The following is a 230,686-nucleotide window of genomic DNA, read 5'->3' as shown; positions in this document are numbered from 1 at the left end:
AATAAGATAGTTGATGCAGTGACCCGCTTGCTAACTGATGAGTCTGCTTATCATCAAATGACACGGGCACATAATCCTTACGGTGACGGGCATGCCTGTCAACGCATCCTTGAAGCTTTAAAGAATCATCAGGTGACGCTATGAGTTTTGAAACAATTTCTGTTATCGGTCTTGGGTATATTGGCCTGCCAACAGCGGCTGCTTTTGCCTCGCGCAAGAAGAAAGTCATTGGTGTCGATGTCAACGCCCATGCAGTTGAAACCATTAATCGTGGCGCGATTCATATCGTCGAACCCGATCTAGACAAAGTGGTGAAAATTGCCGTTGAAGGGGGCTACCTTCAGGCTGTCACTAAGCCGTTGGCCGCAGATGCGTTTCTCATTGCTGTACCGACACCTTTCAAGGGCGATCATGATCCGGATATGGTTTTCGTTGAATCTGCCGCTAAATCTATCGCACCCGTACTGAAAAAGGGTGACTTGGTCATTCTAGAATCCACATCGCCAGTGGGTGCTACAGAACAAATGGCACAATGGCTGGCTGAAGCTCGCCCAGATTTGAGCTTCCCGCAGAACGCGGGTGAAGACGCGGATATTAACGTTGCCTACTGCCCTGAGCGTGTGTTGCCGGGTCAGGTGATGGTTGAGCTGATTCAAAATGACCGTGTTATTGGTGGCATGACTGCAAAATGCTCTGCCCGCGCCAGTGAACTGTACAAAATCTTCTTAGAAGGCGAGTGCGTCGTGACTAACGCGCGTACTGCTGAGATGTGTAAACTGACTGAAAATAGCTTCCGCGACGTTAACATTGCTTTTGCCAATGAGCTGTCACTGATTTGTGATGCACAAGGTATCAATGTATGGGAACTGATTCGTCTGGCGAATCGCCACCCACGCGTGAATATCTTGCAGCCTGGCCCAGGCGTTGGCGGTCACTGTATCGCCGTAGACCCTTGGTTTATCGTTTCTCAAAATCCAGAGTTAGCGCGTCTGATTCACACCGCACGTCTGGTGAATGACGGCAAACCGCTGTGGGTTGTTGACCGCGTGAAAGCCGCTGTTGCTGATTGTTTAGCCGCGACAGACAAACGCGCCTCAGAAGTTAAAATTGCCTGCTTTGGCTTGGCATTTAAGCCAAATATTGACGATTTGCGTGAAAGCCCAGCCGTTGAAATCGCCCATTTGATCGCGGAATGGCACACCGGTGAAACTTTGGTGGTTGAACCCAATGTTGAGCAATTGCCGAAGTCACTGGCAGGTCATGTGACGCTGAAAGACACGGCGACCGCATTGCAGCAGGCAGATGTGCTGGTGATGTTGGTTGATCATAACCAGTTCAAGGCCATCAAACCTGAAGATGTGAAGCAACCGTGGATTGTCGATACCAAAGGAGTATGGCGTTGAGACGTATTCTAGTCACAGGCGGGGCCGGTTTTATCGGCTCTGCGGTGGTAAGACATATTATCGATGGCACTTCAGATAGCGTCGTGGTGGTCGATAAACTCACCTACGCCGGTAATCTGGAGTCTCTGGCCGTGGTCGCCAAAAGCGAGCGCTATGCATTTGAGCAGGTTGATATTTGTGACCGTGCTGAATTGGACCGCGTTTTTGCGCAATATCAGCCAGATGTTGTCATGCATCTGGCGGCTGAAAGCCATGTTGACCGCTCTATTGATGGGCCGGCGGCCTTTATCGAAACTAACGTAGTGGGCACTTACACTATGTTAGAGGCGGCTCGCCATTACTGGCAGCAACTGAGTACTGAGGCCAAACTGGCGTTTCGCTTCCACCATATCTCCACGGATGAGGTCTATGGTGACCTGCATGGCACAGATTATCTCTTCACAGAAACCACGTCGTATGCACCTAGCAGCCCTTATTCGGCGTCTAAGGCATCTAGCGACCATCTGGTACGTGCTTGGTTGCGTACTTATGGTTTACCGACGTTGGTCACCAACTGTTCGAATAACTATGGCCCGTACCATTTCCCTGAAAAACTGATCCCGTTGGTGATTCTCAATGCGTTGGCAGGCAAACCGTTGCCGGTGTATGGCAGTGGCGCACAAGTCCGTGATTGGCTGTATGTTGAAGACCATGCTCGCGCCTTATATCAAGTCGTGACCGAAGGTGTGGTGGGTGAAACCTACAATATCGGTGGTCATAACGAGCGCAAAAATATCGAAGTGGTCGAAACTATCTGCGCATTGTTAGACGAATTAGTGCCAGAAAAACCGGCTGGAATTACTCATTACCGTGACTTAATTACCTACGTCAAAGATCGGCCTGGCCATGATATGCGCTATGCCATCGATGCCAGTAAAATTGAGCGGGAACTGGGTTGGCGACCACAGGAAACATTCGAAAGTGGTATCCGCAAAACCGTGTTGTGGTATTTGAATAACGAATCTTGGTGGCGACGTGTTCAGGATGGTTCTTACGCCGGTGAGCGTTTGGGCTTGAGCGACTGAGAATCGTCATCTTTCAAGTTGCAGGTGTGTTAGCTGCGCTCGAATACCCGAATCGCTTACGACTGATGTAAGTTCATCGGTGCCGCTTTCCTGCATCTGAATTCTATTCATCATTGGGATGACATCATGCCGCAGTCTGCATGATGTTTTGCCTATGTATAACGTCTGCCTGATGGTTTCAGGCGATTGTCTCTTTCAGGAGATCGTATGAAAGGTATCATTCTGGCTGGTGGCTCTGGCACTCGATTGCATCCCATCACCCGTGGTGTCTCTAAACAGCTACTTCCCGTTTACGATAAGCCAATGATTTACTACCCGCTGTCAGTGCTGATGCTGGCAGGGATCCGCGATATCCTGATTATTTCTACGCCGGAAGATTTACCGTCGTTTCAGCGCTTGCTGGGGAATGGCGATGAATTCGGTATCAATCTGAGTTATGCCGCTCAACCGAGTCCAGATGGATTGGCACAAGCCTTTATCATCGGTGAAGAATTTATCGGCAATGAGCCATGCTGTTTGGTGCTAGGCGATAATATTTACTTTGGCCAAGGTTTTAGCCCAAAACTGAAAACGGTTGCTGCCCGTCAGCGCGGTGCGACGGTATTCGGCTATCAGGTTATGGACCCAGAACGTTTTGGTGTGGTGGAGTTCGACGATAACTTCCGCGCCTTGTCTATCGAAGAGAAGCCGAGCCAGCCAAAATCCAATTGGGCGGTGACTGGGCTTTATTTCTATGACAATCAAGTGGTTGATTTTGCTAAGCAGGTTAAACCTTCTTCCCGCGGCGAGCTGGAAATTACCAGTATCAACCAGATGTATCTGGAGCGCGGAGAGCTGACGGTTGAACTGTTAGGCCGTGGTTTCGCTTGGTTGGATACCGGCACCCATGACAGCTTGATTGAAGCCAGTACTTTTGTGCAAACCGTTGAAAAACGGCAAGGTTTCAAAATCGCCTGTTTGGAAGAAATTTCATGGCGCAATGGTTGGTTAGATGATGAGGGTGTAAGACGCGCAGCAACCGCGCTGTCTAAAACCGGTTACGGCAAATATTTGTTGGATCTGTTACATGCCCGTCCACGCCAGTATTGAGCCACTGGCCTGGGAAAGTGAATTTTTCCAGCGCCACAGTGCAAAACTGATTTTCTCTGACTCAGCCCCGCAACTTAACCCGGCTGAGTTGGATGCTTTTACCCTCACTCAAGCCAAAGTGCCAACGCATCGTGTTGACCTGATTGATGCTCTTGGTCAGTTAGACTTCAAATTAGTGGAAGGTGAAGTCGATCTTTCCTTAGTTATCGCTGCAAAAACCGTGATTGGCACGGAAAATGCTACATCTGAGGCAGAAGCTGAGCTTAGCGTCGCAACAGTCGACGATATCCCGCTTTTGCGCCGTGTTGCCGCGGATGCCTTTGCGTTAAGTCGTTTTCGTGCGCCTTGGTATGACCCACAAGACAGTGGGCGTTTTTATGCCTTGTGGGCTGAAAAGGCGGTATTGGGCACTTTTGATCATCAATGTTTATTGGTGATGGATACGCAGGGGCAACCAGCGGGTTTTGTGACGTTGCGGGATTTGCAAGATGGTAGCGCACGTATTGGCTTGCTAGCGGTATTCCCTGATGCTCAGGGTAAAGGCATCGGTACATCATTAATGTCGGCGGCAAAGCAGTGGTGCCAGCGTCGTGGGTTACAGCGGTTACGCGTCGCCACGCAGATGAGCAATATTGCTGCTTTACGTCTTTATATTCGCAGTGGTGCTTCGATTGAGAGCACCGCGTATTGGTTATGCAGGGGATGAAATGATTCCATTTAACGCTCCACCGGTAGTAGGCACCGAACTTGGTTACATGCAGGCCGCAATGGCGAGTGGGAAATTATGTGGTGATGGTGGGTTTACCCGTCGCTGCCAGCAGTGGATGGAGCAGCATTTCGGCTGCCCGAAAGTCTTACTGACACCGTCTTGTACTGCCTCGTTGGAAATGGCGGCATTATTGCTGGATATCAAACCCGGCGATGAAATCATCATGCCAAGCTTCACTTTCGTATCGACCGCCAATGCCTTTGTGCTACGCGGTGCGAAAATGGTGTTCGTCGATATCCGTCCCGATACGATGAATATCGATGAAACCAAGATTGAAGCCGCGATTACCGATAAAACCAAGGTGATCGTGCCCGTTCACTATGCGGGTGTGGCCTGCGAGATGGACACCATTATGGCGCTGGCGAAAAAATACAATTTGTTTGTGGTCGAAGATGCCGCTCAAGGTGTGATGTCCACTTATAAAGGCAAAGCGCTGGGGACGATTGGCCACATCGGTTGTTTCAGTTTCCATGAAACCAAGAACTACACCGCTGGCGGTGAAGGTGGCGCAACGCTCATCAATGATCCGTCACTGATTGATCGTGCTGAAATCATTCGTGAAAAAGGCACTAACCGTAGCCAGTTCTTCCGCGGGCAGGTAGACAAATATACGTGGCGTGATATTGGCTCTAGCTATTTGATGTCTGACTTGCAGGCCGCTTACCTTTGGGGGCAGTTGGAAGCCGCAGAACAAATTAACGCACGCCGTCTGGCGCTATGGCACACCTACTACAATGCCTTCAAGCCATTAGCGGACGCTGGGCGCATTGATTTGCCAGTCATTCCCACTGATTTAGAACAAAATGCGCACATGTTTTATATCAAACTGCGTGACATCGACGATCGCTCTCAATTTATTAGCTTCCTAAAAGAAGCAGAGATCATGTCGGTATTCCACTACATTCCATTGCATGCTTGTCCGGCCGGTGAAGAATTTGGCCGTATGGCGGGTGAAGACCGCTTTACGACTAAAGAAAGTGAGCGCCTGGCTCGCTTGCCAATATTCTATAACCTGACTGATATCAATCAGAAAACGGTCATTAACACTGTGCTGAGTTACTTCGCCTGATATGTCTCTGGCAAAAGCATCGATTTGGACTGCTGGCTCTACGCTGATTAAAATCGGCGTAGGGCTGTTAGTGGTTAAACTGCTGGCGGTGACCTTCGGCCCCAGTGGTGTTGGGCAGGCAGGGAATTTTCGCCAGCTAATTACGGTATTAGGCGTGCTCTCTGGCGCGGGTATCTTTAACGGTATTACGAAATATGTTGCTGAATATCATCAGCAACCTGAACGTTTGCGTGCGGTTCTGGGCACCTCATCGGCTATTGTGCTGGGGTTCTCAACGCTGCTGGCGCTGATTTTCCTATTGGCGGCAAAACCCGTCAGTATTGCTTTGTTTGGTCATAGCGATTACCAGAATGTCGTGCGAGTGGTCGCGCTTATCCAAATGGGTATCGCTTACGCCAACCTGTTTTTAGCGATCCTCAAAGGCTATCGCGATGCGATGGGTAATGCGTTGGCGGTGATCGCGGGTAGCTTGATTGGTGTGGTGGCTTATTATATTTGCTTTCGTATTGGGGGATACCCCGGTGCATTAGTGGGCTTGGCACTGGTTCCCGCCTTGGTGGTCATTCCTGCGTTAACCCTACTTATTCGCCGCAAAACCATTCCGCTGAGCTATCTTAAACTGAGCTGGGATAAAGCCTTAGCCAGTCATTTAGGCAAATTTACCATCATGGCGCTGATTACCTCAGTGACCTTGCCGGTGGCCTACGTGATGATGCGTAACTTGCTGGCTGACAAATATGGTTGGGATGCAGTAGGGATCTGGCAGGGGGTGAGCAGTATTTCAGATGCTTATCTACAGTTTATAACGGCATCATTTACCGTCTATTTGCTACCAACACTGTCGCGACTCAAAGCTAAAGCGGAGATTTCTCGCGAAATTCTGCGCTCACTGAAATTTGTGTTACCGGCGGTGGCCACGGCCAGTTTTATGGTCTGGCTGTTACGTGACTTTGCTATCTGGTTGCTGTTTTCGCAACAGTTCACGGCTATGCGTGACCTCTTTGCTTGGCAGTTGGTTGGCGATGTATTGAAAGTAGGGTCGTATGTGTTTGGCTATCTGGTCATTGCCAAAGCCTCGCTGCGCTTTTACATTTTGACGGAAGTGAGCCAGTTCTTACTGTTGACCGGGTTTGCCCATTGGTTAATTCCAATGAATGGCTCTTTAGGCGCGGCACAAGCCTATATGGCGACTTATATTGTCTATTTTGCGCTCTGTAGCTGCGTATTCATTATGTACCGTAGACATTCATCACCGTAAACACTCTTTACAGTAGAAAAAAATGACAACCCTGATTCATGTACTGGGATCTGATATCCCGCACCATAATCTGACTGTAATGCGCTTCTTCAATGATGTGCTGGCAACACGTGTGCCGGTAGAGCAGGTACGGCACTTTATGGTGGCGGCAAAAGAGACGGCAGCTTTCCCATCATTCACACAGTTGGATATCGAAACACACAGCAATAAAAAAGCCTTGGCTGAAGCAGTCATCGCCCGTGCACAAGCGGACCGCAGCACGCGCTTTTTCTGGCACGGCCAGTTTAATGCCACCCTTTGGTTGGCGCTGTTAAGCGGCAAAATCAAACCGCGACAGGTCTACTGGCATGTTTGGGGCGCTGATTTGTATGAAGATGCCAAAAGCTGGAAGTTTCGACTGTTCTACGTATTGCGCCGCCTCGCTCAAGGGCGGGTAGGGCACGTATTTGCGACCCGTGGTGATTTGATTTATTTCCAGCAACGCCATCCTCGGGTGCCTGCATCATTGCTTTACTTCCCAACCCGTATGGACCCCGCGTTAACCAATATCAGCGTAGAAAAGCCGATGGCGGGGCCAATGACGATTTTAGTGGGGAACTCGGGTGATACGACAAACCGCCACATTGAGGCGTTGAAAGCGATTCATCAGCAGTTTGGGCCAGATGCCAGAGTCATTCTGCCCATGGGCTATCCGGCGAATAATGAAATCTATATCGAGCAAGTTCGGCAGGCGGGATTGGCACTGTTCGCGCCAGAGAATCTCCGTATCCTGACCGATCAGATCCCCTTTGATGACTACCTTAATATCCTGCGCGAATGCGATTTGGGCTACTTTATTTTTAATCGTCAGCAAGGCATTGGCACCCTATGCTTACTCACCCAATTTGGTGTGCCTTTCGTCTTGAGCCGTAAAAATCCCTTCTGGCAAGACTTGGCGGAACAACATATCCCCGTGCTGTTCTATGGTGACTCATTGGATGAACCCTTGATTCGTGAGGCACAGCGCCAATTAGCTGGATTGGATAAACAATCAATCGCCTTCTTTAACCCCAATTACATTGAGGGCTGGCAGCAAGCGCTGGCACTGGCAGCAGGAGAACACCCATGACATTGGGGCAATTTGGCGGTCTATTTAGTGTCTACCTGATCGCATTGGTGTTTATCCTCATCTTGACGTATCAAGAGTTTCGGCGCGTGCGCTTTAACTTCAATGTGCTGTTTTCGATGCTCTACTTGCTGACCTTCTATTTCGGCTTCCCACTGACCTGTATGCTGGTTTTCCAGTTTGGTGTCGCGGTAGTACCGGTTGAGTACTTGCTCTACGCCATGCTGTCTGCCACGGCGTTCTATGCCATTTATTATGTAAGTTACAAAACACGCCTGACCAAGCCGCGTAGCCAACCACGGACGCCGATTTTTACCATGAATCGGGTAGAAACCAATTTGACGTGGGTGCTGCTGGCACTGGTGGCTATTGGTACCGTGGGCATTTTCTTTATGCAAAATGGTTTCCTGCTATTTAAGCTCGATTCCTACAGCAAAATCTTCTCCAGTGATGTCTCTGGCGTTGCCTTAAAGCGCTTTTTCTACTTCTTCATCCCCGCGATGTTAGTGGTCTACTTCCTGAAACAAGATATGCGTGCTTGGTTCTTCTTCCTCGCCAGCACGGTAGCCTTTGGCATCTTGACCTACGTTATCGTCGGCGGCACTCGTGCGAATATCATCATCGCGTTCTCTTTATTCCTGTTTATCGGGATTGTTCGCGGTTGGATAACCTTGTGGATGCTGGCCGCTGCCGGTGTCTTTGGTATTGTTGGGATGTTCTGGCTGGCGCTTAAACGCTATGGGCTGGATGTGAACGGCGCGGAAGCGTTTTATACCTTCTTATACCTGACGCGAGATACGTTCTCACCGTGGGAGAACCTCGGGTTATTGCTGCAAAACTACGACAAAATTGATTTCCAAGGTTTAGCCCCCATTATCCGTGATTTCTATGTGTTTATCCCTAGCATCCTGTGGCCGGAACGCCCTGATTTGGTCCTGAATACGGCCAATTACTTTACTTGGGATGTGCTGGATAACCACTCTGGACTGGCGATTTCACCGACGCTTATCGGTTCTTTGGTGGTGATGGGTGGCGTACTGTTTATCCCGCTGGGGGCCATTGTCGTTGGGCTTATCATTAAGTGGTTCGACTGGCTTTACGAGCAAGGGAAAGCAGAAAAGAACCGCTACAAAGCGGCTATTCTACAAAGTTTCTGTTTTGGGGCGATATTTAACATCATCGTTTTGGCGCGAGAGGGTCTAGACTCCTTCGTCTCGCGCGTGGTGTTCTTCTGCGTGATTTTTGGTGCCTGTCTGGTACTGGCGAAATTGTTGTACTGGTTGTTCGATACGGCAGGGTTGATAACACAGCGGGTACAACGCCGTGTTAGCAAGTCTAAGCGCCTGTCCATGCCTGAAACGGGCAATCAACTGTAAGGACTGTAATGGAACTGAATACTGCTATTCCAACCCAAGAAACGAACATTCCTAAATACAATGTCCGTGGTTTCGAGATTTGGGGTTTTCGTGACATGAATCAGACGCTGGATCACCTGCTGAGCAGTGGTCCGGTCAAAACGGGTACGCTGGTGGCCATGAATGCAGAGAAGCTGCTGAAGGCCGAAGACGATACCGCTTTGCGCGAATTGATTAACGAAGCTGAATATCTGTATGCCGATGGCATCAGCATGGTACGCGCGATTCGTCGTAAATACCCACAGGCGCAACTTTCACGTGTTGCAGGGGCGGATTTATGGGAAGCCTTAATGCAACGTGCGGGCCAGCAAGGCACGCCAGTCTTTTTGGTCGGTGGTAAGCCTGAGATCCTAGCCGAAACAGAAGCCAAGCTACGTGCGCAATGGAACGTGAACTTGGTCGGTAGCCAAGATGGCTATTTCACGCCGGAACAGCGTGAGGCGCTATTTGCCCGTATCGCTGCCAGCGGTGCGGCGATTGTGACCGTTGCCATGGGGTCGCCTAAGCAGGAAATGTTTATGCGTGACTGCCGTAAGTTTTACCCTGATGCGTTGTATATGGGCGTTGGCGGGACTTACGATGTCTTTACCGGTCATGTTAAGCGTGCACCAAAGATCTGGCAGAATCTGGGGCTGGAGTGGCTTTATCGCCTACTGGCACAACCAAGCCGTATTCGCCGCCAATTCAAACTACTTAAATTTGTGGGTTATTATTACAGCGGTCGCTTGTAAGTATATGTGCAGAGTAGGGCCAGAGATGGCCCTACTAGGATAACCATTTCACCTGTCTCCTCTGTTTATTCCGCCTTCATTTTAATTCCATTATGGAATCAATTTTATTTTATTTATTCTATAAAGTTTTAACTTCTTGTTTGCTTATCTGGCGCAGATACGGAACGATACGGGCCGGTTAGGGTTTCGTGGACACAAACATTTTTTATTATGGTCTGTTTCCCTATCATTTAATTTGTCGTTATTAATAATCAGGCTGAATGTTTTCGTTTGGCCTCGCATTTTTTTTGCTTAAAAAAACAATAACCGGGCATCCGGAACAGACACACACCAGTAGGTTTACAGAGGGATTTATGGCAGACAACGAAGAGAAAAAAGGATTGCACCGTGGGCTGGAAGCTCGGCATATCGAGCTGATAGCCCTTGGCGGCACTATAGGCGTCGGGCTCTTTATGGGGTCAGCCAGTACATTGAAATGGGCGGGGCCGTCGGTGTTGCTGGCCTATATTATCGCCGGGCTATTTGTGTTCTTTATTATGCGCTCAATGGGTGAAATGCTGCATCTGGAGCCGGTTGCAGGCTCATTTGCCGTCTACGCACATAAATATCTCAGCCCCTATTTTGGTTATCTGACCGCTTGGGGCTATTGGTTTATGTGGATAGCGGTGGGGATATCTGAAATTACTGCCATTGGCGTCTATGTACAGTTTTGGTTCCCTGAAATCCCCCAATGGATGCCTGCTATCGCGGGGGTTGCCATCGTGGCGCTAGCGAATCTGGCCGCGGTCAGATTATATGGTGAGCTAGAGTTTTGGTTTGCGATGATCAAAGTCACCACCATCATTGTGATGATACTAGTGGGGCTGGGCGTTATCTTCTTCGGTTTTGGTAATCACGGCCAACCGATTGGTTTTGATAACTTGACGGCCCACGGCGGTTTCTTTGCCGGTGGCTGGAAAGGGTTTATGTTCGCGTTATGTATTGTGGTGGCATCCTATCAAGGCGTTGAATTGGTCGGCATTACTGCCGGTGAAGCTAGAAACCCACAGGTGACGTTAAAGCGAGCCATCAATAATATTTTGTGGCGCATTTTGATTTTCTATGTGGGCGCAATATTTGTCATCGTCACTATCTTTCCATGGAATGGTATTGGCACTGAAGGTAGCCCCTTTGTTCTGACCTTCGCCAAGATAGGGATCACCGCCGCCGCAGGTATCATCAACTTCGTGGTGCTGACAGCTGCACTGTCTGGCTGTAACAGTGGCATGTACAGTGGTGGGCGGATGTTGTATGCCTTGGCGAAAAACCGCCAGTTACCGGCTTTCCTGACGAAACTTTCTGCCAGTGGTGTCCCCGTTTATTGCATCGCGGTCACGATTTTGTGCCTGTTGGTGGGATCTAGCCTCAATTACATTATTCCTAACCCGCAGCAGGTGTTTGTGTACGTCTACAGCGCCAGTGTGTTGCCAGGGATGGTGCCGTGGTTTGTGGTGCTGGTCAGCCAGCTCCGTTTTCGACAGGTACACAAAGAGGCATTAAAGCAGCATCCATTTAAATCCATCCTCTTCCCTTATGTTAACTATCTTACGATCGCCTTTTTGATCTGTGTGTTAGTTGGGATGGGGATTAACCCTGATACCCGTTTATCGCTGTTAGTTGGGGTGATTTTCCTTGGGTTAGTCTCGGCCTGCTATTTTGGGCTGAAAATGAATAATCCGAGGGTTGTTGAAACCGAACGTTTATAAAACCCGCAAACGGGTGAGGTAACGGCTAACAATGGCTGACTTTTGTGGCAGAGTGAGCAAAGCGTAAGCAAACGCGCCATTTCTTCTAAAAAAGCACTAGACAGCCAAGTATTAAAACCGTAGTATCCTCACCCGCAACGGCGCTAAGCGCCCGTAGCTCAGCTGGATAGAGCGCTGCCCTCCGGAGGCAGAGGTCTCAGGTTCGAATCCTGTCGGGCGCACCATTAATTTTGTGTGCAAGAGCTGCGGTGGTAAGATTGCCGCGTACGATGAAGTACGAAGTCAGTTTTATGATGTAAGAAGTCTGTAGTAAGAAGTTATGGTGGCTATAGCTCAGTTGGTAGAGCCCTGGATTGTGATTCCAGTTGTCGTGGGTTCGAGCCCCATTAGCCACCCCAAATTTTGTGGAACATGCGATGGTGGCGGAATTGGTAGACGCGCTAGCTTCAGGTGTTAGTGTCCTTACGGACGTGAGGGTTCAAGTCCCTCCCTTCGCACCACACAACATGTAGATTTTATTAATATTTACATGGACATAGGTCGAAAGACCATGTAGAGTAAGAAGCAAGAAATCGGCGAGTAGCGCAGCTTGGTAGCGCAACTGGTTTGGGACCAGTGGGTCGGAGGTTCGAATCCTCTCTCGCCGACCAATTTCAAAAGAAACCCCGCAATGCGGGGTTTTTTTTCGTCTGTACTTTGTCGATATCAAATCTGTTTACTGGACATATCGGCTTACCTGTCGCTTGCTGCCAGCCATCATGACTTTCTAGCCCATACTCTGTCTTGTTAGCCACTACCGACACAGCAGCGTTGTCGTTCCTCTTACGGCATAAACTCGTTTTTCTTACACCACAAACATTTGTTGCTGCCCTTTGATCAAATTAAGCCATTAGCCTGACAAGATCGGCAATTAATCCTCTCCAATTGTTGGTGTTGGTTTTTCACGACAAACGACTCATACATTGTCTCTAAAAGGAGACGTACAACCATCTGATAAATATAAATAAAAATGATGGTGACTGATAACGTCGTTTTGTAGCGACAGATCACTAGATGTGTATCGTGACGGGGGGCTTTGGGTAGAGAGAGAGTATAGAAATGAGATATAAAAATAAAACCATTAATAATCAGTTAATTAAATGGTTTTTCAGTTTTTTATGAATAAAATAGCAGCTGATTACGCAATTTGGCACGGTAACTGCAATATCTAACCTGTAGATGCTCATCTCACTTATTATGACAGCTTGGTTTTGATAACCAGTTCGGCTTCATAAACCCAGAGATGATGCAGAGCCGATTTTAGGGTGCCTATTGTCCACGTAAACGATGTTGAATATCTTCATCACATACCGGGCATAACGTTGAGTGAGGCGCCGACATTGTTGTCTGTAGACCTGAAAATTTAGACGCTTGCCTTAATGGCAGGCGTTTTTTTTGACCATAATAAGTTAACAAAAAAGCGCCCGTAGGCGCTTTTAGACTGCTGACCAACACCGATGACTCGATCGTGAGCGGTGAGGACAGGCAGAAGAGTAAAGCGTCCGCGCCAAGGATGGCGCGGCTCGAGCCATCAGGGATGATTTTACGGCGTCTTTACGATCTGCTTGTCCTCTCCGCAACGGGCACCTTGTCAGCTATCTCAATGCACCCATCGGTTTGTCGATCTAAAATAACTCAATCAGAGCGAATCACCATTCTGCCGTAGGGTCGAGAGCAACCCCTCACGACGGGCCTGTGCTGCTTCCTCTGGGCGATGCAGCTTATCCAACGCATCTGCTAGCCATGCATAATCATACCCATCAGGGCGCTGTGCGAGCGCAGCGGCAAAGGCTTCACGGGCTTTTTCCCATTCACCGTGTTTCAGCATAAGTTGACCCAAGGTGCTATTCAGTAAGGGGGTCGCACCGTGCTGCTTAATTTGCTGGCGCAATGATTTTTCTAGCGGCTCAGGGTTACCCGATTTTAGGCGTGGGATCAGCAACACTAAGCGTTCATCATACTGGCGCTTCAGGCCCTCCAGAATAATTTGTTGAGCGACCTCATGATCATCACATTCAATCAGATGCTCAGCCAATGCTACTTGCAGTGGGATCTCGTTGCGAACTTTGCGGCTCTGCTCTTTCCACCAGCGTTTCAGGCCATCACTGCCTTCTTCCGCCATGCATTGATTCATCATGCCAATATAAGCTTGCTGCTCAAGTGCGGCAATTTCTTCAGGCGTATGCAACTGAACCTTGCTGATTGACGGGAGAATTTCCAGCAATGAGCTGTAAGCCCCTGAGCGCAGATAAGCTTGTTCCGCTAAACGTAGAACTTCTGGATGCCGAGGTGCTTGATCCAGCAGACGGTCAACGCCATGACGCGCCGCGTGAATATGCCCCTGTGCCAATTGAATACGTACTCGGGTGATATCAACCGGCAATTGATCGGTATCGGCTACTTCTGCTGCCCGCTCCAGATATTGATTGGTGCGGAACTCATCACCACGCTGTTGAGCTGCTTCTGCCGCCAACAGATAGTTCACCATCGGCTGCTCAGCATGATCGGCATTACGGGTCAGCAACTTCTCGACCTGCTTGAAATCACCTTCGGCCAGTTTGATTAGCGCGGCTTTCGTTTGCTTACGGGCACGGGTACGTTTGCGGCCCATAAACCAGCCGCGGGTACGGGCACCAGTGCGGAAGATACGGCGCAATATCCATTCAACGATCAAGAAGGCGACTAAAACCAGCACCAGAATGATGGCCAGACCGGTCACACTGGTTTCAACGTTATAGTTGTCGGTTTGGATCAACACGTAACCCTGATGGCCCGCCAACATAGGACCAAGAACAATCCCTGCGGTCAGAATGAGGAATAACAGTAAAACTCGTAGCATACTTATTCCCCCTGAGCGGCAGCTGGCGCTTGTGCTAGCAAGTTACGGACCCGAGTTTGCATCAATTTTTCCAGCATTGGCTGGCTCTTCAATTGATCAGGTACATCCATTGAAATTGACTGCTGACTCAGACTTTCTAATTCATCCAAGAACGCCTTAGTACTCGGATCATTCACATCAAAATAGGCGCGTACCCAAGTAGAAATTGTTTCAAGTGACTGTTTGTAGACTTCATCTTGATGGCGAGGCACGGCTTGAGCCGCCACTAACAGGCGTGAGCGAATATTCTCTCGCAGATAAACATCTTGATTCGGTGCGAGCAGAGGTTCTGCGCTGCTATCACGACGGCGAATAGTGATGAAGTCAGACATAAAGCTGTGCCAGCTTTTGGTCAAATTCTGACGCCATTCAGACAAGGAACTGGACAGTTCATCGCTATCGGCATCCATCGGTGAATCATCAATATTGTTATCGGCTAAACGCAGGTTATCGACCTGATTCGAAAGCTGATTTAATTTAAGAATGATACCGTCAAAATCCACCTGACTGACGGCGGAAAGGGTGCTGATATCCTCCGTCAATGCGCGACGAACATCAATAAGGCTAGGGTCATTCATATCAGCAAGGCTAGCATCGGCACTTTTCAGTAATGTCGCTGCAGTCGTGACATCTTGATCACTCCACAGCTTACGACCCGCCATCTTCACCAGGAAATCAGCTTGTGCCAACAACCATGTTTTGGCATCACTCCCTGAAATGGTGGCGACTTTCTCCTGCAACTCATTAAGTTGGCGAATCAGTGAGGTTTGTTGGCGGTCAGCCGCTTCTAATGCTTTACCTTGCTGTTGTAACAATGACTCAAGCTGCTGTTTCTCTTGTAACTGACTCTGTTTCAGTTCAGCCAGTTGTTCTTGTAGCGCCAGTGTTGCCGCATCCTGTAACTGGGCCTGTTGCTGTCCGTAATAATAAAGCCCTGCCCCCAGCGCGATGGCCAATGCAATTGCAATTGCCCCCAGAATTGGGCCGGTACGTTTTTCTCGGCGCTCTTCAGGTGCTGGCTGTTGGTGCCTCTCAACCGCAGTGGTTGTCTCTTCCACTGGTGCGGATGGGGTATTTTGTTCCGTCATATTGGGCGTCCCATAGTCAGGTTTAGGTATGTTTTAGGTCTTGTAGCGCGCGGATCAGCGCGTCATTATCAGCATTCTCTGCCACCTTGATATCACTCCAACCCATTTGGGCAGCCAAGGTAGCCAAACGATCACTCACCACCACTAAGCGGCAGCGTAGTAACCAGGAAGAACGATAGTAATCAGGAACTAAAGTATAGATCTGTTGTAACATTTCGCCGCTGGTCACCACCAGAATATTGACGCCAGCGCGTTGCCAGTGAGCACTTTGTTCACTGCCATCATAAAATATCGGACTGCGTTGATAACATTCGCAGAAGGTGACCGCTGCACCTCGCTGCGCTAGGCTTTCGCCCAATAACTCTCGTCCACCATTCCCGCGTAACAACAGCGCTTTTTTGCCCGACAGTTTTTGCAGATCAGGCAATGATAGCAGCATCTCACTCGTTTCACCCATGGGGGGAAACGTGACATGCAAACGGCTGGCGGTATGCAGTGCCAACGCCGTGCCACGACCAATAGCATAATAAGATAACTGTGTCGGCCATGACAGGTTATTTCTTTTTAACAGCGGGTTAGCATAGCGGACGGCGTTTTGCGATAACGCAAAAACCAAGTCACCTGCCTGCATTTCTTGCAACAATGCCGGCAATTTAGGCAGGTCATGACCGGGTGAAAAATCAATCAACGGAGCATGATAGGCAACCCGGCCCAGCGCACGCAGGCGACTGACTAACTGCTCCCCAGCCGGAGAGGGGCGGGTCACCAGAATAGTCATAGTGGAGGGTTATCCTGATAAACATCAGCCAATATTTCGCGCGCACCGCGTGAAAGCAGCTCATCAGCCAGCTCTATCCCCATTTGTTCTGCCTGATTTGCTGGGCCTCGGCGTTCACCACGAATAATCTCGCTACCATCAGGTGCGCCGACTAAGGCACGGAGCCACAATTCGTTGCCTTCCAATTCAGCGTAACTGCCAATAGGGACTTGGCAACCGCCTTCAAGGCGCGTATTCATGGCGCGTTCGGCGAGCACGCGTAATTCAGTGGCGCGGTGATTCAGGGGAGCCAATAGCTGGCGGGTAACATTATCATCCAAGCGGCATTCAATCCCCACGGCACCTTGACCGACTGCCGGTAATGATTCTTCGGCAGGCATAGCATAGCGAATACGTGTTTCCAGCCCGAGGCGGTTAAGACCTGCGACAGCAAGAATAATGGCGTGATAATCACCGTTATCCAACTTGGCAAGGCGAGTACCGACATTGCCCCGCAGGTCGCGAACAATGAGATCAGGCCGACGTTCGCGTAATTGGCACTGACGACGCAAGCTGGAAGTGCCAACAATGCTGCCAGCAGGGAGTTCATCCAAATGGGCGTAATTCGGTGAGACAAAAGCATCGCGCGGGTCATCACGCTCGCAAATAGTGACCAGGCCTAAACCTTCAGGGAACGCAATTGGCACATCTTTCATGGAGTGAACGGCGATATCCGCTCGCCCTTCCAGTAAGGCAAGCTCTAACTCTTTGACAAACAAACCTTTGCCGCCAACTTTCGCCAAAGGCGTATCCAGAATAATATCCCCACGAGTGACCATCGGAACCAGCTCAACACGCAGGCCGGGGTGATTCGCTTGCAATAAGTCTTGAACATAATGTGCTTGCCATAAGGCGAGCGGGCTTTGTCGCGTGGCAATTCGAATAATATTGTCTAACATTGCTTGTTACCGTTTTTATATTTTGTGGCCCATCCTACCATTGACCGATGAAGAGTGTCAGTGCGGGAGCCACATGAAGAGGCGGCTAAGAGTACAAGAAAGCAACTATTGTAACAAATGCGTAGCGGGATAAGGGTTTGATACCTTTCTTTCGCGCATTGCTGCGTTGTCAGCGGCTTTTGCTGAAGTTCATTCGTTTTTGCCTTGTTGCAATGTGAATGATTTTAGTCAGAAAGAGACGTTATAATTGTAGGGATAGCTTTACTTTCTTTACGGTCAATCAGCAAGGTGTTAGATTGATCACGTTTCCAGCAATAATTCGTTAAATATTCTTCAAACAAACATGTTTTTTGATCATTTCAACAAAAAGTACATTTTTTTGAGCGAATGACAAATAAACAACAAACGAATCTGGGACACGGGTTTCTTTCTAAGCACCGGAACAATCAGGCGAGACGTCTTGTACCTCTACATCGAGACACTGAAACAGCGACTGGATGCGATCAACCAATTACGAGTCGATCGCGCCTTGGCGGCCATGGGGCCAGCCTTCCAAAAGGTTTACAGTCTGCTACCGACCCTACTACATAGTCATCACCCACTGATGCCGGGCTACCTTGATGGTAACGTTCCCCATGGCATCTGCATGTTCACGCCTAATGAAACGCAACAGGATTATCTGTCTGAGGTTGAAGCCAAGTGGGGCGCGCCTCTGGAGCAGAGTGTCGGCGGTGAATTACCGATTACAGGTGTCTATTCGATGGGGAGTACGTCATCCATCGGGCAGTGTCATACCTCGGATCTGGATGTGTGGGTGTGTCATCAGGCTTGGCTCGATTCTGACGAGCGCCATCGCCTACAGCAAAAATGCAGCCTACTAGAAAAGTGGGCCGCATCAATGGGCGTTGAAGTTAGCTTCTTCCTGATAGATGAAAACCGTTTCCGCCATAACGCCAGTGGCAGTTTGGGCGGTGAAGATTGTGGCTCGACCCAGCATATTTTACTGCTGGATGAATTTTACCGCAGTGCGGTTCGTCTGGCAGGGAAACGTATTCTGTGGAATATGGTCCCTATCGAAGAAGAAAATAATTACGATGATTACGTACTGTCGCTCTATGCACAGGGCGTATTAACACCGAATGAATGGCTGGACCTGGGCGGTTTAAGCACCCTGTCAGCTGAAGAGTATTTCGGTGCCAGCTTGTGGCAGCTCTATAAAAGTATCGATTCACCGTATAAAGCGGTGCTGAAAACCTTGCTGCTTGAAGCCTATTCTTGGGAATACCCTAACTCCCAATTATTGGCGATGGAAATCAAACAACGTCTCCATGCCGGTGAAATCGTCGCCTTCGGTCTTGATGCTTATTGCATGATGCTTGATCGCGTCACTCGCTACCTGACGCAAATCAATGACACCACACGGCTGAACTTAGTCCGCCGCTGCTTCTATCTGAAAGTCTGCGAAAAATTGTCTCGCACCCCCGCAAGTGTCGGCTGGCGGCGTGAAATCCTCGGCCAATTAGTCAGTGAGTGGGGCTGGAGCGATGAGAGTCTGGCTGTGCTGGATAATCGCGCTAATTGGAAGATTGAGCGGGTACGTGAAGCGCATAACGAGTTGTTGGATGCGATGATGCAGAGTTATCGTAACTTGATTCGCTTTGCGCGCCGCAACAACCTGAGTGTTAGTGCTAGTCCGCAAGATATCGGGGTTCTAACCCGTAAACTCTATGCAGCCTTCGAAGCCTTACCGGGCAAAGTGACGCTGGTTAACCCGCAAATATCGCCCGATCTTTCGGAAGAACACCTGACCTTTATTCATGTTCCGGCGGGGCGCGCGAATCGCCCAGGTTGGTATTTATACAATCAAGCACCGTCCATGGATGCCATTGTCAGTCATCAACCGCTGGAATATAACCGCTACCTGAACAAATTAGTGTCATGGGCCTACTTTAACGGCTTATTGACCAGCAAGACGCGGTTGCACATGAAAAGCGCCGATTTGTGTAACACCGTGAAACTGCAAGAATTGGTGACAGATATCTCTCACCATTTCCCGCTGCGTTTACCTGCGCCAACGCCGAAAGCACTGTACAGCCCGTGCGAGATTCGCCACTTAGCCATTATCGTTAATCTAGAACATGATCCGACAGCGGCTTTCCGCAATCAGGTGGTGCATTTTGATTTCCGTAAGCTAGATGTGTTCAGCTTTGGTGAACAGCAGCAATGCTTGGTCGGCAGTATCGATTTGCTCTACCGCAACTCATGGAATGAAGTGCGTACCTTGCATTTCAGTGGTGAACAAGCGGTATTGGAAGCGCTGAAAACCATCTTGGGTAAAATGCATCAGGATGCCGCGCCGCCAGAATCGGTGGATGTATTCTGCTATAGCCAGCATTTACGTGGTTTGATTCGCACTCGAATCCAACAACTCGTGTCTGAATGTGTGGAGCTGCGCTTATCCAGCACCCGCCAGGAACCAGGCCGTTTCAAAGCGGTACGTGTTTCCGGCCAAACATGGGGGCTATTCTTCGAGCGCTTGAGCGTTTCAGTTCAGAAGTTAGAGAATGCGGTCGAATTTTACGGCGCTATTTCTAATAACAAACTGCATGGGTTATCGATTCAGGTCGAAACCGATCAAGTTCATCTGCCGCCGGTGGTGGACGGTTTTGCCAGCGAAGGGATCATTCAATTCTTCTTCGAAGGTACCGTAGATGAAAAAGGCTTTAACATTTATATTTTGGATGAGTCAAACCGCGTTGAGGTTTATCACCATTGTGAAGGGAGTAAAGAGGAGTTAGTGCGCGACGTCAGCCGCTTCTATTCGTCGTCTCACGATCGTTTTACTTACGGCTCCAGCTTTATCAACTTTAACCTGCCGCAGTTCTATCAAATTGTGCAGCTAGATGGCCGCACACAGGTTATTCCTTTCCGCAGCAATACGTTATCTCACCTGTATATTGCTGATAAAGAGGTGAGTTTGCCGGTGCAGCAGCAGTTTCAGTTGCATTAACGCTCCCCCCCTTCGCCCTTGAAGTCGCAGGGGTGTTAGCTGCGTTCACTTACCCGAATCACTGACTTGAGTCAGCTCATCGGGATGCGTTTACTGGCTGCCTACCTGCGACTCCAATGGCTTTGGGGTACCCCTTCATGAAGCCGCAGGGGTGTTAGCTGCATTCACTTACCCGAATCACTGACTTGAGTCAGCGCGTCGGGATGCGTTTACTTGCTGCCTACCTGCGACTCCAATGGCTTTGGGGTACCCCTTCATGAAGCCGCAGGGGTGTTAGCTGCGTTCACTTACCCGAATCACTGACTTGAGTCAGCTCATCGGGATGCGTTTACTGGCTGCGCCTGTATTCGCTGCGTGTTTACTCGCTAAAACTCACCTCTTCGCCCGCTTGCGTAGTGGCGGCTTCGGATAACTGGGCAAAAAACTCTGCGCCACTGCGTGAGCAATACCAGTGACCATCGCGATAATCAAAGTGATAGCCACCCGCTTTGGTCGCCAGCCACACCTGATGTAAGGGCTCTTGGCGATTAATGACAATCTTACTGCCATTCTCAAACGTCAGGGTCATCACCCCGCCATTGGTTTCATAATCGATATCGCTATCACCGCTAAAAGCATCCAGTGTTTCTTCAATGCAAAGCATCAATTGATCGGCTAACTGATGAAACTCGGTATCGTTCATATTCAATTCCTATTGCTTTTCATGATCCACCTGCGATTATAGAGACCTTGGGCGCATGAATCACAGGCATTAATGCGCTAAAACAATTTACAGGCGTTAAAAATGAAAAAAGAACTATGTTGGCCGCTGGTGGCGATGATGGTACTCGCGCTATCCGGTTGTGGCCTGAAAGGCCCGTTATACTTTCCACCGGCAGACAAACCAAAAACAGAAACGACACAACCTGATAGTGGCCAGATAGAACGCAATCAGCAAGATTTATCAGGGTCTAAACAGAGCCAGACCATTGCCGGGCCCCAGTGATTAACCTCATCGCCGCCAGATAATGTCAGTACCGAGCTTTGCCAGTACCGAATGTAGCCAGAAATAAAATGAAAGACAGCGGAGTATGAGATGCAGTTCTCCAAAATGCACGGTCTTGGCAACGACTTTATGGTTGTCGATGCAGTTACCCAAAATGTTTACTTTTCGCCGGAGTTAATCCGTCGATTAGCAGACCGGCACACTGGCGTGGGCTTTGACCAGATGTTGGTGGTGGAACCGCCTTACGATCCTGAACTGGACTTTCACTATCGTATTTTTAATGCCGATGGCAGTGAAGTTGCTCAGTGTGGCAATGGTGCACGCTGTTTTGCTCGTTTTGTCCGGCTAAAAGGCTTAACTAATAAACGTGATATCCGTGTCAGTACCCAAACTGGCCGTATGGTATTGAGTGTCACGGAAGATGAATTGGTGTGCGTGAATATGGGCGAACCCAATTTTGACCCGCAAGCCGTTCCTTTCCGCGCCACTAAAGCGGAGAAAACCTATATTTTCCGTGCGGCGGAACAAACGGTATTATGCGGTGTGGTGTCGATGGGTAATCCCCACTGTGTGCTACAGGTAGAGGATGTTTCGGTCGCCAATGTTGCGTTGCTGGGGCCCGTATTAGAAAGCCATGAGCGTTTCCCTGAACGGGCTAATATTGGGTTTATGCAAGTGGTTAGCCGCGAAAGTATCCGTCTACGGGTGTATGAACGCGGTGCGGGTGAAACCCAAGCTTGCGGCAGCGGGGCTTGTGCTGCCGTCGCGGTCGGTATCCAGCAATCACTGCTGGATGAGGATGTCACGGTAGAACTGCCGGGCGGCAGTTTACATATCAGTTGGAAAGGGCCAGGCTATCCGCTGTATATGACGGGGCCAGCCACCCATGTATATGATGGATTCATCCATCTATAACTATTGATAACAGGTAATGAAGTATGACGGGTGTGACATGAAAAGTTATGAGGAGCAGGCGTTAGCGGGCATCGAGTTAGATGACGATGCTGTCATGCAGTACTTATTGCAAAATCCCGACTTCTTTATCCGCAATGCCCGTCTGGTCGAACAGATGCATATCCCTCATCCGGTTCGAGGCAGTGTCTCGCTGGTAGAGTGGCAACTGGGGCGGCAGCGTAATCAGATTGGCCAGTTGGAAGAAGAAATCACCTTGTTGATGGAACAAGCTGGCTTGAACGAAGTGCTGTTCAACCGTTTGCTGCAACTACAAAGCCATTTAGCAGCCGCCACTAGCTTGCAAGATATGCTCAATCGCTTGCAACGTTGGGCCAGAGAGTTCGGGCTAAGCGGTGCCAATATTCGGTTGTTTAACGACCGTTGGCACATCGGCGCACCCTCTGATTTCGCTCATCTAGGGCTGTCTCGCCATGCTTTCGAACCACTGCGCATTCAACGGTTAGGTAGTGAAAATCATTATCTCGGCAGCTTAAATGGGCCAGAATTGCTGCTGTTATTGCCTCAGGCAAAACAGGTCGGCTCTGTGGCACTGTCATTGCTGGGTAAAGAGGGCGATTTGGGTGTGGTTATCTTTAGCAGCCGCGATACACAGCACTATCAGCAAGGCATGGGTACCGTGATGCTGAGTCAGTTATCCATGTTATTGCCAAGCCTGCTGGAGCGCTGGATAGAGCCAGCATGACCGAATTCAGCGCCTCACTTGCCCCACAGGTAGAGGCTTTCCTGCGCTATCTTAAAGTGGAGCGTCAGCTTAGCCCACTGACTATCACCAGCTATCAACGCCAATTACAGGCGCTCATGGAAATGGGCGAGCAAATGGGGTTAGCACACTGGCAAACACTGGATGCTGTGCAAGTTCGCTCACTGGTTTCCCGCAGTAAACGTGCCGGTTTGCACGCCTCCAGTCTGGCATTGCGGCTCTCGGCGTTGCGCAGTTTTCTCAATTGGCTTGTCAGCCAAGGTGTGTTAATCGCTAACCCAGCGAAAGGGGTCAGTACGCCGCGTGCTGGCCGCCATCTACCAAAGAATATTGATGTCGATGAAGTGGATAAACTGCTGGATATCGATCTCAATGACCCGTTGGCAGTACGTGATCGTGCGATGCTGGAAGTGATGTATGGCGCGGGGCTGCGTCTCTCTGAACTGGTTGGCATGAACTGCAAGCACGTGGATTTGGCCAGCGGTGAAGTTTGGGTGATGGGGAAAGGCAGCAAAGAGCGCAAAGTGCCGATCGGTAAAACGGCGGTGACTTGGTTGAATCACTGGCTGGCGCTGCGTGAATTGTTCGAGCCGCAAGATGATGCCATCTTCTTAGCCAACACGGGCAAGCGAATTTCAGCGCGTAATGTGCAAAAACGCTTTGCAGAGTGGGGCGTGAAGCAGGGCGTCAGTAGCCATATTCACCCGCATAAACTGCGCCACTCATTCGCCACCCACATGCTGGAATCCAGCGGCGATCTGCGCGCAGTGCAAGAGTTACTGGGTCATGCCAATCTGACTACCACACAAATTTATACTCATCTCGACTTTCAACATCTGGCGACAGTGTATGATGCTGCTCATCCACGGGCCAAACGAGGCAAATCCTGATGCATTTTTATCGTCCACTTGAGCGTATTTCCGCCATTACCTTCGATTTGGATGACACGCTGTATGACAATCGGCCGGTTATTACCCGTACTGAACAAGAATCAGTGGCTTTTTTACAGCAGTACCATCCCAATTTAGCGCAGTTGCAACCTGCGGATTTCCAACGTTTTCGCAGTGAGTTACTGGCGCAAGATCCAGACATTTATCACGATGTGACTCAGTGGCGCTGGCATGCCATCGAACTGGGTTTGATGCGCCACGGTTTGAGCAAGTCAGAGGCGCAATCTGGGGCCGATGCTGCCATGGAGAACTTTGCACTTTGGCGTAGCCGGATTTATGTACCGTCAGAAACCCATGACACCCTGAGCGTACTTGCGGAACATTATCCGCTGGTGGCAATCACTAACGGCAATGCCGACCCAAAAGCTTGCGGCCTCGATAACTATTTTCAGTTTGTATTGCGATCCGGCCCCCATGGCCGTGCCAAGCCGTTCCGCGATATGTACCATAAAGCGGCAAATCATCTCGATATCCCACTGAAAAATATCCTGCATGTTGGCGATGATTTGACCACGGATGTGGCAGGTTCTCTGCGCTGCGGCATGCAGGCATGCTGGATTAATGACCGTCAACAAAGCCTGATGACCGCCAGTGATAGCCGATTATTGCCACATATTGAGATTTCGCAGTTGGCTTCCCTGACAGCATTGCTATAATCCCCTGCAATAACTCTGTATAAATTCACAGTGGAATGGTGGCAAAACATCCCGAAAACGGTGATTTTGCCCGCTTCCCTTACCCGATAAACGGTGCCTATGGACGTTTCTGATCTGCTCGACAGCCTGAATGAAAAACAACGCGAAGCCGTGGCTGCGCCACGCTGCAACCTGTTGGTATTGGCCGGTGCGGGCAGCGGAAAAACCCGTGTGCTGGTGCATCGTATCGCTTGGTTACTGTCGGTAGAAAACGCCTCACCGTATTCCATTATCTCGGTCACCTTCACCAATAAAGCGGCGGCAGAAATGCGCCACCGTATCGAACATCTGATAGGCACCAGTCAGGGCGGGATGTGGATCGGCACTTTCCATGGGCTGGCACACCGTTTACTGCGTGCTCACCATCTGGACGCCAATCTACCGCAAGATTTCCAAATTCTGGACAGCGATGATCAGTTGCGCTTATTAAAGCGCTTGATTAAAGCGTTGAATTTAGATGAGAAACAGTGGCCGCCGCGTCAGGCCATGTGGTACATCAACGGCAAAAAAGACGAAGGGCTACGCCCCCAGCACATTGAAAGTTATGGTAATCCAGTTGAAGCCACTTGGCTGCGCATTTATCAGGCCTATCAGGAAGCCTGTGACCGTGCAGGGTTGGTGGATTTTGCCGAACTGTTGCTACGCGCCCATGAACTCTGGCTCAACAAACCCCATATTCTGAACCACTACCGCGAACGTTTTACCAACATTCTGGTGGATGAGTTCCAAGATACCAACAACATCCAGTACGCATGGATTCGTCTGCTGGCCGGGGATCGCGCGAATGTGATGATCGTCGGCGATGACGACCAGTCAATTTATGGCTGGCGCGGGGCGCAGGTCGAGAATATCCAACGTTTCCTGAACGATTTCCCCGGCGCAGAGACCATTCGTTTGGAGCAAAATTACCGTTCAACCAGTAATATTCTGACCGCAGCGAACGCCCTGATTGCCCATAATGAAGGTCGCATGGGGAAAAACCTGTGGACCGAAGGGGGCGAAGGCGAGCCCATCTCAATCTATTGCGCGTTTAACGAGCTGGATGAAGCCCGCTTTGTGGTTAACCGCATTCGCGCTTGGCAGGACAATGGTGGCGCGCTCAATGACTGCGCCATCTTATACCGCAGCAACGCCCAATCGCGCGTATTGGAAGAAGCCTTACTGCAAACTGCCATGCCGTACCGCATCTATGGTGGCCAGCGCTTCTTCGAACGTCAGGAAATCAAAGATGCGCTGGCTTACCTGCGCTTAGTGTCTAATCGCAATGATGATGCCGCCTTTGAACGCGTGGTCAACACGCCAACTCGTGGTATCGGTGATCGCACACTCGATGTGGTGCGCCAAACGGCCCGTGACCGTCAGTTGACTTTATGGCAGTCCACTCGTGCCTTGTTGCAGGAAAAGGTACTGGCAGGCCGCGCAGCTTCTGCACTACAACGTTTTGTCGAGTTGGTCGACTCACTGGCGCATGAAACCGCCGATATGCCTTTACATGTCCAAACAGACCGCGTTATCCGTGACTCTGGTTTATGGTCGATGTACGAGCAGGAAAAAGGCGAGAAAGGCCAAGCGCGCGTTGAAAACCTTGAAGAGCTGGTCAATGCGACTCGCCAATACAGTTATCAGGATGAAGATCAGGATCTGATGCCACTGCAAGCGTTCCTCTCTCATGCGGCCTTAGAAGCAGGCGAGGGGCAAGCAGACGCTTATCAGGATGCGGTGCAATTAATGACTCTCCACTCAGCGAAAGGGTTGGAGTTCCCGCAAGTCTTTATCGTGGGCATGGAAGAAGGGATGTTCCCGAGCCAGATGTCGTTGGATGAAGGCGGGCGGCTGGAAGAAGAGCGTCGGCTGGCTTACGTTGGTGTGACGCGTGCGATGCAAAAACTGACACTGTGTTATGCCGAAAGCCGCCGGCTGTACGGCAAAGAAGTTAATCATCGTCCTTCTCGTTTTATCGGCGAATTGCCGCAAGAGTGCGTTGAAGAAGTCCGGTTGCGTGCGACAGTCTCACGCCCTGTGAACCACCGTAGTATGGGCACGCCAATGAATGAGAACGACAGCGGCTTTTCATTGGGCCAGCGTGTGCGCCATCCTAAATTTGGTGAAGGCACCATCGTTAATTTGGAAGGTAGCGGTGAACATAGTCGGTTGCAAGTGGCGTTCCCAGGTGAGGGGATTAAGTGGTTGGTGGCGGCGTATGCAAGGCTTGAAGCTGTCTAAGTTTACCCTTCATCCTTGACGCCGCAGCGTTGTTAGCGGCACTCACGCGCCCGAATCACTGACTAGTGTCAGCTCATCGGGACTTGTTCGTTTGCTGCCTAGCTGCAACGGCAATGATTTTGGGTAAACCCTTCGGTCTTGACGCCGCAGCGTTGTTAGCGGCACTCACGCGCCCGAATCACTGACTAGTGTCAGTTCATCGGGACTTGTTCGTTTGCTGCCTTGAACTCATCGCGGTGTTAGCGGTTCTGATTCGCCTTGAGCCGCTTGTTTGGCATCGGTTTCAGCTTGCAACAAAATAGCTTTCCCCATCCACTGGGTCACATCCTGAATACCCGCGTCATCCAAATGCCAAATATCTTTCAGCACCATAAACACTTCTGAACCGTAAATTAACGAAAAAGCATAAACCACCCGTTGCAAAGCTTCCGGCGACAATTTCCCTTCCAATGGCTCGACCGCCATTTTTAACAACCGCTTACGATTACCACGGACCAACTTCTCTTCATTGTTCGGATTGCTTCTGTTATCAGCCCATTGCTGCAACGACAAATGCAGTGCGGCACGTAACACACCCTCATGTTGCAACATGCGCGGATAAGCAAAAGAGAGTAATTCAGCAATGCGTTGCCTCGCATCCGGTTGTGTCGGTTGCCATGCCAATATAGGGCCGAGACTTTCATCGACCATGGCCGAAACCAGTGCACTTTGCGTCGGAAAATAGCGATAAGCCGTCGCTCGGGAAAGTTGGGCAGCAATGGCGACTTCGGTGATCGACGGAAATGCGCCTTGTTCATACATCGCCATTGCAGTATCGATCAGTAACCGCTGGGTTCTGGCCTTGGTGCCAGTTAAAGGTGGAGAGGCGTTGTCTTGCTTATCCTGATGTTTCACGGTCACTCCAGAATCTACAGATCGTCTTTGGGCCCACTATAACAAACCGTCTGCACAAATCTCTATGAAAGCCTTTCACGTAAAAATTAATTTTGAGACTGTAGTCTCATATTCGGTCATTAGACTTTGCGGAAATGATACTCTAGTCTCAATATGATTCCATCTTAACCAGTTCGCTGCTTTGTTCGTCACTAAATAATGGTTCGTCACTAAATAGTCGTTCGTCGGTAAGTAAAAGAATAAGCGTCCAAATAAAGTGAGCTGCTGACAATTCTTGCGACATTCCGCATTCATAGAAGGATGTTTAGATGCCTCGTCATATTTTTATTGCGACTACCACAGATACCAAAGGCGAAGAGCTGGCCTATGTCAGCGCATTGATTAAAGCCACCGGGCTAACAACCGTTACGGTTGATTTATCGACGAAAGAAGGCATACGTGACGGTGGCGCGGATATCACGGCTGAGACGGTGGCAAGCCATCACCCAGAGGGGCGTCAGGCGGTATTTTGTGGTGATAGAGGTCGGGCGATCAGTGCCATGGCGACCGCTTTCGAACGGTTCATTGCTAGCCGTGATGATGTCGCCGCTCTCTTAGGATTGGGCGGCTCCGGCGGGACGGCGCTCGTCACACCGGCAATGCAAAGCTTACCTATTGGTATTCCTAAGCTGATGGTTTCAACCATGGCGTCCGGTGATGTTTCTGGCTACATCGGTGCCAGCGATATTGCCATGATGTATTCCGTAACTGACATCGCCGGCCTAAATCGTATCTCTCGGCGGGTATTGAGCAATGCCGCTCACCAAATTGCGGGTGCGGTTTATTTCGCCAAAGAAGAATCGCCAGTCGAGGACAAACCCGCACTGGGCTTGACCATGTTCGGCGTGACCACTCCGTGTATTCAGGCGGTCAGTGCCGCATTATCAACAGAGTATGACTGTCTTGTGTTCCACGCGACGGGTAGCGGCGGTAAAGCCATGGAAAAACTGGCTGAAAGTGGCTTGCTAGCGGGTGCCCTTGATCTCACGACGACAGAAGTCTGCGATCTGTTATTTGATGGCGTATTGGCGTGCGGCCCAGATCGCTTCGATGCCATTGCCTATAGTGAAATTCCTTACGTCGGGTCATGCGGCGCGTTGGATATGGTTAACTTCGGTAGCCCAACCACCATTCCGGCTAAATATGCCGACCGCTTGTTCTATAAGCACAATGCGCAGGTGACGTTGATGCGCACCACCGAGCAAGAAAATATTCAAATGGCACGCTGGATTGGCGAGAAGCTAAATCGTTGCCAAGGAGAGGTACGCTTCTTAATCCCCGAAGGGGGTTCTCTGCACTGGATGCACCTGGCCAAATTTTCTGGGATGAAAAGGCGCTGAATGCCTTTATCCATACGCTGGAAACAACAGTCGTTCAGACCGATAAACGCCGCTTGGTCCGTTATCCATACAATATTAATGACCCTCAGTTCGCACAAGCTGCGGTCGAGAACTTTAAAGAAATTGCAAAGAGCCCATCCTTATAGGGCCAGTTTAATGTGGAGAAGCAAATGCCAAAATTTCAACGCCAGGCCATCTTGGCCAAATTTCGGGAAATGATCGCTCGCCGTGAACCTATCATTGGTGGCGGTGCGGGAACAGGGCTATCGGCCAAATGTGAAGAGGCTGGTGGGATTGATCTCATCGTTATTTATAACTCAGGCCGCTATCGTATGGCGGGCCGTGGTTCGCTAGCCGGATTGTTGGCCTACGGCAACGCCAATGACATTGTGGTCGATATGGCCAAAGAAGTGCTACCAGTGGCGAAAAACACGCCAGTACTGGCTGGGGTGAATGGTACGGATCCATTCTGCCAATTTGACCACTTCCTCGACCAACTGAAAGACTTGGGTTTTTCTGGCGTACAGAACTTCCCAACTGTCGGTTTAATCGACGGTAACTTCCGCGCCAATCTGGAAGAAACCGGCATGGGTTACGGCTTGGAAGTGGACATGATCCGTCTAGCCCATGAAAAAGATCTGCTGACGACACCCTATGTTTTTAGCGCCGCAGATGCTATTGCCATGACGCAAGTAGGTGCCGATATTATTGTTCCTCATATGGGCTTGACCACCGGCGGCAATATTGGTGCAGATACTGCGCTCAAACTCGCGGATTGCGTACCTTTAATTAACGAATGGGCCGCAGCGGCCAAAGCGGTACGTGACGATGTGATTGTGTTGTGCCACGGCGGGCCAATCTCTACACCGGAAGACGCACAATATATTATGGATAACTGCCCGCAATGTGATGGTTTCTACGGTGCCAGTTCGATGGAACGTTTACCGACAGAAATTGCACTGACGGACACGACCAGGCAGTTTAAAAAAATAAAACGCTAATATTCTTACCAACACCAATGGGAAAGCCTGTATAGGAATTTGGCGTAATAATCGACTAAATAGTCATACAGGATACGCAAAACCGAAGTCAGTCATGGCTTCGGTTTTTTTTGATCATCATGCTAATAAAAAACAACAAAGCGCAGATAGCAACGATGTGAGTATAGTTTTAGCTGTCATTGATAAGTTAGCTTAAACATCATGTGCTAGTGACAAATCAATCGAACATGAGGCCTGTCTCTTGAACATTAATTCACCCTATTTCCACGGGAATTAATTCACTAACTATTATTATTGTAAAGCTCTACCGCGTGGGGGCCGAATCATTGTTCATGAAATGTTATTTAATGATAGTGAGCCCGGACCACTGACGGTCGCTGGATTTAATGCTGCACTGTTGAGTTGGAGCCAAGGGAAAAAATACGCTCATTCAGAAATGAAGCAAATGCTTCAGATTCCGGGTTTTTGCGATATCGAGATATTACCCACCTTTAGCGATTTCAGCGTTATTACTGGAGTGAAGTCTTAACACCGGTTTTGCTGACGACTTTCTGTCCCTCATTTCCCATTAAATTTTTGTGACTGCCATACCAAGTTTTTCTATATGGAGGGTGCTTATCCTAGACGCCTGTTGGCATCATGCGGTTGTGATATTCAGCAATATCAGCATGAACGGGGCAGAATTCCTAACACTCTGTTGACAGTCTTTTTCTTCTCGGCGTAACATGCGCGCACTATTCTAGATGAGGACATTCGCCTTGGACACACCCAGTAGATACTGGCTCAATAATCTGTGCATCAGGTGCAACTTCTAAGGCTATCCTCCTTCTGCTGATAGCCTTCGTGGTTGTCAGCGACCCCGCTAAGCTGTCGCTGTGAGTCAGATCTCCTTATGGTCTGAAACATAGAGTATTTCTCTCAATACTGACTGGTTTCTGTGCTTCAATGCGTTATCCCTATCCATCACCCTAAGGGAGTTTTGGCACATGCTGAGCGCATTTAAATTAAGTAACAATCGCTTATCCCGTTTGGAGCTGGATGAATCAGATGATCTGACCACCTCACTTTGGGTCGATTTAGTCGAGCCAGAAGAGGGAGAGCGTGAGCGTGTCCAGTGTGAGTTAGGGCAGAGCTTGGCGACCCGCCCCGAGCTGGATGATATCGAAGCCTCTGCGCGGTTCTTTGAAGATGAGGATGGCTTGCATATTCACTCCTTCTTCTATTACGAAGATGCGGAAGACCATGCTGGCAACTCAACTGTGGCTTTTACTATTCGTGATGGTCGCCTCTATACCCTGCGTGAACGTGAATTACCGGCTTTTCGTTTGTATCGCATGCGCGCCCGTAACCAGACTCTGGTGGATGGCAATGCCTACGAGTTACTGCTGGATTTGTTCGAAACCAAAATTGAACAGCTAGCCGACGAAATCGAGAATATTTACAGTGATTTGGAAGCGTTAAGCCGCGTCATTATGGAAGGACAGCAGGGCGATGAATATGATGCCGCGCTGTCTACGTTGGCAGAACAGGAAGATATCGGCTGGAAAGTACGATTGTGTCTGATGGATACCCAGCGAGCGCTGAATTTCTTGGTGCGTAAAGCCCGCTTACCGAGTGGGCAGTTGGAGCAAGCGCGTGAAGTGTTGCGCGATATCGAATCCTTGCTGCCCCACAATGAATCCTTGTTCCAGAAAGTTAACTTCTTGATGCAGGCCGCAATGGGCTTTATCAATATCGAGCAGAACCGCATCATCAAGATCTTCTCGGTAGTATCGGTGGTCTTTCTGCCGCCGACGCTGGTGGCTTCTAGCTATGGGATGAACTTTGAGTTTATGCCGGAATTGCGTTGGTCATTTGGTTACCCTGGGGCGATCAGTTTGATGATTATTGCTGGCCTAGCGCCGTACCTCTATTTCAAACGCAAAAACTGGCTATAAGCTTTCCATTAGCTAAAAGCTCCCCATTGGCTAAAAGCTTTCCATCGGCTATAAACTTGCCATTGGCGATAAACCATCCCCACGATGGCCCCAATACAAAACGCCCGCTGATTCAGTCAACGGGCGTTTTGCTTTATGAGCGGCGACTTCTACGTTGGGTGTAGAGTGCATCCAACGTGAACAGCAGCAGAGCCGCCCAGATACAGGCGAACGTTACCATCTTGTCACTGCCAATCGTCTCACCGTAAAACGTGACGGCCAGAATAAACATCAATGTTGGCCCGAGATACTGGAAGAAGCCCAGCGTCGACAGCTTTAAGCGCGTGGCGGCGGCAGTGAAGAACAGTAATGGGATCGTGGTAATCACCCCAGCAGCGGCCAATAGCACGTTCAGCGACCACGCATTTGCCCCCATGTGACTGGTTGGGCTATCGGCAATAAAGAACAGATAAATGGCCGCGACTGGCAATAGCCACATGGTTTCAATCAACATGCCTGTTTGGGCATCAACCCCCAGTTTTTTGCGTATCAAACCATATAACGCGAAGGTGATGGCCAAACTTAGCCCAATCACGGGCAGTGAGCCAAACTGCCACAGCTGGATCAACACGCCACCGAACGCTAATGACACAGCAACCCACTGGAGGCGGCGAAAGCGCTCGCCCAAAAATAGCATGCCAAATAACACATTCACCAGCGGGTTGATGAAATAGCCCAAGCTGGCTTCCAGCATGTGGTTATTGTTCACCGCCCAGATAAAGATGAGCCAGTTACTGGCGATCAATACCGCCGTCACCGCCAGTAATAGCACCCGTTTACCGTGCCGAAAGGCACTGCGGACTTGCGGCCAATTCCGGCTGACCGTCAGCAGAATCAGCATAAAGAAAAATGACCAAATGATTCGATGGGTCAAAATTTCATCTGCTGGCACCTCTTGGATGAACTTGAAATAGGCGGGCGCAATACCCCAAATAAAATAGGCAGCCAGAGCAAAAAAGATGCCCTGACGTGTTCGTTGTTTATCCATGATGTGGCTCAGAACAAGAAAGGAGATGCGGTGAGTGTACTCAACTTCAGCCTACGAATCATCACCGCTGAAAAGCGAATTAGCCTACCAGATAGGTAGCAGTTGCGCTGGCAATATGCATTTGTTGGTCATTGTGTAGCTCAACACGGGCAACTGAGACCTTATTGCCATTGCGTAAAATACTGCTGCTGGCGATAAAATGCTCGCCACGGCCGGGGCGTAGATAGTCGACTCGCAGGTCAATGGTCCCCATTTTGGCTAATTTCATTTGCAATTGTTCTTTAATCAAAGGTTCATGGCGAACCAAACTGTTGCCGACACAAACTAATCCCGCTGCAACATCCAGCACTGCGGCGATAACGCCACCGTGCAAAATGCGTTGCGCGATATTACCCACCAGTTTGTCATGATTATCGAAAGTGATTTCTGCGTAATCTTGCTCGAAACGGGTTAACTTCAGCCCTAGCTCACGGTTAAAGGGCATGTGATATACAAAAACTTCACCAATCATCTGGCGAGCTTCATCTAACGTTAAGGGAGTGACAGACATTGCTTGCGATTCTCTTCGATATTACCTTTGGGTAACATCATCATAAGTTAACTGATTGTTTATTTTATGCGCCTATTTCGTTACTTGCCACTCATTAACTCATAAATCTAAACAATACTGAAACCACATAAGATTTGCGTGTAGAATGAGCTGCTTTCATTACAAATAGAAATGATTCGTAAAGGGATAGGGGGATAATAATGGGTAGATTTTGGCGGATATTAATAGGATTGTTACTGGTTCCAACCTTAGTACAGGCTGAACCTGCGAAGGTTGAGAAAATTCATGATGCACCGGAAGTGCGTGGCAGTATTATCGCTGCAATGTTGCAGGATCACGATAATCCATTCCTGCTATATCCGTATGAAACAAACTATCTGTTATATACCTATACCAGTGATATCAATAAAGAAGCGATTAGCTCTTATGATTGGGCTGAACATGCCAAGAAAGATGAAGTTAAATTTCAGTTGAGCTTAGGCTTCCCTATTTGGCGCGGCATTCTCGGTGATAACTCATTACTGGGCGCGTCTTATACTCAACGTTCTTGGTGGCAGGCGTCCAATAGCGATGAATCCTCGCCATTCCGTGAAACCAACTATGAACCACAGCTATTCTTGGCATGGGCCACGGATTATGAAGTGGCAGGTTGGACGTTCCGTGAAGTGGAGTTTGGTTACAATCACCAATCTAACGGTAAGGCAGACCCGACTTCACGTAGCTGGGATCGGATCTATACTCGCGTGATGGCACAGCGCGGTAATTTAGAGATTGACCTGAAACCTTGGTACCGCCTACCCGAAAATGATGAGAAAGATGACAACCCCGATATCAATAAGTATATGGGTTATTATCGTCTGAAAGTGGGTTACGCCTTGGGTGACAGCGTATTCAGTATTGATGGTCACTATAACTGGAATACCGGTTTCGGTGGCGCGGAAATGGGTTGGAGCTATCCCATCACGCGTCATGTTCGCTTCTACACCCAAGTGTTTAGTGGCTATGGTGAGTCAATGATTGACTATAACTTTAGGCAAACACGGGTGGGTGTGGGTATCATGTTGAACGATGTCCTTTAACGTCATCCGGCGTTAGAAAAGTTTCAGACACAGGCCGGTTAACCGGCCTGTGCAGATCTTATAGTTGGGGAACAGTGTGTCGACCGCAGCAGTGATAAATCGGGAATTACTGGCAGTGCAAGTATTGCGAGATACTTTCGGCTATCAGCAGTTCCGGCCCGGACAACAAGAAATTATCAACGCCACTTTATCAGGGCAAGACTGTCTGGTCGTGATGCCCACTGGCGGGGGGAAATCCTTGTGTTATCAGATTCCGGCACTGGTGACTGACGGGCTAACGCTCGTCGTCTCGCCCCTAATCTCTCTGATGAAAGACCAAGTTGACCAACTGCTCGCCTACGGTGTTGGCGCGGGGTGCTTAAACTCATCTCAAACGCGCGAACAACAATTAGCCGTGATGGATGGCTGCCGCACGGGTCAAATCAAGCTGCTGTATATCGCCCCTGAACGGCTAGTGATGGAGAGTTTTCTCGATCAACTGCATCAATGGCGTCCTGCTTTGTTGGCGGTAGATGAGGCGCATTGCATCTCCCAGTGGGGGCATGATTTCCGCCCTGAGTACCGCGCCCTTGGGCAATTGAAGCACCGTTTCCCGAATTTACCGGTCGTTGCACTGACTGCCACGGCTGATGAAGCGACGCGTGGCGATATTGTGCGTTTGCTCAATCTGGACCAGCCACTTATTCAGGTCAGTAGTTTCGACCGCCCCAATATCCGCTATACCTTGGTGGAGAAGTTTAAACCGCTCGATCAGTTATGGCGTTTTGTCCAAGACCAACGTGGCAAAAGTGGCATTATTTACTGCAATAGCCGCGCAAAAGTGGAAGACACCACCGCCCGTTTGCAAAGCCGCGGACTCAGCGTTGCAGCCTACCACGCAGGGTTGGATAACGAACGGCGAGCACAGGTACAAGAAGCTTTTCAGCGTGACGACTTGCAGGTCGTCGTGGCGACTGTTGCGTTTGGCATGGGGATTAATAAGCCCAACGTTCGTTTTGTGGTGCATTTTGATATCCCGCGCACCATCGAGTCTTATTACCAAGAAACAGGGCGTGCGGGGCGTGATGGCTTACCTGCCGAGGCAATGTTGCTGTATGACCCGGCAGACATGGCATGGTTACGCCGCTGTCTGGAAGAAAAACCGGCAGGCGCACAGCAAGATATCGAACGGCATAAATTAAATGCCATGGGCGCATTTGCTGAAGCACAAACCTGCCGCCGGTTAGTGTTGCTCAACTATTTTGGTGAGGGCAAACAGCAATCCTGTGGTAACTGCGATATCTGCCTTGATCCGCCTAAGCGTTACGATGGGCTGGCGGATGCACAAAAAGCGCTTTCTTGTGTGTATCGGGTCGGTCAGCGTTTTGGTCTCGGGTATATCGTCGAGGTATTGCGTGGGGCGAATAATCAGCGTATCCGCGAATTCGGCCATGACAAACTGTCGGTGTATGGTTTAGGTCGCGAGCAAAGCCACGAACACTGGGTGAGCGTCTTACGCCAACTGGTTCATCTGGGGTTATTGAGTCAGAACATTGCGCAGTTTTCTGCCTTACAACTGACCGAGGCCGCGCGTCCGGTTTTGCGAGCTGAATTGCCGCTACAATTGGCTGTGCCGCGCATTCAAAGCCTGAAAGTACGCAGCAGTGCCAATCAGAAATCCTATGGTGGCAATTACGACCGTAAATTGTTTGCCAAATTGCGTAAGCTGCGCAAATCTATTGCTGATGAAGGCAACATTCCGCCTTATGTCGTGTTTAATGATGCCACCTTGCTGGAGATGGCAGAGCAGATGCCGATAACGGCCAGCGAACTGTTGAGTGTCAATGGCGTCGGTCAACGTAAACTGGAACGCTTTGGTGCCCCGTTTATGGCGATGATCCGCGACCATGTGGACAACAACGATGATTAACGCCCCATATTTACTGTCATGAGAGTCTCTCCATGCTAATGCTATTTCTGACCGTTGCACTGGTTCACTTGGTCGCACTAATGAGCCCAGGCCCTGACTTCTTTTTCGTCTCGCAAACGGCCGCAAGCCGATCGCGTAGTGAGGCGATGAAAGGCGTGATAGGGATTTCCCTTGGCATTGTGATCTGGGCGGGAGTGGCCCTCATGGGGCTGAATCTTATCTTGCAGAAAATGGCGTGGTTACATCAAATTATCATGGTTGGCGGCGGGCTATATCTGTGCTGGATGGGTTGGCAACTGCTGAAGTCTGCTCGTGCCAAACGTCATGGAATCGAAAGTGACGAGCAAGTGGCGCTGCCCGCTCGTGGACGGACGTTCCTACGTGGTTTCCTGACTAATCTTTCGAACCCAAAAGCCGTTATCTATTTCGGCAGTGTATTCTCACTATTTGTTGGCGATGATGTCAGTGCCAGTGTGCGTTGGGGTTTGTTCGTGCTGATCGTGGCTGAAACCTTTGTCTGGTTTAGCGTGGTGGCTTGCGTGTTTGCTCTACCGGTCATGCGCCGAGGCTATCAGCGGTTATCCAAATGGATTGATGGGTTGGCGGGAGTATTGTTCGCCGGTTTTGGTATTCACCTTATCCTTTCCCGCTAGTGAATATTTCGCCGAAAATGCCCCAATCAGTCGTTGTTACCGGTTGGGGCATCATACTTTGAGCGGCGCTTTACACTTTTCTAGCGGTCGCTAATAGCGCGCCGATCAGCATAAATAAGCCACCAAAGATGCGGTTTAATAATTTCATTTGATGGGGTGATTTTATCCAGCCAGCAATGCGTGTGGCGAGGGTGGCATAACCAATCATCACAATGATATCGACGATTACGCTGGTACTGCCGAGAATCAAGTATTGTGCGACCTGCGGTTGATGCGGCAAGACAAATTGTGGGAACAACGCCGCCAAAAAAACAATGCTTTTGGGGTTGGTCAGGTTCACAAATACTGCCCGCTTAAACAGCTTTCGCCGAGGCATGCTATTAGCCAGTGCATGTAAATCCAGCGCGCCAGCGGCCCGCCATTGCTGAATCCCTAGCCAGATTAAGTATGCCGCCCCCAGCCATTTTAATATTTCAAATGCAAGCAGGGACTGTGAAATGAGAGCGCCAAGGCCCACGCCAACCAGTACAATATGCACAGCCAGCCCCAGTTGTAAGCCACAAATTGAGGCAATGACCCCGCGCGTACCGTGACTAATTGTGGTGCTCATGGTGTTAATGGCACCAGAACCTGGCGAGAGACTGAGGATAAGTGTTGTGAGTAGATAGGTTAACCACCAGTCTAAGGTCATCGGCAAAGTTCCCTGAACGTGTCATTTTATGTCACAATACTCCATTGCTAATCATTGTGCTATGGCTCACAAAATCGTAGCTTTCAACGGTGACAGGATGCCATTAATCACACCATGCCATTAGACAACCAAACATGCCATTAGATAACCAAACAATGTCATCAGGGAATCACATGCATCATTGGCTTAACCGCGAAGCGCAGTTTGCCGCTTTTGTGAATGGGCCATTATTGGATTTCTGGCAGCAACGGGATGAAGACGAGTTTCTCGGGGTCGATAATATCCCCATTCGTTATGTCCGCTTTCGTGCACCGCAACATACGAGTGTGGTGGTAGTGGTGCCTGGCCGCATTGAAAGTTACGTTAAATATCCTGAAGTCGCTTATGATCTGTTCCAGCAAGGCTATGATGTTATTGTGCTGGATCATCGTGGGCAGGGTCGGTCAGGGCGGATGCTTGACGATCCCCATCGCGGCCATGTGATTAAGTTCGATGATTATATTGAGGATTTTGCGCAGCTAGTTCAGCGTGAAATCACCAGCAGTCATTATCAGCATCGGTTTGCGCTTGCCCATTCAATGGGCGGTGCCATTTTGACCCGCTTTTTGGCGCGAGAACCGAGCGTATTTAATGCGGTCGCATTATGTGCGCCGATGTTCGGTATCCATTTACCCATGCCGGGTTGGCTAGCACACCGCATTGTCGATTGGACCGAACGGCATCAGGCGCTACGTAATTATTACGCGATAGGGACGGGGCAATGGCGGCCACTGCCCTACTTGGTGAATATGCTCACCCATAGCCGTGAGCGATATCGCCGCTATTTACGCCAATACGCCGACGCACCTGAAATCCGTGTAGGTGGGCCAACTTATCATTGGATCCGTGAGAGTCTGCTGGTGGGAGAGCAAATCATTGCGCAGGCAGACAAAATTACCACACCGGTACTGTTATTACAGGCCAGTGAGGATCGGGTAGTTCATAACCCGGCCCAGAATGCATTTTCTCAGGCAATGACGCTGGCGGGGCACCCTTGCGAAGGGGGGCAGCCTAAGGTCATTCAAGGCGCACGCCATGAGATCCTGTTCGAGCGGGACACACTGCGTGCCGAGGCGCTAAGCGCCATATTGCGCTTTTTTGCGCAACATCAATCATCAGTCGGCCATGAAGGTTCCGACGCCACCAGAGGTTAGAACATACCGCTATGTATCATGTCGTTGCTTCCGATTTAGATGGCACGCTGCTATCACCTGACCACCTTTTGACGCCATATACCAAAGAAACACTTAAGTTGCTGACTCAGCGTGATGTGCACTTTGTGTTTGCCACCGGTCGTCATCATATCGATGTAGCGCAAATCCGTGACAGCTTGGAGATCAGCGCTTTTATGATCACCTCCAACGGCGCACGCGTACACAACACGGCAGGGGAGCTGATTTTCAGCCATAACCTCGACGCGGATATTGCCCGTGATTTGTACAATATTGAACACCATAATACGGATATCTTGACCAACGTTTATCTGAATGATGAATGGTTCATGAACCGCGAAAGCCCTGCACAGAAAGAATTTTTCCGCGAATCGGTCTTTAACTATCAAGTATTTGAACCGGCGTTGCTGCCAACGGAAGGGGTATGCAAGGTTTACTTTACTTGCGAAGATCATGACAAGTTATTGATTTTGGAAGAGGCCATCAATGCACGTTGGGGCGATCGCGTAAATGTCAGTTTCTCCTTCCCAACTTGCTTAGAAGTGATGGGCGGTGGCGTCTCTAAAGGCCACGCTCTCGAGCAAGTGGCAAAAATTATCGGTTATTCGCTAAAAGAATGCATCGCCTTTGGCGACGGTATGAATGACTTAGAAATGCTGTCCATGTCAGGTAAGGGCTGCATTATGCAAGACGCCCATCAGCGCTTAAAAGACATGCTACCAAACTTAGAAGTGATCGGCTCGAATGCGGATGACGCTGTACCACACTATCTGCGTAAAATGTTTTTAGGCACAGATAAGTAAGCATCTAAGCATCAGCATATTAAAAGTGGGGCGATAACCGTTATCGCCCCACTTTTTTTACGTATTAATGTTAGCTTGCGGACATTAACTTACTGATGCTGTCCCTGCTTTTGCAGGAACTGCACGCCAGTATCTGGGAAGTCAGTAAACACCCCATCGACCTGTGCTTGGTTGTAGATGATATCGAATAGCTGATTAACATCAGTGGCGTATTTAGGCAGCCTATCCGTGCGGATCGTGAACGGATGAACCATCATGTTGCTGGCATGGGCTTCCTTGACCATATTCGTCAGCTTGATGTTATCTGGCGTGGAGCTTTCGACCACCAGCATATGGTAGTCAGGGCCAATACCATCAGCATATTGCGCCACTTGCTTCATCGCACCGGGTTTGAACATCCAGTCATAGTTGTAATTCACCCACTTACCATCAGGTTTTTGTTCGTAGGTTTCATTCCAATCGGTATAAGCCACCAGTTGAACCAGTTTCAGGTCCATACCCATCTTCGGTTCCAGCTCATTCTTAATGCGCTTGAGTTCATTGGCATCAAAGCATTGCAGATAAACTTTATCGGCTTTGCTGGAGTAACCGTACTGCTTGAGCACTTCCAACACCTTGGTGGAGATGTCTTTGCCTTCTTGTTTATGGAACCAAGGCGCTTTGATTTCAGGATAAATACCGATGTTCTTACCGGTCGAATGATTCAGCCCTTGAACAAATTCAATCTCTTCCTGGAAGGTATGCACACGGAAGTCAGATTTGCCCATCGGGAAGCGGCCCGGATAGCTCTGCACTTTTTTACCGTTTTTATCAATATCGAAGCCTTCGGTAAATTTCAGTGACTTAATTTCGGGCAGCGTAAAATCAATGGCGTAATAGCGGCCATCTTGACGTGCGCGATCAGGGAAGCGATCGGCGACATCCGTCACTCGATCCAGATAATGGTCGTGTAGAACCACTAACTCATTATCTTTGGTCATGACCAAATCTTGCTCCAAATAATCAGCGCCTTGCGCGTAAGCCATGGCTTTGGCGGGCAGCGAGTGCTCAGGTAAATAGCCACTGGCACCGCGATGCGCGATAACGACTTTGTTTGCAGAAGGTTTGGTCAGTACAGGTTTATCAGCGGCTGCTGATTCTGCAGCTTGCGCCATGCCAGCGACAGAGGATGCCAGAATGATACTCGCTACCAGTGTTTTGATTTGGGTTTGCATTGATAGTGCTCCATTTATCCCTCCATTTCTCAAGCTGCAACGGTGTAAGCGGCATCTTGAAATCTATTGGGTGTAGGTTCTGGGGTGTAAAAAAGGCTATGTCGCTATCTAATCCATAAATAACGGCACAGCCTGTGTACAACTTAACCCCTTGTCATTGCTGCCACAGCCAAGCACTGCAACACCAATGACGCTGGGTTTATCTAAAAATTATAAGTCCTGCTTTCTCGCCATTTCTTCGTGGTGTTTTTTCTCGCTAAGCATCACGATGATCAGTAGCAACACGGCCATGATGCTACCGCCGATCATGACCATAAAGCCGCCGTCCCAACCGAAGTAGTCAACGGTATAACCCACGATAGCACTCGCTGCGACCGAGCCACCAAGGTAACCAAACAGACCGGTAAAGCCGGCTGCCGTCCCTGCTGCTTTCTTCGGTGCTAATTCAAGGGCATGCAAGCCAATCAGCATCACCGGACCATAGATCAGGAAGCCGATGGTGATCATACAAGCCATATCGATACCTGGATTACCGACTGGGTTCAGCCAGTAAATGATGGTCGCGATAGTCACCAGTGTCATAAAGAACACACCTGTTGCGCCACGGTTGCCTTTAAACACCTTGTCAGACATCCAACCGCACAGCAGCGTTCCTGGAATACCCGCGTATTCATACAGGAAATAGGCCCATGATGATTTATCCAGCGCGAAGTGCTTCACTTCTTTCAGGTAGGTCGGTGACCAGTCAAGAATGCCGTAACGCAGTAAATAAACGAAAACGTTCGCAATGGCGATATACCACAGCAGTTTGTTAGGGAACACGTATTGCATGAAGATCTGTTTTGCAGTCAGTTCTTCTTCTGCTTTTTCAGTGTAATCGTCTGGATAGTCATTTTTGTACTCTTCAATCGGCGGCAGACCCACAGATTGAGGAGTATCGCGCATCAGACCCAATACGATAAGTGCGACCAAGATAGCCGCGAAAGCAGGCATATAAAGTGCTGCTTTCCAGTCGTTAAACCATGCCATCCCTAACAGGAACAGCAAAGGCGGTAAGCCCCCACCGACGTTATGGGCGCAGTTCCAGATAGACACTATCCCGCCACGTTCTTTCTTCGACCACCAGTGAACCATGGTACGGCCACATGGCGGCCAACCCATTCCTTGGAACCAGCCACACAAGAACAGCAGCACAAACATGATGGCAATGCTGGACGTTGCCCAAGGCACAAAGCCCATGAACAGCATCACGGCTGCGGACAGAATCAAACCGGCAGACAGGAACACCCGCGGGTTGGAACGGTCAGAAACCGAACCCATGATGAATTTTGAGAAACCGTAAGCAATGGAAATACCGGATAAAGCGAAACCCAGATCTCCACGAGAGAATCCTTGTTCGATCAGATACGGCATCGCCAAGGTAAAGTTTTTACGCACGAGGTAATAGGCGGCATAACCGAAGAAAATGCCCATGAATATTTGCCAGCGTAAGCGGCGGTAAGTGGGGTCGACCTGGTCTGCGGGAAGCCTTGCCACATGTGGCGCGGGCTTAAAAATACTCAACATGAGTGCCTCCGATGGCTTTTTTTGTAGTTTTTTACCCCGGTGGCTCTGCAACCGGCGGTTAAACGGCTAACGTGCTCTCGTTTATGTTCTATAACGAACGCCATGCTAGATAAATTCACGCAAGTTATCTGTGAGTGATGGCGCATTTGTTACAGTTATATGAAAGCGGGGGCAATTTTGAGCGATTGGTTAACATTTTGAAACCAGTAATCAGAAATTACCTGTGACTTTGATCACAATCATGGTTTTAAAACACCATGTTACTTTCGTTTTTGGTTCGTTTTTGTTCCTTATCAAACAATAACCATAAAGACTGTGGCTCAATAGACACATAATGAGCCGCCAGACGGCTGTCTGATAAAGTGGGGTCTTTCATGACGAACAGTTCTCCTTACACAGAAACGGATGTCATCATCATCGGTGGGGGCGCGACCGGCGCAGGGATTGCTCGAGATTGTGCGCGTCGTGGTTTGGCGTGCACGTTGTTAGAGCGGCATGACATTGCCACCGGCGCGACGGGACGTAACCATGGCTTACTGCACAGTGGTGCTCGCTATGCGGTGACTGATGGTGAGTCCGCTCGTGAATGTATTGAAGAAAACCGAATACTAAAACGTATAGCGCGCCACTGTATCGAGCAAACCGACGGCCTGTTTATCACACTGCCGGAAGATTCACTGGACTATCAGCAGCAATTTATAGCTCGCTGTCAGGAGGCGGGGATCGAGGCTGAAGCCATCGATCCCAAGCAGGCATTACGTCTGGAACCCGCCGCTAACCCTGCGCTCATTGCCGCGGTTCGTGTACCTGATGGCACCGTGGATCCCTTCCGCTTAACCGCCGCCAATATGCTGGATGCCCGTGAGCACGGCGCGAAGGTATTGACTTATCACGAGGTTATCGGGCTATTACGCCAAGGCGATCGTGTGAGCGGTGTGCGCGTTTTCGATCATAAAAACAACCGTCAATATGAAATCCATGCGCAAATTGTGGTCAATGCGGCAGGGATCTGGGGGCAGCACATTGCCGAATATGCCGATCTTCGTATTCGCATGTTCCCTGCCAAAGGCGCACTGCTGATCCTCGGCCATCGCATCAATAACATGGTGATCAACCGCTGCCGTAAACCGGCGGATGCTGACATTCTGGTCCCCGGGGACACCATTTCATTGATCGGCACCACCTCTACGCACATCGAATATGACCAAATAGATAATATGGTGGTTACAGCGCAAGAAGTGGATACCTTAATCCGCGAAGGTTCTAAACTCTCGCCGCAACTGGCACAAACCCGTATTTTACGGGCCTACGCCGGTGTTAGGCCGCTGGTCGCCAGCGATGATGATCCATCAGGGCGTAACGTCAGCCGCGGTATCGTATTGCTGGATCATGCTCGTCGTGATGGCTTGGAAGGGCTTATCACCATTACCGGTGGCAAGTTAATGACCTACCGGTTGATGGCGGAGTGGGCCACCGATAAAGTCTGTGAAAAGCTCGGTGTGACCGCCGCTTGTACCACAGCCCAAACACCACTGCCCGGTTCGCAACAATCCGCGGAACAAACCCTCAGCAAAGTGATTTCTCTACCCGCCAGTATTCGCGGCTCAGCGGTTTATCGCCACGGCGACCGTGCCACACAGCTCTTGGCGGGGAACCGACTCGATAACAGCTTAGTGTGCGAATGCGAAGCGGTGACGGCGGGTGAAGTACGTTATGCCGTTGATTCTTTGTCGGTGAACAACTTATTAGACTTACGCCGCCGCACTCGGGTCGGTATGGGAACCTGCCAAGGGGAACTCTGCGCCTGCCGAGCCGCTGGCTTGCTTAACCGCTTTAAAGTGACAACACCGCAACAATCCCGTGAGCAACTGACGCAATTTCTCAATGAGCGTTGGAAAGGTGTGCGCCCGATAGCTTGGGGTGATGCGCTACGGGAGAGTGAGTTTACCCATTGGGTTTATCAAGGATTGTGTGGTTTGGATGACACCCTTTCTGTGGCCCCTATTCAGGAGAAACGCGATGAAATTTGATGTCATTATCATCGGTGGTGGGCTGGCAGGTCTGGCCTGCGGGATACGTCTGGCAGAGCAGGGTAAATACTGTGCCATTGTCAGCGCGGGCCAAAATGCGTTGCATTTCTCCTCTGGCTCATTGGATTTATTGGCAAAATTACCTGATGGACGGGCTGTTGGTCAGCCACTCTCGGCCATGGATGCGTTAGCTGAAATGGCCCCTGAACATCCCTACAGTAAAATGCGGCAATTCGGACCGACGGGTGAATTAAATGAATTGGCCCCGCAAGCTGAAGCGCTACTTCAGCGTTGTGGCCTAAAACTGGTGGGGAGTGCGGCAAAAAACCACTTGCGGCTGACACCATTAGGGGGCTGCCGACCTACTTGGCTCAGCCCCATCGATATCCCAGTGGCCCCGTTGGAAGGCCCGTTGCCGTGGCAAAATGTCGCGGTGATTGGTATCGAAGGCTTCCTCGATTTTCAGCCGCAGATGGTCGCTAGTGCTTTGCAAGATCAAGGTATCGAGGCCACGGCTGACTACCTGCATTTACCGGCACTTGATCGCTTGCGCGATAATCCGAGTGAGTTCCGTGCTGTGAATATTGCTCGCGTATTGGACCTGCCGGAGAACCGGCAAGCGCTAGCTGATGAACTCTCCCGCTTATCTTGTGAAGCCGACACCATTCTACTGCCTGCCTGTATTGGGTTGGATGAGTCTGCGCCGTTAGACGCCCTGCGCGCGGCGGTAGGCAAACCGATTCAACTGTTGCCGACACTGCCTCCTTCCTTGCTCGGCATTCGCTTACACCAAGCGCTGCGTCAGCGTTTTCAGCAACTCGGTGGCATGACAATGCCGGGTGATGCCGTCTTACGCGCCGAAATGGTCGATAACCGCATCACTGGGCTTTATACCCGCAATCACGGAGATATTCCGTTGCGTGCGGCTCAGATGGTGCTCGCCAGTGGGAGTTTCTTCAGTAATGGGCTGGTCGCCACCTTCGAACGGGTCTACGAGCCGATACTGGATCTGGATGTCTTATCGTTGCCGAATCGCGCGGATTGGAGCCGTAGCAATATGTTTGCTCCGCAGCCTTATTTACAGTTTGGTGTCAATACCGATAACCGGCTGCGGGCGCTACGTGGCGGTATTGCCTTGGAGAACCTGCACGTCATCGGCGCGGTACTGGGGGGGTACGATCCCTTGCAGCAAGGCTGTGGCGCGGGGGTTTCACTGACGAGCGCCTTGTTCGCCGCAGAACAGATTGTTAGCGCAATGGAGGTGACATTATGACGTGGTTGCCACAGCACGGAGACAGTGACACTTTTTCTCAAGATCTACCGCAGGATAAGCATTTGGCTCGGGATAACAGTTTTGAAAGTTGCATCAAGTGCACGGTTTGCACCACCTATTGCCCTGTGGCGAAGGTTAACCCACTCTATCCAGGGCCGAAACAGGCTGGTCCTGATGGTGAGCGCTTACGTCTGAAAGACCCTGCACTGTACGATGATGCATTAAAATATTGCACCAACTGTAAACGCTGTGAGGTTGCTTGTCCGTCAGATGTCAAAATCGGGGACATCATCCAGCGCGCAAAAGCCAATTACAGCAGCAATAAGCCCAAACTGCGTGATGCGATCCTCAGCCATACCGACATTATGGGCACGCTCTCGACGCCTTTCGCGCCCGTGATCAATGCAGTAACCGGGTTGAAACCGGTACGAACCTTACTGGATAAGGCCCTGAAGATAGATCACCGCCGTGAACTGCCGAAATATTCCTTCGGTACGTTTCGCCGTTGGTATCACAAACAGGCTGAAAAACAGCAGCAGTATGCAGAGCAAGTCGCGTTCTTCCATGGCTGCTTCGTTAACTACAATCACCCGCAATTGGGCAAAGATTTAGTCAGTGTATTCAATGCGATGAATATTGGTGTGCAGTTGCTAAAGCGGGAAAAATGTTGTGGAGTACCGCTGATCGCCAATGGGTTTATCGCGCAAGCTAAGAAACAGGCGCAGGTCAATTTGGCATCGCTAACAGATGCGGTGATTGAACGAGATATCCCCGTCGTGGCGACCTCTTCAAGCTGTACTTTTACGTTGCGTGATGAGTATCCGCACTTACTGGATGTCGATACCACCCCCGTGCGCGATAAAGTGGAGTTAGCAACACGTTACCTTTATCGCTTATTGGATCAGGGGCGCGAGCTACCGCTTAAGCCACTCTTTTCTGCCGAAAACAAGCCGCTGCGCATTGCCTACCACACGCCATGTCATATGGAGAAAATGGGCTGGACTGCCTATACCTTGGCGTTATTACAGCGCATTCCCAATATTGAGCTGGTGGTGCTGGATTCTCAGTGTTGTGGTATCGCAGGCACTTATGGTTTTAAATCAGAGAATTACGCTACCGCGCAAGGGATTGGGGCATCGCTATTCCAGCAAATTGAGGACAGCGGTGTCGATCTGGTCATCACCGATTGCGAAACCTGTAAATGGCAGATTGAGATGTCGACGAGTAAGCAGTGTGAGCATCCGATTACCCTGCTAGCGCAGTCTCTCAATCCCCATTGTCCTTGAAACCACAGGGGTGTTAGCTGCGCGCACTCACCCGAATCACTGACTTGTGTCAGCTCATCGGGATGAGTTTGCTGGCTGCCTACCTGTGGTCCCAATGCCTTCGGGGATGTCACTTGATTTTTGAAACCACAGGGCTGCTAGCACCCTGTGCATAACGCTTAAGAACGGGTTATTTCAGCGTCAAGGTGCTGATGATAGATTCGGCTTCAGTTTGCGCTTGCTGCTGGTTTTCAGCAGGCAGGGTGATTTGCAATGTCATCAAATGGTTACCGACATTACCGATCACCACTGAAGAATACGCTTTCTGACCACCGCTGGTAATAATGCTGTCTAACTGCTGGAAAGGTTGTCCATCAATTTTAATCGCTTTATTCGTGACCACTTGCAAGTTGGCATCGCGCACACGCTGTTGTTCAGCTAAGCGACCAGTCAACACATCCAACGCCTCGTTGGTGCGATCCCCTAAAATCACAATCACCGCTTTATCGCCGGTTTTATTGGCGTAAACGTACATATTATTGGCTTGATTGCCCATCTTCCCGCTTTGATCGGATAAATCAGCGGGTAAACTCAACGCGACTTTGCCATCCATCAAACTGATTGGCTGGCCCACATTGCTATCGCTGCCACTATCACAGGCGCTTAGTCCTACAACCAGCAGGCCGACGGCGAGAAACTGAGTGATTCTATGCATGGGTGTTCCTTATTGATGCTGAGCGCGTGTTACGTGATGGATAACTGACGACAATAGCTCATCAGCTATTATTGATTAATGAGTATATCGCACCTTATTCGATGGCTAAAAGCAACCATTGTTCAATAAGGGAATGGGGGAGAGGTGGTTTTAGGAACAATCTAGCGCAGAGAAAGGCAACCACAACGTGTGGCTGCCTAACGGAACCTTATCGTGTTGCAGAGTGAGCCGTAGCCAAGGCTTGCTGGCTAGTTTTGCGGGCAAAGTATTTCAGCAGCACATTGAGCATCACGCCATAAGCGGGCAAGAAGAACAACATACAGATCAGCAGCTTGAAGCTGTAATCAACTAAGGCGATTTCCACCCAATTGGCGGCCATAAAGGGATCAGTACTGCGATAGAACGCAATAAAGAAGAACGCCATGGTATCGCTAATATTGCCAAAGAACATTGCGGCAGTTGGCGCAACCCACCAAGCACTGCGCTGGCGCAGCCGGTTAAACACCTGAACATCCAGAATCTGACCGAGCACATAGGCCATAAAGCTCGCCGCGGCAATACGGGCCACGAACAGGTTGAAAGTGGTTAACGCTGGGAATCCTTGCCAACTCCCCTGATAGAACAGGGCTGAAATCAGGTAGGAAATCAGCAACGCGGGCACCATGACAGATAAAATGATCCGGCGTGCCAAGGGCGCACCAAAAATCCGCACAGTCAGGTCGGTCGCTAAAAAGATAAACGGAAAGGTAAATGCCCCCCATGTGGTGTGAAAACCGAAGATAGCGATCGGTAATTGCACCAAATAGTTACTGGAGGTAATGATGACAATATGGAATAGCGATAGCCATACCAAAGCGGTCATCCGCTGTTGGGGTGTAAACGAAAACATAAATGTGACCTTTTTGGTTATTGGGGTGAGGGAACCCAAACAAAATGTACCGTATTTTTACGGCGCGGCGGCATGATACCCGTTTGCGCAACGAATGCAATGGTTAATTTTAGCGCAAACGTTAGCGGTACTTGCACCTAAAAATCGACGGGGTAAACTGTCTCGCTTAATAAAGGCAGTCGCTTCGTAAAGACAGTCATTTCAAAAAGACAGTCGTTTCGTAAAGCCTCCCGTCTCGTAAACCCAACTGCCGCATAAAGCGCGATGCGTTTTCGTCAGGAAGCTTACCTTTATTTCTACAGTTTTACGCTGCCACATACTGACCGACAAGAGAACCGCCATGACCGATATTTTTGCTCATCCCGATAAAACACTTGATGCATTGGGCCTGCGCTGCCCAGAACCGGTGATGATGGTCCGTAAGACGGTCCGGCACATGGAAGACGGTCAAACGCTGCTTATCATCGCTGATGATCCCGCCACCACCCGTGATATCCCCGGTTTCTGTCGCTTTATGGATCATCAGTTGTTAGCGCAAGATACTCAGCAGACGCCATATCGCTACCTACTCAAGAAAGGGGCAAAAGTCGGCTGATTCGCCCCTTGGCCGATGAGACTTAATTATCCTTTTTCCGTAGTAATCTCAGCGCATTAGCGGTGACTAAAGCGGTGGCACCTGAATCGGCTAATACCGCCATCCACAAGCCGGTTAAGCCTAGCAGAGTGGTGACCAAGAAAACCCCTTTCAGCCCTAACGCGATAGCAATATTCTGGCGGATATTGGCGTTAGCGGCACGGGATAACAAAATAATGTCCGCCAGCCCAGTGAGCCGATTATGGGTCAGCGCGGCATCGGCGGTTTCCAACGCCACATCAGTGCCGCTGCCCATGGCAATACCAATACTGGCGGCTTTCATTGCTGGCGCATCATTGATGCCGTCCCCGACCATCACCGTCGGCTGGGCTTCATTGAGTGCCATCACGGCCTGAACCTTATCGGCCGGCAACAGCCCTGCGCGGTAATCAATCCCCAGTTCGTTGGCTATTGCCGCCGCAGCCCGTGGGTTATCGCCCGTTAACATCACACCCTGAATACCCAAGTTTTTGAGCGAATCAATGGCGAGTTTAGCATCGGCGCGCAGTGTGTCACGTAGCGCCAGTAAGCCAATAAATGCCTGATTTTCCAGCACCGCGACGGCCGTTTTACCTTGGCTCTCAAGCTTGTCGAGTTGCTCCTGCCATTCACCTGATATTAGCCCCTCAGGCAGTTTACTGGGTGCGCTAACACGCACGAGAAGCCCGTTGACTTGACCTTCAACCCCCACGCCAGCCAGTGCGCGACGTGCTTCAGCCAGTGGCAGCAGTGGGGTGTTTTGTTGCGCTCGTTGCATAATCGCGACGGCTAATGGATGTGGGGAACCGGCTTCGACTGCTGCTGCCAATGACAACAGGCGAGTCTCACTGACACCTGCCACCGGCAGAATATCGGTCACTTTCGGTTTGCCTTCTGTCAGCGTACCGGTTTTGTCGAAGGCCACGGTTTGAATGCGCCCCAGTTGTTCCAGTGCGGCTCCACCTTTGATTAGAGCGCCGCGCCGCGTGGCGGCTGCCAAGGCAGAAGTAATGGCTGCTGGTGTAGAAATAACCAACGCACAGGGACAACCAATCAACAGTAAGGTTAACCCACGGTAAATCCAGCTCTCCCAAGGCTCGGCGAAGGCTAATGGCGGGATGAGTATCACCAGTACGGCAAGAAACATAATCGCTGGCGTATAAATACGGCTGAAGCGGTCGATGAAACGCTCAATCGGGGCGCGACGTTCTTCTGCTAATTCAATGAGTTGCAAAATACGGTCAATGGCATTATTCCCAGTCTCCGAAATCACCCGCATTTCAGTGGCGCGATCAACAGATAAACATCCTGCGGCGACTTTCTCACCTTGCAAACGTTCAACCGGAATCGATTCCCCGGTCAGGGCGCTTTCATCGAAACTGGCGAACGGAGTGATTAATTCGGCATCTGCGGGTAGGCGGCCACCTGGGGCTACCTCAATGATATCGCCGGGGCGCAAACTGGCCACCGGAACCATGATTCGCTCACCGTTTTTCAACAACAATGCTTCTTCCGGCACCAATGCCATGAGTGCTTTGACACCACGGCGCGCGCGGTTTGCCGCATAGGACTCCAGCAACTCACCAATCATAAACAGCAGCAATACCATCGCGGCTTCAGCGGTAGCACCAATAAACAAGGCTCCGATAGCCGCAACGGTCATCAAGGTTTCGATGGCAAAAGGTGTGCCTGTGCGAATGAGTTTCCAAGCTTTGCTGGCGATAGGAATCAGCCCGACTAGGGTCGTGGCGGCGAAGGCCATCTCAGCCCATTCGGCGCTGTAAAAAGAGATTCCCCAACTGATGAGCATCAAGAGGGTTAATAATGCGATTGGCAGATATTCGCGCAGACGCGATTCGGACGCTGCGACCTTGTTCTCAGTTGGTGATTGGGTATCGACCAAACTGAAACCTGCTTGTTTGACGGCTTGCTGGACTTGCAGGCGGATATCCATACGTGCATCAACCACTAATTTTTCTGTGGCAAACAGCACTTTGACATTTTCAATATCGATCTGACTACTGATGGCATTTTCAATTTTTCGCGCGCAGCTTGGGCAGTCCATCCCTTTGACTTGCCAGCTAAAACGCTGACTGCCAGCGGGCGTCGCTGCCGTCAGTATGTCGCTTTCGTCATCGCCTTCTTCGGTATGGCTCTGACTACAGCAACCTCCATTACCGTGTGAGTGCTCACTTACTGAGCTTGAGCTGTCAGTGCTGGTATTAGTTACTGCTGAGCTGCTACAACCCACCTGCTTTTTAGCATGAGTATGACCACAGCCACAGTTGTTTTGTGTATCCGTTGAGTGATTATGTTCAGAATGTGAATGCATCATAGCCTCCTTCACAGGATTTGTTCGGTGTAAGAGCACTCTACACCTTAGAGTCAACTCCAGAGTCAATAGTGCGAATGAGAAGTATCGCTAAATAGGTGTTCTGATATCAGGGAGGGATGGTTAAGGGGGGGATGTCACTTGTATCTCAATAATGAGTTCCTTCCTTGGAACCCTGTGTCGTATCAATCGATTTAACCGTGTTACGGCACTCACCTATTTTACTGGCTCACTAATGATTCACTCACTAACAATGCAAACTGATAGCGAGAGTGGCCTTATAAATACAGCGACCGGACAATCAAGAAATGCCCGACAAAATAGCAACCTGCGACAATGGCATCTGATGCACGGAAAGAAAAACGATAGCGATTCAACAACCAAATGCTATGGGAAACCAGTAAGAACAATGTCCCTGCCAGTAAAGAGAAACTCATGTCTGTGCTGCGGGCGAAGTACTGCTCACCTGCCATCCAAACCATCAATAACGTCATACCGACCAAGGCAACGACGGGCCAACGCATCTCATCCAATTTTGTCCAGACAGTCGCGAGCAGTAAGGCACCGATGATGATTAAAACCAAAGGCAACGGCCAGAAGAACGTAAAGGTCATCTGGCTGGCAAAGCTGATGGTATACAGTAAATGAGATAGGAAGAACGCACCTAGAGCATAAAGTAAGCGCTCACTGGGTAGCAGCAATAAGGCATCGGCAACTAAGGTCGCCAGTAAGCCCAGGACAATCAGATAACCGGCAGGGCCAAGAACGGGTGCTTGCCAAGCAAGTAAGAGTAACAGTAACAGGGTGACGGGTTTGAATACCCAACGCTGCCAGCGTGGGCCACGGTAAGTTGCATCGACAAACAACCAACCAGAAAAGAATACGGCAAGGAATGGCCAGCTCATTATTTATCCTTTTTTCTATGCAGGTTTCAGCGAGATACCTGACTTGTCATAAAAAAGACGCAACGGCAATAACATCAAACATATACCTGAATAAGTGTAAAGGATGGAGGGCAAGAGCGATAGAGACGAGATGCAGGATTTGTCTGTTTTATGACACATAATGCGTAGCAGTACGCATAATCAGATATCGCGGTAGAATCAGCCTGTGCGGGTCTTGGTCTTGTTTGGCCCACATGATATGTTAACGCCGATTTCATTCCGCTAAATCAAGGGATAGAGGCAGATAACGCCATGGCTAATGAACAGTTACTTTATCGTATCCAATTTATGAATAACGGTAAGAATTATCAGCTTTATGTCCGAGAAGTCGGGCCGAGTACTTTATTTGGATTTATTGAGATTGCTGATTTTGTCTTCGATAGCCAATCAACATTGTTGGTGGACCCTTCTACAGAAAAACTGAAAACAGAGTTTTCAGGCGTTAATCGTAGCTATATCCCTCTGCATTCCGTGATTCGTATTGATGCAGTGACGGAAAAAGGCAGCGCGCGGATCTCTGAATTGGGCAGTAATGTGATGAGTTTCCCTTATCTACCAGGCAATAAGCCCTAAGGTCTGTCAAAGAAGCTCATTATTCACGTTTGAACAAGGTTTTTCGGGTCATCCCTTATGAGTAAACCGCCCTTATTATTGATTGCAGTCGTGGTGTTGATCGCGGTTCTAGCGACTCGCCAGTATTGGCAGAAAAAAAAGCAGGATGCAGAAAACGATCGTTCGCCAGTACGTAGTTTGCAAGTCGAAGTGGCAGAAAAGCGGGAAGTGCTGGCACCTAATCGCCGCTCCCGTCAGCGCGAAGAGATTGTTGCAGAGGAAAAACGCTACGAGGTGTACTTCCAGCCGCTTCTCAGCAGCATCGATGCCTCAACCGACAGTCAAATCAAAATGATCGTACCGCAGCAGGAATTCAACCGTATAGAGCAAGGTGCAAAGGGAACATTACGTTTACAAGGCACCCGCTATATTGGTTTTGCCCCAAATTAAATCGCGGCAACAGTTAATCACGTGGCAACAGCTTAGAAATAACCGTTTAGAACGTTGTGACATCACGCCGCATTATTTTTTAGGCAGCGGCGGTTGTTTCTTTTGCCAAGCCAGTAATTCGAATACGCCGAACACAAAAATTTTAAACTGTTGCAAGCCGCTGATCGGTTGGTCTTTCGGCTGAGTTGATTTGAGCAGAACCAGTTGCAGGCCGTGCATCAGCACCATGAATATCATGGCAACATTGATGAAATACTTTAAGGGAGAAGGGAACGGCTGGAACAGATTCAGCAGTAAGAAGAACCATACCCCTAACATCAATAAGCGGCCGAGATTAATCCACATGGTGTTGCTCCTGTTCTTCAACTGAGTCCGCGTTTAGGTGAGTCTCTTGGTGGCGTATATAGAGGCGATAGGCCACTTGTCCCGCAATCTTCTCACGGTGCAATTGCCAATTGGCCGGAACATCGGTGGCCGCGCTTTCTGACTCGGCTTCGACATAAATCCAAGCCTCGGGTGTCAGCCAGTTAAATTGTTCCAGCAAATTGATGGTTTCAGCCAACAAGCCTTGGCGAAAAGGGGGATCAAGGAATACCAAATTGAAAGGTTGCCCCGGTTGAGCTAACCACTGAAGCGCGTTGGTATTCACAACTTGCCCATTTTCGGCGTTCAGTAACGACAAGTTATTGTTCAATTGTTTCGCAACGTACCGGTCAGATTCCAGCAGCGTAGCTTCGTGAGCATAACGGGATAACGCTTCTAGTCCTAGGGCACCGCTACCGGCGAAGCAATCAAGGCAGCGAACACCTTGAATCATAGGGGCAAGCCAGTTAAATAGCGTCTCCCTGACGCGATCCGTGGTGGGGCGCAGCCCTGGGCTATTGGGGACAGGTAATTTACGCCCCCGCCATTTGCCGCCAATGATACGGATTTGTCCTGCGGACTGTTGCGGTGCTTGTTTGTCTTTTGCTGTTGGTCGCTTTGCCATAAGTCGCTTTGCTTGAAAATTGGCCAGTATTGCAGCACTGAATAAATGAATTGGTTCTATTCTACCTATGTGTGCAGTGCTGAGGAAAGGTTATATCCTCGTCGACTATGAAGCGCGATGGGGTGAGCTGCTTATCAACAGCGTTAATCCGTTTCGAGAAGGTTTTCCTGATTGAATTCACAATAGAAAGCAGCATCGTGCGCGTGTTGCTGTTCAGGGGAAAGTGATAGACTGGCGAACTATTATCTTATTTATGTAAACCCAAAGTAATTAGAGTCCAAAATGGCAAAAGAAAAAAAACGCGGATTTTTTTCCTGGCTGGGTCTTGGCCGTCAGAGTGAAGAACAAACAGCAGAGCCATTGGCTACTGACAAAGAGAGTGTTGCTGGTGAAGCTGAGCAGCAGTCTATCCACGAACAACAGCCGATCGACGAACAAGCGTCGATCGCCAATGAGCAAGCTACTCGCGATGAACACGCGGAAGCTGTTCCTGAAAGCGCCTCAGTTGAAGAAGTTGAATCACGCGAACCGGTAGTCGAACATTCCGCAGTCACACCAGGTGAGTGGGACAGTGCTGTTATTAGTGAAGCTGCCGCTGAAACGTTGCCGGAAGTCGAGGCTGAACCAACAGCACAAGTCGTTGATGAACCGATTGATTTCTCTACCGAACCTGAATATTTGCAGCATCATTTTTCTGCCAGTCAACAGGAGAGCGATAATGTTGCACAGTGGGATGAAGGTACGGTTAGCGCGCCAGAGTTGCCGATAACAGAAGAGAATATTGTTATCGATGTAGTCGAAACATCGGCATCGCAAGCGATTGTTGACGAAGTTATCGTCGAAGAAGACGTAGAAGAAGATATTGAACCAGAAGAAGAACCTGAACACATCATTGCTCCCGTTGCCGCGCAGGAACAAGAGCGGCCAACGAAAGAGGGTTTCTTCGCGCGGTTAAAACGCAGCTTAATCAAAACCAAACAGAATCTCGGTTCTGGTTTTATGGGGCTGTTCAGTGGTAAGAAAATCGACGACGATCTCTTTGATGAGCTAGAAGAACAGCTCCTAATCGCCGACGTTGGTGTTGAAACGACCCGCAAAATCATTACCTCGTTGACTGAGCATGCTAGCCGGAAGCAATTAAAAGATGCCGAAGCGCTCTATGGCAAGCTCAAAGAGGAAATGTCCGAAATTCTGGCTAAAGTAGATAAACCATTGGATGTCAGTGGTAAAAATCCGTATGTCATCTTAATGGTCGGCGTCAATGGCGTGGGTAAAACAACCACCATCGGTAAGCTGGCGCGTCAATTCCAAGCAGAAGGTAAATCGGTGATGTTGGCTGCGGGTGATACATTCCGCGCCGCAGCGGTAGAACAGCTGCAAGTCTGGGGTGAGCGCAACAAGATTGCCGTGGTTGCTCAACATACCGGTGCAGATTCAGCGTCGGTCATTTTCGATGCCATTCAGGCGGCTAAAGCCCGTGGTATTGATGTGTTACTGGCCGACACCGCAGGGCGTTTACAGAATAAAGCTCATCTCATGGAAGAGCTGAAGAAGATTGTCCGCGTGATGAAAAAGCTGGACGGCGATGCCCCACATGAGGTTATGCTGACGTTAGATGCCAGTACCGGACAAAATGCGGTCAGTCAGGCAAAACTCTTTAATGAAGCAGTGGGTCTGACTGGGATTACACTGACTAAACTGGATGGTACCGCTAAAGGCGGGGTTATCTTTGCCATTGCAGATCAGTTCGGTATCCCTATCCGTTATATCGGTGTTGGGGAAGGTATAGAAGACTTACGGCCATTCAAGGCTGACGATTTTATTGAGGCTCTTTTTGCCCGAGAGGATTAATACGGATGATTCGCTTTGAACAGGTCAGTAAAGCTTATCTAGGCGGACGGCAGGCGCTGCAAGGGGTCGATTTTCATCTGCGCCCAGCGGAAATGGCGTTTTTAACCGGCCATTCAGGGGCAGGGAAAAGTACGCTGCTGAAACTGATTTGTGGTATCGAGCGCCCCAGTGCTGGCCATATTTGGTTTGGTGGTCACGATATCAGCCGCTTGAAAAACCGCGAAGTGCCGTTCTTGCGCCGCCAGATCGGGATGATCTTCCAAGATCACCATCTGCTGTTGGACAGAACGGTTTACGACAATGTTGCCATGCCTTTAATTATCGCCGGTGCGAGCACGGAAGATATCCGCCGTAGGGTATCTGCGGCACTGGATAAAGTCGGGTTACTGGACAAAGCGAAGAACTTCCCAATTCAGCTTTCCGGTGGTGAGCAGCAACGTGTCGGTATTGCCCGTGCGGTGGTAAATAAGCCAGCAGTATTACTGGCGGATGAACCCACAGGCAACTTAGACGATGCACTATCTGAAGGCATTTTGCGCTTATTTGAAGAGTTTAACCGTGTGGGCGTGACTGTCCTGATGGCAACTCACGATACGTCGTTGATTGCTCGGCGGCGCTACCCCATTCTGACGTTGAGTCAGGGGCGGATGTTAGGAGCGCATCATGGCGAATAATGCACAAAAAGCAAAAACCAAGGCGCTGAAAGGCGGGTGGCGCGAACAGTGGCGCTATTCTTGGGTCAATGCGATTGCCGATATGATGCGTCAACCCTTAGCAACGCTGCTAACGGTGATGGTTATTGCTATCTCACTGACGCTGCCAAGTGTCTGTTATATCGTGTGGAAAAACGTCAGTCAGGCCGCGGATCAATGGTATCCCACCCCGCAATTGACGGTTTATCTGGATAAGGCACTGGATGATAATGCGGCTGAAAATGTTGTCACTACACTGAAAGCAGAAGCCGGTGTTGAAAAAGTCAATTATCTGTCGCGAGAAGAAGCGATGGGCGAGTTCCGCAACTGGTCTGGTTTTGGCGGTGCGCTGGATATGCTGGAAGAAAACCCGCTACCAGCCGTTGCCATCATCACACCTAAACTGGATTTCCAAAGCTCAGGCACACTGGATACCTTGCGTGACAGAGTGAGCAAAGTCGAGGGTGTCGCTGAAGTTCGCATGGATGACAGTTGGTTTGCCCGCTTGGCTGCGCTGACGGGGTTGGTTGGTCAGGTTGCGGCGATGATTGGCGTCTTGATGGTGGTCGCAGTGTTCTTGGTCATTGGTAACAGTGTGCGGCTCAGTATCTTCAGCCGTCGCGATACCATCAATGTGATGAAGCTCATTGGCGCGACTGATGGATTCATTTTACGGCCCTTCCTGAATGGCGGGGCGATGCTGGGTTTCGGTGGTGCAGTGCTGTCGCTGATTCTGTCTGAAGCACTGGTGTGGAAGTTAGGCTCGGTGGTCACGCAAGTAGCGACGGTGTTCGGCACGAGCTTTACACTGCATGGCTTAAGCTGGGATGAATCACTATTGTTGGTGTTGATCTCCGCCATGATCGGTTGGATCGCAGCTTGGTTGGCAACGGTACAACATTTACGCCGATTTACACCGCAATAAAGAATGTTTGTTATACTCTTTTCCTGCGGTGTTCAGTTAACGCAGGGAAAGAGGCACTGCTTACCACTAAATGATATCGATGTTTCCTGCTACACGCCGTCAGTTCCCTGTGAAGATCCACTGCAAAAAATGTGATCCAGTTTGAACTTTTATGGCAACATCCGGTCGAACAACACAGTGAAATGATAAGGTGCCCAGCGCTTGAATCTGCATAAGCAGATGCTAAAATATCTGCGCTGAGAGAAATCTGCACTATAGCCAAATGCAATGAGAGGGTTTTGAATGACCAAAGAAATGCAAACTTTAGCCTTAGTACCCCAAGGTAGTCTGGAAGCCTATATTCGGGCTGCCAACGCCTATCCAATGCTGACAGCAGAGGAAGAGCGGGAGCTGGCTGAACGGCTGCATTACCAGGGCGATCTGGGAGCGGCTAAACAGCTTATCCTGTCTCACCTGCGCTTTGTCGCTCATGTTGCCCGTAATTATTCTGGGTATGGTTTGCCACAGGCTGACCTTATCCAAGAAGGTAATATTGGCTTGATGAAAGCGGTTCGTCGCTTCAACCCTGAAGTCGGGGTGCGTCTGGTGTCCTTCGCGGTACATTGGATCAAAGCAGAAATTCACGAATATGTTCTGCGTAACTGGCGGATTGTTAAAGTCGCGACCACCAAAGCTCAACGTAAGTTGTTCTTTAATCTGCGTAAAACCAAGCAGCGTTTGGGCTGGTTTAACCAAGATGAAGTCGAGTTAGTTGCCAAAGAGCTGGGTGTGACCAGTAAAGATGTTCGCGAGATGGAATCACGTATGTCCGCTCAGGATATGACGTTCGATCCTTCTCCAGATGATGAAGCGCGTGACGGCCAATCTATGGCTCCAGTCCTGTATTTGCAGGATAAAACCTCTGATTTTGCCGATGGCATCGAAGAGGATAACTGGGATAACCACGCAGCAGATAAACTGGCTTATGCGTTGGAAGGCTTGGACGAGCGGAGCCAGCATATTATCCGCGCACGCTGGCTAGACGATGAGAACAAGTCTACCTTGCAAGAATTGGCCGATCAGTACGGCGTTTCTGCCGAACGTGTTCGTCAGTTAGAAAAAAATGCGATGAAAAAATTACGTATGGCAATTGAAGCCTGATAGGGCGTAACAGCGATTGCGATATGACAAAGGGCGATAGTGATATCGCCCTTTTGCTTTTCTGATATTGGCGGCTAATTATCGCTGCCAGCCCTGATTATCACGGCTAAACCCGCAGGCAAGCATAAAACCCTCTAGGGCTGCGAGATTTTCAGCGGTGACCTGCTTATCGCTCATCACCCAGTGTTGAGTTGATGGTAGCTGGCGTAGCGCCTCTTCAATTAGGTATAACCCTACACCCCGCCGACGAGTCACCTCCCTGACACATAAATCCTCTAGTCTGGCTTCTTGGCCATCCACGACAATTTTCACAGCCCCGAGTAGACGCTCATTGAACCGTGCCGCAAAGAGTGGCTTACCGTCGCTAATCCATTGTTGCCAGTTAGCTTGCTGCTGCCCCGGCCAAATCTTGGCTAAATCGATAAGATCTTGATGAGTAAGGGTAGTGAGTCGTTCAATTGTCAGTTTCATCGTCGAGAGACCATAAAAAAGTAAAGGATATTATGCTGTGGTTTATTGTACTAGATCACAGACCAGAGTGTTGTGTAAGTTTTTCTGTACGTCAGTGGGGGAAAATGTTTTTTCGATACTGCATTTTCCGAGTTTTAACAGAGTAAATGATCACATAAGTAGCATAAGCCACTATCATTTGAGTAAAACCCATTCAATTTAATCCTAATTTTATGCTGTTTACACCGCTTGTTTCTGCTTGTCTTAGTTGATTTACAGCATAAAACTCCTGTTTAATGACATGAAAAATAAAGTCTTATTTGAGAAAAGCTTCAATTTTGAGACTAAATCATTATTACATATGAATAAAACGTTGCAGCACGATAAAACGTTAAGACCAACACAACAAGCACGCTCACAATGACAGATGGGGAATTCGCGGATGAAATTAACGAAAGGTAAAATGTTACTGGCTGGGTGTATCGCGATGGCGATGAGCCATTCTGCTCTGGCGGAAGACATTAAAGTTGCCATTGTTGGCGCAATGTCCGGCCCAGTTGCCCAATACGGTGACATGGAATTTACCGGTGCACGTCAAGCTATTGCTGACATCAATGCCAAAGGTGGAATTAACGGCAATAAACTGGTCGGCGTGGAATACGATGATGCCTGCGACCCAAAACAAGCTGTTGCTGTCGCGAACAAAGTCATTAACGATGGTATTCGTTATGTTATCGGCCACCTGTGCTCCTCTTCTACTCAGCCTGCTTCAGACATTTATGAAGATGAAGGCGTGATTATGATCACCCCAGCTGCGACAAACGCCGATCTGACCACTCGTGGCTACAAAATGATTATGCGCACCACCGGCTTGGATTCTGATCAAGGCCCAACCGCCGCTAAATACATCCTTGAAACCATCAAGCCTAAACGTATCGCGGTAGTTCACGATAAACAGCAGTATGGCGAAGGTCTGGCGCGTTCAGTGCGTGATAGCCTGAAAAAGCAAGGTACAGAACCTGTGCTGTTTGAAGGTGTGACTGCCGGTGATAAAGATTTCTCCACATTGGTTGCTCGTCTGAAGAAAGAGAACGTGGATTTTGTCTACTTCGGTGGTTACTACCCAGAGATGGGGCAAATTCTGCGTCAGGCTAAGCAAGCAGGCCTGACCGCTCGCTTTATGGGACCAGAAGGTGTGGGCAACTCCTCACTGTCTAACATTGCAGGTGACGCTTCTGAAGGCATGCTGGTGACATTACCGAAGCGTTATGACCAAGTTCCAGCTAACCAACCTATCGTTGACGCGCTGAAAGCGAAAAAACTGGATCCAACTGGCCCGTTCGTCTGGACCACTTATGCCGCACTGCAATCGCTGACAACAGCGATGGACCGTGCCGGTAGCCAAGAACCCGCCGATTTGGTCAAAGATCTGAAAACTGGCAAACCGGTTGAAACGGTAATGGGTCCATTGAGCTGGGATGAGAAAGGCGATCTGAAAGGGTTTGAGTTCGGTATTTTTGAATGGCATGCGGATGGTTCATCTACCGCAGTCAAATAACAATAATATTAGAAACATCAAGTTATAGGGTTGTTTATGTCACAACCCGTCCCCTTCAACCAATTGCATCCCCCCACGTTCCGGGGGGATTTTTCTCCTCTGCACACAGTAGATTAGACGCAATTGGCTAGGGCAGCCAGGTAAGTGAATCAAAGGGTTAGGGTATGTCAGAGCAGTTTCTTTATTTTCTGCAGCAAATGTTCAACGGCGTAACGTTGGGCAGCACGTATGCGCTGATCGCCATCGGTTACACCATGGTGTACGGCATCATTGGCATGATCAACTTTGCTCACGGCGAAGTGTATATGATCAGTAGCTACGTCTCATTTATCGTGATCGCCGCCTTGATGATGATGGGGATCGATGCCAGCTGGCTATTGATCGGCTGTGCCTTCCTGGTCTCCATTGTGATTGCCAGTACTTATGGCTGGAGCATCGAGCGAGTGGCCTATAAGCCGGTTCGCAGTTCTAAGCGCTTAATTGCATTGATCTCCGCGATCGGGATGTCGATTTTCCTGCAAAACTACGTCAGCTTGACGCAAGGCTCGCGAGATCTGGCACTACCAAGCTTGGTGACTGGTCAATGGACATTGGCTGAGGTTAATGGTTTCGCTGCAACTATCAGCACCATGCAGTTAACGATTTGGATTGTCACCTTCCTCGCCATGTTGGCGCTGACGCTATTTATCCGCTATTCCCGTATGGGCCGCGCTTGCCGCGCCTGTGCTGAAGATTTAAAAATGGCCAGTTTGCTAGGTATCAATACGGATCGGGTTATCTCTCTGACGTTTGTTATTGGTGCATTGATGGCTGCGGTTGCGGGTGTATTGCTGGGGCAATTCTATGGCGTGATTAACCCATATATTGGCTTTATGGCTGGTATGAAGGCATTCACGGCGGCAGTGCTGGGCGGTATCGGCAGCATTCCAGGTGCGATGATTGGTGGCTTGATTTTGGGCGTGGCGGAAGCACTGACTTCTGCATATCTCAGCACTGAATACAAAGATGCAGTGTCATTTGCATTACTAATTGTTGTGCTGTTAGTCATGCCTACTGGGATCTTAGGCCGTCCGGAGGTTGAAAAAGTATGAAACAACTCAACTTCGTTAACGCCATTATCTCCAGCTTTGTTCTGCTTGTTCTCGCCTCGTTTGTGATGGGGCTACAGTTACAGTTAGATGGCACTAAACTGATTGTGCAAGGCGCGTCAGAAGTCCGCTGGTTGTGGATTGGCGCGGCATGTATTGTGGTCTTTTTCTTCCAATTAGTGCGTCCAGTCATCCAACAAGGCATCAAAAAAGTCTCAGGCCCTGCATGGGTACTGCCGAGCTTTGACGGCACCACGCCTCGCCAAAAACTGTTAGCCGCGGCGATTATTATTGCTGCAATAGCATGGCCATTTTTGGTGTCTCGGGGTTCGGTCGATATTGCCACATTGACGCTGATTTACGTCATGCTCGGGCTAGGATTGAACGTCGTCGTGGGTCTGTCTGGCTTACTGGTCTTGGGCTATGGCGGTTTTTATGCCATTGGTGCTTATACCTACGCATTACTCAATCACTATTACGGCTTAGGTTTCTGGGAAAGTTTACCTTTAGCAGGGATTGTCGCCGCGCTGTCTGGTTTCTTATTGGGCTTCCCAGTATTACGTTTGCGCGGAGATTATCTGGCGATCGTGACACTCGGCTTTGGTGAAATTGTCCGTATTTTACTGCTCAATAATACAGAAATTACCGGTGGCCCAAATGGGATTAGCCAAATTCCAAAACCTACGCTGTTTGGTTTGGAATTTAGTCGTACAGCAAAAGACGGTGGTTGGGATACCTTCCATAATTTCTTTGGCCTGACATATGACCCAAGTGATCGCATCATTTTCCTGTATATGGTGGCGCTGTTACTGGTGGTTTTGACCTTGTTCGTGATTAACCGGTTGCTACGGATGCCATTGGGTCGGGCATGGGAAGCGTTGCGCGAAGATGAGATTGCCTGCCGCTCACTGGGCCTGAGTCCAACCAAAATTAAGCTGACGGCATTTACCATTAGTGCTGCTTTTGCTGGCTTTGCGGGGACATTGTTTGCCGCACGGCAAGGCTTCGTTAGCCCTGAGTCCTTTACGTTTGTTGAGTCAGCCTTCGTACTAGCAATTGTGGTTCTTGGTGGGATGGGGTCACAGTTCGCGGTTATTTTGGCTGCGATATTGCTGGTGGTTTCGCGTGAATTAATGCGTGACCTCAACGCTTATAGCATGTTGTTGTTGGGTGCATTGATGGTGTTGATGATGATCTGGCGTCCGCAAGGATTGTTACCGATGAAACGGCCACAACTGAAGCTGAAAGTTGCCGATATCGACGCGAAACAAGGGGAGAAAGCATGAATACGCAACCTTTGTTAACCGTTGAAGGGCTGTCAATGCGGTTTGGTGGATTGCTGGCGGTCAACAACGTTGGATTGATCCTTAATCAGGGAGAAATTGTCTCGCTGATTGGCCCGAATGGGGCGGGGAAAACCACCATTTTTAACTGCCTGACCGGATTTTACCGCCCGACTGGCGGCACGATTAAGTTACGTGATCGTCATTTGGAAGGGCTGCCAGGCCAAGTGATTGCCCGTATGGGCGTGATTCGGACTTTCCAGCACGTGCGCTTATTCCGTGAAATGACGGTGATAGAGAACCTGCTGGTGGCGCAACATCAGCACCTGAAAAGTGGCATATTTGCCGGTTTGCTGAAAACGCCAGCATTTAGACGCGCAGAAGCTGACGCACTAGAACGTGCAGCAACTTGGCTGGAGCGAGTCGGGTTACTCGACTTGGCAAACCGACAGGCGGGGAATCTGGCCTATGGTCAGCAGCGCCGTTTAGAAATTGCTCGTTGCATGGTCACTCGCCCTGAGCTGTTGATGCTCGATGAACCCGCAGCAGGCCTGAACCCAAAAGAAACGGATGAACTGAATCAGTTGATTATGGAGTTACGAGGCCAGCATCAAGTTTCAGTGCTGCTTATTGAGCATGATATGAAGCTGGTCATGGGAATCTCTGACCGCATTTATGTCGTGAATCAGGGAACGCCATTGGCGCAAGGCAAACCCGCTGAAATCCGTGATAACCCGGATGTGATTCGGGCCTATTTGGGTGAGTAAGCTTATGTTGGGTAAATGGAAAGCGGGCGAGGCATAATCATAACATGTTGTCATTTAATCAAGTTTCAGCCCATTACGGCAAAATTCAGGCGCTACATCAGGTGAGTTTGCATATTCAGCAGGGCGAGATCGTTACCCTGATTGGTGCCAACGGCGCAGGTAAAACGACCTTGCTGGGGACCTTGTGCGGCGAACCTCGCGCGACTGAGGGCAGTATCATCTTCGGTGAGCAGGATATTACCGACTGGCAGACCGCTCGCATTATGCGTGAAGCGATCGCGATTGTGCCGGAGGGTCGACGGGTCTTTTCTCGGATGACAGTGGAAGAGAATCTGGCGATGGGCGGTTTTTTTGCTGATCGCCAGCAGTATCAGCAGCGCATTGAGCGGGTCTACGATTTGTTTCCACGGCTGTTTGAGCGCCGTATTCAGCGGGCAGGTACGATGTCCGGTGGTGAACAACAGATGTTGGCGATAGGCCGTGCTTTGATGAGCCAGCCTAAATTGCTGCTCTTGGATGAGCCGTCTCTGGGATTAGCGCCGATTATTATTCTACAAATATTTGATACTATTCAGCAGCTAAGGGAAGAGGGGATGACCATCTTCTTGGTTGAGCAGAACGCAAATCAGGCGCTAAAATTGGCTGACCGGGGCTATGTTCTGGAGAATGGCCGTATTGTTTTGGAAGATACCGGCGCAGCGTTACTGGCAAATGAGGCAGTGCGTTCAGCGTATCTTGGCGGTTAATATTCGGATTAGCATTCCCCTGTGATAAGGCCCGTTTTCGGGCCTTTAGCTTATTACTAAATTGAACACCTTTTGATAATTCACCGTTGCGACTTGTTTGCTGGTTTATTCTTAGGCCCCATGCGCATCACGCCTCAGGGGTAATAGTAAAATTCAACGTGTCACTATAATGACCCTCATCGATATTGGTATCAGTATTGTAAAGCCGTATTTTGGGTGACCAGCACATCTGTTCCATATTGTTATTATTATTGCTTAACTGAATAAACTTTTGGTCTTTTGGCAGATCGAAATCGGATTCAGAATTTTCAATATGTTTCATTCTCACTTTGTAGTTAATGGCGTGATGACCTGCTTTTTCTTTTAATTGAAAATACTGATTATTTCCCGCTAACCCATTTAGATTACTGGCCTTAATCATATAGCGGTAACCGCTTACCCCCAGAGCACGATAATGGAGACAAAACCGACTCGCTATTGGGCTGACGAGTGGGGCGTGAACGGATTGTCCATTGGCCATGCTTTCAAGCAAATGGTCCAAGTCCACTGATTTTAATTGCCATGTTTCCGAGGTTAAGCGGAATTTTGGATCAACTCTTAATGCCTGCGGCGCAATACCGAGTTGTGGGTCAAATAATTCGCATCGATTACCTAATGAGTTAAATGAAACACCTTTTGATGAAAGTAACGGATATTCTTCCTTATTGGCGGTTAGTATCCCGCCAACCGTCGCACCGATTCTTATGCTTTTAAGCATATTGGGACGAATGGTAAATGACACAGCATAATTCACGATGTTATTTGTTTTAAATTTTATGCCTCTAACACTATTACTGAGGTTAAGAGGTGATGTGCCATTGAGTGAGATATTGCTAATGTCCTGAGGCTTAATAGTTAAATCTGGTGTTCCATCAGGAAGATAAAAATAGAGAGAAACTAAAGCACCTTTGTGTTTCAATGCAATAATTTCAGTGTTAGGTTGGTTAATTATCCTAGCCCATTCACGTAAATGTTTAGTATGTATACTATGATTAGTTTCTCCTGATTCGTAAATATATTCGCCCGTGTCCGTTCGTCGCTTATAGGACATATTATTAGCCAGATGTGCTCTAAAATAGACTTCAACACTGTTGTCATCTAATAGTTTAATTGAGCAATGGGTATAATTTTTAACGTAATTGTTGTAAAAATAGGGTTCCGCCATCGCCGTGGAGGCGACTATCGAGAGTAATAGACCAATAAATAAGTACTTATTCTTAACGTTCACTTCATGTCGCTCCATGACGATTAGCTGTTGGTTTCAAAAATTAATGTTAACTTCCCATGATATTTCCCAGCAGTACCTTGCCCACTAGGTGCTAATGCAGAAATATGTAATAGATAATCAGCACTCGTCAGGCTTGCAGTACCGTTATTAACAGTAAATACTTCTGGCGTAGTCGATAAAAGTTTTATATTGGCACGATCTTTCCCCCAACTTATTTTGGCGGGTGAGAATAGGTGCTGCGATGAATGGGCCAATTTTGTTTCCTGACGGAGTATTAGTGGTGCCTTGATTGAAACCTTGAAGCCGTCTTGCCGCCGTAGTTTGACTCTCACAGGAACCTCTGCCTGAAATAGACGTATATTTTCTGGGTTATGGCTCAGCTTTATATTGTGATACCAGCCACCCGTGGGTTTCTCAATCTCAATTCTAGGTTGTGCGGTGACGTCTAATTTGACCTCAATCTCCCCTAGTTGAATCGGTACCACAGCTAACACGGGCTGCCAAAAGAAGAGCAGGAATAAGGTGCCTATTTTCATTATTTTCATAACGTTCCTTGTTTTAATCTGCCGTGTTCGATTTCATATTACATTGTAAATTAAAGGATTCATCCTCAATCATACCTTTGACCTTATCAGTAGCCAGCTGTCTGTGTTGATCGGGATAGAGGTTAAAATCATCAATTTTATGGTCTTTAATATCGAGTTGGTGCCATCGTAAGCGGAAGTTTCCCGTATTGTGTAATTCGACTGATCCGTTGATACAGCGATGCTGCCACTGTTGTGTGAGTGAGGTTGGTAAATACCGGACCAATCCCATATAGCTGAGTTGCACCCCTAAGACCGCCCCATGGCCTCCACTTATATGCAGGTTTTTTTCAGGCGCCACAGATAACCGATAGACCTCTTCTTTTTCCGGTGCCTTGAGGGCTTTCAGCACTATTTTTCCACTTTGTTTAGGACCAAGGATTAACTTAGCGGGAACCGCAAATAGCGACGGTTGCGGTTGCTCACCAACAGAGGTTAATGACTCTTGATCGGGCGATACGCCGGGGTTATTGATCTGATACAGCTGAACAGTGACATACTCGGTTGTCAGGCTGTGATTGATAACATTCACCACCGCATTGGCTTGTCGCATCTCCAGCACATGGGGCTGAATATCGATTGCCCCAAAAACGCGAAATGGCAGCAAACTAACTGCAATGAAGATCAAACGGTTCATTGTTTACCCTCCCGCTAAGCTGTTTCACTGGCAAGGTAACCGGTGTACCGGCGTATACATTCAAGCTATTCGCTATTTTGGTCTGATCTTGAGAGGTGAGTTCTGTCAATTTACTGTGAACGTTGCCCGTAGAGCTAAGTACTAGGTTGTTATCAGGCAAGCATTGATGTTGCCAATGGCGTGTTTGTGCTGATAACAACGGCACATGATGAATGAGTATTCCATAACCGATACTGATGGTCATGGGCGCATGGATCTTGTTTTTATCTGTGCTGATGCCAGTGACTTTAGTTTCGACAATTGGCTCTATATAAAGTCGGTATAGGGTTTCCTGTTCCGGTGATTTTAACGGTAACAGCTTAATATCCCGTTTCTGTTTAGGCCCTAACGTAATCCGACTGGGATTAAAAATGATTTCTGGTTGAGAAATGTGACTGATTAGCGTCTTTTTCTCTGAACTTGCGCCGGGGTTATCAACCCGTAACAGTGAGATATCTAAATAAAGTGGCTTATCACCGCTGTTATAAACTTGAATTGTGCGATGTTGATCCAGTGCTTCAACCGTTGTACGGGTAGGGATCGCCACTAGCTGGGCATAAGTTGTAGTTATCGAGTTGAGTAGCAAAATAGCGATTAATAATTTCATGTTTCTCATAGTAATTCCTGTTGAGATTGAATGAGGTCACAGCGATAAATATGATCACGTTGCTGACGCATATCGCAGCGATACAGGGTCGAACCGCTTTGGACGGTAATGTTGCTTAAAATGGTGCTTGAGCTGATTGAGAACAGCCCATTAGGGTGGACGTTATCACCTGTTTCCTGGATCACCCCTGTCACCGGTAACCCATTAACATTTTTGAGGAAGCCGTTATAAAGTAGCTCTAAAGTAATATCCGCTTTGCTGGAAAAGACTTGCCCTGGATGAGCGCGCACGATATTGACGGGCAATTGGATATGCATATCGAGGTCGCTGCGGTCATTATGGGTCCGGATAAAGTAGCGGTCTTGATAGCGGGGAAGGGGAATAGCGTACCGGCCCGCACCCGTGATGGGATGCCCTTCAGCGTGGAAACTATAAGATGTACCTGATAATTCAGGTGTTTCAATCAGTAATGCCGAACCGCTATAGCTGCTACGACCCAGAGCCATCCCTTGCGGACTAATGGCTAACATCCCGTTGAAACTGAATCCACCGTTGGCGATTTTGCTATCGATACCTGCTCGAGCGGATACATCGCCACGGCTACCAGTACGATGAACAAAGCTACCGATACTTTGGCTATTCCTGCTGGTACTGCCATCAATGCCTAACGAGCTGTTGCCATGGCTATCAGTGAATTCCTTCTGATAACTGGCACTGGTGGTCAATTGCTGTTGCGCATAAGCGCTGTTGATATTGGCACTACTTTGGCGTAGTGAGAATGTCGTGTTGAGAAAAACACTGTAATCGTTAGTACGGTCGCCACTCGCATTATTCAGGCTGATCCATTGGCTCCCTTTCTGTATGCCGAGTGATAAATTCAGGCCAAATTGTGGTTGCCGCCAATCCCAACTGCTTTGAAGCCGATGCTGTCTATTATGTTGATATTGATTAAATTGATAGCTGAGTTGTGTCGGGCCAAAACGGCGACTATAAGAAACCGATGTGCTCCCGTAGCTGGGTGCATATATCGATACATCGGGTGTTTGATAACGGGCGACAGAGAGATACCCTAGTGCTGTATTCCCACCGTTTAAGCGCAGATAACCACCACCGTGTTTTTCACCTGACATCATGCCGAGGCTAGGGGTGATAGTCAGGTCAGCGAAACCCCATGGTCGCGATATATTCCCTTCAGCAGCCCAGTGCTGGGCATTGTCTTTAAGCAGCGAGATATTGGTTTGCAGGTTTTCAATCTTCATACTGCGACCAAATTGCACTAAGTAAGGGGAGGTTCGATGATGGGGAGTACTGCCTTTGCCCATCGTGACAAACCATCCATAGTGGGTTTGTGCACTGATATTACTGATGATTTGGCTTTCTTGACTAACGATGCGGCCAGTGTGGTCCACTAAACGAATGTCAACGTTGTAATAGCCACCGGGGAGTTGATTGTAGTTAATTTCATTGCGGCCTAGCTGTGCTGGAATGCGGCGAATAAGCTGGTTATCGCGGTAAAATTCATAATCTCCCTCTGTCGTGGCATACAACACTAAACTACCTGCAGATAGCCTATCTAGGGCTAGATAGCTTTGGCTACCCAAGGTAATAAATTGGTTTAAGGCTGGGTTAATGAGGGTGTTGATACTCCCCGCGCTGTTATCCAGATTGTTTTGCTTCCCTACTCGGAAATAGAGCGCCTGAAAATTTTTTTGCAGATAGCCACTATCAATGCCTTTTTGAGTGTGATGTTGGTATCGGGGGATATTCCACTGCTGATCACTATTCTTTGAACGGGTGGTGTTATAAAACCAATTAACAAAGCCATAAGATTGTAAAGGTAAGCCAATATAACCTTGCCCACGGCCGGATATAGCCCGATAATTCTTTGCCGTCATTCGTAAGTCAAAAGATTGATTATGCACCAACCCCCATGTCGTGGATGGCATCAGATAGCGGTTGTTATTATTATTGATAGTGATGACATTATTAACTTTATCCAGCATGATGTTATGACCTGACAAAATATAGTCACAACCCGTTTTACACTGTAAATATGGAATCTGAGGTAAGATCTCGTCTAATAACAAGATTGATTTATCACCTATCTTGTTAAGCTGATACTTTTTCTTATCGAAGGTTAATTGTTGCTTTTCTTCTGAGTAAAAAATTGGCGCGGGAAGTGTTTTACCATCCAACACACCCAGTAATTGCAATGTATTGTGCTCTTCAACCGGTGAGAACCCTGGCGGGATGAGATGCTCAATGGTGATATCTTCGGCATGGCCTGAGCTTAGTATAAGAAGTAATATCGTTGAAAATATTATTTTATTGGTTTTATTTTTCACTGGATTCCATTCCGTTTACAAGATTAATAATATGATTAAGCATCTCCCTAATAGACGTGTTGTTGATCTTGTTGATGATCAAGATTGGGTTTGCAATCGTATTGTTATGTCAAAAGGAGCAAACAGCCAAGAGACTAATTCCTGGCCGTATGTTATCTGTAATTAAGTGAAGCGACTTTTTACTTAATTAAGCTTCTGATTCAAGCACCAATTTGAGCGTTCCGGAATAAGTCCCTGCTGCTACGGCCGGTTGCTTGGCAGTTATGGTTAAATCACCTGCAAACTGCTTCGCTGCTAGGTTAAAAGAGCCATCACCGGTAGTAATATCGTCACCATTAAGTGTGATGCTGTGGTCAGTAAATTCTTTAGTATTATCGGTTGAGTCAACTAGCTTAAAATCTTCTGCAAGTTTAATTTTGACTTTAGGGTCTGCATTGGTAACTATTATTTTAATACCTGTGGTGTTTGTATAAGAGCCATCATTTTTGGTATAGTCATAGTCCAGTTTTATATTATCAAGCTTTGTGCCATTAGCTTTCGTTAATTTTATTACATCAATAATTTTAGCTTCAACAGTAATGTTTTTTTCAAAAGGAGCGGCATGAGTCGTTGTTACGCTAAGCAATGCGGCCATGGATATAATGGATAGTAGTGTTTTTTTCATCATAAATACCTAGAAATCTCTTATTGAAATAAACCATTATTAATGGTGGTGATGTTTATTCGTAATGACTTTTGTGAGCTATATATGTAAAGCAACGATTTTTTAGGGTGTTAATAACGTTGCATCAATATATTGGCTGTCAAAAAAGTGGGGCAACACTAGCATGGCATGTAAGTCGTCTCAATAATGAAAACCTTAGATTAAGCTAAAAAAATAACTTAAATAAATAGGCTTAATGAATGCCAAGTTTATATTTAATTCACTAGCCATGGTAATAATTAGATGTAAACCTAATTCAAATTACTTATGCGGTTAATTAAAATCACTCTGAATAAAAGTGTCACTTAATTTCTGCTGAGTTGCCATTTTTCCGTCATATAAAGGTTATATTTCTGTCATGAAAGAGTGTCATGTTTGCCTGCGAACAAAAACTGATTTATTTCGCTCACCGACGCTTATTCATTGATGTGAGCTAGACAGATTTATTCAGGGGCTAGATATGTTTAACAATACCATTCGTAAAACGTCGATTTGTGTCGCACTGACTTTGGCTTTTAGCGCTAATGCCATGGCCGTGACTGAAATCCCTTTCTGGCATTCAATGGAAGGGGAGTTGGGTAAAGAAGTTGATTCATTAGCTGACCGCTTTAACCAGTCGCACAGCGATTATAAAATCATCCCTGTCTATAAGGGTAACTACGAACAAAGCCTTGCGGCTGGCATTGCGGCCTTCCGTTCTGGTAAAGCACCGGCAATCTTGCAAGTTTATGAAGTGGGTACGGCAACCATGATGGCGAGCAAGGCGATTAAGCCTGTCTTCCAAGTCTTTAAAGACGCCAATATTAATTTTGATGAGTCTGTTTTCGTGCCGACGGTCGCAGGCTATTACACCGATGCCAAAACAGGTCATTTGTTGTCGCAGCCATTTAACAGTTCTACACCCGTGCTGTACTACAACAAAGATGCCTTTAAGAAAGCAGGTTTGAATCCGGATCAACCGCCTAAAACGTGGCAAGAACTGGCGGAAGATACAGCCAAACTCCGTGCTGCAGGTTCAAGTTGTGGTTACGCCAGTGGTTGGCAGGGGTGGATCCAAATTGAGAACTTCAGCGCATGGCATGGTCAGCTCATCGCTAGCCGTAATAATGGTTTTGAAGGCACCGATGCTGTATTGGAGTTCAATAAACCCTTGCAGGTTAAGCATATTCAACTGCTGTCGGATATGAATAAGAAAGGTGACTTCACCTATTTCGGCCGTAAAGATGAATCGACCGCGAAGTTTTATAACGGTGATTGTGCCATCACCACCGCTTCTTCAGGTTCGCTTGCTGATATTCGTCAGTACGCGAAATTTAACTACGGTGTCGGCATGATGCCTTACGACGCAGATGCGAAAGATGCGCCGCAAAACGCCATTATCGGCGGTGCCAGCCTGTGGGTGATGGACGGTAAAGATAAAGACACTTACAAAGGCGTGGCCGAATTCTTGCAATATCTGGCTCAGCCTGAAATTGCCGCTGAATGGCACCAGAAAACAGGCTACCTGCCGATCACCACCGCCGCCTATGAGTTGACTAAGCAGCAGGGCTTCTATGAGAAGAACCCTGGTGCTGATGTCGCCACTCGCCAAATGCTGAATAAGCCACCATTGCCTTACACCAAAGGGTTACGTCTGGGCAATATGCCGCAGATTCGTACCGTGGTTGATGAAGAGCTGGAAGGGGTGTGGACGGGTAAAAAAGCGCCTCAAGAAGCATTGGATAGCGCAGTGAAGCGGGGCGACGTCTTACTGCGTCGCTTTGAACAGGCAAATAAATAGCATTATTGAGCAGTGAACTTGCCAGTTTGGGGCAAATATTGGCCCTAAAACTGGCAAGACCAAACGGCTCTCTACCGCAACGCGTACCTTGTTAGATTAACGGTTAATTCTATGTCATCTTCCCGTCCCGGTTTCTCCTGTAGTGGATTACCTTATCTGCTGGTTTTACCTCAGTTAGTCATTACCGTCGTTTTTTTCCTGTGGCCTGCCGGTGAGGCACTGTGGTATTCCGTACAGATGTTGGACCCGTTTGGCCTCTCCAGTGAATTTGTTGGGCTGAGCAACTTTATTCAGCTATTTCAGGATGAATACTATTTAGCCTCGTTTTACACCACGCTGATTTTTAGCTCATTGGTGGCCGGTATTGGCCTGATCGTGTCACTGTTTTTGGCCGCAATGGTGGATTACGTGGTGCGCGGTAGCCGCATTTATCAAACATTAATGATTTTGCCTTATGCCGTGGCCCCCGCCGTGGCTGCTGTCCTGTGGATATTTTTGTTCAATCCAGGGCTGGGGTTGATCACCCACTTCCTCGCGACGCTGGGCTATGACTGGAATCATGCACAAAATAGCGGGCAGGCCATGTTTCTGGTGGTGCTAGCCTCAGTCTGGAAGCAAATCAGCTATAACTTCTTGTTTTTCCTTGCCGCATTGCAATCTATTCCCCGTTCACTGGTTGAAGCTGCCGCGATTGACGGTGCTGGGCCAGTGCGCCGTTTCTTTAATTTGGTGCTGCCGCTGATATCACCGGTCAGCTTCTTCTTGCTGGTGGTGAATCTGGTTTATGCCTTCTTCGATACATTCCCGGTTATCGATGCTGCAACGGGCGGCGGCCCTGTTCAGGCGACCACGACCCTGATTTATAAAATCTATCGCGAAGGTTTTGCCGGATTGGATTTATCCAGCTCTGCCGCGCAATCAGTGGTGCTGATGTTGCTAGTGATTGGCCTGACAGTGATTCAGTTCCGCTATGTTGAGCGTAAGGTGCGTTACCAATGATTGAGAATCGTCGCGGACTCGATATTTTTTGTCACATCATGCTGATGATTGGCGTGCTATTAATCTTATTCCCATTGTATGTGGCCTTCGTGGCGGCATCTTTGGATGACACACAAGTGTTTCAAGTGCCGATGACATTAATCCCTGGGCCGCATTTGTGGCAGAACATCAGCCATATTTGGCACTCAGGTGTTGGCAATAACAGCGCACCTTTTGGCTTGATGCTGTTTAACAGTTTCGTGATGGCGTTGGCGATTACGATTGGCAAAATTACCGTATCAATGCTTTCTGCCTATGCCATCGTTTATTTCCGTTTTCCGCTGCGCAATCTATTCTTTTGGCTGATCTTCCTCACCCTGATGTTGCCCGTCGAAGTGCGCATCTTCCCCACCATTCAGGTGATTGCGAACCTAAACATGTTGGACAGCTACACGGGTTTAACGCTGCCATTGATGGCCTCTGCCACCGCAACATTCCTATTTCGGCAATTTTTTATGACCTTGCCGGATGAGCTATTGGAAGCCGCGAGAATCGATGGTGCAGGGGCGATGCGTTTTTTCTGGGACATTGTTCTACCGCTGTCAAAAACCAATTTGGCCGCGCTATTTGTTATCACCTTTATCTATGGTTGGAACCAATATCTCTGGCCCATTTTGATTACCAGCGATGCGTCTATGGGCACGGCGGTGGCGGGAATTCGCAGCATGATTTCAAGCTCTGGCGCACCTACGCAATGGAATCAAGTCATGGCAGCGATGATTCTGACCTTAATTCCGCCCGTCGTGGTGGTCCTTCTGATGCAGCGTTGGTTTGTGCGCGGCTTGGTAGACAGTGAGAAGTAATCTGATATGGCATGTTTAAAGCTTCAGGCAGTCACTAAATCTTATGACGGCGTTACACCAGTGATTAAGCAAATTGATCTCGATGTCGCCGACGGTGAATTTATCGTCATGGTTGGCCCCTCAGGATGTGGCAAATCAACGCTGTTGCGTATGGTGGCGGGGCTTGAACGCACCACCAGTGGCGATATTTACATTGATAATCAGCGCGTCACCGAACTGGAACCTAAAGATCGTGGCATTGCCATGGTCTTTCAAAATTACGCGCTGTATCCCCATATGAGCGTGTTCGACAACATGGCATATGGCCTAAAAATTCGTGGTTTTGGTAAAGAGCAAATTCGCCAGCGCGTGGATGAAGCTGCAAGAATTCTGGAATTGGAGCCACTGTTAAAACGTAAACCGCGCGAGCTTTCTGGTGGGCAACGGCAACGGGTCGCGATGGGGCGAGCTATCGTGCGTGAGCCTGCGGTTTTCTTGTTTGATGAACCGCTGTCTAATCTGGATGCCAAATTGCGTGTACAGATGCGGCTTGAGCTACAACAGCTCCATCGTCGGTTAAAAACCACCAGCTTATACGTGACCCATGATCAGGTTGAGGCGATGACACTCGCTCAACGAGTGATTGTGATGAACAAAGGCGTTGCGGAGCAAATCGGTACACCCAGCGAGGTATACCAACGCCCCGCGTCACTGTTTGTCGCCAGTTTTATCGGGTCACCGGCGATGAATTTGTTCGCTGGCACCGTCAGTACGGACGGTTGCGCATTTATTTTATCGGATGGGATGCGCTTACCTTTGGCTGTCCCACAACCGCAATGGGCAGAGCGGTACTTGACCCTAGGTATACGACCAGAGCATATTCAGCAGACAACTTCAGCGCTGGGGGTGCCGATGACGTTATTGACCTTGGAATTATTGGGGGCCGATAATCTGGCGCATGGTCAATGGGGTGGGCAGAGTATCATTGCTCGTTTATCCCACGAAGAGATGCCAGCGGCGGGCAGTCAGCTGCACTTATCTCTCCCGTTTGCGGCGCTGCATTTTTTTGATTCAGAAAGCGGATTACGGATGGAATCATGAGTAAAAACTGGCCTTATCCTCCCATTGTGGCTCATCGGGGTGGCGGTGCATTAGCACCGGAAAATACACTGGCTGCGATTGATGTCGGGGCGCGTTACGGCCATAAAATGATCGAGTTCGATGCCAAATTATCCCATGACGGCCAGATATTTTTGCTACATGACGACACGCTGGAACGGACCAGTAATGGCTGGGGCGTCGCCGGTGATTTACCTTGGGAGAAACTGATTCAGTTGGATGCTGGCGACTGGTATAGCACGGCATTTCGGGGTGAGCGCTTACCACTGCTCAGCGAAGTCGCTGCTCGCTGTGCGCAACACTCGATAGCCGCAAACATCGAAATCAAGCCCACTACAGGCGCGGAAACGATCACTGGGCAAGCCATCGCGCTGGCGGCTCGTCAATTATGGCAAGGTCAGACGATACCGCCCCTGTTGTCCTCGTTCTCATTCGACGCCTTAGTTGCCGCGCAGCAAGCGGCACCAGAGTTACCGCGAGGGCTACTACTGGATAAGTGGGATGAAAATTGGCGGGCACTGACTCAGCAATTGGATTGCGTCTCTTTGCATATCAACCACAAACAATTGACGGCAGAGCGTGTGGCATTGCTCAAAGCGGCGGGGCTACATATTTTGGTCTATACCGTCAATCAAACGGCGCGCGCGCAGGAATTGTTAAGTTGGGGCGTTGACTGCATCTGTACTGACCGTATAGATTTGATTGGTCCCGATTTTTCCCCTCATACTTAACGTGACTGGGTGTTTGCCATGTGCGCTGGCTTCAATGACAGACGTGAGTATGTTTATCGGGGTTGGCTCACTTGCCGCCTACCTGTCACACCAATGATGTTGGGATAAACAGAACAGGAAACGGAACAGGTCAGTCATTCTTATACTTATGGGCAGATCTGGCCCAGTTTGACAGGATGTGACCCATGCCCGCCTTTGTTATCTCGCTCTGGCACCAGATAGTACTGTCTTCACCATTATTTGTTTTGCTCGCACTCGGATACGGTTTAGTGCGGTTTGGTAAATGGCCATCGACCATCACGGATGGCCTGACCCGTTTTGTTTTCTCCCTCGCCTTACCTGCCATGCTGTTCCGTATGATGTGCGATTTCTCTGAACGTCCGGCGGTAGATGCGCGTCTATTGATTGCTTTTTTTGGTAGCTGTCTGGTGGTGTTTGTCCTCGGGCGTATTATCGCCAATCGAGTGTTTCATCTGGACGGTGTGTCCGGGTCTGTGTTTGCTCTCGGTGGGATTTTCTCCAATAACGTGATGCTTGGATTACCTATCGCCACTATCATGCTGGGGGAGAAATCCATTCCAGCCGTCGCGCTAGTATTAGTATTTAACGGATTGATATTGTGGACTTTAGTCACGATTTCAGTTGAGTGGGCGCGTAATGGCTCACCCACGATGGCAGGGTTTGCGAAGACGGCGCGTAGCGTGCTGACTAACCCGCTAATTATCGGGATTATCTCAGGGACGCTATTTAGCTTAACGGGCTTACAACTGCCACAGTTTATCGACCAGCCTGTCACCATGTTAGGACAGATCGCGCCACCACTCTCGTTGATCGTACTGGGCATGGGGTTGGCGGAATACCGTGTTACGGAAGGCTGGCAAATCAGCAGCGCCATTTGTTTCCTGAAACTGATTGTCCAGCCGATGGTGATTTGGGCGATGGCATGGGCGATGAATCTACCGGTGCTGGAAACACAAGTGGTGGTGTTGCTGGGATCAATGGCAACAGGCGTGAATGTTTATCTGATGTCACGGCAATTTAACGTGTTAACTGGCCCTGCCGCCGCCAGTTTAGTGATGTCTACTGTGTTGGCCGCTGTCACGACCCCGTTAATCCTGACCATCATTGGCGTTGGGATGTAATCAGCAAGATAAAAAGCGCTGCATGAAAGCTCAATGGGTTTATATTTAACCAGATGTAAACCCAGTTAACGCAAAATTTGTCTCTCACTTCCGTTACAATCGCCCTTTATCACCTCAATGAGCCAAATTATCGTGCCGTTACTGGTCATTACCACCATTTTGTGGGCATTTTCGTTCAGCCTAATTGGCGAATATCTGGCAGGGCAGGTGGACAGTTGGTTCTCTGTGCTGATGCGAGTTGGCCTCGCTGCGCTGGTTTTTTTACCGTTTCTGCGTTGGCGTAATATCCCTTGGCGGGTCATCCTGCTGTATATGATTGTGGGCGCTATTCAGCTCGGCATCATGTACTTATTCAGCTTCCGCGCATACCTCTACCTGACGGTGCCAGAATTTTTGCTGTTTACCGTGATGACCCCGCTATATGTCACCTTAATTTATGATTTGTTGCGCCGTCAGCGCCTGCGTTGGGGCTATGCTCTCAGTGCTCTTTTGGCTGTCGTCGGGGCCGCAATCATCCGTTATGACCACTTGAGTGAGCATTTTTGGTGGGGGCTGGTGTTAGTTCAGGCCGCCAATATCTGTTTTGCTATCGGGCAAGTAGGATACAAGCGGCTGATGGAAGTCCACCCGATCCCGCAACATGTGGCATTTTCATGGTTCTACGTTGGGGCACTGTTGGTCGCGGTCTTTGCGTGGTTTGCCTTTGGCAATCCAGAAAAACTGCCAACGACTCAATTACAGTGGGGCGTGCTGGTATGGCTTGGTGTCGGCGCATCTGGCCTAGGCTATTTCATGTGGAACTATGGTGCGACACAGGTCGATGCCGGCACCTTGGGTATCATGAATAACGTGCATGTTCCGGCTGGGTTACTGGTGAATTTGGCCATCTGGCAAGAAAAACCCCATTGGCCCAGCTTTATCATTGGGGCAATTGTGATAATGGCCTCGCTATGGGTACACCGGCGTTGGGTCGCTCCGCATTCTTTACAAAAGGCAGATGATCGCAAGCGTGTTGCCGAGCCGAACGAATAAACGCTTCTGTTACTGGTTGGCGCTGCTCTCCATCACGGACGGCAGCGTATAACCGGCTCCACAAGCCATTCCCCAATGTTTTGGTGGTAACCAATCCCTGACGCTCGAAGCTCTCTACCACCCAATGTGGCAGTGCGGCGATCCCCATGCGAGCGGACACCATCTGAATCAGTAGCAACGTATTATCGACATTTTTCAGCACCGGATTCACTCCCGCAGGTTGCAGGAAGTGCCGCCAGATATCTAAACGCTGACGCTGCACTGGGTAAATCATCAAGACTTCTTCGGTTAAATCCTCTGGCTCGATACGGGCTTTATTCGCCAATGGGTGATCCGGTGCCAAGACTAATCGCACCTCAAAATCAAACATCGGCGAATAGTGCAAACCACTACGCGGCAAAATATCTGACGTTAACACCAAATCCAGTTCGCCTTGCTGCAAGGCGGGCTGTGGATCGAAAGTCACACCGGATTGGAAATCCATCGCGACTTGCGGCCAGCTTTTGTGGAAGTTATCCAACGCAGGTGTCAGCCATTGAATGCAGCTATGGCACTCGATAGCAATGCGCAGTGCGGTTTGATGTGGCTCGTTACAGGTTTGCAGGGCCTGTTTGATTTGTGGCAGCACTTGTTCAGCCAACTGAAGCAGGATCTCACCTTGTGTGGTGAAACGCAGCGGCTGGCTTTTACGCACAAACAGGCGAAACCCCAGACGTTGCTCCAGATCGCTGAATTGATGGGACAAGGCCGATTGGGTCTGATGAAGTTGTGTCGCCGCCGCCGCCAGTGAGCCGGTATTACGCAAAGCTTGCAGGGTGCGTAAGTGTTTCAGTTCGATCATGAGAGTCCTTCACAGTGACAGTGAACAAATTGCGCTTGTGGAATATACAGTACCTGCTGATTATGGATGTGTAAACATCTGGATGGCTAAATGGGAAATATGACGATGACAATTTTAAATCACACACTGGGTTTTCCGCGTGTTGGACTGAAACGTGAACTGAAAAAGGCACAAGAAAGTTACTGGGCTGGCAACTCCACGCAAGAAGAATTGCTCAATGTGGGTCGTGAATTGCGCGCCCGCCATTGGCAACAGCAGCAACAAGCTGGCATTGATTTAGTGCCAGTGGGTGACTTTGCTTGGTATGACCATGTATTGACCACCAGTTTGCTGCTGGGTAACGTTCCAGAGCGCCACCAAAACGCGGATGGCTCGATTGACTTGGATACCTTATTCCGCATCGGCCGTGGCCGTGCACCGACAGGTAAACCGGCGGCAGCGGCAGAAATGACCAAATGGTTTAACACCAACTATCACTACATGGTGCCTGAGTTCCAACAAGGCCAGCAGTTTAAGTTGGGCTGGACTCAGCTACTGGATGAAGTCGATGAAGCGCTGGCGTTAGGCCATAAAATTAAGCCGGTCTTGCTGGGGCCTGTCACATATCTGTGGTTGGGCAAAGTGAAAGGGGAGCAGTTCGACCGACTCTCTTTGCTAAAAGACATTCTGCCAGTGTACCAACAAGTCTTGGCTGAACTGGCTAAACGTGGCATTGAGTGGGTCCAGATTGATGAGCCCGCGCTGGTGCTAGAATTGCCAGCGGAGTGGCTGGCAGCCTTCCAACCGGCATATCAGGCGCTACAAGGTCAGGTTAAGTTGCTGCTGACCACCTATTTCGACAGTATCGGTCATAATCTTGACACTATTCGCGCGTTGCCAGTGCAGGGTCTGCATGTTGATGTGGTCGCGGGTCAAGATGATATTGCGCAACTGAATGCACAGTTGCCAGCCACATGGTTGCTCTCTCTGGGGGTGATTAATGGTCGTAACGTTTGGCGAGCCGATCTCAGCCAGTGGTTCGAGCGCCTGAAACCACTGATTAATGGTCGCCCATTATGGCTTGGCACCTCTTGCTCCTTATTGCATAGCCCAATTGATTTAAGTGAAGAGACGCGTCTCGATGCTGAAGTCAAAAGTTGGTTCGCCTTTGCCCTGCAAAAATGTGCTGAATTGGCACTGCTAACACATGCGCTAAATGAACCGAGTGACGATAAATTGGCTGAGTTGGCCGCTTACAGCGCACCTATTCGCGCTCGCCGAGCTTCCAGCCGTGTTCATAATCCACAAGTGGAACAACGTCTGGCGGCAATTACAGCGCAAGATATCGAACGCCAGCAGCCTTATGAAGCGCGTGCGCAAGCGCAGCGTCTACGCTTCAACTTGCCAGCTTGGCCGACCACCACTATCGGCTCATTCCCACAAACCACCGAAATTCGGGGCCTGCGTCTGGACTTCAAACAAGGCCGTTTGGATGGTAAAAACTATCGCACGGGTATCAGTGAACATATCAAGCAAGCCATCGCTGAACAGGAACGTTTGGGGCTGGACGTGCTAGTACACGGTGAAGCTGAACGTAATGACATGGTGGAATACTTCGGCGAACATCTGGACGGTTTTATCTTCACACAAAACGGCTGGGTGCAGAGCTACGGATCCCGTTGCGTGAAGCCGCCAGTGATTATTGGTGATATCAGCCGTCCTGAAGCCATCACGGTTGAATGGGCCAAATATGCTCAATCACTGACAGATAAGCCGGTAAAAGGCATGTTGACGGGGCCGGTCACCATTCTGTGCTGGTCATTCCCGCGTGAAGATGTGAGCCGCGAAACGATTGCTAAGCAAATTGCATTAGCGCTGCGTGACGAAGTGGAAGACCTTGAAAAAGCAGGTATTGGTATCATTCAGATTGATGAACCAGCACTGCGTGAAGGGCTGCCGCTGCGCCGCGCTGATTGGCAAGCTTATCTGCAATGGGCCGTTGATGCCTTTAAATTGAATGCCGCGGTCGCGCAAAACGATACTCAGATCCACACGCACATGTGTTATTGCGAGTTCAATGACATCATGGATTCCATTGCGGCACTGGATGCGGACGTGATAACCATCGAAACTTCACGTTCAGATATGGAATTGCTGGAATCATTTGAAGATTTCGCGTATCCGAATGAAATTGGCCCCGGCGTTTATGATATTCACTCACCGAATGTGCCAAGTGTGGAATGGATTGAGGCGCTATTACGTAAAGCCGCCCAACGCATCCCAGCAGAACGTTTGTGGGTCAATCCCGACTGCGGCCTTAAAACGCGTGGCTGGCCGGAAACTCGTCAGGCATTGGCTAACATGGTGCTAGCTGCACAGCGCCTACGTGAAGAACGCGTTTAACTAGCAGATACCTGCCTAATGACACGTCTATCTCGCGACTTGTCTATTTAGCCGTGTGTCTACTTAACAATGATTAACTCTGTGCTGTGAGATTTGGGCGCTTAATGCGCCCTTTTTTATGGTGGTTATTGATCACTTTCAGGCACAGGGTTGGCGGCTACACCGTGCTGGGCAAACCAGTCAAGCATGCGTTGCCAGCCATCAAGAGCAGACTCGGCATGATAATTGGGGCGATAGTCAGCGTTAAATGCATGCCCCGCCTCTGGATAAACAATGATTTCGGCATCAGCATTCGCGGCTCGCAATGCTTGACGCATGATGTCGACATGTTCCTGCGTGATACTGCCATCTTTGCCGCCATACAGCCCCAGCACGGGCGCAATGAGATCGATAGCGACATCAACAGGATATTTCGGGAGCAGTAAGGTCTTTTCACCCACCAATTTACCATACCAAGCCACAGCAGCCTTTAACTGTGGATTGTGGGCGGCATACAACCACGCAATTCGGCCGCCCCAACAAAAACCGGTGATGGCTAATTTGCTGGTATCGCCGCCATGACGAGAGGCCCAATGTGCCGCGTGATCAAGGTCGACCATCACTTGGCGGTCTGGCACTTTACTCACCAGATTTTTGACTAACGCATTGATATCTTCATATTCTTTAGCATCACCTTGACGAAAAAACAGCTCAGGGGCGATAGCCAGATATCCCTGTTTCGCTAATCGACGGCAGATATCCTGAATGTGTTCGTGCACGCCAAATATTTCTTGAACAACAATCACGACAGGATAAGGGCCAGTATGTTGTGCGGGTTTGGCAATATAAGCGGGCAATTCATCACCCTGAGACGGGATCGTGGTTTCTCCGCAGTGAATACCTTGGTGATCGGTATGGCGGGTCGTCGAGGCCAGTGGTGCGACGGCGGGTGTGAAGCCACCTGCAGCCTGTCTGAGTGTCATCAGTAGATCAGTTTTCACTGTGGTCTCCTTGCATATGAAGAAAAATTACCCAATACAATATGACGGCTTTGTTCTCTGCTATCGATTTTAACTATAGGTAATCTTTGAGATTAATGAGATCAGGTTTTGTCGTGATTGATGACTTCGCTGTGACATAGCAGGCATTTGATAAGTCATACTGGCCAATATCGATAAGATATTGCGACAACATTAATCAATGAGTTCTATCATTGCTATTTACGTACAAAATAGCTGCTGGTACTGGCTATTCTTGGCTAAAAAAGCATCTTAATAAATTGTTAATGTGATTTGTGTCACAAATTAAATGTATTCAACATTATCATTTCTTTTATCAAGGTGACTGTCATCACGAAATAATGTGATGATTTTGAGTAAAGTCGTTACCTGTACCTCCCTACAACATCTCTCATGAAAGAGGAGTCTCAAACATGGCTAAATCTGACGTTTTTCACCTAGGCTTAACTAAAAATGATCTGCAAGGGGCGACTCTGGCAATTGTTCCAGGTGATCCACAGCGTGTTGAGAAAATCGCTAAATTGATGGATAACCCAGTACATCTGGCTTCCCATCGTGAATTTACCTCATGGCGGGCAGAGTTAGATGGTAAAGCCGTGATTGTTTGCTCAACGGGTATTGGTGGTCCATCGACCTCAATTGCTGTTGAAGAGTTAGCGCAGCTCGGTATCCGTACCTTCCTGCGTATTGGTACGACTGGGGCTATTCAGTCACATATTAATGTCGGTGATGTCTTGGTCACCACTGCTGCAGTGCGTTTAGACGGTGCCAGTTTGCACTTTGCGCCAATGGAATTCCCTGCGGTAGCAGATTTTGATTGTACAACGGCGCTGGTTAACGCTGCAAAATCAGTGGGCGCAACAACTCATATTGGTGTAACGGCTTCTTCAGATACTTTCTATCCAGGGCAAGAGCGCTATGACACTTTCTCTGGCCGCGTTGTGCGCCGCTTTAAAGGCTCAATGGAAGAATGGCAATCAATGGGCGTGATGAATTATGAAATGGAATCTGCAACTTTGCTGACCATGTGTGCCAGCCAAGGTTTGCGTGCGGGCATGGTTGCTGGGGTGATTGTAAACCGTACCCAGCAAGAGATCCCAAATGAAGAAACCATGAAAGCGACGGAAAGCCACGCAGTGAAAATTGTGGTAGAAGCCGCACGCCACCTGCTGTAACTGCTCGCGGTTAGCTGGCTACAAGCCAATAAGTGCATGACGAACGGGCCAATAAGTGGCCCGTTTTTTATTTCATCAGATTATCTGTTAAGGTCTTAGCTGACATAGTGAACAATAATAAGAGGAAATATGACGCAGCCGACTCATTTTCATCCTTCCCTATTGCCGCTTGATGGTGGCATTAATTTTCGAGATCTCGGTGGTAACCTTGCTGCTGATGGTCGCCGTATCAAGCGTGGCCTGCTATTTCGCTCTGGTTCACTCGACAGTTTAAGCGCCAAAGATTGTGATTTTCTCAGTCGCGGCCCTGCGGCTCAAATTATTGATTATCGCGATGCTGATGAAGTGCTATCCAAACCTGATGTCTTGTGGCAAGGGGCCAGTTATCACAATATTCCTGCGAATCCACTGAGCAGTGAAGTGAATGCCAATCTAGAGAAACTCACTAACGAGACACTGGCGACGTTTGATGCACGCGCCTTTATGTTAGAGCTTTATCGCCGACTACCCTTTAGTAATCTGGCCTATAAGCAATTGTCAGGTTTGCTGCAAAACTGCGCTTCTCCAGAGCATGCTGCGGCCAGTATCGTCCAACATTGTGCTGTCGGAAAAGACCGCACTGGCGTGGGTTCTGCTCTCGTACTATTTGCACTTGGCGCGGATGAATCAACCGTATTAGAAGATTACCTATTAACGGAAACGACGTTGGCACCATTTCGTGAGCACATGCTGGCTCAGTTGTCGCTGAAACTCAACGCTCAGGCACTCGGCCAATTTGCATTCGTGTTATCCGCCAAAGAAGAGTTTATTCAAACCGCATTGCGTAGTATTCAAGAGCGATATGGTAGCCGAGAGCAATGGCTGCAACAGGAGTTTGGTCTGGGTAGCCTTGAGCGCGAAAAGCTTCAGTCATATTTTCTAGAGTAATGACTTCCGTACTTTAAATACTGGCTGGCTATTTCTTATTGATCAGCGTCACCGGTTTTTAAATCCCCGTTTTACCGACCTTTAAATCCTGTTTTACTCATTTTTAAATCCTATAGTGCCGCCACTGGGCGGCTCTTTTTAACCGCTTAATGGTAGAAACTACCGCTTAATCAGATTGCTGATATTTCTCTTAGGCGCTGAGCGTATGTTAACGCCTGACAAATTCCCTGGAGAGAATGCTCATGCAACATGCGATTACCTTTGTTATCGCCTCCGCGTGTATCCTGACAATATGCTACCGCTTATACGGTATCTTTTTTGTTCGTAAGGTACTGCGAGTCGATGATACTGAAGTCACACCTTCCCACACCTTTGAAGATGGTAAAGATTACGTCCCAACTAAAAAGTGGGTGAACTTTGGCAGCCACTTTGCAGCAATTGCTGCCGCTGGCCCTTTGGTTGGCCCAGTACTTGCCGCGCAATATGGCTATTTACCCGGTTTCCTGTGGTTATTAATCGGGTGTGTTATCGGTGGTGCCGTTCACGATACGGTCGTGCTCTTTGCCTCGATGAGACATCAGGGAAAATCCCTGTCCGAAGTCGCTAAAGCAGAACTCGGTCCAGTTGCGGGTTGGTGTACTGGCCTGGCAATGCTGTTCATCATCACCATTACCATGGCTGGATTATCAATGGTTGTGGTACATGCTCTGGAACGTAACCCTTGGGGGACGTTCGCGGTGTTCATGACCATTCCTATCGCTATCTGCGTGGGATTATGGGAACGCATGACCGGTAGCATGAAAGGGGCTTCTTATGTCGGTATCGCTGCCATCATGGTATGCGTATTTGTCGGCCCTTATATTGAAGGTACTTGGCTCGGCGAATGGTTAATGCTGAAAGCAGACACCGTTAGCATTATTTTGCCAATGTATGCTTTCTTTGCGACTGCGTTACCTGTTTGGATGTTATTGACTCCTCGTGGTTATCTTTCTAGTTTCATGAAAATTGGTGTTTTCGGCGCACTGATCGTTGGTGTTGTATTTATTAACCCTGAAATCCAATTCCCCGCATTAACACAGTTTATTCATGGTGGCGGCCCTGTTTTAGCTGGCCCAGTCTGGCCGTTTATCTCGATCACCATTGCGTGTGGTGCTATTTCTGGTTTCCATGCCTTTATCGGGTCTGGTACGACACCAAAACAGATAGACAAATGGAGCGATATCTTACCTGTTGGTTTTGGTGCAATGCTGGCCGAATGTATGGTTGGGGTGATGGCCCTGATCGCGGCAACCTCTTTGCATCCGGCTGACTATTTTGCGATTAACTCTTCCGCTGAGGCTTGGAGCTTGCTTGGCATGGAAGTGGTTAACTTGCCACAACTGAGCCAAGAAATCGGCTTAGATCTGTATGGACGTACCGGTGGTGCTGTGACCTTAGCTGTCGGTATGACTGATATCTTCATCCGTGTACCCTGGTTCAGTAGCATGGCAGCTTACTTCTTCCAGTTTGTTGTTATGTTTGAAGCTGTCTTTATTTTGACAGCGGTTGACTCAGGCACTCGTGTTGCTCGCTACCTGCTGCAAGATTTCTTGGGCGATATTTGGGCACCATTAAAACGTACCGATTGGTTACCTGGCACTCTAGCATGCAGTGTTATTGCTTGTGCGCTTTGGGGTTACCTCCTCAATTCTGGTGATATCAACTCTGTTTGGGCACTGTTCGGCGTATCTAATCAGTTAATGGCTTCTGTTGGCTTAATCATCGGCGCGACGATTATTCTGCGGTTGGCAACCAAGCGTATATACATGCTGACGTGTGTGATTCCTCTCGCTTATCTGTTTGTCACCGTAAACTATGCCGGTTACTGGATGATCACCCACGTATACTTCAATTCAGCGGCTAAAGGCTACAATCTGTTCAATGGCATCATCTCTATTATCATGATGACACTGGGCGTGATTATCCTGATATCCGCACTGAAAAAATGGCGTGAATTGTGGATCCGCAGATCTGCTGAGATGGCTGGCAATAAAGTCGTGACAGCCAATGCCTAATATTTCACATTCATTGCGTTAACCTGCATACCCTTCATTTTTGAAGTCGCCATGCAGTGAGCTGTTTGGTTACGAGGCCCTTGAATGGGCCTCTTCTCTGCTTGCTACATCACAGTAACTTCAATTACTTTGGGTCTATCAACGGTCGGAATCCTCCGGCCGTTTATTATTTGTTAAGCCAAAATAGCGATGCATTTAGTATGCTAATAGTTATTTTTTTAACGAAAGGAAAACGCATGTGACCCTGAATGACGTCATTACTCTCATTATTGATTTTGTTCGTGAGCATGAATCATGGGCCATGCCTATCGTCTTTATACTCGCTTTCGGTGAATCCCTTGCTTTTCTCTCCTTATTGCTGCCTGCAACGGTTATCTTGCTTGGGTTGGGTGCACTAATCGGTGAAAGTGGTATTTCTTTTTGGCCAATCTGGGCTGCAGCTACAGCCGGCGCTTTCTTTGGTGATTGGGTCTCTTATTGGGTTGGTATCCATTACAAAGACCGAGTCGGTACCCTTTGGCCGCTCTCTCGCAATCCCCAGTTACTTGTGCGTGGCCATGCATTCTTCGAACGTTGGGGTTTCTTTGGTGCTTTCATCGGCCGTTTTTTTGGGCCATTACGTGCCGTCGTCCCTTTGGTTGCAGGTATCTGCGCCATGCCAAAATTCTATTTCCAATTAGCTAATATCACTTCCGCCATCATCTGGGCATTCGGTATTTTAGCTCCCGGTGCCTTTGGCATTCAGTGGGTTGCTCACTGGATGGATTGATCTTCTCGGCGGCATACCCTTGACCAGCGGCTGACAGTTTTAGCTTAATCGCTTCGATGAGTGCGAGTGTTTTTTTATCTGCTTGTTATTTATGCGCACAGCTTCGCAAGATAGCATGTAACGGAAAAACACTCTGGACATCCATACAGTATCCCCTTACCTTGACTGACATGAGGTTAATGGGGAGATAACCGTGGATATCAGTTTATTTTATGGGCTGGGGGGCGGCTTGATTGGTGGGCTTATTGGCTGGTTGATTGCTAACTTCTATCAGCAGCGGAATAAAGCACAGCAAGATATTGAGCGCCGATTACTAGAGCAAACACTACAGCAAACCCAGCAGAACAGGGTGGAATTACAAGCCACGTTGCAACGTGATGAACAGCAATTGCGCCAAGGGGAGTTGGAATTACGCAACTTGCATAGTCAGCTCGCGGCTAATGCCGAAAAACTGCAACAAATGTCGCATTGGCGTAGTGAATGTGAGCAGCTTAATCAAGAGCTGCGCGCGCAGAGAGAAGTGAACAGTGCTCAAGAAGCTGAACTACGTGAAGTCACTATTCGCTTGGAAGAGACTCGGCTAGCAGCAGAAGAGAAACAACGATTACTCCTGAACAGTGAGCAGCGGCTGACAACGCAATTCGAAAATCTAGCTAACCGCATCTTTGAGCAAACAGGTCGCCGCGCGGATGAACAAAATAAGCAAAGTCTCGAGCACCTATTGCTACCTCTGCGAGAGCAGTTGGCTGGCTTTCATCGTCAAGTGCAGGACAGTTTTGGTCAAGAGGCTAGGGAGCGGCACACACTGACGCATGAAATTCGTAGCCTACAACAACTCAATGCCCAAATGGCGCACGAAGCACTCAACCTGACGAAAGCCCTTAAAGGGGATAATAAAACGCAGGGGAACTGGGGCGAAGTGGTTTTGGCTAAAGTACTTGAAGCATCAGGACTACGTGAAGGCTATGAATATGAAACTCAAGTAAATGTAAAAATTGATAGCACTAGCCGTATGCAACCCGATGTTATCGTCCGCTTACCGCAGGGTAAGGATGTTGTTGTTGATGCTAAAATGTCGCTGGTGGCTTATGAGCGTTATTTTAATAGTGAGGATGATGTAGAACGTGAGGCGGCATTGAGTGAGCATTTATCGTCGCTGCGTGCTCATATCAGGATGTTAGGCCGCAAAGATTACCAGCAACTCCCAGGCTTACGCTCACTTGATTATGTGCTGATGTTTATTCCGGTAGAACCTGCCTTTTTGGTGGCTATTGATCGCCAGCCAGAATTGATCAATGAGGCGCTACAGCACAACATTATGCTGGTCAGCCCAACAACATTGCTGGTCGCGCTAAGGACGATCACTAATTTATGGCGTTATGAACATCAAAGCCAAAATGCGCAGCGCATTGCTGAAAGAGCGGCCAAACTTTATGACAAATTCCGATTATTTGTCGATGATATGGCGTCATTGGGGCAGAGCCTCGATAAAGCACAACTAAGTTATCGTCAGGCAATGAACAAACTGTCGCAAGGGCGTGGTAACCTGATAGGGCAAGTTGAAGGTTTTCGCGCTTTGGGGGTCGAGGTAAAACGGCCGATCAGTCCATCGTTGGCAGAGCAAGCCCGAATGGAGGATCAACCCGAGAGCGATCTAGCGCTATCCGATGATGCGGAATCAGAGACATATCCAAGTAACATCGATATTACTGATCCTGCACCGCTGAAGTATCAGGGTTAGTTGCATGTTCCTCTTCTGTATGATGTTGAGAAGACTGCCATTAAGCAGTGATCTTAATACCAGGTGAGGTGGGGCTTTCCTCGGCGTTCTGGTACACTTCCTAGAAAGATTGACTGAAAAGCAGGCATAAAAAATGGTAGATCAGCAGAAGGAAACCACTCATTTTGGTTTTCGCACCGTAGCCAAAGAAAAAAAAGAAAGCATGGTGGCAGACGTTTTTCATTCCGTCGCCGCTAAATACGATTTGATGAATGACCTGATGTCATTTGGCGTTCATCGTATTTGGAAGCGTTTTACCATTGACTGTAGTGGCGTGCGTCGCGGTCAGCGGGTGTTGGATCTGGCAGGCGGTACGGGCGATTTGACAGCCAAGTTCTCTCGCCTTGTGGGTGAGCAGGGCGAAGTTGTTCTAGCTGATATCAATGAATCTATGCTGCGTATGGGCCGTGAAAAGCTGCGTGATAAAGGCATTGTCGGTAATGTCAGCTATGTACAGGCAAATGCCGAGGCGCTACCTTTCCCTGATAATTACTTTGATTGCATCACGATTTCATTTGGTTTGAGAAATGTCACTGAAAAAGAAAAAGCGCTGCGTTCAATGTTTCGAGTTTTAAAGCCCGGTGGCCGTTTACTCGTTCTCGAATTCTCCAAACCGATTCTGGAACCATTGAGTAAAGCCTATGATGCTTACTCCTTCCATATACTGCCAAAAATTGGTGAGCTTGTGGCTCAGGACTCTGAGAGTTACCGTTATTTAGCGGAATCTATCCGGATGCACCCCGATCAAGAAACACTCAAAAGTATGATGGTTGATGCTGGATTCGAAAACGTAACTTATTCCAATTTAACCGGTGGTATCGTTGCATTACATCGGGGCTTTAAGTTTTAACAGGAATACAGATATGTCGCTAAGCTCACTGATATTGAAACCATTTTCTTTAAAGCCAGCGTTGCTGATACCGCTCATTACCGCCGCTATCGAAACATCACTCAATAGTGTGTTATTTCGTGACCAGAGTATGAAAGCCGCGCGTTTACGATTAACTGGGAAGGTCTTGCGCATTGAGTTACGCGAGATGAGTTTTCCTTTGCTGATGGTATTCAGTGAGCGGCAGGTGGATGTTTTAAGCCAGTGGGATGGTGATGCTGATTGTATCGTGAAAACGGACATTTCAGTCTTGGCAAAACTGCGTGATCGCCAACAACTTTCACCTTTGATGCGCAGTGGTGAGCTGATCGTTGAAGGTGATATACAGGTGATTCAGCAACTTGTTGCACTCTTGGATCTGGCTGAATGGGATCCAGCAGAATGGTTGGCACCCTATATCGGTGATATTGCAGCGGAGACTATTGGACAGGTAGCCCACAAAAGTCATCATTTCCTGAATAAGCAGTTACGCCAACAGCAGCACTATGTTGCTGAAACCATAACGGAAGAATGGAAAATAGCACCAGCCCCGCTGGAAGTCGTTTGGTTCAACGAAGAGGTTGAGGCGACTGTTCGTGAGACTGAGGCTTTAAGTGCCAGATTGGCGACCATGGAGACAAAACAATGACGCCAAGAGAACTTCGGCGCCTTTACCTCATTATTCGAGTTTTCTTGAGTTATGGGTTGGATGAATTAATCCCGAAGATACGCTTAACGCTACCTTTACGACTTGGCCGCTACTTGTTTTTTTGGCTACCCAATCGCCATAAAGAGAAACCATTAGGTGAGCGTTTACGCCTTGCCTTGCAAGAGTTAGGGCCTGTTTGGATCAAGTTTGGCCAAATGATGTCTACCCGCCGAGACCTCTTCCCGCCAACAATCGCTGATCAGCTTGCAATACTTCAAGATAGGGTTGCGCCTTTTGATGGTGCGTTGGCAAGAAAACACATTGAAATTGCAATGGGTGGGCCGTTAGAAACTTGGTTTGATGATTTTGACCAACAAGCGCTTGCTTCTGCTTCCATTGCTCAGGTACATACGGCACGTTTGAAGCATAACGGCCAAGAAGTGGTACTCAAAGTCATTCGTCCTGATATTCTACCGATCATTAAAGCGGACGTGCGTTTGATGTATCGTTTGGCGGGTTGGGTCCCTAAGCTTTTGCCTGATGGGCGAAGATTACGTCCACGCGAAGTCGTTCGTGAGTACGAAAAAACACTGCTTGATGAGCTAAACCTGTTACGTGAAGCCGCTAACGCCATTCAATTGCGCCGTAATTTTGAAAATAGTGAGATGCTTTACATCCCAGAAGTTTATTCAGACTATTGTCGTGAAAGTGTCTTGGTGATGGAACGGATATACGGCATACCGGTTTCAGATATTGCAGCCTTAGAAGATCAAGGCACAAATATGAAGCTGCTGGCTGAGCGTGGCGTTCAAGTTTTCTTCACTCAAGTTTTCCGCGACAGTTTTTTCCATGCTGATATGCACCCTGGGAATATCTTTGTTAGCTACGAACATCCCCATGATCCACTTTATATTGGTATCGATTGCGGTATCGTCGGCTCGTTGAACAAAGCGGATAAGCGCTATCTCGCTGAGAACTTCATTGCATTCTTTAACCGCGATTACCGTCGGGTCGCTGAACTACATGTCGATTCCGGCTGGGTTCCCCGTGATACCAATGTTGAGGATTTTGAATTTGCCATCCGTACTGTTTGCGAACCTATCTTCGAAAAACCACTGGCGGAAATATCATTCGGGCATGTGCTGTTAAATCTGTTTAATACTGCACGCCGTTTTAACATGGAGGTGCAACCGCAACTCGTGTTACTGCAGAAAACCTTGTTATATGTTGAAGGATTAGGGCGTCAGTTATACCCTCAGCTTGACCTTTGGACGACAGCAAAACCATTCCTTGAAAGCTGGCTTCGAGACCAAGTTGGTTTGCCTGCAGTGATTCGTGCATTGAAAGAAAAGGCCCCATTTTGGGCAGAGAAGCTGCCTGAATTGCCAGAATTGGTTTATGACAGTTTGCAGCAGCATAAATTATTACAACAAAGTGTGGATAAGCTCACTTTACAGATACAAGGTCAGCAACAACGGCAGGGTCAGTCACGGTATTTGTTCGGTGTAGGCGCTACACTATTAGTGAGTGGTACTCTCTTGTTTTTAGCCAATGCAACAGAAATCTCTATAGGATTCATCACGGTAGGCGTGTTGGCTTGGTTAATTGGTTGGCAGCGTACCCGCTAGGTCGTTTATCATTATAAATGCTTGGTGGCGGGTCATAACACACGCGTGAGTTATGTGAATATGTTGAGCCAGCTATGAGCTAGCTCAAAAAGCGGTAAGTTTGATTAGTATTCACAGCAGCTATATAACGTATAATATAGTTCTCTGTGGAATAACCCCTATAAATAGAGGTGTATGTGATGGGCGGTATAAGTATTTGGCAGTTATTAATCATTGCCGTGATCGTCGTTCTGCTGTTTGGTACAAATAAACTGCGGACGCTAGGGTCAGATTTGGGTGCATCTATCAAAGGCTTTAAAAAGGCGATAGGTGATGATCCACAAACCCCTCCAACGAATGCTGACAAAACCAGCAACGATGCTGATTTTGCTAAGTCGATTACTGAAAAACAGCAGCCAGCAGCCAAAGCTGAAGAATCTAAGAGTCACGATAAAGAGCAGGGATAAGCTGTGTTCGACATTGGATTTAGTGAACTGCTATTGGTGCTTGTAATCGGTCTGGTCGTTCTTGGACCGGAACGATTACCTGTTGCAGTAAGAACAGTTTCCAGTTGGATTCGTACGTTACGTTCGCTTGCAGCAACGGTGCAAAATGAGTTGGCACAAGAGCTCAAAGTTCAAGAGTTGCAAGATAGCTTGAAAAAAGCAGAACAGGCGGGCTTGCAGAATTTAACACCTGAGCTGAAAGCCTCAATGGATGAACTCAAAGAGGCGGCAGAAGCATTGAAGCGTTCTTATCGTTCTGATATTGGACCTGAAGCGCCGCATACTATCCATAATCCATTGGTGACGGAGCCGGAAGCTATCCATGATGGTGTCACACCCGCTGAATCAGCAACCCAAGCTTCGGCGTTGCCGCAAGTGCCGGATATGAGTGATGAGAGCGTACAGGTAGTCTCAAAATCTATTGTTGATACCGCAAGCGTGGATAAACCCGTTGTTCCGGTTGAAACACCAACTGCTAAATCCGTCGCTTCTGAACCTGGGGACGCTTCAGTTGTATCTGTAGCACAAATACCAGTCACTCAGGCGCAGATTGTCACTACTGACTCCAAGAGCACGGATTCACTCAGTGCTAATCAACCTCGAACTCACCAAACTGGCGGCGATCGGTAAACATGGCTGTTGATGATACTCAACCCCTTATTACGCATCTGATAGAACTGCGTAAGCGGTTATTGAATTGCATAATCACTGTTTTAGTGGTTTTTTTGGTATTGGTTTTTTTTGCCAATGATATCTATCAGCTGGTTTCAGCCCCCTTAATTAAGCAACTACCCGCTGGCTCCAGTATGATCGCAACTGATGTTGCATCGCCTTTCTTTACCCCGATTAAATTGACGATGATGGTCTCGGTATTTGTCTCTGCACCGATGATCCTCTATCAGGTTTGGGCATTTATTGCCCCGGCACTGTATAAGCATGAACGTCGCTTAATGGTTCCGCTATTGATATCCAGTAGCCTCTTATTTTATCTCGGTATGGCGTTTGCCTACTTTGTTGTTTTCCCGTTAGCTTTTGGTTTTTTTGCCAAAACAGCGCCAGAAAGCGTGTTGATTGCAACGGATATCACTAAGTATCTAGATTTTGTCATGGCGCTCTTTATGGCGTTTGGTATCTCTTTCGAGGTTCCGATTGCGATAATTCTATTGTGTTGGGCTGGGGTGACAACACCAGAAGCCTTGAAGAAAAAACGCCCTTATGTGTTTGTGGGCGCTTTTGTTGTCGGCATGCTTCTCACGCCACCAGATGTCTTGTCACAGACATTATTAGCGATCCCGATGTATCTGTTGTTCGAGGTCGGCGTGTTCTTTGCCCGTTTTTATACTGGGAAAAAACGTAGCGCAGATATTGAGGAAGAGGATGAAGAAGTCGATAACCATCCGAAAGCCCCTTAGATCGATACCTTGATATTTTAGCCGCCCAATGAGGCGGCTTCTGTTTTGGAAAGCTCATGTTTGATATTGGCGTTAATTTAACCAGTTCACAATTTTCAAAAGATCACCCTCAAGTTATTGCTCGTGCAAAAGATGCTGGGGTGACCGGTATGCTTATCACAGGTACTGATGCTGAAGAGAGCCAAATGGCACTCGACCTTGCCACCGAAAATCCCGGATATTGCTGGTCAACTGCCGGTGTTCATCCTCATCAGGCAAGTACTTGGCAAACCAATATTGAGCAGCAAATTAGTGCATTGGCAACGAATGCCAGCGTGGTGGCTATTGGTGAGTGTGGATTGGATTTTAACCGCAACTTCTCGACGCCCGCGGAGCAAGAAATCGCTTTTACTGCTCAGCTAGCGTTGGCAGCTGAGCTTTCTTTACCGGTTTTTTTGCATTGCCGCGACGCTCACGAACGTTTCATCGCGTTACTTTCACCTTGGTTAGACAAAATTCCTGCGGCGATAGTGCATTGCTTTACCGGCACAGCGAATGAATTGGATTCCTGTTTAGCATTGGGTTTATCAATTGGCATTACCGGTTGGGTTTGCGATGAACGTCGAGGCCTTGAGCTGAGGGCGTTACTGCCGCGAATTCCTGCTCAGTATTTGTTATTAGAAACAGATGCGCCCTATTTATTGCCGAGAGATATACATCCTAAGCCGGCATCCCGCCGTAATGAACCCTGTTTTTTACCCCATATCGTCCAGCAAGTTGCTGTCTGGCGACAAGAAGACCCTCAATGGCTAGGGCAGAAAACTGATGAAAACGCCCGCCGGATTTTCCGGTTGGTTTGAGTTAGGAGAACAATATGAGCTATGCATTCCCTGGTACCTTTCCTGGTCGCCGTATGCGCCGTGTGCGCCGTCATGATTTCAGTCGTCGTCTGGTCGCTGAAAATCAACTAACAGTCAACGATTTGATCTATCCGGTGTTTGTCATGGAGGGGAACAACCAGCTGCAAGCTGTCCCATCTATGCCGGGCGTTTCGCGCATGACAATCGATCTGTTAGTGAAAGAAGCAGAGGCAATTGCCAAGCTTGGTGTTCCCGTCATATCGTTATTCCCAGTCATCGAGTCTGCTGCTAAATCGCTGCACGCAGAAGAAGCCTATAACCCGAATGGCTTAGTGCAACGCACCGTGCGCGCCTTAAAAGATGCAGTACCAGAATTGGGTATTCTTACCGATGTCGCTCTCGATCCCTACACCACTCATGGGCAAGACGGCGTGATTGATGCTGATGGGTATGTGATAAACGATATTACGAAAGATATCTTGGTCAGACAGGCATTATCACACGCAGAGGCTGGCGCTGAGATTATTGCTCCGAGCGATATGATGGATGGCCGTATCGGCGCTGTTCGTGACCAATTAGAACTACAAGGCTTAGTGAATACACAAATTATGGCGTATTCCGCGAAATATGCTTCTTGTTACTACGGCCCGTTCCGTGACGCAATTGGTTCTAGCAGTAATTTGAAAGGTGGCAACAAGAAAACCTATCAAATGGATCCGGCTAATAGTGACGAGGCATTACAAGAGATAGCCCAAGACCTGCAGGAAGGGGCTGATATGGTAATGGTGAAGCCTGGGATGCCCTATCTGGACGTGGTGCGTCGGGTGAAAGATACCTTTGGTGTCCCGACTTTTGCTTACCAGGTCTCTGGTGAGTATGCCATGCATATGGCTGCAATCCAGAATGGTTGGTTGCAAGAAAAACCGACCGTAATGGAGTCGCTATTATGCTTCAAACGTGCGGGAGCAGATGGTGTTTTAACCTATTTTGCAAAGCAAGTTGCACAATGGTTACATGACGAGCAGATGCAGCGCTAAGATTTTGCTATAAACAACTTGATAAGTAACTTGATATAAAAATAGGTAGGTACAAAGTGCCTACCTAAAATAGTGCCTAATTTGTTTTATATAATAATTTAGTGCTTTTCAAAGTGACGGTTTTCTAGGCTTTGTATCACTTGGCTGTTAAGCATATTCAGCAATAACATTGACCGCGCTTCACCATCAGGCTCGGTATAAATTGCTTGTAGTCCGGCAAATACACCCTCTGTAATTGTCACAAGATCACCAGGATACGGCACTTCTGGCGCGACAATCTTATCCGCGGTATGGGATTGCATTTCGGTAATCACTAGCGCTGGTATTATTGCTGGCTGTACGCCAAAACGGACGAAGTGACTTACTCCTCGAGTCGCACTGATTGTAGTGGTGTGAATTTCTTCCGGCTCGAATTTTACAAATAGGTAATTAGGAAATAAGGGTTCCGTTACCTCAGTACGTTTGCCACGCACTATTTTTTCGATGACAACTAACGGTGTCCAGCAATCGACTGCTTGCCGTTCTAGATGTTCTTTGGCGCGCAAAAGCTGACCACGCTTACAATATAATAAATACCAGTGTTTCATAATGTCACATGCCTTTGGGTCCTGTGTGGCAGCATAGCAAAAGAAGGCGGATATATATAGTAAGGAAGAATTCATTACTTCAGGGATATATTTTGTTATACAAAGATTTAGTTTATTTTCGGTAACAACAGAGTGTTTATATTAGTGATGACTGGCTGTCGTCTGTTACAGGTGATTTTTTGCAAGACTGTGTCCATTTTTAACAAAAAGACAGCAACTGCTATAAAGACGGCCTATAATGGCGCATCACCTAGCCGCCGAAATGATCAGCATGAAATACCGTGACTTACGCGACTTCCTCTCGTTACTGGAACAGAGGGGCGAACTTAAACGAATTAGCCAGCCTATTGATCCCTATCTGGAAATGACAGAAATTGCCGATCGCACCTTGCGTGCCGGTGGTCCTGCGTTACTTTTTGAAAACCCTAAGGGATATGACATGCCGGTGCTGTGCAATTTATTTGGTACAGCTAAGCGCGTTGCTATGGGGATGGGGCAAGAAGATGTTAGCGCACTGCGTGATGTTGGCAAATTATTAGCTTTCCTAAAAGAGCCAGATCCTCCTAAAGGTTTTCGCGACCTATTTGATAAATTGCCGAAATTTAAGCAAGTATTGAATATGCCAACGAAATGCTTAAACTCGGCCCCGTGTCAGGAACAAGTCTGGCAAGGTGATGATGTCGACTTGAGCCGTATTCCTGTCATGCATTGCTGGCCAGAAGATGCTGCGCCATTGGTATCTTGGGGGCTAACTGTCACCCGAGGCCCACACAAAGAGCGCCAGAATTTGGGTATCTATCGCCAACAGGTGTTGGGTAAAAACAAGTTAATTATGCGTTGGTTATCGCATCGTGGTGGTGCGTTAGATTATCAGGAATGGTGCGAGGCACATCCTGGTGAGCGTTTCCCAGTTGCCGTAGCATTAGGGGCTGATCCTGCAACCATTTTGGCTGCTGTCACACCAGTACCAGACACGCTATCTGAGTATGCTTTCGCAGGTTTATTGCGTGGACATAAAACAGAAGTGGTGAAATGTCTTTCCAATGATCTGGAAGTTCCTGCAAGTGCAGAAATTGTATTGGAAGGATATATTGAGCAGGGTGATATGGCACCGGAAGGCCCATATGGTGACCATACTGGTTATTATAATGAGATAGACAGTTTTCCTGTCTTTACAGTGACACATATTACCCAGCGTAAAGATGCAATTTATCATTCAACTTATACTGGCCGCCCGCCAGATGAACCTGCGGTGATGGGGGTTGCGTTGAATGAAGTATTTGTCCCGATTTTGCAAAAGCAGTTCCCAGAAATTGTGGACTTCTATCTGCCACCAGAAGGGTGTTCGTATCGGTTAGCTGTTGTGACAATCAAGAAACAGTATGCAGGTCATGCTAAGCGCGTGATGATGGGTGTATGGTCGTTTCTACGCCAATTTATGTATACAAAATTTGTTATTGTCTGTGATGATGATATTAATGCACGTGATTGGAATGATGTCATTTGGGCAATAACAACTCGAATGGATCCATCTCGCGATACGGTATTGATTGAGAATACGCCAATAGATTATTTGGATTTCGCCTCACCGGTTTCCGGTTTGGGATCGAAAATGGGGCTGGACGCCACCAATAAATGGCCTGCCGAGACCCCTCGTGAATGGGGGCGTCCAATTAAAATGGATGAAGAAGTCCGCGCCCGCGTTGATGCTATTTGGGACGAGCTTGCCATTTTCAGTGACAATAAGACCAACGGTTAGCCGGCGTCGATTTTGTCCTTAGTTTTGCATTTGATGACCCGACAGAGGGAAGGCATGACAACTTTAAGCTGTAAAGTAACCTCCGTAGAGGCCATTACCGATACGGTGTACCGTGTGCAATTGGTGCCTGCATCTGCATTTTCTTTCCGTGCTGGGCAATATTTGATGGTAGTGATGGACGAACGTGATAAGCGGCCGTTTTCCATGGCATCCACACCGTTACAGAAAGATTTCATTGAGCTGCATATTGGTGCTTCGGAGTTAAATCTGTATGCCATGGCCGTGATGGATAGAATTCTGAAAGAAAAAACCTTGGATGTAGACATTCCCCATGGCGAGGCGTGGTTCCGCGAGGGTAGTCAGCGTCCGTTGGTGTTAATTGCCGGAGGTACCGGTTTTTCTTATGTGCACTCTATCTTGCTAGCTGCGTTGGCGGAACAGCCTAACCGCGAAGTCTCTATCTATTGGGGCGGGCGTGAAGCTGTACATCTCTACGATCTCAGCGAACTGGAAGCCCTGTCCATTAAGTATCCTCAGTTGAAAGTTGTCCCGGTTGTAGAGCAACCAGAAGAGGGTTGGCGTGGGCGTACAGGAACCGTTCTGAGTGCGGTGCTACAAGACTACGGTTCTCTTGCTGATCAGGACATTTATATTGCGGGCCGTTTTGAAATGGCGAAGATTGCCCGTGAGCGATTCTGTGCTGAACGTGGCGCACAAGAAGCTCATATCTTTGGTGATGCTTTTGCCTTTATCTGAGAAAAATTTGTAAAAAGCCCGCCCCTGACAGGCGGGAAAACGGCAACTAAACACCAGGTACAGCGATGATGAGGGCCTGTATTCAGACCCTCAGTATTCCTTCAGATTTTTGTGTTCGAAAGCTATACGCGCTCAAATACGGTTGCAATGCCTTGGCCTAATCCGATACACATTGTGGCCAAACCGAATTGCACATCACGACGCTCCATCAGATTAAGCAATGTGGTGGAAATACGAGCTCCAGAACAGCCCAATGGATGGCCCAATGCGATGGCTCCGCCGTTGAGATTCACTTTGTCATCCATGCTTTCCAACAAACCTAAACCTTTCAGGCAAGCAAGCGATTGGGCGGCAAATGCTTCATTCAATTCAAATAAGCCAATATCTTCCAGTTTGAGTCCTGCGCGTTTTAATGCCAGTTGGCTTGCAGGTACTGGGCCATAACCCATAATTGATGGATCACAACCGACAACGGCCATTGAGCGAATACGTGCGCGTGGTGCTAAACCTAATGCTTTTGCTCGAGATTCACTCATAATCAGCATGGCTGATGCACCATCTGAAAGTGCTGATGATGTGCCAGCCGTCACGGTGCCATTCACCGGATCAAAGGCAGGACGCAGTGCCGCCAAGCCATTAATATTGGTTTCTGGACGAATAACTTCGTCGAAATCAAAGCGTTTCAAGATGCCATCGGCATCATGCCCATTCGTCGCGACAATCTCGTTGGCGAAATGCCCTGCCTGAGTGGCAGCATAAGCTCGCTGATGTGAACGGACAGCAAACTCATCTTGTGACTGACGGCTGATGTTGTGGATTTTTGCCAACATTTCTGCGGTTAAACCCATCATTCCGGCGGCTTTAGCGACAGTGCGGCCCATACCAGGATGAAAATCTACGCCATGATTCATCGGTACGTGGCCCATGTGCTCTACGCCACCAATTAAGCTCACTTGCGCATCACCCACCATGATAGCTCTAGCACCATCATGTAACGCTTGCATTGATGAACCACATAGGCGGTTAACCGTGACGGCGGGTACGCTGTGCGGGATTTCTGCTAGTAAAGATGCATTACGCGCGATGTTAAAACCCTGCTCCAGAGTTTGCTGCACGCAGCCCCAGTAGATATCGTCAATTTCAGCGGCATTCAACCCTGGATTGCGGCTCAATACTTCCCGCATTAAATGAGCGGAGAGATCTTCTGCCCGAACTTGCCGGAATGCACCGCCTTTCGAACGGCCCATCGGTGTGCGGACGGCATCAATAATGACTACATTTTCCATGTTTTCAGACCTCATGCCGGTTGACTGGTAGAAACATCAAGCAGCGCTGCTGCCACAGGATAATAGCTCTCGTTATGTTCAGCTTTGGCTCTAAGCCCTGCTGGAACGTGATACAACGCACCAAGGTGGGCGTAACGTTGAGCCATTTCAACATAATTGGCGCTACCGATGGTGTCGAGATACCGGAAGATACCTCCGTGGAATGGAGGGAAGCCAAGGCCGTAGACTAACGCGATATCCCCTTCAGCAGGGCTAGCAATGATTCCCTCTTCCAGACAACGTACTACTTCGTTGATCATAGGAATCATCGTACGGGCAATAATTTCATCATCGCTGAATTTTTGGGTCGGTTGGCTGATTGGGGCCAATAAGTGATCGACTTGCTCGTCATTCTCTTTACGTGGTTTTCCCTTCGCATCCTGAGTATATCGGTAAAAACCTTGGCCATTCTTCTGACCAAACCGTTGGCTATCGAACATGGCGTCAATCGCATCGCGATAATCTTTTTTCATCCGGTCAGGGAAACCAACAGCCATCACTGCTTGTGCATGGTGAGCGGTATCAATACCAACCACATCAAGGAGATAAGCAGGTCCCATTGGCCAGCCAAACTGTTTTTCCATGACTTTATCAATCTGACGGAAATCACTACCATCTCTGACCAACATGCCAAATCCAGCCAGATACGGGAATAAGACGCGGTTAACGAAGAAGCCAGGGCAATCATTTACTACAATGGGTGTTTTGCCCATTTGTGTAGCGAATGCCACGACTGCCGCAATTGTCTTATCAGAGGTTTTAGCACCACGAATAATCTCTACTAAAGGCATCCGATGAACGGGGTTGAAGAAGTGCATACCGCAGAAGTTTTCAGGACGCTTAAGTGACTTGGCTAGTTGGTCGATCGGAATCGTAGAGGTATTAGACGCTAATACAGCATCTTCACTGATCAGTGATTCTGTTTCTGCTAGCACAGCAGCTTTAATCTTTGGATTTTCCACCACCGCTTCAACGATGATTTGGGCGCGTTCAATACCGGTATAATCTAGAGTAGGTTGTATAGTCGCTAGGATATTGGCCATTTTCAGACCATCAATTTTGCCGCGTTCCAACTGCTTATTCAATAACTTGGCAGCTTCATTCATCCCGATTGTCAAAGACTTATCATTAATATCTTTCATAACAACCGGCACACATTTCAATGCCGATTGATAGGCGATCCCGCCGCCCATGATTCCAGCACCCAATACAGCAGCCTGTTTTGGCGCACTGATATCTTTAGATAGCTTTTTCGCTTTACCTTTAACATATTGGTCGTTCAGGAATATGCCAACCAAGGCTCGGGCTTCATTGGAACCTGCCAACGGCACAAAACTATTGGTTTCTAATTTCAGTGCTTCGCTACGGCCCAATTTGGCCGCGGCTTCAATTGTTTTTACCGCAGTGAGTGGTGCTGGATAGTGTTTGCCCGCCACTTGCATGACCATGCCTTTAGCAATGGTGAAGCACATCGCTGCTTCCGTTGCGTTTAACTTCAACGGTTCTAGTTTTGGACGACGAGCAGCTTGCCAGTCGAGCTTGCCGTCAATAGCTTGTTTCAGTATGGCCAACGCAGCTTCTGTTAGTTTTTCGGGAGCGACAACAGCATCAACCAGCCCGACTTTTAGTGCATCTTTGGCAATAATATCTTTGCCTGCAGCAATAATTTCCAGTGCACTATCAGCACCTAATAGGCGTGGCAGACGAACAGAACCACCAAAGCCCGGCATGATACCTAGCTTCGTTTCTGGTAAACCAATACGGGTCTCCGGTGAAGCAACGCGGAAATCAGTGGCAAGAACACATTCACATCCCCCCCCTAATGCATAACCATTAATTGCGGAAATGGTTGGTACGGGTAAATCTTCTAAGCGATTGAATATATCGTTAGCGAAAACTAGCCACTGGTGCAGTTTTTCTGGTGGGGCATTAAACAGAGACAGAAATTCGGTGATATCAGCACCGACAATAAAGGCTGCTTTAGCAGAACGAAGCATCAACCCTTTGAGTTCACTTTGTTTTTCTAATACAGCTAGGGCTTCACCCAAATTGGCTACCGTTTTGGTATCCAGTTTGTTAACTGAACCTGGTGCATCAAACACCAACTCGGCAATACCATTTTCTAGCCAATGAAGCTGTAATGTTTCGCTTTGGTAGAGCATATCTATCTCCTGAATAAGCGCATGTGATCTGGTATGACCAGATATTCAGGAAGTGTGGTTATTTTGTTAAAAAATTGCAAATAAGATATTGGTATTTTGCAGTGAAGATCACAGTCAGTCAGATCGGGTAATTGATTTACATCAAATTTATTCGAGATGTATCTAGAGGCAGAAAAGTGGCCTTTCGGTCTACTTGCGAGCTAGTGATAACGTCAGTTACTTTAGATGCCATTGTTATCATCTTATGGAATGCGTGGTCGTCGAAACATGCCTTCGGGACTATGATAAGATTAAAGAATTAGGTTCTAATAGCGAAGGGTACTGTGATGGAAACGCTAGCTTCTTTATATAACGAACATTTATCTACCTTACAACAGCGCACTCGTGATGTGCTTGAGCGCCATCAGTTAGATGCTTTACTGATTCATTCTGGTGAATTACAAAGAATTTTTCTTGATGATCGTGATTATCCTTTTAAAGTGAACGCACAGTTCAAAGCTTGGGTGCCTGTGACTCAAGTCCCCAATTGCTGGCTATGGGTTGATGGCGTCAACAAGCCAAAGTTATGGTTTTACTCCCCAGTAGACTATTGGCATTGTGTTGAGCCATTACCGGATAGCTTTTGGACGAAAGCTATTGATATCCAGCCATTAACTAAAGCCGATGATATTGCACAGCAATTACCTGTGCAGCGTGAGCGTGTTGCTTATATTGGATATGCGCAACAACGAGCCCAGGCTCTGGGATTCAGTGCTGAAAATATCAATCCGCAACCTGTGCTGGACTATCTTCATTTCTACCGCTCTTATAAAACGGACTACGAACTGGCATGTATGCGCGAAGCACAAAAGACTGCTGTCGTTGGGCATCGTGCGGCTTATGAAGCATTCCAGTCTGGTATGAGTGAGTTTGATATCAACTTAGCCTATCTGATGGCGACGGGCCATCGGGATACTGATGTTCCATATGATAATATTGTTGCCTTGAATGAACACTCGGCAGTACTTCATTACACTACATTACAGCACCAACCTCCTGCAGAAATGCGTAGCTTCCTCATGGATGCTGGCGCTGAATATAACGGCTATGCGGCTGATCTGACTCGGACCTATGCCGCAGAGAGTGACAGTGATTTTGCTGCTCTCATTAAGGATCTTAATATTGAGCAGCTTGAACTGATAAAGACTATCAAAAGTGGCGAACGCTACACCGACTATCATGTTCAGATGCACCATCGTATTGCCAAATTATTGCGTGTACACCACTTGGTCACGGGGATCAGCGAAGAGGCGATGGTTGAACAAGGTATTACTTGTCCATTCCTCCCACATGGTTTAGGGCATCCTTTAGGATTGCAAGTTCATGATACTGCTGGATTCATGCAAGATGATAAAGGCACCCACTTGAATGCGCCATCCAAGTATCCTTACCTGCGTTGCACTCGTATTCTGCAACCTCGCATGGTACTCACTATTGAGCCTGGACTTTATTTTATCGAGTCTCTGCTGGCACCGTGGCGTACTGGGGAATTTAGCAAACACTTTAATTGGGATCGTATTGATGCGTTGAAGCCTTATGGCGGTATACGTATTGAAGACAATATTGTTATCCATGATAAGCGGGTTGAGAATATGACACGAGACCTGAAATTAGCCTGATGCAGCCTTACCTGATACCTGCCGCATCGGTGTCAATCAGCGAAGAGATCAAAAAAAGTCGCTTTATTACTTTACTGGCCCATACCTGTGGAGTGAATGAAGCGAAAGATTTTGTTCAGCAGATCAAGCAACAACACCCAACTGCCCGGCATCACTGCTGGGCATTTGTGGCTGGTACGCCCGCGGATTCACAGCAATTAGGTTTTTCTGATGATGGTGAACCCTCCGGCACGGCAGGTAAACCCATATTGGCTCAACTTATGGGCAGTGGTATTGGTGAGATTACCGCTGTGGTCGTGCGCTATTATGGCGGCATCAAGCTGGGTACCGGAGGGTTGGTTCGGGCTTATGGAAGTGGTGTGCAGCAAGCGCTAAAACAGATAGAAGTAAAATATAAAGTTCCACAGGTAGAATATACTTTGCAGTGTGACTATGCACAGCTTGCTATGGTAGAAACATTATTACAGCAGGTTGAAGGCCAGACATTACAGAGTGAATATGCGGAGCTCGTGACGCTTCATCTCTCTTTGCCAGCAACTCAAGCCAGTCAGGTCGGGGATAAATTGCGTGATCTCAGTCGTGGTACGTTGCAATTGACGCCCATTTCGCAATAATCCCCATCCAAGTGAATTGCTAAGGAACGTGCCGGAATGCATTTTCGTGCCATAACCCGTATTGTTGGTCTGCTGGTCATCTTATTCTCTGGAACAATGTTTATTCCAGGACTAGTAGCCTTAATCTATCGTGATGGTGCTGGCCGTGCCTTCAGCGAAACTTTTTTTGTTGCCTTATCAATAGGTCTTTTGCTTTGGCTTCCGAATCGGAAACAAAAGCACGAGCTGAAGCCCCGTGAAGGTTTCCTAATCGTAGTCCTATTTTGGACTGTGTTGGGCAGTGTGGGATCACTCCCTTTCTTATTTTCCGAACGCCCAAATCTTTCGTTGACCGATGCATTCTTTGAATCTTTCTCAGGGCTGACGACAACTGGCGCGACAACGCTAGTCGGGTTGGATTCATTACCCAAAGCCATTTTATTCTACCGGCAAATGTTGCAATGGCTTGGTGGCATGGGGATCATTGTGTTGGCAGTGGCTATCCTTCCTATTTTAGGTGTAGGGGGGATGCAGCTTTATCGAGCTGAAATGCCTGGCCCACTGAAAGATAATAAAATGCGCCCCCGAATTGCCGAAACGGCAAAAACACTTTGGCTTATCTACGTATTACTCACCATTGCTTGCGCGCTCTCTCTTTGGGGAGCAGGGATGTCAGTGTTTGATGCCATCTCTCACAGTTTTTCTACTATAGCCATCGGCGGTTTTTCAACTCATGATGCTAGTATCGGCTACTTCAACAGCCCCACGATTAACACCATTATTGGTGTTTTCTTGCTGATTTCTGGGTGTAACTTTGGTCTGCATTTTGCGGTTCTGAGTGGCCGCAGTTTGAAAGTTTATTGGCGCGATCCCGAATTCCGTATGTTTATTTTTGTACAATTGACGCTGGTTATCGTTTGTACGTTAGTACTTTGGCAGCATAGCGTGTACAAATCGGGCCTAGAAACTTTAAATCAGGCCTTTTTCCAAGTGGTGTCAATGGCGACTACGGCGGGGTTCACGACAGACAGTATTTCTAAGTGGCCGTTGTTCTTACCGATACTCTTATTATGTTCTGCTTTTATCGGCGGGTGTGCGGGCTCAACAGGGGGCGGTTTGAAGGTAATCCGCATCTTACTGCTTTATTTGCAAGGCTCACGTGAACTAAAACGACTCGTCCACCCGAATGCGGTATATACCATCAAACTGGGGCGAAGAGCGTTGCCGGAGCGGATATTAGAAGCTGTTTGGGGCTTCTTCTCAGCTTACGCCTTGGTTTTCATCATTAGTATGCTGGCAATTATCGCTACGGGAGTCGATGAGTTCTCAGCATTCGCCGCCGTCACTGCGACGCTGAATAATCTAGGACCAGGTTTAGGTGTTGTCGCAGATAACTTCACCTCTATGAATCCAGCAGCTAAATGGATATTGGTGGTAACGATGCTATTTGGTCGATTAGAGGTATTCACTTTGCTGGTTCTTTTCACTCCAACATTCTGGCGTGAGTAATTCTGCATAAGGAACATTGCTATGAAAGTACTGATACTTTACTCCAGCCGTGATGGTCAAACACATACAATTGCTTCATATATCGCGAAGCAATTATCAGTTGCGGGGACGTGTGAAATACAGGACTTGTCACAAGTTGGGCAAATCGACTTGAGCCAATACCAGCAAGTCATGATTGGTGCATCTGTGCGTTATGGGCGTTTCAGCCCAGTATTGAGTCAATTTGTTGCCGGACACATCGAACAGCTGAATCAGATGCCGAGTGCTTTCTTTGCCGTGAACCTGACTGCGCGCAAACCAGAGAAGCGTTCCCCGCAAACAAATGCCTATGTGCGTAAGTTCTTACTTAGTACTCCTTGGCAACCCTCACTTTGTGCAGTATTTGCTGGGGCTTTACGCTATCCACGCTATCGCTGGATAGATCGGGTGATGATTCAACTTATTATGCGTATGACTGGAGGAGAAACCGATACGAGTAAAGAAGTTGAGTATACCGACTGGCAGCAAGTAGACCGCTTTACTCAAGATTTTACCGCGTTACAGTGCGAAAAATAGCTTTTACGCTGTTTATCACAGCAAGTTGTTTAAATAAAACACGGTTGAAAACTTTTTTGAAATTAAGGGTTGCAGCCTGTCAGGAACTCCCTATAATGCGCCTCCACTGACCGGGAACAACGACATAAACATCGCCGGGTTAGGAAGTGATAAGCAAGTTCTTTAAACGAAAGTTAAAAAGAAAATCTTGACACTTCAGCGGGAAAGCGTATTATCTGCCTCCCGCGTTACCGTCAGATTAACCGCAAGGTTAACAGGTAACGAACGCTCTTTAACAATTTATCAGACAATCTGTGTGGGCACTCGCAAGACGATATCGAAGCCTGTTTCGACAGGCAGAAGCAATATCAAAGTCTTGAAGAGTGACCAAAGCAGTAAACATTTGAACCTCGGTTCGAATGCATATTTGCAGAAAGTAATCTTTGAGCATCGCTACTTCGGTAGCAAATCAAACAAATCTTAAATTGAAGAGTTTGATCATGGCTCAGATTGAACGCTGGCGGCAGGCCTAACACATGCAAGTCGAGCGGCAGCGGAAAGTAGCTTGCTACTTTGCCGGCGAGCGGCGGACGGGTGAGTAATGTCTGGGGATCTGCCTGATGGAGGGGGATAACTACTGGAAACGGTAGCTAATACCGCATGACCTCGAAAGAGCAAAGTGGGGGACCTTCGGGCCTCACGCCATCGGATGAACCCAGATGGGATTAGCTAGTAGGTGGGGTAATGGCTCACCTAGGCGACGATCCCTAGCTGGTCTGAGAGGATGACCAGCCACACTGGAACTGAGACACGGTCCAGACTCCTACGGGAGGCAGCAGTGGGGAATATTGCACAATGGGCGCAAGCCTGATGCAGCCATGCCGCGTGTGTGAAGAAGGCCTTCGGGTTGTAAAGCACTTTCAGCGAGGAGGAAGGCATTGTGGTTAATAACCGCAGTGATTGACGTTACTCGCAGAAGAAGCACCGGCTAACTCCGTGCCAGCAGCCGCGGTAATACGGAGGGTGCAAGCGTTAATCGGAATTACTGGGCGTAAAGCGCACGCAGGCGGTTTGTTAAGTCAGATGTGAAATCCCCGCGCTTAACGTGGGAACTGCATTTGAAACTGGCAAGCTAGAGTCTTGTAGAGGGGGGTAGAATTCCAGGTGTAGCGGTGAAATGCGTAGAGATCTGGAGGAATACCGGTGGCGAAGGCGGCCCCCTGGACAAAGACTGACGCTCAGGTGCGAAAGCGTGGGGAGCAAACAGGATTAGATACCCTGGTAGTCCACGCTGTAAACGATGTCGACTTGGAGGTTGTGCCCTTGAGGCGTGGCTTCCGGAGCTAACGCGTTAAGTCGACCGCCTGGGGAGTACGGCCGCAAGGTTAAAACTCAAATGAATTGACGGGGGCCCGCACAAGCGGTGGAGCATGTGGTTTAATTCGATGCAACGCGAAGAACCTTACCTACTCTTGACATCCACAGAACTTAGCAGAGATGCTTCGGTGCCTTCGGGAACTGTGAGACAGGTGCTGCATGGCTGTCGTCAGCTCGTGTTGTGAAATGTTGGGTTAAGTCCCGCAACGAGCGCAACCCTTATCCTTTGTTGCCAGCACGTAATGGTGGGAACTCAAGGGAGACTGCCGGTGACAAACCGGAGGAAGGTGGGGATGACGTCAAGTCATCATGGCCCTTACGAGTAGGGCTACACACGTGCTACAATGGCAGATACAAAGTGAAGCGAACTCGCGAGAGCAAGCGGACCACATAAAGTCTGTCGTAGTCCGGATTGGAGTCTGCAACTCGACTCCATGAAGTCGGAATCGCTAGTAATCGTAGATCAGAATGCTACGGTGAATACGTTCCCGGGCCTTGTACACACCGCCCGTCACACCATGGGAGTGGGTTGCAAAAGAAGTAGGTAGCTTAACCTTCGGGAGGGCGCTTACCACTTTGTGATTCATGACTGGGGTGAAGTCGTAACAAGGTAACCGTAGGGGAACCTGCGGTTGGATCACCTCCTTACCTCACGATACGCATTGCGTAGTGTCCACACAGATTGTCTGATGAATGTAATAGAGCAAAGCACCTGTTGATGAGGGTGATGATTGTGCGATAAAACCTCGGCATCGAGTTTTAACTGCATCAGTCGTTCGAATGTGTCACCACATTCTCACCTTTACACAAAAATACTGAATCAGTGATTCAGTAGTCATTTTTGTGTCCCCATCGTCTAGAGGCCTAGGACACTGCCCTTTCACGGCTGTAACAGGGGTTCGAATCCCCTTGGGGACGCCAATCCGATAATGTGTGAAAGACATTATCACCGGTTCTGCGAAACCGAAAATATCTTAAAGATGACTTTCACAAGTCGTGTTTAAGCTATTGCTCTTTAACAATCTGGAACAAGCTGAAAATTGAAACCATACAGCTGAACATTATCTCACCGTAGAAGTATCGGGATAATCAGTAACCTGTGTGAGAGTCTCTCAATAATCACAGCATGAAGGTCTTTATCTTCACGATAAAACATCTTTGGGTTGTGAGGTTAAGCGACTAAGCGTACACGGTGGATGCCTAGGCAGTCAGAGGCGATGAAGGGCGTGCTAATCTGCGAAAAGCGTCGGTAAGCTGATATGAAGCGTAATAACCGACGATACCCGAATGGGGAAACCCAGTGCAATTCGTTGCACTATCGTTAGATGAATACATAGTCTAACGAGGCGAACCGGGGGAACTGAAACATCTAAGTACCCCGAGGAAAAGAAATCAACCGAGATTCCCCCAGTAGCGGCGAGCGAACGGGGAACAGCCCAGAGTCTGAATCAGGTGGTGTGTTAGTGGAAGCGTCTGGAAAGTCGCACGGTACAGGGTGATAGTCCCGTACACCAAAACACACTGCTTGTGAACTCGATGAGTAGGGCGGGACACGTGACATCCTGTCTGAATATGGGGGGACCATCCTCCAAGGCTAAATACTCCTGACTGACCGATAGTGAACCAGTACCGTGAGGGAAAGGCGAAAAGAACCCCGGCGAGGGGAGTGAAATAGAACCTGAAACCGTGTACGTACAAGCAGTGGGAGCACCTTCGTGGTGTGACTGCGTACCTTTTGTATAATGGGTCAGCGACTTATATTTTGTAGCAAGGTTAACCGAATAGGGGAGCCGTAGGGAAACCGAGTCTTAACTGGGCGTCTAGTTGCAAGGTATAGACCCGAAACCCGGTGATCTAGCCATGGGCAGGTTGAAGGTTGGGTAACACTAACTGGAGGACCGAACCGACTAATGTTGAAAAATTAGCGGATGACTTGTGGCTGGGGGTGAAAGGCCAATCAAACCGGGAGATAGCTGGTTCTCCCCGAAAGCTATTTAGGTAGCGCCTCGTGAACTCATCTTCGGGGGTAGAGCACTGTTTCGGCTAGGGGGCCATCCCGGCTTACCAAACCGATGCAAACTCCGAATACCGAAGAATGTTATCACGGGAGACACACGGCGGGTGCTAACGTCCGTCGTGAAGAGGGAAACAACCCAGACCGCCAGCTAAGGTCCCAAAGTCATGGTTAAGTGGGAAACGATGTGGGAAGGCATAGACAGCCAGGATGTTGGCTTAGAAGCAGCCATCATTTAAAGAAAGCGTAATAGCTCACTGGTCGAGTCGGCCTGCGCGGAAGATGTAACGGGGCTAAACCATGCACCGAAGCTGCGGCAGCGACGCTTAGGCGTTGTTGGGTAGGGGAGCGTTCTGTAAGCCGTTGAAGGTGGTCTGTGAGGACTGCTGGAGGTATCAGAAGTGCGAATGCTGACATAAGTAACGATAATGCGGGTGAAAAACCCGCACGCCGGAAGACCAAGGGTTCCTGTCCAACGTTAATCGGGGCAGGGTGAGTCGACCCCTAAGGCGAGGCTGAAAAGCGTAGTCGATGGGAAACAGGTTAATATTCCTGTACTTGGTGTTACTGCGAAGGGGGGACGGAGAAGGCTAGGCTAGCCGGGCGACGGTTGTCCCGGTTTAAGCATGTAGGCGGAGTGACTTGGTAAATCCGGTTGCTTATCAACGCTGAGGTGTGATGACGATGCACTACGGTGCAGAAGTAGTTGATGCCATGCTTCCAGGAAAAGCCTCTAAGCATCAGGTAACATGAAATCGTACCCCAAACCGACACAGGTGGTCAGGTAGAGAATACTCAGGCGCTTGAGAGAACTCGGGTGAAGGAACTAGGCAAAATGGTGCCGTAACTTCGGGAGAAGGCACGCTGGCGCTAGGTGAAGAGACTTGCTCTCGGAGCTGAAGCCAGTCGCAGATACCAGCTGGCTGCAACTGTTTAATAAAAACACAGCACTGTGCAAACACGAAAGTGGACGTATACGGTGTGACGCCTGCCCGGTGCTGGAAGGTTAATTGATGGGGTCAGCCGCAAGGCGAAGCTCTTGATCGAAGCCCCAGTAAACGGCGGCCGTAACTATAACGGTCCTAAGGTAGCGAAATTCCTTGTCGGGTAAGTTCCGACCTGCACGAATGGCGTAATGATGGCCAGGCTGTCTCCACCCGAGACTCAGTGAAATTGAACTCGCTGTGAAGATGCAGTGTACCCGCGGCAAGACGGAAAGACCCCGTGAACCTTTACTATAGCTTGACACTGAACATTGAGCCTTGATGTGTAGGATAGGTGGGAGGCATCGAAGTGTGGACGCCAGTCTGCATGGAGCCAACCTTGAAATACCACCCTTTAATGTTTGATGTTCTAACTCGGCCCCATAATCTGGGGTGAGGACAGTGTCTGGTGGGTAGTTTGACTGGGGCGGTCTCCTCCCAAAGAGTAACGGAGGAGCACGAAGGTTAGCTAATCACGGTCGGACATCGTGAGGTTAGTGCAAAGGCATAAGCTAGCTTGACTGCGAGAGTGACGGCTCGAGCAGGTACGAAAGTAGGTCTTAGTGATCCGGTGGTTCTGAATGGAAGGGCCATCGCTCAACGGATAAAAGGTACTCCGGGGATAACAGGCTGATACCGCCCAAGAGTTCATATCGACGGCGGTGTTTGGCACCTCGATGTCGGCTCATCACATCCTGGGGCTGAAGTAGGTCCCAAGGGTATGGCTGTTCGCCATTTAAAGTGGTACGCGAGCTGGGTTTAGAACGTCGTGAGACAGTTCGGTCCCTATCTGCCGTGGGCGTTGGAAGATTGAGAGGGGCTGCTCCTAGTACGAGAGGACCGGAGTGGACGAATCACTGGTGTTCGGGTTGTCATGCCAATGGCATTGCCCGGTAGCTAAATTCGGAAGAGATAACCGCTGAAAGCATCTAAGCGGGAAACTTGCCTCGAGATGAGTCTTCCCTGGGGCTTCAAGCCCCCTGAAGGAACGTTAAAGACGATGACGTTGATAGGCTGGGTGTGTAAGTGCAGCGATGCATTGAGCTAACCAGTACTAATGATCCGTGAGGCTTAACCTTACAACACCAAAGGTGTTTTGGTGGTATTGAGAGAGAGATTTTCAGCGAAGTTCCGAGATTGGGTTGACTGGCTGCGCGAAGAGACGTGTAGCGGGTTGATTGAAACAGAATTTGCCTGGCGGCCATAGCGCGGTGGTCCCACCTGATCCCATGCCGAACTCAGAAGTGAAACGCCGTAGCGCCGATGGTAGTGTGGGGTCTCCCCATGCGAGAGTAGGACACTGCCAGGCATCAAATAAACAAAAGAGGCTACCCTAACGGGTGGCCTTTTTTGTTTATGGTTTTTCGCAGAGTGCTATTCGAGCATGACATGCGACAAACTGCGAATGCAGTTTGAACAGCGCTTGCGCTGGCCCCTTCAGGGGTGAGACTCATCTTTAAGATGAGACGAATACAGTGGACACTGCCAGGCATCAAATAAGCCGAGACCCCATGCCAAAAGCGTGGGGTTTTTGCTATGGGTCACAGTCAAAAGAAAAGCCTTCTGCACAGCAGAGGGCTTTTTTTATGCCGTCATTTAAAACAAAATACAATATGAGTATTATGATCGGTTAAACTAGCGTCAGAGCTAGTTAGAATGAGTATCTAATGTAATGTCGAATCAAAATTCTCCGCTAAAACATCTCAATACTTTTGCATTATCAGCCTACGCAAGCAACGTAATCAGTGCCAATTCTGTTGACGAATTGATTCATGCATGGGGTGAGTCCACTTCTCAGCATCAGCCCGTACTTTTGCTAGGTGAAGGCAGTAATGTTCTATTTATCGAAAATTATTCAGGGACAGTACTACTAAATCGTATTAAGGGTATTACTTCTACTGAAGACGATATCGCTTGGCATTTGCATGTTGGAGCAGGAGAAAATTGGCACCAATTAGTATGCTACTCATTGCAAAATGGTATGCCTGGTTTAGAGAACTTAGCATTGATTCCCGGCTGTGTTGGTTCCGCGCCCATCCAAAATATCGGTGCCTATGGTGTTGAACTACAAAAAGTATGCGAATACGTTGATTTACTTGATATGAAAGAAGGAACTATTCTGCGCCTTTCAGCTCAAGACTGCCAGTTTGGTTATCGAGATAGCATTTTTAAACATCAGTATGATGATGGCTATGCTATTGTCGCTGTTGGTATCAAACTATTGAAGTCATGGACACCAACATTGGGCTACGGTGATTTGACCCGTATGGATCCCTCAAGTGTTACACCTCAAGAAATCTTCGATTCAGTCTGTGAAATGCGCCGGAGTAAACTGCCAGATCCTACAGTGACTGGTAATGCTGGTAGTTTCTTTAAAAACCCAGTGGTTGACGCTACTGTCGCTGAAGACATTGTAAAACGCTACCCTAATGCACCCCACTATTTGCAACTCGATGGGTCAGTAAAATTAGCTGCAGGTTGGCTGATCGATCAATGTGCACTTAAGGGATACCAGATTGGGGGGGCAGCAGTACATCAACAACAAGCTCTGGTTCTGATCAACCTTGCTGAAGCTACAGGGCAGGATGTTCTTAACCTTGCTAGTTACATCCGCCAACAAGTGGCTAGCAAATTTTCTATCTGGTTAGAACCTGAAGTGCGCTTTATTGCAAGTGATGGTGAGGTTAATGCTGTGGAGCGCTTGTCATGAAAGATATAAAAATTCCTCTACGGTTGATCGGTATATTAGCAGACGGCGCATTTCACTCTGGTGAGCAATTGGGTGAAGTGTTTGGCATGAGCCGTGCAGCGATTAACAAGCATATACAAACCATTAGAGAGTGGGGACTTGATGTTTTTACTGTTCCTGGTAAGGGTTATAGCCTACCAGCACCTATCCAATTACTAGATGAAAAGAAAATACTAAGCTATCTGCCGGCAGGGCAGGTGGCTGTTTTACCTGTTGTCGATTCTACAAATCAATATTTATTAGATCGCATTACCGAACTGAAATCAGGTGATGCCTGCGTTGCTGAATATCAGCATGCTGGAAGAGGTAGGCGCGGCCGTCACTGGATATCTCCTTTTGGTGCCAACCTCTACTTGTCCATGTTCTGGCGCTTAGAGCAAGGGCCAGCAGCAGCGATGGGGTTAAGCTTAGTTGTAGGGATTGTCATGGCTGAAGTGCTACATAAGCTAGGTGCTGGAGATGTTCGTGTTAAGTGGCCAAATGATCTGTATTTAAATGATAAAAAGCTAGCTGGCATATTAGTTGAACTTACGGGTAAAACAGGTGATGCAGCGCAGTTAGTGATCGGTGCTGGCATAAATCTGACAATGCGTGAGTCGACAACGAATGTTATTAGCCAAGACTGGATTAATTTACAGGAAGCCGGTGTTATTATCGACCGTAATAAGTTAACGGCAGAGTTATTATCTGAACTACGGTTGGCCGTCGTGAAATTTGAGAATGAAGGACTGTCAGCGTTTATTTCACGCTGGAGAGAAATGGATAATTATCTTGATCGTCCTGTAAAACTTATCATAGGAAATCAAGAAATATACGGAGTGGCTCGAGGAATCGATCAGCAAGGGGCATTATTATTGGAGCAGAATGGAAATATAAAGCCTTACATTGGTGGCGAAATATCTCTTCGTGGTGCCTAAGAGAATTCTGTGCGGGTAGTTATTGCTACCCGCTACTTATTATTTTCTCAAGCGAACATTTTCAACGGCATGATTGGCACTTTTAGTCATTATTAGACTGGCTCTCTCACGCGTTGGTAAGATATTTTGTTTTAAATTCAATCCATTAATCTCTTTCCATAACTGGGTCGCAATTTTAATCGCCTCAGTTTCTGGCAGCTTCGCATAATTATGGAAGTAAGAATCAGGATTAGAAAATGCACCCTGTCTAAATTTAAGGAATCGATTAATATACCAGCTTTGAAGTAAATCCTCAGGTGCATCGACATATATAGAGAAGTCTACAAAGTCTGAAACAAATACATGATGGGGGTCATGAGGATAATCCATCCCACTTTGCAGAACATTCAAACCTTCTAGTATTAGAATGTCTGGCTGCTTAATAAGCTTATTACCGTCAGGAACGACATCATATATTAAATGAGAATAAACGGGCGCGGTAACATGATCAGCCCCTGATTTTACCTCTGAGACAAATTTTACCAAACTATGCATATCATAGGACTGTGGAAATCCTTTTTTCTTCATCAAACCGCGCTCATTAAGCACCTTATTCGGATAAAGAAAACCATCTGTGGTGATGAGTTCAACACTACGATGTTCCGGCCAGCGGCTCAGCAATGCTTGGAGTAAGCGGGCTGTGGTACTTTTACCCACGGCTACGCTTCCCGCAATCCCAATGACATAGGGAATACGTTGACCATCCGTACCAAGAAATTGCTCTAGAACAGCCTGACGACGCAGATTAGAGCTGATATAAAAGTTAAGTAGCCGTGAGAGTGGCAGATATATCTGCGCCACTTCATCTAAAGAAAGATCTTCGTTAATCCCTTTGAGTTTAACGATTTCTTCTTCAGTTAGAGTTAATGGTACTGAGTCGCGCAGGGCCGCCCACTGAGTACGATCGAACTGTAGATAAGGCGTCGCTAACGATTGATCTCTTTTTGTCATAAGCCAAATTCTGCCTGTTAACGCAGTTGGACAAGGCGCTGGACGCCAACTCCAGATAAGAAACAAGCTGCATATTATAGGCAGCTTGCTCTTTGGCGTAGACATTTTTGTACTTTGCGAGTGATTTCTTTGAAGTGTGTTGCTATTTCAGCTAGCGAGAAGGACCTCTCATATGTCATTGCCTTTTTACTCATGTCAGCCATTATCTTTAGCTGGCCTGCGTTGTATGTGATTGATTAACAGTAAATAATCGCTTGAAGTAAATTGCTGTCGGATGATATTCACCATCCGGTGAACAGGCGTAGTCAGGGATCGCACCCATGCAAAAATATCCTTGTGCGCGATAGAATGATTCTGCAGGAGAACCTGCTTGGGTATCTAGGTAAAGCAATCCACGACGTAACTGAACGGCAATACTCTCCATTTCTATAATCAATTTATGGCCAATACCGGTACGTTGACTGCGACTATGCACTAATAGTTTTTGTACTTCAGCGCGATTTAAGCCATTCGACTTTTGGCAAAGGTCTAATTGAATAGTACCTGTAACACCTATCTCATCGCGGGCTATCCACAATAACAGCGTCCCTTTAGCGATAGCGGGGCGAAGGCTCTGAACGTAATTTTCAGCTTCTTCCTGAGATAGGGAGCGTGTGTTGTAGCCAATTGAAGCTCCATGAGAAACAGCATCGATTAATAATTTTGCCAGTTCGCTCTTGTAAACAGGCAATGTAGCCGCGTTAAGTAGAACTATCTTCATGCTAAATCCTCTCAAAAAACAATAGCTAACATCTTTATACTTAAGCAATAAACGAGCCAAATATTTTGCGGCGCAAATATCCAGCATAGCGTAATGATTTTTAGAGAGGCGCACTGTTTTGGGGCAATGTGCTCTACTTTGGGATGCAAATTTCCATCAGCGATGAAAATTCAACTGGTTAAAGTAGTGGGTGCAAATCGAACTGTTTGTGGTCAATAATACGACTAATACTTAAAAAATGGCCATTTTGTGAGCGAAAGAGTGACTTGTGCAATTTTTTTGTTGCATCATAGGCCAGCTCTACCTAGAATGCGCAGCACTTGATGCCGGCATAGCTCAGTTGGTAGAGCAACTGACTTGTAATCAGTAGGTCCCGAGTTCGACTCTTGGTGCCGGCACCATTCAAGTACTTACAATTAGGTGGGGTTCCCGAGCGGCCAAAGGGAGCAGACTGTAAATCTGCCGTCATCGACTTCGAAGGTTCGAATCCTTCCCCCACCACCATATTTAACCTTGAGTCTCAGGGTGATTCAGAAGAATGACCCTAATACACACTCAAGGCGAGAGCTAAGCTCTCGATGAAGAGTGAAGTGGCCAAGCCCTTCCTTTCAGGTTCTGCAGATTAAGTCAGGTAGCCGAGTTCTAAGATGCGGGCATCGTATAATGGCTATTACCTCAGCCTTCCAAGCTGATGATGTGGGTTCGATTCCCACTGCCCGCTCCAAGATGTGCTGATATGGCTCAGTTGGTAGAGCAGCCCTAGCAAGGGTATGGTCGGCAGTTCAGATATGCCTATCAGCACCATTTCTCATTTTCTCGTTCCCCTGATTTTTCTTTCTGTGTTATGGATTCATCAAGCATGCGCTTGGTTGATGTGGTGAAACCACCGATTCCGTGTCTTAGAGGGACAATCGATGTCTAAAGAAAAGTTTGAACGTACAAAACCGCACGTTAATGTGGGTACTATCGGCCACGTTGACCATGGTAAAACTACCCTAACTGCTGCAATTACTACCGTATTAGCTAAAACTTACGGCGGTAGTGCTCGTGCATTCGACCAGATCGACAACGCTCCGGAAGAGAAGGCCCGTGGTATCACCATCAACACATCACATGTTGAATATGACACCCCATCGCGCCACTACGCGCACGTTGATTGCCCAGGCCATGCTGACTACGTCAAAAACATGATCACGGGTGCTGCACAGATGGACGGCGCGATCCTAGTTGTTGCTGCCACTGATGGTCCAATGCCTCAGACCCGTGAGCACATCCTATTGGGTCGTCAGGTTGGTGTTCCTTATATCATCGTATTCATGAACAAATGTGACATGGTTGATGATGAAGAACTGTTGGAACTGGTAGAAATGGAAGTTCGTGAACTTCTGTCTACTTATGATTTCCCTGGCGACGACCTACCCGTCGTTCGTGGTTCTGCGCTGAAAGCGTTGGAAGGTGAAGCTGAATGGGAAGCAAAAATCCTCGAACTGGCTGGGTTCTTGGATTCTTACATTCCAGAACCAGAACGTGCGATTGATAAGCCATTCCTGCTGCCTATCGAAGACGTATTCTCTATCTCTGGCCGTGGTACTGTTGTAACGGGTCGTGTAGAGCGCGGTATCGTCAAAGTTGGCGAGGAAATTGAGATCGTTGGTATTATTGATACCATTAAAACAACTTGTACTGGCGTTGAGATGTTCCGCAAACTGCTGGATGAAGGTCGTGCAGGTGAGAACGTGGGTGTCCTACTGCGTGGCACTAAGCGTGACGATGTTCAGCGTGGTCAAGTATTGGCTAAACCGGGCTCAATCAAACCACATACTAAATTTGAATCAGAAGTTTATATTCTGAGCAAAGAAGAAGGTGGCCGCCATACACCATTCTTCAAAGGCTACCGTCCTCAGTTCTACTTCCGTACCACTGACGTTACAGGTACCATAGAACTGCCTGACGGTGTTGAGATGGTTATGCCAGGTGACAACATCAACATGGTTGTTAATCTGATAGCACCTATCGCAATGGATGATGGTCTGCGCTTCGCTATTCGTGAAGGCGGCCGTACTGTAGGTGCTGGCGTTGTTGCAAAAGTCATTGAATAAGATTTGACGCGACATGCGATAAAAGGGCATCATTTGATGCCCTTTTTCTACGTTGTCATACTAGAACCTATCTCATCAGTAGTTTTTTATCATAATTACCGGTGAGATGGGCTCTGGAAGTACAGCGAATAGTGCTGAATGGTGCCGATTAGAGAATCATTAGAGCATCCTTCGGCTTGGTTTGCTTTGCGATGCGAAGCAAAGTTGTTTGTTCTGAATCATAGTGACAGGTTGGTTTATGAGTGCGAATACCGAGGCTCCAGGGAGCGGACGCGGCCTGGAAACGGCTAAATGGCTAATCGTTGCTGTATTATTAGTTGCAGCTATCGTTGGAAATTATTATTACCGTGATTTCAGCTTGCCGCTGCGTGCGTTGGCAGTTGTAGTAATTATCGCTGTTGCCGGTGCTGTTGCACTGATGACGGCAAAAGGTAAAGCCACTGTAGCGTTTGCTCGTGAAGCGCGCACAGAAGTACGTAAAGTGATTTGGCCTACCCGTCAGGAAACGCTGCACACAACATTAATCGTTGCTGCGGTAACTGCTGTAATGTCACTGATTCTATGGGGGCTGGATGGTATTCTGGTCCGCTTGGTATCGTTTATTACTGGCCTGAGGTTCTAAGATGTCTGAAGCACCAAAAAAGCGTTGGTACGTCGTTCAGGCGTTTTCCGGTTTTGAAGGCCGTGTAGCTCAATCGCTGCGCGAGCACATCAAGTTACATGACATGGAAGAGCTGTTTGGCGAAGTCATGGTTCCAACGGAAGAAGTCGTCGAAATTCGTGGTGGTCAACGCCGCAAAAGTGAACGCAAATTCTTCCCAGGCTATGTACTGGTCCAGATGGTGATGAACGATGCCAGCTGGCACCTAGTGCGTAGTGTGCCACGTGTCATGGGCTTTATCGGTGGTACATCCGATCGCCCTGCACCAATCAGCGATAAAGAAGTTGATGCGATCATGAATCGCCTTCAGCAAGTGGGTGATAAGCCCCGTCCTAAAACGCTGTTTGAACCAGGTGAGCTGGTACGTGTTAGCGATGGTCCGTTTGCTGACTTTAACGGTGTTGTTGAAGAAGTTGATTATGAAAAGAGCCGCTTAAAAGTGTCTGTTTCCATTTTTGGTCGTGCAACACCGGTCGAACTTGATTTCAGTCAAGTAGAAAAAGGCTGATTCATTTTTCAGCAGTGGTTGAAATTTGAGTCTTGTCTTAGGCGCGAAATTACAATATAATTTCGCGCCTTTTGTTTTTAGATGTCTTGCTTTTGTCATCCGTGGCAACTTATTTCATAGTAAATAATAGCGAGACAAAACACGGGGAGCCTCAAACGAGGCGATATCACCCAAATCGAGGAAATCGTAAATGGCTAAGAAAGTACAAGCCTATGTCAAGCTGCAAGTAGCAGCTGGTATGGCGAACCCAAGTCCACCAGTTGGTCCAGCTTTGGGTCAACAAGGTGTTAACATCATGGAATTCTGTAAGGCGTTCAATGCTAAGACTGAAAGCATTGAGAAAGGTCTGCCGATCCCTGTTGTTATTACTGTTTATTCTGACCGCTCATTCACTTTCGTTACTAAAACCCCGCCAGCAGCAGTTCTGCTGAAAAAAGCGGCAGGTATTAAGTCTGGTTCTGGCAAGCCGAACAAAGACAAAGTAGGGACTGTGACCAGTGCTCAGGTTCGTGAAATCGCAGAAACCAAAGCTGCGGATATGACTGGTGCTTCAATTGACGACATGATGCGTTCAATCGAAGGTACTGCTCGTTCCATGGGCCTGGTAGTGGAGGGTTAATAAATGGCTAAGCTGACCAAGCGCATGCGCGTGATCCGTGACAAAGTTGATGTTACTAAGCAATACGATATCAACGAAGCTGTTGCCCTGCTGAAAGAGCTGGCTACTGCTAAATTCGTAGAAAGCGTGGACGTTGCCGTTAATCTCGGTATCGATGCACGTAAATCTGACCAGAACGTTCGTGGTGCAACTGTGTTGCCACATGGTACTGGCCGTTCAGTACGTGTTGCTGTTTTCGCTCAGGGTGCAAACGCTGAAGCTGCGAAAGAAGCAGGCGCTGAATTGGTAGGTATGGAAGACCTGGCTGATCAAATCAAGAAAGGCGAAATGAACTTCGACGTTGTTATTGCTTCCCCAGATGCAATGCGCGTTGTTGGTCAATTGGGCCAAATCTTAGGTCCACGTGGCCTGATGCCAAACCCTAAAGTGGGTACTGTTACTCCTAACGTTGCTGAAGCTGTTAAGAATGCTAAAGCTGGTCAGGTTCGTTATCGTAACGACAAAAACGGTATTATCCACACTACCATTGGTAAAGTTGACTTCGACGCAGATAAGTTGAAAGAAAACTTAGAATCTCTGGTTGTTGCGCTGAAGCGTGCTAAACCTGCTACAGCGAAAGGCGTTTATATCAAGAAAATCAGCCTGTCCACCACTATGGGTGCTGGCGTTGCTATTGATCAAAGCGGCCTGACTGCAGTAGTGAACTAATCACTAATTGCTTTTATCGCTTTACGTGGGCGTAAGGTTTGTCTAGAATCTTACGCCCATGCTTCTGTTGAAGGTGTTTTTCTCAGCAGAAAACAGAATTTTTCGGTTGGAGCTTGGCCTTATCCAAGCCTCCGTCCAAGACCGCAGGTGTTCCGCAAAGAACTTAATTTCCTGCGTAGACGGTGACAGAACCTAAAGAAATTTTTTCGTTTTTTTTATAAAGAATTGAAAAGAATAGTCTTTGCTGGATTCTGCTCACCGTGTTTCAACGCCCATTCACTGCATTTTGTGGTGCTTTGGGTGACGTGAGTTCCGGGGAATAACTCCCCGGTTAATCCAGGAGCAAGAACTAATGGCACTAAATCTTCAAGGCAAACAAGCGATTGTTGCTGAAGTTAAAGAAGTAGCCAAAGGTGCGCTGTCTGCGGTTGTTGCGGATTCTCGTGGCGTTACCGTTGATAAAATGACTGAACTGCGTAAAGCAGGTCGTGAAGCAGGCGTTCACATGCAAGTTGTTCGTAACACCTTGCTGCGTCGCATTGTTGAAGGCACTCCATTCGAATGCCTGAAAGACACGTTTGTTGGTCCAACCTTGATTGCATTCTCTACTGAGCACCCGGGCGCAGCTGCTCGTTTGTTCAAAGCATTTGCTAAAGATAATGCAAAATTTGAGGTTAAAGCAGCAGCCTTTGAAGGCGAGTTAATCCCTGCGGCTCAAATCGACCGCCTGGCAACTCTGCCGACCTACGAAGAAGCAATCGCACGTCTGATGGGAACCATGAAAGAAGCCGCTGCTGGCAAATTGGTTCGTACACTGGCTGCGCTGCGTGACCAGAAAGAAGCTGAAGCGGCATAATTGCCCTCACTTTTTTAGTCATTGCTTTTTAACGTATTAACTATTTCTGTATTTTAGGAACACTTGTTATGTCAACTATCACTAAAGACCAAATTCTGGAAGGCGTTGCAGCTCTGTCTGTAATGGAAATCGTTGAACTGATCTCTGCTATGGAAGAGAAATTCGGCGTTTCAGCTGCTGCTGTTGCTGCAGGTCCTGCTGCTGCTGCTGAAGCTGTAGAAGAACAAACTGAGTTCAACGTTGTTCTGGCTTCATTCGGCGACAACAAAGTTGCAGTAATCAAAGCTGTTCGCGGCGCAACTGGCCTGGGCTTGAAAGAAGCTAAAGACCTGGTTGAATCTGCACCTGCAGTTCTGAAAGAAGGCGTGAACAAAGATGAAGCTGAAAGCCTGAAGAAAGAACTCGAAGCAGCTGGTGCTGCTGTTGAGATCAAGTAATCTAAGCTTTGAGTTTGCAGCCTAACTTATAGGCTGATGGCTGGTGACTTTTTAGTCATCAGCCTTTTTGCGCTGTAGGGCGTTAGTCGCATTTCACACTGTTTAGCGGCTGACTAACCCCCAATATTCCTTTCTATTGACGACTTAATATACTGCGTTCTCAGCTACGACCCACTCGGGTAGCTCGGTAGTCAAAGTATCGCGATGAAATGATTTAAGAGTGATAGGAAAGAGTATTCCGAGAGGTGTTTCGACTTCTCATTCAAAATAATAGTGTTGCATGACCTGTCCTAATGTTAGGGCGGACAGAGTGGGTCACTGATCAGCGAGCTGAGGAACCCTATGGTTTACTCCTATACCGAGAAAAAACGTATTCGTAAGGATTTTGGTAAACGTCCACAAGTCTTGGACATACCTTATCTCCTTTCTATTCAACTTGACTCGTTCCAGAAGTTCATCGAGCAAGATCCCGAAGGGCAGCACGGCCTAGAAGCAGCATTCCGTTCTGTTTTTCCAATCCAGAGCTACAGCGGCAATTCGGAGCTGCAATACGTTAGCTACCGTCTTGGTGAGCCTGTATTTGACGTCAAAGAGTGCCAGATCCGTGGTGTGACTTATTCCGCACCGCTGCGCGTTAAATTACGCCTGGTTATCTATGAGCGCGAAGCTCCGGAAGGTACGGTTAAAGACATCAAAGAACAAGAAGTCTACATGGGTGAAATTCCACTCATGACCGATAACGGTACCTTTGTCATTAACGGTACTGAGAGGGTTATCGTATCTCAGCTGCACCGTAGTCCTGGCGTATTCTTTGACAGCGATAAGGGTAAAACCCATTCATCGGGTAAAGTGCTGTATAACGCACGTATCATCCCTTACCGCGGTTCATGGTTAGATTTCGAGTTTGACCCGAAAGATAACCTGTTTGTCCGTATCGACCGTCGTCGTAAATTGCCTGCAACTATCATTCTGCGTGCATTGAATTTCACCACCCCACAGATCTTGGATCTGTTCTTTGACAAAGTGGTCTTTGAAATTCGTGACAACAAGCTGCAGATGGAATTGGTTCCAGAGCGTCTGCGCGGTGAAACGGCATCCTTTGATATTGAAGCGAATGGCAAGATTTACGTCGAGAAAGCGCGTCGTATTACTGCTCGCCATATTCGCCAGCTTGAAAAAGACGGCATTGATCGCATCGAAGTTCCGGTTGAATACATTGCCGGTAAAGTCGTCGCAAAAGACTATATCGATGAGAACACTGGCGAACTGATCTGTGCAGCCAACATGGAGCTGTCACTGGATCTGTTGGCTAAGCTGAGCCAGTCTGGCCACAAGCAAATCGAAACATTGTTCACCAACGACTTGGATCACGGTGCTTATATCTCCGAGACCCTGCGTGTTGACCCAACTAGCGATCGTCTTAGCGCTTTGGTTGAGATTTACCGCATGATGCGTCCTGGTGAGCCGCCAACACGTGAAGCAGCTGAAAATCTGTTCGAGAACTTGTTCTTCTCTGAAGACCGCTATGACTTGTCTGCGGTTGGCCGGATGAAGTTCAACCGTTCCCTGCTGCGTGACGAGATCGAAGGTTCCGGTATCCTGAGCAAAGAAGACATCACTGAAGTGATGAAAAAGCTTATCGATATCCGTAACGGTAAAGGCGAAGTGGATGATATCGACCACTTAGGCAACCGTCGTATTCGTTCTGTTGGTGAAATGGCTGAAAACCAGTTCCGCGTAGGTCTGGTTCGTGTTGAGCGTGCAGTTAAAGAGCGTTTGTCTCTGGGTGACCTCGACACATTGATGCCACAGGACATGATCAACGCCAAGCCAATTTCGGCAGCGGTGAAAGAGTTCTTTGGTTCTAGCCAATTGTCACAATTTATGGACCAGAACAACCCGTTGTCTGAAATCACGCATAAGCGTCGTATTTCTGCATTGGGCCCGGGCGGTTTGACCCGTGAACGTGCTGGCTTTGAAGTTCGAGACGTTCATCCGACTCACTATGGTCGTGTATGTCCAATCGAAACGCCAGAAGGTCCAAACATCGGTCTGATCAACTCCTTGTCTGTATACGCACAGACTAACGAGTATGGTTTCCTGGAAACGCCATATCGTCGCGTGCGTGACGGTCTGGTGACTGATGAAATCAACTATCTGTCTGCTATTGAAGAAGGCAACTTCGTTATCGCTCAGGCGAACTCCAACTTGGACGAAGATGGCCGCTTCATTGAAGACTTAGTCACTTGTCGTAGCAAAGGCGAATCAAGCCTGTTCAGCCGCGATCAAGTTGACTACATGGACGTTTCCACTCAACAGGTGGTGTCCGTTGGTGCTTCTCTGATTCCATTCTTGGAACACGATGACGCCAACCGTGCCTTGATGGGTGCGAACATGCAACGTCAGGCAGTTCCAACTCTACGTGCTGATAAGCCGTTAGTAGGGACTGGTATGGAACGTGCGGTAGCTGTTGACTCAGGGGTAACCTCTGTAGCCAAGCGTGGCGGTACTGTTCAGTACGTTGATGCATCCCGTATCGTTATCAAAGTTAACGAAGACGAGATGTACCCAGGCGAAGCAGGCATTGATATTTATAACCTGACCAAATACACCCGTTCTAACCAGAACACCTGTATCAACCAGATGCCGTGTGTCAATCTGGGTGAGCCAATCGAGCGCGGCGACGTGCTGGCAGATGGCCCATCAACAGATTTGGGCGAACTGGCATTGGGTCAGAACATGCGCGTAGCGTTCATGCCTTGGAACGGTTACAACTTCGAAGACTCCATTTTAGTCTCCGAGCGCGTGGTGCAAGAAGATCGCTTCACAACCATTCATATTCAGGAATTGGCATGTGTGTCTCGTGACACCAAGTTAGGGCCTGAAGAGATCACTGCTGACATCCCTAACGTGGGTGAAGCTGCGCTCTCCAAATTGGATGAATCCGGTATCGTGTATATCGGTGCTGAAGTGACTGGCGGCGATATTCTGGTCGGTAAAGTGACACCTAAAGGTGAAACTCAGCTGACCCCAGAAGAGAAGCTGTTACGTGCGATCTTCGGTGAGAAAGCGTCTGATGTTAAAGACTCTTCTCTGCGTGTACCAAACGGTGTTTCCGGTACGGTTATTGACGTGCAGGTCTTTACTCGCGATGGCGTAGAAAAAGATAAGCGTGCGTTAGAAATCGAAGAAATGCAGTTGAAGCAGGCTAAGAAAGACCTGACTGAAGAATTGCAGATCTTGGAAGCGGGCCTGTTTGCACGTATCCATGCAGTGCTGGTTTCTGGTGGCATTGAAGCTGACAAGCTGAGCAAGTTACCACGTGATCGCTGGCTGGAACTGGGCCTGACCGACGAAGACAAGCAAAACCAACTGGAACAGTTGGCAGAGCAGTACGACGAAATGAAATCCGAATTCGAGAAGAAGATGGATGCCAAGCGTCGTAAGATCACCCAAGGTGATGATTTGGCACCAGGCGTGCTGAAGATCGTCAAGGTGTATCTGGCCGTTAAACGTCAGATTCAACCGGGTGACAAAATGGCCGGTCGTCACGGTAACAAAGGTGTTATCTCCAAGATTAACCCGATCGAAGATATGCCTTACGATGAAAACGGTACGCCGGTAGACATCGTTCTGAACCCGCTGGGCGTACCATCGCGTATGAACATCGGTCAGATTTTGGAAACCCACTTAGGGATGGCAGCGAAAGGCATTGGCGAGAAAATCAACGCCATGCTGAAAAAGCAGGAAGAAGTTGCCAAACTGCGTGAGTTTATCCAGAAAGCCTACGATCTGGGTGACAACGTTTGTCAGAAAGTTGATCTGAGCACCTTCACCGATGACGAAGTTATGCGTCTGGCTGAAAACCTGAAAAAAGGTATGCCAATCGCAACGCCAGTCTTCGATGGTGCCAAAGAGACTGAAATCAAGGAACTGTTAAAGCTGGGTGGCCTGCCAACTTCTGGTCAGATTACTCTGTTTGACGGCCGTACCGGTGAGCAGTTCGAGCGCCAGGTTACTGTCGGCTACATGTATATGCTGAAACTGAACCACTTGGTTGATGACAAAATGCATGCGCGTTCTACCGGTTCTTACAGCCTGGTTACTCAGCAGCCGCTGGGTGGTAAGGCTCAGTTCGGTGGTCAGCGCTTCGGTGAGATGGAAGTGTGGGCGTTGGAAGCTTATGGCGCCGCGTACACATTGCAGGAAATGCTTACCGTCAAGTCCGACGATGTAAACGGCCGTACCAAGATGTACAAAAACATCGTGGATGGCGATCACCGTATGGAACCAGGCATGCCGGAATCCTTCAACGTATTGTTGAAAGAGATCCGCTCGCTGGGCATCAATATCGAGCTGGAAGAAGAGTAATCTTCTCCAGACAGCAAGCTCTCATAGCCGGGAGTTTGCTGGTGGTTCGCACTGGTCACAGGGGCGCTCAAACCTAGGTTTTTATATTCTTAGGTTTGGGTGCCTATCAGGTCTAACTCCGACAGGAGCCAATCCGTGAAAGACTTATTAAAGTTTCTGAAAGCGCAAACTAAGACCGAAGAGTTTGATGCGATCAAAATTGCTCTGGCATCGCCAGACATGATCCGTTCTTGGTCGTTCGGCGAAGTGAAAAAGCCGGAAACCATTAACTACCGTACGTTCAAACCAGAACGTGACGGCCTTTTCTGCGCCCGTATCTTTGGCCCAGTAAAAGATTACGAATGCCTGTGCGGTAAGTACAAGCGTTTGAAACACCGCGGTGTTATCTGTGAGAAATGCGGCGTTGAAGTGACTCAAACTAAAGTACGCCGTGAGCGTATGGGTCACATCGAACTGGCTTCTCCAACTGCGCACATCTGGTTCCTGAAATCCTTGCCTTCGCGCATCGGTTTGCTGCTGGATATGCCATTACGTGACATCGAACGTGTTCTGTACTTCGAATCCTATGTGGTTATCGAAGGCGGCATGACCAACCTAGAACGTCGCCAGATCCTGACTGAAGAGCAGTATCTGGATGCGTTGGAAGAGTTTGGTGATGAGTTCGACGCGAAAATGGGCGCCGAAGCTATCCAAGCCTTGTTGAAAAACATGGATCTGGAAGCTGAGTGCGAGATCCTGCGCGAAGAATTGAACGAAACAAATTCTGAAACCAAGCGTAAGAAGCTGACCAAGCGTATCAAGCTGCTGGAAGCGTTTGTCCAATCTGGTAACAAGCCAGAGTGGATGATCCTGACCGTGCTGCCTGTGTTGCCGCCAGATCTGCGTCCATTGGTTCCATTGGATGGCGGTCGCTTTGCGACTTCTGATCTGAACGATTTGTATCGTCGCGTGATCAACCGTAACAACCGTCTGAAGCGCCTGCTGGACTTGGCTGCACCTGACATCATCGTACGTAACGAAAAGCGTATGCTGCAAGAAGCAGTAGATGCATTGCTGGATAACGGCCGTCGCGGTCGTGCAATTACCGGCTCTAACAAGCGTCCGTTGAAGTCACTGGCTGACATGATCAAAGGTAAGCAAGGTCGTTTCCGTCAGAACTTGCTGGGTAAACGTGTTGACTACTCAGGCCGTTCGGTTATTACCGTAGGTCCATACCTGCGTCTGCATCAGTGCGGTCTGCCGAAGAAAATGGCTCTTGAGCTGTTCAAACCGTTCATTTACGGCAAGCTGGAACTGCGTGGTCTTGCGACTACCATCAAAGCAGCCAAGAAAATGGTTGAACGTGAAGAAGCGGTTGTTTGGGATATCTTGGATGAAGTTATCCGTGAACACCCAGTGCTGCTGAACCGTGCACCAACCCTTCACCGTTTGGGTATCCAAGCGTTTGAACCGGTTCTGATCGAAGGTAAGGCAATCCAGTTGCACCCATTGGTTTGTGCGGCATATAACGCCGACTTCGATGGTGACCAAATGGCTGTTCACGTACCGCTAACACTGGAAGCTCAGTTAGAAGCGCGTGCGTTAATGATGTCTACCAACAACATTCTGTCACCAGCGAACGGCGAGCCAATCATCGTTCCTTCACAGGACGTTGTATTGGGTCTGTATTACATGACCCGTGACTGTGTTAACGCCAAAGGCGAAGGCATGGTTCTGACTGGCCCGAAAGAAGCTGAGCGTATTTACCGCGCTGGCCTAGCATCTTTGCATGCACGGGTAAAAGTCCGTATTACTGAAGAAATCCGTAATATCGAAGGCGAAAGTACAACACGCACCAGCATTATCGATACGACTATCGGCCGTGCCATTTTGTGGATGATTGTCCCGAAAGGCCTGCCTTACTCTATCGTTAACCAACCGTTGGGTAAAAAAGCCATTTCTAAGATGCTGAACACCTGTTACCGCATCTTGGGCTTGAAACCAACCGTTATCTTTGCTGACCAGATCATGTACACCGGTTTTGCTTACGCAGCACGCTCAGGCGCCTCTGTAGGTATCGATGACATGGTTATCCCAGATGCGAAAGCAGGGATCATCGAAGAAGCTGAAACCGAAGTTGCCGAGATTCAGGAACAGTTCCAATCCGGTCTGGTGACTGCGGGTGAACGTTATAACAAAGTGATCGATATCTGGGCTGCGGCTAACGAACGTGTTGCTAAAGCGATGATGGATAACTTGTCTGTCGAAGACGTCGTCAACAGTAAAGGCGAAGTTGAGCAGCAGGTTTCCTTCAACAGCATCTTTATGATGGCCGACTCCGGTGCGCGTGGTTCTGCAGCACAGATTCGTCAGCTAGCTGGGATGCGTGGCCTGATGGCTAAACCAGATGGCTCGATCATTGAAACGCCAATCACCGCGAACTTCCGTGAAGGGTTGAACGTACTTCAGTACTTCATCTCAACGCACGGTGCTCGTAAAGGTTTGGCGGATACCGCATTGAAGACTGCGAACTCCGGTTACCTGACTCGTCGTTTGGTTGACGTGGCACAGGATCTGGTTGTGACTGAAGATGACTGTGGTACTCATAACGGTATCGTTATGACACCAGTTATCGAAGGTGGTGATGTTAAAGAGCCACTGCGCGATCGCGTTCTGGGTCGTGTGACCGCTGAAGAAGTTATCAAGCCGGGTACGGCTGATATTCTGGTTCCGCGTAACACCCTGTTGGATGAAAAATGGTGTGATCTGTTAGAAGATAACTCCGTCGACAGCGTCAAAGTTCGTTCAGTTGTAAGCTGTGAAACCGATTTCGGTGTGTGTGCTAACTGCTATGGTCGCGACCTGGCACGTGGTCACATCATCAACAAAGGTGAAGCAGTGGGTGTTATTGCAGCACAGTCCATCGGTGAGCCAGGTACACAGCTTACGATGCGTACGTTCCACATCGGTGGTGCGGCATCTCGTGCGGCAGCAGAATCCAGCATTCAGGTTAAGAACAAAGGCACGCTGAAACTGAGCAACGTCAAGTTCGTGACCAATGCAGCAGGCAAGCTGGTTATTACTTCTCGTAATACTGAGCTGAAGCTGATCGACGAATTCGGTCGGACTAAAGAAAGCTACAAAGTGCCTTATGGTGCCGTAATGGGCAAAGGCGATGGTGCAGAAGTTCAGGGCGGCGAAACCGTTGCTAACTGGGATCCGCACATCATGCCAGTTGTGACCGAAGTGAGTGGCTTCATTCGCTTTGCGGACATGGTTGACGGCCAGACCATTACTCGCCAGACCGACGAACTGACTGGTTTGTCTTCTCTGGTGGTTCTGGATTCAGCAGAGCGTACCGGTAGCGGTAAAGACCTGCGTCCAGCACTGAAAATTGTTGATGCCAAAGGCAACGACGTATTGATCCCAGGTACTGATATGCCTGCTCAATACTTCCTGCCAGGTAAAGCGATTGTACAGTTGGAAGACGGCATTCAGATCGGCGCAGGTGATACCTTGGCGCGTATTCCGCAAGAATCAAGCGGTACCAAGGATATTACCGGTGGTCTGCCACGTGTTGCTGACTTGTTCGAAGCACGTCGTCCGAAAGAGCCTGCAATCCTGGCTGAAATCAGCGGGATCATCTCGTTCGGTAAAGAGACCAAAGGCAAGCGTCGTTTGGTGATCTCACCGTTGGATGGTAGCGATGCATACGAAGAGATGATTCCGAAATGGCGTCAGCTCAACGTGTTCGAAGGTGAAATTGTAGAACGCGGTGACGTGGTCTCCGACGGCCCAGAATCTCCACATGACATTCTGCGTCTTCGTGGTGTTCACGCGGTTACCCGTTACATCACCAACGAAGTGCAGGAAGTTTACCGTCTGCAAGGCGTTAAGATTAACGATAAACACATCGAAGTTATCGTTCGTCAGATGTTGCGTAAAGGCACCATCGTTGACGCTGGTGGCACCGACTTCCTGGAAGGCGAGCAGGCAGAAATGTCTCGCGTTAAAATCGCTAACCGTCAGCTGGCAGCAGAAGGCAAAATTGAGGCTACGTTCACACGTGACCTGCTGGGTATCACCAAGGCATCCTTGGCGACCGAGTCCTTTATCTCTGCAGCGTCGTTCCAGGAAACCACGCGCGTTCTTACTGAAGCGGCAGTTGCCGGTAAACGTGATGAACTGCGCGGCCTGAAAGAGAACGTTATCGTGGGCCGTCTGATTCCAGCCGGTACCGGTTACGCATATCATCAGGATCGTGCGCGCCGTAAAGCGCTGGGTGAAGTGCCTGTTGTTCCGCAAGTTAGCGCGGATGAAGCAACAGCTAACTTGGCTGAATTGCTTAACGCTGGTTTCGGTAACAGCAAAGACTAATCTCTTTGTTTGTCACCAAGCTAAAAACCGCTCCTTTGGGAGCGGTTTTTTTTTACCGTTTTTCAGTGGGCTGAGTCTCGACTACTGAATTGCTCGACCTAAATGACGATCCCAATCTTTCCAAACAGGTTGTAACCCTGCTTGCGTCAATGCTTGGGCGACTTGCTGCGGAGAGCGATTATCATGGGGAGCGAACTGTTCCAGTTCAGGATGATCGTCAGCATATCCCCCTGGTTGAGTCTTCGATCCTGCACTGACATTATTGATTGCCACGGGAATGACATTGTCGCGGAAGAAGGGGGATTCCCGAGTCGAGAGTGACAATTCCACATCCGGTGCAAACAGACGAAATGCGCAAATCAGTTGCAGTAGCTGCGGCTCACTCATCAGTGATGCTGGCTCAATGCCACCAGCGCAGGGCCGTAACCGTGGGAAAGAGATCGAATAGCGGCTCTGCCAATAGGTTTTTTGCAGATAAAACAGATGTTCTGCCAGCATATAGCAATCCGTTCGCCAACTGTTCGATAGCCCGATCAACGCGCCTAATCCTATCTTATCGATTCCTGCCCGACCTAAGCGGTCAGGGGTCGCCAACCGCCAATGGAAATCTTGCTTATGGCCCCGTAAATGATGCTGCTGATAAGTGGCTGGGTGATAGGTTTCCTGATAAACCATCACGCCATCCAATCCCAGCGTTTTTAATTCTGCATATTCCGCTTCTGCTAGCGGCTGCACTTCCATCATTAACGAACTGAAACGACGACGAATCGCAGGTAAGTGGCGTCGGAAATAGTCCATGCCCACTTTCGCTTGGTGCTCACCGGTGACCAACAGTAGATGTTCGAAACCCAATGCTTTGATAGCTTCACATTCACGGATGATCTCAGCTTCATCCAGTGTTTTACGCTTGATGCGATTGCTCATGGAGAAGCCGCAATAAGTACAATCATTCGCACAGAGATTGGAAAGGTACAGCGGGACATAAAACCCGACAGTATTGCCGAAACGTTGGCGGGTGAGCTGCTGAGCTTTTTGCGCCATCGGCTCCAGATAGGCCAGTGCTGCGGGTGAAATCAGCGCCATCAGATCTTCTCGGTCGGGCTTGGTGCTATTTAACGCCCGTTCGACGTCACGCGCGGTTTTCGCATTGATGCGCAGAGAGATATCGTCCCAATCCAATTGCTGCCAATGAGAACTAAAATCTTCAGGCATGATGATTCTCCTCTAGCTGGCTGAGGAAACCGGTCAGTGGGCTGGTGGCTGTCGCCTGATGTTGTGATTGCCCCAATCCAGCTTGGCGCGCCAGCTCGCCAGATTCTACTGCTAACCGGAAGGCATGGGCCATTTGTACCGGTGAACGTGCAACAGCAATCGCAGTATTCACGAGTACGGCATCTGCTCCCAGTTCTATCGCTTCAACGGCATGACTAGGCGCGCCAATACCTGCATCGACCACCACTGGCACTTTCGTTTGCTCAATAATGATTTGTAGAAAGTCGCGGGTGCGTAAGCCTAAATTTGAACCTATCGGCGCCCCTAGCGGCATCACAGCGGCACAGCCTACCTCCTCCAGCCGTTTACATAATACCGGGTCCGCGCCACAGTAAGGCAACACCACAAAACCGTCTTTCACCAATATTTCAGCGGCTTTCAGAGTTTCTATCGGATCGGGTAGCAGGTACTTCACATCGGGGTGGATCTCGAGTTTCACCCAGTGAGTCCCGAGGGCTTCGCGTGCTAAACGTGCGGCAAACACCGCTTCTTCAGCGGTTTTCGCCCCAGAAGTATTGGGTAGTAAGCGCACACCTAATTGACGCAAGGGGGCCAAAATAGCATCGTTGCCTGATTTCAAGTCAACTCGCTTCATCGCCATGGTAATTAACTGTGAACCTGAAGCCTGTAGTGCTTCGAGCATCAGTGCAGGCGACGAAAATTTTCCCGTGCCGGTAAACAATCTTGAGGTAAATGTGGTATCAGCAATTTTCAACATATCAGCCCCCTGCAATGGCTTGAAACAGCAAAATGTCATCCCCATCCTGTAATAGGTGGTAGTCCCAACTATCACGGGGAATAATGGTTTGATTGATGGCGAGCGCACTGCCAGGCTGGTTGTAACCCAACTGAGTTAATAGCCCATTTACCGTCAACGCGTTATCTAGCTCGATCAATTCATCATTCAGTGAGATTTTCACGTTCTGCCTCCGCAAGCCGGGCAATGGTTGGCTTTGCTGAGTTGTAACGTGCTCCAGCTTTGCTGTTTGCCATCGAATAGCCGCAATTTGCCACTGAGTGCCGAGGGCAGCCCTGCCAGCATTTTGATGGCTTCCAATGCCTGCAATGTTCCGATAACACCCACGACTGGCCCTAACACGCCGGCGGTACGGCAGTTACGCTGCTGTGTTTCTTTGCTGGGATATAAGCAGGCATAGCAACCGTGGGCGTAAGGGGGTTCTATAATGAGCAATTGGCCGCTGAATCCAACGGCACTGCCACTGATCAAGGGTTTGCCTGCTTGGACGCAGGCGGCATTGACCTGATGACGGGTTTCCATGTTGTCGCAACAATCGAGTACCAAATCTGCCGCCGCGACAGCTTCGGTTAAGGTATTGCCCGCCAAACGTTGTTCGAGGGTGATGGCTTCTATCTGCGGGTTTAGACCTTGCAACTGGCGCTGTGCCAATTTGGCTTTGCTTTGGCCAATATCAGCCGTGCGGTAAAGGACCTGACGCTGTAAGTTACTTATTTCCAAGGCATCATCATCGGCTAACCACAACTTTCCTACGCCAGCCGCCGCTAAATAGAGCGCAGCAGGTGAACCAAGCCCCCCGAGACCCACAATCAATACGCTGGCTTGTTTCAGTTTTTGCTGCCCGTCGGGGCCGATATCCTCCAGCAACAGTTGGCGGCTGTAGCGTAGAAAATCTCTATCACTCAATGCGTTATCATGCATAAGCTATCTCCTTACCTTCGACCAGTCGCAATAACTGTGCTGTGGCATGCTGCCAATCTGCGGCTTGAGTGATGGCACTGACCACCGCAACGCTCCCCACACCGCTGGCGACAACGTCAGGCACGCGCTCCAAACTGATGCCACCAATGGCAACCGTAGGGTAATCAGGTGTATTGATCACTTGCCGCGTTAATGCGGCTATACCTTGCGGAGAAGAGGGCATCTGCTTGGTTTGGGTAGGGAAAATATGGCCGAGAGCAATATAAGAAGGGCGTAACTCACGGGCCAGCGCCAGTTCCTGTTCATCGTGGGTGGAGACACCAAGGCGTAATCCGGCCTGCTGAATAGCGGCTAAATCGGCAATCTCAAGATCCTCTTGCCCGAGGTGAACCCCATATGCGCCGTGCTTAATGGCGAGCCGCCAGTAATCATTGATAAATAATCGTGCGTTATAGCGTTTACCCAACTCAATGGCAGCGGCAATATCCTGCTCCACCTGCTTATCATCTAAATCTTTGATGCGCAGTTGGATAGTCGTCACGCCACTGGCGAGTAATCGAGTGATCCAGACCAAGGAATCCACCACTGGATACAACCCTAGACGGTGCTCAGTTGCGGCAAAAGGAGCATCAAGCTTGTTCATCGTTAACCTCTGTCTGCCGGATACTCGCGCTGTGATACAACTCGCTGCCACGAGAGCGGAACTCAGCTGACATCTTTTCCATGCCAGATTGCTGAATCTGGATAGGTTGAGCTTGGGTTTCCTGTGTAGCCCGTTCTTGATTAGCGGCCTGTTCTTGCCTAGCCGCTTGTTCTTGCGTAGCAGCATAGTCGCGTACTTCTTGCGAGATTTTCATTGAGCAGAATTTTGGGCCGCACATTGAGCAGAAATGGGCCACTTTACCGGACTCTTGCGGCAAGGTTTCATCGTGATAAGCGCGTGCAGTTTCAGGATCGAGAGCCAGATTAAATTGATCTTCCCAGCGGAATTCAAAACGGGCTTTGGACATGGCGTTATCGCGGATCTGCGCGCCAGGATGCCCTTTGGCCAGATCGGCGGCATGAGCGGCTATTTTGTAAGTGATGAGTCCCTGTTTTACATCGTCTTTATTCGGCAGACCAAGATGCTCTTTCGGTGTGACATAACACAACATGGCACAACCAAACCAACCGATCATGGCCGCACCAATACCTGAGGTGAAGTGATCGTAACCCGGTGCGATATCCGTCGTGAGCGGGCCTAAGGTATAAAAAGGCGCTTCGTGACAGTGCTCAAGCTCTTCAGTCATATTGCGACGGATCATTTGCATGGGAACATGACCCGGCCCTTCGATCATCACCTGAACATCGTATTCCCACGCGATCTTGGTCAATTCACCCAAGGTATGCAATTCGGCGAACTGGGCTTCGTCATTGGCATCTTGAATAGAACCTGGACGTAAGCCATCACCCAGTGATAATGAAACGTCGTAGGCTGCGCAAATTTGGCAGATTTCACGGAAATGCTGATACAGGAAGTTTTCCTGATGATGGGAAAGGCACCATTTCGCCATAATGGAACCACCGCGAGAAACGATGCCGGTCAAACGTTTTGCGGTCATCGGCACATAACGCAGTAACACACCGGCGTGGATGGTAAAATAGTCCACCCCTTGTTCCGCCTGCTCTAGCAAAGTATCGCGGAACATTTCCCACGTTAAATTCTCGGCAACACCATTCACTTTTTCTAATGCCTGATAGATAGGCACGGTGCCGATGGGGACTGGGCTATTACGTAGAATCCATTCACGGGTTTCATGAATATAGCGGCCCGTAGACAAATCCATCACGGTATCGGCCCCCCAGCGCGTTGACCAAACCAATTTCTCCACCTCTTCTTCGATGGAGGAGGTCACGGCCGAGTTACCGATATTGGCGTTCACTTTGACCAAGAAGTTTCGACCAATAATCATGGGTTCGGCTTCTGGGTGATTAATATTGGCGGGGATGATGGCGCGGCCTGCGGCAACTTCTTGGCGCACGAATTCTGCTGTGATGTTATCCGGCAAGTTGGCCCCAAAATTTTGCCCAGGATGCTGGTGGCGCAGGACTTCCCCGCGAATCCTTTCACGCCCCATATTTTCGCGAATAGCGATAAACTCCATTTCTGGTGTGGCAATACCCGCCCGAGCGTAATGAAGTTGGGTAACGCATTTGCCATCGATGGCTTTTTGCGGACGTGGTAGGTGCTCAAAGCGCAAATGATCTAGACCTTCATCAGCCAAGCGCTGTTGAGTAAAGCCTGAACTGACCGTGCTCAGTGCTTCGGTATCTTGACGATCCGCTATCCAGCTAGCACGCAATTTGGGCAGGCCGGCGTGGACATCGAGCTTAGCGAGCGGGTCGCCATAGGGGCCAGAGGTGTCGTAAACCGGGATAGCTTCATTGTCTTCGTAGCGAGGATCATCTTTGCCGCCGCCGATCAACGTTGGGCTAAGCTGGATCTCGCGCATGGGAACCTGAATATCAGGTCGCGAGCCTTGTAAATAGATTCGTTGAGAGTTGGGGAAGGTCACTCCTTGCAAAGTATCAATAAATTGCTGAGCTTCTTCACGCTGTACTTTACGCGGACGTGACGGGTTTTTAACGGTGGATGACATTGTATTTTTAGACATAGCAAATTCCTACCAGTGTGGTGTAGAGGGAAAATTGCTTGTCTGGAGCTTGGCGGGAGTAACGATGTTGGCCAGTAACCGGTAGCCACCTGTGAAGGGAGAATGCCGGGTCTGTAGCGATAAATTACTCTTGTTCCCTTCGCGGGTACTAACCCGATCAGGTTCCGCGGATCCCGAATTAACGGTCTCAGCCTGCGTCTGCTTTTAAAAACCTACGCTAGGCACTCCGACAAGAGCTTTGAGTATATGAGGTTATTTTAAAACTACAATAGTCGATCCAAATCTATTCGGTTAATTCGCTCGGCTCTCTTTATTTTCCGGTTGAGCCGCTTGCCAAGACTCTGCAGCCCATTTAATCAGTTGATCTTCTAGCTGGAAGCGAGCGTCGAGGGCTTCACCGATATCGGATAATGCCTGCTGAAACTCGGTGCAGCTATCATCATCGATCTCAATGTTTGAGTAGCGATCATGGAAAGACATGATCGTTTGAGTGTTGTTTTTTAATGCGGGATAGACTTTGGTGGTCAGCGCCATTCTCGGGCTAGACTCGCCTTCTACTTGCTTGATAATTCTGTCGTAGATGTGAAAATGACCCGAAGAAAGATAATCCACCAAATTATGGCAAAAGTTCTCCAGCGCTTTTTCATTTAGCGGGGTATGCTTTTCTTTTTGTGGCTTAATACCGATCACTGTGCAATATGAAACTAAGAGTTCTTTACGCGCATGAAGCCATTGATCTATTAATTCGTTACTGCCGCCAACGCGTTGAGTCAGGCTTTCCAGTCGATTTAGCATGAACGACTCCGTGATGTAATAATGAGTTACAAAAAAGTAACAAGCCAGTTTCTAGATTGCCAGTGAAGTCGAGGTTGTGCAACAACGATATGGAACTACAACTTACAGGTAAAGAAAGTGGCTGGTGGATTGTCAGCCATGAAAACAGATTATGGTTACCGAAAGGTGAACTGCCTAAAGGGAATGCAGCCAATTGGTTGCTACAGGGAGCAACCGCTAGACAGATTGGTGAATGGCAAGGGGAGGCTGTTTGGCTGATCCGCCAGAATATGCCCACTGAGATGGGGTCAGTACGCCAATTGCTGGATATCGATCGCGGATTGTTCCAATTGGCTGGCCGAGGTGTGCAGTTGGCAGAGTTTTATCGCTCTCACCGCTATTGCGGTTATTGCGGCCATCAAATGCATGCCAGCCGCACCGAATGGGCTTGCTTGTGTAATCACTGCCGAGAACGTTATTACCCGCAAATCGCCCCTTGTGTGATTGTTGCCATCCGTCGCGGTGATGAAATCTTATTGGCACAGCATGTACGGCATCGTGGCGGTATCAATACCGTGTTAGCGGGTTTTGTGGAAGTCGGTGAGACACTCGAGCAAGCGGTGTCGCGCGAAGTGTTAGAAGAAAGCAATATCCACATAAAGAATCTGCGCTATGTGACCTCACAGCCTTGGCCGTTCCCACACTCGCTCATGATGGCGTTTATGGCGGAGTACGACAGCGGTGAATTGCGGCATGATCCGAAAGAACTGCTGAATGCGGGTTGGTATCGTTACGATCAATTACCGCTACTGCCACCGCCAGGCACCGTGGCTCGCAGGTTGATTGAGGATACGGTCGCCTTGTGCCGCCGCGAGCAGGAAAGCTGAATCCGGCATGCTACAATGCCGCTCAATAAAAGGCTGTCGCTAAATAAGAGACTGTCGCTCAATAAAAAATCGCTGCTAAATGATTGATGGCCGCTAGATGACTAAGGGAGCACCACCATGAATGAATTGAAAAACGATCGCTATCTGCGGGCTTTACTGCGCCAGCCGGTAGATGTGACGCCAGTATGGATGATGCGCCAAGCAGGCCGCTATTTGCCAGAATATAAAGCTACCCGTGCTGTGGCGGGGGATTTTATGTCGCTGTGCAAAAATGCCGAGTTAGCCTGTGAAGTGACAATGCAGCCATTGCGTCGTTATCCTCTGGATGCAGCGATTCTGTTTTCAGACATTCTGACCATCCCTGACGCCATGGGGCTAGGGCTCTATTTTGAAGCTGGCGAAGGCCCTCGCTTCCAATCCCCTATTACCTGCCGTGCTGATGTTGAAAAGTTGCCGATCCCCGATCCGGAACAAGAATTGGGCTATGTCATGAATGCGGTGCGAACGATTCGCCGTGAGTTGGCAGGGCAAGTGCCACTGATTGGTTTCTCCGGTAGCCCATGGACACTGGCAACCTATATGGTTGAGGGGGGCAGTAGTAAAGCCTTCACCAAATTGAAAAAAATGATGTACGCGGAACCGCAAACATTGCATCTGTTGCTAGATAAAGTGGCTGATAGCGTCATTTTGTATCTCAATGCCCAAATCAAAGCCGGTGCGCAGTCTGTGATGATCTTTGATACTTGGGGTGGGGTATTGACGGGGCGTGATTATCTTGAATTCTCATTGTGTTACATGCATAAAATCGTCGATGGCCTGATCCGCGAAAATGAGGGTCGCCGTGTGCCAGTGACGTTGTTTACGAAAGGTGGAGGACAGTGGCTTGAAGCGATGGCGGCCACGGGTTGTGATGCGCTGGGCCTCGATTGGACGACCGACCTCGCCGATGCCCGTCATCGTGTCGGTGACAAAGTTGCGCTGCAAGGCAACATGGACCCTTCAATTTTGTATGCACCACCGGCACGGATTGAACAAGAAGTCAGCACTATTCTAGCCAGTTATGGGCAAGGAGAAGGGCATGTCTTTAACTTGGGTCACGGTATCCATCAGGATGTGCCGCCAGAGCATGCGGGTGCCTTTGTGAATGCGGTGCATGCATTATCACGGCCTTATCACCAATAAATGGCTTGGATAGGTTACCCGCTATGATTGACACCAAAGCGCTACGGGCTGAGCAACAACAACGGGCATCTGAAGTGATACTGCAAGATGCCCCTGTGCTGGATAATCTCGTTCACCAGCCTGTGCGTTTTATTGCGGGTGCTGATGTCGGTTTTGAGCAGCAGGGAGAAATCACCCGTGCTGCTATCGCGATTTTGCGTTATCCCTCACTTGAGCTGGTGGAATATCAGGTTGCTCGTGTTGCAACTTCACTGCCGTATATCCCCGGTTTACTCTCTTTTCGTGAATATCCGGCATTATTAGCCGCTTGGGCGCAGCTCCAGCAACGACCTGATCTGGTGCTTGTCGATGGCCAAGGTATCGCGCATCCACGCCGCTTAGGGGTTGCCAGCCATTTTGGCTTGTTAGTTGATGTGCCCACTATCGGTGTCGCCAAAAGCCGTCTGTGCGGGCATTATCAGCCCTTGGATAGCGATAAAGGGGCATTACAACCGCTAATTGACGGTGAAGAGCAACTTGGCTGGGTATGGCGTAGCAAAACGCGCTGCAATCCTCTGTTTATTTCACCTGGGCATCGAGTCAGTGTTGAGAGCGCCTTAGTCTGGGTTCAGCGTTGCATGGCGAGTTACCGCTTGCCGGAACCGACCCGTTGGGCAGATGCTATCGCCTCAAACCGCCCGCAATTTCAACGTTGGGTGCGGAATCCTCCTGATTTGCTTGGCAAGAATAGGGATATGATTTAATTTCGGGTACACTGCCGCGCAGATAATGAATAATGAGAACTCATAATGATACGTAATCCGATTCATCTACGCCTCGAAAAGCTAGAAAGCTGGCAACACCTGACTTTCATGGCTTGTTTGTGCGAACGGATGTATCCCAACTATCAGCAATTCTGCTTAGAAACTGAATTCGGCGATCCGCTGATTTACCGGCGTATTCTGGACCTTATCTGGGAAACGTTGGTGGTAAAAGACGCTAAAGTCAATTTTGATAGCCAGTTGGAGAAGTTAGAAGAGGCAATTCCTTCTGCTGATGACTATGCTATCTACGGTGTTTATCCTGCTATCGATGCCTGTATTGCATTGAGTGAGGCTATTCATTCACGTTTGAGTGGTGAAACACTGGAACATGCCATCGCGATTAGCGAAACATCCATTCGTACTGTTGCCATGTTAGAAATGACATTGGCTGGCAAAGAAATGACCGACGAAGAACTGAAAATTTTGCCTGCTGTTGAAGAAGAATGGGATATCCAATGGGAGATTTTCCGTCTATTAGCTGACTGTGAAGAGCGAGACTTAGATCTGATCAAAGGGTTACGATCTGACCTACGGGAAGCGGCTGTTAGCAACATTGGCATAAATTTAACGCAATAAGGCAAGAAAACGTGATTTAACGCCTGATTTGTCACGTCTTAAGGCTTCACATCTGCCCCCTGTCTGTTCTACATTTGGGGGGCGAAAAAAAGTGGCTATCGGTGCGTGTATGCAGGAGAGTGCTGTCAGCTGGCATATCCGTCGCACTTGATGCTTTGCAAACGATAAACACACTGTAAGGATAACTTATGAATAAGACTCAACTGATTGACGTAATCGCGGACAAAGCGGACCTTTCTAAAGCTCAAGCTAAAGCGGCTTTGGAGTCCACATTGGCTGCCATTACCGAATCTCTGAAAGACGGTGATCCAGTACAATTGGTTGGTTTCGGTACTTTCAAAGTAAACCATCGTAATGAGCGCACTGGCCGCAACCCACAAACTGGTAAAGAAATCAAAATTGCTGCAGCTAATGTGCCAGCGTTTGTTTCTGGTAAAGCACTGAAAGATTCTGTTAAATCTTAATAGTGTGTCAGTGAAAATAGTAAGCAGGGGGGTGGCAAAGCCCCTTTTGTTTATGCAGCGGGTGCTGATGACCTTTGGCTTTGTCTTTGGTCTCAGTGCCTGTAGCAGTCATTCAGGTCCCCCCCAGTTCAGTGCCAGCGGATACATCGCCGATAGCGGTGTGGTACGTTTATGGCGACAAGATAATGCGCAGCAACAACCACTTGTGTTGATGAGCGTCTACAGCCCCTACTCAGGGGAGAATACCCGCGTGACTTTCTATGAATACCAAAATGGTATCTTGCGTGAAATTCGCCGCAACGATTTAGGCCGTAACCCGCAAAACATAGAACTTCGTTTCGATGAAGAAGGGCAAGTAAGCTTCATGCAGCGCCAGTTAGCAGAACGGCGTGAGCAACTCTCTGCCGATGAGATTGCGGTTTTTCAGCTAGAAGCGAAACGTATCCTTGAACTCAGTAGCGCACTACGCGCTGGGAACGTCAGATTAATTCAGGGGCGTTGGCAGGCAGGTATCGTCACGACCTGTGCTGGAAAAACAGTGCGGTTGAGTCTCGATGATAATTCGCAGGCCTGGCTGAGTAAACGAGGGAGCGATAGTGTACAGCCGCTGGGTGTCGCCTGGCTGGATTCACCGGAAGGCGAACAATTATTACTGGTTGCCAATCAGAATTTCTGCCACTGGGAACCGACTGCCGGTAGTTTGTGAATACTTTCGTGTATCGAACATCTCGATTGCAATGCCTATCAGTCACTTTGCTGCCAACACTCACTTTACTGCCGACACTGTACGACCAATAAATCGTCAATAGGGCACAGCGAACCGTGCCCATAGATGGAAAAGATTGTGTCGTTATTTACCGCGGGCAATGGCACGGTAGCCGATATCTTTACGACAGAAACTCCCCTCCCAGTGAATATCCGCCGCCAATTGATAAGCGCGTTGTTGTGCCTTCGCGACGGTTTCACCCAGTGCCGTGACGCACAATACACGCCCGCCGCTGGTGACGACTTGATTGTCGCCATTTAACTGGGTACCTGCATGGAAGACTTTCCCGTCAGTCACTTCCTGCTGCGGTAATCCGTAAATCACATCGCCTTGGCGGTAATCTGCCGGATACCCCCCCGCGGCAAGAACCACACCCAATGATGGGCGCTCGTCCCAATCGGAGGTTTTCTCATTGAGCTTGCCTTGTGCTCCAGCCAGACATAACTCAACAAGATCAGAGCGCATCCGCAACATGATAGGCTGTGTTTCAGGGTCGCCAAAGCGGCAGTTGAACTCGATAACTTTCGGTTGCCCGTCTGCTGAGATCATCAAGCCAGCATAAAGGAAGCCGGTATACACGTTACCTTCCGCTGCCATGCCGCGCACGGTAGGCCAAATAATTTGATCCATCACGCGCTGGTGGATTTCATCTGTGACCACTGGAGCTGGCGAGTAAGCACCCATCCCACCCGTATTGGGGCCGGTATCGCCATCACCGACACGTTTATGGTCCTGACTGGTCGCCATTGGGAGCACATTTTCGCCATCAACCATTACAATGAAGCTGGCTTCTTCGCCGTCGAGGAACTCTTCTACCACAATACGATGACCCGCATCGCCAAATGCATTCCCTGCCAGCATATCGTGAACGGCAGTTTCTGCCTCAGCCAACGTCATCGCAACAATTACACCCTTACCGGCGGCCAATCCATCAGCCTTAATCACGATAGGTGCACCAATTTTGCGAACATAAGCCAGTGCCGGTTCTACTTCAGTGAAGTTTTGGTAAAACGCGGTTGGAATCTGGTGGCGCGCCAAGAAGTCTTTGGTGAACGCTTTAGAGCCTTCCAACTGAGCCGCAGCTTGTGTCGGGCCAAAAATGGTCAAACCTGCGTTGCGGAATGCATCGACCACACCAATCACTAATGGTGCTTCTGGGCCAACAATGGTTAAGCCGATATCGTGGCTTTGCGCGAAGGCTAGCAAACCGGCAACATCGGTCGCGGCGATTGCCACATTCTCTAACTGAGGTTCCAGCGCCGTGCCAGCGTTGCCCGGTGCGACATAAATCTTATCCGCTAAAGGCGACTGTGCTGCTTTCCAGCCTAGTGCGTGTTCGCGCCCACCGTTACCAATAATCAAAATATTCATCGGGGTGACTCCGTTAAGCGGTTTAATTAATGACGGAAATGACGCATATCAGTAAAGATCATCGCGATACCGTGTTCATCGGCGGCGGCGATCACTTCGTCATCACGGATAGAACCACCAGGTTGGATCACACAAGTGATGCCAACGGCCGCGGCAGCATCAATACCATCACGGAATGGGAAGAAGGCATCAGATGCCATCGCTGAACCGGCAACTTGCAAGCCTTCGTCGGCAGCTTTGATACCTGCAATCTTGGCAGAATAAACGCGGCTCATCTGACCGGCACCTATTCCGATGGTCATATTGTCGCGGGCGTAAACGATCGCATTGGATTTAACGAATTTAGCGACTTTCCAGCAGAACAGTGCATCACGCAGTTCTTGTGCCGTTGGCTGACGCTGAGACACCACGCGAAGATCGGCTTCTGTCACCATACCTAAATCACGATCTTGTACCAGTAAACCGCCATTGACGCGTTTGAAGTCCAGACCGGCAGAACGTGTCTGCCACTGACCACAGATCAGTACGCGAACGTTTTGTTTAGCGGCTAGCACACTGAGGGCTTCAGCGCTGATGCTGGGTGCAATAATCACTTCGACAAACTGGCGGCTAATAATTGCCTGAGCTGTTGTAGCATCCAACTCACGGTTAAAGGCGATAATGCCACCGAAGGCAGATGTTGGATCAGTTTTGTACGCGCTTTCGTAAGCGCCGAGAATGGAGTCGCTAATCGCTACACCACAAGGGTTAGCGTGCTTGACGATCACACAGGCAGGTTCGCTGAACTCTTTTACGCACTCCAGTGCAGCATCGGTATCAGCAATATTATTGTATGAGAGCGCTTTGCCTTGCAGCTGTTCTGCGGTGGCAACAGAAGCTTCTTTCAAATTCTCTTCTATATAGAAGGCTGCTTGCTGGTGGCTGTTTTCACCGTAGCGCATATCTTGCTTCTTAATATAGTTAAGGTTCAGGGTGCGCGGGAAGTGGCCTGCCGGCTGCTCAGTTTCACCATAGTATGCTGGAACCATCGTACCGAAGTAGTTAGCGATCATGCCGTCGTAGGCTGCGGTATGCTCGAATGCTTTAATCGCCAAATTGAAACGGGTTGGGTAGGTCAGGGAACCTTCATTATTGTCCAGCTCGGTAATAATGGCGGCGTAGTCACTGCTCTTTACAACGATGGCAACGTCTTTATGGTTCTTGGCGGCAGAGCGAACCATCGTAGGGCCACCGATATCAATATTCTCAACAGCATCTTCCAGTGAACAATCCGGGCGAGACACGGTTTCGGCGAAAGGATACAGATTGACGACGACCATATCGATTGGCTGAATATTATGTTCAGTCATGATGGCATCATCTTTACCGCGACGACCCAAAATGCCGCCATGGATTTTTGGATGCAGGGTTTTAACGCGGCCATCCATCATTTCTGGGAAACCGGTGTAATCAGAGACTTCGGTGACCGGTAGACCAGCATCGGCCAGCAGGCGGGCAGTACCGCCCGTGGAAAGTAACTCGATGCCACGCTGTGAAAGCGCTTGGGCGAATTCAATGATACCTGCTTTATCAGACACACTAAGCAGAGCACGGCGGATTGGACGACGTTGTTGCATGGTTTTATCCCTTGGCTTTGGATCGCAGTTTTTCATTCGCTATAAATAGAGCGTTACGTGAATCTCTACCTAATATGTCTCTTCTCTATATAGAGAGAAGGACAGAGTCGAGAGGAACAGATTCAGATAACGTCCTGAAAAGGGGCTGCCAGTTCTGTCGTTAACACTCTTTAGGCTTCGTTAAGCCTGTTTTGATCAATATCGATCCGCAAAAGCGGTATTTGATCAATTCAGCCAGGAGTTTTCGACGCGGAGAATTGTAGCGAAAACGATTGCGTGATGCTCGTCAATTTTTAGTCCAGATGACTTCTGTGGATAAGTTTGTGTACAACAGGGTATAAAGCGGGGTTTTGCTGTGGAATGCAGCAAACGATCATTTTAATTGAAATTAGCAGTTGCGGCCTGCGCGGAACTCCCTATAATGCGCATCCATCGAGACGGCACATGACGAATCAAGTAGTTAAGTGACCGGCAAAGAGAACAGAGAAATTCAACGAAATAAGTAGTTGACTCTGAGTGAGGAAAGCGTAATATGCGCACCTCGAGTTACTGACCGGAAGGTTGCTAACTCACTGCTCTTTAACAATTTATCAGACAATCTGTGTGGGCACTCGCAAGACGATATCGAAGCCTGTTTCGACAGGCAGAAGCAATATCAAAGTCTTGAAGAGTGACCAAAGCAGTAAACATTTGAACCTCGGTTCGAATGCATATTTGCAGAAAGTAATCTTTGAGCATCGCTACTTCGGTAGCAAATCAAACAAATCTTAAATTGAAGAGTTTGATCATGGCTCAGATTGAACGCTGGCGGCAGGCCTAACACATGCAAGTCGAGCGGCAGCGGAAAGTAGCTTGCTACTTTGCCGGCGAGCGGCGGACGGGTGAGTAATGTCTGGGGATCTGCCTGATGGAGGGGGATAACTACTGGAAACGGTAGCTAATACCGCATGACCTCGAAAGAGCAAAGTGGGGGACCTTCGGGCCTCACGCCATCGGATGAACCCAGATGGGATTAGCTAGTAGGTGGGGTAATGGCTCACCTAGGCGACGATCCCTAGCTGGTCTGAGAGGATGACCAGCCACACTGGAACTGAGACACGGTCCAGACTCCTACGGGAGGCAGCAGTGGGGAATATTGCACAATGGGCGCAAGCCTGATGCAGCCATGCCGCGTGTGTGAAGAAGGCCTTCGGGTTGTAAAGCACTTTCAGCGAGGAGGAAGGCATTGTGGTTAATAACCGCAGTGATTGACGTTACTCGCAGAAGAAGCACCGGCTAACTCCGTGCCAGCAGCCGCGGTAATACGGAGGGTGCAAGCGTTAATCGGAATTACTGGGCGTAAAGCGCACGCAGGCGGTTTGTTAAGTCAGATGTGAAATCCCCGCGCTTAACGTGGGAACTGCATTTGAAACTGGCAAGCTAGAGTCTTGTAGAGGGGGGTAGAATTCCAGGTGTAGCGGTGAAATGCGTAGAGATCTGGAGGAATACCGGTGGCGAAGGCGGCCCCCTGGACAAAGACTGACGCTCAGGTGCGAAAGCGTGGGGAGCAAACAGGATTAGATACCCTGGTAGTCCACGCTGTAAACGATGTCGACTTGGAGGTTGTGCCCTTGAGGCGTGGCTTCCGGAGCTAACGCGTTAAGTCGACCGCCTGGGGAGTACGGCCGCAAGGTTAAAACTCAAATGAATTGACGGGGGCCCGCACAAGCGGTGGAGCATGTGGTTTAATTCGATGCAACGCGAAGAACCTTACCTACTCTTGACATCCACAGAACTTAGCAGAGATGCTTCGGTGCCTTCGGGAACTGTGAGACAGGTGCTGCATGGCTGTCGTCAGCTCGTGTTGTGAAATGTTGGGTTAAGTCCCGCAACGAGCGCAACCCTTATCCTTTGTTGCCAGCACGTAATGGTGGGAACTCAAGGGAGACTGCCGGTGACAAACCGGAGGAAGGTGGGGATGACGTCAAGTCATCATGGCCCTTACGAGTAGGGCTACACACGTGCTACAATGGCAGATACAAAGTGAAGCGAACTCGCGAGAGCAAGCGGACCACATAAAGTCTGTCGTAGTCCGGATTGGAGTCTGCAACTCGACTCCATGAAGTCGGAATCGCTAGTAATCGTAGATCAGAATGCTACGGTGAATACGTTCCCGGGCCTTGTACACACCGCCCGTCACACCATGGGAGTGGGTTGCAAAAGAAGTAGGTAGCTTAACCTTCGGGAGGGCGCTTACCACTTTGTGATTCATGACTGGGGTGAAGTCGTAACAAGGTAACCGTAGGGGAACCTGCGGTTGGATCACCTCCTTACCTCACGATACGCATTGCGTAGTGTCCACACAGATTGTCTGATGAATGTAATAGAGCAAAGCACCTGTTGATGTCGTGAGTTTCGACTCATGCTGATGCGAAACGGTTAGATTTCGGTTTAATCGGTATTTTCGTGTCCCCATCGTCTAGAGGCCTAGGACACTGCCCTTTCACGGCTGTAACAGGGGTTCGAATCCCCTTGGGGACGCCAATCCGATAATGTGTGAAAGACATTATCACCGGTTCTGCGAAACCGAAAATATCTTAAAGATGACTTTCACAAGTCGTGTTTAAGCTATTGCTCTTTAACAATCTGGAACAAGCTGAAAATTGAAACCATACAGCTGAACATTATCTCACCGTAGAAGTATCGAGATAATCAGTAACCTGTGTGAGAGTCTCTCAATAATCACAGCATGAAGGTCTTTATCTTCACGATAAAACATCTTTGGGTTGTGAGGTTAAGCGACTAAGCGTACACGGTGGATGCCTAGGCAGTCAGAGGCGATGAAGGGCGTGCTAATCTGCGAAAAGCGTCGGTAAGCTGATATGAAGCGTTATAACCGACGATACCCGAATGGGGAAACCCAGTGCAATTCGTTGCACTATCGTTAGATGAATACATAGTCTAACGAGGCGAACCGGGGGAACTGAAACATCTAAGTACCCCGAGGAAAAGAAATCAACCGAGATTCCCCCAGTAGCGGCGAGCGAACGGGGAACAGCCCAGAGTCTGAATCAGGTGGTGTGTTAGTGGAAGCGTCTGGAAAGTCGCACGGTACAGGGTGATAGTCCCGTACACCAAAACACACTGCTTGTGAACTCGATGAGTAGGGCGGGACACGTGACATCCTGTCTGAATATGGGGGGACCATCCTCCAAGGCTAAATACTCCTGACTGACCGATAGTGAACCAGTACCGTGAGGGAAAGGCGAAAAGAACCCCGGCGAGGGGAGTGAAATAGAACCTGAAACCGTGTACGTACAAGCAGTGGGAGCACCTTCGTGGTGTGACTGCGTACCTTTTGTATAATGGGTCAGCGACTTATATTTTGTAGCAAGGTTAACCGAATAGGGGAGCCGTAGGGAAACCGAGTCTTAACTGGGCGTCTAGTTGCAAGGTATAGACCCGAAACCCGGTGATCTAGCCATGGGCAGGTTGAAGGTTGGGTAACACTAACTGGAGGACCGAACCGACTAATGTTGAAAAATTAGCGGATGACTTGTGGCTGGGGGTGAAAGGCCAATCAAACCGGGAGATAGCTGGTTCTCCCCGAAAGCTATTTAGGTAGCGCCTCGTGAACTCATCTTCGGGGGTAGAGCACTGTTTCGGCTAGGGGGCCATCCCGGCTTACCAAACCGATGCAAACTCCGAATACCGAAGAATGTTATCACGGGAGACACACGGCGGGTGCTAACGTCCGTCGTGAAGAGGGAAACAACCCAGACCGCCAGCTAAGGTCCCAAAGTCATGGTTAAGTGGGAAACGATGTGGGAAGGCATAGACAGCCAGGATGTTGGCTTAGAAGCAGCCATCATTTAAAGAAAGCGTAATAGCTCACTGGTCGAGTCGGCCTGCGCGGAAGATGTAACGGGGCTAAACCATGCACCGAAGCTGCGGCAGCGACGCTTAGGCGTTGTTGGGTAGGGGAGCGTTCTGTAAGCCGTTGAAGGTGGTCTGTGAGGACTGCTGGAGGTATCAGAAGTGCGAATGCTGACATAAGTAACGATAATGCGGGTGAAAAACCCGCACGCCGGAAGACCAAGGGTTCCTGTCCAACGTTAATCGGGGCAGGGTGAGTCGACCCCTAAGGCGAGGCTGAAAAGCGTAGTCGATGGGAAACAGGTTAATATTCCTGTACTTGGTGTTACTGCGAAGGGGGACGGAGAAGGCTAGGCTAGCCGGGCGACGGTTGTCCCGGTTTAAGCATGTAGGCGGAGTGACTTGGTAAATCCGGTTGCTTATCAACGCTGAGGTGTGATGACGATGCACTACGGTGCAGAAGTAGTTGATGCCATGCTTCCAGGAAAAGCCTCTAAGCATCAGGTAACACGAAATCGTACCCCAAACCGACACAGGTGGTCAGGTAGAGAATACTCAGGCGCTTGAGAGAACTCGGGTGAAGGAACTAGGCAAAATGGTGCCGTAACTTCGGGAGAAGGCACGCTGGCGCTAGGTGAAGAGACTTGCTCTCGGAGCTGAAGCCAGTCGCAGATACCAGCTGGCTGCAACTGTTTAATAAAAACACAGCACTGTGCAAACACGAAAGTGGACGTATACGGTGTGACGCCTGCCCGGTGCTGGAAGGTTAATTGATGGGGTCAGCCGCAAGGCGAAGCTCTTGATCGAAGCCCCAGTAAACGGCGGCCGTAACTATAACGGTCCTAAGGTAGCGAAATTCCTTGTCGGGTAAGTTCCGACCTGCACGAATGGCGTAATGATGGCCAGGCTGTCTCCACCCGAGACTCAGTGAAATTGAACTCGCTGTGAAGATGCAGTGTACCCGCGGCAAGACGGAAAGACCCCGTGAACCTTTACTATAGCTTGACACTGAACATTGAGCCTTGATGTGTAGGATAGGTGGGAGGCATTGAAGTGTGGACGCCAGTCTGCATGGAGCCAACCTTGAAATACCACCCTTTAATGTTTGATGTTCTAACTCGGCCCCGTGATCCGGGGTGAGGACAGTGTCTGGTGGGTAGTTTGACTGGGGCGGTCTCCTCCCAAAGAGTAACGGAGGAGCACGAAGGTTAGCTAATCACGGTCGGACATCGTGAGGTTAGTGCAAAGGCATAAGCTAGCTTGACTGCGAGAGTGACGGCTCGAGCAGGTACGAAAGTAGGTCTTAGTGATCCGGTGGTTCTGAATGGAAGGGCCATCGCTCAACGGATAAAAGGTACTCCGGGGATAACAGGCTGATACCGCCCAAGAGTTCATATCGACGGCGGTGTTTGGCACCTCGATGTCGGCTCATCACATCCTGGGGCTGAAGTAGGTCCCAAGGGTATGGCTGTTCGCCATTTAAAGTGGTACGCGAGCTGGGTTTAGAACGTCGTGAGACAGTTCGGTCCCTATCTGCCGTGGGCGTTGGAAGATTGAGAGGGGCTGCTCCTAGTACGAGAGGACCGGAGTGGACGAATCACTGGTGTTCGGGTTGTCATGCCAATGGCATTGCCCGGTAGCTAAATTCGGAAGAGATAACCGCTGAAAGCATCTAAGCGGGAAACTTGCCTCGAGATGAGTCTTCCCTGGGGCTTTAAGCCCCCTGAAGGAACGTTAAAGACGATGACGTTGATAGGCTGGGTGTGTAAGTGCAGCGATGCATTGAGCTAACCAGTACTAATGATCCGTGAGGCTTAACCTTACAACACCAAAGGTGTTTTGGTGGTATTGAGAGATATTTTCAGCGACGTTCCGAGATTGGGTTGACTGGCTGCGCGAAGAGACGTGTAGCGGGTTGATTTAGACAGAATTTGCCTGGCGGCCATAGCGCGGTGGTCCCACCTGATCCCATGCCGAACTCAGAAGTGAAACGCCGTAGCGCCGATGGTAGTGTGGGGTCTCCCCATGCGAGAGTAGGACACTGCCAGGCATCAAATTTAGTGTGCTGATATGGCTCAGTTGGTAGAGCGCACCCTTGGTAAGGGTGAGGTCCCCAGTTCGACTCTGGGTATCAGCACCAGTTATATGGGTTAAAGTTCGGTAGTTGTAGAAAAGAATTTACCTGGCGGCAATAGCGCGGTGGTCCCACCTGACCCCATGCCGAACTCAGAAGTGAAACGCCGTAGCGCCGATGGTAGTGTGGGGTCTCCCCATGCGAGAGTAGGACACTGCCAGGTATCAAATAAGCAAAAAAGGCTATCCTAACGGGTAGCCTTTTTTGCTTTGAGTTTTCCCATCTCGGTGGAGTATAGATCCCGAAGATGAGGCTAATGCTTTTATGAGTATAAGTTGAGCAATGTGTTGTGTTGGTTTCTTTGGCGGTGAGATTTCATCCTGAAGATGAGATTAATACAAGTGCCAATATAGTTTGAATACCAGTGTAATGTTGACTTCTTTTTAGGAAAGGTCGGTATATCACTGAATGTGTACCAATGATTCTACAAATCTGAATTATCCTCTCTTTCTCTCTTTCTCTCTTTCTCTCTTTCTCTCTTTCTCTCTTTCTCTCTTTCTCTCTTTCTCTCTTTCTCTCTTTCTTCTTTTTCATTTTTATCGGTCCTGCCACAGAAAATAGTCCCTATTTCCTTAGAATCATTCAATCTAAAATTAAAACGACGTTTTGATTGTGAGGTTTGAATGAATGCAAGTCTCTTCTTACGTAGCGCCACGCTATCAGCATTACTTGCTATTACAGCCGTACAGGCAAGCTCAGTGACTTATCAAAAAGAAGGCATTACCGAAAATAATCTCCCCGTCTTCTATCCCCAATTAAAAAAGCAAATGACATACCAAAGTTCATGGTTGGCCGGACAATATACAGACTTCACGCAATGGAAGAGTGATAGTCGAAAAATCTTGAGACAGGCATTACTGACACCTGACTCAACGATTGCATTTGCAGCAGAAAAATTAGATCAACAAGATCGTGGAAGTTATGTTGCTGAAAAGATAGCGTTTAATATCACAGATGAAAGTCGTGTTCAGGGATTGTTATTAACCCCGAAGCGAAAAGGCCCTCATCCAGCTATTGTGCTTTTACATGACCACGGTTCTAAGTTCGATATTGGCAAAGAGAAAATGATCCGCCCTTGGGGGGATAGTGCGCAATTGGCTTCTGCTCAAGCTTGGTCAGATAAGTTTTTTAGCGGCAAGTTCATCGGTGATGAATTGGCTAAGCGTGGCTACGTCGTGCTTTCTATTGACGCTCTCGGCTGGGGAGATAGGGGGCCGATGAGTTATGAGCAGCAGCAAGCTTTAGCCAGTAATTTCTTTAATCTTGGTCGCTCGCTAGCCGGTAATATGGCTTATGAGGATATGCGAACCGTTGATTTCATGGCGACAATGCCATCGGTCGATCGGCAACGAATAGGTGCATTGGGTTTTTCTATGGGGGCATATCGTGCCTGGCAACTCGCGGCATTGTCAGATAAGGTGGCTGCGACTGCCGCAATATCTTGGTTTGGTAGTTATCAAGGGCTGATGACCCCAGGCAATAACGTACTTCGTGGCCAATCAGCTTTCTACATGCTTCACCCAGGTATTGCCAATAAGCTGGATTTCCCTGATATCGCTAGCTTAGCTGCCCCAAAGCCAATGTTACTTTTTAACGGTGGAAAAGATAAATTATTCCCATCAGAGGCCGTTGAACAGGCGTATAGCAAAGTACATGCAATTTGGCGTTCGCAGAATGCGGAGTCGCGACTAATCACTCGTAGCTGGCCAACGTTAGGGCATGTCTTTTACCAAGAACAGCAAGATGTAGTTTTCCCGTGGCTGGACCGTTGGCTAAAGCCGTAAAAAAAGGCCCCTCGGGGCCTTTTAACGTTAAAGTGCAATCAGTGCGAGCTACCTTGAGATATTCCCAAGCCAGTTTGCGAACGAACAAACTGTGCTTTGAAACGTAGGCGTTCTTGTTGACCAGCTTCTGATGTATCGGTGATGGAGAAGAACCAGATGCCGACAAATGCCACTATCATTGAGAACAATGCAGGGTATTCATACGGATAAATCGGTTTTGCATGCCCTAGGATAGTTACCCAAATGGTTGGACCTAATATCATTAGGATGACCGCAGTCAAGAGCCCCAACCAGCCGCCAATCATGGCACCACGAGTGGTCAGTTTTTCCCAATACATCGATATGAAGATTATTGGGAAGTTACAGCTGGCTGCAATCGAGAATGCCAGACCCACCATGAAGGCAATATTCTGTTTTTCGAACAAAATACCTAAGCCAATCGCAACAAATCCTAAAATAACGACCGTAATTTTTGAGACTTTCAGTTCATCACGCTCATGTGCTTTGCCGTTTTTAATTACACTGGCGTAAAGGTCATGAGAGACCGCTGATGCACCCGCTAATGTCAGCCCAGCGACGACCGCTAGAATGGTCGCAAATGCAACAGCAGAGATAAAGCCCAAGAAGAAGCTTCCCCCAACGGCATCAGCTAAGTGGACTGCTGCCATGTTATTGCCGCCTAATAACGCGCCAGCCGCATCTTTAAAGGCAGGGTTTGGACCAACTAACAGAATTGCGCCAAATCCAATAATAAAGGTCAATATGTAGAAGTAGCCGATAAATCCAGTGGCATAGAACACGCTCTTACGGGCTTCTTTCGCATCATTTACCGTAAAGAAGCGCATCAGAATATGAGGTAACCCTGCTGTACCAAACATCAATGCCAAACCAAGAGATAGCGCGGAGATAGGGTCAGAGACTAACCCTCCAGGGCTCATGATCGCCAACCCTTTGGGGTGAACTTTGACGGCCTCGCTAAATAGCGTATTGAAGTTAAAGTTAACCGACTTCATCACCATCAGGGCCATAAATGAGGCACCCGCTAACAGCATGACTGCTTTGATAATCTGTACCCAAGTGGTTGCTAACATGCCGCCAAAGAGAACATATAGCACCATCAGAATACCGACGAGTATGACGGCAACATGGTAATTCAAGCCAAATAATAGCTGAATTAATTTACCTGCCCCCACCATTTGGGCGATCAGATATAAGGCGACCACCACGAGCGAACCGCAAGCAGAAAGCGTTCGAATGGGTTTTTGTTTTAATCGATAGGAGGCAACATCAGCAAAGGTATATCGTCCTAGATTACGTAAGCGCTCTGCGATTAAAAATAGAATGATTGGCCACCCGATTAAGAACCCGATGGAGTAAATCAAACCATCGTAGCCAGAGGTGTAAACCAATGCAGAAATGCCGAGGAAAGATGCCGCCGACATAAAATCCCCGGCGATTGCCAAGCCATTTTGAAAGCCGGTAATCCGCCCACCTGCGGTGTAATAATCTTGTCGGGAACGAGTACGTTTAGATGCCCAATAGGTGATATACAATGTTGCGCCGACAAACAGCACGAACATGACTATTGCTTGGATGTTCAATGGCTGACGATGAACCTCGCCAGTAATTGCATCGGCATATGACAGCGCAGGCAGTGCCAGTAAGGAAAGTGCAGACCAATGGCGGATCTTCATTGCTTCACCTCGCGGAGGATTTCTGCCGTCAGACGGTCAAACTCGCCATTAGCACGAATGGTATAAATACCGGTAAAAACAAAAGAAATAACGATAAGCCCCACACCAACGGGAATACCGCGAGTAATGCTGGAACCGGCATAGAGCGGGGTGCCGAGCCATTGTGGTTCGAAAGCAATAAGGAAAATAAAACCGACATATAGCGCTAAGATAATTAGCGACAGTAGCCAGGCAAAGCGACTGCGTTTTTGCACCAGCTCTTTGAAGCGCGGGTTATTTTCAATCTCTTGATAAATGTTGTCATTCATCAGAGTCTCTCCTTTGAGGCATTAATTAAGGTTGCCGCCCGTAGGCGGCACAATTTACGACGGTGTTTGCATTGATTGTTTTTCTTCCAATAATTTGTCGACAACACCCGGATCCGCGAGCGTTGAGGTATCGCCGAGATTACTGGTATCGCCCGCCGCAATTTTACGAAGAATCCGGCGCATGATTTTGCCAGACCGCGTTTTTGGCAGTGAATCTGTCCAGTGCAGAATATCGGGTGTTGCAATGGGGCCTATCTCTTTGCGCACCCAGTTACGAACCTCGCTATACAGCTCTGGTGTGGGTTCTTCACCATGATTCAAGGTGATATAGGCATAGATAGCCTGCCCTTTGATATTGTGTGGTACCCCGACAACTGCCGCTTCGGCAATTTTTGGATGGGCTACCAACGCAGATTCAATTTCTGCTGTACCTAAGCGATGGCCTGAAACGTTCAGTACGTCATCGACTCGGCCTGTAATCCAGTAGTAGCCATCTTCGTCGCGGCGAGCACCATCTCCACTGAAATACATGCCCTTAAAGGTAGAGAAGTAAGTTTGTTCAAAACGGTCATGATCGCCAAACAGTGTTCTGGCTTGGCCCGGCCATGAGTCGGTGATGACCAGATTGCCTTCCGCTGCACCTTCCAATGGGTTGCCAAGGTTATCGACAATCGCGGGCTGTACGCCAAAGAATGGGCGAGTTGCTGAGCCAGCTTTCAACTCGGTCGCACCCGGCAGCGGGGTAATCATGAAACCACCTGTTTCCGTCTGCCACCAAGTATCAACAATCGGGCATTTACTGTTGCCGATTTTGTTGTAATACCACTCCCAAGCCTCAGGGTTGATTGGCTCACCCACAGAACCCATAATGCGCAACGAAGTACGTTTTGTCCCTTCAATGGCTTTATCGCCTTCTGCCATTAGAGCTCGGATCGCCGTCGGTGCGGTATACAGAATGTTAACCTGATGCTTGTCGACGACTTGCCCCAGACGGTTGACCCCAGGGTAGTTAGGTACGCCTTCAAACATCAGTGTGATAGCGCCACACGCCAGTGGGCCATAGAGCAGATAGCTGTGACCCGTTACCCAGCCAACGTCGGCAGTACACCAGTAGATATCGCCGGGGTGATAATCGAAAACGTACTTAAAGGTTAAAGCGGCATACACCAGATAACCGCCGGTGGTATGTAATACCCCCTTCGGTTTGCCAGTGGAACCCGAGGTATAAAGGATAAACAGCGGATCCTCTGCATTCATTTCTTCTGCAGGGCAGTCAGCGGAGGCATCCTTAATCAGGTCGTGCCACCATAAATCGCGCCCATCTTTCCAGTAACTGGCATTACCCGTACGTTGGAACACGACAACATTTTTGATACTGGTGATGGCAGGGTTTTTTAGGGCATCGTCGACATTTTTTTTCAGTGGAATTGCACGACCAGCACGAATGCCCTCATCGGCAGTGATCACTAGTTTTGAGTTAGAGTCGATGATACGGCCAGCGACGGCATCCGGTGAGAACCCACCAAAGATAACAGAGTGAATCGCACCAATACGTGCGCAAGCCAGCATGGCAACGGCGGCTTCTGGCACCATTGGCATATAGATAGCCACCACATCACCTTTCTTAATACCCAGTTTTTTTAGCACATTGGCAAACTGGCAGACATCATGGTGAAGTTGCTTATAAGTCACATTCTTTGACTGACTCGGATCATCGCCTTCCCAAATGATAGCGGTTTGGTCACCACGTTCGGCGAGATGGCGGTCAAGACAGTTAGCGGCAAGATTCAGCGTACCATCTTCGAACCAGCGAATACTCACGTGACCGGGATCAAAGGAGGTATTTTTGACCGTTTTGTATGGTTTGATCCAATCAATAACTTTACCGTGCTCACCCCAGAATTCATCCGGGTTCTGCACCGATTGTTGATAATACTGTTGATATTGTTCTGGGCTTATCAGGGCATGCGCTGCAATTGCAGTAGGAATAGGGTGCTTATGTATTTGGCTCATATTAGTTCTCCTTGAGATTGTTAATAATATGTCAATCAAAAGTTAATTATAGTGTGAGTGGGTGTTTTGTTTCTTTTTTGGGCGACAGATCACGCATAAAAGATGTTGATTTAGAGACTTACTTAACGTGCTGCGTGGTGAATCGATATCTTAATGATAGGAGAGGCACTTTGAGGTTATGTAATAAAGGAAGGAAATGTGCTCATTAGCGCATTTTTAGCCGTAGACTGAGTTATTCAACCCCTGTACCACCTAAAACACTAACGTTGCGTGATTAATTCAAACCAATATAAAAGGTTAACTAAAAACGTGAAAAAATGTAAAAATAGTAAAGTTAGACATATTTAATATATCATGTTGAGTAAGACTCGATATATTTCATGAGTAAAGGTTAGGGAAAATAAATAAAAAATCGAAAGGAATAATTATGCATTTTATTAATTTTTTATTACGAGAACCACTATTTTTGTTAATCGATAAAATGGGCATCTTCTCGCATAATACCCAAAAAAAATGAAGATTTACGGCAAACAAAATTAACACATTAGAAACAAAATAATTCATAAAATTAAACATTAAGAACGTTTGTACTGAAATTTAATTTAGTGTGTTTTTTCTTCTAGCAAGTCAGCTTGTTATTTGTTGTTTGTGTACTTAATATTTTTAATAACAAAAGGTTACTAAATTTTTTGCTTTTTTTAGAATGATATTTCATCTCATCACCCTATGGACTTTGTGTAAACAAGACTTGCAGAAGTGTGTCCAAAAATGATACTGATTTATAACGTGGACGGCTGGCGGGAGGCCGAACCATAAGCTCCATCAACTATAGCCCCGTATTTAATGATTAAGTATTCTATTTGAGATGCTTGGTGACTTGCATTTTATGGAATGCTTTGAGGAATTTTTAGGGTATGAAAAGTGTAAAAATCGGTCTAGCTTGGCAAATACTCATTGCATTAGTTTTAGGTATTATCGTCGGCGCAATTCTGCATAATCAAATTGAATCCAGAGAATGGTTAGTTAGTAATGTTTTAAGTCCAGCGGGTGACATATTTATCCGCTTAATTAAAATGATTGTCGTGCCCATTGTTATATCAACTCTAATCGTGGGGATTGCCGGTGTTGGTGATGCTAAGAAGCTAGGGCGTATTGGCCTGAAAACCATCATCTATTTCGAAGTTATCACCACCGTTGCTATTATCGTCGGGATTACCTTGGCGAATGTGTTCCAACCGGGGCAAGGCATCGATATGTCAGCTCTAACCGTGGTGGATATCTCCCAATACGAAAAAACTACTGAACAGGTACAAAGCGGCAGCCACAGCCTGGTCAGCACTATCTTGTCGTTGATCCCAGCGAACGTCTTTGCCTCCATGGCGAGAGGCGATATGTTACCGATCATCTTCTTCTCAGTGTTGTTTGGTTTAGGGCTATCTTCATTGCCAAAAGAAACCAAAGAACCACTGTTGAATGTGTTTAAAGCTGTTTCTGAAAGCATGTTCAAAGTCACACACATGATTATGCGTTATGCCCCTATTGGGGTGTTTGGTTTGATTTCGGTTACCGTCGCCAATTTTGGTTTTGCTTCACTTATCCCCTTGGCCAAGCTGGTTATTCTGGTTTATGCCGCAATATTGTTCTTTGCTTTAGTGATATTGGGCACCGTGGCAAGGCTGTGTAAATTGCGTATTTGGACATTAATTCGAATTCTAAAGGATGAGCTGATTTTGGCCTATTCTACGGCCAGTTCTGAAACGGTACTGCCTCGAATTATTGAAAAAATGGAAGCTTATGGTGCACCAAAATCTATTACCAGTTTTGTGGTTCCAACCGGTTATTCTTTTAATCTGGACGGCTCTACGCTATATCAAAGTATCGCAGCCATTTTTATCGCCCAGCTATACGGTATTGAACTCTCCATTGGACAAGAAATTATTCTGGTACTGACTCTAATGGTCACATCAAAAGGTATTGCTGGTGTGCCTGGCGTATCTTTTGTTGTCTTGCTGGCAACATTGGGTAGCGTGGGTATTCCATTGGAAGGTCTAGCCTTTATTGCGGGTGTAGACCGAATATTGGATATGGCCAGAACAGCATTGAACGTGGTCGGTAATGCATTAGCCGTATTGGTTATCGCCAAGTGGGAACATCAGTTTGACCACAAGAAAGCTAAGGCATATGAAAAGGAATTGTTTGCACCGAAGCAAACACCCGTTAGCCAAGGTTAATATCAAGCCTCCGTTAGCGTACGGTCCTCAGTAAGCGTTGCCTAGTCACGGTCAACTAAACCCCCTCTCAGAGTAATACTGATTGGGGGTTTTATTTTACCTTCTATATAGCAGTCGTTTAATCGCCGCAATTATGCATTTAATCCCAAGCGATAGGACCAATGAATAAGCTCAGCCACTTTGTGTACATCCAGTTTTTTCATCATATTTAGCCGATGTGTCTCAACTGTTTTCTGACTGATAGAAAGACGCTCAGCAATAATACGGTTACAAGAACCCTCGGTAATGAGCTTTAGAATCTGTCGCTCACGTGGCGTCAGAATAGGTTGGTTATTATCATTATCTTGCGCCAACTTATTTACCAATGAACTATTTAGGGTGGGGTCAATATAGCGCTTACCGACCGCAACCGTTTGAATGGCGGCCATCAGAACTTGTTGTGGGCTTTTCTTCAAAACATAACCTAGCGCACCACTACCTAATGTTCTACTGGCATAATGTTCCTCATGGCGAGCTGTCAATGCCAGAATCCGCATCGTTGGCCAACGACGAAGAATTTGAATAATAACGTCAAGGCCATCCATACCGGGTAGACCTAAGTCAATAATGATGACATCGGGTGCAGTCTGGTGGCATAAGTTATAAACATCCAACCCATTCTCAGCTTGGCCTACAATTTGATAGCGTGGATACGCTGCAAGCATATTTTTAATGCCGTTAATAATGAGTTCATGATCGTCCACGATCAGTAATTTTGTATTCATGAGATTATTCCTTTACCTGATGATTAAAGTGTAATTACAAATAGTTCGTGGTCAAAAAAGCGAATTAACCATCTCGTCAAGGCGAGTGATATCCTGCTGTGTAATTATTTTTTTGTCCTCAATAGCTATTTCCAGTTGAATTGCAGCGTCTTGTAATTCAATAAGTCCCGCTTGACCAGCACAGCCTTTCAGCATATGAATCACGTGCGATAGAGTGGGGTGATGAGTAAGAGATTCTCTCGCCTGCCGCACGAGATCTTTTAGAGATTGAGATAATTTAAGTCGTAATTGTCCATCATCCATACTTAATAGTGGTCTGGGAATTGAGCTTTGAGGCGTAAGGCTAATGTCACGTTCAAGCTGAAATTGGGCAGCCAGATCCAGTACTTCGGCTAACTGGCAAAAAGAAGCAGGTTTAGAGATATAGTGATTCATCCCTGCTTGATAAGCCCTTATTTTTTCGTCAGGGTTAGTATTCGCACTCAATGCTGTAATCATGCAGCGATTATCACGGTTAATTTTATCGTCACGCCAACAACGGGTCGTAATTAGCCCATCCATATCTGGCATACGAATATCCATTAGTACTAAATCAAAACGATGAGACTGACCAATACGCAGTGCTGTTTCGCCACTCTCTGCCAATGTGACTTGATGCCCCAACTGCCGTAGCATCATACCGGTAATATCACGGTTTGTTTCAGCATCATCGACTAACAATATCGTCATCTGCCAAGGTTGTAATGGTAGGTTTTGCGGTATTTCTTGCTGATAATGAGTAGATGACGGATATCGACCTAAATGAGCTTCGATTTTGCTATATAACCGGCCGGGTAGATAATTCAATTCGTGATCAGTAAGTGACTCAGACGGTGAGAGGGGTAATTCATTATTGGCAGGAAGGCAGCTAATTCCCCAAGCTGATAATTGTAAGTGCAGTGGCGATGGTACACATAATTCGCCCTTAAATGGTTTTTCAGGGGTTAAGCCATGATAAGGGAGTTTTAATGAGAACTGGCTCCCCTGACCCAAATGGCTGGAAAGAGTAATCTGCCCCCCCATCATTCTTGCTAGATTATCTGCAATTGTTAACCCTAGACCTGTACCATGTCGATGGTCGCATGTTTGAACGAAGGGATTAAATATAGTTTTCTGATGCACCAAATCAATACCGCAACCCGTATCTTCAACCGTAAAGCAGAGTTGATTGTCTTTACGTTCGACATTAAGACTAATGTGACCATGTTGAGTAAACTTAACCGCATTACCGAGTAAGTTAATCAGGATCTGTTTTAAGCGTTGGCTGTCTAATTTAATCGTTAGAGGGACTTCGGAGCTAACGTAAGTGGAAAGAGATAGTGATTTACTCAGCACTTGGTTATGAATCGTCAGCATGACTTGATCCAATAATGGTAATAATGCAATTTTCTCCTGGGCCAATGTCATTTGACCTGATTCAATACGTGAGAAATCTAATAAATTATTGATGATTGCGAGTAAAGAATGCGAACACTGACGAGCGGTTTCCGCCAAGCGGAATTGTTCTGTAGTAAGTTCTGTATTTTGTAATAATTCGACAGCTCCAATCGCTCCATTAAGTGGGGTGCGAATCTCGTGACTAATTGTGGTGAGATGTACACGTTTGCGACGATTAGCTTGCTCGGCAGCTTGTTTTGATTTTGCCAATGCCTGCGTGCGTTTTTTGACTTTTAGTTCTAGTGTGTCGTACTGCTCATTCAAGGTATCCAGTAAGTTATTGTAAGCTCGGGCAATGTGCCCTAATTCGTCCATCCGCTTAACCGGTAAGCGTGGTTCCATGGCTTGTGGGCCCGTAGCACCAATAATATTCACGAAATTCCAAAGGGGAATTGCCAAGTAATAACGTAGTAAGAGTGAAAGTGCCAAGGTTAAAAGCAGTAAAATAGAGAGTGCAAAAGGAAGTTGATGTAGCGCAGGTTTAGCTGCCTCCCAAGCAAAACCTACTCTGGGGTAGATCACTAATTGCTGCCAACCAGGGCCTTTTAACTGTGTTCTCAAGACGAGATAATCTTGCGTTTGTTGCCAGCCATCATGTAAATCACTATTTTTTAATTGACGAAGAATTTCAACCATTTGATCCGACGGTATTTTTTGTTGGGATATCGGCAGTAATTCGCCATTTTTATCCAACCAAAGATTGATGTCTCGTTGCCCTATCGGCTGATTATCCGTGAATAGTTCATTTAGTTTTAAAGAAAAGCCGGCTAGCGCACCGTTATGATCACATGCAGCGACAGATACATGCCAACCACCTTGTTCAGAATAAGTTGGCATTCCCCAGAAGATTTTGTCGTGAGTTGGAAATCGAGGGAGGAGAAGCAACTCTTTGCGGCGCTGACCTAAATATTCTTTTGATACCGATTGCGGCTTAAATATAGTAATTCCGTTCTGGCTGTTAATCGTAAAACTATCGAGATAAAAAGTTTGGCCAGAAGTTCCATATGCTTGAGTAACTCGTAGATTATGTTTGGCTTGGATTGAACTACAATTGCCTGAAATGAAAGGAATGATGTTATTCGCGATATTCTCTATAGGAATAACAGGAAACTGCCAGATAGCCTCATAAGATGATTGGTGACTTATTAAAGAAGTGGCATCGTGCTCAGCCCCTTCAAATTGGTAATTACTTAAATCTGCGCGTAAAGATGCCATATGTGTTAATTCATTCACCAACCGTTGGCGAGTATTTTCATAAGAAAATAGTGCCGTGGCCAAAATTGATAATAGCCAAATAGCCATTAATGTCATACCGAGTATGAGTGTTAATCGTGTTACGAGTGATGAAGAATTATCCATGATGAATTTGTCCATAAAGTCACCTAACTGGTTTTTTTAGTACGCCACAGCCAAAATTCGATATCAAGAATTACACTACTTTCATGACAACCCGTTATAGATTCATTTAGTTCCAAATAATAAAAAAGTCAGGTTTTCGCCTTGTAGCGCAGATTTAATTAGAATGGATAATTAAGCAGTGGTAGGACAGGAGCTATTGCTTATGCGGAACATATTAGAAATGCAATCTTTAGTCAGTGATATTGATTTATCAGACATTAATCTTATTCACTTCAACTTAAAGGACATCCCATCTAAAGCAATAGACTGTGGTCATTCTATTTGTATTGGTGTTTTTTTTGTAGACAGAAAAGCGATATCTGATGCAACTATTCGATATATCACACTCCTACTGATGTCTCTTGAGGAGACACAAGATTTTGCTTTGCAACTTAGTCTCGACTCTTGGTGGCTATGGTACCGGATTACTGTTGAGGCTAACACTGATATGCAGCATGAGTTATCCGTAAAGATAGAGCAACTATATGGTTTTATTCAATATCTCTATTCTCTAGTCACTATTGTTAACTCACCAAAAAACAAAAATCTCTTTAAAGCGAGAATAACTACAGGCGGGGTTATCCCATGAAAGAGATCATAGGGTTAATATTACTCATGTTTTCTTCATTAGTTCATGGGAAAACAATACCTTGGCAAGGTGAGCCTTTCTTTATTTATAGTCGAAGTATGGACTTATCTAGCCTCTTAAAAGATATAGGGGGGAATTATGGCATCCCTGTCGTGGTGAACCCTGAAATAAATGAACATTTTAGTGGTAAGATCCTCGATAAAACGCCGGAAGAAATTTTATCTGAGCTTGCGGGCCTATATAACATTACGTGGTACTACGATGGAGAAATACTCTATTTTTACAAATCGCAAGCTGTTCGAAGAGAATTTATATCACCTGATGGATTATCTTCAGCCACGCTAATTAAGTATCTTCAAAGCAGTGGAATACTAGCCGATAAAAGCTGCGCAGCAAAAGCATTCTCTCGTTTGGGAACTGTTGAAGTTACGGGGGTGCCTATCTGTATTGAACGAGTGACGACATTGAGCAAATTGCTTTCTTCGCAGGTCCGCAATCAAAACGAAAACAAAGAAACAGTGAATGTATTCCAATTGAAATACGCTTCTGCAGCAGATTCAAATTATCAGTATCGAGATCAACAAGTAAAATTACCGGGTTTAGTCAGTGTGTTACGTGAAATGACGATGGGTAATAATTCGCCTCTGGTGGGGGGGAAAGATCAAGATAATACGCGTGCCAGTACACCGCTTTTTTCTGCTGACCCACGGCAAAACGCTATCATTATTCGTGATCGCCAGGTAAATATGCCGATTTATAAGAGCTTAATTGCACAACTGGATCAGCGTCCAGTTCAAATAGAAATTTCTGTGACTATCATTGACGTGGATGCCGGAGATATTAGCCAATTAGGTATCGATTGGTCAGCATCGACTTCTATTGGTGGCGCGGGTATTTCATTTAACAGTGGAGAGAGTAAAAATAGTGCTGATGGTTTCTCAACAGTCATCGGTGATACAGGCAATTTTATGGTGCGCTTAAATGCATTACAAAAGAACTCGCGCGCAAGAGTGTTGTCTCGTCCTTCAGTGGTTACTCTCAATAATATTCAGGCGGTATTAGATAAGAACATCACGTTTTATACCAAGTTAGAAGGAGAAAAAGTAGCAAAATTAGAATCCGTTACATCAGGATCACTACTGCGAGTCACACCGCGGATGATTGATAATAATGGTGAAAAGGAAGTGCTACTTAACCTGAATATCCAGGATGGTCAACAGCATGATCCCATCAGTAGTAGCGAACCTCTGCCAGAAATACAGAATTCAGATATCTCGACTCAAGCTACATTACGTGTCGGACAAAGTTTACTTTTGGGTGGTTTCATTCAAGACAAACAAATTGAGTCGGAAAATAAAATTCCCTTGTTAGGTGATATCCCTTTGTTGGGTGAGTTATTTCGCAGTACGAATAAGCAATCACACAGTGTTATTCGGCTCTTTTTGATCAAAGCTGTACCCGTTAATATGGGGGAGTAATATGCCTGTTAGATTTAAACTCCGCCTGTTAAATGGTGAATATCGGGGGCGAGAATTGATGCTGCCCATAGGTGAGTTTACTCTAGGGGAGAAGGGGTGCGACGTTTTACTACCATTACTCAGAGAAGAGATACTGACGCTAATCATCACTGAGCAACAAATAGTGGTGCAGACTTCAGATGAGGTGTGGGTAAATGGATCCCTACACAATTTACAACATCCGCTCCCACTGAGGAAGTGTATCGAAATTGCGGGGGTGGTATTGACCCTCGGCGAAGAGAATGATGTTTTAAGTCGTGTTAAAATTACTCCCAAGGCGGAAACACACTTGCTATTGTGGCTGTCACTACTGACCGTAGTGATATTGACACTATTATTCACGTTCATATTTTGGGTTATACAACAACCAAAATCCTTGCAGTCATATTTGCCTCCTGATATTCCAACACAATTAACTCAGCAGCTTAAAAAACCTGCTTTACAGGGTGTAAAAGGGCGCTGGTTATCAGATGGCAGTGTCGTGTTGATTGGTCACTGTACATCCTCTCCTGCGGTTATCAACTTACAGAATTTTTTATCTTCAAATCATGTTGTTTTTAGCAATCAACTTATGTGTGATGACCACATCCTGACGAGTGTCAGTGATGTATTACATCAATATGGTTATCAAAATATTGAAGTTCAAATAGGTGAAGAACCCGGCAATATTATTCTGCAAGGCGCGATTAAGATGGATGACCAATGGCTAAAAGTCCAAACCGCATTTGCGGGGATAATTGGGCTAAAAAGCTGGAAAGTCGTGAATACGCAAGATGGACAAATTTCACAATTAATTGAGCACTTAAGAGGACTAGAATTATTGGGGTATCTCAGCATGTCGCTGAGTAATAAAGAAATCATTATTAGCGGTGAACTGTCGCCTATCCAGCAGCAGCGAATGATGAAGATGTTAGAAACGTTGGCGGTACAGCAGCCAGAGTATCTGACGGTGAAATACCAGAATATCCCCATCGCGGATCAAACCACCCAGCTACTTCCTGCGACCATTGTGAGTTACGGCGGGAACCGCCATTTAAGTTTCGTGCAACTGGCTAATGGCGTACGTTTACAAGAAGGGACGGTTTTGGCGAACGGCTATAAAGTGATCTTTATCGGAATGCAGGGTATATCGCTATTCAAGGCGAACAATCTTATCCATATACCCATGAATTTTTGAGACTATAGGAGTGAGCCAATGCAGCATATTACTGTGTTAGAAGATGATATTAAGTCAAAATCTAACAATATTGCACAAAAGAAAGAGTTGCTTATTCGAGAGAAGCTAATGGTCATCCATCAATTAACTCTACAGCAAACACCTGAAAATTATAAAGCCCTCAATGATATTATGGTGGCGTTAAAGAGTGCAGAGCGGATCATTGAAACATTAGTTGCTCGTTATGATAATTAATTTTTCTTCTGACGTTCATTTGTAAAAGTAAGACTTAAAAAATAAAAGAACATTAAAAATAAATAATTCAAAATGAATCTAAGGTTAGTGATACGTAAAGGAGTACCACTATGAATGAAAATAGCGTTATTCAACATATGCTTTCGGACCTACAAAGTGGGTACAATAAGTTATCCTCTGATCTTGGTCAGCTAAAGAATTTCCAGCAACAAATTGAATTACTCAAAACGCGGTCTAATCATGATTTGAATGCAAAGGAGACTTTATTACGTTTGGATGCTGCCTTTCCCAGCGGACTCGCGCAAGAAAAGGCGAAGATAGCCGCTAGCCTTTCGAAAATAACAATACAAATTAAGCAATTAGAGACTCAGCTTAAAAATATTAACACTAGAGAAAATCGGTAGTTAAAAACCCAGGCGTCTACTCTTTATTCCTTGAATTTTGGAGCATATTTATGCTAAACACTATCGTTCAAAAAAACGCCCCATTACTTACTGAAACTAATGCAACTATGTCTTCGCGTAATGGTGCAGTAGAAAACAGGGTTTCTAATAATGAAAATGAGGATTTTGATATATTTCGTATGGGCCTAGCGGCCTTCTATAATCTTCTTAATGTGTTAAAAAAACTTGCAGATAGTGACTTTAAAGGCGTACAAGGACGTTCAGATTATGCCCTAGATGTACAAGACGATGCCAATCAGGTCGATGAAGTAATCGCCGAAGCGGCAAAAGGAGATGAGAAGACCAAAGAATCATTACCTGACTCTGTGATTCAATTTATGCGCAAGAATGACATTAAAGTCGATGGCATGAATATTGATGATTACTTAAAAAAGAATGGTCCCATGCTGGATAAGGGGAAATTAAAGGCAGTGAAAGGTGCGCTGGATAATGAGAAGAATGGTGCGACCGATACTATAACTCAGGATCAATTACAGTTACAGAAAGTGATGCAGAGCTATAATGTTTGTGCCAATAACATCAATACATTGCAAACAGGATTAAAAGATTTACTAACAACAATTGCCCGTAGCTTCTGCTAATAAGCTCATAGCTGATGGACGGTATGAAATGAATATTCAACCGAGCGATATTGTACTTAATTTTATGCAGCGCGGTGGTTCGTTGCATATGTTGGCTAAGATGGATCAACAAGATCTCGCGGTGCTTTATCAATATACCGTACAACTTTGCCAAGGTAAGGAATATGACAGCGCCAAGAAATTATTAAATTTACTAGTGAGATTCGATCATTGGAATTTTTCTTACTGGATGACATTAGGATTATGTTATCAACAAACGGCTGATTTCCATCAGGCAATCTATTGTTTTAGCCGAGCAGGTCAGATTGAGATAGATAACCCACGACCATCCTGTTTAGCAGGGGAGTGTTATTTAGCCTGCGGTAATATTATCTATGCCGAAAAAGCTTTTCGTGCTGCATTAAATTGGTGCTATTCAAACCCAGCGTTGGCAGAAATAAGACAACAAGCTGAACGAGGCTTAGCGACTTTATTACTGGAGGTACGACATGAGTAGTGTCATCGATTTTAAAAATGATATGCCCCCTGATTGGACAACAGCATTGGTTGGAAAAACGACGCCATTGCCACCGACCACTCTGCCAGACTGGCGAGCAACTGCCGGCTATTCGCCATCGGCGGATATCAATTTTATGTCACCGAAAGTGACGCAACAAAAAGCCCAAGACGCATTAGACAGACTGCTGGTTGCTTTACCGCAACACAATGGTGAAAAAGGGAAGAGTGATCGATTGTACCTAGATCGTCTCGAAAGTATTGATATAAAACTTATTGTGGCGATGGCGGGTAATTTGAATCTGAGCATTTTTTCTGACTTGTGCAAATCAATCAGCAAACAAATAGAAAGTGCATCGGAGGTACAAACATTTCTACGTGATAAGCGTGTTGCGGAATATCAACAACAGATCGACAAAGCAGTTGAGCAGGCAGACAAAGCTAAAAAAGCCGGTATATTCAGCGCGGTCTGTGATTGGATCATCGGTGCGGTTGAGGTGGTTTACGGTGCAATGAAGCTGGCTCAAGGGATATTAACGGGTGACCCGCTCGCGTTAGCCTCTGGTGCTGCCTATGTCGCTGCGGGTACGGCAGGTTTGGTCAAAGCAGCCGCTGAAACAGCGATGTTATTGGGCGCATCAAAAGAAAAATGCCAAGGCGTCATTGATGTTGCTGGGAAGGTACAACTTGGCTGTGAATGTTTGGCGATGGTTGTTGATGTCTTCCAAGCTTGTCGTGCTATTAATGCAGCTCGTGTCGTGACCAAAAGTGCAGGTAATGTGTTGAAATCCGGCGGAAGCGAGGTGTTGCTCAATGCAGTTAAGGGGGGGAGTGAAGCGGAAATAGGGCAGTTGACCCAGCAATTTGCTAAGGAGGTTAGTCAGAAAGTTTGCAGTGAGATGGCCTTCGCAAATGGTGGAATTGAGATGGTTGAGGCCAGTGAGATGGCTGCTGCGGCAGCAAAGCAGGCCGCCAGTGCTGAAGTCACGCTCGTACGTAATATCACAAAATCTTTTACGTCTGCCGGCATTGAAAAATTGGTGGGAGAATCGACCAAAGCATTGGTGATGGACGTACTAAAAAAAGGCGTTACGCTGACGGCTGCTGAGTTTGAGCAACAATGTGTCAATGCCATCATGAAACGAATGATTAAACAGGTCATAAAAGATATTTGTGCTTCACCATTACATATCATTCAACGATGTACGCAAGGCATCAATCAAATCAATATTGGGCAATTAGCGATACAAAAAGCGGGTTTACAAAAAGAGATTGAAACATTACTACTCAGTCAATCTTTTATCCAATTTATGGATGATTGGGTCGAAAAAAATAAGCAACAGCAAATCACGCAATTGAAAAATATTTCTAATAATGCGCAAGATACACTCTCTCAATTAAACGATAACATTCAACAGAATGGTATGTTGCAAACAAAAATCGCGAATTCATTAAGTTAGCCGAGGTGGTTATGAATATTCCTGTCAGCCATGAAGTGAACTCAACTCAGTCAGCAACGTCGGTAAATGACATAAAAGATCTGCACGAAAATAATATCAATGATGTGATCTCTTCATTATCTGATGTTATTTTTAAAATGGTTGAATTATTTAAAAAAATGCGTGATTTATTGAGTTGTTATAATCAGAAACAAGAAGTATTAGGCTGGGATCTGCAAGTCAGCTCAATGATTAAGAAGCGTGAAGCGATCTCTGATGCTTGTAGTGCATCTACGATTGGTGGGGTTGCGAGCATATGTTCAGGCCTCGGTAGTTTTGCTGGTGGTGCAGCTAGCATTTCTCATGGTGAGCTTGCGGGTCATATTGGCTCTGGGCTTGGATCAATCAGTGCGGGTGGACTTAAAATTGGGGAAGGTTCTTTGACGCGTGACGCGGACTCAGAACGCCTGATTGGTGATATGCAAAATAGTAGTTCACAATCTTATGCCAATAGTATCAGCGATTTACAAAGTAAATCGAGTGATAGCCGGCAAAGCATAAAAGAATTGAGTAAAGAATTAACTAATTTAATTAACCAAATCAACATGACAGTGAAGTTATAATTTATGGACGTAATAGCACCCGCGCTACAAAATGAAGGGTGTGAAGTCAAAACGGCCTATTTTGAAAAGAGCAGCGTTGAAGTAGGCCATAAATTCTCTCTTTATGGTTTTCAGGTAATTTATCGAATAGAAGGCCGTGAGCTGATAATTTGTTATTTGGAAAGGGACCGTAAAGATGACTCACCCCATGGCTTTTTAAAATTATTTAATTTCCTATATCAACTCGGTAAAAGAAGTGCTGAATTGTCCATTATCAGAATGTTGGTGATTGATAATATTGCGAACTCATCACTACAATTAAATCTGAATCGGTTAATTAAGATTTTAATTGCCAAAGGTGCATACGTAAAAAACATAGAAGATAACGATTGGTTACTATTTAATGTCAATAGCAAGTAATAGACAAGTGGAGATGAAATGAGTGATATCACCATTGGCGACTTGCATACGATTTGTGCCCAAATAAATAATGCACTAAAAGAACAAGGTATTATTCACCAAGAAATGATGCAAACGCTGCAAGTCGTTAGCCCTGAAGAAACACAAACAAGATATAAGCGTGGGTATCAAGCTTGGCTTGCGAATGATTATAACGCTGCGTTGGATGATTTCTCATGGCTGACATTACATCATCCCCGTGAGCCACAATTTCATTTGGCATTAGCAGGTGCTCTACAAATGCAGCAAGAGTACGCATTGGCACTGAGTGCCTATGCTTGTGTGCTCATGCTAGAGGTCAAAGATCCTACCCCAGTTTATCAAATGGCGATTTGTTTGCAGGCGTTGGGAAAGGGGGCCGATGCAAGGGAAGCGTTGCAAACAGTGATTGAAATGAGTTATCAAAATCCTGAATATCTCTCGATAGCTGAAAAAGCTTCATTATTATTGAATGAAATCTAAAGTTGAAACTATCGGTAGCGATAGCGAATACTTAAGGAGTCATATATGACCAATGTTAGTAGCGTTAATACCTACTACGATAATTTCACCTCGCAAAATAAAATAGAAGCTATTGATGGAAGTAATAATGAAAAACCCACGCTAGTTCATCCACAATCATTACGTTGTTTAGAAAAAACACAAGCAGAATTTAATGATCTTCTTGATATTCAAGAAAAGGAATCTGCTGAATTGACTTGTGCGAAAGTTAGTTTTGCTAAAAAGCAATTTTTCATTAATATTCTCGAGGTGGCTTATTCTTTGGCTTCATTCTCTATTAGTGTCGCTGTGACCGTTTGCAGTGGTGGTTCCGCCACACCGATAGCGGTGGTGACAGGCCTTAATCTTATGTTATCGATATCAAATTTGGCCTGTGCCTATCATAATTGGGATTGTGCTAGCAAAGGAAAGCCTGAACTGACAATGGGCAGTGATGCATTGCAACAAACCGTGTTTGTATTAGCCAAATATTGCCAAGCGGATCCCAGCCGTGCTCAAAAAATTGCCCGTTTTGTCTCTTATCTTATTCGTGCCGCAATGAGTGTTTCGTTAATTGTCCTTGGTCTCACAATACATCCTATTATTCATAATGAACTATGCACCCTAGCGAAAAATAATATCCCGACATTAATAGCTTTGCCGAGTGTTACTCTCGGTGGTTTTTTAACGACTTGCTTAAATAATAATGTCGATGAAATAGAAGCCAGCAAAGCGAAGCTATTCCAAAATCAATTGGATATTGCAACCAAATCGTTTCAGGTTTAAACCGGATATCCATTCATATCAATATTTGTCAATCTTGCATCAGGTTAGCAACATCCTAAGGAATATAATGAAAACAATACAATTCATTTTATTTGGGCAAGAGGGAATATTACGCCACAAAGGGGAGTGCCAGACTATTCCTGCGGGGAAAATGGTTGTTGTTGATGAAGAGGCTACGGTATCTTCTTTTTCGCAAAGTATGATTACTTCCATATTATGCCACTCTATTGATTTGTTACCTATCTATCAGGATTTTGCCAGTAAAATGGTGCAGTCGAATAAGTTTCGGTTGCCTTGCAAGATGTCAGAACGTTATAAAATATTACCCATCAGTCACGATATTATTCATTCGACTGAACAGCTAGTGAATATTGAGCGGGCAGCTTCATTAAGATTTCTTTTCCTCTATTGTTTGGGGCTAGATTCTATTTATTTCTCCCGACTTTTAGAGTCAATTGTTGGGACGAATAATGAACTACTCGAGTTCTTTGACAAGAATCGCCTCAATCCCTGGACAGTTTCACGTTATGCCGATGAACTGGGAATATCGACTCGTAAATTAAATTTTCTCTTCTATGAAAAATTTGGGATGTCGGCCAAACAATGGCTACTGGATCAACGATTGAAAAAAGGTTGTGAGCTGCTGCTCTCCACTCGTCTACGTGTGGCAGATATTGCCATGGAGTGTGGGTTTAGTAATCACGCTCATTTCTCTGATAGTTTTCGTCGCCGCTTTCAACAGTGCCCATCTCATATGCGGTCACTGATGGAATAAGGAGGGTCAGATGGATATAAACGCGCTAATGAATGAAATGACGCAAAATATCAATAAGATTGGTCAAGATTTCAAGAGTCAAATGGCGTCAGGTAACTCTTCTGATCCAGAACAAATGCTAAAGATGCAATTTGCTATGCAACAGTATTCTTCATACATCAATTTCAGCAGTGCGTTGATGAAAAGTATTAAAGATATGACCAGCGGAATTATTGCAAAAATATGATTTTACTTTCAGCGCCTTGCCGTCAATTAGTGGTAGAAGCTGCCTTGGCAGGCGTGAATCACAGTCTGTTGGATGAAGCTCGTATCATCCTAAATGTGTTACCTCAATTGATACCTGATCCTTCAGTACGTCTGGTGTGTGAAGCGATGCTGTTATTTGGGCTAAATCAGCAGGAGAAGGCGCTGATGTTACTGGCTTCGTCTTCCTCAAAAGATGCCCAGACCCTGTTGGCACATATGCAACAGGGCATGGCCAGCGCTGAAACCAAAAACTTAGTGGCATAACAGATGGATTAACCGGAGATTGTCAGATGGATACTAATGTCATTCAGGCTGCTTCAGCACTGAGCACCTCGTTACTGCAACCCGCAAATCAGCAAGCGGTTGAACAACAATCAACTAAACAACTCATTGACCCTCAGCAAGTCGCTAGGTTTGAGCAGTTAATGCGGCCAACTGAACCTACTGCCGCCACAATGGCACCCGATCAAATGCTGATGACACAGGTGCAATGGATGCATGCCACGCTCGCCATTGATGTCACGGCTAAAGTCGCCGGTGTTGTTGGGCAAAACATCAATAAACTGGTCAATATGCAATGAAACCGTTATGGCATCTGGTCGCATCATTACTGGTTGTTGTATCCCTTACAGGCTGCGATGTTGCGCTGTATAGCGGGCTGTCTGAAGGGGAAGCTAACCAGATGCTGGCCTTGCTGATGTTGCATCAAATCAAAGCTGAGAAGCAGTCTGAAAAAGGAGGCGTGGTTAGCTTAAGAGTGGATAAAAACCAATTTATTAACGCGGTTGAGTTACTGCGACAAAATGGTTTTCCACGTCAACAATTTGCGACGGTTGATGAGATGTTTCCGTCCAATCAATTGGTGACCTCGCCTAGCCAAGAACAAGCCAAAATGGTCTATTTAAAAGAGCAGCAGTTAGAGAGCATGTTGAGCCATATGGATGGGGTGATACATGCGGATGTCACCATCGCCATGCCTGCCCCTATTGATGGAAAAAGTAGTATTCCTCATGCTGCGTCAGTCTTTATTAAGTATTCACCGGAAGTGAATTTACAAATTTATCAACCGCAGATCAAAAACCTCATCCGTGATGCGGTGCCCGGTATCGATTACGCACAAATTAGCGTGGTGATGCAACCCGCTAACTATCGTTTTAGTGCCACACCACAACCGCAAAATAGTTTGAATGTCGGGCTGCAATGGTTGCTGCGTCACGCAGGGACGGTGCAGATCATATTAGGGCTGCTATTGACGTTATTGGTTGGGTTATCAACGGTAGGTTTGGTTCGTTATCTGCGCAGATAAGGGGTTAACGGGAGGGCGAAATAATGACAATGCCGTTAAGCAGTGGCATCTGGGATTTACATCAATTAGCTTGGTTGCCCGCTAAGTTTGCTCACCCATTATGGCTAGCTGCGATAGGCATCAAAGCCGAAAACTACCATTATGGTCGTAGTCATGTGTTGGATAACACGTTGAATCGCGTACTCATCCAACAACGAAAATTCCCGCAGCATCCCTTACCTGCCGTGCTGAGTTCGCAACAACAAGTGCAAATGGCAAGCCATCAACGCTTGTTAAGCCACTGCCTGGCGCTAGGGCTGGTCCACTTGCAATGTGATGATTATTTACGCTTGCGCAGATATCGGCAGGCACTTTCACCCCATTTGAAAGAGAGCGATATTCAACAACTGATAGGGCTGGGATTTCGTGGCCCGCTTAGCGCCCGATTAACGCCTCAGCAGTTGCCCACGGTGGCCTTGAGCCTTGGCCATAGCCTCGCGCATCAACACCGTTATGACGATGTGGTTTGGCAGGCAATCTCTATCCGTTTGCCTCCTCTGCCACGAGCACTCTCCTTACCCACTGCATTATCGCTCTCAGTGGATCATTGGTTAACACGGCTAGTACGTTTCTTATGAATCCTTTTTATATTACGGTCACGCCGTTCGATGGGCCATTACCCGTGGGGACGATTATCCCAGCTGGACTGTTGCAAGAAATATCGCAGTGTCGCGATCTATTATCAGAAGCGCGTGCACAGGCGGCAGAGATTCTACAGGCGGCAAACGCTGAAAAAACACAGCGGTTAGCTTTGGCCGAACAGCAGGCTGAGAGATTAATTGAGCAAACCAGAAGCCAGATGGAAGCAGATATATTAGTCCATCATATCAATTGGTTAGTAACATCGGAGCAATTGACGTCTTCGTTAGTCAATCAGGCACAAAAGCGAATTTTGGCGGCGATCACCACAGTAGTCACTGAATGGGCCGGTCAGCAAGCGGCAGATAAAATTTTAATTCATCATTTGGCGTCACAGATAACACGTCTAGCCGAGGAAAATAGCTTGGTTTTACGTGTTAACCCGCAGCACTTTCCTGCTGTCATCACCGCTCTGGGTGCCCGAGTACAATGTATCAGTGATGAAACTTTGGCCGAGGATGAGGCGCAATTAAGCTCACCCCAGTTGCAACTGAGTTTCTCGCTTCACCGCCATTTATCGCAGCTGCTTCTTTGGCTACAGGCATCGCCATTACCCGATAAGGAATCGATGCATGATCAAGACAAATAGCATCTCAGATACTGTCGCAGTACACGGCACTCTGCCCAACAGTGAAAAGCTGCAAGGTGAGGTCTCACCGGCTCATTCAGTGATGGCATTAGCCAGTCTAGAATTGCTCGATCTTCAGCAAGCCGTATTGGGTGAGAATTTGGAAATGACCATGGAGGGGATCGGGCTGAGTTTAGGCGCGAGGCTAAAAGATCAAAAAGCAGCTCAAACGGAGGAGCGTCACCAACGCCGCCTGCAATTACTGGTGAAGATGGTCGCACAGCTTTCTGACAGTGCGGGCACTTTATTGCAGCAAAATATTCCGTTGGATATTGATATCGCTTTACTGACCAGCAAACTCCATCAAGGCGATCTCTCGGTAGGGCAGCAAGTGTTACTTTTAGCGACCTTAGTGGCCAACTGCAAAGAAAATCCATTACGTCGCCGTCGCTTAATGCAGTTACTTGGGTCGGTACTCGAGAACGAGGGGTGGGAGATTGAGTTATTTGGCTTACTTGAGTTGGGCACTGCAGGTAGCCGTTCATTGGGTTCGATAAAGCAGCTATTTCAACAAAGTATCTATCAAAGTGAATTATCGATAACGGAATGGTTTGCACGGATCAGTCGCTGGCCACAACGTCAACAACGCGTTCGGGTGTTAATGCGCGCGATGGCATTTGATTTATCCTGCCAGCCCCCGCCCAAACATGGTGAGCGTTTGGCGGCCACCCTCAATCAATTGCGTCGCTTGCTGATGTTTCTTTGCTTAGAAGACCATTGTCATGACATCGGACGGGCTTGTGGCATAGAGGGAGATGCTGTCCTGCGGGAAGTACTGGCCGTCGTCGGACAGCCTTGGTTATTTGATAATTGGTTACAACCGCGAATTGAGATGATTTTGGGGCCGGACGTCAATTTACGGCAGAAATTCGTTCGTCGCTTCTATGAGTTATTCAAACTCATGCCTGTCGAGTGCTTCAACGATCAAGATCAGCAAGTACAAATTTTGTCGATTTTGCTCGCGATGTGAGTTGACGAATAAGGCCAACACCCGATAGTCCTAAATGCTGACGCTTCGTATGCTGCACAGAAGTCTACTTATCGATGAATTAAGTTAATTAGTCGCATCAATAGGACATGGGTTATGGAGATGGATTTAGTTGTTACCCGTAACCTACAGCTGTTTACCCGCATGGCAGAATTACCCTGTTCGGTAGTCACTTCCCGCATGCAGTGGCAGTTGGGGCCACGAGTGGTTTTTCTTGAATGGCGAACATCTAACTTGTTGTTGACCTGTGGCTTGCAGTATCGGAGCTATAACAACGATGACTTACTTCAGCTCCTGCAATGTTGGCGGCTCGAACGATTTAACGGTGTGCCACAGCGTATTTATTTACTAAAAACAGACATGATGGTCAGTTGCTCACTACCAGAGATGTCTGATGCTGAGTTTTGGTATCAACTTTATCGCCAGCAATGCGCCTTACTTCGTCAACTGCCGGGAGAGTATCCATGAGGGAGTCTGCACTCAAGCGTAGTTTGATGATGATCACCGAGCGGCAGGATGTTTTTTTAGCGATCATGCTGCTGGTGGCAATCTTTATGATGATCTTGCCACTGCCCACCGTCATGGTCGATGTGCTGATCGCAATTAACTTGGCCTTATCCGTCATCTTGCTGATGATCTCTATTTATCTGCGTGATCCACTCGATTTCTCTGTCTTCCCTTCGCTTTTGTTGATCACCACGCTGTATCGATTAGCGCTAACGATCAGTACCACACGTTTAGTGTTGCTACAGCATGATGCCGGTCAGATAGTCGAGGCATTCGGCCAATTTGTGGTCGGAGGAAATCTCGCCGTGGGATTAATCATTTTTACGATTATCACGGTGGTGCAGTTCATCGTGATCACCAAGGGTTCTGAACGCGTCGCGGAAGTTAGCGCCCGTTTTTCCCTTGATGGGATGCCGGGTAAGCAAATGAGCATTGATGGCGATTTACGCGCGGGCGTCATCGATTCTACTGAGGCAGGGCGGCAGCGGGAGCGAGTACAAAAAGAGAGCCGTCTGTTTGGTGCCATGGACGGGGCGATGAAGTTCGTTAAAGGCGATGCCATCGCGGGGATCATCGTCATCTTGGTGAATATCTTTGGCGGCATCATCATCGGTGTGGTGCAACATAATATGTCGGCGGAACAAGCGATGCTCACCTATGCGGTGCTCTCCGTGGGCGATGGTTTATGTGCCCAGATCCCATCATTGCTGATCTCCATCACCGCTGGGATTATTGTGACTCGCGTACCGGGTCGGGATAAGCAGAGTCTGGCGAAAGACTTGGTGTTACAGGTGGGGCGTCAGCCTGATGCACTGTGGCTGGCTGCTGCGATCTTGCTGGTTTTTGCCGTGCTACCGGGTTTTCCCTTCCTCATTTTTATTACGCTGGCGCTATTGGTTGCGGCTCCCGCACTTTTGCTTTACCGACGGAATCGCGCTTCGCCACAAAGTGGGGGAGCTAAAAATGTTGATGAGAATGGGGTTTTACCTGCGAGCAAAATGACGCCCGGCGCGGTGCCGTTGATGATGTACTGCGCCGACAATATGCGTTATCCCCAATTAGAGCGGGATATCGACAGCTTACGTTGGCGTAGATTTGAACATCTTGGTGTGCCATTGCCAGAAGTGATGATCTGCCGAGATCCCACGTTGGCCGAAAATACGATATCGATCTGTGTCTATCAAGAAGCGGTACTGACACTCACGTTGCCTCCTGACGATTTGCTTTTGGTACAACCGAGTCGCCAATTAGAAACACGCAGCCAAAAATTAAGTGCAAAAATGGGCACTTTTGAATGGCTTTCCCCAGAACTGGGGAATCAAGCCAGTACATTGGGCATCCCTTACGCGCAAGGAAATCAACGTATCCTTTACTGTCTGACGCGCGTGCTCGATAGGCACACATCAGAGTTTATCGGTGTACAAGAAACCCGTTATCTGATGGATGCCATGGAAGGGCGCTACGGTGAATTGGTGAAAGAGTTACAACGCCAAATGCCCGTGGGCAAGGTGGCCGAAATATTGCAACGGCTGGTGGAAGAAGATGTTTCAATCCGCGATTTGCGTACTATTTTCGGCGCGTTGGTGGCATGGGCACCCAAAGAGAAAGATGCCGTGATGCTGACCGAATATGTCCGTATCGCTTTGCGGCGGCATGTCTGTGGTCGGTTTAGCAAAAATAAGTCGTGGTTGCCGGTCTTACGATTGGGCGAAGGCGCAGAAAACCTGATCCGTGAATCCATTCGCCAGACATCAGCGGGCACCTACTCAGCGTTGGGAGATAAACACTCGCGGTTGATTCTCAGCAAGATTAGAGCAGCTTTCGCCGAAAACAACGATACGGTACTGCTGGCATCTATCGATGTGCGGCGCTTCGTGCGCAAAATTGTTGAGCGAGATATTTTTACCCTTCCCGTCCTGTCTTGGCAGGAGCTGGGCGATGAGATGAATATCAGGGTGGTAGACACCATTGAACTTATCGGTGAGGAACTTGATGAAGCAATGGACGGTGACATCCATGCGGTTGCCTGATTGTTCAACATTAAGCGATAAGCTCAATCGACAATTGCGCTTATCGTCCTCTGTGCCAGAGGCGGCGGAATATCGGGGGCCAATACTGGATGTTGGCCCAACATTGATCCGCGCACATTTATCGGGTGTGGCGTTAGGTGAACTTTGCCAAATCGAATCATCGAATATGTTAGCGGAAGTCGTCGCTATCGAGCAGGAAACAGCACTCCTTTCTCCCTTTGCGGCTTCCGTTGGGTTGCGCAGTGGCCAATGGGTCCGGCCACTGAGGCACACACACCGTGTCCGTACAGGATCTGATTTGCTGGGGCGTATTGTGGACGGCTTAGGGGCGCCTATCGACGGCGGCCCACCACTGAGTGGGCATTGGCGTGAACTGGATAGTCTCCCACCGGATCCACTGACCCGTCAGCCGATACAGCGCATTCTGACAACCGGTATTCGGGCGTTGGACGGAATATTGAGCTGTGGTGAAGGCCAGCGGGTGGGTATCTTTGCGGCGGCAGGTGTGGGAAAAAGCACCTTATTGAGCATGCTATGTGAGGGCAGCAATGCTGATGTGATGGTGCTCGCCCTGATTGGTGAACGTGGCCGTGAAGTACAAGAATTCTTAGATCAAGTGCTCACGCCACAAGCGCGTGCTCGCACGGTGGTGGTGGTCGCAACCTCTGATCGTCCAGCGTTGGAACGGTTAAAGGGGCTCTATACTGCGACCACGATAGCTGAGTATTTCCGTGAGTGCGGGCTAAAGGTTTTGCTGATGGCAGACTCGCTCACCCGCTATGCCCGCGCGGCACGTGAGATAGGTTTGGCGGCAGGGGAGTTACCCGCGGCAGGTAGTTTTCCCCCGAGTGTCTTTGCGGCGTTACCCCGGCTATTAGAGCGAGCGGGTAATAGCGATCGTGGCAGTATCACGGCGTTTTATACCGTGTTGGTCGAGGGCGATAACATGAATGAACCCGTCGCTGATGAAGTTCGTTCGTTATTGGATGGGCATATTGTACTGTCGCGAAAACTCGCGGGCGCAGGCCATTACCCCGCTATTGATATCGCCGCCAGTGTTAGCCGCATCATGCCGCAAATTGTGACTGACGAACATTTGGCACTGGCGCAAAAACTGCGCCGGATTCAAGCCTGCTATCAGGAAATTGAACTGCTGGTACGGGTGGGCGAATATCAGGCTGGGCATGACTCGCAAGCTGATGAAGCGCTACAGCGTTATCCCGCTATCTGTGCCTTCTTGCAACAGGAGACTCGTCTATCGTGCGATCACGAAGCTATCAACCTCAGCAGTACCTTGGCGAAACTGGCGCAGGTGCTGAGTTAAGTCACCCACAGCGGTCTATCTTGGCGCGCTTACTGGCGTTGCGGCAAAGAAAAGAGCATCGCTTACGCCAGCAACTGGTGAACCTACGACATGAATATCAGCAGCAAGAGCAACGATTAGCGGATTGTCGCCTTGAACGGCAACAGCTGTGTCAGCAGCTACGCACCCTAGCGCAGTGGCGCGGTAAGTTGCTGCCTGAACAGGCTGATGAGCAGCGCGTGCTGCAACATACGCTCTATCAGGCTGAACGGCAGCGACAGAAACAAATCGGTGAAGAGGTGGCGTTGGGGCGACAAAAACGGGCCGCTATTGAGTCACAACTTGTGCTTCTACGTGGTAATCAACGTGAGCAGGAAAAATTAAGGATAATGATAAGCGATGAGTCGTATCGATATTGAAGGGACGTTATCACTACTCGGCGAGCATCATTATAGAAGTGATCAATCATATTGGGAGACTGCGCGGCAGCGGCAGCAATTTGCCCGCTATCTTCCACCACAATTACGTTCCCCACAAGAAATGGCCCATGCTATTGCCTCCTCGGAGGGCGGCAACTCGACGCAGTGTGAATACAATATTGTCAGCGGGCCATTAAGCGGTACTAGAGTCAGTGTCAGTCTGACCCATCAAGGTTTGCATATCCTGCTTAGCCACACTAATCGTGACTTAATCGAACGTCTGCAACGGGTACAGACTCGCTGGCAGCGCCAATTGCATATGTTGGGTTTCCCTTGCTTGCTGGAGGTCACTCATGCTGGAGAATCTGACGGCTGAATTACGCCAACTTAGCGAGGTCATCGGCAGTGGGCGGTACGCCTCTGGGGTATCCGCCACTTTAATGCAGGTTGAGGGAGAGGGCGTATATTTACCGCTCGTATTTGATGGTCAATCTTGCGGTATTTGGTTTCCTCAGATCTGCTGGAAACACTGGTTAACAATGTATCTAGCGACGGATGATCCCCATTTCCTCGCGGAAGAATTGATCGTTGCGATGGCTGATTGGGCTGTAAGTCCACTGTTGGCGATACTTCCTGATCTGGCCGCCCATAATACCAAGCCGCAATCGATGACACTCCTTAGCCAATGGGGCGTGACACTGGCCTTCGAGCTTGAGGAGCAACCATTTAAGGCTACGCTGATTGGCTGGCCGCATAGGGCGTTGGCAGAGACTTTATCGGCTTGGCAAAGTGACCATTGGCAATGTGATCCCTCCCTCGAACAAGTCACTCTTTGGCAGGCCAGCTTAGCCGCGGGATGGTGTCGCTTATCGATAGGTCAGTTACAACAAATTGGGCCTGGAGATGGGCTGAAAGTTGCGGCACCCGCCGCACTCGCGCAAGGAAACTGTTGGTTATGGCAAATGGGATCGCCGCAAATTTATATCAAGTTGGATGAGGGAAATAAAATGACAATTCAGCAAGTAAATGAAGATATTGATCGTTTGCTGGCGCTCGATACTGCCGTCGCACCGCTCGCGCCACAATCGCTAGAACTCGATACATTACCGCAAACATTGGTGATGGAAATCGGTCGAATATCACTGCCGCTAGGGGATATCAAACAGATCGCAGTCGGGCAAACACTGGATTGCCAAGCCAGTTTCTACGGTGAAGTGTGTATTCGCCTCAATGGTCAGCCCGTAGGGAGTGGCAGTTTGTTGGCGTGTGGGGGGGAGTTGGTCGTTAGGGTCGTTCAATGGCACCTTACCCTTCATCCTTGACGTTGCAGCGTTGTTGGCTGCGCTCGCGCACCCGAGTCACTGACTTGAGTCAGCTCCGCGGGATTTGCTCACTGGCCGCCTAGCTGTCACGCCAATGCTTTTGGGTAACCCCTTTCATCCTTGACGCGGCAGCGTTGTTGGCTGCGCTCGCGCACCCGAGTCACTGACTTGAGTCAGCTCATCGGGATTTGCTCACTGGCCCCGCCTAGCTGTCACGCCAATGCTTTTGGGTCATCCCTTCATCCTTGACGTTGCAGCGTTGTTGGCTGCGTTCTCGCACCCGAATCATATTGATTTTTAATAAAAAAAAGATAAAAAACTTTATTCAGGTCATCACCCGATCCTCTGCAGGCTTAACGATAAGAATAATAAGGGTATTGATTCCTACCTTATAAGCTAGCTTTTACGGGACTGCCTATGGAGCTATTGAATTCATCCTCTCAGTTGATTTTTTTGCTTTTTTTTCTGTCATTGCTGCCACTGCTGGTGGTCATGGGGACCTCATTCCTTAAGTTATCTATCGTCTTTTCATTGCTGCGAAATGCCTTAGGGGTACAGCAAGTTCCGCCTAACATTGCTATTTATGGCTTGGCGTTGGTATTAACCATTTTTATTATGGCTCCGGTTGGCTTGGATGTGCACGCCCGCCTGCAAGGGGAGCCATTACCCAATGATATCGGTGCTTTAATCAAACATATTGATGACTATGCCCTTGGGCCATATCGCGATTTTTTACAACGTAATACGGATGCTGAGCAAACTAACTTCTTTCAGGGGGTCGTCAACACTAAGTGGCCAGAACGATATCGCCACACACTGAAAGCAAACTCACTGCTGATATTAATGCCTGCCTTTACCCTAAGCCAACTGACCGAAGCATTCAAAATCGGTCTATTACTCTATCTGCCTTTCGTGGCTATTGACTTGATTGTTTCTAATATCTTGCTGGCAATGGGCATGATGATGGTATCGCCTATCACGATATCGCTGCCCTTCAAATTATTAGTATTTATCCTCGTCAATGGATGGGGGCTATTGATGGGCCAATTGGTGGGATCTTATTTATGAATTTTGTCCAGAGGAGGCAGCAATGAATAACGCCATTGTTGTTCATCTGGCGACTCAACTACTGTGGATAGTGTTACTCCTATCGATGCCGGTGGTGCTGGTGGCTTCAGTGGTCGGGTTGATTGTTAGCCTATTGCAGGCACTGACTCAAATACAAGATCAAACTTTACAGTTTTTAATTAAGTTGTTGGCAGTCTCCGCAACATTATTAATAACTTACCATTGGATGGGGGTGACTTTGCTGAACTATACCCAGCAGACGTTCTCACAAGTCGGCAATATGCGGCCCTGATATGGATGACTATGCAAATTGGCTGCTCTCGCTTGGACTCGCGATGATGCGGCCCTATGGCATGTTGTTGATATTGCCAATTTTTACTGCCCGTAGTTTAGGCAGTAGCTTATTGCGCAATGGATTGGTCTTTGCCATTGCCCTACCAATGATGCCTGTATTTTTCCCCAATCCTCCGATAGTTCACGAGAGCCTTACCACTTGGATTGGGTTTCTATGCATCGAACTCATGATTGGGGTGATATTGGGCTTTATCGCCGCGTTACCTTTCTGGGCCATTGATATGGCGGGATTCTTAATTGATACCTTACGTGGGGCAACGATGTCGACCTTATTCAACCCCAGTATGGGTATGGAATCTTCGATTTTTGGTGTGCTTTTTACCCAGCTATTGACCGTGCTGTTTTTGCTTTCTGGCGGTTTCAACTTAGTGTTAGCAGCGCTTTACGGATCTTACGACGCTCTCCCTATTGGGAGTGGTATTCATTCATCACCCGCGATGCTGCAATTTCTGCAAAGTGAGTGGCAACTCATGTATGAGCTCTGTCTGAGTTTCGCATTGCCCGCGATTTTAGTGATGGTATTGGCCGATCTCTGTTTAGGGCTAATCAATCGCTCCGCGCAGCAACTGAATGTTTTCTTTCTCGCTATGCCGATTAAAAGTGCATTAGCCCTGCTGCTACTTCTTATTAGCTTGCCTTATGCACTGGATCATTACTTAGTTGGGATTAAACATACTGAACAGAAATTGAGCACACTGACCCCACTGATGAATAAGGGCGACCTATGAGTGGTGAAAGCGGTGAAAAAAATGAAAAACCGACAGCTAAACGCCTGAAAGAGGCCCGAGAGAAAGGGCAAGTAATTAAAAGCGTTGAAATAACATCTGGCGTTCAATTGCTGGTGTTGGTCGCCTACTTTCTGCTGACGGGTTACACTTTGGTGGATCAAGCTAAAATGCTTATTCGTGACACCATTGAACAAATCGGTCGCCCGCTAACTTTCTCGCTGGCCCGTATTGGGAGTGAATGTTTAGCGATATTTATTCATATTATGGGGATATTAGGCGGCGCACTGGTTCTCATCACCATGCTTTCCGGTCTGGCACAAGTTGGGCCGTTATTAGCCACAAAAGCGGTGGCTTTTAAAGGCGAGCACATTAATCCTATTAATAATGCGAAACAGCTTTTTTCGTTACGCAGTTTGTTTGAACTGACTAAATCAATCCTGAAAGTCGCGGTTCTGACGTTGATTCTCGGCTATTTATTGATGAGCTATTCCCCCTCATTTGGTTATTTGACGTATTGTGGCAGCCAATGTGCCATCCCTATTTTTGCGACCTTAATGAGCTGGTTATTGGGGGCGCTGATAGCGTGTTATGTGGTTTTTTCCCTGATGGATTATTCTTTTCAGCGCTACAACACCCTGAAACAACTAAAGATGTCCCTTGAGGAAATTAAGCGTGAGTACAAAGACAGCGATGGTGACCCGCATATTAAGCAGAAACGCCGGCAGATGCAGCAAGAAGTCCAAAGTGGCAGTTTTGCCAAAAATGTTCAGCGTGCGACTGCCGTGGTACGCAATCCCACCCATTTTGCCGTTTGCCTGTTCTATCACGCTGAAGATGCGCCACTGCCAGTAGTGATCGAGAAAGGTGAGGGTGAAAAAGCAGCCCTAATTATCAAACTGGCAGAGCAACATGGAATCCCCGTGGTGGAAAACATTGCGCTGGCGCGAGCGCTGCATCACGGCGTCGTATGCGGTGAAACCATCCCCGAGCAATTCTTTGAACCGGTTGCCGCCATTTTACGCATGGCGTTGTCGTTGGATTATCAATCGCCACCAGACGATACCCTTAATTGATGCTGCTTTAATGGGCCAATTGCGTGTTTAGTGAGTTAACTTTTGCTTAACATCCAAATAACGACAGGATGATGCTTCATTGACAGATTAATTGGCTTATTATGAGTAGGTCTATTTTCTATCGCCGCGAATAATCTGCTATCGCCGGCGGCAACCTGTCTTTTGGAGGTGTCAGTGTGAGCTGGCAAACGTTTAAATCTGATTATCTGGTGCGCTTTTGGGCGCCGCTGCCTGCCGTGATAGCGGCGGGGATTCTCTCGACGTATTACTTTGGTTTAACCGGTACTTTTTGGGCGGTAACCGGCGAATTCACACGCTGGGGTGGCCATTTAATGCAGCTGTTTGGTGCGCATCCACAAGAGTGGGGCTACTTTAAAGTTATCGGGCTGGAAGGCACACCGTTAGATCGTATTGATGGCATGATGATCATCGGTATGTTTGCCGGATGTATCGCCGCTGCGCTCTGGGCCAATAACGTGAAATTACGTAAGCCGCAGCACGGTATTCGCATTGCGCAGGCACTGGTGGGCGGCATTATTGCTGGCTTCGGTGCTCGCTTGGCAATGGGGTGCAATTTGGCCGCGTTCTTTACCGGTATTCCACAGTTCTCATTGCATGCGTGGTTCTTTGCCTTGGCCACGGCGGCTGGCTCCTATTTTGGTGCCAAATTCACGCTCTTACCGCTGTTTCGTATCCCGGTGAAATTACAGAAAGTCACATCGGCTGCGCCGCTGACTCAACATCCTGCCCGAGCCGCGCGGCGTTTTCGCTTGGGTATGGTGGTGTTTGTTTTAGCAGTGAGTTGGTCATTGATTGAGCTATTCCGCCACCCTAAATTGGGCATTGCCATGTTATGCGGCATTGGCTTCGGGTTGTTGATTGAACGGGCACAGATTTGCTTTACCTCGGCGTTCCGCGACCTGTGGATCACTGGTCGTACCCATATGGCAAAAGCCATTATTCTGGGGATGGCAGTGAGTGCCATCGGTATCTTCAGTTACGTACAACTGGGCGTCGCGCCCAAAATTTTATGGGCAGGGCCGAACGCCGTGATCGGCGGTTTGTTGTTTGGTTTTGGTATCGTTCTGGCGGGGGGCTGTGAAACGGGCTGGATGTACCGCGCGGTGGAAGGCCAGATTCACTATTGGTGGGTGGGGCTGGGGAATATTATTGGCGCGACAATCTTGGCCTACTACTGGGACGATTTTGCCCCTGCGTTGGCGACCAATTATGACAAGGTCAATCTGCTGCAAACCTTCGGGCCGATCGGGGGATTACTGGTCACTTACTTGATGCTGGCTATCGCCTTTGCCGCCATGCTGTGGTGGGAAAAACACTTTTTCCGTCAGCAAAAGGCCCGCCAACAGAATGCTGCCGCATCCCTCCCTGCTAAGGAGTCACTATGAGTCATTCACCAGCAAAACCTATCGTGCCTGATTACCGTTTGGATATGGTGGGTGAACCCTGCCCATACCCAGCGGTAGCCACGCTAGAAGCCATGCCACAGCTGAAGCCAGGTGAAATTTTGGAAGTGATCAGCGACTGCCCGCAATCGATCAATAACATTCCGTTGGATGCCCGAAATTACGGTTATACCGTGCTGGATATCCAGCAAGATGGCCCCACGATCCGCTATTTGATTCAGCGCTGAAATAACTAGTGTGCACGTAAAACTGTTACTGGCAGAGAATCACCTCGCCAGTAACGCCCTAAATGGCTTTAAATCTGTTTTGGTCGCCATCATTTGCCGCGCTTCCCAGCGATCATGACCAGCTTGAACATTAATCCAAAAATCTGGGTCTGTTTCAAACAATGCTGCCAACATTACGGATTCTTCAATACTGATACGACGCTTGCCACTGAGTATCTCAGCAATACGAGGGCGTGACAGATTCAGTGCTTCACCTAGTTTTGCCTGCGTGATATTAAGCGGCTTCATAAACTCTTCCAGTAGCATAATGCCGACTGTGGTTGGTTCACGTGAAATAGTATCCATAACATCCCTTACTAGTATTTATGTGGATCAAGATAAACATCGTGTGCTGCGTCATCTCGCCAACGAAAAATTAATCGCCATTGTATGTTGACTCGAATGCTTGACCATCCTGCCAGTGAACCTGATAAGCGCTCGTAATGATTACTTGGGGGCGCAAATAAGGAACGTTCAGTGGTCGCGTATTCGATAATATCGAGCTTACGCGCCAGTGCTGATTCTATGGTGACGAGAATATCCTTGCTCCGCTTTTTGTTCCGATGGAACTGGGCTAATGAACCCAGTTGGCCATCTCTAAAGTTTTCAATCATCCCTGTGCCCTTCTTTTTCCCAGTGTCATTATAGTATCAGAATGACACTGGGTTTTGGAACGATATATGTTATCTTGTGTAATATTTTATGTTACCTTATGGAACGAAAAATATCGCAATGTATCGTCATCCCTTCACGTTATAAGCAATGGGTGCAATCAACTCAATGACGCCATTTTTTAATAGCTCAACGGGCGGGATCGGCAGCGGCTGGGCGCGTGAGATCAATACCATGGCTTCGCGATCTAAAATCTTCGCGCCTGAGCTGGAAAATAGCGCGGCGTTGAGTACTTTCCCTTGATGATCAACAACAAATCGTATGTGGCTAACGCCCTCTAGACGATAACGCAATGCCTCCCGTGGGTAGCGTTTATAACGCGCCAAGTGTGCCAGTACATCGCTTTGCCACGAGGCTTTACCACTCATGGCAGCGGAGGCTTCACTGGAGAATGTCGCGGCATTTTTGTGGCTATCTCCCGACACTGGGGCGCTGGTGGTCGGGGCCGCTTTTTCTGCGACAACCGGCAGAGGCGTATCTGTTCGCACTTTGACCGGCGTGATTTTTTTCTTCTGCACCACCTTCTCCGGTCTGATGGCATGAGTGCCATTAGGGGACGCAGTTAACTTCGGCAGATCTTCTGGCTGTTTTTCCGGTGGCGCATCATCCGGTGCCGCCATATTTTGCTGTGGCCCGTGCGGGACATCCAGAGGGAGGGATTTTGCCTGCTGATAGAGCGTTAGCTCGATCAACACCGCAGGTGGAAGCATCCCCTGAGGGGGCATTTTGCTGATCCAATTGAGCATGAAAGCAGCGGCCATTAAGTGCAAACCGATACCCAGTAATAAGCTAATGCTCCAGCGTGTTTTGGGTCGCCCAAAGGGTAAGTCCACTTTGAAGTTATGGTCTTTCTTGACGGGCGGCATAAGGGTGCCGCTGGCTGCCATGAGGCAGAATAATTTCATTACAGACTCCGCAGGTAATGAGTGATATGCGTTTATTATTTTGATTAATAATGACTTTATGGCTTATTTCAGCGTGAAGTTACCCACCACGATATTGAAATATCTGCAAATAATAAGCGACAGATTATACAAATCAATAAGCAGATTGATAGTTATTGTGATTATCATTTGCATTTGATCATTGTTTTCGCTTATAACCGCCAACCTTAGAAGTGTGAAGCTAAATCGCATTCACCTCATTTTGGCCCAGTATTTTATTGCCCTTTTTCACCAGCAAGATGTGAGCCACTGGATTGATGTACCTGATGCCGCAGGGGTGCCGCGCAACTGCCCACTCGTCGCCTGCCTGAGGCTGTACTGTCTAACGGATGCATTCATGGAAAAACCGCCATCAAACAAAGTGAGTCTGGCTTACCAGAGCACTTATGGTCAGTTGGTCAGCTTCTTTCGCAAAAGGCTGGATAATGCCAGCGACGCTACCGATCTGTCGCAAGATGTCTTTGCGTTGTGGCTAAAGCGAGCGAAAGAGACGCCAGTCGAGCATTCGCGGGCATTTCTCTTTAAGATTGCCCACCGGGTGTTGATTGATCATTGGCGAGCGGCGGGCAAGCAGCGCATGGCGATGACGCAAAGCCATGATGAAGTGTCACCGGAGCCAGAAATGGCACCCGCTGGCGCCGATCCACATCATGTGTTGGAGCAACAGCAACGCTTGAGCCGATTGGAAGAGGCACTCAACAGCCTGAGTCCGCGCCGTCGTGAAGCGTTTTTGATGCATCGTTTTGATGGCTTATCGCAGACTGAGGTGGCGGAGAGAATGGGGATTTCTGTCAGTATGGTCGAAAAACATATCGCAGGTGCCTTGTTGCATTGCAAACGCTACGTTGCTGAACAAGGGAGTGAGCAACATGATGAGTGATAGCCGTTCTCTGAATGCTGAAATCGATGAACAAGCGGCGCTGTGGTTTAGCCGTAGCCAAGCACGACGCCTCACCAACGAGGAGCAGCAGCAACTCGATACATGGCTGCAAATTGCCCCCTCTCATGCCGAGGCTTATCGCCAAATGCAGCAGATTTGGGGAGAGTGCGCATTGATACCTCGCCCAGTGAGTGCACCTCAACCGAAAAAACACCTCAGCCGTTGGCGGCCCTTACGCAGTTGTGCCGCTGGGCTATTTTTCTTAGTTGCTCTGCTGCTGCCGATGAGCCAGCTACCTCTATTACTGACCAATGATATCCAACTGCAAACCGCTCAAAACAGCCGTGAGATTGTGCTCTCTGATGGCACCCGAGTACATGTGAATCGTCATTCCCAAATTCGCGTCCATTACGCGAAAGAAAACCGCCAACTCTGGCTGGATCAGGGCGAAATCTTCTTGCAAGTGGCATCGAATAAAACCCGCCCCTTCTTAGTCTATGCGGGCGAGAGTCAGGTGAAGGTGGTGGGAACGGCGTTTGATGTGCGCTACGAAAAAGGCGAGGTCGCGGTTGCCGTGAAGCAAGGCATTGTCGCCATGACGGGTAGGCCGAATATGGCCGCAGTGATGCTCCATGCCGGAGACAGAGCGCAACTGATACCGGAGAAAAAAAGTTTGCTACTCAGCCAATTACCGGCCGCTGAAATCGGTGAGTGGCGCAGTGGGCAACTGTTATTCCGTAACCGGCCATTGGGTGAATTACTGTCTGAATTACAGCGCTATCGGCAGGGCAATATTGAGCTTATCGACGCCAGTTTGGCACAGCTACCGGTTTCCGGTTCACTGGATTTGAATCGCCCCGACGAGTTCCTTGACTCGCTCCCGCTACTTTTAGCGGTGAATGTGAGTCATGACGATAAAGGTAATGTCTTGATTTCACGTGATTTAAATAACGACAAAAAATAAAAGTAAAAAAAGTTAATTTTTTAGGTGAGGATAATTCTCATTATCACGTCTTCCCTGATGCTGGTGCTCATTGGCATCGCATTGACATTTCTTGGGGAAGAAATAGCGTGATGATAAATAATAAAAAGAATGATTCTGGGATGCCTGTTCTCTCTGCTTTGGCGCTGGCAACGCTATTGATGACACAAAGTGTCAAGGCAGCGGATTTACAGTTCAATCTTGCCGCACAACCGCTGGCAAATGCGATTACCAATGTGGCCCAGCAGGGCCAGATGCATGTGATTTTTGATGAGTCTGAGTTACGCAATCGGCGTGCGCCAGCTTTAAACGGCCGCTTTAGCCCGCAAGCCGCATTACAGCAATTGTTGGCGGGCAGTGGCTTGGAACTGGTCGCCAGTGGCAAGGGCTATGTGATTCGCCCGATGCTAGCCGTCGGTATCAATTCCGGCAGTATGCTACTGCCGACCACCTCGGTCATGGGGGAAGCGGGGGGCCGTACTGGCGTAGATAATTTGATGTCTGCTCCGCAGGTGATTACTTCTGAAGAGATCCGCCAGCGCCCAACCGGTAACGGTAATATCACCGAGTTGCTGCGCACCAACCCCTCGGTTCAATTTTCTAATAGCGGCAACACCAGCCTGACGCAAGGTGAAATCAAACCTGGCGCGATCTCGATTCACGGCTCATCGAGTTATCAAAACGCCTACAAACTTGACGGTGTCAGCTTCAATAACGATATCGATCCCGCCAGTGATGGCAATGGCGAAACCATCACCCGTGTCGACAGTGGCGATCAGGGCATGTACATCGATAGCCGGTTGATCGACAGCATGACGGTGTTCGACAACAACGTCCCGGTGGAATTTGGTGGTTTTACCGGCGGCACCGTAGATGTCACCAGCCGCCGCTGGCGCGGTGAAAACAGCGCCCATGTTTTCTACCGTGAAACTCGCTCGGCGTGGAACAAGGTATTCACCGATCCCGACATGGAGTTCGACAGTTCGAAAAACGATACCAGTCGCCCTGCGCGCTATCAGCCCAAATACAATAAGCAAAGTTTTGGTGGCTGGTTCGAGGCCGGAATTACCGACAACATGGGCATCGTGTTTTCCGCCTCACAGCGCCTCTCCGATATTCCCACTTACACCACCGGCGGTGATGGCCTGCAAATAACGCCGGGCAATGAGCTAGAAGTGGTGTCCGCGACGCCCGGCTATCGTAGCCAGAAACGGGTATCAGACAACTATTTTGCCAAACTCTCTTGGGATGCCAATGAGCGCACCAGCGCCCATCTCTCGGCTAATTATTCGGCCTACACCAGCACGCTGTTTTCAAGCAACGTCATTAACTCCGGTTATGACAATGACCATAACGGCTTAAGCACCACGTTACAGTTAGAGCATCGATTTGATATCGCCAGTCTGGATTTTACCGCCGGTTATCAGCGTTTGACCGACGAGCGCACCAATGATGTGAAGGATTTTTACACCTTAGAAGATTACATGACCGATTGGCGTAACCCGCAGTTCTACAACAATGGTGGACAAGGGGATTTGACCACTCGCCAGAACAGCGCCACGGCTAAAGGGGTGTTGCGCTTTAATGAATTCACTGCTTTGGGCCTACAGCACACGCCTAATCTTGGTTTCGAATTCAATAAAACCACCGCCCGTTACCTGCGTGACCGGGATTACTACCGCTATAAATTCAGTGCTGCTGTTGATGATATTGCCTCGCTGACTGACGCCAGTTACATCACCCGATTCCGTGCCGGTAATTATGAGGCGGGCTATACCAACTATGCGCTGTTTTTGGATGACAGCATGCAGTATGGCCGCCTGACGGTTCGCCCTGGTGTGCGTTTGGACCGCGATGATTTTGTTCAGAAAACCAATATCGCGCCGCGCCTTAGCAGCAGCCTCGATCTGTTTGGCACCGGTGATACGGTGCTGATTGCGGGGGCTAACCGCTACTATGGTCGCTCAATGCTGACCTACGCATTATACGAAGCGCAAAATGCGGGCATGGAACACTGTTACTACTTCTGCTCGCTGAATCCGTCAGAGAATGATTGGGATGGCGTAAAAGATTTTGAAGGCATCGACAGCTTATCGACGCCCTATAACGATGAGTTGAGTTTTGCCCTACAGCAGCAAGTGATGCAGAGCACTTGGCGCTTGCAGTACGTTCACCGTGAAGGCTATGACGAAGTGCGCAGCCGCACGAAATACCGTAACCCCAATGGCGCCGCTCAAGCCCGTATCCGTACCTTTGATAACGGCGGGCGTAGCAGCAATGACAACGTTTCACTCTCGGTCAGCAACAGCAAACCTTGGGAACTGGCTTCAACGACTCATGCCTTTACGGGGTCATTGAGTTGGCAGCAAAGTAAGAGTAATACCCCGAAAGATCAGGGCTATGCCTTCTTTGACCCGAACACCAAGCTGGATTCAGACAAAGTGTGGTACGACGGCAAAGTCATCAATGCCGCGGATCTGCCCTCCACCAACTTTAACTCACCGTGGCGGCTCAATCTGGAGCTCACCAGTGAATGGCAAGAATATAACCTGACTTTCTATAACTTGTGGCAATGGCGCAGTTCACGCAGTCAGGCCGTGCGCTATCAGAATGAGTATTACACCGACACTAATACCGGCACACAGATGCTGAAATACGAGAAAACACACTTTGCCAGTAACTTTATCTGGGATAGCAAAGTGACTTGGCAGCCAGATTTTGCCTATGGCGTCGGTATCTCGGTTGAGGTGAATAACCTGCTGAATAAGCGCAATGTGGCCGACACCTTTGTTTACGGTGACCGTGTCCTGCACTCCTATGACCCAGGCCGTCAATTCTGGCTGCAACTGAGTTATGACCTCTAATCAAGCGGATAACCATCAATAACCCCATTGGACTGCCCCGATAGCAGCCCGATGGGGTTTGTTAATGATGTTTTTGTTCAAAAAAATAAAACCCGTATTCACCTCTTAGGGGTGAAGCCATTGTGTGAAGCAATTTATTGATGAAAGTAATCTTTTAATGAAAACACTGAGACAATTTTATTACCTTGCCAGACCGTTTTGGGGCATTCGTTCAGCACTGTTTGCTTGGCTATTGCTGCTGGTGGTGTTGGCAATGAGTCTTTCTTCCGTTTGGTTTAATGTGCAGCTTAACCAGTGGAATGGGGAGTTCTACAACGCATTGCAGCAATTGAATAGCCAAGCGCTGTACCGATTACTGCAACATTTTATCCTGCTGGTGAGTGCTTTGATTCTGGTGGTGGTGTTTGCTGACTACCTGAAACAGCGGCTGATTATGCGTTGGCGCATTGGCATGACTGAACATATTCTGGCCCGCTGGCTGTCCCACAAGGGCCAGCATTATGCATTGAAGATCAATGCATTGGTGCCGGATAACCCTGATCAACGCATCGCTGAAGACGTGCGATTGTTGATTGAATCCAGCTTGCGTTTGCTCATCACCTTCCTGCACTCATTGCTGACCCTGATTTCGTTCGCCACCATTTTATGGCAACTCTCCGGCAGTATCAGCTTCTCACTGGCACAGCACAGCTTCACATTGCCCGGTTATATGTTCTGGGTGTGCATCATTTACACCCTGATTGGCATTGGCCTGACGCACTGGATTGGTTATCCGTTACGCCAGCTCAATATGGATCGCCAGCGACGTGAAGCGGATTATCGCAGTGGGCTGATTGCGCGCCGCGAAGCCAGTGATGCCATTGCTGGGCAACGGGGCGAATACCATGAGCGCGGTGCGCTTTTGCAGCGTTTTCGTGCCGTCGCTGACAACTGGTATCAACTGATTCGCTACGAAAAGAATCTCTCATTCTTCACCGTGGGTTACCAACAACTCAGTGCATTGGCCCCGATTTTCTTTGCGTTACCGAAGTTTCTGGCCGGTGAATTGTTGCTGGGTGGATTGATGCAAATTCGCCAATCATTCGCGCAGGTCGCAGGAGCTTTGGGCTGGTTTATTTTCTCCTATCGGGAGATTGCCGCATGGCAGGCGACAGTGACCCGTTTGTACAATTTTGTGGTGCTGCTGGATGCCGAACCCATCAGCCCTGTCGAAAGCGCACCCGAGGGCAGTGTGCCGCTACGTGCCACGCTGGATCTCCACAATGCACAAGGCGAAGTACTGCTAAGTGATATTGAGATCACTGCCACCGCAGGCAGCTTGACGCTGATTCAGGGGCGGTCAGGCATCGGAAAATCAACATTGCTGCGCGCCTTGAGCGGTCATTGGCCCCATTATCAGGGGCGTATTCAGCGCAGTGACAGCGTGAGTTGGCTCCCACAACGCCTCTATTTACCCCATGAACGGCTAGACGATTTGCTCGCCTATCCGGCGCAGCGCAGTGATTTTAGCGAAGCGCAGTTTCAACAGGTATTGGCACAGGTCGGTTTACCGCAACTGAATTACCAATTAGCGCTGTCTATCGACTGGCAGCAGCGCCTCTCTGGCGGTGAGCAACAGCGGCTGATGTTTGCCCGCTTACTCCTGAATAAGCCTCGACTGATTTTGCTGGATGAAACCACTTCGGCGCTGGATGCCGTCAGTGCTGCCCAGCTATTACGTTTGCTCAGGCAGCAACTGCCAGATAGCGCGGTGCTGCTGGTCAGTCACCAAACTTTCTTAGCTGAAATAGCCGACCAACAATATTGTCTCGATGATTCATTTGAAGTGATTCAAGGAGTGGCCACACCATGTTTAACCCTTTAGTGCCAATTTCAGTCCTTTGCCTGCTGTTGGTTTGGGTGATGCCTGCCGCGACGGCAGAAACGTCCTCGGCGCAGGAACAAAAGCTGCCTGTTCGTGCCGATCTTCAGCACTTCACGCTAGACAATGGCTTGCAGTTGTACTTGCTGCCGCGTGAACAAGCGGGCGTCGAGTTACGCTTATTGGTCAACAGCGGTTCGCTACAAGAGAGTGAACAACAGCGTGGATTGGCGCACTTTGTTGAGCATATGGCGTTCAAAGGAACCACGCATTTCCCCGGCACCAGCAGTTTTAAATCGCTGGAGAAACAGGGTATTACGCTCGGTAGCCATGTCAATGCGGTCACCAGCTTGAATGCCACCACCTACAAGCTGTCATTGCCGAATGCAGATGCAAAACAGCTCACGTTAGGGCTACAGATTTTATCGGACTGGGCGCAGGGCATCAGCTTTGAACCGGCGGCTTTTGATAAAGAGCGGCAGGTGATCGTCGAGGAGTGGCGCTTACGTCAGGGGGTTGGATTCCGCATTAATCAGGCGTTGGAACGCTTACGCTATCATGGCAGCCGTTATAGCGAACGTGATCCGATTGGACTGCTGGATGTGGTGCGACAAGCGCCGGTCAGTGAGGCAATCAATTATTATCAGCAATGGTATCAACCACAGCGGATGGCGTTGGTGGTGGTCGGCCGGTTTGACGCTGATAATTTACGCAAGCAGATCAATACGTTGTTCGCGATGCCAGCCCCTAAAGTCCCCGCGCGTGATGAGCCAAGTTGGCAGACTTTTGCGCCGCAATCAGGTTTGCTGCTCAGCACCGTATTTGATGCCGAGCAAGGGACGCGCATCATTCAATTAGCGCTACAGCGTGATCTGGCTACACCGTTGAACAGTGCCAACGGGCAGTGGCGCGATCTGCTGGATACCTTGTGGCTGACCATTTTTAATCAGCGCTTATCTTTGCTGGTGGATAATGACCTGCTATCGGTCGCCAGTATCAATCAACAAGGGGCGCTACTGGATAACCGGCGCATCCAACACCTGATGATTGCTCGCCCGCACGGCAATGACTATTACGGCACTTTGCGCCAGTTGTTTACCGAGCTACAACGGATGGCAACGACCCCCGTCAGTGATGCGGAACTGAATGCCGCACGCCAGCAAATCCTCAGTAAGTTGAGCCAGCAAGCCGCCAGCGAAAGCCGCTATCAACATGATTATCTGGCCGATAATCTCACGACTGCCATTGAATTTGATCTGCCGATGCTGAACAAACAGCAGCAATTGGCGATGACCAAAAACTGGTTGGAGGCCATTGAACCGGCACATGTGCAGGCACAAGTGGCGGAGTTACTGGAGAAAGGCTCGGCCCGTCTGGCGTTGATTGGCCCAGATAGCGACCAATCAACGGTAGATAACGCGCAATTAGCGGCGATGTGGACGCAAATTCGACAAAGCTCGCCGGAAGCTTTCACCCTGAAACCGAAACCCGTCACGTTGACGGTCACACCGCCACCGGCCGGTAAAGTGATACAGCGCCAGACCTTACCGATTCCAGATACTCAGCTCTGGACATTGAGCAATGGCATTCGGGTGATCATCAAAGCCAATAACCGCTTGAAAGACGATGTGCAGCTTTCACTACGCATTCCCGGCGGGCGCTCTTTGGAAGATGATCAGCACATCGGGGAAGTGAATTGGGCGATGCGGTTACCGGAAGTGAGTGGTTACAGCCAATACAACCCGCGCCAACTGGCGCAGTTAGCCAAGCAAACTGAGGTGGCTGTCGCGCCTTATGATGAGATGCTGTTTCACGGTTTAAGGGGGTCAGCACCCGCTGATCAGTTGGAACCGCTGCTGCAATTGTTATACCTCAAAATCACTGCGCCACAATTTGCGGCGGACAAACTGACACAGCAAAAACAGTCATTTGCATTGGGGTTAGAGAAGCAGCCGGTCGAACGCCGTTTCCTCGATAGCATCACACAAGAGGGGTATCAGCATGGCGAGCGCTTATTGGTCACGGCAACGGGGCCATGGCGTGATTTTACCGCCGCAGGGCTGGAGCAACGCCATCGTCAGCTCTTTTCTGCCACGCAAGACATGACGGTGACACTCAGTGGCGCGTTGGATGAAAAACGCCTTCAGCCGTTAGTCGAGCAATGGTTGGGTGGCCTGCCACGTAGCGAACAGCGCTTAACGTGGCGTGATTTGGCGATAAAACCCCTGAATCAGGCGATGACACATGATTACCCCATTGCCAGTAGCCCGAAAACCATGGTCAGCATGCAGTTCTCTGCGTCAGCAAGCTGGTCGCAACCGAATCAACTCGCCTTACAGTTGTTGGATAAAGTGGTCAGCTTGCGGCTGCGTTATGCGTTGCGTGAGCAAGCCAGCGGCATCTATACCTTAGGTTTCTCGCAGTTACTGGCTAAGCTACCTCAGCCTTATTATCTGGCGCGACTCAACTTTACGTCGGCACCAGAACGGGCGCAGGAGATGACGAAGATGGCGCAACAGGTATTGCAGCAAATGGCGGTGGAAGGTATCACACAGTCGGAGCTGGATAAGGCGAAAAAAGCTTGGTGGATTGAGCAAGATGCGAGCCGTACCAGTGCCAGCTATTGGACCGATGCGTTAGCGCAGGTGGCGAGTGATGACGGTAATTTTGCGCTACTGGCGCAAGAGGAGTCGCAACTGAAAGCCATTTCTCTCGAACAAGTGAATGCGTTAGCCGCTCAATGGTTAGGTCGTCACCCTAAAATATTCAGTTTGAGTCCGGCGAGAACAGCGAGATCTTCAACACCCTAGCAGGCCCGAAGAATCTCAGTGTGGACAATGCCAATCCAATGTTGGCATTGTCCCTCTCTTTTGGACCGGCTGGCACGTTCACGAAAACAGTTTCAGCACACTATCCTCAAGCGGTTCTCTTCTTGCCTTCATGCTTTCTGGCTTTGAACCAACACAGGCTATCTAGCATGAGGAGTGCGGCTAGGCTCATTCCCATTAGCGGTAAGCTCCAAGACAACAAGAGGACGGGGAGGAGACAAAGCGCTTTATGTAGCCATGATAAACGCCCCAATGAAGATATCAGCGAGCCTTGCGTCGGGAAGCGCTGGTGTTTAGGTTGGCGTCGCCACCACATGCAATAGCCCATGATAATGGTGCTGCATAAGCCAACGCCAAAAAAGACCAAGATGAGCTGATTGGTGATGCCGAACAGAATACCCATATGGGCATCAATTCCCCAGCGAATCAATTTTGCTACCCGTGGGAACTGCTCGAAATCCAACCGATCGACGACCTGCATGGTCTTGATATTAAAGGCCCGTGCATCAACCTGAGTGGGCCAACTACGGTCGATCTCGGCAACTGTCCAAGCACTATTGTCATTGCTGCCAGGGCGTATTTCTACTTTGGCGGCATCAATGCCCGCCAGCCGAGCTTGTTCTAATACGGCGTCATAGCGCCAGAGACGATAAGTCGGAGTGGCGCTACCCGCACCATTGGTATTGCAATGATGGGCATGTGCACCACCGCTTGCTGCGCCTAATGGCGACAGTGATGTGTTCATAACAGGGGTTTTCCACGCCAGTGAGGTACGCAAGACAGCGATATTCTCCCCCGCCCATTGAGACCATGTTAGGCCGGTGGCGGAGATAAACAGCATCAGCGGGAGTAACGTTAGACCCAGTAAAATATGGCGGTGGCGATTTTTCTGTTTTGGTTGGATCGGGCGGGTTTTATGACGGCGTTTCGCGGCCCACATCAGGATACCGCCAAGCGCAGCTACCCACATCCACGTGGCAGCTAACTCACTGTAGTTTCTTCCAAAATCACCCAATAATGCGCCGCTGTGTAATTTGTCCAGCCAAGTTCGAACCGGCAAGGAGCCACTGGAGCCGTAAACAGCCATATCACCCAAAACAGCCAGTGATACAGGGTCGATAAAGATGGCTCGGCTTTCTCCCGCGTTCAGCCCTGATGCTGCGAACATGACGCGAGTGCTTTCACCTGGGTGTGGGGCTGGGCGTACCGCGATGATCTTTGCATCACTCCCCACCACTTGCTGGGCGACGGTAATTTGATTCATCAAGGTGTCAGCTGGCCCCTCGGTATTCGGGTACAACTGCTTGGCGTAGAGTATTTTTTCTATATCGGGCGTGATGACATATAGCGTGCCACTTAATGCGGCAAAAAAGATAAAAGGCGCAATAAAAAGGCCAATATAAAAATGTAGGCGTGTGACCAATGCCAACCATGTGGCGCGGCTGGAAGGAGGGGTGACAGTCATAATATTTCCGCTAGCGTTAGACAATATTGATGGCCCGTTTTAAGTGTAAAAACGGGAGAGGCAGGGTTTCCCCTGCCTCTGATGAGCATATGATTATCTAATCAATCAGTTGCATGCCCCTTTATCTTCCCAAACTTTACCCCAGCCCGTGCTGTTACCTGTGGTATCAGTGACGGCGGCATCCCCTGGTACAGAGTTGCGATCAGCCCACCATTTGCTCATGTAGATACGACCATTGTGCGTGACGGTATCATTGGCGTTGTAGGTAGATGCATTGCTCCACTCGGGTTGAGCACATTGCTTATCAGCGCCGTCTAGTTCTGGCTTAACTTCAGGCTTTACTTCTGGTTTGATTTCGGGTTTAGCGATCTCAGCTTCACCTTTCAACGTAAAGCCAATACTCTGCTGTTTGGATTTGCCCTCTGCATCAACACCGATGACCACTAAGGTATATTTACCCGCTTTTAGGTCGCTCATTTCAATCGCGACTTGCTGAGTGGCATTTTCTTCCAGCGTGGTGTGGGTATAGCCTTTAACTACGTTATCTGGGCCATAGACTTTCGCTTCCAGTTCCATTTTACCGGTCGCCGCCAGATCAACGTTCAGCGTCAATGCGCCCGCAATCATTTGGTATTCACTTTCCATACCGGCCACAGAGAAGTCTGATTGCACTTCAACAGGCGCTTTATCGATGGAAATCACGATACTGGTGATTGGACTACCTGCTTTGGTGTAAAGGGTATTCACACCGTGAACAGGGGCCACTTTGCCAGAGGCAGTAATGTAGCCCGCACGCAGATCGTCGCGCTCTTTGTTGATTTTGCTGGCCAGTGCGTGTGCCCAACTATTTTTCTTGCCTTGTGAGGCATCATCAATGGTCATTTCCATGGATAAGTGTTCTTGTTCGCCGGTTGCGGTAAATACGCGAACTTTCACTTTATCACCGGCATTCAGGTCAGTGGCTGGCTCAATCTTACCCACCGATGCCGTCCATTCGGAAACCACAACTTCACCCGTGGCATCATCGAATTGTGCATCGATCATTTGATAGAAAGTCCCTGCGGTATCGGCAACATCCCAAGCACCATAAATCACTTGGTAGCCAGTACGTTCTGGAACATCACACTCGTGAGTCGTACGGACCTTGCCTGTTGATTGTGGAATGGCTGGGGCAGGTGGTAACACACAGAAGGGGGTGAGATCGAATGATTCACGGGTCAGCGGTGCATTAGGATTCCAGTCTTGCTTGGTCATATAATATTTAAAACTGGCGATGGGATGCGACTGAGTAAAGACCCATGTAAACGGCTGTACACCGGCTTTCATTTTTGTTTTTGCCCAGCGCTCAGCGGTTTGCTGATTCAAATCTTTACTGATCCAGTTGTCGCCACTGGCGAGTTTGCCGTCAGCAGGACCCTTTTCAGGGAAACCGTCGGCAGTTTCGCCCGAGCTTTGTGGTTCATACTGCACTGCACCACACTCTTTATTTAGATTTTTACCGTCAGCGTGACACAGCAAGTTACGTGATGGTGGGTTTTCGATATAACCATGTGCCAATGCACTACCACTGATTGACATCACGACCATTGCTAACATGATTTTATTCAATTTCATTTTATTGCTTTCCCATTTTATCAGTATGTTCCATTGAACTGTCTCATCGGAACGTTATTGGTGTTATTGCTAATGATATTCTTTGAAGAATAATTAATTTTCTGATGATGACGAATTGAAAAATAATATTCTCGACGAAGTGAAAATTAGATGAATGCGATTGGATTTGGAATCTATTTATCCTTATAGATATTAAAGTGTGATTAAGGGTAATTAACTTTAATATTTTTAATACGTTATGGTATTTTTCTGGTTGATTTTTCAGCGAGGAATTAATATTTTAAGGTCATGACCGCGGCCTTAATTATTTGGAATTAATCGCTTCCAAAAAATGGAGGGCATTTTTCCTACTAAATAAGGATGTCTGAGTATTTTAAATTCAGTCGTTGATTTAAAATCATTCGCTCTTTATCACGAACGAGTTAAATACTGTTATCAGTTATGCGAAATATAATTTGGTTCTTACCTTTAGTATTGCTAACAGGATGTCAACAGCCCGCTAGCAAAATAAGTCAGCCTTCAGCTCAGCAACAAATAAAACAATTGTCAGCATTAATTGCTGGAGCACAATATCTACAGAAGAATTGTCAGCGAGCAGCTGTTCCGGATGAAGCGGTATTGATAAAAGCAGCGCTGAATTTGGCGGTTTCGCGTCATTGGGATACTGGCGTGCCTGCTTACAAATTGCTTGGTGAGCAGAGCCAAGAACGTTATCAAGCACTGGTCAGAGAAAACAATGCGGAAAAGTCGTTATGTACAGAACTCGATTTAGTGATGGTTGATTTTGTCGATGAGGCACAACGTACGCAAAAGTAAGTCCCCTCCCTCAATCCTTGAAGCCTCAGGGATAAGTAAACTTTATCACTTCCCCCCTCTATGAGCCTCTTCCTTGAGGCTCACCTTCTGTTAACGGTAATACTGTAGGAATAGCAGCCAACCACTGAGCGCGAGAAATGGCCCGAAGGGAAGGTGTGTATTCAATGGCCTGCCTTTCAACATACGGGCAGCCAGTGAGAAGGCTATTCCCATCAATGATGCCATGAGCAGTAATGTGGGAAGTGCCATCCATCCCAACCATGCTCCCAAGGCGGCCAATAATTTAAAATCGCCATAGCCGAGCGCTTCCCGTTTGGTGAGCCACCAAAATGCCCAGTAAAGGCACCATAAAATCAAGTATCCGCTGACCGCGCCGATGACGGCATCCCCGAGCGGCAATGTATTGTCAACTAAATGGAAGAGTAACCCAGCCCAGAGAAGCGGAAAGGTTAAGTTATCCGGTAATAGCAGATGGTCGATATCAATCATCGTCAAGGTGATCAACATCCAACTGAGGAGCCATGCAGCCAGTAAGGGATAGCCCAAAGGAATGAGTGCAGCAATCAGTACCGTCACGCCCATGGTGATCATTTCTATTAACGGGTAACGCATCGAGATTGCACTGCGGCAATGTCGACATTTTCCCTGTAACAACAACCAACTGAACAGCGGAATGTTATCCCGCCATTTCAGCGGGATTTGGCATTGAGGGCAATGGGAGTGGGGCAGGCAAAGATTAAAATGGTGGCGATTTTCCTCGTTTAACATCAACGGCAAGCGATAAATGACGACATTGAGAAAACTGCCAACGCACAAACCAAGCAGAGCTAAACCGCCCCACCAAAGTGGTCCGATGGTTTGAACCATAGCAAGCGTCTCCATTAACGTGTCCTCTCCTTGGCTCGTTGCAGTACCAATGTGGCGATGCGAACCTGATCTGGATGATCATCATCGATGGATAATTTCAAGTGACTAGCTTGCATGCCATATTGTTTTTCCAGCAGATCCAGCCAGATCAATAACTGAGGAAAGGGAAGTGTCATGGGGGCCAAAGTTGCTTGATTGGCATTGGCATCCAGCAACACGGGGGTTATTTTTTGCTGGCGGGCACTTTCGTGTACCGCCCTGTCAGCCGATAGCTGGAATTGCGGTGGATGTGTTATCTGGAGGCGGCTAATTCTATCTTGTTGTTGCCATAATGCGGTGAAGTTCTGTTCGGCGTGGCGCAACTTCTGTTCGCTTTGGCGCTGATAGCCATTGAGTGAAGCCAAAATACCCTGTTGCAGGAGGAACCCCAGCAAGACCACACCCGCCAAGCCTATCATCCATTTTTCTCGTCGGCTCGTCTTTAGCCAGTGTTGCTTAAGCTTGATCATCATTGTGGGCACCTTTGATCGTTAACTGTGTGTTTTGCAGATCCATGGGATGAGTGGTGACTTGGATTGGCGGTGGCGATTGATGTGGCAAGCGGGCCTGGAGTGCCTGTTCGGGGAGATTGAATGTCAATACCAGCGCATCTTCATGCCACTCCATGGATTGGGCTTTCACGTCTTTTAACGACTGTAGGACGGGCATTGCCGCTCTCAACTGCGTTAGCAGACCTGAGGGTATGGCGTCTTTTTCCCGTTGATCGATCTGCTGCGCAATCCCTGCAACCCACTGTTTGGGGATAGCGGCATTAGGAAAGTTTTGCCGGTATAACTGATGCGTTTTTTGTTGTAATTGCTCAGCTTGCTGTTGTGCTCGGTAGCCAGTGAGCGCTGGTTGGACGGCAAAGGTCAGTAGGTAGATTGCGGCTAAAGCACCCAGCAGTTTATTGCCTCTCGGTTTCGTCGAACGGGGTGGTGCGAAATCGCCATGCAGTAGATTGAGGGTACTTTCCTGTGTGCCTTGAGTTAAGAGCGGCCAGATAGACTGTTCGTTTTTTTGCATCCATGTTGATTCATTTGCTGGACGCGGGCTATAACTCAAAATCATCGGCAATGAGGAATAGCGGCCAAGAATAAAGCCCAGCTCTTCTTCATTAGCACTAAAGCCCTGTGTTGCCGATTGGCGCATCAACCAAATGTCATTAAAACATGCGGTGACCCAACCGGCGTTTGGTGAGGGTAATGCCAACACATCAGGCAGTGCCCTCGTCGCGGTGAGCCCCGCCTGCGTTAATCCATCCAACCACCGCTGTAGCTGGTTTTTATCGATGGCAGCGATGGAGAACCGCGTCCCTTGCTGTTGGATAACGGTAAGATGAAGTTGCTCGACATCACCAGGGCAGATTGACTCAAGTTGCCAAGCTAAAGGCTGGGGCTGGTTTCGGCGATATTTGCCATTGAAGGTAACGGTGGTGAGTAACACATTTTTAGCGGGGAGCAATAGGGTTATCTGGCTTGTTTTCGCCAACGGCAAAAGAGAAGGCAACGCGGCTTCATCAACCAATTCACCTGCTTGTGCAGTGCCTTGATGAGGTTGGTAATACCAGTGGATCGGTTGCCCTTCTGCGCTAGGAGGGCAGATAAATAACGTATTCGGCTGACTTTTATTTTTCTTTAATCGTATCGATTTCATTTCAATCACTAAGACCGTATTGACGGGAGATGACGTGGAAAACGTGTCCATCACGTTGAAGTTGGCTGCGGATCCTATTGTTGTGTTGCTCTTCGTCCAACCAGAGCGACAGTTCAAAGTGGTCGCTGGTCAATGTGATAGCGGTTTGTGCTTGGGTAAACGCAGTGCTGCTGTCCTGCGTAAAACGTTTGAGATCATTGACGGATTGCCAGCCATTGGCCGGACGGGCGGCAATCAGTTGTTGTGCTGTTTCTACGGACATTTCCCCGAGAAAAAGCGCCGCAAGCAGCGGCGCTTGTGCAGGCGATAATGTATTGACGTTAATGCGTAGATTTTGAGTGGGTAGCGTGCAAATCATAGGCTTCAATCGCAGATACAGCGCTTGATCGACGCCCGCTAACACTCGGAACTCACTAATATTGAGCATCGGGCGGTTGGCTGGCATCAGCTTGGGTTGGTGGTCTCGATATTGTGCGGATTCACGGCCACCCTGACGGGCGAGATCATCTTTATCAATCCAGTCTACTAACGCCAAAGTCATGTTTTTCGCTCGAGTGGCATCCAATCCTAACGTCAGTAAGAGAGAGTGAAAAACCTGCTGGGAATAGACCTTATCCGACGTCTCTTTCTCCCCTTCAGTTCCCCGGTTTTGGCCTATCCCATTGAGATTAAAGCAGGCTTGCCTATCGCGAAGACTAAAATTAACTGGGTTGCCGTCCAATACCATTCGCTGGTCTGCCCGTGCCCAAGACTGGCTCAAATGTATTTTATCGACGGGCAAAGGTGATAATTGCTGGCGCTTAACCAGTGATTCCGCACTAAGCAGTAACCATTTAGTTTGTAGCTGAAATTGTGTGCTGGTGGCTCGGTTGACCGCACGCAACCCATAGTCATTCATATTGACGGCTATCATGGTCATCAAGGCAGTGATCATTAAGACGACCAGCAGAGCCATACCACGCTGGTTATGATTTCTCATGATTCACCGTCAGGAAGAAAACACGTTGCAAGGGGCCAAAGTCATCTGTCTCTAAGGTCATGTCAACGCCCTCAGGTAAGGTTTGGCCTTGATTCCAGCTATCATGCCAGCGGCCTTGAGACCAAAAACGCAGCTGAAAAGCGCTAATATTGCTCAGTGTGACGACTAATTTTGGCGTTGTTTGCTGATCGCTATCGGGTTGATGGTGGCTTAGGCGTTCTAATTTTCCTTGTTGAAAGCGCCAAGTCACTCTCTCCAGGCTGGATCGCGGGAGAAAAGCAGCAGGATTGCGCCAGTTATCATGTATTAGCGTCAAACTGTTGGCCTCCCCAGACCTAAAATAATTGAAATCGCTGCTTGCGGGTAAAGACAAAGCCGTGACGGGCCGACTTCTCGCTTGGGAAATGTCACTTTCCATGAGGGTAAAAGCGCGCTGAATATCGGCCAGTCTCGTCGCATGCTGCTGGGTCAGTTCGCTGTTACGCAACACGGCTTGCAACAATTGATAGCCCACTAAGCAAACGAGGGAGAACAAGGTGATGGCTAACATCATTTCTAACAGCGTGAACCCCTGCTGTTTAGCGGAACTCACGGCTTCACCTGATAGCTGCGCAGTTCAGATATTGCCACGGTAAAGCGATCGTCTTCCGCCACTTCAATTTCCAATGCCCGTAATTGCATATTAGAGGTGGCGACGCCGCGCCAGCGCCAATACCAAGTGGTATCGGCCATGATGCTCTCACCTTCATGCCACCTTTCCTCTGGCCAAACATTTTGCAGCCGTAGCCTGACTAATTGGTTCTCAGCGACCCAAGCAGCAAACTGCTTTTTTTCGAGATGACTTAAATTTCTGACTTGTTCACCCGTACTTTTGATAACAGCCATGCCGGCTAACGCCAGCACAACTAAGGCAACTAACACTTCTAATAGTGTCATACCCCGGCAATTCATCTCGATGCCGTCCCCGTTAAGTCATTAGGCGATGGTAGTGATGAGTGAGCTTTTTCAGCATCCGGTGGTATACCTTGCTCGGTAATGACGCGGGTATGCCCCTGTTTGTCTCGCAAAGTGAGCTCGAATTGTGAACGCTCCCCACCCGGAAAAAAGATAATCTTGGGTTCATCAATGAGAGGACTATCTTGCAGTGTATTCAGTGGCACCGGCTGATCCTGTAGGGTCAATTCGAGGGTAAGCTCGGCCGGTAACTGACGTTGTTGCTTGAGCTTCCCGCTTTTGATGGGATGCCAGTAATGGTGAGGCCATAAATAGCTTTCTCCTTTGTCATGGGGCTGGCTATTGAGCGTCATCAATTGCCAATGATGATGGGAAATAGAAAGCCCGTAGATTTTGCCATCCTGCTCAGCTTGCTGAGCAGCCCATTGCATGGCCACCGCTAACTGGTTGCTCTGCTCTGTTATCTCGCGGGATGAAGAGGGCAGTGTTTTCAATACCAGCGTTGCGATCCCACCGAGCAAGACCAAAACCAGCATAATTTCCATGAGTGTAAATCCGCGAGGATTTCTACTGACTGTCATCGAGGGCATTATGGCTGCTCTCCGCCATTGGCACCGATATCCCAATTGTTGATGTCATCATCAGTCTGCGCCACGCCATCGGGCCCGACAGAAAAGAGGTCAATGACGCCGTGCTCACCAGGACTGACCAACTGATAGGGATGTCCCCAAGGGTCGGCGGGCAGACGGCGAATATAACCTTCGACGCGATAGTTTTTGGGGATCGGTGCTGCTGTTGGTTTGATAATGAGCGCTTTCAGTCCCTGCTCAGTATTGGGGTAACGGCTATTGTCTAATTTGTACATATCCAACGCATTCTCTAACGTCACCACGTCGCTGACGGCTTTTTGGTTGTCTGCTCGGTCTTTATTCCCCATTAGGCTAGGGATGGTGAGGCTGGCGAGTACGCCAAGAATGACAATAACTACCATGATTTCCAGCAAGGTAAAACCACCTTGGGCAGTATTGCGCGCTAATGTAGCAGGCTGATTTTTCATGAATAAGTCTTCCTTGAGTCGATAATTATGGGGTTATCCCATCATGCTGTTGAGCTGCAAGATGGGCTGTAAAATAGCGAGAATAATGAACAACACGACCGTCGCCATGCTGACGACGAGTAATGGCTCAAACAGCGCTAATGCGATGGTGATACGGTTGACGAAGGCGTTTTCCTGAATGTCGGCGGCCCGTTCTAGCATGCTGTCTAGTTCGCCACTGTTTTCGCCCGAGGTGATCATATGGCGCATCATTGGGGATAAGAGACCGGTGGATTCCAAAGCTAATGCCAGACGGCTGCCTTCGCGCACTTTGTCGCTGGCCTCGATTAATTGTTGGCGAGCGTAGTGATTGACCAAAACCGACGCACTGATGTGCATGGCTTCTAAAAGAGGGACAGCACTGGCGTTGAGGATGCTTAGGGTTCGGGCATAACGGGCGAGATTGAGATCCAGCACGACGCGACCTATCGAGGGTAAACCCAGCATTTTTTTATGCCACCACAGCTGATTTTTGGCGGATTTTAACCACTGCCGCATCCCCACTGCTGATGTCAGGCAAGCCAATACGACCCAAAGACCAAATTCTCGTAAGGCATCACTGAAGGTGATAAGCAGACGAGTGGACAAAGGGAGGGCTTGTTGCATATGAATGAATTGCTCGACCACTTTTGGCACGACTGCAGTGAGTAGAATCGCCACCACGGCCACTGCCACAACAGTCAATACCAGAGGGTAGATGAGTGCCTGCTGCATTTTGCTTTTGAGTTTCTGGCTCTGTTCGGCATTATCTGCCAGCCGTAGTAGGACTTTATCCAAGTGACCAGATGCTTCACCCGCAGCAATCATCGTGCGAAATAACGTATTGAAGGTTTTGGGGAAGCTGGCTAGCGCATCGGCAAGGGATTGCCCTTCCAGTATTTTATTGCGCACCTGTTGCAGCAGTGCACGATGGCGGGGCTTTTCACTCTGTTGCGCCAGCGCCTGTAAGGCTTCTTCTAATGGCAATGCCGCCGCGACCAGCGTTGATAACTGGCGGGTTAACAAGACCAGTTCACTGCCACGAATATTATCCTGAGCCCGTCCCAGTGAAAGTGAAAACGCGCGAGGGGAATCCGTTGCTGACGTAATGCTGATCAGCGTCAATTGCTGTTCGAGCAACTGTGCCCGTGCAGCACGGGAAGATTCTGCGCTGAGTTTGCCACGGCATTTTTTACCGCTCACACTGACGGCCAAATAGCGAAATTGCATCATGACTCATTGGCCTTTGTCACGCGTAGCACTTCTTCAAGGCTGGTCACACCGGACAACACTTTTTCCATGCCGTCATGGCGAATGGTCTGGGTTTGCTCGCGTAGCATTTTTTCTAATTCAACTTCGCTACGCCCTTGTGAAATGGCTTCACGCAAGGCATCGCTTATTATCATCAGCTCGTGGATACCGGTACGGCCTCGATAGCCAGTGAAATTACACTGTTCGCAGCCCACGGGGTGAGAGAGAGAGACAGTTTTGCCATCTGATGACGGCAACCCAACATGTTGAAGAGACTCGGCACTGACTTGCGTTTCTTTCTTACAGTGCAGGCAAAGTGTGCGTACCAGACGTTGTGCCAGAACACCGAGAAGGGAACTGCTCAGCAAGAATGGCTCCACCCCCATATCCTGCAAACGGCCAATGGCACCGCAGGCACTATTGGTATGCAGGGTCGACAGGACCAAATGGCCAGTCAGAGAAGCCTGTACGGCTATTTGTGCGGTTTCGGTATCGCGAATTTCACCAATCATGACCACATCGGGGTCTTGGCGCAAAATAGCTCGTAAACCGCGCGCAAACGTCATGTCAACTTTAGGGTTGACCTGAGTTTGACCAATATTATCCAAGTCATATTCGATAGGATCTTCTACCGTCATGATGTTGAGCGATTGGCTGTTGATCTGCTGGAGTGCGGCGTAGAGCGTCGTACTTTTGCCTGACCCTGTGGGACCGGTCACCAAGATAATGCCGTGGGGCTGCTTCAGAATTTGGCTAAATAGCGCTTGTTTATCTTCTGTCATGCCCGAGTGCGACAGATCGAGTCGCATATTGTTCTTATCCAGCAAACGCATGACGACACGTTCACCGTGGTTGGAGGGCAGGGTAGAAACACGGATATCAATGGCTCTGCCGGCAATACGCAGCGCAATACGGCCATCTTGAGGTAAGCGTTTTTCGGCAATATCCAGCTTAGCCATCACCTTAATGCGAGAGACCAGCAAGGCTGCCAATTGGCGCGGCGGTGTCAAAATTTGACGTAATTCACCATCAATGCGAAAACGAATGGCTAATTGGCGTTCAAAAGGTTCAACATGAATATCGGATGCACCTTCCTTAATCGCCTCACTTAACATGGCGTTAATCAGGCGAATAATGGGCGCGCCATCATCGCTGTCCAGTAGATCGTCACTTTGTGGCAGGGCATCCACTAATTGGCATAAATCAATTTCATTGCCCAAGCTTTCCATCATTTGACGCGCTTGATCGGAGTCCTGCTGATAATGTTCCACCATGCAGGATTCGAACACGTCATCACTGACAAATTGCAGCTGGCACAAAGGCAGAATCCGCCTGGCTTCCAGCAATGCTTCTGGGCTAGCACTTTGCCGAAACAAGAGCTGTTCGCCATAAAGGGAATGCTGTTGGTACAGCACACCATGCTGTTGTACCCAAGCAAAGGGCAAGGGGGATGAAGATAATGATTGCTGACTCATCATGCCCCCTTGGCGTAAAACGCACTGACATCGTGACGTAAATCTTTTAACGATTGCCCATCTGACAACGCTTTATTCAGATTTTCTTTGATACGCTGCCCATCAGCATGACTGCGTTCTGTATCCTGTTCTTGTTGGAATTTATCGAGTTTTCGCTCACTTACATCGATGTAGCTATCTTGTTCCCGGATAATTGTCGGGCGAATGAACAGCATTAAGTTACGCTTTACCGTCTGCTGTGTGGTTGAGCGAAATAGAGCGCCAATACCGGGGATATCACCCAATAGTGGGACTTTACTGGTGACATCATGGCTCGTGCTATCCAGTAAGCCACCGACGACCACGATATTGTTACTGCCCACCATCACCGCATTTTTCACGGTACGGGTATTGAAAGTTGCACCCAAGTCACCTGTTCCGTTTGGGGCTTTTGCGGCTACGCTGGAAACCTCTTGTTCTATCTCGAGTAGGACGGAGTCGCCTTTATTGATCTGCGGTTTGACTTTGAGCTTAATACCGACACTTTTACGATCAACCGTTCTGAAAATGTTATCCCCAGTGGTGGTTTGAGAACCGCTCAAAATAGGGACTTCTTGGCCGACACTAAATTCAGCCTCCATATTGTCCAGTGTGACAATACTGGGTGTTGCCAAGATATCGTTTTGATTATTGGTACGAAGTGCAGTAAACAGGCCACTCCAGTTACCGCGATAAAAACCGGTGGCCAGACCGGTGACGTTTTTCAGCGCGGAGGAAAGGTCATTGCTGGCTGATACGCCCATATCGGGGAAATGAGTCCCGCCATTTTGTTTGTTAAACCACTGCACCCCGAGATTCAGATTGTTATCGTCTTGAACTTCCACAATGATGGCTTCGACCAAAACTTGCGCGCGGCGAATATCCAACTGAGCGATCACTTGTTCAAGATCGCGTAACAGATCGGGGGTTGCATTGATGATTAAGGCATTGGTTTGCGCATCCGCTTTAATCACCACGTTTTTCATCATGGCAGCAGTGGAACCCGCTGGGTTCTTACCTTCTTGCTGATTGCTGCTGACGCCAGTGAGTATGTCTAACAGGCTCTCTGCTTTCGCGAATTTCAGGTAGATAACTTTGGTGTTACCGTGAATATCGCCTTGCGTATCCAGCTCTAGTACGGTACCAATCATCCGCTTGCGGACTTGCTCTTCACCACCAATCAATACCGAATTCGTTCGCTCATCTGCGACAATGCTGGCGGACATTCTTCCGCCGGTATTCTTGCCATTGTTTTTATGTAGCGCTTGCGCAATACGGGCGACTTCGGTCGCTGAGGCGAACTGTAACTTGATAGTCTCAACCGTATGGTCGCCAGCGCTGTCGACATTTTTAATAATCGCAACTAATTGATTGATAACGGCAGCACGGCCTGTCAGCAATAAAACATTGGAAGGATCATAGTGAACGACAGTGCCAAAAGCGGCATCGTTTAGCTGACGGAGTAGTGGGGCCAGTTCTTTGGCTGCAACGTTATGCAGCGACACCACGCGCATGACAACTTCGTCGCCTTCACTTGGATTTTCGCCGTCGATAAGTGGAATAGCAGAACCTTTGGCATTTTTGGCAGGAATAATTTTAATGATGTCACCTGGCATATTGACCACGGTGAAACCATAAACCTCCAAGACGCTGAGGAAAAACGGGTAGTAGCGCTCAGGTTCCAATGTTTGGTAACTGCGTACACTGATAGTCCCTTTTACCGCAGGGTCGATAATGGCCGTCTTATTCAAGTTCTTACTGACAGTATTGATAAACTCAGTAATATCCGTGTTTTTAAAATTAGCTGAGTATGTTTCTGCATTCGCCTGCGGGATAAATAGCGAATAAAGCAAAAATAGCATCAAGATACCAAAGTATGAGAGGCTCGAGCTTGCAATAATAATTTTCTGCTCAGGACTTGAAGTTAAATTGTGATTAAATGTCATTTTTTCATCTTTAATCTATATGTGGGTACCATTATCAGTCCCAACAGAAATAATATTGCCGCCCGTGTGAACAGGTATTGTTCGACATCGACTTAACAAATTAAGCAGCCTTTATGGACTCAGTTTTACGTCCGATTAATGTTCGTTCAATAACAGTGATTTATAATATCCTTGCTGATTCAGGATGATACGGTCGGGAAATATTTTCACTATCACTGCATTATGCTCTGTTAATTCATCGCCTTGGATATATGAACGTTGACGCTTGTTTTGTTCAATAATGGCCAGACTATTTTCGTGCACGCTACTGCTCAGTACCCCGACTAAATTAAGGGGGAGATGACTAAGTGGAGCCTGAAGAACCAAAGGGTCTTCTAGCGATAAATAGCCCACACGATAAATATCCTTAACGGTATCCGCCGCTTCTGTTGGAAATAGCCCTAGTCCACCAATTTCCATAATATTATGTTTTTCAACATTATTTTTATGATGTTTGGTGGGTGTTTTTTCTACAACCAAGGGGAGGCCCGACGGCCATAATGGAACAATATGATGCTCAATGCGTGTCAGAATTAAAATGACAAGCGCGAGAGCAGCAATCATTTTGATTGCTCCCATCCTGGAGAATGCTATCCAGCCCATTGAGGATAAAAAATTTCTTTTAATCAAAATTAGACCAGTGGTTAAGACGTAAATAAAGATCGCCCAATATTATATATTCGGGTTAATGCTGAATTTATATTGCGCTTAGGCGCCGCGTCATCAGAGTTTTCCTCCTGCTGTTTCTTGTTGATGCCTGATTGCAGGTAGCTAATATCCATCAATGAGTCGCTTAACTTAATCCCATAATGAGGAATAGTGACAATCAAATCCCCAGGAAAATTATGGCGTTTTAACAGCGAACGTAGCTGGAAAATCAACTGATGATAATTATTGTCACTTATTCGTTGATGATTCTCATACCAAACCAAATTAATGATTTTACGCTTGCAATTAATCCCTTTGAGTAAGGCGACAAGAAGTCTTTTTTGCCCTTCACTTAAGGAAATAGTTTGTTGGCTAGAGTGAACAGTTAGCTTGTTGATTGAACATTGAAGCGTAAATATATTTTTATATGTGAGCTTCTCATCGCCAAGTAGCTGGATGCACTCCTCTCTCAATAGCATCTTTTAAGTCCTAAAATTATGTATTAAATTCATTTTTGGTTTCTCTATTAAGGCATAGTATTTTTAACACTACAAAGGAACTAATCATACTATTGCTTAGTGTGCCAAATTCATATATCAATCAATGATACTGAGCCATCAAGAAATGAATTCATACCACTTAACTTATCTGAGAATACTTGAGAAAAGATCAGTTATTTTATTAGATAAACTGCTATTGCTTAAGTCAAAAAGCGAGTTCCTTCAGGCAATGACTTTCAGACCAATATCTTATCTAAAGTGACATCCTCCTAAGCACTCTTTTTCCGCTAAGTTCATGTTTGACCACTGCTGCGATATGTAATAATACTAATGCCGCTAAGGTGGTGCAGGAAATGATATGAGTTGTATTGAAGATTGAGGTCACCGCCAAGTTATGAATTGGTTGCGGAATGCTAAAGAGATCAAAAACATTAATGTCTCTTTCCATCATCAGTACTCCAGTGATCAATACAATGGCAATATTCAAATAAATAATAAAATGCACGACATGCGCAATAATTTTTGTGGAACGAGTAGAATTCACCTCGGTTGCCTTTTCTGCCGTGAAGTAGAAATACAATCTGATGATAAACACAGGGATAAACACTGTTGTTAGCGATACATTAATAAATCCTATCAGTGTTTTCAGTGTCGGGGTGACATCAAAGAGTGCAACATAAAACCCCGTCACTGTTGCCCAAATAATAACCGCTGCAGAAACCCAATGTAATACGATCTGTTGCCAAGAGTATTTATTTTTCATTTTTATGTTCACACTAATAAGTGGTACAAAACGAGTACAGTATTCATATCCGTTTGGTCCGAAAAAAATTGCCCTATGTAAGCGGCAATGAGGCGTAAATAGATGGTGCAGTGCTTGACTGATAGTTGAAGGTATAAGCTTCTCTTACTCAATCAATATCAACTGTACTGATTCCATGTGATAGTGAGAAATGAACAATATTGATGTTGATGCATTTAATATTTGCTCGTTTCGTTTTCTTCCTGTTTGCAGTTGAACTACAGTATAGCGACACCAAACCTCACATAAAATTAGGTGTACTCTCCAATCGTTGTGGGAGTGTTCCTAAACCGTACGTCTGATTATTTTATGTTGAAGGAGTATGAGTTATTTCTTTGTACGCATGGTTATGCGGTTTTTGAAAGAGTCGATAGCGATGCTTTGCTACTTTATTTCGATAAAATATTATAGGAATAGCACGTAATGGAAATAAATAGTTATCGTAATAAGAATACAACGTCAATTAATCGTGTTGACAACGCTAGCATTAATCAGAAATCACCAGAAAACAACAATAAGAGCGTTGGGCGTTTTATAAAGCATGTTCAGAAAGTTAAACGTGTACCTCTATCGGCTATCACGGCAAAAATAGCTCGTCATACACTTAATGAACAACGGCTGGAAAAACATCCCTCACTCTTGATGCTCCCGCAGAATGTTTACATAAATCCAGTACAGCAGGACATTTCTGGTGAAACGAAAATACCTCTGGCTAGCATAATCACGCATATCAAACCAAATACGATAAGTAGGAATACCAAGCCATTGGAGGCAAATGCAGATCTTATCAATGAATTAAAAATTAAGTTGGAAGCGCGAAACAATACCAGAGGAGTGGTTGAAAATAAAAAAAGCAGCGAACCCAATAAGTTTCAAAAAGAAATAGATGCGGCGAAGGCAAAGTATAAGTCTGAAGAGCCAACCCGGATTGCCAAAGAAATTACAAATGATATCAGAATTGCCAAAGCAAAAGAGGCCGAAGCAAAGTTGGCGTTAGCGGCAGAGCAAGAATCTAAAATGGAATTGGGCCAAGTTAATACGACCCTCAAACTTGATGCGAAAGGTATTCCGTTACCACCTCCGATGCCTAAAGAACAGAGTGTGCATCATCAGGGAACGGCTAATCTCGCAGGGAAGCAGATGAATACCAAACCGAAGCATGTAGGTTTGAATGCCAAGTTAGAAGTCAAAATGAACAGCGTTATCCAAGAATTAACGTTAAAGTTGGCAGAAAAAGGTCCAGCGAAACTGTTGACTGAAAATAAGCACAACGATGACGGTAATAAATTTAGAACTGAAATAGCTAAAGAGAGAGAGCAATATTCACTTGATAGCCCAAAACGACTTGAAGCAGAAAGAATAATGGATGCCAAAGTGGCCAAAGCACTTAGCGACGAAAAGGCTTTGGCGTTAGAGGCGGGAAATGTATCAAAAATTCAGGAGTTTAAGGCGTCTCTCAAACTTGATGCCAAAGGCATCCCGTTACCTCCGCCGATGCCAACGGCGTAAAGTTGAAAATGGTTTCTGATGAATGTACCAAGCATCATGTGGCGATTTTAAAAAGAGTGCATCTATCATCTTTAAGTTAACAGATGCTACTCTTTTATTTTTCTACTATTGAATAATCCGCAGCCTGTTATTCAGCTATTGTCCACATAGTGATTGTACCTGCTTGATTCTTCATTGTAGGGCATAGTTAATGAACTGAATTTGTATTGAAACGGTTAGCTTTTTGGCGTTTTGTCATTAAATTAGACTCTTGTGGTTGCTATCATTATTTGACAGTTCCTTATCGATGTCTTTTAACAGAGACCAGTTATTTTCAATAGGTATAGGTTTATCTAAGTGATTTTCATTTGTAGTGGACTTGTTATTCTGGTTTGTTTTTTCGGTAGCGGATGACTTATCTGGGCTTATTTTATTGATAATGTCAGTATTTTCCGCCATGTATTTGGTCATTATAGCTTCCATGAAAACATTTTGTTTGCCCATTTTTTTCGAAATCAATTCTATATTGCTATTTTTTGAACCTACTAGTTCTGGCATTATGTTTGGCGCGATGGCGAATGCTAAGTTTGATGCGGTCATCTTGTTAGAATTCTGTTGAGCAACCACGTTGGATAACAACGGTAATATTTTTTGTATTGGTACTGGAAGTTCACTTATTATGGGAAGCGTCTTTATATCACTTTTATTTTTGTTAAATTCTTCAGCTAGTTTGTTAAGGGTGATTTTATCGGTAAGGCTTAATGCCATCCGGAGATTTTTTTTGATTACTGAGCATAAAGCATGAGGCCTGTTAATATTTTCTATTGCATTCATCATTTTATTGTCATCACTAATACTTAAGGCCTGAGTGAGTTCTTTCTCATCTTTTAAAAGACCAGCTTTTCGGAATATCCCTTCTTGCGTCAGAAAAGACTCGCTGCTGTTAAAGTAATCAATGGATCTCTCTAGATTAGACATTGCATTGTTTTGTTTTTTAGCAGAGTGGCCGATTGTAATAATGAGTTTCGATAAGAGTTTAGAAAAGAAATTTGAGCAGTCTTTCTTTGTATTATTTACATTCGCTGCGTTTTCTGTGTTCTCATTTTCAGTCGGTCTCTCAGAAGTAATGTTTATTATTCTTTTGAGCCTGCTTATAAATCCACCATTAGTGTTCGATAAATCATCAGTTGGTTGACTGTTCGTATGAGATCTTGCTGTGTTGATAATCTCGGTTCTATTAAGGTTGATACTAGTTACGCACATGCTATTGACCTCGGAAATTAACAAAAGGTCACGCTAATATATTCTTCGATTAGCCACTATCATTTTCCGAGGAACAAGCCGCTGTAATTTAACCTTTTACCTTCGGTTTAAGCATGGTCTATTTGTGCATGAAATTGGGATACTGTTTCTTTCAACGTCACGAGGTCACTCGCATTTTCAAGTTGTTCGCATAAGTAAACTTGTTCAGGTGTGCCAAAAAGCTGGCATAACCCCAGCATCTTATGACCTATTTTTTGCACTGCAGCTAGATCCCCCGTTTTGGCAATCTCCTCAATACGGCAAAGATAATCACGTACACTGGCGCGATAGCGTGCGCTAAATGTGGGGTCAGACATCACTCTTGTCCTCTGAGGTAAAATGATCTCGTATCAATTGCTGCCACTGCTCACGTGCGATAGGTTTTTGCAGTAAGTAATCCATACCGACTTCGCGAGCGCGCTGCGCATCTTCAGCTTTCAATGAAGCTGACTGCCCGATAATTAATACGGGTTCAGCGGTATCTTGCATCAATTTTCTGAGGTGAAGTACCAGTTCGAAGCCATCACTTTCATCTAACCGACAATCGGTCACGATAATGGTGTGGTGGTGCTGTAACCAACTTTGGTATGCCTGTTGGGTATCAGGTACCGCATCAACCTGAAAGCCTAAGCTGCTGAACAGTTCATATTGCACTTCCAGAAGCAGAGGCTCATCTTCGACGACCAATAGCCGACGTGATTCAGTCATAACTGAGGGGAAGGACTCTTCTGGCGTGTTGTTATCGCTCTCCTGTTGCTGTTCTTCAGCAAACAGGCTTGCGATAGCCAAATAGAGAGCAGAAGCATAAACAGGGCAGGGTACAGTCGTACAAGCCCCCATTCGATTCGAAAGTAGCCAGTGGTTTTTCGTGAAATCCAACGTCATATGAACCGCTGGGCCACTTAACGAGCTGAGGACTGGGTCAGATTGTTGATAATAGGGAAGTTCGCAGCCTTCAAGGATCTGTGTGACTTCGCTTAATGATGATGGCGCTATGTCTGCCGGCAGAATCACGTATAACTCTTCAGGCAATGGATTTTCAATCTCATAATGAGCGGGGATCATGGGGAAGCCGAATCTTATTCTTGAACCGATGCCAGGCTTACTGACAATACCCAGATGCCCACCCACGAGATGGATATTCTTCTTCGCGACAAATAATCCCAATCCAGTCCCTTTGGGCAGCAGAGGGTCACTATCTGAGCGATGCTGCTTACCTTGATAAAACGGTTCTGAAAGTCGAGCTAATACCTTGTGTGGGATACCTGTACCTGTATCAGTGACTTCTATGCTGAACATATTTTTACTGTCAATTTGCACTAGCGCACATTCAACCAACACCATGCCACCTCGCGTGTGCTTGATCGCATTATTGACAATATTATTCAGGGCTTGGGAAATGAGCGTGCCATCGATCAAATGTGGTAAAAAACACTGTTTCGATGAGTAACGGACCTGAAGTGTCGTACCCTGAGTTTCGGCAAAACTGGCAAAGAGTTTGGCTGTGGTATCACACAGTTCCGCCAATATGTGTGGTCGCGGTTTCTGCTTTACTGAGCCAGCATTGATTTTGGCGTAATCTAGCGATAGATCGAGATTGTTCAATAACTCTTGTGTGACGTGAATAATATTAGACAGTCGGTCTCGTTGGCTGGTTGACGCGGTTTTGAGTACCAATCCTTCGCAGGCCGTCAGAATCCCTATTAGTGGTGTTCGTAATTCGTGAGCAAGTACAGACAGTTCTAAGTTATTTTTTGAACCCAGTAGCGTGAGTTCTTTTCTTAACCGCTGGTAACGATAAAGTACGAACAGCAGCACAGACATTAAGATAGCGCCCAGAATGTAGGCATAGCGAGTATTGTTTTGAACCGAAATGGTTTCACCGATAATCCATTTCGATGTGAGTTCTGCTTGCTGTTTCGGTGAAATTGAGGCGATGACTTTGTTGATAATGTCGATCAGAATTTGATCATCTGGGCGAGCAGCCATCACCAGCGAAATATTGGCGTTGTTGGGGTAGGACATCTTTAGCTGCCCCGGGTAAACGACATTCATATAATAAAGTGCAGTCGGTGAGAGGACGACTGCCGCAGCCGCACGCCCACGTACGACTTCACCGATAGTTTCCTCTGGCGCAGTAGCCACTTTGTAATTGACGCCGGGATAGCGATTTGTAAACCATTCAACCAAAGACGAATAGTCTGTTATGGCGATACGCCCTTCTGCTCGCCCCTCCATGAGATCTTCTGGCGTGGTAATATTACGCGACGTTTTGCGCGTCACTGTCACTGGCCAAGTAGAGAAAATCGGATGGCTACTGACCAGACCACTGTCATAGGCGAACATGGCAGAAGTACTGGTGATGAGTGAGATCTCGCCGTTTTGCAGGTTTAGAAATGTACTATTTGCACCGTCACTAGGGACTAACTGAAACTTTACGCCAGTCGCCGCGGAAATTAAGTCAATAAAATCACGCGTTAATCCAATGTGCTCGCCATTTTTATTGAGATCTTCAATCGGAAAGAATCTCGGGGAAATGCCATACTTAATAACAGGATGCGTCTTTATATAGTGCTGCTCTTCTGGAGAAAACACGATATTCTTTATGGCATAGCTGTTTGCAACCGGCAGCAGCAATAGGATTAACGTAAGATAAACTTTATAGAAGTATTTCATGGGCATATTTAAAGAAATCAGCATTTGAAGTGAAGCCTAACTTTTTAAAGGCTCGTGTTTTCGTATTTGACACCGTTTTGAAGCTAATATTCAAAAGGATGCTGATTTCTTTTTGATTCACGCCATTGAGCAACATTCTCAACACTTCGGTTTCACGTTCGGTTAAGCTGTGGCGATTCTCAGGTTCCGCTGGCTGTGACATGGCGGCCAACTCAATGGGAAAGAACTTTTTACCACGATAAATATATGAAATGGCAAAAAAGAGTTCCTGAATATCACTATTCTTCTGAACAAATCCCCATGCGCCGGCTTGCCAAGCAATACGTGCTACAGCCAAGCTTTTATGGGCTGTATGCACGATGATTTTTAATTCAGGGCGCAGTTGCAGAAGGCGCTTGATAAGTGCAGCGCCATCTTGAGAGAGTGATTGGTCAACTTCAGCATCTAGTGCATTGAGCGAATAATCTAACAATAACATTTCGATATCGTCATTGTTTTTGAGTAACTCGAGGAGCTCAGATGCATTGCTGGCACAACCTACAACGTCAAGCGATAATTCACTGTAAATAACTTGGCGCTGCGGTTCTTTATGGTGATAAGGGAACTTCGTTAAAATCTCTTTTAGAGCCAGCCGGCTGAAAGGCTCATCTTCTATTATTGCTATTTTTAACGTGCTAGTTTGTACCATTGAAGCCTCAAGAAAGAGGTAAATGCTAACTGTTGTGCACTATCAGTGTTAACTTCTTATCAGGTTGATCTGTGAGCGGTGTTAGCTTATCGCTCATCATAATAAGTTTTCCGTCTTTCTCTACCCTGACACTGATACTGAGCTGATGTGATAACGAGGATAACTCATTGTGTAACGCTAAGCGAAATGGAATCTTCTTACTTTCCGATTGAGTCAGAAAAATATAATCCCGGAAAGGGAATTCCTTCTCTCCCGCGATCTTACTCTGCGTCACTGATAAGGTTACTGTGGCATCTTCAGGTATTTTCTGATTAAAGTTCTGAATATTTCCTTCAAGGTAATAACTCTTATTGCTTAAGCTCATTTCAGAAATATGAGCGCAGCCGGATAAAGTTACCGTTATAAATAGAATGAGGCAGCGGAAATAGTCTTTAGCAGAAATATTAAGGGCGTACATGGTGTTATCCTACTGTTAAGACATATAAGAAAGAAAAACCAGCAGCAATAGCAAAAGTACCGAATGTAATCGCTTTATCGATAATACTTCTCTGTGGGGTGTTGTTACGCTGCGTAGTTTCTATTGTTGCTTTATGGGCAATGTGCGTTTTTTTAGTTCCGGTATATAAAATACCAATCCTTGGTAACGTCGTAATCAATCCTTCGTCTAAACTTGCCTTCTTAAACGAACTGCGTAATTGCCTAACGAGCTTATAATAACTACTTTCCGTAACAATGACGCCGCGCTTCTCCCAGATTTCATACATAACCTCTCTTTTGCTACAGGTGTTTTCCAGCAACATTTTTAATAAGCAAGACTCACTCTCTGAAAGAGAAATGGTATTATTCTCACGAGAAAGAGTTCGTTTTAAAGGATTAAAAATGACATCTTCGCATAACACAGTAATACATGAATTGGTTTGATCGTTGACCATGATAATTTCCTGATTGTATAAGTTTGCCGAATATCTGGCGTATCTTATACAACCAATATGTATGCTTCTCAATGGTGACCCACTAAGATCGCCTTATTTCATACATTAAACAGAGTACTCTCTATGCCTATGGAGAGTATTCCACAGGCCATTCAAGTATTCTCTTTGTTGCGGCGCACAAAGGTATCAAAATGTTGTGGAGGATGCCAATAGTGATGTCGTTTTAACGGGTAAAGTTGGCGTGTCTTGGACTATTTTCATGATTTTATTGGCATAATTATCTCTGTAATGGGGGGTTTCTGAATGATAAGCCCCGACGGCTCGCCAGCTATAACCATACTTATTAAACTTCTGACTCAGCAAATAAGCGCCAGCTTGGATGTTAATGCAAGGCTGCATCAACATTTTCTCATGAGTAATAATGCCTAGTGACTTAAGGCTTTCAAAATTAATTGAATTAATCTGCATTAGACCATAATCATAGCTACCATTTTTATTAAGATTAAGCGCCTCAGGTCGTCCACTAGACTCTTGTTGAATAATGGCTTCGAGAATGATCTCTGGTACATTCCAGCGAATGGCGGCTTTAGATAAGCAGGACGCTTGGGCAACAAATGAACTCAGAAAAATAATGGCTAATAAAGCGTAAGTAATAATTTTCATAGTAAAGTTATTTTAAATTTCATCAAAATCGTCGTCGTCGTCATCATCTTTCGATACTTGACCGAATTTTGATAGTATGTCTTGATTTATTTGGGTGACGAACATGCTGTTTGCATAATACATCGCATATGCGGGATTAAATTTTTCTTTCAGTAAGGTTTGATCCCCAGGGTGCTCAGATATTTTCAGTGTATTGAGCAGACCATCAATAAATTTCTCATGTTCAGTGGCTGATAAGCCCCTTAGTTGTTTACTGAGAAGAACAAAAAGGTCTTTTTTATCTTGTGTGGCGTGTAAACTTTCAATGAACTTATTGATAGCAGATTGTTCGCTAGCGGAAATTTTAGGCTGAACATTTAGCTGATTTGGTTTCATTGCTTCTGGTGTACTCGATACATTTTCCTGCCACGCTTTAGTGACGCGAAGGTGGATATTATTACTCTGAGGTGCCGGTTTCGAGTTTTGGACCGTTGCTGCTGCCATTTTTAATGCGGAATGAAGTATGGGTAGAGTCATTGAGTGCTCCTGATTGGCTCAGTTGTTCCGTAAGATTGTGATACATGTCCTTTCTGGCTTGTAGAATGGTACAGCGTGCAGAAGGGGTAAATATGTGTGGTACCGTATTTTGTACTGCACTTTCTGGCGAGAAATGAATGATTTCATTATCGATTTCCAAGGCAATACTTTCCTCTGCTCCTGCGAGAGCGTTGATGTGTTGTCTCTGCGCCAGTGCGGGTTTAAGTTTTTTCAGCAATGCAGGCGGAAGATATATTTGGATCGGTGACGATTCAGGATGGAGCTGAAGAAAGTGCTCACTGACGATCTCAAAAACGCGCTTGTCACTAAAAATTTCTGCCAACAGCTTTTGCAACTTTGCTTCACTACGGAGCAATATCTGCTGATATTGATTTTGGCTAGACTCTAGCCCCTGCAATAGATCTGCTAATAATTTTTGCAGCCCATGCTGATACCCTTCCTGATAGGCAATGCGGCGTATTTCATTTGCTTCCTGTTGCGCTATTTGGCAAGTCGTCGCCGCTTGTTTTCGGGCTTGTTCTGTCAGCATCTTCTTAAAGCGCGATGCTTTCATCACCTGATGCTTAATGAGCACCTTCTCTTGCGCTGTTTGATGGATATCGAATTCAGTTTTCTCGGACATAACGGAAAGCTCCTTCTATTACATTCCAGGGGAGTGCCTTTTTCACTGGAACATTCATTAATTCTCGGCTTGCGGAACTGAACATGTAACTGGCACGCGTAGTGTATGCAGAACCAAAGGGGGCCAGCCCTGCCAGTATTTGAACCGCTCCTGCGGTGAGGAGCGTTTGTGGATTTGGCGGCTCCTGTTGTGGTTGTCGGAAATCGTCACTGAGATGGTGATGCAGCCCAGCATAGTAGGAGGTCTTTGCCCACCACGGCAGTGGCAATGGATGCATAAGTATGCCTAACGCCCAAGCGACCTTAGGGATATCCGTCCACTTGTTAGCCATAAAGTCCGGCAACATCAGCGTATTTCTATCTGGCATCGGGAGTTGATACTGCATCAGCAAACGATGGTTATGGGCTCGCTGCAATGGCGGTGGTAGAGCAAGGTAATCGACTTGGCTATGCTCCACATGAAAGTAATGCCCAGGTGCCAGCATAATTTCATGCTGGCATGGGAAGGTTGACTGGTAAGGAGACACCGTCATGATTTTTGCTCTGCGCTGACTGAGGGTAATTCATCCGTATTACTCTGCTGCTTACGGCGGCGAAGTAACAACAGAATGCTAGTACCGGCTACCAGCGTGGCCGCAATAGAAGCTAATAGAACGGGTAAAAGCGATGACTTCGTCTCATGACTGACTTGGCGCTGCAAGGGTGGGCGTTCGACCACAACCACAGAGACATTATCGTAGCTGGCCTCTGTAAAACTGTTAGTGAGGAATAACTTAATTTTATTCATCATCTGTTTTGGATCTTCATTTCCGGCATAGGTCACCAGACTTGAAACTTGTTGAAGCTGCTTGGTCCGGTTATTGCTACTTAAGGGGTAACTCACATGTACTCTGGCATTAACCACACCTGGGATGGTCAATAGCGACTGTTGCAAGCGTTGTTCTATCAAAGAAAGCAAACGTGAGCGTTCCGCTTGAGGAGAGGCGACAAGCGAGTCCCCTGGAAAAGCTTGAATAATCTCAACCTGTTCCTTAGAAGGTAAATTATACAGACGTAACAAATCGACAGCAGTGACAAAATCGCCACGTGCCACTTTGATTGAACTCCCAAGTTTACCGTTTTCTCTGCGCGTACCTTCCACACCGTTCTCTTGTAGAACGGCCAGCACTTCATTGCTTTGGCGCTGGCTTAATTCCGTGAGCAGTACTTGGTTATCACAACCACCTAATAACCCAAGAGCGGAGATTATCAGTAATTTATTTAGCCTATTCATGGTTTACTGGGCTTTTAATACGGAATCGATAGCGGAAACACTTTTGTGCGTCAGTGTGCTAATCATATTGATCGCGAGACTATAATTACCGACACGATTTTGTAACTGTAATAACTCTGCGGGGTTTGTTGCATCCCCATTGTTGACTTGATTAATAATGGCCGCCTTTTCATTACTGGCTGTCACACTATAACTGGCAAACAAGCTTCTGACGCGATCTTCTACAGGGCTATTGATACCCACTGACGGAATATGATTTTCTGTGGCAGGTGCCAAAGCAGGCGTGAGATTAATAAACATTGACATTAAAAATCCTTAGTTATTACGCAATATACCATTAATGAAAAAAGTAATATTGCGTAATGATGATATCGTTACATATTACGAATGATAGCTTGGGAAGTGTCTTTAATTGACTTCATGATATTGCTTTGTGCTTGCCGTGCTCCATTATAGTGGCCATTAAGTGCGGATATTTTTGCCAAAACAATGGGGTTGTCCATTTCATTATTAGGATTTTCAAGCGCAGCTTTCAGTTCATCGGCTAATGCTTGAACTCGGGTATTTAATAGCGCACCGCTACGATATGTCATCCCCCAGTTTGCCGTTGACGTTGCATCAACTTTTTCATATTCAGATGTTTTCCAGTTTCCGTTTGATTCTAGTCCAGCGATTGGCATGATAAGTCCTTGTTATTAAGTAGTGGTTTTAGAATGATACTGGCTTAAAGTACCAGTGGTTATTGCCTAACAGCACATAGCCGTTTTCATTATTGACGAAAGATTTCCCCGCAATATGATCTGTTGTCAGGGAAATAGAAAATTGAATATGGCGTGCCCCCCATTTTTTTGTATATTCATCGGCAAAATTAATAGCCGACAGTGTTTGCTTATCGTTCAGATTGGCATTAATAATAAATATAGGAGAACTATTTTTATTAGCGACTCGCCAAGGAACATTACTTTTCGTTAAGCCTTGCTCCGCTTTTTCGAATAACGCTTTAGATGAATATTGTTCCATTTCACTGCGGGTAGCGCAGGCAACAGAATGGGTCAGTGTTTGCTGAATACGCTTATTATCCAATTCAGAAATATGAGTATTCAACCGACGAATCACAGGTTTGCAAGGCAATGATAAGTCGACCTTTAATAGTCCTGGCAAAATACCGCTTAATTGGTTTTCAATTTCATCTTCCAAGGCACTAATTTTTTTTACGATAACGGGTTCTTGGTAATGCTCTTTAAGTAAACGTTGCGTGCTCCAATCCAGATCACGCTGCGTTTTGACTAACACTAAGCTTTGACCATTTCCGCTGGTTGTGACAGTCAGTGGTGAAGTACTGCCCTGAAGCAGCGTTTCCAATGTTTTTACTTTTTTTGCCTCAGTATTGTAGGTAAGGACTTGCCAGCCGATAAAGGCAGCAAGAACAACCAACACACTAGCGGCCACAAAAGCAGGGTGAAACTTATTCTGTGTGATGAGGTTGCGAGATACGCTCTCTGTTTCATCCTCAACGATCATTTGTGTCGTAAGGGAGGAGATCTCTTGCTTATTCCAAGGCGTTTCCAACATTTTAATCACGACTGGAAAATGTTCAGCTAACATCAACTCCTGAAAAGTGATGGGTTGCTTAGTCTCAGGGCAATCACCGCTTAAAGTCAGATAAAGCCCTTCTGTGCTAGCAATTTCAGACGTTTCCTCGCGGTCATCCGATATGATTGCTATCTCATAGTTGCCCTGTTCACTAGGCAAAAAGTAAGTTGTAAACCCATCATCATTGGTTTCAGTCCGATACTGTTGTTCCGGGCCAATAATGATTCGATGATTATCAACTTTTAGCATTAATTCGTTGCTACTGAGTGGCCCACTGGCAATTTTCATTACGCAGACGCTATTAGCCGTGTCTTTCATAATTCTTTCTCGTTGTACCAAATTGATGACGAGTAGACCCTAAACTGAATTTTCTGTCAGCGGAATCGAACTTAATTGTTCTGACTCTTTGGATTAATGACTGCAGTACAGGCTATTCCGAACTATTCCATTTGAGATGTCGCGATGATCGCTCAGCATTGTCGCACTTGAATAACGACAGAGAAAAAGGGCAATGATTGGACAACACGATAATGATGATTCGGCAGTGCGATGTAATTCGGTAGATCCACTTAATTCAGTTCAGCAAGTGGCTCGTTGCCTATCTTTACAAGATCAACTCGTATTGGCGATACCGACAAATAAGTCCGGTACATTGACGTTTCACTCCCGTTATTCAGGTAAAGAGATAGCAATAACCCAACCTTCGCTATTTATTTGCGATAGCTTAGTGGGAAATCAGGATCATTGGTCTGTGGATAGCATCACGCTGGCACATTTAATCGAGATTATTGCCACAATTGATTCAGCACGGGGAAAATCATTACTGCGTAATACAGGAAATGAAACTTCCGCTTCTTTAGCGTGGCCAGAAGTTATTTTCGTTGAACCTACGGAGCATTCGGCAAAACCATCAATTAATAATATTGTTACTGATTTAATGTTACGGCATCAAACGGAATTCAATATTTGGTGCCAATCATTACGTAAATATGAAGCTTACGGAATAATGAGCTTCTTACTTTCATCATCAGAGCAAGTCAATAATGTCAGTATTAGTTACCTAAGTGGACGATATGGTGTGTCTACTGCTTACTTCAGATATTTGTACAAACAAAGTTTTAATAATACAGCCAAGAAGAAAATGATGAGTGTCCGGATGGCCTCTGCTGTATTACGGCTTATCGAAAGTGAAGCCTCAATCCTGAATATAGGGCTTGATGCTGGATATTGTTCCGCTTCTCATTTTACCAATGATATTAAAAAAGAACTGGGGTTAACGCCTTCAGAAATACGACGCCTGGAGGCGATTTTACATGAAATTTAATTACCGAGGAGTGATTTGCTTATCACTCTTATTATTGACCGGTACGGTTAGCCCATTGAGTGCCAATGTGGTGACGGCAATGCCGGTTGATCAGGAAGACCTGAGTGATTCTTTTGTCGCCAGTAATATCAAAGTCGGTAAATTGTTTGATGCCGTGGCTGAGCGGCTGAATAAGCCTATTATTCTTAGCAAGCTGGCTGCGGAGAAAAAAGTAACCGGTAATTTTAATCTAGCAAACGCTGATGAAATGTTTAAAGCACTGGCTCGCCGTATGGCATTGGTATGGTATGACGATGGTGCGAGTATTTATGTGTATGACAACAGCGAAATGCGCAGTGTCATTGTCCACACTCAAGCCGCTGGTAGTGCGCAGGTTCTTAACTATATTCAGAAAACCGGTATCTTTGATAAGCGCTTTCCTGTTCGTACCCAAGGGGATAACCGCTTACTGTTTGTCTCAGGGCCACCCTTATATGTTGAGTTGATTAGTGCTGCTGCTGCCTATCTTGACGAGCGCATTAAGCGGGAAGATTTAGCCGGTGGTGAGGTAGCTGTCATCCCACTCAAGCATTCTTCGGTAACCGACCGTACTTATAGCCAACGCGGGCAGACTATCACCATTCCTGGGATGCTATCGTCATTGAATGCATTATTTCAGGGCGATAACGGTGCTTCAGAAAATAATCTGACTATTCATCCTAAAGAAAATGAAGCTAAGCCTATCGAGGCTGGTTTTCCGTTGCCGCCATCCATTGACGGGGGAGGTGATTTAGCAAGAAAAACGGTTAACTCTTCTGCTCGAAAAAGCCCCTTCTCTTTGGTGGCCTATCCCGATAGCAATAGCTTGGTGGTGAAAGGAAGCCCAGACCAAATTCGCTATGTTCGCCAACTGGTACAGACCTTAGATAATAGCCGCAGTCAGGTGGAATTATCGTTGTGGATTATCGATGTAGTGCGCAGCAAAGTGGATGATCTGGGTGTGCGCTGGGAAGTCGGGAATTTAGGTGTGGGTGGCGGTGCGGTGACGTTTAACCGAAGCACTTTGACCGATAGTAAGACTTTTCTGGCTCAAATCGATGCTATCAGTAAAAGCGGTAATGCGCGCATTGTTTCGCGTCCGGTGATTTTGACTCAGGAAAATGTCCCTGCACTATTTGATAACAACACCAGTTTCTACACTCGGGTAGAGGGGGAGCGGGTGGCGACCTTGGAGCAGGTGACTTATGGCACCATGATCAACGTGCTACCTCGTCTCTCCGCAGGTAACAGTGTGGAAATGGAAGTTAACATTGAAGATGGGGGGCTCAGTCGCGATAAGTCGGGGAAAGTGTCTGATGTTGAGGGATTACCACAGGTTAACCGCACCAATATTAATACCGTCGCACGTATCGGACGAGACAATAGCCTACTGATTGGCGGATATACCCGTGATCAGATCGAAGATAACGAAAGTCAGGTTCCGCTATTAGGTGACATTCCGGTGCTGGGGAATTTGTTTAAATACCGAGCGCACAACCAACAGAAAATGATCCGTATTTTCTTAATCCAGCCGCGGATACTGGATGAAAACGAATCTTGGGATGGTCGCCAGTTCTCTGAGAATGAACGCCTAAACCGCCAAGATAGCCAGTTAAGCGGTACGGTTAAGTTCCTGCAAGACTACATAAGCCAACCATGGCAATAGGACCCGTTGGCGGGAATAGCCGCTTTTTAGTGGGGCAGCGTGACAAGAGTGCTTCCTCGACTCAGGTCAGTGATGATGCTGATGAAACCTCACGCGGTCAGGGTGTGATTGATGACAACGGCGAATATGCGTCGATGTCCATGCTAGCAGCAAGCCACATTCGCCGCGGTGGGGGGAAAGCGGATCACAAAGAAGAATGGATGAGCTTTGCTGAACGTATTTTGGATGGGCAGGCGGATGAAAAGCTCCTTCATGTAGAAGGGGTACTTCATGGTCGGTTGATGACGCCACAGCAATTACGTGCATTTTTGCTTCAATATTTTACCGATCCCAGTGATTTACTTATGGCATTGGCTGCATTGATTAATCGCAATCGGCTAAAACGCAAACAGATTGAACATCTTAATGAGTTGCGAGAATTACTGGAAGCGGAAGACCTTAACCGAAGCGCACAGGCCGGGGTCAACATCGCCTTAGTCGCCAAAGCTTTTGCACAAAGAATGCAACAGTCCGCAGGAGATCTGAGAATGCTCTATCGTGAGTTTCTCAGCTACGAGGGGCCAGTGGTCTATCTCTATGAGCAATGGGCGGATGAGCAAGATGCAGAAGAACGTGAAAATATTATGCGCTATCTGGCGCGTGCCTTAGCTTGCGATCTACAGGTATTGCCACTGGGAAATGTCAATGTCAATGAATTTGGGCGCTTCTTTAACCGCGTCCGATGTTTAAGGGAAATGCAGTCACTCGATGGAATATTTCGCCAGCGTTTTTTGCACGCAGGA

Annotated in this window: 208 protein-coding genes, 11 tRNA genes, 7 rRNA genes, 1 pseudogene and 1 riboswitch (2 of these 228 only partly in view); of the genes and pseudogenes, 147 read left to right on the top strand and 80 right to left on the bottom strand. The window is 47.8% G+C overall.

Annotation, left to right across the window (positions count from 1 at the left end):
* The 15 genes from wecB to DA391_RS21925 all read left to right on the top strand — a co-directional run.
* Positions 1–144: the final stretch of a non-hydrolyzing UDP-N-acetylglucosamine 2-epimerase gene (gene wecB, locus DA391_RS21995; protein WP_019213141.1), read on the top strand. 987 nt of this gene lie to the left of the window's left edge; only the last 144 of its 1,131 coding nucleotides appear in the window; the start codon falls outside the window, past its left edge; its stop codon occupies positions 142–144.
* Positions 141–1,403 (top strand): UDP-N-acetyl-D-mannosamine dehydrogenase, encoded by a 1,263-nt coding sequence (gene wecC / locus DA391_RS21990; RefSeq protein ID WP_049608887.1) that lies wholly within the window; start codon positions 141–143, stop codon positions 1,401–1,403. The genes wecB and wecC overlap by 4 nt, the downstream gene beginning before the upstream one ends.
* Positions 1,394–2,467, top strand: coding sequence for a dTDP-glucose 4,6-dehydratase (rffG, locus tag DA391_RS21985; protein ID WP_172986881.1), 1,074 nt, complete (start codon positions 1,394–1,396; stop codon positions 2,465–2,467). The genes wecC and rffG overlap by 10 nt, the downstream gene beginning before the upstream one ends.
* Positions 2,468–2,674: 207 nt before the next feature.
* Positions 2,675–3,556 carry a glucose-1-phosphate thymidylyltransferase RfbA gene (gene rfbA, locus DA391_RS21980; RefSeq protein ID WP_019213144.1) on the top strand — a complete coding sequence of 294 codons (882 nt, stop codon included), beginning with the start codon at positions 2,675–2,677 and terminating at the stop codon, positions 3,554–3,556.
* The gene (gene rffC, locus DA391_RS21975) at positions 3,534–4,262 is read left to right on the top strand and encodes a dTDP-4-amino-4,6-dideoxy-D-galactose acyltransferase (RefSeq protein ID WP_050287223.1); all 729 of its coding nucleotides are present in this window, start codon (positions 3,534–3,536) and stop codon (positions 4,260–4,262) included. Before rfbA ends, rffC begins: the two co-directional genes overlap by 23 nt.
* A 1-nt stretch (position 4,263) precedes the next feature.
* Positions 4,264–5,394, top strand: a complete 1,131-nt coding sequence (gene rffA / locus DA391_RS21970; protein ID WP_050287222.1) for a dTDP-4-amino-4,6-dideoxygalactose transaminase — start codon at positions 4,264–4,266, stop codon at positions 5,392–5,394.
* Between the two features lies 1 nt (position 5,395).
* Complete coding sequence (wzxE, locus tag DA391_RS21965) at positions 5,396–6,652, top strand: lipid III flippase WzxE (protein WP_050287221.1); 1,257 nt, start codon at positions 5,396–5,398, stop codon at positions 6,650–6,652.
* Between the two features lie 22 nt (positions 6,653–6,674).
* Positions 6,675–7,760, top strand: coding sequence for a TDP-N-acetylfucosamine:lipid II N-acetylfucosaminyltransferase (locus tag DA391_RS21960; protein WP_050083619.1), 1,086 nt, complete (start codon positions 6,675–6,677; stop codon positions 7,758–7,760).
* A complete protein-coding gene (wzyE, locus tag DA391_RS21955) occupies positions 7,757–9,133 on the top strand; it encodes an ECA oligosaccharide polymerase (RefSeq protein ID WP_019213149.1) in 1,377 nt (458 codons plus the stop codon). Before DA391_RS21960 ends, wzyE begins: the two co-directional genes overlap by 4 nt.
* An 8-nt stretch (positions 9,134–9,141) precedes the next feature.
* Positions 9,142–9,903 (top strand): lipopolysaccharide N-acetylmannosaminouronosyltransferase, encoded by a 762-nt coding sequence (wecG, locus tag DA391_RS21950; RefSeq protein WP_050083621.1) that lies wholly within the window; start codon positions 9,142–9,144, stop codon positions 9,901–9,903.
* 353 nt (positions 9,904–10,256) lie between these two features.
* A complete protein-coding gene (thrP, locus tag DA391_RS21945; protein WP_050083623.1) occupies positions 10,257–11,648 on the top strand; it encodes a bifunctional threonine/serine APC transporter ThrP in 1,392 nt (463 codons plus the stop codon).
* A gap of 147 nt (positions 11,649–11,795) precedes the next feature.
* Positions 11,796–11,872 (top strand) — tRNA-Arg (locus tag DA391_RS21940).
* A 98-nt stretch (positions 11,873–11,970) separates the two neighbouring features.
* A tRNA-His gene (locus tag DA391_RS21935) sits at positions 11,971–12,046 on the top strand.
* 15 nt (positions 12,047–12,061) lie between these two features.
* Positions 12,062–12,148, top strand: a tRNA-Leu gene (locus tag DA391_RS21930).
* Between the two features lie 73 nt (positions 12,149–12,221).
* A tRNA-Pro gene (locus tag DA391_RS21925) sits at positions 12,222–12,298 on the top strand.
* Positions 12,299–13,326: 1,028 nt separating this feature from the next.
* Here DA391_RS21925 and hemY read toward each other — a convergent pair.
* Genes hemY through hemC form a run of 4 tightly spaced genes read right to left on the bottom strand, consistent with a single transcriptional unit; the run spans position 13,327 to position 17,369 of the window.
* Positions 13,327–14,526, bottom strand: a complete 1,200-nt coding sequence (hemY, locus tag DA391_RS21920; protein WP_050083624.1) for a protoheme IX biogenesis protein HemY — start codon at positions 14,524–14,526, stop codon at positions 13,327–13,329.
* 2 nt (positions 14,527–14,528) lie between these two features.
* Positions 14,529–15,653, bottom strand: coding sequence for a uroporphyrinogen-III C-methyltransferase (gene hemX / locus DA391_RS21915; RefSeq protein WP_057645031.1), 1,125 nt, complete (start codon positions 15,651–15,653; stop codon positions 14,529–14,531).
* A gap of 22 nt (positions 15,654–15,675) precedes the next feature.
* Positions 15,676–16,431: a uroporphyrinogen-III synthase gene (gene hemD, locus DA391_RS21910; protein ID WP_050083626.1), complete on the bottom strand. Its 756-nt coding sequence runs from the start codon at positions 16,429–16,431 to the stop codon at positions 15,676–15,678.
* On the bottom strand, positions 16,428–17,369 hold the full coding sequence (gene hemC, locus DA391_RS21905; protein WP_050083627.1) for a hydroxymethylbilane synthase: 942 nt from the start codon (positions 17,367–17,369) through the stop codon (positions 16,428–16,430). The genes hemD and hemC overlap by 4 nt, the downstream gene beginning before the upstream one ends.
* Before the next feature lie 460 nt (positions 17,370–17,829).
* Here hemC and DA391_RS21900 point away from each other — a divergent pair, with 460 nt between their 5' ends.
* Positions 17,830–20,379 carry a class I adenylate cyclase gene (locus DA391_RS21900; RefSeq protein ID WP_050083628.1) on the top strand — a complete coding sequence of 850 codons (2,550 nt, stop codon included), beginning with the start codon at positions 17,830–17,832 and terminating at the stop codon, positions 20,377–20,379.
* A gap of 358 nt (positions 20,380–20,737) precedes the next feature.
* Here the strand turns inward: DA391_RS21900 and cyaY are convergent, their stop codons facing one another.
* Positions 20,738–21,061, bottom strand: a complete 324-nt coding sequence (cyaY, locus tag DA391_RS21895; protein WP_050083834.1) for an iron donor protein CyaY — start codon at positions 21,059–21,061, stop codon at positions 20,738–20,740.
* 102 nt (positions 21,062–21,163) lie between these two features.
* Between cyaY and lptM the strand changes: the two genes are divergently transcribed.
* The 6 genes from lptM (at position 21,164) to uvrD (ending at position 26,907) form a co-directional block, all read left to right on the top strand.
* Positions 21,164–21,364 carry an LPS translocon maturation chaperone LptM gene (gene lptM, locus DA391_RS21890; protein ID WP_050083833.1) on the top strand — a complete coding sequence of 67 codons (201 nt, stop codon included), beginning with the start codon at positions 21,164–21,166 and terminating at the stop codon, positions 21,362–21,364.
* 90 nt (positions 21,365–21,454) lie between these two features.
* Positions 21,455–22,279, top strand: a complete 825-nt coding sequence (gene dapF / locus DA391_RS21885; RefSeq protein ID WP_019213159.1) for a diaminopimelate epimerase — start codon at positions 21,455–21,457, stop codon at positions 22,277–22,279.
* Between the two features lie 37 nt (positions 22,280–22,316).
* Complete coding sequence (locus DA391_RS21880; protein ID WP_050083832.1) at positions 22,317–23,021, top strand: DUF484 domain-containing protein; 705 nt, start codon at positions 22,317–22,319, stop codon at positions 23,019–23,021.
* Positions 23,018–23,929 (top strand): tyrosine recombinase XerC, encoded by a 912-nt coding sequence (gene xerC / locus DA391_RS21875; protein ID WP_108088205.1) that lies wholly within the window; start codon positions 23,018–23,020, stop codon positions 23,927–23,929. Before DA391_RS21880 ends, xerC begins: the two co-directional genes overlap by 4 nt.
* Complete coding sequence (yigB, locus tag DA391_RS21870) at positions 23,929–24,645, top strand: 5-amino-6-(5-phospho-D-ribitylamino)uracil phosphatase YigB (RefSeq protein ID WP_050874497.1); 717 nt, start codon at positions 23,929–23,931, stop codon at positions 24,643–24,645. The genes xerC and yigB overlap by 1 nt, the downstream gene beginning before the upstream one ends.
* A 99-nt stretch (positions 24,646–24,744) precedes the next feature.
* The gene (uvrD, locus tag DA391_RS21865) at positions 24,745–26,907 is read left to right on the top strand and encodes a DNA helicase II (RefSeq protein WP_050083829.1); all 2,163 of its coding nucleotides are present in this window, start codon (positions 24,745–24,747) and stop codon (positions 26,905–26,907) included.
* Between the two features lie 228 nt (positions 26,908–27,135).
* On the opposite strand, the gene DA391_RS21860 is transcribed toward uvrD, so the two are convergent.
* Positions 27,136–27,801: a TetR/AcrR family transcriptional regulator gene (locus DA391_RS21860; protein ID WP_050083350.1), complete on the bottom strand. Its 666-nt coding sequence runs from the start codon at positions 27,799–27,801 to the stop codon at positions 27,136–27,138.
* A 308-nt stretch (positions 27,802–28,109) separates the two neighbouring features.
* On the opposite strand from DA391_RS21860, the pseudogene DA391_RS21855 reads away from it, so the two are divergent.
* The 3 genes and pseudogenes from DA391_RS21855 (at position 28,110) to corA (ending at position 32,118) form a co-directional block, all read left to right on the top strand.
* Positions 28,110–29,326 (top strand): annotated as a pseudogene (locus tag DA391_RS21855) (Tm-1-like ATP-binding domain-containing protein).
* A 24-nt stretch (positions 29,327–29,350) separates the two neighbouring features.
* Positions 29,351–30,181 (top strand): phosphoenolpyruvate hydrolase family protein, encoded by an 831-nt coding sequence (locus DA391_RS21850; RefSeq protein WP_108088204.1) that lies wholly within the window; start codon positions 29,351–29,353, stop codon positions 30,179–30,181.
* Between the two features lie 986 nt (positions 30,182–31,167).
* On the top strand, positions 31,168–32,118 hold the full coding sequence (corA, locus tag DA391_RS21840; RefSeq protein WP_019213168.1) for a magnesium/cobalt transporter CorA: 951 nt from the start codon (positions 31,168–31,170) through the stop codon (positions 32,116–32,118).
* A 133-nt stretch (positions 32,119–32,251) separates the two neighbouring features.
* On the opposite strand, the gene rarD is transcribed toward corA, so the two are convergent.
* The gene (rarD, locus tag DA391_RS21835) at positions 32,252–33,145 is read right to left on the bottom strand and encodes an EamA family transporter RarD (protein ID WP_050874419.1); all 894 of its coding nucleotides are present in this window, start codon (positions 33,143–33,145) and stop codon (positions 32,252–32,254) included.
* Positions 33,146–33,224: 79 nt separating this feature from the next.
* On the bottom strand, positions 33,225–33,695 hold the full coding sequence (locus tag DA391_RS21830; RefSeq protein WP_050083345.1) for a thioesterase family protein: 471 nt from the start codon (positions 33,693–33,695) through the stop codon (positions 33,225–33,227).
* Positions 33,696–33,895: 200 nt separating this feature from the next.
* Here DA391_RS21830 and pldA point away from each other — a divergent pair, with 200 nt between their 5' ends.
* The 3 genes from pldA to rhtC all read left to right on the top strand — a co-directional run bounded on the left by pldA (position 33,896) and on the right by rhtC (position 37,336).
* Positions 33,896–34,774, top strand: coding sequence for a phospholipase A (pldA, locus tag DA391_RS21825; RefSeq protein ID WP_049608949.1), 879 nt, complete (start codon positions 33,896–33,898; stop codon positions 34,772–34,774).
* A gap of 76 nt (positions 34,775–34,850) precedes the next feature.
* Positions 34,851–36,683 carry an ATP-dependent DNA helicase RecQ gene (recQ, locus tag DA391_RS21820; protein ID WP_019213172.1) on the top strand — a complete coding sequence of 611 codons (1,833 nt, stop codon included), beginning with the start codon at positions 34,851–34,853 and terminating at the stop codon, positions 36,681–36,683.
* 32 nt (positions 36,684–36,715) lie between these two features.
* Entirely contained in the window at positions 36,716–37,336 is a 621-nt protein-coding gene (gene rhtC / locus DA391_RS21815) for a threonine export protein RhtC (RefSeq protein WP_108088203.1), read from the top strand.
* Between the two features lie 70 nt (positions 37,337–37,406).
* On the opposite strand, the gene rhtB is transcribed toward rhtC, so the two are convergent.
* Positions 37,407–38,027, bottom strand: a complete 621-nt coding sequence (rhtB, locus tag DA391_RS21810; protein WP_019213174.1) for a homoserine/homoserine lactone efflux protein — start codon at positions 38,025–38,027, stop codon at positions 37,407–37,409.
* 155 nt (positions 38,028–38,182) lie between these two features.
* On the opposite strand from rhtB, the gene pldB reads away from it, so the two are divergent.
* Both pldB and yigL read left to right on the top strand, forming a co-directional pair.
* The gene (gene pldB, locus DA391_RS21805; RefSeq protein WP_088130709.1) at positions 38,183–39,220 is read left to right on the top strand and encodes a lysophospholipase L2; all 1,038 of its coding nucleotides are present in this window, start codon (positions 38,183–38,185) and stop codon (positions 39,218–39,220) included.
* 11 nt (positions 39,221–39,231) lie between these two features.
* Positions 39,232–40,041 (top strand): sugar/pyridoxal phosphate phosphatase YigL, encoded by an 810-nt coding sequence (gene yigL, locus DA391_RS21800; RefSeq protein ID WP_019213176.1) that lies wholly within the window; start codon positions 39,232–39,234, stop codon positions 40,039–40,041.
* A gap of 89 nt (positions 40,042–40,130) precedes the next feature.
* On the opposite strand, the gene glpQ is transcribed toward yigL, so the two are convergent.
* From glpQ to DA391_RS24625, 3 genes are all read right to left on the bottom strand, one after another.
* Positions 40,131–41,255, bottom strand: coding sequence for a glycerophosphodiester phosphodiesterase (glpQ, locus tag DA391_RS21795; protein ID WP_108088202.1), 1,125 nt, complete (start codon positions 41,253–41,255; stop codon positions 40,131–40,133).
* A 210-nt stretch (positions 41,256–41,465) separates the two neighbouring features.
* The gene (gene glpT, locus DA391_RS21790; protein ID WP_050083340.1) at positions 41,466–42,821 is read right to left on the bottom strand and encodes a glycerol-3-phosphate transporter; all 1,356 of its coding nucleotides are present in this window, start codon (positions 42,819–42,821) and stop codon (positions 41,466–41,468) included.
* A 247-nt stretch (positions 42,822–43,068) separates the two neighbouring features.
* The gene (locus tag DA391_RS24625) at positions 43,069–43,197 is read right to left on the bottom strand and encodes a hypothetical protein (protein WP_261370726.1); all 129 of its coding nucleotides are present in this window, start codon (positions 43,195–43,197) and stop codon (positions 43,069–43,071) included.
* Here DA391_RS24625 and glpA point away from each other — a divergent pair.
* Genes glpA through glpC form a run of 3 tightly spaced genes read left to right on the top strand, consistent with a single transcriptional unit; the run spans position 43,196 to position 47,410 of the window.
* The gene (gene glpA / locus DA391_RS21785; RefSeq protein ID WP_108088201.1) at positions 43,196–44,851 is read left to right on the top strand and encodes an anaerobic glycerol-3-phosphate dehydrogenase subunit A; all 1,656 of its coding nucleotides are present in this window, start codon (positions 43,196–43,198) and stop codon (positions 44,849–44,851) included. The two genes, DA391_RS24625 and glpA, sit on opposite strands and share 2 nt — an antisense overlap.
* Entirely contained in the window at positions 44,841–46,124 is a 1,284-nt protein-coding gene (gene glpB / locus DA391_RS21780) for a glycerol-3-phosphate dehydrogenase subunit GlpB (RefSeq protein ID WP_108088200.1), read from the top strand. Before glpA ends, glpB begins: the two co-directional genes overlap by 11 nt.
* Entirely contained in the window at positions 46,121–47,410 is a 1,290-nt protein-coding gene (gene glpC, locus DA391_RS21775) for an anaerobic glycerol-3-phosphate dehydrogenase subunit GlpC (protein WP_167398194.1), read from the top strand. The genes glpB and glpC overlap by 4 nt, the downstream gene beginning before the upstream one ends.
* A gap of 169 nt (positions 47,411–47,579) precedes the next feature.
* Here the strand turns inward: glpC and DA391_RS21770 are convergent, their stop codons facing one another.
* Positions 47,580–48,104, bottom strand: coding sequence for a DcrB family lipoprotein (locus tag DA391_RS21770; RefSeq protein ID WP_050083336.1), 525 nt, complete (start codon positions 48,102–48,104; stop codon positions 47,580–47,582).
* Positions 48,105–48,312: 208 nt separating this feature from the next.
* Complete coding sequence (locus DA391_RS21765; RefSeq protein ID WP_050874414.1) at positions 48,313–48,993, bottom strand: 7-cyano-7-deazaguanine/7-aminomethyl-7-deazaguanine transporter; 681 nt, start codon at positions 48,991–48,993, stop codon at positions 48,313–48,315.
* Between the two features lie 340 nt (positions 48,994–49,333).
* Between DA391_RS21765 and tusA the strand changes: the two genes are divergently transcribed.
* Positions 49,334–49,588: a sulfurtransferase TusA gene (gene tusA, locus DA391_RS21760; protein ID WP_050083334.1), complete on the top strand. Its 255-nt coding sequence runs from the start codon at positions 49,334–49,336 to the stop codon at positions 49,586–49,588.
* Positions 49,589–49,610: 22 nt separating this feature from the next.
* On the opposite strand, the gene DA391_RS21755 is transcribed toward tusA, so the two are convergent.
* Entirely contained in the window at positions 49,611–51,938 is a 2,328-nt protein-coding gene (locus tag DA391_RS21755) for a zinc/cadmium/mercury/lead-transporting ATPase (RefSeq protein WP_108088199.1), read from the bottom strand.
* 278 nt (positions 51,939–52,216) lie between these two features.
* Positions 52,217–52,843 carry a lysoplasmalogenase gene (locus DA391_RS21750; protein WP_049608982.1) on the bottom strand — a complete coding sequence of 209 codons (627 nt, stop codon included), beginning with the start codon at positions 52,841–52,843 and terminating at the stop codon, positions 52,217–52,219.
* A 291-nt stretch (positions 52,844–53,134) separates the two neighbouring features.
* Here DA391_RS21750 and DA391_RS21745 point away from each other — a divergent pair, with 291 nt between their 5' ends.
* Both DA391_RS21745 and DA391_RS21740 read left to right on the top strand, forming a co-directional pair.
* Positions 53,135–53,455 (top strand): DUF1820 family protein, encoded by a 321-nt coding sequence (locus DA391_RS21745; RefSeq protein WP_050083332.1) that lies wholly within the window; start codon positions 53,135–53,137, stop codon positions 53,453–53,455.
* Positions 53,456–53,512: 57 nt separating this feature from the next.
* Positions 53,513–53,884, top strand: coding sequence for a DUF2500 domain-containing protein (locus DA391_RS21740; protein WP_050083331.1), 372 nt, complete (start codon positions 53,513–53,515; stop codon positions 53,882–53,884).
* Positions 53,885–53,956: 72 nt separating this feature from the next.
* Here the strand turns inward: DA391_RS21740 and DA391_RS21735 are convergent, their stop codons facing one another.
* Positions 53,957–54,229 carry a DUF1145 family protein gene (locus DA391_RS21735; protein ID WP_019213188.1) on the bottom strand — a complete coding sequence of 91 codons (273 nt, stop codon included), beginning with the start codon at positions 54,227–54,229 and terminating at the stop codon, positions 53,957–53,959.
* Complete coding sequence (gene rsmD / locus DA391_RS21730) at positions 54,219–54,872, bottom strand: 16S rRNA (guanine(966)-N(2))-methyltransferase (protein ID WP_050874409.1); 654 nt, start codon at positions 54,870–54,872, stop codon at positions 54,219–54,221. The genes DA391_RS21735 and rsmD overlap by 11 nt, the downstream gene beginning before the upstream one ends.
* Before the next feature lie 282 nt (positions 54,873–55,154).
* Here rsmD and ftsY point away from each other — a divergent pair, with 282 nt between their 5' ends.
* The 4 genes from ftsY (at position 55,155) to rpoH (ending at position 59,480) form a co-directional block, all read left to right on the top strand.
* Positions 55,155–56,723 (top strand): signal recognition particle-docking protein FtsY, encoded by a 1,569-nt coding sequence (ftsY, locus tag DA391_RS21725; protein ID WP_050286943.1) that lies wholly within the window; start codon positions 55,155–55,157, stop codon positions 56,721–56,723.
* 5 nt (positions 56,724–56,728) lie between these two features.
* A complete protein-coding gene (gene ftsE, locus DA391_RS21720; RefSeq protein WP_019213191.1) occupies positions 56,729–57,397 on the top strand; it encodes a cell division ATP-binding protein FtsE in 669 nt (222 codons plus the stop codon).
* Positions 57,387–58,340: a permease-like cell division protein FtsX gene (gene ftsX / locus DA391_RS21715; RefSeq protein ID WP_049608997.1), complete on the top strand. Its 954-nt coding sequence runs from the start codon at positions 57,387–57,389 to the stop codon at positions 58,338–58,340. Before ftsE ends, ftsX begins: the two co-directional genes overlap by 11 nt.
* 282 nt (positions 58,341–58,622) lie before the next feature.
* Entirely contained in the window at positions 58,623–59,480 is an 858-nt protein-coding gene (gene rpoH / locus DA391_RS21705; protein WP_019213193.1) for an RNA polymerase sigma factor RpoH, read from the top strand.
* Positions 59,481–59,558: 78 nt separating this feature from the next.
* On the opposite strand, the gene panM is transcribed toward rpoH, so the two are convergent.
* Positions 59,559–59,951 carry an aspartate 1-decarboxylase autocleavage activator PanM gene (panM, locus tag DA391_RS21700; RefSeq protein WP_050286942.1) on the bottom strand — a complete coding sequence of 131 codons (393 nt, stop codon included), beginning with the start codon at positions 59,949–59,951 and terminating at the stop codon, positions 59,559–59,561.
* Positions 59,952–60,372: 421 nt separating this feature from the next.
* Here panM and DA391_RS21695 point away from each other — a divergent pair, with 421 nt between their 5' ends.
* From DA391_RS21695 to livF, 5 genes are all read left to right on the top strand, one after another.
* Complete coding sequence (locus DA391_RS21695) at positions 60,373–61,488, top strand: branched-chain amino acid ABC transporter substrate-binding protein (protein ID WP_019213195.1); 1,116 nt, start codon at positions 60,373–60,375, stop codon at positions 61,486–61,488.
* A gap of 164 nt (positions 61,489–61,652) precedes the next feature.
* Positions 61,653–62,579, top strand: coding sequence for a high-affinity branched-chain amino acid ABC transporter permease LivH (livH, locus tag DA391_RS21690; protein WP_019213196.1), 927 nt, complete (start codon positions 61,653–61,655; stop codon positions 62,577–62,579).
* Positions 62,576–63,862, top strand: coding sequence for a high-affinity branched-chain amino acid ABC transporter permease LivM (locus DA391_RS21685; protein ID WP_050083326.1), 1,287 nt, complete (start codon positions 62,576–62,578; stop codon positions 63,860–63,862). Before livH ends, DA391_RS21685 begins: the two co-directional genes overlap by 4 nt.
* Positions 63,859–64,626 (top strand): high-affinity branched-chain amino acid ABC transporter ATP-binding protein LivG, encoded by a 768-nt coding sequence (livG, locus tag DA391_RS21680; protein WP_050874404.1) that lies wholly within the window; start codon positions 63,859–63,861, stop codon positions 64,624–64,626. The genes DA391_RS21685 and livG overlap by 4 nt, the downstream gene beginning before the upstream one ends.
* A gap of 44 nt (positions 64,627–64,670) precedes the next feature.
* Positions 64,671–65,372, top strand: a complete 702-nt coding sequence (gene livF, locus DA391_RS21675) for a high-affinity branched-chain amino acid ABC transporter ATP-binding protein LivF (RefSeq protein ID WP_019213199.1) — start codon at positions 64,671–64,673, stop codon at positions 65,370–65,372.
* Between the two features lie 127 nt (positions 65,373–65,499).
* Here livF and DA391_RS21670 read toward each other — a convergent pair whose 3' ends face one another.
* From DA391_RS21670 to DA391_RS21645, 6 genes are all read right to left on the bottom strand, one after another.
* Positions 65,500–66,639, bottom strand: coding sequence for a hypothetical protein (locus DA391_RS21670; RefSeq protein WP_108088198.1), 1,140 nt, complete (start codon positions 66,637–66,639; stop codon positions 65,500–65,502).
* A gap of 20 nt (positions 66,640–66,659) precedes the next feature.
* Entirely contained in the window at positions 66,660–67,184 is a 525-nt protein-coding gene (locus DA391_RS21665) for a fimbrial protein (RefSeq protein ID WP_108088197.1), read from the bottom strand.
* A gap of 13 nt (positions 67,185–67,197) precedes the next feature.
* On the bottom strand, positions 67,198–67,860 hold the full coding sequence (locus DA391_RS21660) for a hypothetical protein (protein WP_050083322.1): 663 nt from the start codon (positions 67,858–67,860) through the stop codon (positions 67,198–67,200).
* A complete protein-coding gene (locus tag DA391_RS21655; protein WP_050083321.1) occupies positions 67,832–68,515 on the bottom strand; it encodes a fimbria/pilus periplasmic chaperone in 684 nt (227 codons plus the stop codon). The genes DA391_RS21660 and DA391_RS21655 overlap by 29 nt, the downstream gene beginning before the upstream one ends.
* Positions 68,512–70,851: a TcfC E-set like domain-containing protein gene (locus DA391_RS21650; RefSeq protein WP_108088196.1), complete on the bottom strand. Its 2,340-nt coding sequence runs from the start codon at positions 70,849–70,851 to the stop codon at positions 68,512–68,514. Before DA391_RS21650 ends, DA391_RS21655 begins: the two co-directional genes overlap by 4 nt.
* Before the next feature lie 187 nt (positions 70,852–71,038).
* The gene (locus DA391_RS21645; RefSeq protein WP_108088195.1) at positions 71,039–71,518 is read right to left on the bottom strand and encodes a CS1 type fimbrial major subunit; all 480 of its coding nucleotides are present in this window, start codon (positions 71,516–71,518) and stop codon (positions 71,039–71,041) included.
* A 496-nt stretch (positions 71,519–72,014) separates the two neighbouring features.
* Here DA391_RS21645 and ugpB point away from each other — a divergent pair, with 496 nt between their 5' ends.
* The 7 genes from ugpB (at position 72,015) to DA391_RS21610 (ending at position 79,178) form a co-directional block, all read left to right on the top strand.
* A complete protein-coding gene (gene ugpB, locus DA391_RS21640; RefSeq protein ID WP_108088194.1) occupies positions 72,015–73,334 on the top strand; it encodes a sn-glycerol-3-phosphate ABC transporter substrate-binding protein UgpB in 1,320 nt (439 codons plus the stop codon).
* A gap of 111 nt (positions 73,335–73,445) precedes the next feature.
* Complete coding sequence (gene ugpA / locus DA391_RS21635) at positions 73,446–74,333, top strand: sn-glycerol-3-phosphate ABC transporter permease UgpA (RefSeq protein WP_049609027.1); 888 nt, start codon at positions 73,446–73,448, stop codon at positions 74,331–74,333.
* On the top strand, positions 74,330–75,175 hold the full coding sequence (gene ugpE, locus DA391_RS21630; protein WP_019213208.1) for a sn-glycerol-3-phosphate ABC transporter permease UgpE: 846 nt from the start codon (positions 74,330–74,332) through the stop codon (positions 75,173–75,175). Before ugpA ends, ugpE begins: the two co-directional genes overlap by 4 nt.
* 6 nt (positions 75,176–75,181) lie before the next feature.
* A complete protein-coding gene (locus tag DA391_RS21625) occupies positions 75,182–76,255 on the top strand; it encodes a sn-glycerol-3-phosphate import ATP-binding protein UgpC (protein ID WP_050874401.1) in 1,074 nt (357 codons plus the stop codon).
* A complete protein-coding gene (ugpQ, locus tag DA391_RS21620; protein ID WP_108088193.1) occupies positions 76,252–77,004 on the top strand; it encodes a glycerophosphodiester phosphodiesterase in 753 nt (250 codons plus the stop codon). The genes DA391_RS21625 and ugpQ overlap by 4 nt, the downstream gene beginning before the upstream one ends.
* Before the next feature lie 185 nt (positions 77,005–77,189).
* The gene (locus tag DA391_RS21615; RefSeq protein ID WP_050083316.1) at positions 77,190–78,146 is read left to right on the top strand and encodes an AEC family transporter; all 957 of its coding nucleotides are present in this window, start codon (positions 77,190–77,192) and stop codon (positions 78,144–78,146) included.
* A gap of 132 nt (positions 78,147–78,278) precedes the next feature.
* The gene (locus tag DA391_RS21610; RefSeq protein ID WP_108088192.1) at positions 78,279–79,178 is read left to right on the top strand and encodes a carboxylate/amino acid/amine transporter; all 900 of its coding nucleotides are present in this window, start codon (positions 78,279–78,281) and stop codon (positions 79,176–79,178) included.
* Here DA391_RS21610 and metR read toward each other — a convergent pair.
* Positions 79,066–80,019 (bottom strand): HTH-type transcriptional regulator MetR, encoded by a 954-nt coding sequence (gene metR, locus DA391_RS21605; protein ID WP_019213213.1) that lies wholly within the window; start codon positions 80,017–80,019, stop codon positions 79,066–79,068. The genes DA391_RS21610 and metR overlap by 113 nt on opposite strands.
* A 105-nt stretch (positions 80,020–80,124) precedes the next feature.
* Here metR and metE point away from each other — a divergent pair, with 105 nt between their 5' ends.
* Positions 80,125–82,401, top strand: coding sequence for a 5-methyltetrahydropteroyltriglutamate--homocysteine S-methyltransferase (gene metE / locus DA391_RS21600; RefSeq protein WP_072084831.1), 2,277 nt, complete (start codon positions 80,125–80,127; stop codon positions 82,399–82,401).
* A gap of 125 nt (positions 82,402–82,526) precedes the next feature.
* Here metE and DA391_RS21595 read toward each other — a convergent pair whose 3' ends face one another.
* Complete coding sequence (locus DA391_RS21595; RefSeq protein WP_050083313.1) at positions 82,527–83,381, bottom strand: dienelactone hydrolase family protein; 855 nt, start codon at positions 83,379–83,381, stop codon at positions 82,527–82,529.
* Between the two features lie 431 nt (positions 83,382–83,812).
* Here DA391_RS21595 and udp point away from each other — a divergent pair, with 431 nt between their 5' ends.
* From udp to hemB, 13 genes are all read left to right on the top strand, one after another.
* The gene (udp, locus tag DA391_RS21590) at positions 83,813–84,574 is read left to right on the top strand and encodes a uridine phosphorylase (RefSeq protein WP_019213216.1); all 762 of its coding nucleotides are present in this window, start codon (positions 83,813–83,815) and stop codon (positions 84,572–84,574) included.
* Between the two features lie 129 nt (positions 84,575–84,703).
* On the top strand, positions 84,704–85,501 hold the full coding sequence (locus DA391_RS21585; protein WP_019213217.1) for a tyrosine-protein phosphatase: 798 nt from the start codon (positions 84,704–84,706) through the stop codon (positions 85,499–85,501).
* Between the two features lie 242 nt (positions 85,502–85,743).
* Positions 85,744–87,555, top strand: a complete 1,812-nt coding sequence (locus DA391_RS21580) for a carbon starvation CstA family protein (RefSeq protein WP_050286932.1) — start codon at positions 85,744–85,746, stop codon at positions 87,553–87,555.
* A 238-nt stretch (positions 87,556–87,793) separates the two neighbouring features.
* A complete protein-coding gene (locus DA391_RS21575) occupies positions 87,794–88,324 on the top strand; it encodes a DedA family protein (protein ID WP_050083312.1) in 531 nt (176 codons plus the stop codon).
* 193 nt (positions 88,325–88,517) lie between these two features.
* Positions 88,518–90,065, top strand: a complete 1,548-nt coding sequence (rmuC, locus tag DA391_RS21570) for a DNA recombination protein RmuC (RefSeq protein ID WP_050286930.1) — start codon at positions 88,518–88,520, stop codon at positions 90,063–90,065.
* 133 nt (positions 90,066–90,198) lie between these two features.
* Positions 90,199–90,954, top strand: coding sequence for a bifunctional demethylmenaquinone methyltransferase/2-methoxy-6-polyprenyl-1,4-benzoquinol methylase UbiE (gene ubiE, locus DA391_RS21565; RefSeq protein ID WP_019213221.1), 756 nt, complete (start codon positions 90,199–90,201; stop codon positions 90,952–90,954).
* Positions 90,955–90,967: 13 nt separating this feature from the next.
* Positions 90,968–91,621 carry a ubiquinone biosynthesis protein UbiJ gene (gene ubiJ, locus DA391_RS21560; RefSeq protein ID WP_050083310.1) on the top strand — a complete coding sequence of 218 codons (654 nt, stop codon included), beginning with the start codon at positions 90,968–90,970 and terminating at the stop codon, positions 91,619–91,621.
* The gene (gene ubiB, locus DA391_RS21555) at positions 91,618–93,249 is read left to right on the top strand and encodes a ubiquinone biosynthesis regulatory protein kinase UbiB (protein WP_050083309.1); all 1,632 of its coding nucleotides are present in this window, start codon (positions 91,618–91,620) and stop codon (positions 93,247–93,249) included. The genes ubiJ and ubiB overlap by 4 nt, the downstream gene beginning before the upstream one ends.
* Before the next feature lie 179 nt (positions 93,250–93,428).
* Positions 93,429–93,695: a Sec-independent protein translocase subunit TatA gene (tatA, locus tag DA391_RS21550; protein ID WP_019213224.1), complete on the top strand. Its 267-nt coding sequence runs from the start codon at positions 93,429–93,431 to the stop codon at positions 93,693–93,695.
* 3 nt (positions 93,696–93,698) lie between these two features.
* Complete coding sequence (gene tatB / locus DA391_RS21545) at positions 93,699–94,364, top strand: Sec-independent protein translocase protein TatB (RefSeq protein WP_108088191.1); 666 nt, start codon at positions 93,699–93,701, stop codon at positions 94,362–94,364.
* A 2-nt stretch (positions 94,365–94,366) separates the two neighbouring features.
* Positions 94,367–95,146, top strand: a complete 780-nt coding sequence (gene tatC / locus DA391_RS21540; RefSeq protein WP_049609062.1) for a Sec-independent protein translocase subunit TatC — start codon at positions 94,367–94,369, stop codon at positions 95,144–95,146.
* 56 nt (positions 95,147–95,202) lie between these two features.
* Complete coding sequence (tatD, locus tag DA391_RS21535; protein WP_050286927.1) at positions 95,203–95,985, top strand: 3'-5' ssDNA/RNA exonuclease TatD; 783 nt, start codon at positions 95,203–95,205, stop codon at positions 95,983–95,985.
* Positions 95,986–95,999: 14 nt separating this feature from the next.
* Positions 96,000–97,022: a porphobilinogen synthase gene (gene hemB / locus DA391_RS21530; RefSeq protein WP_050083306.1), complete on the top strand. Its 1,023-nt coding sequence runs from the start codon at positions 96,000–96,002 to the stop codon at positions 97,020–97,022.
* A gap of 98 nt (positions 97,023–97,120) precedes the next feature.
* Here hemB and rfaH read toward each other — a convergent pair whose 3' ends face one another.
* Positions 97,121–97,609 (bottom strand): transcription/translation regulatory transformer protein RfaH, encoded by a 489-nt coding sequence (gene rfaH, locus DA391_RS21525; protein WP_050874390.1) that lies wholly within the window; start codon positions 97,607–97,609, stop codon positions 97,121–97,123.
* 262 nt (positions 97,610–97,871) lie between these two features.
* On the opposite strand from rfaH, the gene ubiD reads away from it, so the two are divergent.
* Both ubiD and fre read left to right on the top strand, forming a co-directional pair.
* Positions 97,872–99,368: a 4-hydroxy-3-polyprenylbenzoate decarboxylase gene (gene ubiD, locus DA391_RS21520; RefSeq protein ID WP_042807076.1), complete on the top strand. Its 1,497-nt coding sequence runs from the start codon at positions 97,872–97,874 to the stop codon at positions 99,366–99,368.
* A gap of 54 nt (positions 99,369–99,422) precedes the next feature.
* Entirely contained in the window at positions 99,423–100,124 is a 702-nt protein-coding gene (fre, locus tag DA391_RS21515) for an NAD(P)H-flavin reductase (RefSeq protein WP_050286926.1), read from the top strand.
* Between the two features lie 122 nt (positions 100,125–100,246).
* On the opposite strand, the gene fadA is transcribed toward fre, so the two are convergent.
* Both fadA and fadB read right to left on the bottom strand, forming a co-directional pair.
* Entirely contained in the window at positions 100,247–101,410 is a 1,164-nt protein-coding gene (gene fadA, locus DA391_RS21510; protein WP_050286924.1) for an acetyl-CoA C-acyltransferase FadA, read from the bottom strand.
* Between the two features lie 11 nt (positions 101,411–101,421).
* Complete coding sequence (gene fadB, locus DA391_RS21505) at positions 101,422–103,611, bottom strand: fatty acid oxidation complex subunit alpha FadB (RefSeq protein ID WP_108088190.1); 2,190 nt, start codon at positions 103,609–103,611, stop codon at positions 101,422–101,424.
* Between the two features lie 326 nt (positions 103,612–103,937).
* On the opposite strand from fadB, the gene pepQ reads away from it, so the two are divergent.
* The 10 genes from pepQ (at position 103,938) to birA (ending at position 115,945) form a co-directional block, all read left to right on the top strand.
* Positions 103,938–105,269, top strand: coding sequence for a Xaa-Pro dipeptidase (gene pepQ, locus DA391_RS21500; RefSeq protein WP_057650585.1), 1,332 nt, complete (start codon positions 103,938–103,940; stop codon positions 105,267–105,269).
* Entirely contained in the window at positions 105,269–105,883 is a 615-nt protein-coding gene (locus DA391_RS21495; RefSeq protein ID WP_050083300.1) for an IMPACT family protein, read from the top strand. Before pepQ ends, DA391_RS21495 begins: the two co-directional genes overlap by 1 nt.
* Before the next feature lie 36 nt (positions 105,884–105,919).
* Entirely contained in the window at positions 105,920–107,371 is a 1,452-nt protein-coding gene (trkH, locus tag DA391_RS21490) for a Trk system potassium transporter TrkH (protein WP_050083299.1), read from the top strand.
* 21 nt (positions 107,372–107,392) lie between these two features.
* A complete protein-coding gene (gene hemG, locus DA391_RS21485) occupies positions 107,393–107,926 on the top strand; it encodes a menaquinone-dependent protoporphyrinogen IX dehydrogenase (protein WP_108088189.1) in 534 nt (177 codons plus the stop codon).
* Positions 107,927–108,387: 461 nt separating this feature from the next.
* A 16S ribosomal RNA gene (locus DA391_RS21475) occupies positions 108,388–109,930 on the top strand.
* Positions 109,931–110,127: 197 nt separating this feature from the next.
* Positions 110,128–110,203: transfer RNA gene (locus DA391_RS21470), tRNA-Glu, on the top strand.
* 248 nt (positions 110,204–110,451) lie between these two features.
* Positions 110,452–113,358 (top strand): 23S ribosomal RNA (locus DA391_RS21465).
* Between the two features lie 114 nt (positions 113,359–113,472).
* A 5S ribosomal RNA gene (gene rrf / locus DA391_RS21460) occupies positions 113,473–113,588 on the top strand.
* Together the 16S, 23S and 5S rRNA genes with 1 tRNA gene alongside form the textbook arrangement of a ribosomal RNA operon.
* A gap of 363 nt (positions 113,589–113,951) precedes the next feature.
* Positions 113,952–114,989, top strand: coding sequence for a UDP-N-acetylmuramate dehydrogenase (gene murB / locus DA391_RS21455; protein WP_050083724.1), 1,038 nt, complete (start codon positions 113,952–113,954; stop codon positions 114,987–114,989).
* Positions 114,986–115,945 (top strand): bifunctional biotin--[acetyl-CoA-carboxylase] ligase/biotin operon repressor BirA, encoded by a 960-nt coding sequence (birA, locus tag DA391_RS21450; protein WP_108088188.1) that lies wholly within the window; start codon positions 114,986–114,988, stop codon positions 115,943–115,945. The genes murB and birA overlap by 4 nt, the downstream gene beginning before the upstream one ends.
* A 39-nt stretch (positions 115,946–115,984) precedes the next feature.
* Here the strand turns inward: birA and coaA are convergent, their stop codons facing one another.
* Together coaA and DA391_RS21440 are read right to left on the bottom strand one after the other, a co-directional pair.
* Positions 115,985–116,935 carry a type I pantothenate kinase gene (coaA, locus tag DA391_RS21445; RefSeq protein ID WP_050083722.1) on the bottom strand — a complete coding sequence of 317 codons (951 nt, stop codon included), beginning with the start codon at positions 116,933–116,935 and terminating at the stop codon, positions 115,985–115,987.
* A 208-nt stretch (positions 116,936–117,143) separates the two neighbouring features.
* Complete coding sequence (locus DA391_RS21440) at positions 117,144–117,695, bottom strand: GNAT family N-acetyltransferase (protein WP_108088187.1); 552 nt, start codon at positions 117,693–117,695, stop codon at positions 117,144–117,146.
* Positions 117,696–118,020: 325 nt separating this feature from the next.
* Here DA391_RS21440 and DA391_RS21435 point away from each other — a divergent pair.
* The 13 genes from DA391_RS21435 (at position 118,021) to rpoC (ending at position 132,310) form a co-directional block, all read left to right on the top strand.
* Positions 118,021–118,096 (top strand) — tRNA-Thr (locus DA391_RS21435).
* Between the two features lie 18 nt (positions 118,097–118,114).
* A tRNA-Tyr gene (locus DA391_RS21430) sits at positions 118,115–118,199 on the top strand.
* A gap of 145 nt (positions 118,200–118,344) precedes the next feature.
* Positions 118,345–118,419 (top strand) — tRNA-Gly (locus tag DA391_RS21425).
* Positions 118,420–118,425: 6 nt separating this feature from the next.
* Positions 118,426–118,499 (top strand) — tRNA-Ala (locus DA391_RS21420).
* Between the two features lie 110 nt (positions 118,500–118,609).
* Entirely contained in the window at positions 118,610–119,794 is a 1,185-nt protein-coding gene (tuf, locus tag DA391_RS21415; RefSeq protein WP_049611267.1) for an elongation factor Tu, read from the top strand.
* A 238-nt stretch (positions 119,795–120,032) separates the two neighbouring features.
* Entirely contained in the window at positions 120,033–120,416 is a 384-nt protein-coding gene (gene secE / locus DA391_RS21410) for a preprotein translocase subunit SecE (RefSeq protein ID WP_004704671.1), read from the top strand.
* Between the two features lies 1 nt (position 120,417).
* On the top strand, positions 120,418–120,963 hold the full coding sequence (gene nusG / locus DA391_RS21405; protein ID WP_002210671.1) for a transcription termination/antitermination protein NusG: 546 nt from the start codon (positions 120,418–120,420) through the stop codon (positions 120,961–120,963).
* A 190-nt stretch (positions 120,964–121,153) separates the two neighbouring features.
* Entirely contained in the window at positions 121,154–121,582 is a 429-nt protein-coding gene (gene rplK, locus DA391_RS21400) for a 50S ribosomal protein L11 (protein ID WP_004393384.1), read from the top strand.
* Between the two features lie 3 nt (positions 121,583–121,585).
* The gene (gene rplA / locus DA391_RS21395; RefSeq protein WP_019213448.1) at positions 121,586–122,290 is read left to right on the top strand and encodes a 50S ribosomal protein L1; all 705 of its coding nucleotides are present in this window, start codon (positions 121,586–121,588) and stop codon (positions 122,288–122,290) included.
* Between the two features lie 352 nt (positions 122,291–122,642).
* The gene (rplJ, locus tag DA391_RS21390) at positions 122,643–123,146 is read left to right on the top strand and encodes a 50S ribosomal protein L10 (protein ID WP_004876760.1); all 504 of its coding nucleotides are present in this window, start codon (positions 122,643–122,645) and stop codon (positions 123,144–123,146) included.
* A 68-nt stretch (positions 123,147–123,214) separates the two neighbouring features.
* Positions 123,215–123,583, top strand: coding sequence for a 50S ribosomal protein L7/L12 (gene rplL / locus DA391_RS21385; protein WP_019213449.1), 369 nt, complete (start codon positions 123,215–123,217; stop codon positions 123,581–123,583).
* Between the two features lie 342 nt (positions 123,584–123,925).
* Positions 123,926–127,954 (top strand): DNA-directed RNA polymerase subunit beta, encoded by a 4,029-nt coding sequence (gene rpoB, locus DA391_RS21380; RefSeq protein ID WP_050083720.1) that lies wholly within the window; start codon positions 123,926–123,928, stop codon positions 127,952–127,954.
* Positions 127,955–128,089: 135 nt separating this feature from the next.
* The gene (gene rpoC, locus DA391_RS21375) at positions 128,090–132,310 is read left to right on the top strand and encodes a DNA-directed RNA polymerase subunit beta' (protein WP_050083719.1); all 4,221 of its coding nucleotides are present in this window, start codon (positions 128,090–128,092) and stop codon (positions 132,308–132,310) included.
* Between the two features lie 81 nt (positions 132,311–132,391).
* Here the strand turns inward: rpoC and thiH are convergent, their stop codons facing one another.
* From thiH to DA391_RS21340, 7 genes are all read right to left on the bottom strand, one after another.
* The gene (gene thiH / locus DA391_RS21370; protein ID WP_057645510.1) at positions 132,392–133,522 is read right to left on the bottom strand and encodes a 2-iminoacetate synthase ThiH; all 1,131 of its coding nucleotides are present in this window, start codon (positions 133,520–133,522) and stop codon (positions 132,392–132,394) included.
* Complete coding sequence (locus tag DA391_RS21365; protein ID WP_050083717.1) at positions 133,515–134,300, bottom strand: thiazole synthase; 786 nt, start codon at positions 134,298–134,300, stop codon at positions 133,515–133,517. Before DA391_RS21365 ends, thiH begins: the two co-directional genes overlap by 8 nt.
* A gap of 1 nt (position 134,301) precedes the next feature.
* The gene (thiS, locus tag DA391_RS21360; protein WP_050083716.1) at positions 134,302–134,502 is read right to left on the bottom strand and encodes a sulfur carrier protein ThiS; all 201 of its coding nucleotides are present in this window, start codon (positions 134,500–134,502) and stop codon (positions 134,302–134,304) included.
* The gene (locus DA391_RS21355; protein WP_050083715.1) at positions 134,499–135,260 is read right to left on the bottom strand and encodes a HesA/MoeB/ThiF family protein; all 762 of its coding nucleotides are present in this window, start codon (positions 135,258–135,260) and stop codon (positions 134,499–134,501) included. Before DA391_RS21355 ends, thiS begins: the two co-directional genes overlap by 4 nt.
* Positions 135,253–135,903: a thiamine phosphate synthase gene (gene thiE, locus DA391_RS21350; protein WP_050083714.1), complete on the bottom strand. Its 651-nt coding sequence runs from the start codon at positions 135,901–135,903 to the stop codon at positions 135,253–135,255. The genes DA391_RS21355 and thiE overlap by 8 nt, the downstream gene beginning before the upstream one ends.
* Complete coding sequence (thiC, locus tag DA391_RS21345; protein ID WP_050874890.1) at positions 135,890–137,914, bottom strand: phosphomethylpyrimidine synthase ThiC; 2,025 nt, start codon at positions 137,912–137,914, stop codon at positions 135,890–135,892. Before thiC ends, thiE begins: the two co-directional genes overlap by 14 nt.
* A gap of 117 nt (positions 137,915–138,031) precedes the next feature.
* Positions 138,032–138,153, bottom strand: a riboswitch (TPP riboswitch).
* A gap of 52 nt (positions 138,154–138,205) precedes the next feature.
* Positions 138,206–138,709, bottom strand: a complete 504-nt coding sequence (locus DA391_RS21340) for an Rsd/AlgQ family anti-sigma factor (RefSeq protein ID WP_050083712.1) — start codon at positions 138,707–138,709, stop codon at positions 138,206–138,208.
* Between the two features lie 89 nt (positions 138,710–138,798).
* On the opposite strand from DA391_RS21340, the gene nudC reads away from it, so the two are divergent.
* The 6 genes from nudC to DA391_RS21310 all read left to right on the top strand — a co-directional run bounded on the left by nudC (position 138,799) and on the right by DA391_RS21310 (position 143,306).
* On the top strand, positions 138,799–139,575 hold the full coding sequence (gene nudC, locus DA391_RS21335; RefSeq protein ID WP_050083711.1) for an NAD(+) diphosphatase: 777 nt from the start codon (positions 138,799–138,801) through the stop codon (positions 139,573–139,575).
* Positions 139,576–139,692: 117 nt separating this feature from the next.
* Positions 139,693–140,757 (top strand): uroporphyrinogen decarboxylase, encoded by a 1,065-nt coding sequence (gene hemE / locus DA391_RS21330; RefSeq protein ID WP_108088186.1) that lies wholly within the window; start codon positions 139,693–139,695, stop codon positions 140,755–140,757.
* 23 nt (positions 140,758–140,780) lie between these two features.
* The gene (nfi, locus tag DA391_RS21325; protein ID WP_050287354.1) at positions 140,781–141,500 is read left to right on the top strand and encodes a deoxyribonuclease V; all 720 of its coding nucleotides are present in this window, start codon (positions 140,781–140,783) and stop codon (positions 141,498–141,500) included.
* A 45-nt stretch (positions 141,501–141,545) separates the two neighbouring features.
* Positions 141,546–142,136: a YjaG family protein gene (locus tag DA391_RS21320; RefSeq protein WP_019213462.1), complete on the top strand. Its 591-nt coding sequence runs from the start codon at positions 141,546–141,548 to the stop codon at positions 142,134–142,136.
* 188 nt (positions 142,137–142,324) lie between these two features.
* A complete protein-coding gene (gene hupA, locus DA391_RS21315; protein ID WP_004876782.1) occupies positions 142,325–142,600 on the top strand; it encodes a nucleoid-associated protein HU-alpha in 276 nt (91 codons plus the stop codon).
* Between the two features lie 52 nt (positions 142,601–142,652).
* Positions 142,653–143,306 carry a DUF1481 domain-containing protein gene (locus tag DA391_RS21310; protein WP_050083708.1) on the top strand — a complete coding sequence of 218 codons (654 nt, stop codon included), beginning with the start codon at positions 142,653–142,655 and terminating at the stop codon, positions 143,304–143,306.
* A gap of 144 nt (positions 143,307–143,450) precedes the next feature.
* On the opposite strand, the gene purD is transcribed toward DA391_RS21310, so the two are convergent.
* Both purD and purH read right to left on the bottom strand, forming a co-directional pair.
* Positions 143,451–144,737: a phosphoribosylamine--glycine ligase gene (purD, locus tag DA391_RS21305; protein ID WP_108088185.1), complete on the bottom strand. Its 1,287-nt coding sequence runs from the start codon at positions 144,735–144,737 to the stop codon at positions 143,451–143,453.
* 26 nt (positions 144,738–144,763) lie between these two features.
* Positions 144,764–146,353: a bifunctional phosphoribosylaminoimidazolecarboxamide formyltransferase/IMP cyclohydrolase gene (purH, locus tag DA391_RS21300; protein ID WP_050083706.1), complete on the bottom strand. Its 1,590-nt coding sequence runs from the start codon at positions 146,351–146,353 to the stop codon at positions 144,764–144,766.
* Positions 146,354–147,122: 769 nt separating this feature from the next.
* Here purH and DA391_RS21285 point away from each other — a divergent pair.
* The 6 genes from DA391_RS21285 to rrf (DA391_RS21260) all read left to right on the top strand — a co-directional run bounded on the left by DA391_RS21285 (position 147,123) and on the right by rrf (DA391_RS21260) (position 152,505).
* A 16S ribosomal RNA gene (locus DA391_RS21285) occupies positions 147,123–148,665 on the top strand.
* A 135-nt stretch (positions 148,666–148,800) separates the two neighbouring features.
* Positions 148,801–148,876 (top strand) — tRNA-Glu (locus tag DA391_RS21280).
* 248 nt (positions 148,877–149,124) lie between these two features.
* A 23S ribosomal RNA gene (locus DA391_RS21275) occupies positions 149,125–152,030 on the top strand.
* A gap of 112 nt (positions 152,031–152,142) precedes the next feature.
* Positions 152,143–152,258 (top strand): 5S ribosomal RNA (gene rrf, locus DA391_RS21270).
* Between the two features lie 14 nt (positions 152,259–152,272).
* Positions 152,273–152,348 (top strand) — tRNA-Thr (locus DA391_RS21265).
* Between the two features lie 41 nt (positions 152,349–152,389).
* Positions 152,390–152,505: ribosomal RNA gene (rrf, locus tag DA391_RS21260) — 5S ribosomal RNA — on the top strand.
* Between the two features lie 152 nt (positions 152,506–152,657).
* Here rrf (DA391_RS21260) and DA391_RS24270 read toward each other — a convergent pair.
* On the bottom strand, positions 152,658–152,876 hold the full coding sequence (locus tag DA391_RS24270) for a hypothetical protein (RefSeq protein WP_159074579.1): 219 nt from the start codon (positions 152,874–152,876) through the stop codon (positions 152,658–152,660).
* A 233-nt stretch (positions 152,877–153,109) separates the two neighbouring features.
* Between DA391_RS24270 and DA391_RS21255 the strand changes: the two genes are divergently transcribed.
* Complete coding sequence (locus DA391_RS21255; protein WP_172440391.1) at positions 153,110–154,126, top strand: dienelactone hydrolase family protein; 1,017 nt, start codon at positions 153,110–153,112, stop codon at positions 154,124–154,126.
* Positions 154,127–154,164: 38 nt separating this feature from the next.
* Here the strand turns inward: DA391_RS21255 and actP are convergent, their stop codons facing one another.
* Genes actP through acs form a run of 3 tightly spaced genes read right to left on the bottom strand, consistent with a single transcriptional unit; the run spans position 154,165 to position 158,141 of the window.
* Positions 154,165–155,820 (bottom strand): cation/acetate symporter ActP, encoded by a 1,656-nt coding sequence (gene actP / locus DA391_RS21250; protein WP_050287391.1) that lies wholly within the window; start codon positions 155,818–155,820, stop codon positions 154,165–154,167.
* Positions 155,817–156,128, bottom strand: coding sequence for a DUF485 domain-containing protein (locus DA391_RS21245; protein WP_019211513.1), 312 nt, complete (start codon positions 156,126–156,128; stop codon positions 155,817–155,819). Before DA391_RS21245 ends, actP begins: the two co-directional genes overlap by 4 nt.
* Positions 156,129–156,182: 54 nt before the next feature.
* Positions 156,183–158,141, bottom strand: a complete 1,959-nt coding sequence (acs, locus tag DA391_RS21240; RefSeq protein ID WP_050081009.1) for an acetate--CoA ligase — start codon at positions 158,139–158,141, stop codon at positions 156,183–156,185.
* A 914-nt stretch (positions 158,142–159,055) separates the two neighbouring features.
* Between acs and gltP the strand changes: the two genes are divergently transcribed.
* The gene (gene gltP, locus DA391_RS21235) at positions 159,056–160,372 is read left to right on the top strand and encodes a glutamate/aspartate:proton symporter GltP (protein ID WP_019211511.1); all 1,317 of its coding nucleotides are present in this window, start codon (positions 159,056–159,058) and stop codon (positions 160,370–160,372) included.
* A gap of 131 nt (positions 160,373–160,503) precedes the next feature.
* On the opposite strand, the gene DA391_RS21230 is transcribed toward gltP, so the two are convergent.
* Entirely contained in the window at positions 160,504–161,136 is a 633-nt protein-coding gene (locus tag DA391_RS21230) for a two component system response regulator (RefSeq protein ID WP_050874871.1), read from the bottom strand.
* A 51-nt stretch (positions 161,137–161,187) separates the two neighbouring features.
* A complete protein-coding gene (locus DA391_RS21225; protein WP_098905310.1) occupies positions 161,188–163,971 on the bottom strand; it encodes a two component system sensor kinase in 2,784 nt (927 codons plus the stop codon).
* Between the two features lie 202 nt (positions 163,972–164,173).
* Here DA391_RS21225 and DA391_RS21220 point away from each other — a divergent pair, with 202 nt between their 5' ends.
* The 32 genes from DA391_RS21220 to yedF all read left to right on the top strand — a co-directional run bounded on the left by DA391_RS21220 (position 164,174) and on the right by yedF (position 187,909).
* Entirely contained in the window at positions 164,174–164,599 is a 426-nt protein-coding gene (locus tag DA391_RS21220; protein ID WP_108088184.1) for a hypothetical protein, read from the top strand.
* Positions 164,596–166,077, top strand: a complete 1,482-nt coding sequence (locus tag DA391_RS21215; protein ID WP_050081005.1) for an EscC/YscC/HrcC family type III secretion system outer membrane ring protein — start codon at positions 164,596–164,598, stop codon at positions 166,075–166,077. Before DA391_RS21220 ends, DA391_RS21215 begins: the two co-directional genes overlap by 4 nt.
* A gap of 1 nt (position 166,078) precedes the next feature.
* On the top strand, positions 166,079–167,293 hold the full coding sequence (gene sctD / locus DA391_RS21210; RefSeq protein WP_050081004.1) for a type III secretion system inner membrane ring subunit SctD: 1,215 nt from the start codon (positions 166,079–166,081) through the stop codon (positions 167,291–167,293).
* An 18-nt stretch (positions 167,294–167,311) separates the two neighbouring features.
* Positions 167,312–167,527, top strand: coding sequence for an EscE/YscE/SsaE family type III secretion system needle protein co-chaperone (locus DA391_RS21205; RefSeq protein ID WP_108088183.1), 216 nt, complete (start codon positions 167,312–167,314; stop codon positions 167,525–167,527).
* Positions 167,528–167,637: 110 nt separating this feature from the next.
* Positions 167,638–167,931, top strand: a complete 294-nt coding sequence (locus DA391_RS21200; protein WP_050874864.1) for a chromosome partitioning protein ParA — start codon at positions 167,638–167,640, stop codon at positions 167,929–167,931.
* Between the two features lie 50 nt (positions 167,932–167,981).
* Positions 167,982–168,572, top strand: coding sequence for a hypothetical protein (locus DA391_RS21195; RefSeq protein WP_019211503.1), 591 nt, complete (start codon positions 167,982–167,984; stop codon positions 168,570–168,572).
* A gap of 28 nt (positions 168,573–168,600) precedes the next feature.
* On the top strand, positions 168,601–169,068 hold the full coding sequence (locus DA391_RS21190; RefSeq protein ID WP_050081001.1) for a SycD/LcrH family type III secretion system chaperone: 468 nt from the start codon (positions 168,601–168,603) through the stop codon (positions 169,066–169,068).
* Positions 169,061–170,527 carry a type III secretion system translocon subunit SctE gene (gene sctE, locus DA391_RS21185; RefSeq protein ID WP_108088182.1) on the top strand — a complete coding sequence of 489 codons (1,467 nt, stop codon included), beginning with the start codon at positions 169,061–169,063 and terminating at the stop codon, positions 170,525–170,527. Before DA391_RS21190 ends, sctE begins: the two co-directional genes overlap by 8 nt.
* Before the next feature lie 11 nt (positions 170,528–170,538).
* Complete coding sequence (locus DA391_RS21180) at positions 170,539–171,129, top strand: chemotaxis protein (RefSeq protein WP_108088181.1); 591 nt, start codon at positions 170,539–170,541, stop codon at positions 171,127–171,129.
* A 3-nt stretch (positions 171,130–171,132) separates the two neighbouring features.
* A complete protein-coding gene (locus DA391_RS21175; protein WP_050287384.1) occupies positions 171,133–171,528 on the top strand; it encodes a pathogenicity island 2 effector protein SseE in 396 nt (131 codons plus the stop codon).
* An 18-nt stretch (positions 171,529–171,546) separates the two neighbouring features.
* Positions 171,547–172,029, top strand: coding sequence for a SycD/LcrH family type III secretion system chaperone (locus DA391_RS21170; protein WP_050080997.1), 483 nt, complete (start codon positions 171,547–171,549; stop codon positions 172,027–172,029).
* A 45-nt stretch (positions 172,030–172,074) separates the two neighbouring features.
* Positions 172,075–172,833, top strand: coding sequence for a hypothetical protein (locus tag DA391_RS21165; protein ID WP_050080996.1), 759 nt, complete (start codon positions 172,075–172,077; stop codon positions 172,831–172,833).
* A 67-nt stretch (positions 172,834–172,900) separates the two neighbouring features.
* A complete protein-coding gene (locus DA391_RS21160) occupies positions 172,901–173,608 on the top strand; it encodes a helix-turn-helix transcriptional regulator (RefSeq protein WP_050287382.1) in 708 nt (235 codons plus the stop codon).
* 10 nt (positions 173,609–173,618) lie between these two features.
* Positions 173,619–173,834 carry a type III secretion system needle filament subunit SctF gene (gene sctF / locus DA391_RS21155; RefSeq protein ID WP_050080994.1) on the top strand — a complete coding sequence of 72 codons (216 nt, stop codon included), beginning with the start codon at positions 173,619–173,621 and terminating at the stop codon, positions 173,832–173,834.
* Complete coding sequence (locus tag DA391_RS21150) at positions 173,831–174,118, top strand: EscG/YscG/SsaH family type III secretion system needle protein co-chaperone (protein ID WP_050080993.1); 288 nt, start codon at positions 173,831–173,833, stop codon at positions 174,116–174,118. Before sctF ends, DA391_RS21150 begins: the two co-directional genes overlap by 4 nt.
* 26 nt (positions 174,119–174,144) lie before the next feature.
* Positions 174,145–174,435 (top strand): type III secretion system inner rod subunit SctI, encoded by a 291-nt coding sequence (gene sctI / locus DA391_RS21145; protein ID WP_080993812.1) that lies wholly within the window; start codon positions 174,145–174,147, stop codon positions 174,433–174,435.
* Positions 174,432–175,160 carry an EscJ/YscJ/HrcJ family type III secretion inner membrane ring protein SsaJ gene (ssaJ, locus tag DA391_RS21140; protein ID WP_050080992.1) on the top strand — a complete coding sequence of 243 codons (729 nt, stop codon included), beginning with the start codon at positions 174,432–174,434 and terminating at the stop codon, positions 175,158–175,160. The genes sctI (DA391_RS21145) and ssaJ overlap by 4 nt, the downstream gene beginning before the upstream one ends.
* A gap of 23 nt (positions 175,161–175,183) precedes the next feature.
* Positions 175,184–175,777: a type III secretion system domain-containing protein gene (locus tag DA391_RS21135; RefSeq protein ID WP_098905121.1), complete on the top strand. Its 594-nt coding sequence runs from the start codon at positions 175,184–175,186 to the stop codon at positions 175,775–175,777.
* Entirely contained in the window at positions 175,774–176,427 is a 654-nt protein-coding gene (sctL, locus tag DA391_RS21130; RefSeq protein WP_098905122.1) for a type III secretion system stator protein SctL, read from the top strand. Before DA391_RS21135 ends, sctL begins: the two co-directional genes overlap by 4 nt.
* A complete protein-coding gene (locus tag DA391_RS21125; RefSeq protein WP_098905123.1) occupies positions 176,411–177,436 on the top strand; it encodes a TyeA family type III secretion system gatekeeper subunit in 1,026 nt (341 codons plus the stop codon). The genes sctL and DA391_RS21125 overlap by 17 nt, the downstream gene beginning before the upstream one ends.
* A gap of 114 nt (positions 177,437–177,550) precedes the next feature.
* Positions 177,551–177,922, top strand: a complete 372-nt coding sequence (locus DA391_RS21120; RefSeq protein WP_050080988.1) for a type III secretion system protein — start codon at positions 177,551–177,553, stop codon at positions 177,920–177,922.
* Positions 177,919–179,991 (top strand): EscV/YscV/HrcV family type III secretion system export apparatus protein, encoded by a 2,073-nt coding sequence (locus DA391_RS21115; RefSeq protein WP_050287380.1) that lies wholly within the window; start codon positions 177,919–177,921, stop codon positions 179,989–179,991. The genes DA391_RS21120 and DA391_RS21115 overlap by 4 nt, the downstream gene beginning before the upstream one ends.
* On the top strand, positions 179,978–181,315 hold the full coding sequence (locus DA391_RS21110) for an EscN/YscN/HrcN family type III secretion system ATPase (RefSeq protein WP_108088180.1): 1,338 nt from the start codon (positions 179,978–179,980) through the stop codon (positions 181,313–181,315). Before DA391_RS21115 ends, DA391_RS21110 begins: the two co-directional genes overlap by 14 nt.
* A gap of 20 nt (positions 181,316–181,335) precedes the next feature.
* Positions 181,336–181,713: a hypothetical protein gene (locus DA391_RS21105; protein WP_050080985.1), complete on the top strand. Its 378-nt coding sequence runs from the start codon at positions 181,336–181,338 to the stop codon at positions 181,711–181,713.
* Complete coding sequence (locus tag DA391_RS21100) at positions 181,694–182,089, top strand: hypothetical protein (protein WP_050080984.1); 396 nt, start codon at positions 181,694–181,696, stop codon at positions 182,087–182,089. The genes DA391_RS21105 and DA391_RS21100 overlap by 20 nt, the downstream gene beginning before the upstream one ends.
* Positions 182,067–183,035: a YscQ/HrcQ family type III secretion apparatus protein gene (locus DA391_RS21095; RefSeq protein WP_108088179.1), complete on the top strand. Its 969-nt coding sequence runs from the start codon at positions 182,067–182,069 to the stop codon at positions 183,033–183,035. The genes DA391_RS21100 and DA391_RS21095 overlap by 23 nt, the downstream gene beginning before the upstream one ends.
* A gap of 417 nt (positions 183,036–183,452) precedes the next feature.
* Positions 183,453–184,103 carry a type III secretion system export apparatus subunit SctR gene (gene sctR, locus DA391_RS21090; protein WP_050080982.1) on the top strand — a complete coding sequence of 217 codons (651 nt, stop codon included), beginning with the start codon at positions 183,453–183,455 and terminating at the stop codon, positions 184,101–184,103.
* Between the two features lie 22 nt (positions 184,104–184,125).
* A complete protein-coding gene (locus tag DA391_RS21085) occupies positions 184,126–184,395 on the top strand; it encodes an EscS/YscS/HrcS family type III secretion system export apparatus protein (protein WP_019211481.1) in 270 nt (89 codons plus the stop codon).
* A 1-nt stretch (position 184,396) separates the two neighbouring features.
* Positions 184,397–185,185, top strand: coding sequence for a type III secretion system export apparatus subunit SctT (sctT, locus tag DA391_RS21080; RefSeq protein ID WP_050080981.1), 789 nt, complete (start codon positions 184,397–184,399; stop codon positions 185,183–185,185).
* Positions 185,182–186,258 carry an EscU/YscU/HrcU family type III secretion system export apparatus switch protein gene (locus DA391_RS21075; RefSeq protein ID WP_050879171.1) on the top strand — a complete coding sequence of 359 codons (1,077 nt, stop codon included), beginning with the start codon at positions 185,182–185,184 and terminating at the stop codon, positions 186,256–186,258. Before sctT ends, DA391_RS21075 begins: the two co-directional genes overlap by 4 nt.
* Positions 186,259–186,434: 176 nt before the next feature.
* The gene (gene yedE / locus DA391_RS21070) at positions 186,435–187,664 is read left to right on the top strand and encodes a selenium metabolism membrane protein YedE/FdhT (protein WP_057650928.1); all 1,230 of its coding nucleotides are present in this window, start codon (positions 186,435–186,437) and stop codon (positions 187,662–187,664) included.
* Positions 187,661–187,909 carry a sulfurtransferase-like selenium metabolism protein YedF gene (gene yedF / locus DA391_RS21065; RefSeq protein ID WP_049605079.1) on the top strand — a complete coding sequence of 83 codons (249 nt, stop codon included), beginning with the start codon at positions 187,661–187,663 and terminating at the stop codon, positions 187,907–187,909. Before yedE ends, yedF begins: the two co-directional genes overlap by 4 nt.
* A gap of 39 nt (positions 187,910–187,948) precedes the next feature.
* Here the strand turns inward: yedF and DA391_RS21060 are convergent, their stop codons facing one another.
* The 3 genes from DA391_RS21060 to DA391_RS21050 all read right to left on the bottom strand — a co-directional run bounded on the left by DA391_RS21060 (position 187,949) and on the right by DA391_RS21050 (position 189,381).
* Positions 187,949–188,254, bottom strand: coding sequence for a HigA family addiction module antitoxin (locus tag DA391_RS21060; protein WP_108088178.1), 306 nt, complete (start codon positions 188,252–188,254; stop codon positions 187,949–187,951).
* Between the two features lie 11 nt (positions 188,255–188,265).
* Complete coding sequence (locus tag DA391_RS21055) at positions 188,266–188,562, bottom strand: type II toxin-antitoxin system RelE/ParE family toxin (RefSeq protein WP_108088177.1); 297 nt, start codon at positions 188,560–188,562, stop codon at positions 188,266–188,268.
* 126 nt (positions 188,563–188,688) lie between these two features.
* Complete coding sequence (locus tag DA391_RS21050) at positions 188,689–189,381, bottom strand: energy transducer TonB (protein WP_409574519.1); 693 nt, start codon at positions 189,379–189,381, stop codon at positions 188,689–188,691.
* Between the two features lie 520 nt (positions 189,382–189,901).
* On the opposite strand from DA391_RS21050, the gene DA391_RS21045 reads away from it, so the two are divergent.
* From DA391_RS21045 to DA391_RS21025, 5 genes are all read left to right on the top strand, one after another.
* Positions 189,902–190,444 (top strand): RNA polymerase sigma factor, encoded by a 543-nt coding sequence (locus DA391_RS21045; RefSeq protein WP_050080977.1) that lies wholly within the window; start codon positions 189,902–189,904, stop codon positions 190,442–190,444.
* On the top strand, positions 190,434–191,408 hold the full coding sequence (locus DA391_RS21040) for a FecR family protein (RefSeq protein WP_050080976.1): 975 nt from the start codon (positions 190,434–190,436) through the stop codon (positions 191,406–191,408). The genes DA391_RS21045 and DA391_RS21040 overlap by 11 nt, the downstream gene beginning before the upstream one ends.
* A gap of 110 nt (positions 191,409–191,518) precedes the next feature.
* Entirely contained in the window at positions 191,519–194,290 is a 2,772-nt protein-coding gene (locus DA391_RS21035) for a TonB-dependent receptor (protein ID WP_167398193.1), read from the top strand.
* A 157-nt stretch (positions 194,291–194,447) separates the two neighbouring features.
* Positions 194,448–196,154, top strand: a complete 1,707-nt coding sequence (locus DA391_RS21030) for an ABC transporter ATP-binding protein/permease (protein ID WP_108088318.1) — start codon at positions 194,448–194,450, stop codon at positions 196,152–196,154.
* On the top strand, positions 196,139–198,961 hold the full coding sequence (locus DA391_RS21025; RefSeq protein ID WP_108088175.1) for a M16 family metallopeptidase: 2,823 nt from the start codon (positions 196,139–196,141) through the stop codon (positions 198,959–198,961). Before DA391_RS21030 ends, DA391_RS21025 begins: the two co-directional genes overlap by 16 nt.
* Before the next feature lie 106 nt (positions 198,962–199,067).
* On the opposite strand, the gene DA391_RS21020 is transcribed toward DA391_RS21025, so the two are convergent.
* Together DA391_RS21020 and gbpA are read right to left on the bottom strand one after the other, a co-directional pair.
* Positions 199,068–200,444 carry a PepSY-associated TM helix domain-containing protein gene (locus DA391_RS21020; RefSeq protein WP_108088174.1) on the bottom strand — a complete coding sequence of 459 codons (1,377 nt, stop codon included), beginning with the start codon at positions 200,442–200,444 and terminating at the stop codon, positions 199,068–199,070.
* 105 nt (positions 200,445–200,549) lie between these two features.
* Positions 200,550–202,058: an N-acetylglucosamine-binding protein GbpA gene (gbpA, locus tag DA391_RS21015; RefSeq protein WP_050879173.1), complete on the bottom strand. Its 1,509-nt coding sequence runs from the start codon at positions 202,056–202,058 to the stop codon at positions 200,550–200,552.
* Positions 202,059–202,499: 441 nt separating this feature from the next.
* On the opposite strand from gbpA, the gene gspS reads away from it, so the two are divergent.
* Positions 202,500–202,874 (top strand): type II secretion system pilot lipoprotein GspS, encoded by a 375-nt coding sequence (gspS, locus tag DA391_RS21010; RefSeq protein ID WP_240624772.1) that lies wholly within the window; start codon positions 202,500–202,502, stop codon positions 202,872–202,874.
* A 90-nt stretch (positions 202,875–202,964) separates the two neighbouring features.
* Here the strand turns inward: gspS and DA391_RS21005 are convergent, their stop codons facing one another.
* The 14 genes from DA391_RS21005 to DA391_RS20940 all read right to left on the bottom strand — a co-directional run bounded on the left by DA391_RS21005 (position 202,965) and on the right by DA391_RS20940 (position 215,084).
* The gene (locus tag DA391_RS21005; RefSeq protein ID WP_108088172.1) at positions 202,965–203,756 is read right to left on the bottom strand and encodes a prepilin peptidase; all 792 of its coding nucleotides are present in this window, start codon (positions 203,754–203,756) and stop codon (positions 202,965–202,967) included.
* Positions 203,756–204,253: a type II secretion system protein GspM gene (gene gspM, locus DA391_RS21000; RefSeq protein ID WP_240624770.1), complete on the bottom strand. Its 498-nt coding sequence runs from the start codon at positions 204,251–204,253 to the stop codon at positions 203,756–203,758. Before gspM ends, DA391_RS21005 begins: the two co-directional genes overlap by 1 nt.
* Entirely contained in the window at positions 204,237–205,436 is a 1,200-nt protein-coding gene (gene gspL / locus DA391_RS20995; protein ID WP_108088171.1) for a type II secretion system protein GspL, read from the bottom strand. The genes gspM and gspL overlap by 17 nt, the downstream gene beginning before the upstream one ends.
* Before the next feature lies 1 nt (position 205,437).
* Positions 205,438–206,415 carry a type II secretion system minor pseudopilin GspK gene (gene gspK, locus DA391_RS20990; protein ID WP_108088170.1) on the bottom strand — a complete coding sequence of 326 codons (978 nt, stop codon included), beginning with the start codon at positions 206,413–206,415 and terminating at the stop codon, positions 205,438–205,440.
* A complete protein-coding gene (gene gspJ, locus DA391_RS20985) occupies positions 206,402–207,007 on the bottom strand; it encodes a type II secretion system minor pseudopilin GspJ (protein WP_057644062.1) in 606 nt (201 codons plus the stop codon). Before gspJ ends, gspK begins: the two co-directional genes overlap by 14 nt.
* Positions 207,004–207,366 (bottom strand): type II secretion system minor pseudopilin GspI, encoded by a 363-nt coding sequence (gene gspI / locus DA391_RS20980; protein ID WP_050874740.1) that lies wholly within the window; start codon positions 207,364–207,366, stop codon positions 207,004–207,006. The genes gspJ and gspI overlap by 4 nt, the downstream gene beginning before the upstream one ends.
* Entirely contained in the window at positions 207,363–207,914 is a 552-nt protein-coding gene (locus DA391_RS20975; RefSeq protein ID WP_230820163.1) for a GspH/FimT family pseudopilin, read from the bottom strand. Before DA391_RS20975 ends, gspI begins: the two co-directional genes overlap by 4 nt.
* A 44-nt stretch (positions 207,915–207,958) precedes the next feature.
* Entirely contained in the window at positions 207,959–208,426 is a 468-nt protein-coding gene (gspG, locus tag DA391_RS20970) for a type II secretion system major pseudopilin GspG (RefSeq protein ID WP_098905134.1), read from the bottom strand.
* A gap of 33 nt (positions 208,427–208,459) precedes the next feature.
* Positions 208,460–209,677 (bottom strand): type II secretion system inner membrane protein GspF, encoded by a 1,218-nt coding sequence (gene gspF, locus DA391_RS20965; RefSeq protein WP_098905135.1) that lies wholly within the window; start codon positions 209,675–209,677, stop codon positions 208,460–208,462.
* Entirely contained in the window at positions 209,674–211,170 is a 1,497-nt protein-coding gene (gene gspE, locus DA391_RS20960; protein ID WP_072187298.1) for a type II secretion system ATPase GspE, read from the bottom strand. The genes gspF and gspE overlap by 4 nt, the downstream gene beginning before the upstream one ends.
* A complete protein-coding gene (gene gspD, locus DA391_RS20955; protein ID WP_230820164.1) occupies positions 211,170–213,050 on the bottom strand; it encodes a type II secretion system secretin GspD in 1,881 nt (626 codons plus the stop codon). Before gspD ends, gspE begins: the two co-directional genes overlap by 1 nt.
* A gap of 219 nt (positions 213,051–213,269) precedes the next feature.
* Positions 213,270–213,737, bottom strand: coding sequence for a type II secretion system protein N (locus tag DA391_RS20950; protein ID WP_057644078.1), 468 nt, complete (start codon positions 213,735–213,737; stop codon positions 213,270–213,272).
* 80 nt (positions 213,738–213,817) lie between these two features.
* Complete coding sequence (locus tag DA391_RS20945) at positions 213,818–214,300, bottom strand: winged helix-turn-helix domain-containing protein (RefSeq protein WP_057644081.1); 483 nt, start codon at positions 214,298–214,300, stop codon at positions 213,818–213,820.
* A gap of 274 nt (positions 214,301–214,574) precedes the next feature.
* The gene (locus DA391_RS20940) at positions 214,575–215,084 is read right to left on the bottom strand and encodes a cytochrome b (protein ID WP_108088169.1); all 510 of its coding nucleotides are present in this window, start codon (positions 215,082–215,084) and stop codon (positions 214,575–214,577) included.
* 462 nt (positions 215,085–215,546) lie between these two features.
* Here DA391_RS20940 and DA391_RS20935 point away from each other — a divergent pair, with 462 nt between their 5' ends.
* Entirely contained in the window at positions 215,547–216,632 is a 1,086-nt protein-coding gene (locus DA391_RS20935; protein ID WP_108088168.1) for a hypothetical protein, read from the top strand.
* 237 nt (positions 216,633–216,869) lie between these two features.
* Here the strand turns inward: DA391_RS20935 and DA391_RS20930 are convergent, their stop codons facing one another.
* The 14 genes from DA391_RS20930 to DA391_RS20865 form a co-directional block, all read right to left on the bottom strand.
* Entirely contained in the window at positions 216,870–217,874 is a 1,005-nt protein-coding gene (locus tag DA391_RS20930) for a RhoGAP domain-containing protein (RefSeq protein WP_108088167.1), read from the bottom strand.
* Between the two features lie 107 nt (positions 217,875–217,981).
* Entirely contained in the window at positions 217,982–218,230 is a 249-nt protein-coding gene (locus tag DA391_RS20925; protein WP_050874763.1) for an Hpt domain-containing protein, read from the bottom strand.
* On the bottom strand, positions 218,223–220,613 hold the full coding sequence (locus tag DA391_RS20920; RefSeq protein ID WP_276308723.1) for an ATP-binding protein: 2,391 nt from the start codon (positions 220,611–220,613) through the stop codon (positions 218,223–218,225). Before DA391_RS20920 ends, DA391_RS20925 begins: the two co-directional genes overlap by 8 nt.
* Positions 220,573–221,277, bottom strand: a complete 705-nt coding sequence (locus tag DA391_RS20915) for a response regulator transcription factor (protein ID WP_057644087.1) — start codon at positions 221,275–221,277, stop codon at positions 220,573–220,575. Before DA391_RS20915 ends, DA391_RS20920 begins: the two co-directional genes overlap by 41 nt.
* Positions 221,278–221,302: 25 nt before the next feature.
* Positions 221,303–221,734 carry a hypothetical protein gene (locus tag DA391_RS20910; RefSeq protein WP_057644090.1) on the bottom strand — a complete coding sequence of 144 codons (432 nt, stop codon included), beginning with the start codon at positions 221,732–221,734 and terminating at the stop codon, positions 221,303–221,305.
* A gap of 4 nt (positions 221,735–221,738) precedes the next feature.
* Complete coding sequence (locus tag DA391_RS20905) at positions 221,739–222,209, bottom strand: winged helix-turn-helix domain-containing protein (RefSeq protein ID WP_108088166.1); 471 nt, start codon at positions 222,207–222,209, stop codon at positions 221,739–221,741.
* A gap of 186 nt (positions 222,210–222,395) precedes the next feature.
* Complete coding sequence (locus DA391_RS20900) at positions 222,396–222,872, bottom strand: lytic transglycosylase domain-containing protein (protein WP_057644096.1); 477 nt, start codon at positions 222,870–222,872, stop codon at positions 222,396–222,398.
* Positions 222,873–222,884: 12 nt separating this feature from the next.
* Positions 222,885–223,355 carry a hypothetical protein gene (locus DA391_RS20895; protein WP_081009523.1) on the bottom strand — a complete coding sequence of 157 codons (471 nt, stop codon included), beginning with the start codon at positions 223,353–223,355 and terminating at the stop codon, positions 222,885–222,887.
* Positions 223,309–224,031 (bottom strand): hypothetical protein, encoded by a 723-nt coding sequence (locus tag DA391_RS20890; protein WP_057644100.1) that lies wholly within the window; start codon positions 224,029–224,031, stop codon positions 223,309–223,311. The genes DA391_RS20895 and DA391_RS20890 overlap by 47 nt, the downstream gene beginning before the upstream one ends.
* Positions 224,015–224,563, bottom strand: a complete 549-nt coding sequence (locus DA391_RS20885; protein WP_108088165.1) for a hypothetical protein — start codon at positions 224,561–224,563, stop codon at positions 224,015–224,017. Before DA391_RS20885 ends, DA391_RS20890 begins: the two co-directional genes overlap by 17 nt.
* Complete coding sequence (sctJ, locus tag DA391_RS20880) at positions 224,560–225,303, bottom strand: type III secretion system inner membrane ring lipoprotein SctJ (RefSeq protein WP_057644107.1); 744 nt, start codon at positions 225,301–225,303, stop codon at positions 224,560–224,562. The genes DA391_RS20885 and sctJ overlap by 4 nt, the downstream gene beginning before the upstream one ends.
* Before the next feature lie 3 nt (positions 225,304–225,306).
* Positions 225,307–225,609, bottom strand: coding sequence for a type III secretion system inner rod subunit SctI (sctI, locus tag DA391_RS20875; RefSeq protein WP_072187300.1), 303 nt, complete (start codon positions 225,607–225,609; stop codon positions 225,307–225,309).
* A 68-nt stretch (positions 225,610–225,677) separates the two neighbouring features.
* Entirely contained in the window at positions 225,678–225,983 is a 306-nt protein-coding gene (locus DA391_RS20870) for an EscF/YscF/HrpA family type III secretion system needle major subunit (protein ID WP_057644110.1), read from the bottom strand.
* 28 nt (positions 225,984–226,011) lie between these two features.
* Entirely contained in the window at positions 226,012–227,214 is a 1,203-nt protein-coding gene (locus DA391_RS20865; RefSeq protein WP_226722656.1) for a PrgH/EprH family type III secretion apparatus protein, read from the bottom strand.
* A 193-nt stretch (positions 227,215–227,407) separates the two neighbouring features.
* Here DA391_RS20865 and DA391_RS20860 point away from each other — a divergent pair, with 193 nt between their 5' ends.
* The 3 genes in view from DA391_RS20860 to sctW are tightly spaced (each overlapping or abutting the next) and all read left to right on the top strand, a layout consistent with a single transcriptional unit that may run on beyond the window.
* Complete coding sequence (locus DA391_RS20860) at positions 227,408–228,220, top strand: helix-turn-helix domain-containing protein (RefSeq protein WP_108088164.1); 813 nt, start codon at positions 227,408–227,410, stop codon at positions 228,218–228,220.
* Complete coding sequence (gene sctC, locus DA391_RS20855) at positions 228,210–229,904, top strand: type III secretion system outer membrane ring subunit SctC (protein WP_057644115.1); 1,695 nt, start codon at positions 228,210–228,212, stop codon at positions 229,902–229,904. Before DA391_RS20860 ends, sctC begins: the two co-directional genes overlap by 11 nt.
* Positions 229,895–230,686, top strand: partial view of a type III secretion system gatekeeper subunit SctW gene (gene sctW, locus DA391_RS20850; protein ID WP_057644119.1) — the 5' portion only. Its footprint extends 318 nt past the window's final position; the window shows 792 of its 1,110 coding nt (coding positions 1–792); it begins with the start codon at positions 229,895–229,897; its stop codon lies off the right edge, out of view. Before sctC ends, sctW begins: the two co-directional genes overlap by 10 nt.

The sequence above is a fragment of the Yersinia massiliensis genome, from assembly GCF_003048255.1.
Lineage (GTDB): Bacteria > Pseudomonadota > Gammaproteobacteria > Enterobacterales > Enterobacteriaceae > Yersinia > Yersinia massiliensis_A.
Note: the sequence above shows the minus strand (reverse complement) of the source record. Positions and strands in the feature narration are given on the sequence as shown.

What these genes read in the sequence shown, in the direction of transcription:
- wecC (WP_049608887.1), top strand. Translation starts at nt 141, where the DNA reads ATGAGTTTTGAAACAATTTCTGTTATCGGTCTTGGGTATATTGGCCTG.
- rffG (WP_172986881.1), top strand. Translation starts at nt 1,394, where the DNA reads ATGGCGTTGAGACGTATTCTAGTCACAGGCGGGGCCGGTTTTATCGGC.
- rfbA (WP_019213144.1), top strand. Translation starts at nt 2,675, where the DNA reads ATGAAAGGTATCATTCTGGCTGGTGGCTCTGGCACTCGATTGCATCCC.
- rffC (WP_050287223.1), top strand. Translation starts at nt 3,534, where the DNA reads ATGCCCGTCCACGCCAGTATTGAGCCACTGGCCTGGGAAAGTGAATTT.
- rffA (WP_050287222.1), top strand. Translation starts at nt 4,264, where the DNA reads ATGATTCCATTTAACGCTCCACCGGTAGTAGGCACCGAACTTGGTTAC.
- wzxE (WP_050287221.1), top strand. Translation starts at nt 5,396, where the DNA reads ATGTCTCTGGCAAAAGCATCGATTTGGACTGCTGGCTCTACGCTGATT.
- DA391_RS21960 (WP_050083619.1), top strand. Translation starts at nt 6,675, where the DNA reads ATGACAACCCTGATTCATGTACTGGGATCTGATATCCCGCACCATAAT.
- wzyE (WP_019213149.1), top strand. Translation starts at nt 7,757, where the DNA reads ATGACATTGGGGCAATTTGGCGGTCTATTTAGTGTCTACCTGATCGCA.
- wecG (WP_050083621.1), top strand. Translation starts at nt 9,142, where the DNA reads ATGGAACTGAATACTGCTATTCCAACCCAAGAAACGAACATTCCTAAA.
- thrP (WP_050083623.1), top strand. Translation starts at nt 10,257, where the DNA reads ATGGCAGACAACGAAGAGAAAAAAGGATTGCACCGTGGGCTGGAAGCT.
- hemY (WP_050083624.1), bottom strand. Translation starts at nt 14,526, where the DNA reads ATGCTACGAGTTTTACTGTTATTCCTCATTCTGACCGCAGGGATTGTT.
- hemX (WP_057645031.1), bottom strand. Translation starts at nt 15,653, where the DNA reads ATGACGGAACAAAATACCCCATCCGCACCAGTGGAAGAGACAACCACT.
- hemD (WP_050083626.1), bottom strand. Translation starts at nt 16,431, where the DNA reads ATGACTATTCTGGTGACCCGCCCCTCTCCGGCTGGGGAGCAGTTAGTC.
- hemC (WP_050083627.1), bottom strand. Translation starts at nt 17,369, where the DNA reads ATGTTAGACAATATTATTCGAATTGCCACGCGACAAAGCCCGCTCGCC.
- cyaY (WP_050083834.1), bottom strand. Translation starts at nt 21,061, where the DNA reads ATGAACGATACCGAGTTTCATCAGTTAGCCGATCAATTGATGCTTTGC.
- lptM (WP_050083833.1), top strand. Translation starts at nt 21,164, where the DNA reads ATGAAAAAAGAACTATGTTGGCCGCTGGTGGCGATGATGGTACTCGCG.
- dapF (WP_019213159.1), top strand. Translation starts at nt 21,455, where the DNA reads ATGCAGTTCTCCAAAATGCACGGTCTTGGCAACGACTTTATGGTTGTC.
- DA391_RS21880 (WP_050083832.1), top strand. Translation starts at nt 22,317, where the DNA reads ATGAAAAGTTATGAGGAGCAGGCGTTAGCGGGCATCGAGTTAGATGAC.
- xerC (WP_108088205.1), top strand. Translation starts at nt 23,018, where the DNA reads ATGACCGAATTCAGCGCCTCACTTGCCCCACAGGTAGAGGCTTTCCTG.
- yigB (WP_050874497.1), top strand. Translation starts at nt 23,929, where the DNA reads ATGCATTTTTATCGTCCACTTGAGCGTATTTCCGCCATTACCTTCGAT.
- uvrD (WP_050083829.1), top strand. Translation starts at nt 24,745, where the DNA reads ATGGACGTTTCTGATCTGCTCGACAGCCTGAATGAAAAACAACGCGAA.
- DA391_RS21850 (WP_108088204.1), top strand. Translation starts at nt 29,351, where the DNA reads ATGCCAAAATTTCAACGCCAGGCCATCTTGGCCAAATTTCGGGAAATG.
- corA (WP_019213168.1), top strand. Translation starts at nt 31,168, where the DNA reads ATGCTGAGCGCATTTAAATTAAGTAACAATCGCTTATCCCGTTTGGAG.
- rarD (WP_050874419.1), bottom strand. Translation starts at nt 33,145, where the DNA reads ATGGATAAACAACGAACACGTCAGGGCATCTTTTTTGCTCTGGCTGCC.
- DA391_RS21830 (WP_050083345.1), bottom strand. Translation starts at nt 33,695, where the DNA reads ATGTCTGTCACTCCCTTAACGTTAGATGAAGCTCGCCAGATGATTGGT.
- pldA (WP_049608949.1), top strand. Translation starts at nt 33,896, where the DNA reads ATGGGTAGATTTTGGCGGATATTAATAGGATTGTTACTGGTTCCAACC.
- rhtC (WP_108088203.1), top strand. Translation starts at nt 36,716, where the DNA reads ATGCTAATGCTATTTCTGACCGTTGCACTGGTTCACTTGGTCGCACTA.
- rhtB (WP_019213174.1), bottom strand. Translation starts at nt 38,027, where the DNA reads ATGACCTTAGACTGGTGGTTAACCTATCTACTCACAACACTTATCCTC.
- pldB (WP_088130709.1), top strand. Translation starts at nt 38,183, where the DNA reads ATGTCATCAGGGAATCACATGCATCATTGGCTTAACCGCGAAGCGCAG.
- yigL (WP_019213176.1), top strand. Translation starts at nt 39,232, where the DNA reads ATGTATCATGTCGTTGCTTCCGATTTAGATGGCACGCTGCTATCACCT.
- glpQ (WP_108088202.1), bottom strand. Translation starts at nt 41,255, where the DNA reads ATGCAAACCCAAATCAAAACACTGGTAGCGAGTATCATTCTGGCATCC.
- glpT (WP_050083340.1), bottom strand. Translation starts at nt 42,821, where the DNA reads ATGTTGAGTATTTTTAAGCCCGCGCCACATGTGGCAAGGCTTCCCGCA.
- glpA (WP_108088201.1), top strand. Translation starts at nt 43,196, where the DNA reads ATGACGAACAGTTCTCCTTACACAGAAACGGATGTCATCATCATCGGT.
- DA391_RS24625 (WP_261370726.1), bottom strand. Translation starts at nt 43,197, where the DNA reads ATGAAAGACCCCACTTTATCAGACAGCCGTCTGGCGGCTCATTATGTG.
- glpB (WP_108088200.1), top strand. Translation starts at nt 44,841, where the DNA reads ATGAAATTTGATGTCATTATCATCGGTGGTGGGCTGGCAGGTCTGGCC.
- glpC (WP_167398194.1), top strand. Translation starts at nt 46,121, where the DNA reads ATGACGTGGTTGCCACAGCACGGAGACAGTGACACTTTTTCTCAAGAT.
- DA391_RS21770 (WP_050083336.1), bottom strand. Translation starts at nt 48,104, where the DNA reads ATGCATAGAATCACTCAGTTTCTCGCCGTCGGCCTGCTGGTTGTAGGA.
- DA391_RS21765 (WP_050874414.1), bottom strand. Translation starts at nt 48,993, where the DNA reads ATGTTTTCGTTTACACCCCAACAGCGGATGACCGCTTTGGTATGGCTA.
- tusA (WP_050083334.1), top strand. Translation starts at nt 49,334, where the DNA reads ATGACCGATATTTTTGCTCATCCCGATAAAACACTTGATGCATTGGGC.
- DA391_RS21755 (WP_108088199.1), bottom strand. Translation starts at nt 51,938, where the DNA reads ATGCATTCACATTCTGAACATAATCACTCAACGGATACACAAAACAAC.
- DA391_RS21750 (WP_049608982.1), bottom strand. Translation starts at nt 52,843, where the DNA reads ATGAGCTGGCCATTCCTTGCCGTATTCTTTTCTGGTTGGTTGTTTGTC.
- DA391_RS21745 (WP_050083332.1), top strand. Translation starts at nt 53,135, where the DNA reads ATGGCTAATGAACAGTTACTTTATCGTATCCAATTTATGAATAACGGT.
- DA391_RS21740 (WP_050083331.1), top strand. Translation starts at nt 53,513, where the DNA reads ATGAGTAAACCGCCCTTATTATTGATTGCAGTCGTGGTGTTGATCGCG.
- DA391_RS21735 (WP_019213188.1), bottom strand. Translation starts at nt 54,229, where the DNA reads ATGTGGATTAATCTCGGCCGCTTATTGATGTTAGGGGTATGGTTCTTC.
- rsmD (WP_050874409.1), bottom strand. Translation starts at nt 54,872, where the DNA reads ATGGCAAAGCGACCAACAGCAAAAGACAAACAAGCACCGCAACAGTCC.
- ftsY (WP_050286943.1), top strand. Translation starts at nt 55,155, where the DNA reads ATGGCAAAAGAAAAAAAACGCGGATTTTTTTCCTGGCTGGGTCTTGGC.
- ftsE (WP_019213191.1), top strand. Translation starts at nt 56,729, where the DNA reads ATGATTCGCTTTGAACAGGTCAGTAAAGCTTATCTAGGCGGACGGCAG.
- ftsX (WP_049608997.1), top strand. Translation starts at nt 57,387, where the DNA reads ATGGCGAATAATGCACAAAAAGCAAAAACCAAGGCGCTGAAAGGCGGG.
- rpoH (WP_019213193.1), top strand. Translation starts at nt 58,623, where the DNA reads ATGACCAAAGAAATGCAAACTTTAGCCTTAGTACCCCAAGGTAGTCTG.
- panM (WP_050286942.1), bottom strand. Translation starts at nt 59,951, where the DNA reads ATGAAACTGACAATTGAACGACTCACTACCCTTACTCATCAAGATCTT.
- DA391_RS21695 (WP_019213195.1), top strand. Translation starts at nt 60,373, where the DNA reads ATGAAATTAACGAAAGGTAAAATGTTACTGGCTGGGTGTATCGCGATG.
- livH (WP_019213196.1), top strand. Translation starts at nt 61,653, where the DNA reads ATGTCAGAGCAGTTTCTTTATTTTCTGCAGCAAATGTTCAACGGCGTA.
- DA391_RS21685 (WP_050083326.1), top strand. Translation starts at nt 62,576, where the DNA reads ATGAAACAACTCAACTTCGTTAACGCCATTATCTCCAGCTTTGTTCTG.
- livG (WP_050874404.1), top strand. Translation starts at nt 63,859, where the DNA reads ATGAATACGCAACCTTTGTTAACCGTTGAAGGGCTGTCAATGCGGTTT.
- livF (WP_019213199.1), top strand. Translation starts at nt 64,671, where the DNA reads ATGTTGTCATTTAATCAAGTTTCAGCCCATTACGGCAAAATTCAGGCG.
- DA391_RS21665 (WP_108088197.1), bottom strand. Translation starts at nt 67,184, where the DNA reads ATGAAAATAATGAAAATAGGCACCTTATTCCTGCTCTTCTTTTGGCAG.
- DA391_RS21660 (WP_050083322.1), bottom strand. Translation starts at nt 67,860, where the DNA reads ATGAACCGTTTGATCTTCATTGCAGTTAGTTTGCTGCCATTTCGCGTT.
- DA391_RS21655 (WP_050083321.1), bottom strand. Translation starts at nt 68,515, where the DNA reads ATGAGAAACATGAAATTATTAATCGCTATTTTGCTACTCAACTCGATA.
- DA391_RS21645 (WP_108088195.1), bottom strand. Translation starts at nt 71,518, where the DNA reads ATGATGAAAAAAACACTACTATCCATTATATCCATGGCCGCATTGCTT.
- ugpB (WP_108088194.1), top strand. Translation starts at nt 72,015, where the DNA reads ATGTTTAACAATACCATTCGTAAAACGTCGATTTGTGTCGCACTGACT.
- ugpA (WP_049609027.1), top strand. Translation starts at nt 73,446, where the DNA reads ATGTCATCTTCCCGTCCCGGTTTCTCCTGTAGTGGATTACCTTATCTG.
- ugpE (WP_019213208.1), top strand. Translation starts at nt 74,330, where the DNA reads ATGATTGAGAATCGTCGCGGACTCGATATTTTTTGTCACATCATGCTG.
- DA391_RS21625 (WP_050874401.1), top strand. Translation starts at nt 75,182, where the DNA reads ATGGCATGTTTAAAGCTTCAGGCAGTCACTAAATCTTATGACGGCGTT.
- ugpQ (WP_108088193.1), top strand. Translation starts at nt 76,252, where the DNA reads ATGAGTAAAAACTGGCCTTATCCTCCCATTGTGGCTCATCGGGGTGGC.
- DA391_RS21615 (WP_050083316.1), top strand. Translation starts at nt 77,190, where the DNA reads ATGCCCGCCTTTGTTATCTCGCTCTGGCACCAGATAGTACTGTCTTCA.
- metR (WP_019213213.1), bottom strand. Translation starts at nt 80,019, where the DNA reads ATGATCGAACTGAAACACTTACGCACCCTGCAAGCTTTGCGTAATACC.
- metE (WP_072084831.1), top strand. Translation starts at nt 80,125, where the DNA reads ATGACAATTTTAAATCACACACTGGGTTTTCCGCGTGTTGGACTGAAA.
- udp (WP_019213216.1), top strand. Translation starts at nt 83,813, where the DNA reads ATGGCTAAATCTGACGTTTTTCACCTAGGCTTAACTAAAAATGATCTG.
- DA391_RS21585 (WP_019213217.1), top strand. Translation starts at nt 84,704, where the DNA reads ATGACGCAGCCGACTCATTTTCATCCTTCCCTATTGCCGCTTGATGGT.
- DA391_RS21580 (WP_050286932.1), top strand. Translation starts at nt 85,744, where the DNA reads ATGCAACATGCGATTACCTTTGTTATCGCCTCCGCGTGTATCCTGACA.
- ubiE (WP_019213221.1), top strand. Translation starts at nt 90,199, where the DNA reads ATGGTAGATCAGCAGAAGGAAACCACTCATTTTGGTTTTCGCACCGTA.
- ubiJ (WP_050083310.1), top strand. Translation starts at nt 90,968, where the DNA reads ATGTCGCTAAGCTCACTGATATTGAAACCATTTTCTTTAAAGCCAGCG.
- ubiB (WP_050083309.1), top strand. Translation starts at nt 91,618, where the DNA reads ATGACGCCAAGAGAACTTCGGCGCCTTTACCTCATTATTCGAGTTTTC.
- tatA (WP_019213224.1), top strand. Translation starts at nt 93,429, where the DNA reads ATGGGCGGTATAAGTATTTGGCAGTTATTAATCATTGCCGTGATCGTC.
- tatC (WP_049609062.1), top strand. Translation starts at nt 94,367, where the DNA reads ATGGCTGTTGATGATACTCAACCCCTTATTACGCATCTGATAGAACTG.
- tatD (WP_050286927.1), top strand. Translation starts at nt 95,203, where the DNA reads ATGTTTGATATTGGCGTTAATTTAACCAGTTCACAATTTTCAAAAGAT.
- hemB (WP_050083306.1), top strand. Translation starts at nt 96,000, where the DNA reads ATGAGCTATGCATTCCCTGGTACCTTTCCTGGTCGCCGTATGCGCCGT.
- rfaH (WP_050874390.1), bottom strand. Translation starts at nt 97,609, where the DNA reads ATGAAACACTGGTATTTATTATATTGTAAGCGTGGTCAGCTTTTGCGC.
- ubiD (WP_042807076.1), top strand. Translation starts at nt 97,872, where the DNA reads ATGATCAGCATGAAATACCGTGACTTACGCGACTTCCTCTCGTTACTG.
- fre (WP_050286926.1), top strand. Translation starts at nt 99,423, where the DNA reads ATGACAACTTTAAGCTGTAAAGTAACCTCCGTAGAGGCCATTACCGAT.
- fadA (WP_050286924.1), bottom strand. Translation starts at nt 101,410, where the DNA reads ATGGAAAATGTAGTCATTATTGATGCCGTCCGCACACCGATGGGCCGT.
- fadB (WP_108088190.1), bottom strand. Translation starts at nt 103,611, where the DNA reads ATGCTCTACCAAAGCGAAACATTACAGCTTCATTGGCTAGAAAATGGT.
- pepQ (WP_057650585.1), top strand. Translation starts at nt 103,938, where the DNA reads ATGGAAACGCTAGCTTCTTTATATAACGAACATTTATCTACCTTACAA.
- DA391_RS21495 (WP_050083300.1), top strand. Translation starts at nt 105,269, where the DNA reads ATGCAGCCTTACCTGATACCTGCCGCATCGGTGTCAATCAGCGAAGAG.
- trkH (WP_050083299.1), top strand. Translation starts at nt 105,920, where the DNA reads ATGCATTTTCGTGCCATAACCCGTATTGTTGGTCTGCTGGTCATCTTA.
- hemG (WP_108088189.1), top strand. Translation starts at nt 107,393, where the DNA reads ATGAAAGTACTGATACTTTACTCCAGCCGTGATGGTCAAACACATACA.
- murB (WP_050083724.1), top strand. Translation starts at nt 113,952, where the DNA reads ATGTCGAATCAAAATTCTCCGCTAAAACATCTCAATACTTTTGCATTA.
- birA (WP_108088188.1), top strand. Translation starts at nt 114,986, where the DNA reads ATGAAAGATATAAAAATTCCTCTACGGTTGATCGGTATATTAGCAGAC.
- coaA (WP_050083722.1), bottom strand. Translation starts at nt 116,935, where the DNA reads ATGACAAAAAGAGATCAATCGTTAGCGACGCCTTATCTACAGTTCGAT.
- DA391_RS21440 (WP_108088187.1), bottom strand. Translation starts at nt 117,695, where the DNA reads ATGAAGATAGTTCTACTTAACGCGGCTACATTGCCTGTTTACAAGAGC.
- tuf (WP_049611267.1), top strand. Translation starts at nt 118,610, where the DNA reads ATGTCTAAAGAAAAGTTTGAACGTACAAAACCGCACGTTAATGTGGGT.
- secE (WP_004704671.1), top strand. Translation starts at nt 120,033, where the DNA reads ATGAGTGCGAATACCGAGGCTCCAGGGAGCGGACGCGGCCTGGAAACG.
- nusG (WP_002210671.1), top strand. Translation starts at nt 120,418, where the DNA reads ATGTCTGAAGCACCAAAAAAGCGTTGGTACGTCGTTCAGGCGTTTTCC.
- rplK (WP_004393384.1), top strand. Translation starts at nt 121,154, where the DNA reads ATGGCTAAGAAAGTACAAGCCTATGTCAAGCTGCAAGTAGCAGCTGGT.
- rplA (WP_019213448.1), top strand. Translation starts at nt 121,586, where the DNA reads ATGGCTAAGCTGACCAAGCGCATGCGCGTGATCCGTGACAAAGTTGAT.
- rplJ (WP_004876760.1), top strand. Translation starts at nt 122,643, where the DNA reads ATGGCACTAAATCTTCAAGGCAAACAAGCGATTGTTGCTGAAGTTAAA.
- rplL (WP_019213449.1), top strand. Translation starts at nt 123,215, where the DNA reads ATGTCAACTATCACTAAAGACCAAATTCTGGAAGGCGTTGCAGCTCTG.
- rpoB (WP_050083720.1), top strand. Translation starts at nt 123,926, where the DNA reads ATGGTTTACTCCTATACCGAGAAAAAACGTATTCGTAAGGATTTTGGT.
- thiH (WP_057645510.1), bottom strand. Translation starts at nt 133,522, where the DNA reads ATGCCTGAAGATTTTAGTTCTCATTGGCAGCAATTGGATTGGGACGAT.
- DA391_RS21365 (WP_050083717.1), bottom strand. Translation starts at nt 134,300, where the DNA reads ATGTTGAAAATTGCTGATACCACATTTACCTCAAGATTGTTTACCGGC.
- DA391_RS21355 (WP_050083715.1), bottom strand. Translation starts at nt 135,260, where the DNA reads ATGCATGATAACGCATTGAGTGATAGAGATTTTCTACGCTACAGCCGC.
- thiE (WP_050083714.1), bottom strand. Translation starts at nt 135,903, where the DNA reads ATGAACAAGCTTGATGCTCCTTTTGCCGCAACTGAGCACCGTCTAGGG.
- thiC (WP_050874890.1), bottom strand. Translation starts at nt 137,914, where the DNA reads ATGTCTAAAAATACAATGTCATCCACCGTTAAAAACCCGTCACGTCCG.
- DA391_RS21340 (WP_050083712.1), bottom strand. Translation starts at nt 138,709, where the DNA reads ATGCTAAATCGACTGGAAAGCCTGACTCAACGCGTTGGCGGCAGTAAC.
- nudC (WP_050083711.1), top strand. Translation starts at nt 138,799, where the DNA reads ATGGAACTACAACTTACAGGTAAAGAAAGTGGCTGGTGGATTGTCAGC.
- hemE (WP_108088186.1), top strand. Translation starts at nt 139,693, where the DNA reads ATGAATGAATTGAAAAACGATCGCTATCTGCGGGCTTTACTGCGCCAG.
- nfi (WP_050287354.1), top strand. Translation starts at nt 140,781, where the DNA reads ATGATTGACACCAAAGCGCTACGGGCTGAGCAACAACAACGGGCATCT.
- DA391_RS21320 (WP_019213462.1), top strand. Translation starts at nt 141,546, where the DNA reads ATGATACGTAATCCGATTCATCTACGCCTCGAAAAGCTAGAAAGCTGG.
- hupA (WP_004876782.1), top strand. Translation starts at nt 142,325, where the DNA reads ATGAATAAGACTCAACTGATTGACGTAATCGCGGACAAAGCGGACCTT.
- DA391_RS21310 (WP_050083708.1), top strand. Translation starts at nt 142,653, where the DNA reads ATGCAGCGGGTGCTGATGACCTTTGGCTTTGTCTTTGGTCTCAGTGCC.
- purD (WP_108088185.1), bottom strand. Translation starts at nt 144,737, where the DNA reads ATGAATATTTTGATTATTGGTAACGGTGGGCGCGAACACGCACTAGGC.
- purH (WP_050083706.1), bottom strand. Translation starts at nt 146,353, where the DNA reads ATGCAACAACGTCGTCCAATCCGCCGTGCTCTGCTTAGTGTGTCTGAT.
- DA391_RS24270 (WP_159074579.1), bottom strand. Translation starts at nt 152,876, where the DNA reads ATGAAAAAGAAGAAAGAGAGAAAGAGAGAAAGAGAGAAAGAGAGAAAG.
- DA391_RS21255 (WP_172440391.1), top strand. Translation starts at nt 153,110, where the DNA reads ATGACATACCAAAGTTCATGGTTGGCCGGACAATATACAGACTTCACG.
- actP (WP_050287391.1), bottom strand. Translation starts at nt 155,820, where the DNA reads ATGAAGATCCGCCATTGGTCTGCACTTTCCTTACTGGCACTGCCTGCG.
- DA391_RS21245 (WP_019211513.1), bottom strand. Translation starts at nt 156,128, where the DNA reads ATGAATGACAACATTTATCAAGAGATTGAAAATAACCCGCGCTTCAAA.
- acs (WP_050081009.1), bottom strand. Translation starts at nt 158,141, where the DNA reads ATGAGCCAAATACATAAGCACCCTATTCCTACTGCAATTGCAGCGCAT.
- gltP (WP_019211511.1), top strand. Translation starts at nt 159,056, where the DNA reads ATGAAAAGTGTAAAAATCGGTCTAGCTTGGCAAATACTCATTGCATTA.
- DA391_RS21230 (WP_050874871.1), bottom strand. Translation starts at nt 161,136, where the DNA reads ATGAATACAAAATTACTGATCGTGGACGATCATGAACTCATTATTAAC.
- DA391_RS21225 (WP_098905310.1), bottom strand. Translation starts at nt 163,971, where the DNA reads ATGGATAATTCTTCATCACTCGTAACACGATTAACACTCATACTCGGT.
- DA391_RS21220 (WP_108088184.1), top strand. Translation starts at nt 164,174, where the DNA reads ATGCGGAACATATTAGAAATGCAATCTTTAGTCAGTGATATTGATTTA.
- DA391_RS21215 (WP_050081005.1), top strand. Translation starts at nt 164,596, where the DNA reads ATGAAAGAGATCATAGGGTTAATATTACTCATGTTTTCTTCATTAGTT.
- sctD (WP_050081004.1), top strand. Translation starts at nt 166,079, where the DNA reads ATGCCTGTTAGATTTAAACTCCGCCTGTTAAATGGTGAATATCGGGGG.
- DA391_RS21205 (WP_108088183.1), top strand. Translation starts at nt 167,312, where the DNA reads ATGCAGCATATTACTGTGTTAGAAGATGATATTAAGTCAAAATCTAAC.
- DA391_RS21200 (WP_050874864.1), top strand. Translation starts at nt 167,638, where the DNA reads ATGAATGAAAATAGCGTTATTCAACATATGCTTTCGGACCTACAAAGT.
- DA391_RS21195 (WP_019211503.1), top strand. Translation starts at nt 167,982, where the DNA reads ATGCTAAACACTATCGTTCAAAAAAACGCCCCATTACTTACTGAAACT.
- DA391_RS21190 (WP_050081001.1), top strand. Translation starts at nt 168,601, where the DNA reads ATGAATATTCAACCGAGCGATATTGTACTTAATTTTATGCAGCGCGGT.
- sctE (WP_108088182.1), top strand. Translation starts at nt 169,061, where the DNA reads ATGAGTAGTGTCATCGATTTTAAAAATGATATGCCCCCTGATTGGACA.
- DA391_RS21180 (WP_108088181.1), top strand. Translation starts at nt 170,539, where the DNA reads ATGAATATTCCTGTCAGCCATGAAGTGAACTCAACTCAGTCAGCAACG.
- DA391_RS21175 (WP_050287384.1), top strand. Translation starts at nt 171,133, where the DNA reads ATGGACGTAATAGCACCCGCGCTACAAAATGAAGGGTGTGAAGTCAAA.
- DA391_RS21170 (WP_050080997.1), top strand. Translation starts at nt 171,547, where the DNA reads ATGAGTGATATCACCATTGGCGACTTGCATACGATTTGTGCCCAAATA.
- DA391_RS21165 (WP_050080996.1), top strand. Translation starts at nt 172,075, where the DNA reads ATGACCAATGTTAGTAGCGTTAATACCTACTACGATAATTTCACCTCG.
- DA391_RS21160 (WP_050287382.1), top strand. Translation starts at nt 172,901, where the DNA reads ATGAAAACAATACAATTCATTTTATTTGGGCAAGAGGGAATATTACGC.
- sctF (WP_050080994.1), top strand. Translation starts at nt 173,619, where the DNA reads ATGGATATAAACGCGCTAATGAATGAAATGACGCAAAATATCAATAAG.
- DA391_RS21150 (WP_050080993.1), top strand. Translation starts at nt 173,831, where the DNA reads ATGATTTTACTTTCAGCGCCTTGCCGTCAATTAGTGGTAGAAGCTGCC.
- sctI (WP_080993812.1), top strand. Translation starts at nt 174,145, where the DNA reads ATGGATACTAATGTCATTCAGGCTGCTTCAGCACTGAGCACCTCGTTA.
- ssaJ (WP_050080992.1), top strand. Translation starts at nt 174,432, where the DNA reads ATGAAACCGTTATGGCATCTGGTCGCATCATTACTGGTTGTTGTATCC.
- DA391_RS21135 (WP_098905121.1), top strand. Translation starts at nt 175,184, where the DNA reads ATGACAATGCCGTTAAGCAGTGGCATCTGGGATTTACATCAATTAGCT.
- sctL (WP_098905122.1), top strand. Translation starts at nt 175,774, where the DNA reads ATGAATCCTTTTTATATTACGGTCACGCCGTTCGATGGGCCATTACCC.
- DA391_RS21125 (WP_098905123.1), top strand. Translation starts at nt 176,411, where the DNA reads ATGATCAAGACAAATAGCATCTCAGATACTGTCGCAGTACACGGCACT.
- DA391_RS21120 (WP_050080988.1), top strand. Translation starts at nt 177,551, where the DNA reads ATGGAGATGGATTTAGTTGTTACCCGTAACCTACAGCTGTTTACCCGC.
- DA391_RS21115 (WP_050287380.1), top strand. Translation starts at nt 177,919, where the DNA reads ATGAGGGAGTCTGCACTCAAGCGTAGTTTGATGATGATCACCGAGCGG.
- DA391_RS21110 (WP_108088180.1), top strand. Translation starts at nt 179,978, where the DNA reads ATGCGGTTGCCTGATTGTTCAACATTAAGCGATAAGCTCAATCGACAA.
- DA391_RS21100 (WP_050080984.1), top strand. Translation starts at nt 181,694, where the DNA reads ATGAGTCGTATCGATATTGAAGGGACGTTATCACTACTCGGCGAGCAT.
- DA391_RS21095 (WP_108088179.1), top strand. Translation starts at nt 182,067, where the DNA reads ATGCTGGAGAATCTGACGGCTGAATTACGCCAACTTAGCGAGGTCATC.
- sctR (WP_050080982.1), top strand. Translation starts at nt 183,453, where the DNA reads ATGGAGCTATTGAATTCATCCTCTCAGTTGATTTTTTTGCTTTTTTTT.
- DA391_RS21085 (WP_019211481.1), top strand. Translation starts at nt 184,126, where the DNA reads ATGAATAACGCCATTGTTGTTCATCTGGCGACTCAACTACTGTGGATA.
- sctT (WP_050080981.1), top strand. Translation starts at nt 184,397, where the DNA reads ATGGATGACTATGCAAATTGGCTGCTCTCGCTTGGACTCGCGATGATG.
- DA391_RS21075 (WP_050879171.1), top strand. Translation starts at nt 185,182, where the DNA reads ATGAGTGGTGAAAGCGGTGAAAAAAATGAAAAACCGACAGCTAAACGC.
- yedF (WP_049605079.1), top strand. Translation starts at nt 187,661, where the DNA reads ATGAGTCATTCACCAGCAAAACCTATCGTGCCTGATTACCGTTTGGAT.
- DA391_RS21060 (WP_108088178.1), bottom strand. Translation starts at nt 188,254, where the DNA reads ATGGATACTATTTCACGTGAACCAACCACAGTCGGCATTATGCTACTG.
- DA391_RS21055 (WP_108088177.1), bottom strand. Translation starts at nt 188,562, where the DNA reads ATGATTGAAAACTTTAGAGATGGCCAACTGGGTTCATTAGCCCAGTTC.
- DA391_RS21050 (WP_409574519.1), bottom strand. Translation starts at nt 189,381, where the DNA reads ATGGCCGCTGCTTTCATGCTCAATTGGATCAGCAAAATGCCCCCTCAG.
- DA391_RS21045 (WP_050080977.1), top strand. Translation starts at nt 189,902, where the DNA reads ATGGAAAAACCGCCATCAAACAAAGTGAGTCTGGCTTACCAGAGCACT.
- DA391_RS21040 (WP_050080976.1), top strand. Translation starts at nt 190,434, where the DNA reads ATGATGAGTGATAGCCGTTCTCTGAATGCTGAAATCGATGAACAAGCG.
- DA391_RS21035 (WP_167398193.1), top strand. Translation starts at nt 191,519, where the DNA reads ATGATAAATAATAAAAAGAATGATTCTGGGATGCCTGTTCTCTCTGCT.
- DA391_RS21030 (WP_108088318.1), top strand. Translation starts at nt 194,448, where the DNA reads ATGAAAACACTGAGACAATTTTATTACCTTGCCAGACCGTTTTGGGGC.
- DA391_RS21025 (WP_108088175.1), top strand. Translation starts at nt 196,139, where the DNA reads ATGTTTAACCCTTTAGTGCCAATTTCAGTCCTTTGCCTGCTGTTGGTT.
- DA391_RS21020 (WP_108088174.1), bottom strand. Translation starts at nt 200,444, where the DNA reads ATGACTGTCACCCCTCCTTCCAGCCGCGCCACATGGTTGGCATTGGTC.
- gbpA (WP_050879173.1), bottom strand. Translation starts at nt 202,058, where the DNA reads ATGAAATTGAATAAAATCATGTTAGCAATGGTCGTGATGTCAATCAGT.
- gspS (WP_240624772.1), top strand. Translation starts at nt 202,500, where the DNA reads ATGCGAAATATAATTTGGTTCTTACCTTTAGTATTGCTAACAGGATGT.
- DA391_RS21005 (WP_108088172.1), bottom strand. Translation starts at nt 203,756, where the DNA reads ATGGAGACGCTTGCTATGGTTCAAACCATCGGACCACTTTGGTGGGGC.
- gspM (WP_240624770.1), bottom strand. Translation starts at nt 204,253, where the DNA reads ATGATGATCAAGCTTAAGCAACACTGGCTAAAGACGAGCCGACGAGAA.
- gspL (WP_108088171.1), bottom strand. Translation starts at nt 205,436, where the DNA reads ATGAAATCGATACGATTAAAGAAAAATAAAAGTCAGCCGAATACGTTA.
- gspK (WP_108088170.1), bottom strand. Translation starts at nt 206,415, where the DNA reads ATGAGAAATCATAACCAGCGTGGTATGGCTCTGCTGGTCGTCTTAATG.
- gspI (WP_050874740.1), bottom strand. Translation starts at nt 207,366, where the DNA reads ATGAATTGCCGGGGTATGACACTATTAGAAGTGTTAGTTGCCTTAGTT.
- DA391_RS20975 (WP_230820163.1), bottom strand. Translation starts at nt 207,914, where the DNA reads ATGGAAATTATGCTGGTTTTGGTCTTGCTCGGTGGGATCGCAACGCTG.
- gspG (WP_098905134.1), bottom strand. Translation starts at nt 208,426, where the DNA reads ATGAAAAATCAGCCTGCTACATTAGCGCGCAATACTGCCCAAGGTGGT.
- gspF (WP_098905135.1), bottom strand. Translation starts at nt 209,677, where the DNA reads ATGATGCAATTTCGCTATTTGGCCGTCAGTGTGAGCGGTAAAAAATGC.
- gspE (WP_072187298.1), bottom strand. Translation starts at nt 211,170, where the DNA reads ATGAGTCAGCAATCATTATCTTCATCCCCCTTGCCCTTTGCTTGGGTA.
- gspD (WP_230820164.1), bottom strand. Translation starts at nt 213,050, where the DNA reads ATGCTATTTTTGCTTTATTCGCTATTTATCCCGCAGGCGAATGCAGAA.
- DA391_RS20950 (WP_057644078.1), bottom strand. Translation starts at nt 213,737, where the DNA reads ATGATTGCTGCTCTCGCGCTTGTCATTTTAATTCTGACACGCATTGAG.
- DA391_RS20945 (WP_057644081.1), bottom strand. Translation starts at nt 214,300, where the DNA reads ATGCTATTGAGAGAGGAGTGCATCCAGCTACTTGGCGATGAGAAGCTC.
- DA391_RS20940 (WP_108088169.1), bottom strand. Translation starts at nt 215,084, where the DNA reads ATGAAAAATAAATACTCTTGGCAACAGATCGTATTACATTGGGTTTCT.
- DA391_RS20935 (WP_108088168.1), top strand. Translation starts at nt 215,547, where the DNA reads ATGGAAATAAATAGTTATCGTAATAAGAATACAACGTCAATTAATCGT.
- DA391_RS20930 (WP_108088167.1), bottom strand. Translation starts at nt 217,874, where the DNA reads ATGTGCGTAACTAGTATCAACCTTAATAGAACCGAGATTATCAACACA.
- DA391_RS20925 (WP_050874763.1), bottom strand. Translation starts at nt 218,230, where the DNA reads ATGTCTGACCCCACATTTAGCGCACGCTATCGCGCCAGTGTACGTGAT.
- DA391_RS20920 (WP_276308723.1), bottom strand. Translation starts at nt 220,613, where the DNA reads ATGCTGATTTCTTTAAATATGCCCATGAAATACTTCTATAAAGTTTAT.
- DA391_RS20915 (WP_057644087.1), bottom strand. Translation starts at nt 221,277, where the DNA reads ATGGTACAAACTAGCACGTTAAAAATAGCAATAATAGAAGATGAGCCT.
- DA391_RS20910 (WP_057644090.1), bottom strand. Translation starts at nt 221,734, where the DNA reads ATGTACGCCCTTAATATTTCTGCTAAAGACTATTTCCGCTGCCTCATT.
- DA391_RS20905 (WP_108088166.1), bottom strand. Translation starts at nt 222,209, where the DNA reads ATGGTCAACGATCAAACCAATTCATGTATTACTGTGTTATGCGAAGAT.
- DA391_RS20900 (WP_057644096.1), bottom strand. Translation starts at nt 222,872, where the DNA reads ATGAAAATTATTACTTACGCTTTATTAGCCATTATTTTTCTGAGTTCA.
- DA391_RS20895 (WP_081009523.1), bottom strand. Translation starts at nt 223,355, where the DNA reads ATGGCAGCAGCAACGGTCCAAAACTCGAAACCGGCACCTCAGAGTAAT.
- DA391_RS20890 (WP_057644100.1), bottom strand. Translation starts at nt 224,031, where the DNA reads ATGTCCGAGAAAACTGAATTCGATATCCATCAAACAGCGCAAGAGAAG.
- DA391_RS20885 (WP_108088165.1), bottom strand. Translation starts at nt 224,563, where the DNA reads ATGACGGTGTCTCCTTACCAGTCAACCTTCCCATGCCAGCATGAAATT.
- sctJ (WP_057644107.1), bottom strand. Translation starts at nt 225,303, where the DNA reads ATGAATAGGCTAAATAAATTACTGATAATCTCCGCTCTTGGGTTATTA.
- sctI (WP_072187300.1), bottom strand. Translation starts at nt 225,609, where the DNA reads ATGTCAATGTTTATTAATCTCACGCCTGCTTTGGCACCTGCCACAGAA.
- DA391_RS20870 (WP_057644110.1), bottom strand. Translation starts at nt 225,983, where the DNA reads ATGCCAATCGCTGGACTAGAATCAAACGGAAACTGGAAAACATCTGAA.
- DA391_RS20865 (WP_226722656.1), bottom strand. Translation starts at nt 227,214, where the DNA reads ATGAAAGACACGGCTAATAGCGTCTGCGTAATGAAAATTGCCAGTGGG.
- DA391_RS20860 (WP_108088164.1), top strand. Translation starts at nt 227,408, where the DNA reads ATGATTGGACAACACGATAATGATGATTCGGCAGTGCGATGTAATTCG.
- sctC (WP_057644115.1), top strand. Translation starts at nt 228,210, where the DNA reads ATGAAATTTAATTACCGAGGAGTGATTTGCTTATCACTCTTATTATTG.